At 60.7% G+C, this 173986-nt stretch carries 171 protein-coding genes, 1 pseudogene and 1 other annotated feature (1 of these 173 running past the window's edge); of the genes and pseudogenes, 69 read left to right on the plus strand and 103 right to left on the minus strand.

All coding sequences use genetic code 11. The features are described from left to right. The 3 genes from guaD to EQW76_RS05580 all read left to right on the plus strand — a co-directional run. Positions 1 to 200, plus strand: partial view of a guanine deaminase gene (gene guaD / locus EQW76_RS05570; protein WP_142823418.1) — the 3' end only. Its footprint begins 1108 nt before the window's first position; the window shows 200 of its 1308 coding nt (coding positions 1109-1308); the start codon falls outside the window, past its left edge; its stop codon occupies positions 198 to 200. A 251-nt stretch (positions 201 to 451) separates the two neighbouring features. Continuing rightward, positions 452 to 2392 (plus strand): methyl-accepting chemotaxis protein, encoded by a 1941-nt coding sequence (locus tag EQW76_RS05575; RefSeq protein ID WP_142823419.1) that lies wholly within the window; start codon positions 452 to 454, stop codon positions 2390 to 2392. 214 nt (positions 2393 to 2606) lie between these two features. After that, positions 2607 to 3755 carry an alpha-hydroxy acid oxidase gene (locus EQW76_RS05580; protein WP_142823420.1) on the plus strand — a complete coding sequence of 383 codons (1149 nt, stop codon included), beginning with the start codon at positions 2607 to 2609 and terminating at the stop codon, positions 3753 to 3755. Positions 3756 to 3771: 16 nt separating this feature from the next. Here EQW76_RS05580 and EQW76_RS05585 read toward each other — a convergent pair whose 3' ends face one another. The 12 genes from EQW76_RS05585 to EQW76_RS05640 all read right to left on the minus strand — a co-directional run bounded on the left by EQW76_RS05585 (position 3772) and on the right by EQW76_RS05640 (position 11105). Further along, entirely contained in the window at positions 3772 to 4512 is a 741-nt protein-coding gene (locus EQW76_RS05585) for a metallophosphoesterase family protein (RefSeq protein WP_142823421.1), read from the minus strand. Between the two features lie 2 nt (positions 4513 to 4514). Then, positions 4515 to 4871 carry a hydroxyisourate hydrolase gene (uraH, locus tag EQW76_RS05590; RefSeq protein WP_142823422.1) on the minus strand — a complete coding sequence of 119 codons (357 nt, stop codon included), beginning with the start codon at positions 4869 to 4871 and terminating at the stop codon, positions 4515 to 4517. Beyond that, the gene (locus tag EQW76_RS05595; RefSeq protein WP_224140220.1) at positions 4868 to 5377 is read right to left on the minus strand and encodes an ureidoglycolate lyase; all 510 of its coding nucleotides are present in this window, start codon (positions 5375 to 5377) and stop codon (positions 4868 to 4870) included. The genes uraH and EQW76_RS05595 overlap by 4 nt, the downstream gene beginning before the upstream one ends. Next, positions 5374 to 5736, minus strand: a complete 363-nt coding sequence (locus tag EQW76_RS05600) for a DUF86 domain-containing protein (protein WP_142823424.1) — start codon at positions 5734 to 5736, stop codon at positions 5374 to 5376. Before EQW76_RS05600 ends, EQW76_RS05595 begins: the two co-directional genes overlap by 4 nt. Continuing rightward, entirely contained in the window at positions 5733 to 6023 is a 291-nt protein-coding gene (locus EQW76_RS05605) for a nucleotidyltransferase domain-containing protein (RefSeq protein ID WP_142823425.1), read from the minus strand. Before EQW76_RS05605 ends, EQW76_RS05600 begins: the two co-directional genes overlap by 4 nt. Before the next feature lie 22 nt (positions 6024 to 6045). Beyond that, the gene (locus EQW76_RS05610) at positions 6046 to 6228 is read right to left on the minus strand and encodes a hypothetical protein (protein WP_142823426.1); all 183 of its coding nucleotides are present in this window, start codon (positions 6226 to 6228) and stop codon (positions 6046 to 6048) included. After that, complete coding sequence (locus tag EQW76_RS05615) at positions 6225 to 6518, minus strand: nucleotidyltransferase family protein (RefSeq protein WP_142823427.1); 294 nt, start codon at positions 6516 to 6518, stop codon at positions 6225 to 6227. Before EQW76_RS05615 ends, EQW76_RS05610 begins: the two co-directional genes overlap by 4 nt. A 56-nt stretch (positions 6519 to 6574) precedes the next feature. Continuing rightward, positions 6575 to 7597: an allantoicase gene (alc, locus tag EQW76_RS05620; RefSeq protein ID WP_142823428.1), complete on the minus strand. Its 1023-nt coding sequence runs from the start codon at positions 7595 to 7597 to the stop codon at positions 6575 to 6577. Then, positions 7598 to 8095 carry a 2-oxo-4-hydroxy-4-carboxy-5-ureidoimidazoline decarboxylase gene (gene uraD, locus EQW76_RS05625; protein WP_142823429.1) on the minus strand — a complete coding sequence of 166 codons (498 nt, stop codon included), beginning with the start codon at positions 8093 to 8095 and terminating at the stop codon, positions 7598 to 7600. Continuing rightward, positions 8096 to 9019, minus strand: coding sequence for an allantoinase PuuE (puuE, locus tag EQW76_RS05630; RefSeq protein WP_142823430.1), 924 nt, complete (start codon positions 9017 to 9019; stop codon positions 8096 to 8098). It abuts the gene before it with no gap. 95 nt (positions 9020 to 9114) lie between these two features. After that, positions 9115 to 9822, minus strand: coding sequence for a DUF1045 domain-containing protein (locus tag EQW76_RS05635; RefSeq protein ID WP_142823431.1), 708 nt, complete (start codon positions 9820 to 9822; stop codon positions 9115 to 9117). Positions 9823 to 9920: 98 nt separating this feature from the next. Next, positions 9921 to 11105: an FAD-binding oxidoreductase gene (locus tag EQW76_RS05640; protein ID WP_142823432.1), complete on the minus strand. Its 1185-nt coding sequence runs from the start codon at positions 11103 to 11105 to the stop codon at positions 9921 to 9923. Between EQW76_RS05640 and mnmD the strand changes: the two genes are divergently transcribed. Continuing rightward, positions 11104 to 11835 carry a tRNA (5-methylaminomethyl-2-thiouridine)(34)-methyltransferase MnmD gene (mnmD, locus tag EQW76_RS05645; RefSeq protein ID WP_142823433.1) on the plus strand — a complete coding sequence of 244 codons (732 nt, stop codon included), beginning with the start codon at positions 11104 to 11106 and terminating at the stop codon, positions 11833 to 11835. The two genes, EQW76_RS05640 and mnmD, sit on opposite strands and share 2 nt — an antisense overlap. On the opposite strand, the gene EQW76_RS05650 is transcribed toward mnmD, so the two are convergent. Next, the gene (locus EQW76_RS05650; protein ID WP_244616924.1) at positions 11824 to 15555 is read right to left on the minus strand and encodes a response regulator; all 3732 of its coding nucleotides are present in this window, start codon (positions 15553 to 15555) and stop codon (positions 11824 to 11826) included. The genes mnmD and EQW76_RS05650 overlap by 12 nt on opposite strands. A 454-nt stretch (positions 15556 to 16009) precedes the next feature. Here EQW76_RS05650 and EQW76_RS05655 point away from each other — a divergent pair, with 454 nt between their 5' ends. The 5 genes from EQW76_RS05655 to EQW76_RS05675 all read left to right on the plus strand — a co-directional run bounded on the left by EQW76_RS05655 (position 16010) and on the right by EQW76_RS05675 (position 23778). Continuing rightward, positions 16010 to 17590 (plus strand): DEAD/DEAH box helicase, encoded by a 1581-nt coding sequence (locus tag EQW76_RS05655; RefSeq protein ID WP_224127770.1) that lies wholly within the window; start codon positions 16010 to 16012, stop codon positions 17588 to 17590. 302 nt (positions 17591 to 17892) lie between these two features. Then, the gene (locus EQW76_RS05660) at positions 17893 to 19302 is read left to right on the plus strand and encodes a circularly permuted type 2 ATP-grasp protein (protein WP_142823435.1); all 1410 of its coding nucleotides are present in this window, start codon (positions 17893 to 17895) and stop codon (positions 19300 to 19302) included. Positions 19303 to 19309: 7 nt separating this feature from the next. After that, positions 19310 to 20251, plus strand: coding sequence for an alpha-E domain-containing protein (locus tag EQW76_RS05665; RefSeq protein WP_142823436.1), 942 nt, complete (start codon positions 19310 to 19312; stop codon positions 20249 to 20251). Between the two features lie 12 nt (positions 20252 to 20263). Next, positions 20264 to 21085 carry a transglutaminase family protein gene (locus tag EQW76_RS05670; RefSeq protein WP_142823437.1) on the plus strand — a complete coding sequence of 274 codons (822 nt, stop codon included), beginning with the start codon at positions 20264 to 20266 and terminating at the stop codon, positions 21083 to 21085. Between the two features lie 131 nt (positions 21086 to 21216). Then, positions 21217 to 23778, plus strand: coding sequence for an FAD-dependent oxidoreductase (locus EQW76_RS05675; protein ID WP_142823438.1), 2562 nt, complete (start codon positions 21217 to 21219; stop codon positions 23776 to 23778). Between the two features lie 39 nt (positions 23779 to 23817). On the opposite strand, the gene EQW76_RS05680 is transcribed toward EQW76_RS05675, so the two are convergent. Both EQW76_RS05680 and EQW76_RS05685 read right to left on the minus strand, forming a co-directional pair. Beyond that, entirely contained in the window at positions 23818 to 24219 is a 402-nt protein-coding gene (locus EQW76_RS05680) for a DUF4112 domain-containing protein (protein WP_224127772.1), read from the minus strand. A 45-nt stretch (positions 24220 to 24264) separates the two neighbouring features. Further along, complete coding sequence (locus EQW76_RS05685) at positions 24265 to 25131, minus strand: transglutaminase family protein (RefSeq protein ID WP_142823439.1); 867 nt, start codon at positions 25129 to 25131, stop codon at positions 24265 to 24267. A 251-nt stretch (positions 25132 to 25382) separates the two neighbouring features. Here EQW76_RS05685 and EQW76_RS05690 point away from each other — a divergent pair, with 251 nt between their 5' ends. The 3 genes from EQW76_RS05690 (at position 25383) to EQW76_RS05700 (ending at position 27976) form a co-directional block, all read left to right on the plus strand. Continuing rightward, complete coding sequence (locus tag EQW76_RS05690) at positions 25383 to 25829, plus strand: PRC-barrel domain-containing protein (protein WP_142823440.1); 447 nt, start codon at positions 25383 to 25385, stop codon at positions 25827 to 25829. Positions 25830 to 25915: 86 nt separating this feature from the next. After that, the gene (locus EQW76_RS05695; protein WP_142823441.1) at positions 25916 to 26254 is read left to right on the plus strand and encodes a hypothetical protein; all 339 of its coding nucleotides are present in this window, start codon (positions 25916 to 25918) and stop codon (positions 26252 to 26254) included. Between the two features lie 130 nt (positions 26255 to 26384). Further along, positions 26385 to 26440: a sequence feature (sul1 is cis-regulatory element that is thought to sense ions involved in sulfur or methionine metabolism; They are found in Alphaproteobacteria), on the plus strand. 69 nt (positions 26441 to 26509) lie between these two features. Further along, positions 26510 to 27976 carry a SulP family inorganic anion transporter gene (locus tag EQW76_RS05700; protein ID WP_142823442.1) on the plus strand — a complete coding sequence of 489 codons (1467 nt, stop codon included), beginning with the start codon at positions 26510 to 26512 and terminating at the stop codon, positions 27974 to 27976. Positions 27977 to 28044: 68 nt separating this feature from the next. Here the strand turns inward: EQW76_RS05700 and msrA are convergent, their stop codons facing one another. From msrA to EQW76_RS05715, 3 genes are all read right to left on the minus strand, one after another. After that, a complete protein-coding gene (gene msrA, locus EQW76_RS05705) occupies positions 28045 to 28551 on the minus strand; it encodes a peptide-methionine (S)-S-oxide reductase MsrA (protein WP_142823443.1) in 507 nt (168 codons plus the stop codon). Then, positions 28548 to 28997 carry a peptide-methionine (R)-S-oxide reductase MsrB gene (msrB, locus tag EQW76_RS05710; protein WP_142823444.1) on the minus strand — a complete coding sequence of 150 codons (450 nt, stop codon included), beginning with the start codon at positions 28995 to 28997 and terminating at the stop codon, positions 28548 to 28550. Before msrB ends, msrA begins: the two co-directional genes overlap by 4 nt. A gap of 143 nt (positions 28998 to 29140) precedes the next feature. Then, positions 29141 to 29704 (minus strand): TetR/AcrR family transcriptional regulator, encoded by a 564-nt coding sequence (locus tag EQW76_RS05715; RefSeq protein WP_142823445.1) that lies wholly within the window; start codon positions 29702 to 29704, stop codon positions 29141 to 29143. A gap of 90 nt (positions 29705 to 29794) precedes the next feature. Here EQW76_RS05715 and EQW76_RS05720 point away from each other — a divergent pair, with 90 nt between their 5' ends. Next, a complete protein-coding gene (locus tag EQW76_RS05720) occupies positions 29795 to 30538 on the plus strand; it encodes a glucose 1-dehydrogenase (protein ID WP_142823446.1) in 744 nt (247 codons plus the stop codon). A 59-nt stretch (positions 30539 to 30597) separates the two neighbouring features. Here EQW76_RS05720 and EQW76_RS05725 read toward each other — a convergent pair whose 3' ends face one another. The 11 genes from EQW76_RS05725 to EQW76_RS05775 form a co-directional block, all read right to left on the minus strand. Continuing rightward, positions 30598 to 31434: an aspartyl/asparaginyl beta-hydroxylase domain-containing protein gene (locus tag EQW76_RS05725; RefSeq protein ID WP_142823447.1), complete on the minus strand. Its 837-nt coding sequence runs from the start codon at positions 31432 to 31434 to the stop codon at positions 30598 to 30600. 151 nt (positions 31435 to 31585) lie between these two features. Then, on the minus strand, positions 31586 to 32629 hold the full coding sequence (locus EQW76_RS05730; RefSeq protein ID WP_142823448.1) for a Gfo/Idh/MocA family oxidoreductase: 1044 nt from the start codon (positions 32627 to 32629) through the stop codon (positions 31586 to 31588). A gap of 8 nt (positions 32630 to 32637) precedes the next feature. Next, positions 32638 to 33429: a ThuA domain-containing protein gene (locus tag EQW76_RS05735; RefSeq protein WP_142823449.1), complete on the minus strand. Its 792-nt coding sequence runs from the start codon at positions 33427 to 33429 to the stop codon at positions 32638 to 32640. Positions 33430 to 33558: 129 nt separating this feature from the next. Beyond that, positions 33559 to 33900, minus strand: a complete 342-nt coding sequence (locus EQW76_RS05740) for an SMR family transporter (protein WP_142823450.1) — start codon at positions 33898 to 33900, stop codon at positions 33559 to 33561. A gap of 15 nt (positions 33901 to 33915) precedes the next feature. Further along, positions 33916 to 34479 (minus strand): TetR/AcrR family transcriptional regulator, encoded by a 564-nt coding sequence (locus EQW76_RS05745; RefSeq protein WP_142823451.1) that lies wholly within the window; start codon positions 34477 to 34479, stop codon positions 33916 to 33918. 47 nt (positions 34480 to 34526) lie between these two features. Continuing rightward, positions 34527 to 35615, minus strand: coding sequence for an ABC transporter ATP-binding protein (locus EQW76_RS05750; RefSeq protein ID WP_142823452.1), 1089 nt, complete (start codon positions 35613 to 35615; stop codon positions 34527 to 34529). Next, the gene (locus tag EQW76_RS05755; protein WP_111222583.1) at positions 35612 to 36439 is read right to left on the minus strand and encodes a carbohydrate ABC transporter permease; all 828 of its coding nucleotides are present in this window, start codon (positions 36437 to 36439) and stop codon (positions 35612 to 35614) included. Before EQW76_RS05755 ends, EQW76_RS05750 begins: the two co-directional genes overlap by 4 nt. Then, the gene (locus EQW76_RS05760) at positions 36436 to 37338 is read right to left on the minus strand and encodes a sugar ABC transporter permease (protein WP_142823453.1); all 903 of its coding nucleotides are present in this window, start codon (positions 37336 to 37338) and stop codon (positions 36436 to 36438) included. The genes EQW76_RS05755 and EQW76_RS05760 overlap by 4 nt, the downstream gene beginning before the upstream one ends. 142 nt (positions 37339 to 37480) lie before the next feature. Beyond that, a complete protein-coding gene (locus tag EQW76_RS05765; RefSeq protein ID WP_142823454.1) occupies positions 37481 to 38710 on the minus strand; it encodes a sugar ABC transporter substrate-binding protein in 1230 nt (409 codons plus the stop codon). A gap of 79 nt (positions 38711 to 38789) precedes the next feature. Then, positions 38790 to 39692 carry a sugar phosphate isomerase/epimerase gene (locus tag EQW76_RS05770; RefSeq protein ID WP_142823455.1) on the minus strand — a complete coding sequence of 301 codons (903 nt, stop codon included), beginning with the start codon at positions 39690 to 39692 and terminating at the stop codon, positions 38790 to 38792. A 26-nt stretch (positions 39693 to 39718) separates the two neighbouring features. Then, positions 39719 to 40753 (minus strand): Gfo/Idh/MocA family oxidoreductase, encoded by a 1035-nt coding sequence (locus EQW76_RS05775; RefSeq protein WP_142823456.1) that lies wholly within the window; start codon positions 40751 to 40753, stop codon positions 39719 to 39721. Positions 40754 to 40888: 135 nt separating this feature from the next. Here EQW76_RS05775 and EQW76_RS05780 point away from each other — a divergent pair, with 135 nt between their 5' ends. The 3 genes from EQW76_RS05780 to EQW76_RS05790 all read left to right on the plus strand — a co-directional run bounded on the left by EQW76_RS05780 (position 40889) and on the right by EQW76_RS05790 (position 42785). Beyond that, positions 40889 to 41926, plus strand: coding sequence for a LacI family DNA-binding transcriptional regulator (locus tag EQW76_RS05780; RefSeq protein ID WP_142823457.1), 1038 nt, complete (start codon positions 40889 to 40891; stop codon positions 41924 to 41926). 87 nt (positions 41927 to 42013) lie between these two features. Then, positions 42014 to 42403, plus strand: a complete 390-nt coding sequence (locus tag EQW76_RS05785; RefSeq protein WP_142823458.1) for a group II truncated hemoglobin — start codon at positions 42014 to 42016, stop codon at positions 42401 to 42403. A 7-nt stretch (positions 42404 to 42410) separates the two neighbouring features. Continuing rightward, positions 42411 to 42785: a DUF423 domain-containing protein gene (locus EQW76_RS05790; RefSeq protein WP_142823459.1), complete on the plus strand. Its 375-nt coding sequence runs from the start codon at positions 42411 to 42413 to the stop codon at positions 42783 to 42785. A gap of 15 nt (positions 42786 to 42800) precedes the next feature. On the opposite strand, the gene EQW76_RS05795 is transcribed toward EQW76_RS05790, so the two are convergent. The 5 genes from EQW76_RS05795 to EQW76_RS05815 form a co-directional block, all read right to left on the minus strand. After that, a complete protein-coding gene (locus tag EQW76_RS05795) occupies positions 42801 to 43115 on the minus strand; it encodes an antibiotic biosynthesis monooxygenase (protein WP_142823460.1) in 315 nt (104 codons plus the stop codon). Between the two features lie 29 nt (positions 43116 to 43144). Beyond that, complete coding sequence (locus tag EQW76_RS05800) at positions 43145 to 43420, minus strand: hypothetical protein (protein ID WP_142823461.1); 276 nt, start codon at positions 43418 to 43420, stop codon at positions 43145 to 43147. After that, positions 43417 to 43812, minus strand: a complete 396-nt coding sequence (locus EQW76_RS05805) for a DUF2325 domain-containing protein (RefSeq protein ID WP_142823462.1) — start codon at positions 43810 to 43812, stop codon at positions 43417 to 43419. The genes EQW76_RS05800 and EQW76_RS05805 overlap by 4 nt, the downstream gene beginning before the upstream one ends. Positions 43813 to 43936: 124 nt before the next feature. Further along, complete coding sequence (locus EQW76_RS05810; protein WP_142823463.1) at positions 43937 to 45280, minus strand: TonB family protein; 1344 nt, start codon at positions 45278 to 45280, stop codon at positions 43937 to 43939. A gap of 62 nt (positions 45281 to 45342) precedes the next feature. After that, positions 45343 to 45780 (minus strand): hypothetical protein, encoded by a 438-nt coding sequence (locus EQW76_RS05815; RefSeq protein ID WP_142823464.1) that lies wholly within the window; start codon positions 45778 to 45780, stop codon positions 45343 to 45345. Positions 45781 to 45957: 177 nt separating this feature from the next. Between EQW76_RS05815 and EQW76_RS05820 the strand changes: the two genes are divergently transcribed. From EQW76_RS05820 to EQW76_RS05850, 7 genes are all read left to right on the plus strand, one after another. Next, positions 45958 to 46128 carry a hemin uptake protein HemP gene (locus EQW76_RS05820; RefSeq protein ID WP_142823618.1) on the plus strand — a complete coding sequence of 57 codons (171 nt, stop codon included), beginning with the start codon at positions 45958 to 45960 and terminating at the stop codon, positions 46126 to 46128. A gap of 11 nt (positions 46129 to 46139) precedes the next feature. Continuing rightward, positions 46140 to 47198 (plus strand): ChuX/HutX family heme-like substrate-binding protein, encoded by a 1059-nt coding sequence (locus tag EQW76_RS05825; protein WP_142823465.1) that lies wholly within the window; start codon positions 46140 to 46142, stop codon positions 47196 to 47198. Between the two features lie 10 nt (positions 47199 to 47208). Next, positions 47209 to 48135, plus strand: coding sequence for an ABC transporter substrate-binding protein (locus tag EQW76_RS05830; protein WP_142823466.1), 927 nt, complete (start codon positions 47209 to 47211; stop codon positions 48133 to 48135). A 3-nt stretch (positions 48136 to 48138) separates the two neighbouring features. Next, the gene (locus tag EQW76_RS05835; RefSeq protein ID WP_142823467.1) at positions 48139 to 49263 is read left to right on the plus strand and encodes an iron ABC transporter permease; all 1125 of its coding nucleotides are present in this window, start codon (positions 48139 to 48141) and stop codon (positions 49261 to 49263) included. A 9-nt stretch (positions 49264 to 49272) separates the two neighbouring features. Continuing rightward, entirely contained in the window at positions 49273 to 50073 is an 801-nt protein-coding gene (locus EQW76_RS05840) for a heme ABC transporter ATP-binding protein (protein ID WP_142823468.1), read from the plus strand. Between the two features lie 131 nt (positions 50074 to 50204). Next, complete coding sequence (locus tag EQW76_RS05845) at positions 50205 to 50549, plus strand: DUF883 family protein (RefSeq protein WP_142823469.1); 345 nt, start codon at positions 50205 to 50207, stop codon at positions 50547 to 50549. A gap of 9 nt (positions 50550 to 50558) precedes the next feature. Further along, positions 50559 to 50960: a hypothetical protein gene (locus tag EQW76_RS05850; protein WP_142823470.1), complete on the plus strand. Its 402-nt coding sequence runs from the start codon at positions 50559 to 50561 to the stop codon at positions 50958 to 50960. A 106-nt stretch (positions 50961 to 51066) separates the two neighbouring features. Here the strand turns inward: EQW76_RS05850 and EQW76_RS05855 are convergent, their stop codons facing one another. Further along, positions 51067 to 51621, minus strand: a complete 555-nt coding sequence (locus EQW76_RS05855; protein WP_111222568.1) for an RNA polymerase sigma factor — start codon at positions 51619 to 51621, stop codon at positions 51067 to 51069. A 4-nt stretch (positions 51622 to 51625) separates the two neighbouring features. Beyond that, positions 51626 to 51835 carry a NepR family anti-sigma factor gene (locus EQW76_RS05860; RefSeq protein WP_111222567.1) on the minus strand — a complete coding sequence of 70 codons (210 nt, stop codon included), beginning with the start codon at positions 51833 to 51835 and terminating at the stop codon, positions 51626 to 51628. Positions 51836 to 52084: 249 nt separating this feature from the next. Here EQW76_RS05860 and EQW76_RS05865 point away from each other — a divergent pair, with 249 nt between their 5' ends. From EQW76_RS05865 to EQW76_RS05890, 6 genes are all read left to right on the plus strand, one after another. After that, positions 52085 to 52879 (plus strand): response regulator, encoded by a 795-nt coding sequence (locus EQW76_RS05865; RefSeq protein WP_142823471.1) that lies wholly within the window; start codon positions 52085 to 52087, stop codon positions 52877 to 52879. Positions 52880 to 53080: 201 nt separating this feature from the next. Continuing rightward, entirely contained in the window at positions 53081 to 54034 is a 954-nt protein-coding gene (locus EQW76_RS05870; RefSeq protein ID WP_142823619.1) for a sensor histidine kinase, read from the plus strand. Between the two features lie 442 nt (positions 54035 to 54476). Next, the gene (locus tag EQW76_RS05875; RefSeq protein ID WP_142823472.1) at positions 54477 to 55838 is read left to right on the plus strand and encodes an NAD(P)-dependent oxidoreductase; all 1362 of its coding nucleotides are present in this window, start codon (positions 54477 to 54479) and stop codon (positions 55836 to 55838) included. A gap of 14 nt (positions 55839 to 55852) precedes the next feature. Next, a complete protein-coding gene (preA, locus tag EQW76_RS05880) occupies positions 55853 to 57166 on the plus strand; it encodes an NAD-dependent dihydropyrimidine dehydrogenase subunit PreA (RefSeq protein WP_142823473.1) in 1314 nt (437 codons plus the stop codon). Positions 57167 to 57430: 264 nt separating this feature from the next. Next, positions 57431 to 57970, plus strand: a complete 540-nt coding sequence (locus EQW76_RS05885) for a biliverdin-producing heme oxygenase (RefSeq protein ID WP_142823474.1) — start codon at positions 57431 to 57433, stop codon at positions 57968 to 57970. Next, positions 57967 to 60537, plus strand: a complete 2571-nt coding sequence (locus EQW76_RS05890) for an HWE histidine kinase domain-containing protein (RefSeq protein WP_142823475.1) — start codon at positions 57967 to 57969, stop codon at positions 60535 to 60537. Before EQW76_RS05885 ends, EQW76_RS05890 begins: the two co-directional genes overlap by 4 nt. Positions 60538 to 60547: 10 nt before the next feature. Here the strand turns inward: EQW76_RS05890 and EQW76_RS05895 are convergent, their stop codons facing one another. Beyond that, complete coding sequence (locus EQW76_RS05895; protein ID WP_142823476.1) at positions 60548 to 61198, minus strand: TetR family transcriptional regulator C-terminal domain-containing protein; 651 nt, start codon at positions 61196 to 61198, stop codon at positions 60548 to 60550. A 298-nt stretch (positions 61199 to 61496) separates the two neighbouring features. On the opposite strand from EQW76_RS05895, the gene EQW76_RS05900 reads away from it, so the two are divergent. The 15 genes and pseudogenes from EQW76_RS05900 (at position 61497) to EQW76_RS05970 (ending at position 77850) form a co-directional block, all read left to right on the plus strand. Beyond that, positions 61497 to 62750 (plus strand): Zn-dependent hydrolase, encoded by a 1254-nt coding sequence (locus EQW76_RS05900; protein ID WP_161990942.1) that lies wholly within the window; start codon positions 61497 to 61499, stop codon positions 62748 to 62750. 51 nt (positions 62751 to 62801) lie between these two features. Further along, positions 62802 to 63281: pseudogene (locus EQW76_RS05905) on the plus strand (DUF559 domain-containing protein); the annotation flags it as partial. A gap of 148 nt (positions 63282 to 63429) precedes the next feature. Next, positions 63430 to 64884, plus strand: a complete 1455-nt coding sequence (gene hydA / locus EQW76_RS05910; RefSeq protein ID WP_142823478.1) for a dihydropyrimidinase — start codon at positions 63430 to 63432, stop codon at positions 64882 to 64884. 2 nt (positions 64885 to 64886) lie between these two features. Then, entirely contained in the window at positions 64887 to 65264 is a 378-nt protein-coding gene (locus EQW76_RS05915; protein ID WP_142823479.1) for a hypothetical protein, read from the plus strand. Further along, positions 65255 to 66070 carry an ABC transporter ATP-binding protein gene (locus EQW76_RS05920; protein WP_142823480.1) on the plus strand — a complete coding sequence of 272 codons (816 nt, stop codon included), beginning with the start codon at positions 65255 to 65257 and terminating at the stop codon, positions 66068 to 66070. The genes EQW76_RS05915 and EQW76_RS05920 overlap by 10 nt, the downstream gene beginning before the upstream one ends. 3 nt (positions 66071 to 66073) lie before the next feature. Continuing rightward, positions 66074 to 66409, plus strand: coding sequence for a hypothetical protein (locus tag EQW76_RS05925; protein WP_142823481.1), 336 nt, complete (start codon positions 66074 to 66076; stop codon positions 66407 to 66409). 2 nt (positions 66410 to 66411) lie between these two features. Then, on the plus strand, positions 66412 to 67299 hold the full coding sequence (locus tag EQW76_RS05930; RefSeq protein WP_142823482.1) for an ABC transporter permease: 888 nt from the start codon (positions 66412 to 66414) through the stop codon (positions 67297 to 67299). Beyond that, entirely contained in the window at positions 67296 to 68423 is a 1128-nt protein-coding gene (locus tag EQW76_RS05935) for an ABC transporter permease (protein WP_142823483.1), read from the plus strand. Before EQW76_RS05930 ends, EQW76_RS05935 begins: the two co-directional genes overlap by 4 nt. A gap of 59 nt (positions 68424 to 68482) precedes the next feature. Further along, positions 68483 to 69451: an ABC transporter substrate-binding protein gene (locus tag EQW76_RS05940; RefSeq protein ID WP_142823484.1), complete on the plus strand. Its 969-nt coding sequence runs from the start codon at positions 68483 to 68485 to the stop codon at positions 69449 to 69451. 338 nt (positions 69452 to 69789) lie between these two features. Beyond that, a complete protein-coding gene (locus EQW76_RS05945; RefSeq protein ID WP_142823485.1) occupies positions 69790 to 70206 on the plus strand; it encodes a hypothetical protein in 417 nt (138 codons plus the stop codon). A 41-nt stretch (positions 70207 to 70247) separates the two neighbouring features. Then, positions 70248 to 71711, plus strand: coding sequence for a CHAD domain-containing protein (locus EQW76_RS05950; RefSeq protein WP_142823486.1), 1464 nt, complete (start codon positions 70248 to 70250; stop codon positions 71709 to 71711). A 48-nt stretch (positions 71712 to 71759) separates the two neighbouring features. Continuing rightward, positions 71760 to 72233, plus strand: a complete 474-nt coding sequence (locus tag EQW76_RS05955; protein WP_142823487.1) for an NUDIX hydrolase — start codon at positions 71760 to 71762, stop codon at positions 72231 to 72233. A gap of 286 nt (positions 72234 to 72519) precedes the next feature. Beyond that, complete coding sequence (locus EQW76_RS05960; protein WP_142823621.1) at positions 72520 to 73710, plus strand: efflux RND transporter periplasmic adaptor subunit; 1191 nt, start codon at positions 72520 to 72522, stop codon at positions 73708 to 73710. Between the two features lie 11 nt (positions 73711 to 73721). After that, positions 73722 to 77036: an efflux RND transporter permease subunit gene (locus EQW76_RS05965; protein ID WP_142823488.1), complete on the plus strand. Its 3315-nt coding sequence runs from the start codon at positions 73722 to 73724 to the stop codon at positions 77034 to 77036. A gap of 130 nt (positions 77037 to 77166) precedes the next feature. Then, positions 77167 to 77850, plus strand: coding sequence for a Crp/Fnr family transcriptional regulator (locus EQW76_RS05970; RefSeq protein ID WP_142823489.1), 684 nt, complete (start codon positions 77167 to 77169; stop codon positions 77848 to 77850). A gap of 3 nt (positions 77851 to 77853) precedes the next feature. On the opposite strand, the gene ureG is transcribed toward EQW76_RS05970, so the two are convergent. From ureG to urtA, 19 genes are all read right to left on the minus strand, one after another. Beyond that, the gene (gene ureG / locus EQW76_RS05975) at positions 77854 to 78465 is read right to left on the minus strand and encodes an urease accessory protein UreG (RefSeq protein ID WP_142823490.1); all 612 of its coding nucleotides are present in this window, start codon (positions 78463 to 78465) and stop codon (positions 77854 to 77856) included. Positions 78466 to 78574: 109 nt separating this feature from the next. Continuing rightward, a complete protein-coding gene (locus tag EQW76_RS05980; RefSeq protein WP_142823491.1) occupies positions 78575 to 79243 on the minus strand; it encodes an urease accessory protein UreF in 669 nt (222 codons plus the stop codon). Positions 79244 to 79248: 5 nt separating this feature from the next. After that, on the minus strand, positions 79249 to 79713 hold the full coding sequence (gene ureE, locus EQW76_RS05985) for an urease accessory protein UreE (RefSeq protein WP_142823492.1): 465 nt from the start codon (positions 79711 to 79713) through the stop codon (positions 79249 to 79251). A 47-nt stretch (positions 79714 to 79760) separates the two neighbouring features. After that, a complete protein-coding gene (locus tag EQW76_RS05990; protein ID WP_161991112.1) occupies positions 79761 to 80543 on the minus strand; it encodes a GGDEF domain-containing protein in 783 nt (260 codons plus the stop codon). Positions 80544 to 80979: 436 nt separating this feature from the next. Then, positions 80980 to 81519: a peroxiredoxin gene (locus tag EQW76_RS05995; protein ID WP_142823622.1), complete on the minus strand. Its 540-nt coding sequence runs from the start codon at positions 81517 to 81519 to the stop codon at positions 80980 to 80982. Positions 81520 to 81708: 189 nt separating this feature from the next. After that, on the minus strand, positions 81709 to 81993 hold the full coding sequence (locus EQW76_RS06000; protein ID WP_142823494.1) for a hypothetical protein: 285 nt from the start codon (positions 81991 to 81993) through the stop codon (positions 81709 to 81711). Positions 81994 to 82026: 33 nt separating this feature from the next. Then, positions 82027 to 82281 (minus strand): hypothetical protein, encoded by a 255-nt coding sequence (locus EQW76_RS06005; protein WP_142823495.1) that lies wholly within the window; start codon positions 82279 to 82281, stop codon positions 82027 to 82029. 302 nt (positions 82282 to 82583) lie between these two features. Further along, complete coding sequence (locus EQW76_RS28995) at positions 82584 to 82739, minus strand: hypothetical protein (protein WP_153816480.1); 156 nt, start codon at positions 82737 to 82739, stop codon at positions 82584 to 82586. 49 nt (positions 82740 to 82788) lie between these two features. Next, a complete protein-coding gene (ureC, locus tag EQW76_RS06010; RefSeq protein ID WP_142823496.1) occupies positions 82789 to 84501 on the minus strand; it encodes an urease subunit alpha in 1713 nt (570 codons plus the stop codon). A gap of 133 nt (positions 84502 to 84634) precedes the next feature. Next, positions 84635 to 85051 carry a lysozyme inhibitor LprI family protein gene (locus tag EQW76_RS06015; RefSeq protein WP_142823497.1) on the minus strand — a complete coding sequence of 139 codons (417 nt, stop codon included), beginning with the start codon at positions 85049 to 85051 and terminating at the stop codon, positions 84635 to 84637. Positions 85052 to 85074: 23 nt separating this feature from the next. Beyond that, positions 85075 to 85380 (minus strand): urease subunit beta, encoded by a 306-nt coding sequence (locus EQW76_RS06020; protein ID WP_111222537.1) that lies wholly within the window; start codon positions 85378 to 85380, stop codon positions 85075 to 85077. 13 nt (positions 85381 to 85393) lie between these two features. Continuing rightward, complete coding sequence (locus EQW76_RS06025) at positions 85394 to 85648, minus strand: DUF1272 domain-containing protein (RefSeq protein ID WP_111222536.1); 255 nt, start codon at positions 85646 to 85648, stop codon at positions 85394 to 85396. A gap of 6 nt (positions 85649 to 85654) precedes the next feature. Beyond that, positions 85655 to 85957 (minus strand): urease subunit gamma, encoded by a 303-nt coding sequence (locus EQW76_RS06030; protein WP_142823498.1) that lies wholly within the window; start codon positions 85955 to 85957, stop codon positions 85655 to 85657. 19 nt (positions 85958 to 85976) lie between these two features. Continuing rightward, positions 85977 to 86798, minus strand: coding sequence for an urease accessory protein UreD (locus tag EQW76_RS06035; protein WP_142823499.1), 822 nt, complete (start codon positions 86796 to 86798; stop codon positions 85977 to 85979). A 103-nt stretch (positions 86799 to 86901) separates the two neighbouring features. Beyond that, the gene (urtE, locus tag EQW76_RS06040; protein WP_142823500.1) at positions 86902 to 87597 is read right to left on the minus strand and encodes an urea ABC transporter ATP-binding subunit UrtE; all 696 of its coding nucleotides are present in this window, start codon (positions 87595 to 87597) and stop codon (positions 86902 to 86904) included. A 193-nt stretch (positions 87598 to 87790) separates the two neighbouring features. Continuing rightward, positions 87791 to 88546, minus strand: a complete 756-nt coding sequence (gene urtD / locus EQW76_RS06050; RefSeq protein WP_111222533.1) for an urea ABC transporter ATP-binding protein UrtD — start codon at positions 88544 to 88546, stop codon at positions 87791 to 87793. Positions 88547 to 88550: 4 nt separating this feature from the next. Next, positions 88551 to 89711: an urea ABC transporter permease subunit UrtC gene (gene urtC, locus EQW76_RS06055; protein ID WP_142823502.1), complete on the minus strand. Its 1161-nt coding sequence runs from the start codon at positions 89709 to 89711 to the stop codon at positions 88551 to 88553. Then, positions 89708 to 91324 (minus strand): urea ABC transporter permease subunit UrtB, encoded by a 1617-nt coding sequence (gene urtB / locus EQW76_RS06060; protein ID WP_142823503.1) that lies wholly within the window; start codon positions 91322 to 91324, stop codon positions 89708 to 89710. The genes urtC and urtB overlap by 4 nt, the downstream gene beginning before the upstream one ends. A 182-nt stretch (positions 91325 to 91506) precedes the next feature. After that, the gene (urtA, locus tag EQW76_RS06065; protein WP_142823504.1) at positions 91507 to 92802 is read right to left on the minus strand and encodes an urea ABC transporter substrate-binding protein; all 1296 of its coding nucleotides are present in this window, start codon (positions 92800 to 92802) and stop codon (positions 91507 to 91509) included. Between the two features lie 214 nt (positions 92803 to 93016). Here urtA and EQW76_RS06070 point away from each other — a divergent pair, with 214 nt between their 5' ends. From EQW76_RS06070 to EQW76_RS06080, 3 genes are read left to right on the plus strand one after another with little or no spacing between them, the layout of a single operon-like run. Then, the gene (locus tag EQW76_RS06070) at positions 93017 to 96403 is read left to right on the plus strand and encodes an ATP-binding protein (protein ID WP_142823505.1); all 3387 of its coding nucleotides are present in this window, start codon (positions 93017 to 93019) and stop codon (positions 96401 to 96403) included. Then, complete coding sequence (locus EQW76_RS06075) at positions 96396 to 97319, plus strand: response regulator (RefSeq protein WP_142823506.1); 924 nt, start codon at positions 96396 to 96398, stop codon at positions 97317 to 97319. Before EQW76_RS06070 ends, EQW76_RS06075 begins: the two co-directional genes overlap by 8 nt. Positions 97320 to 97361: 42 nt before the next feature. Beyond that, the gene (locus EQW76_RS06080; protein ID WP_142823507.1) at positions 97362 to 97970 is read left to right on the plus strand and encodes an AAA family ATPase; all 609 of its coding nucleotides are present in this window, start codon (positions 97362 to 97364) and stop codon (positions 97968 to 97970) included. Between the two features lies 1 nt (position 97971). On the opposite strand, the gene EQW76_RS06085 is transcribed toward EQW76_RS06080, so the two are convergent. The 11 genes from EQW76_RS06085 to EQW76_RS06135 form a co-directional block, all read right to left on the minus strand. Next, positions 97972 to 99096 carry a branched-chain amino acid ABC transporter substrate-binding protein gene (locus EQW76_RS06085; protein WP_111222527.1) on the minus strand — a complete coding sequence of 375 codons (1125 nt, stop codon included), beginning with the start codon at positions 99094 to 99096 and terminating at the stop codon, positions 97972 to 97974. A 118-nt stretch (positions 99097 to 99214) separates the two neighbouring features. Further along, the gene (locus EQW76_RS06090; RefSeq protein WP_111222526.1) at positions 99215 to 99568 is read right to left on the minus strand and encodes a DUF6867 family protein; all 354 of its coding nucleotides are present in this window, start codon (positions 99566 to 99568) and stop codon (positions 99215 to 99217) included. A 23-nt stretch (positions 99569 to 99591) separates the two neighbouring features. Then, complete coding sequence (locus EQW76_RS06095; RefSeq protein WP_142823508.1) at positions 99592 to 100320, minus strand: ABC transporter ATP-binding protein; 729 nt, start codon at positions 100318 to 100320, stop codon at positions 99592 to 99594. Between the two features lies 1 nt (position 100321). Further along, positions 100322 to 101185, minus strand: a complete 864-nt coding sequence (locus EQW76_RS06100) for an ABC transporter ATP-binding protein (protein WP_142823509.1) — start codon at positions 101183 to 101185, stop codon at positions 100322 to 100324. Continuing rightward, positions 101185 to 102576 (minus strand): high-affinity branched-chain amino acid ABC transporter permease LivM, encoded by a 1392-nt coding sequence (gene livM / locus EQW76_RS06105; RefSeq protein ID WP_142823510.1) that lies wholly within the window; start codon positions 102574 to 102576, stop codon positions 101185 to 101187. The genes EQW76_RS06100 and livM overlap by 1 nt, the downstream gene beginning before the upstream one ends. 4 nt (positions 102577 to 102580) lie before the next feature. Continuing rightward, on the minus strand, positions 102581 to 103483 hold the full coding sequence (locus EQW76_RS06110) for a branched-chain amino acid ABC transporter permease LivH (RefSeq protein ID WP_142823511.1): 903 nt from the start codon (positions 103481 to 103483) through the stop codon (positions 102581 to 102583). 307 nt (positions 103484 to 103790) lie between these two features. Next, positions 103791 to 106217, minus strand: coding sequence for an FAD-dependent oxidoreductase (locus tag EQW76_RS06115; RefSeq protein WP_142823512.1), 2427 nt, complete (start codon positions 106215 to 106217; stop codon positions 103791 to 103793). A gap of 233 nt (positions 106218 to 106450) precedes the next feature. Next, the gene (locus tag EQW76_RS06120) at positions 106451 to 107005 is read right to left on the minus strand and encodes a sarcosine oxidase subunit gamma family protein (protein WP_142823513.1); all 555 of its coding nucleotides are present in this window, start codon (positions 107003 to 107005) and stop codon (positions 106451 to 106453) included. Between the two features lie 10 nt (positions 107006 to 107015). Beyond that, entirely contained in the window at positions 107016 to 109973 is a 2958-nt protein-coding gene (locus tag EQW76_RS06125) for a sarcosine oxidase subunit alpha family protein (protein ID WP_142823514.1), read from the minus strand. Further along, positions 109970 to 110248, minus strand: a complete 279-nt coding sequence (locus EQW76_RS06130) for a sarcosine oxidase subunit delta (RefSeq protein WP_142823515.1) — start codon at positions 110246 to 110248, stop codon at positions 109970 to 109972. Before EQW76_RS06130 ends, EQW76_RS06125 begins: the two co-directional genes overlap by 4 nt. Positions 110249 to 110260: 12 nt before the next feature. Beyond that, entirely contained in the window at positions 110261 to 111511 is a 1251-nt protein-coding gene (locus tag EQW76_RS06135; protein ID WP_142823516.1) for a sarcosine oxidase subunit beta family protein, read from the minus strand. 430 nt (positions 111512 to 111941) lie between these two features. Between EQW76_RS06135 and EQW76_RS06140 the strand changes: the two genes are divergently transcribed. Then, entirely contained in the window at positions 111942 to 112568 is a 627-nt protein-coding gene (locus EQW76_RS06140; protein WP_244615307.1) for a polysaccharide deacetylase family protein, read from the plus strand. On the opposite strand, the gene EQW76_RS06145 is transcribed toward EQW76_RS06140, so the two are convergent. Next, positions 112540 to 113145, minus strand: a complete 606-nt coding sequence (locus EQW76_RS06145; RefSeq protein ID WP_142823518.1) for a hypothetical protein — start codon at positions 113143 to 113145, stop codon at positions 112540 to 112542. The genes EQW76_RS06140 and EQW76_RS06145 overlap by 29 nt on opposite strands. 602 nt (positions 113146 to 113747) lie before the next feature. On the opposite strand from EQW76_RS06145, the gene cysQ reads away from it, so the two are divergent. The 3 genes from cysQ (at position 113748) to EQW76_RS06160 (ending at position 116417) form a co-directional block, all read left to right on the plus strand. Beyond that, complete coding sequence (gene cysQ, locus EQW76_RS06150; protein WP_142823519.1) at positions 113748 to 114542, plus strand: 3'(2'),5'-bisphosphate nucleotidase CysQ; 795 nt, start codon at positions 113748 to 113750, stop codon at positions 114540 to 114542. A 136-nt stretch (positions 114543 to 114678) separates the two neighbouring features. Further along, complete coding sequence (locus EQW76_RS06155; protein WP_142823520.1) at positions 114679 to 115719, plus strand: DUF2793 domain-containing protein; 1041 nt, start codon at positions 114679 to 114681, stop codon at positions 115717 to 115719. Positions 115720 to 116141: 422 nt separating this feature from the next. Continuing rightward, positions 116142 to 116417, plus strand: coding sequence for a DUF1153 domain-containing protein (locus EQW76_RS06160; protein WP_111222512.1), 276 nt, complete (start codon positions 116142 to 116144; stop codon positions 116415 to 116417). Positions 116418 to 116442: 25 nt separating this feature from the next. Here EQW76_RS06160 and EQW76_RS06165 read toward each other — a convergent pair whose 3' ends face one another. Together EQW76_RS06165 and EQW76_RS06170 are read right to left on the minus strand one after the other, a co-directional pair. Continuing rightward, positions 116443 to 116913, minus strand: a complete 471-nt coding sequence (locus tag EQW76_RS06165; RefSeq protein ID WP_142823521.1) for a paraquat-inducible protein A — start codon at positions 116911 to 116913, stop codon at positions 116443 to 116445. Positions 116914 to 117092: 179 nt separating this feature from the next. Then, a complete protein-coding gene (locus tag EQW76_RS06170; RefSeq protein ID WP_111222510.1) occupies positions 117093 to 117443 on the minus strand; it encodes a flagellar export protein FliJ in 351 nt (116 codons plus the stop codon). Between the two features lie 439 nt (positions 117444 to 117882). On the opposite strand from EQW76_RS06170, the gene ctrA reads away from it, so the two are divergent. Continuing rightward, the gene (gene ctrA / locus EQW76_RS06175) at positions 117883 to 118584 is read left to right on the plus strand and encodes a cell cycle two-component system response regulator CtrA (RefSeq protein WP_111222509.1); all 702 of its coding nucleotides are present in this window, start codon (positions 117883 to 117885) and stop codon (positions 118582 to 118584) included. Between the two features lie 117 nt (positions 118585 to 118701). Here ctrA and EQW76_RS06180 read toward each other — a convergent pair whose 3' ends face one another. Both EQW76_RS06180 and EQW76_RS06185 read right to left on the minus strand, forming a co-directional pair. Then, positions 118702 to 119064, minus strand: coding sequence for a response regulator (locus EQW76_RS06180; protein WP_111222508.1), 363 nt, complete (start codon positions 119062 to 119064; stop codon positions 118702 to 118704). Between the two features lie 110 nt (positions 119065 to 119174). Continuing rightward, complete coding sequence (locus EQW76_RS06185) at positions 119175 to 119822, minus strand: histidine phosphotransferase family protein (protein ID WP_142823522.1); 648 nt, start codon at positions 119820 to 119822, stop codon at positions 119175 to 119177. A gap of 278 nt (positions 119823 to 120100) precedes the next feature. Here EQW76_RS06185 and EQW76_RS06190 point away from each other — a divergent pair, with 278 nt between their 5' ends. Together EQW76_RS06190 and EQW76_RS06195 are read left to right on the plus strand one after the other, a co-directional pair. Further along, a complete protein-coding gene (locus EQW76_RS06190) occupies positions 120101 to 120613 on the plus strand; it encodes an EipA family protein (RefSeq protein ID WP_224127810.1) in 513 nt (170 codons plus the stop codon). A 116-nt stretch (positions 120614 to 120729) separates the two neighbouring features. Beyond that, positions 120730 to 121920 (plus strand): hypothetical protein, encoded by a 1191-nt coding sequence (locus EQW76_RS06195; RefSeq protein WP_142823523.1) that lies wholly within the window; start codon positions 120730 to 120732, stop codon positions 121918 to 121920. Here EQW76_RS06195 and EQW76_RS06200 read toward each other — a convergent pair. After that, on the minus strand, positions 121917 to 122747 hold the full coding sequence (locus tag EQW76_RS06200; RefSeq protein ID WP_142823524.1) for an RNA methyltransferase: 831 nt from the start codon (positions 122745 to 122747) through the stop codon (positions 121917 to 121919). The genes EQW76_RS06195 and EQW76_RS06200 overlap by 4 nt on opposite strands. 11 nt (positions 122748 to 122758) lie before the next feature. Then, positions 122759 to 123133, minus strand: coding sequence for a hypothetical protein (locus tag EQW76_RS06205; RefSeq protein WP_142823525.1), 375 nt, complete (start codon positions 123131 to 123133; stop codon positions 122759 to 122761). Positions 123134 to 123171: 38 nt separating this feature from the next. On the opposite strand from EQW76_RS06205, the gene EQW76_RS06210 reads away from it, so the two are divergent. Next, on the plus strand, positions 123172 to 124197 hold the full coding sequence (locus EQW76_RS06210; RefSeq protein WP_142823526.1) for an RluA family pseudouridine synthase: 1026 nt from the start codon (positions 123172 to 123174) through the stop codon (positions 124195 to 124197). Positions 124198 to 124488: 291 nt separating this feature from the next. Next, the gene (rpoH, locus tag EQW76_RS06215) at positions 124489 to 125397 is read left to right on the plus strand and encodes an RNA polymerase sigma factor RpoH (protein ID WP_111222501.1); all 909 of its coding nucleotides are present in this window, start codon (positions 124489 to 124491) and stop codon (positions 125395 to 125397) included. Between the two features lie 89 nt (positions 125398 to 125486). Here rpoH and EQW76_RS06220 read toward each other — a convergent pair whose 3' ends face one another. From EQW76_RS06220 to EQW76_RS06250, 7 genes are all read right to left on the minus strand, one after another. Further along, positions 125487 to 127865, minus strand: coding sequence for a hypothetical protein (locus EQW76_RS06220; protein WP_142823527.1), 2379 nt, complete (start codon positions 127863 to 127865; stop codon positions 125487 to 125489). Between the two features lie 60 nt (positions 127866 to 127925). After that, complete coding sequence (locus EQW76_RS06225; RefSeq protein ID WP_142823528.1) at positions 127926 to 129224, minus strand: adenylosuccinate synthase; 1299 nt, start codon at positions 129222 to 129224, stop codon at positions 127926 to 127928. 230 nt (positions 129225 to 129454) lie between these two features. Further along, complete coding sequence (locus EQW76_RS06230; RefSeq protein ID WP_142823529.1) at positions 129455 to 130147, minus strand: aspartate/glutamate racemase family protein; 693 nt, start codon at positions 130145 to 130147, stop codon at positions 129455 to 129457. 4 nt (positions 130148 to 130151) lie between these two features. Next, positions 130152 to 130994, minus strand: coding sequence for an ABC transporter permease (locus tag EQW76_RS06235; RefSeq protein ID WP_142823530.1), 843 nt, complete (start codon positions 130992 to 130994; stop codon positions 130152 to 130154). A gap of 1 nt (position 130995) precedes the next feature. Next, positions 130996 to 131895: an ABC transporter permease gene (locus EQW76_RS06240; RefSeq protein ID WP_142823531.1), complete on the minus strand. Its 900-nt coding sequence runs from the start codon at positions 131893 to 131895 to the stop codon at positions 130996 to 130998. A gap of 158 nt (positions 131896 to 132053) precedes the next feature. Further along, positions 132054 to 133352 carry a PotD/PotF family extracellular solute-binding protein gene (locus EQW76_RS06245; RefSeq protein WP_142823532.1) on the minus strand — a complete coding sequence of 433 codons (1299 nt, stop codon included), beginning with the start codon at positions 133350 to 133352 and terminating at the stop codon, positions 132054 to 132056. 29 nt (positions 133353 to 133381) lie between these two features. Next, positions 133382 to 134458, minus strand: coding sequence for an ABC transporter ATP-binding protein (locus tag EQW76_RS06250; protein ID WP_142823533.1), 1077 nt, complete (start codon positions 134456 to 134458; stop codon positions 133382 to 133384). Positions 134459 to 134719: 261 nt separating this feature from the next. Here EQW76_RS06250 and EQW76_RS06255 point away from each other — a divergent pair, with 261 nt between their 5' ends. Beyond that, positions 134720 to 135427 carry a GntR family transcriptional regulator gene (locus tag EQW76_RS06255; protein ID WP_142823534.1) on the plus strand — a complete coding sequence of 236 codons (708 nt, stop codon included), beginning with the start codon at positions 134720 to 134722 and terminating at the stop codon, positions 135425 to 135427. A gap of 16 nt (positions 135428 to 135443) precedes the next feature. Here EQW76_RS06255 and EQW76_RS06260 read toward each other — a convergent pair whose 3' ends face one another. Next, complete coding sequence (locus EQW76_RS06260) at positions 135444 to 136742, minus strand: amidohydrolase family protein (protein ID WP_142823535.1); 1299 nt, start codon at positions 136740 to 136742, stop codon at positions 135444 to 135446. Between the two features lie 274 nt (positions 136743 to 137016). Between EQW76_RS06260 and EQW76_RS06265 the strand changes: the two genes are divergently transcribed. Next, positions 137017 to 138021: an NAD-dependent epimerase gene (locus EQW76_RS06265; RefSeq protein ID WP_142823536.1), complete on the plus strand. Its 1005-nt coding sequence runs from the start codon at positions 137017 to 137019 to the stop codon at positions 138019 to 138021. A 3-nt stretch (positions 138022 to 138024) separates the two neighbouring features. On the opposite strand, the gene rutF is transcribed toward EQW76_RS06265, so the two are convergent. Both rutF and EQW76_RS06275 read right to left on the minus strand, forming a co-directional pair. Continuing rightward, positions 138025 to 138549: an NADH-dependent FMN reductase RutF gene (gene rutF / locus EQW76_RS06270; RefSeq protein WP_202617091.1), complete on the minus strand. Its 525-nt coding sequence runs from the start codon at positions 138547 to 138549 to the stop codon at positions 138025 to 138027. A gap of 200 nt (positions 138550 to 138749) precedes the next feature. Further along, on the minus strand, positions 138750 to 139646 hold the full coding sequence (locus EQW76_RS06275; protein WP_142823537.1) for a DMT family transporter: 897 nt from the start codon (positions 139644 to 139646) through the stop codon (positions 138750 to 138752). 192 nt (positions 139647 to 139838) lie between these two features. Between EQW76_RS06275 and EQW76_RS06280 the strand changes: the two genes are divergently transcribed. Next, positions 139839 to 140267 carry a hypothetical protein gene (locus EQW76_RS06280; RefSeq protein ID WP_142823538.1) on the plus strand — a complete coding sequence of 143 codons (429 nt, stop codon included), beginning with the start codon at positions 139839 to 139841 and terminating at the stop codon, positions 140265 to 140267. A gap of 57 nt (positions 140268 to 140324) precedes the next feature. On the opposite strand, the gene EQW76_RS06285 is transcribed toward EQW76_RS06280, so the two are convergent. The 8 genes from EQW76_RS06285 to EQW76_RS06320 all read right to left on the minus strand — a co-directional run bounded on the left by EQW76_RS06285 (position 140325) and on the right by EQW76_RS06320 (position 148672). After that, a complete protein-coding gene (locus tag EQW76_RS06285) occupies positions 140325 to 140936 on the minus strand; it encodes an alpha/beta hydrolase (protein WP_142823623.1) in 612 nt (203 codons plus the stop codon). An 11-nt stretch (positions 140937 to 140947) separates the two neighbouring features. Beyond that, complete coding sequence (locus EQW76_RS06290; RefSeq protein WP_142823539.1) at positions 140948 to 141880, minus strand: VOC family protein; 933 nt, start codon at positions 141878 to 141880, stop codon at positions 140948 to 140950. A gap of 249 nt (positions 141881 to 142129) precedes the next feature. Then, on the minus strand, positions 142130 to 142477 hold the full coding sequence (locus EQW76_RS06295; RefSeq protein WP_142823540.1) for a metalloregulator ArsR/SmtB family transcription factor: 348 nt from the start codon (positions 142475 to 142477) through the stop codon (positions 142130 to 142132). Positions 142478 to 142651: 174 nt separating this feature from the next. Beyond that, positions 142652 to 142948: a metalloregulator ArsR/SmtB family transcription factor gene (locus EQW76_RS06300; RefSeq protein WP_142823541.1), complete on the minus strand. Its 297-nt coding sequence runs from the start codon at positions 142946 to 142948 to the stop codon at positions 142652 to 142654. A 170-nt stretch (positions 142949 to 143118) separates the two neighbouring features. Continuing rightward, positions 143119 to 144138, minus strand: a complete 1020-nt coding sequence (locus EQW76_RS06305; protein ID WP_142823542.1) for a porin — start codon at positions 144136 to 144138, stop codon at positions 143119 to 143121. 447 nt (positions 144139 to 144585) lie between these two features. After that, positions 144586 to 145293, minus strand: coding sequence for a uracil-DNA glycosylase (gene ung, locus EQW76_RS06310; protein WP_142823543.1), 708 nt, complete (start codon positions 145291 to 145293; stop codon positions 144586 to 144588). A 92-nt stretch (positions 145294 to 145385) separates the two neighbouring features. Next, positions 145386 to 147827 carry an FAD-dependent oxidoreductase gene (locus tag EQW76_RS06315; protein WP_142823544.1) on the minus strand — a complete coding sequence of 814 codons (2442 nt, stop codon included), beginning with the start codon at positions 147825 to 147827 and terminating at the stop codon, positions 145386 to 145388. Next, positions 147824 to 148672 (minus strand): phosphotransferase, encoded by an 849-nt coding sequence (locus EQW76_RS06320; RefSeq protein WP_244615317.1) that lies wholly within the window; start codon positions 148670 to 148672, stop codon positions 147824 to 147826. The genes EQW76_RS06315 and EQW76_RS06320 overlap by 4 nt, the downstream gene beginning before the upstream one ends. Here EQW76_RS06320 and EQW76_RS29630 point away from each other — a divergent pair. Then, a complete protein-coding gene (locus EQW76_RS29630) occupies positions 148553 to 148801 on the plus strand; it encodes a hypothetical protein (protein ID WP_244615303.1) in 249 nt (82 codons plus the stop codon). The genes EQW76_RS06320 and EQW76_RS29630 overlap by 120 nt on opposite strands. A gap of 27 nt (positions 148802 to 148828) precedes the next feature. Here EQW76_RS29630 and EQW76_RS06325 read toward each other — a convergent pair whose 3' ends face one another. Next, positions 148829 to 149734, minus strand: a complete 906-nt coding sequence (locus tag EQW76_RS06325) for a LysR substrate-binding domain-containing protein (RefSeq protein WP_142823546.1) — start codon at positions 149732 to 149734, stop codon at positions 148829 to 148831. Between the two features lie 104 nt (positions 149735 to 149838). Here EQW76_RS06325 and EQW76_RS06330 point away from each other — a divergent pair, with 104 nt between their 5' ends. Further along, positions 149839 to 150852 (plus strand): putative sulfate exporter family transporter, encoded by a 1014-nt coding sequence (locus EQW76_RS06330; protein WP_142823547.1) that lies wholly within the window; start codon positions 149839 to 149841, stop codon positions 150850 to 150852. A gap of 23 nt (positions 150853 to 150875) precedes the next feature. On the opposite strand, the gene EQW76_RS06335 is transcribed toward EQW76_RS06330, so the two are convergent. The 4 genes from EQW76_RS06335 to EQW76_RS06350 all read right to left on the minus strand — a co-directional run bounded on the left by EQW76_RS06335 (position 150876) and on the right by EQW76_RS06350 (position 158287). Beyond that, on the minus strand, positions 150876 to 152591 hold the full coding sequence (locus EQW76_RS06335; RefSeq protein WP_257625648.1) for an EAL domain-containing protein: 1716 nt from the start codon (positions 152589 to 152591) through the stop codon (positions 150876 to 150878). A gap of 312 nt (positions 152592 to 152903) precedes the next feature. Then, complete coding sequence (locus EQW76_RS06340) at positions 152904 to 156089, minus strand: efflux RND transporter permease subunit (protein ID WP_142823548.1); 3186 nt, start codon at positions 156087 to 156089, stop codon at positions 152904 to 152906. Positions 156090 to 156215: 126 nt separating this feature from the next. Next, the gene (locus tag EQW76_RS06345) at positions 156216 to 157418 is read right to left on the minus strand and encodes an efflux RND transporter periplasmic adaptor subunit (protein WP_142823549.1); all 1203 of its coding nucleotides are present in this window, start codon (positions 157416 to 157418) and stop codon (positions 156216 to 156218) included. 59 nt (positions 157419 to 157477) lie between these two features. After that, positions 157478 to 158287 carry an alpha/beta hydrolase gene (locus EQW76_RS06350; protein WP_142823550.1) on the minus strand — a complete coding sequence of 270 codons (810 nt, stop codon included), beginning with the start codon at positions 158285 to 158287 and terminating at the stop codon, positions 157478 to 157480. Positions 158288 to 158458: 171 nt separating this feature from the next. Between EQW76_RS06350 and EQW76_RS06355 the strand changes: the two genes are divergently transcribed. Continuing rightward, a complete protein-coding gene (locus EQW76_RS06355) occupies positions 158459 to 159370 on the plus strand; it encodes a LysR family transcriptional regulator (RefSeq protein WP_142823551.1) in 912 nt (303 codons plus the stop codon). 18 nt (positions 159371 to 159388) lie between these two features. On the opposite strand, the gene EQW76_RS06360 is transcribed toward EQW76_RS06355, so the two are convergent. Further along, complete coding sequence (locus EQW76_RS06360) at positions 159389 to 160156, minus strand: helix-turn-helix transcriptional regulator (protein WP_142823552.1); 768 nt, start codon at positions 160154 to 160156, stop codon at positions 159389 to 159391. Positions 160157 to 160266: 110 nt separating this feature from the next. Here EQW76_RS06360 and EQW76_RS06365 point away from each other — a divergent pair, with 110 nt between their 5' ends. Together EQW76_RS06365 and EQW76_RS06370 are read left to right on the plus strand one after the other, a co-directional pair. Then, positions 160267 to 161223 (plus strand): DMT family transporter, encoded by a 957-nt coding sequence (locus tag EQW76_RS06365; protein WP_142823553.1) that lies wholly within the window; start codon positions 160267 to 160269, stop codon positions 161221 to 161223. Between the two features lie 475 nt (positions 161224 to 161698). After that, a complete protein-coding gene (locus tag EQW76_RS06370) occupies positions 161699 to 162979 on the plus strand; it encodes a cysteine desulfurase-like protein (protein ID WP_142823554.1) in 1281 nt (426 codons plus the stop codon). Positions 162980 to 162988: 9 nt separating this feature from the next. Here the strand turns inward: EQW76_RS06370 and EQW76_RS06375 are convergent, their stop codons facing one another. Then, complete coding sequence (locus EQW76_RS06375; protein ID WP_142823555.1) at positions 162989 to 164080, minus strand: LLM class flavin-dependent oxidoreductase; 1092 nt, start codon at positions 164078 to 164080, stop codon at positions 162989 to 162991. Between the two features lie 134 nt (positions 164081 to 164214). Between EQW76_RS06375 and EQW76_RS06380 the strand changes: the two genes are divergently transcribed. From EQW76_RS06380 to EQW76_RS06395, 4 genes are all read left to right on the plus strand, one after another. Continuing rightward, the gene (locus EQW76_RS06380) at positions 164215 to 164976 is read left to right on the plus strand and encodes an aldolase/citrate lyase family protein (RefSeq protein WP_142823556.1); all 762 of its coding nucleotides are present in this window, start codon (positions 164215 to 164217) and stop codon (positions 164974 to 164976) included. Between the two features lie 152 nt (positions 164977 to 165128). Next, complete coding sequence (locus EQW76_RS06385) at positions 165129 to 166385, plus strand: pyridoxal phosphate-dependent aminotransferase (RefSeq protein WP_142823557.1); 1257 nt, start codon at positions 165129 to 165131, stop codon at positions 166383 to 166385. 81 nt (positions 166386 to 166466) lie between these two features. After that, positions 166467 to 167264: an ABC transporter substrate-binding protein gene (locus EQW76_RS06390; RefSeq protein ID WP_142823558.1), complete on the plus strand. Its 798-nt coding sequence runs from the start codon at positions 166467 to 166469 to the stop codon at positions 167262 to 167264. Positions 167265 to 167353: 89 nt separating this feature from the next. Continuing rightward, positions 167354 to 168028 (plus strand): amino acid ABC transporter permease, encoded by a 675-nt coding sequence (locus tag EQW76_RS06395; RefSeq protein WP_142823559.1) that lies wholly within the window; start codon positions 167354 to 167356, stop codon positions 168026 to 168028. 108 nt (positions 168029 to 168136) lie between these two features. Here EQW76_RS06395 and EQW76_RS06400 read toward each other — a convergent pair whose 3' ends face one another. The 4 genes from EQW76_RS06400 to EQW76_RS06415 form a co-directional block, all read right to left on the minus strand. Continuing rightward, positions 168137 to 169420: an MFS transporter gene (locus tag EQW76_RS06400; protein WP_142823560.1), complete on the minus strand. Its 1284-nt coding sequence runs from the start codon at positions 169418 to 169420 to the stop codon at positions 168137 to 168139. A 237-nt stretch (positions 169421 to 169657) separates the two neighbouring features. Beyond that, on the minus strand, positions 169658 to 169855 hold the full coding sequence (locus EQW76_RS06405) for a hypothetical protein (protein ID WP_142823561.1): 198 nt from the start codon (positions 169853 to 169855) through the stop codon (positions 169658 to 169660). A gap of 380 nt (positions 169856 to 170235) precedes the next feature. Next, positions 170236 to 170751 carry a MarR family transcriptional regulator gene (locus EQW76_RS06410; protein WP_111222465.1) on the minus strand — a complete coding sequence of 172 codons (516 nt, stop codon included), beginning with the start codon at positions 170749 to 170751 and terminating at the stop codon, positions 170236 to 170238. A 110-nt stretch (positions 170752 to 170861) separates the two neighbouring features. Next, positions 170862 to 172430, minus strand: a complete 1569-nt coding sequence (locus EQW76_RS06415; protein WP_142823562.1) for an NAD(P)/FAD-dependent oxidoreductase — start codon at positions 172428 to 172430, stop codon at positions 170862 to 170864. A gap of 338 nt (positions 172431 to 172768) precedes the next feature. On the opposite strand from EQW76_RS06415, the gene EQW76_RS06420 reads away from it, so the two are divergent. Further along, a complete protein-coding gene (locus EQW76_RS06420) occupies positions 172769 to 173554 on the plus strand; it encodes a cyclase family protein (protein ID WP_142823563.1) in 786 nt (261 codons plus the stop codon). Positions 173555 to 173986 lie beyond the last annotated feature (432 nt).

The following is a 173986-nucleotide window of genomic DNA, read 5'->3' on the forward strand; positions in this document are numbered from 1 at the left end:
CCGACCGCATCGGCACGCTCGACCCCGGCAGCGACGCCGACCTCGTGGTTCTCGATGCAGCGGCTACGCCTGCCATGGCGTTGAAAATGGAGGTGGTGAAAAGCCTGGTCGAGGAGCTTTTCCTCCTGCAGACCATGGGCGACGACCGGGCCATTGCGGAGACCTATGTTGCCGGCGTGGCGTCAAAGACAGCACTGTGACTATTTGGTACCAAATTTAAAAAAGCTCTTATAAAGCAAGTCAGCATTTACCCTTATTTAAAGCCAGCTGACCTAATGGTCTCAGCGGCAAGGGATCGTTTTCGGCCGCCATGATGGCACCTGCCGCTTGCCATTTCACTCATCATTTCGCCGGACCCCCGAGTTGCTCGCTTCGTCAAGAGCGGGAGGCATCGCCTCCTGCTGCCGACGTTTGCGTCCCATTCGTTGCCCGCCCACTCCTCCGAGGACAAATGTCAATTCTCAAGAACGCCAGCATCCGCACCAAGATCCTGTCGCTGATTATCCCGCTTTGCATCGTCGGCGTTGGAGCAACGGCTTTCGTCGCAAGCCGCTATAAGGCCGCCGATACGGATTACTCCAAGTTTATTGCGACCGACAACGTTGCGTCCGTCGAAATGGCAAGGGCAAACCGCAACCTGGGTGCGACCGCCTACAATGCTTATCGGGCACTTACCTACTCCGCGAAGGATCCAGCCTTCGGCGCGGCTGTAAACCTCTACGAAACCAGCAAGTCGCAGCTTTTCGGGAAGCTGGATTTCGTGAAGACAAGTCTTCCTGATCGCGCCCGGCAGGTCGATGCGCTGATCGTCAGGATCAAGGAAATCATTGCCCTGACAGACGCGTCGGTGCGTGCGAGCCAGGCGGGCCAGAGCGACGAAGCCAAGGCCCTCATGGGCAAGGCCGACAGCCTGATCACTCCCGTTGCCATGGATACAGTAGCGCTCAACGATGAAATTATTGCGGCGGTCGGCGCCAAGAGCGACGAGCTCACGGAGCAGACCAACCACACGATCTTGACGTCCCTGACCGTTGTCGGGATCACTTTCGCGCTCGGTATCCTGGCTGCTCTATTCGTGGCCGCGAAAGGCATCACAGCACCGATCGTTCGCCTGCGCGACCGGATGACGTCGCTGGCCCAAGGGCATACCGAGGCCCCGGTCGAAGGTCAGGATCGCCGCGACGAAGTGGGCCAGATGGCAGAGGCTGTCTCCGTGTTCCGCGACAATGCCATCGAGCGCCTTCGCCTTGAAGCCGAGGCAGAGAGCAACCGCAGCATGTCGGAGCGCGAGCGGATGGCACGCGAGGCACAAAAAGCGGAGGAAGCAGCCAACGTGCAGTTCGTCGTCGATCAGCTGGGCGCAGGGCTGGACCGGTTGGCCAGCGGGGATGTCGCCTATCGCATCGAAACACCGTTCGTCAGCCACCTCGATGGTCTTCGCGCCAATTTCAACGGCTCGGTCGCAAACTTGCAGGAAGCATTGCAGGACGTCGGCCGGAATGCGCGTGGAATTGACGCCGGCGCCAACGAAATCCGCTCCGCTGCCGATGACCTGTCGAAGCGAACCGAGCAGCAGGCGGCCTCAGTTGAGGAAACTGCAGCAGCCCTCGAGGAAATCACCACCACAGTCAAGGATTCGAGCCGCCGCGCGGAGGAAGTTGGAAACCTTGTATCAAAGGCCCGAGACGGCGCGGAAAAATCCGGTGCCGTTGTGCGGGAGGCGGTAATCGCCATGAACGAGATCGAACGGTCGTCGGGGGAAATCTCCAACATCATCGGCGTAATCGACGAGATCGCATTCCAGACCAATCTTCTCGCCCTCAATGCCGGCGTCGAAGCCGCCCGCGCCGGAGAAGCAGGCAAGGGCTTCGCCGTCGTTGCCCAGGAAGTCCGCGAACTGGCCCAGCGGTCTGCCAAGGCCGCCAAGGAAATCAAGGCGCTTATCACGGCTTCCGGCGAGCACGTTCGCTCCGGCGTCCAACTCGTCGGCCAGACGGGTCAGGCGCTCGAGGTCATCGTGACCGAAGTTCAGGAGATCAATCGCCATATCCATGCGATGGTCGAGTCCACCCGTGAGCAATCCGTCGGCCTTCAGGAAATCAACACCGCCGTCAACACGATGGATCAGGGCACGCAGCAAAATGCCGCCATGGTCGAGCAATCGACCGCCGCAAGCCACAGCCTGGCCCGCGAGGCTGCATCGCTCAACGAACTCCTGGCCCGCTTCAATGTCGGCGGCGAGGCTGTCAGCGCCAAGCCTGCTGTTCGCAGCGTCTCCGCCTCATCCCGCCCCGCCCCCTCTCCCGCGCGAGCCTTGGGCCGCAAGGTCGCCAGCGCCTTTGGCGGACGTGCATCGGCCGCCGCTGAGAACGCCTCCTGGGAAGAGTTCTGAGCCGTCACCAGCCAAACATGAAAGCGGGCAGACCTTGCCCGCTTTCACAGGGACTACCCATGCGGAAACTGCTTTTCTCGAAGACAACCCCGGAGTCGGCACCAAAGCTCGCATTTGCCCTTGACCCGGCGCTCGCAGCGGAAGAAATTCGGCCAGCAAAATCGCCGGAATTATGCATAGGCGAAGCCACCTTTTACCCATGAAGGCAGTTTTGATGTCCACACCGCTCACGATCGCCGATCTCAAGGCCCTGGCGAAGCGCCGCGTTCCCAAGATGTTTTTCGACTATGCCGATTCCGGCGCCTGGACGCAGTCGACCTACGACGCGAATGAGAGCGATTTCCACAAGATCAAGCTGCGTCAGCGGGTTCTGGTCGACATGACGAACCGATCGCTGCAGACGACCATGGTCGGACAGACGGTGTCGATGCCGGTGGCACTGGCGCCAACCGGACTGACGGGCATGCAACATGCGGACGGCGAGATGCTGGCGGCGCGCGCCGCAGAAGAGTTCGGCGTGCCCTTCACCCTGTCGACCATGAGCATCTGCTCGATCGAGGATGTCGCCTCGGTGACGACGAAGCCCTTCTGGTTCCAGCTCTACGTGATGCGGGACAAGGACTTCGTGATGAACCTGATCAACCGCGCCAAGGCCGCAAATTGTTCGGCGCTGGTGCTGACGGCAGACCTGCAGATCCTTGGCCAGCGCCACAAGGACCTGCGCAACGGCCTGTCCGCACCGCCGAAATTCACTCCGAAGCACATCTACCAGATGGCGACGCGGCCGATGTGGTGCCTGCGCATGGCCGGCACCAAGCGCCGTTCCTTCGGCAACATCGTCGGTCACGCCAAGAACGTATCGGACCTCTCCTCCCTGTCATCCTGGACGGCCGAACAGTTCGACCCCAAGCTCTCCTGGGACGATGTCGCCTGGATCAAGAAGCAATGGGGCGGCAAGCTTATCCTCAAGGGCATCCTGGACGTCGAAGATGCAAGGGCTGCGGCAGAAACCGGTGCCGATGCCATCGTCGTCTCCAACCACGGAGGCCGCCAGCTCGATGGCGCTCCTTCGTCGATCTCGATGCTGGGACGGATCGTCGATGCGGTCGGCGACAAGATCGAGGTCCATCTCGACAGCGGCATACGCTCCGGCCAAGACGTGCTGAAGGCAGTCGCACTGGGCGCCAAGGGCACCTATATCGGCCGCCCCTTCCTCTATGGCCTCGGGGCGATGGGCAAGGAAGGCGTAACACTGGCTCTCAGCATCCTGCGCAAGGAAATGGACGTCACCATGGCACTCTGCGGCAAGCGTGACATCAACGATGTCGATAGGTCGATCATCTCGGAGTTGTCGCAAATCTGAGGCTTCGGCCCAACTGCTACCTCAGCCAGCCCGTGGCAAGGCCGCTCGCCCAGTCCGGCCGTCCGTTGGCGAGCGCGAGCCCTGCAGCGGCCATGTGATCGTAGGCAACATTGCGGAAGGTCGCCGTCCAGCCGGTTTCCAGCTTTTCGAGGATCGCGTAGGACGCCAGCGGATGACCGGCCTCCACCTTGTGCGGATAGGGCGCGTCATCATCATAAGCCGGGCAGCCGACACTGCCGGGATTGACGATCAGGCGACCATCGGGCAGGCGCACCATGCGCGGAATGTGGCTGTGCGCGGCAAGTATAAGAGGCTGCGGGATATCGACGGCCAGGGCTTCGATCGCCTCGATCGGCTTCAGGGAAACCCTTCCATCCGGCGATACCTGCTCCAGCCAGTATAGATTGTCGTCCTCGGGCGTCGCATGGCAGAGATAGGCCTCGCCCTTATAGAGTAGATTCGTCGGCAGGGCCCGGATCCACTCAAGATGGGCCGGCGACATCTGGCGATAGGCGACGCTGTCGGAGATCTCCATCTCGGATACGGCACGGTCGATCAGATAGCGATCGTGATTGCCACGCACGGTGACCATGGGCCTCGCCAGCAGCAGGTCGCCGACCTTGCCGGCGTCCAGCGGCCCGCTGAAGCAGTCGCCGAGATTGACGATATCGGAAATGCCCAATGCCGCGATGTCGGCAAGCACGGCCTCGAGCGCAAGGAAGTTGCCGTGGATATCGGCGATCGCGGCAAATCTCATTCTCAGCTTCCCCGATATGTCGAATAGCCGTAGGGCGAGATCAGCAGCGGCACGTGATAATGGGCAGTCGTATCGGCGATGCCGAAGCGGATCGGCACGACATCGAGAAACGCAGGCTCGGGCAATTGGCAACCCGTGCCGCGCAGATAGTCGCCGGCGTGAAACAGCAGTTCGTAGGTGCCCGCTACGAAACTGTCGCCAACCAGCATCGGTCCGCCATCGACCCGGCCATCTGCGTTGGTGACGAGCGTCTTCAAGACCGTCCGCACCTCCCCGTCGATCCGGGAAAGAACGATGTACAGGCCTTCTGCAGGCTTGCCGAGCGCCGTGTCGAGCACGTGGGTCGTCAGTCCGGTCATGGCGTCGGTGCTCCGATGATATAGGGGGTCTCGAAAAAGAATTCCTGCAGATTGTTGTCCGGCCCGTCCCGGTCGACCACGAGAAAATCGCTGGCCTCTCCGAGCGTCATCAGTGGATGATGCCAGACATTTCTGGCGTAGTTCACACCTTGGTCACCTCGGGCGAGAAACACGCGCGGCCGGCCGGGTCGCCCACCCTCGTCATCTGAAACGACCACGAGGAATGGCCTGCCGGACAGGGGCGAAAAGCTCTGGCTGCCGAACGGATGTCGCTCCATCATGTCGACTGCGTAGGGAAAGGCACGAGGCTGGCCCCGAAACAGGCTGATGATGACAACCGCGCCATCCCCCTCGGCCTCCGCCGTGGCAAGCGCATGGAACCGCTCCGTCGTGCCGCCATTGATGAGGCGCATCCTGGCAGGATCGGCTTCGATGACATCGCCAAAAGGTGCAAAGGCGGATCGGGTGAGAGGCCGAATATCGAGAGATCGGGAAAGTGTCATCATTCGCCTTGAGCACGCCAGTTGCGCAAGCCTTGCAATTGATCGAGCAACTCGGGAAGCATGGTTGCGGCGGTGTACCAGACGGTATCCAGATCCAGCTGGAAATACTGATGGGCAATGCGGTTACGCATATCCCGGATGTCGCGCCACGGGATGTCGCTATGCTGGGCAACAAAGTCGGGATGGCCATCCATGATCTTAACCACGCACTCGCCGATCGCCATGATATTCATCACCACCGCGTCCTGGGTTCTCTCGTCCAGCAGAAACGCATCGTGCCCTACGTCGGCGGCATATTTTGACGCCTTGGTTGCGGCTGACTGCATGCGATCCAGATAGGTGGCGAGCCTGTCATCGCTCATATGGCAACCGCCTCGGCGATGATGCGATCCCTGATCCTGGGCGGAAAATCGCCCGGCACCTTGACGTCGACACGTACACCGAGTGCAGCCTCCAGATCACCCTGCAGGCCGCCAAGCGTCAACAATGTCGTACCGGGCATCGCGTCGACAAGAATATCGAGATCGCTATCGGCCCTGTCCTCACCCCGCAGCACGGACCCGTAGACGCGCGGATTTGCCAGCCGACGATTGGATACGATTTCCCGTATCACTTGTCTGTTGTCTCGAAGGGCATCCGATGGCTTCATGTCCAAGCTCCTGAAGCCATCATTATAGGCAACAATCCGGAGGAACGAAAGGCGCGGCAATCAAGCCTTCGTCCCAAACAACCGCAGCCGCATGATACCGCCGTCCGGATTCAGCGATGACGTCGCCATAGGGTGCAAACCGGTTGGCGTCTGATGCGGCCGCGCGCATCCGATCGAGCATCAGGGCGATGCGATCTTCGCTCATATCGGTTTTGCTTCGGCGAGAGCCCGCATCCGGACATTTTCCCGAAAATCACCCGGCGTCAAAAGATGCACCGAAGTACCAAGCATCATTTGCTCGAGTGCGTCCTGAAGGCCTCCGAGAGATAGGAGAGTGCTGCCCGGAAGCGCATCCACCAGAATATCGAGGTCGCTGTCGCGACGATCCTCGCCGCGTGCTACCGAGCCGAAGACGCGCGGATTGGCCGCGTTGAAGCGCTCCGCAACGTCACGAATCGCCTGCCTGTTTCTATCCAGCACTTCCGATGGCTTCATCGCCACAACACTCCTGACGATGCAACCATACCGCAGCGAGGCAGAAGAAAAAAAACTCAAGCCTTCGTCCCAAACAACCGCAGCCGCATGATGCCGCCGTCCGGGTGCATCGCCAGCCTGACGTGGGTGACCGGGCCGATGTCGGCCAGTGCCTCGTTGCCGAACGGATGGATGTGATCCATCTGCAGCTTGGTGCGTGGCAGGAGCGGCTTCCACTGTTCGGAGGCGGCGATATCGGCCTCCGTCAGGCTATCGCCGAGGTCGGGCAGATAGGCGCCAAGAATCTCGCAGGTATCGGGGAAATTGCCCTTGTAGAATGCCGTATCGACGATGGCGCGATGGATTCTTCCGGCATGGCCGAGGCGAATGATTGCCCAGTCATGGCCAGGCCCGCGACGACGCTTGGTTTCCCAGCCATCGCCCATATTGCGACCGCGGCCCGGGCCGAGCAGCTTGTCCGGATGGCCGTAATGGGCGTCGGACCAGGCCAGTGCCTTGGCACCGTGGAAGACGTAGGCAAGATCGACTTCCTCGGAAGCACCCACCTTCGACCAGTCGAAATAGGCCGTGCCATAGACCCGCAGCCGGGCAATGCCGCCATCCGGATAGATGTGCAGCCGCAGATGCGTCCAGACCTTCTGCTTGTCGTCTATCTCGAAGAAATGGTGGGCGCTGGGGCCGAGCGGCGACTTTGCCAGCAGTTCCGTCCAGGCGGTCGTTGCATCCGGTTCGCCTGCCTCGACGAAGGCTGCCTCGATCGAGCAATGGGGCGGATAGTTGCCGGTGAAGTAGCCGGTATCGACGTCGAAACCGAAGATCTTGCCCGGCATGGCAAGGCGGATTATCGCCCAGTCATGGCCGGCAACGCGCTTGCGGCGGCTTTCCCAGCCATCCATCCACTTGCCGTTGTCGTCATAGGCCAGCGCATCCCAGTGGGGCGGCTCGTCCTGGAGCATGCGGCTGAGCGGCGCGAAGAATTCGTCGGAGACATCGATGCCCTTGGCACCGAGGCGGGCGGAGGCAAGGTTGATGGCACCCTCGGTGAAGGATGGCATGTCGGGCAGGTCGATGTAGGTCATTCAAGTCTCCGGAAGCATGGTTTTAAGGCGCAGCAGGGCAATCTTCTCCACCTGCACGCAAGCGGTCGCGAACTCCGTGTCGCGGTCGTTGTTGATACGCATCTCGAACGCATCGAGTATGTCGTCCTTGGTCAGGCCTTTGACGGCGATGATGAAGGGAAAGCCGAATTTCGAAACGTAGGCTTTGTTCAGTTCGGAAAAGCGGGCGTGTTCCTCCGGGCTCAGCCTGTCGAGCCCCGCCCCCGCCTGTTCCTGCCGGCTCTCCATCGTCAGCTTGCCGGCAATGGCCAGCTTGCCCGCGAGATCGGGATGGGCGCGCAGCACCGTCAGACGTTCGGCATGGGTCGCGTCACGAAACACCGACACCATGGCGCCGTGGATGCCAACCGCCGTCAGCGGCTCCTTGATAATGCCGGCGTCGACGGCGCGCTCGGCGATGTAGGGCGAATGCTCGAAAACGCCGCCGAAGCGCGTCACGAAGTCGTAGCGCATGATCATCTACAGCGTTCCCGGCTGGTGGTGCGCGTGCCAGTGGCGGGCGATCTCGATGCGCTGCGGGATCCAGACCTTCTCGTGGCCGAGGACATATTCGATGAAACGCTTCAGGGCGGCTGCGCGCGCCGGACGGCCGACGAGGCGACAGTGAAGCCCGACCGAGAGCATTTTTGCGCTGCCGGCCTTGCCCTCCTGATAGAGCGTGTCGAAGGCATCCTTCAGATAGGCAAAGAACTGGTCGCCCGAGTTGAAGCCCTGCGGGGTCGCAAAGCGCATGTCGTTGGTATCGAGCGTGTAGGGGATGATGAGGAAGGGCTTCTGGTCGATGCCCTTCACCCAGTAGGGCAGATCGTCGGCATAGCTGTCGGAGGAATAGAGAAAACCGCCCTCCTCCATGGCCAGCCGCAGCGTATTGTCGGACGGCTTGCCCTGGTACATCCCGTAGGGCCGCTCGCCGGTCAGTTCCGTATGCAACCGCACGGCCTCGACGATATGCTTGCGCTCGACCTCCTCCGGAAAATCCTTGTATTCGAGCCACCGGTAGCCGTGGCTGGCAATTTCCCAGCCCGCCTCCTTCATCGCTGCTACGGCCTCCGGGTTACGCGCCATGGCCATCGTCACGCCGTAAACGGTCGCCTGCACGTTGAGATCGGTAAACATCCGCCACAGCCGCCAGAATCCGGCCCTCGAGCCGTATTCGTAGATCGATTCCATGTTCAGATTGCGCTGGTTGGGCCAGGCTGCCGCACCGACGATTTCCGAGAGAAGATTTTCCGAGGCCGGATCGCCGTCGAGAATGGAGCTTTCGCCGCCTTCCTCGTAGTTGATGACGAACTGCACCGCGATACGCGCGTCACCCGGCCATTTCGGATCGGGCGTTGTCCGGCCATAGCCGATCAGATCGCGCGGATAGATATCGGATACCATCGAACCACCTCATGAAGTCAGGCAGACGGTAAGCATCGAAAGCGGAGTTGTCGAGACGGAAAGTGAGCGCCTGCAGCACGGCAGACGACGGTTCGTCAGGCGGATTTCCGCGCACTGACCTTGCCCATCGGATGCAGCGAGTGGACGCGGAATGGACCGTCGTTGCTCTCTTCCATCATCAGGGCGATATTGGAGACGAGAATCGGTTCAGCCAGAACAGGCTCGAAGAGATCGCGCAGGACGCGTTCCATACGCGGCATGTCTGCTGAATGCACAGGTCCCGTCAGCGCCATCCTGAAACGGAATTCATCCATCACGTCGGCGCATCCCCAACGATGGAGGTTGGCGAACTGCGTCGCCGACAGCAGGTCGGGATCGCAGCGATCGATTTCCGCCTCGGTCAGCGGCGCGCGGAAATGATCGAACTCCTGCGTCAGCGCCGAAGCGAGATAATTCAGCGCACTGAGCGGATAAGACGGCACGAGCCCAAAGGCATTGCCGAGCCGTGCGACTTCGAGGCGCGGGATTTGAAATGGCTCGAATGTCCCTGAATAGCGCATGAGGTCGCGCAGCAATGCGGCTTCAGCCGTCGGCTCAGCCAGTCGGAACGGTGCTTTGAGCGCTGCATGGAAGCCATAGCGACGCGGCAGGGCGGTATGAAAGGCGACCTCGCGCAGGCCGAGACCGCCAATCTCCGGCTCCTCGACCCGTTCGCCCGTATAGACGTTCCGACCAAGCCAGCTCGCAGCAACCATCGTCAGCGGATCGCGCGGAGGCGGTGTAAATCCAATGATATAGCGCATGATCCCTCCTCCGGGCCGCGGCCACACGGATAGGTCCATGCGCAACGATGCAGATAAGCGATTTGCGTGACAGAATGACGAAGCGCGGCCGGCAAATTTCACGCAGTGCGCGAAGCCACGCGAATGTGATTCACCAGGGTGAAGCTTTCGGGCATTTCAGATGCGAAAGCCGGAGCACCGGAGATCTCGCCGATAGCGATGGCAGCAAGCCGGTGTGCCAGTCCGAAGGTGATCTTGAAGCCGCCGGTCAGCGCGATCAATGAGGGGTGATCCGGATGCGGCCCTACCATTGGATCGCGGTCAATGGCTTTCGGGCGCAAGCCTGCCCATCGCTCCACGAGTTCGGCCTGTGCCAGCAGCGGCACCATGGCTCGCACGGATGCCAGCAGCGTATCGAGCAGCGCATCGGTCGACAGGGGATCGTCGAACTGGTTTTCGCTGGTGCTGCCCACTGCCACATGACCGCCATCGTGCGGCACGATGTAAAGACCGTCGCGAAAGATCACTGGCAGGTTGGGGTCGACATCGACCTTAAGAAGCGCGGCCTGTCCCTTGACAGCCTGCCCCAGCGGCTTTTGCAGATCCGTCGTCAATTGTCCCAGCAGCGGAAAGGCAGCATGTCCGGCCGAGAGGATACAATGTCCGAAGCCAATATCGCCTGCCGTGGTATGCGCCACGCCGCGGACAGGATCGAGGCTCTCGACTGCCACGCCCTGAAGGATGCGGACATTCCGCGCGCCTTGCAGGAAGGCCGACAAAACCGCGATCAGCCCACGCGGCGCGACCCGCGCGGCCAGCGTGTCATGCACAAAGCCGCTTTCCCCCGACGCCGGATCGATCCAGCCTTCTCCGGGATCGTCGATGACATTCCAGTGGAATTGCCTGTCTCCCTCGCGCCAGTTGGCGTCGGCATCGCGCGAGTGGCCTTCGGCGATCTTGCGCAGGTGTGGCTTCGGCAAGGGGATGAAACGGCCGGAGCGACGATAACCTGCCGAAAGGCCGGTTTCGAGCTCGAGTTCGGCGATATCGCCTTCGAGCGCCACGAGCGAGGCCAGCTGGAATTGCTTCTTGTTGTCCCAGCGATCCGGCATGTAGGGCATCAATGCGCCGAGCACGCCGCCGCTGGCGCCGGACCCCAGAAGGCCGCTGTCGACCAACAGCGTCTCGATGCCCTGGCATTCCGCATGGACCGCAGCCCAGAGGCCCATGATGCCGCCGCCGACGATCAGCAGTGCGGTAGACGATTGACCGGCAGGCTTTGCCGGATTAACGGCTCTTGGCATGACAGATCCAGTTTCCGATGACGCGTCGCAGACGATGAGCCAGCCGCTCGAATGGCGCGACGGCGATATGCCTTATTCGTCTGCCTTTGGCGATCATTTTTATTGCCAGACCGATGGCCGCCTCGAATGCAGTCACGTCTTTCTCGACGGCAACGGCCTGCCGGCGCGCTGGCACGGCCGGTCGGAATTCCGCATTGGCGAACTCGGCTTCGGCACCGCCCTCAATTTTTGCGAGACGTGGCGCCAATGGAAGACCGAGCGTTCGGCCGGCGCGACGCTGCATTTCATGTCCTTCGAACTGTATCCGATGCGTGCACAGGAGATCGACCGGGCTTTGTCCCGCTGGCCGGAAATCGATGACGAACGAAAGGCGCTGGTCACCTGCTGGCCCGAGACGCCGGAAGGCATCGTCTCGCTGCAACTGGACGAACAGACGCGACTGAGTGTCGTTTGCGGCCCCGCGCTAGATGGAGTAGGTGCCGCGGAAACGGGTTTTGACGCGTGGTTCCTCGATGGCTTCGCGCCGTCCCGCAACGGCGACATGTGGTCGCCTGAACTGATGCAACTGGTCCACGACAAGACGTCGCAAGGCGGCACGTTCGCCACCTACGCCGCCGCTGGTTTCGTACGCCGCAATCTGCAGGCTGCTGGCTTCGCCGTCGAACGACGCAAGGGCTTTGCCGGAAAGCGCGAAATGCTCTGCGGTGTCAGGGGTCTATCAGACGCTTGATTGCTGATCGGAGCTTTTGGCATTTTTCATCCACAGCCCGATCTTCGCTTCCAGCAGTTCCGGGCTTATGGGCTTCGACATATAGTCGTCCATCCCCGAGGCCATGCACAGTTCACGGTCACTTTCGAGCGCATGGGCGGTGACGCCGATGATCGGCACGTGGCGTCCGGCACCGTCCGCCGCTTCGATCTCGCGGATGGCACGGGTCGCCTGCAGCCCGTTCATGATCGGCATCGAGACATCCATCATGATCAGCGACGGAGTGCACCGGCGGTAGGCAGCGACCGCCTCCTCGCCGTTCCTGACAATCAGGAAATGAGCGCCGGCCGCTTGCAGGATTTGCGTGAAGACGATCTGGTTGACCTCGTTATCCTCTGCCACCAGGATATCGACGCTCTCCGCTGGCCTATCCGTCACAAAAACTGCAGCAGCCGAGACGGACTGCCCCGCGACGGCCTCCGGGGCCTCGGACACCAGCGGGCGCGGCGCCTCGCCGGTCGAGCGACGCTGACGGGCCGTGCGCACGACCTCGATCACCGTGTTGCGGAGCACGTTTGCGCGCGCGGGCTTCATCAGGTGGGCGTCGCCGCTCAGCGCTGCGTATTCCCTGTCAGCGCCGGCAACATCCATCGATGTCAGGAAAATCAGCGGCACCCCGTCAAAGCGTCGATCCTGTCGCATCGTGCGCGCAATATCGGCTCCGGTCATGCCCGGCATGTTGTAGTCGAGTATGACGGCATCGACCGCGACCCCGATGTCGGCGGCCTCCGACAGGATCGCGAGACCCGTCGGACCATCGGCGACGGCAACGCTCTGGAAGCCCCATTCGGCAAGTTGTTCGGTGAGAATCTGTCGATTGATGGCGTGATCGTCGATGACGAGGATCTGTGCACCCTTGACGTTGACCGGAACCTGCCCTTTGCCACGCGAGCCGGTTGCAGTCGGCAACGGCAGGTGGATCTTGAAGGTCGAGCCGCTGCCAAGGGCGCTTTCAACTTCCAGATAACCCCCGAACAGATCCACGAGCCCAGCGGTGATCGCAAGGCCGAGGCCGGTACCCTCGTGGCGGCGTGTCGACGACGAATCAACCTGCGAGAATTTGTCGAATATCGAGCCTAGCCGATCCTTCGAGATGCCGATGCCGGTGTCGGTCACACGGATGGTGACCATGGTGGCCCTGCCCGGCACAGGGTCCGCATCGACATCGACAAGCACATGACCGTGCTCGGTGAACTTGACCGCATTTCCGACGATATTGGTGAGGATCTGACGGAAACGCCCGGCGTCGCCGATCACCATCGACGGCAGGCGCGGTGAGACGCGCACCAGTAGTTCGACATTCTTCTCGCCGGCCTGAGACGAGAGCAGCGTCGCGACATCCTCAACCGCTTCCGCCGGATCGAAGCTCGTCTGCCGCAACTGCATCTGCCCGGCATCGATCTTGGAGAAGTCGAGGATGTCGTTGATGATCGTCAGCAGTGCGTTGCCGGATTTGGAGATGATGTCGACGAAGGTCGTCTGGCGCGCATCGAGCCCGGTCTTGCCCAGCAATTCCGCCATTCCCAGCACACCGTTCATCGGGGTCCGGATCTCATGGCTCATATTGGCCAGAAACTCCGACTTTGCCCGGTCCGCGGCTTCGCTGCGGGCAAGCAGGCGCTGCAATTCCGTCTCGCGGTCCTTCATGTCCGTGACGTCGGTGAAAACCACCAGCCATCGGCCGGAAGGGCCCATGGATGCGTTCATGTGCAGCCACGTCTCGCCACGGATATTGAAGTTTGCCGAAATCGGCTGGTGACGACGGATCCTGTCGGCCCAGGCAGCGAGTGCCTCCTGCGGCGCGGGTCCAAGGTCGCCCCGCGCGGCACAATGACGGAAGATCTTCAGCCATCGCCTGCCGACGGACAGCGATGCCGCCTCGATCTGCAGCATACCGGGCAACGCATCGTTGGAGAGCATGATGATGCCGTCCTCGACGATCATCAGCCCTTGAGACATCGCATGCGTCGCATCGGTCATCAGTTCGCCCAGGCGCTCCAGTGCCTCACGCCCTTCCGATAGCTCCCTTTCCTTCCGGCACAGCGAAGAAACGTCTGCGTAGCAGAGCAAGGTCCGGTTGCCGGAAAGCTTGCGACCGTCCACCAGCACCCGGCGGTCCACGCCAAAACTGATTTCGGACTGGAGACTGCCGTCGGGGCCGGAGATCGCCTCTATCCGCGCCTGGTAGAGCGTTTCCCAATGCGGGGCGTCCGGGCCGAAATAGCCACGCGCATGATTTCGGCGCATCACCTCGCGAAGCGACGTCGCCTCCCGGCGATCCTCCTCAGACATTCCCCATATCTCGTAGAAGGCATCGTTGGCATATTCGAGGTCGAAATTCTGATCGAAGATCAGCACGCCTGTCGGCAGCGAACCTATGATGTTTTCCAGATCCTGACTAAGCTGCTCGGCGCGCGCGCGCGTCTCCGTAAGCTGCCTCTCGCCCAGCTTCAGCGTCGATACGTCATCCATCGAGCCGACGACATAGTGATTGCCAGTGGAGGTGGAAACACCCTTCAGCCGCGTAACGACCGCATGCTGGCGCCCCGGGGCGTAGGCGACCTCGTCCTCGAATTCGAGATGCTGCTGGCTGCGCAACATGGCTTCGTTTTCCGCGAAGAAGGCCGTTCCCTCCTCGCCGAACATTTCCACTTCCGTCTTGCCGAGCGACGCCTCCGCTGTCAGGCCGGTCATCCGGAAATATGCCTCGTTACCGTAGAGGAGCCGGTGATCGGCACCGCGCACGAAGGCAGAGACCGGAAGATCGTGCAGGAGAGTCCGATAGAGCGTCGCCTCGTCGATCTTGTTGCGCAACAGCGCTTCACCTTCCTTGATCGCCGTCACGTCGATGCGCAGTGCGACGATGGACCCATCCGGCAGGCGCTTGTGGATACAGCGCAGCCATTCCCCATCCGGCGTCCGCTCTACAAGATCGCTATGCTCGGCGCGAAGGATCGACAGTCGCTTTTCAATCCAGCGCTGCTTGTCCTCAGTGATCGAATCGGGGCTCCTCCCCGACCAGAAATCGAAAACGGCCGAATAGACGTCACGGGCGTTCATGCCGAGCGTCGCCCTGCCCACCAAGCGCAGATAGAGGTCGTTCCAGCGTCCGTTGCAGTAGGCAAGCTCGAGATCGGCAGTGTAGATGCCAACTCCCATGTCGAGCAGGCCGAAGATTTCCTCGACCACACCCGAACGAAGCAGCGACGTGTCGGCGGCGGCAATTAACCCGGTTTCCAGAGCAACCGCAGGGTCTGCAAGCTGCATTATCGATGTCGCGACATCATCGGGCGAAACACGTTCCACCGAGCGGCTGGCACCGATCTGGGGCGGCGCCTCGGTAAAGATGCCGAAGATATAGGCCCGGTCTTCCGCCGGCATGAAGCTTTCGATCTGCACCTCGAACGCCGATAGGCGATCCCGAGCGAAGCAGATCGACGTTTCTTCCGTTCCGAAGACGATGGCGCGGCGCTCTTTATCCTCGCGGTCTGCATCTTCGGCGCGATGGGAGAGCTCGTGACTGCGACAACCGATGAAATCCGAGATTTCGCGGCCGAAAAATGCCGCATAAGCCTCGTTTACCGCGACATATCGAAGATCGCTGTTTTTGACATAGGCAGGCCGGTCGGTCTCGGTGATCCGATGACAGGCAATATCCAACAGTTCACCACGGCTCTTCAAGAAAGCCTCGCTCGTTCGACGCATACAGTCTGTCTTTTTACCAAGCAGGCCGCTAACAATGTGTTAACCATACGCGTTCCGGTCTTTTGAGGCTCCATCGATGGCATCTGGCTGCGACACAAAGCGCTGCTGCCGACAGCTGGTTTATCGAAGCTGACAGTTGACTTCAGCGACGAATAGGGCCATATGCCCCTCAGCTTTCACCTTCCCGGCCGCCGCGTGAGCGTGCCCTGCGAAAAAAGACGACCCGCAAGAGAAGGACAAAAGCGCTCGAAAAACGACTGCCGAATGGCGGCAGTCCCATGCGCTGGAAAGCTATTTTCCAACTTACAAGTTCCCACTTCACGCGGGGTTCTTGACGCCAGAGACCGACCGGACCGCAAGACGCGTTCCGGCGAACTCGTTTTTGGCGCCTCGAAAGGCAATTGAATTGACCACTTTTAGCGATCTTGGCTTGTCCGAACAGATTGTGACGTCTCTGACCCAACAGGGATATTCGACCCCTACCCCGATCCAGGCGGAAGCCATTCCGCTCGTTCTGCAGGGCCGCGACCTCGTCGGCCTCGCCCAGACCGGCACCGGCAAGACGGCCGCTTTCGGCCTGCCTATCATTGAAATGCTGATGAAGGACGGCAAGCGTCCCGAACACCGCAGCACCCGCACGCTGATCCTCGCGCCGACCCGCGAACTGGTGAACCAGATCGCTGCCAGCCTGAAGGAATACACCCGCAAGACGCAGCTGAAGATCGGCCTCGTCGTTGGCGGCGCTTCGATCAACAAGCAGCAGATGCAGATGGAACGCGGCGTCGACATCCTCGTCGCAACGCCTGGGCGTCTGCTCGACCTGATTGCCCGTCGCGCCCTGACGCTCGGCCATGTGTCCTACCTCGTCCTCGACGAAGCCGACCAGATGCTCGACCTCGGCTTCGTGCATGACCTGCGCAAGATCTCGAAGATGGTGCCTGCCAAGCGCCAGACGCTGCTGTTCTCGGCCACCATGCCGAAGGCCATCGCCGATCTCGCCGCCGACTTCCTGAGCAACCCGGCCCGTGTCGAAGTTTCGCCTCCCGGCAAGGCTGCGGACAAGGTCGAACAGTTCGTTCACTTCGTTTCCGGCCAGAACCACAAGACCGAGCTCCTCAAGGAATCGATGAACGCCAACCCGGACGGCCGCGCCATGGTCTTCCTGCGTACCAAGCACGGCGCCGAGAAGCTGATGAAGCATCTCGAGCACGTCGGCTTCGCGGCGGCCTCGATCCACGGCAACAAGAGCCAGGGCCAGCGCGAGCGTGCTTTGAAGTCTTTCAAGGACGGTGAAACCCGCGTTCTCGTCGCCACTGACGTCGCTGCCCGTGGCATCGACATCCCCGGCGTCAGCCACGTCTACAACTACGACCTGCCGGAAGTACCGGATGCCTACGTTCACCGCATCGGCCGTACGGCCCGTGCCGGTCGCGACGGCATCGCCATCGCCTTCTGCGCTCCGGACGAAATCCGTCTTCTGCGCGACATCGAACGCCTGATGTCCATCGACATCCAGGTTGCCAGCGGCGAAGCGCCTGCGGACCGTGCCCGTCCTGCCCGTGGTGGCGGTGGCGGCAATCGCTCCGGCGCCGGCGGCAACCGTGGTGGTGGCCAGGGCCAGGGTCGTGGCGCCGGATCGGGCGCTCCCCGCTCCGACGGCCGTCCTGCTCGTCGTCCGCGTCCAGACGGTGATTTCCGCAGCGAAACCCGCGGTGATCGCCCGGCAGTAGCGCGCGAAAACAACCGCAATGCCGATTTCCGTGGCCAGCGCACTGCAGAACGTGCCCCGCGCGAGATTGACAACGATCTGGCCTCAACCTCGGATTTCCGCCCGGCCAAGGCGCCGCAGCGTGCTCGGCCAGCCGGCGACAACGGCGCACCACGCAGCCGTCCGCCGCATGGCCGTCCAGCTCACAAGGCTGGCGAAGCCCGCGGTCGTCCAGACGGCAACAACGGCCAGGCCCGCAAGCCAGCCGGCGGTCGCCCAGGCCCCCGTCGCGAACAGGCGTAAGCCAAACCATCTGACCTCACGAAGCGGCGGGAGCAATTCCGCCGCTTTTTCTTTGCCTCGCGCATCGACCTCCGGCTGCTGCCGGCAGGGCATCCTGCAGAAAAAATAGCCAGCTGCGCAAAGGATGTGCAGAGCAAACATGCCAGCCGGAACGCTTCGCATATTAGTTATTCTGTCTATGCCAGCTCTTTCAGCGCTTGCCGGGCTTTCCCATTGGTTCCGAAATTCTATCTCCAACTGCGCATGCTTCTTGCATTGCTTCCGCCATTGTATTCAAATGAGAAAAAACGGGGACCGCAGCTTTGGCATTTGACGAAATGATAACGGCCGGTGAAAGCCCGCGCGCGCCTTATCAAACCTATTCGGAATGGTTCAACAACCAAGATCGCGCCCATCTGATTGCCAAGTCCCGCGACGCCGAGAACATCTTTCGCAAAACAGGCATAACCTTCGCGGTCTACGGACACGAAGATTCATCGGAAAAGCTGATCCCCTTCGATATCATCCCGCGCATCATCTCCGGCCGTGAATGGCGAAAGCTCGCGCAGGGCATCGAACAGCGCGTCATCGCACTGAATGCCTTCCTCGACGACATCTACCACAAGCAGGAAATCATCCGCGCCGGTCGGGTGCCGCGTGAACTGATCGAGAAGAATATCGCCTTCATCCCCGAGATGATCGGCTTCCGGCCTCCGGGCGGCGTTTATACCCACATCGTCGGCACTGACATCGTGCGCACCGGCGAAGACCAGTTCTATGTGCTGGAAGACAATGCCCGCACGCCGTCGGGTGTCAGCTACATGCTGGAAAACCGCGAAACCATGATGCAGATGTTTCCGGAGCTGTTCCATCAGAACAAGGTGCGCCCGGTCGAGGATTATCCGAACCTGTTGCGCCAGAGCCTGGCGTCGCTTGCCCCTCCCGGCTGTTCGGGCAAGCCGCGCGTCGCAGTTCTGACCCCCGGCATCTACAATTCCGCCTATTACGAGCACTCGTTCCTCGCCGACATGATGGGCGTCGAGCTGGTCGAGGGCTCCGACCTCCGCGTCATCGACGGCAAGGTGAAGATGCGTACCACACGCGGCTATGAGGCAATCGACGTTCTCTACCGCCGCGTCGATGACGAATACCTCGATCCCCTGACCTTCCGGGCGGACTCTGCGCTCGGCATTCCCGGCATCATGGATGTGTATCGTGCCGGCCACATCACCATCGCCAATGCACCCGGCACCGGCATCTCCGACGACAAGGCGATTTACTCTTATATGCCGGAGATCGTCGAATTCTACACCGGTCGCAAGCCGCTTCTGGAGAACGTGCCGACCTGGCGCTGCTCCGAACCCGACAGCCTCAAATACGTGCTCGAGCATCTGTCCGAACTGGTGGTCAAGGAAGTCCATGGGTCCGGCGGCTACGGCATGCTGGTTGGCCCGACCTCCTCCAAGAAGGAATGCGCCGAGTTCGCCGAGAAGCTGAAAGCCCGGCCGAACAACTATATTGCCCAGCCGACACTGTCGCTGTCGACCGTGCCGATCATGGTCAACAAGGGCATCGCGCCACGCCACGTCGACCTCAGGCCCTATGTGCTGGTTTCCGACAAGGTGCAGATCATTCCCGGCGGACTGACCCGCGTGGCGCTGAAGGAAGGCTCGCTGGTCGTCAACTCCAGCCAGGGCGGCGGCACCAAGGATACCTGGGTACTGGAGGACTGATACGGACATGCTTGGAAGAACCGCCAATGGCCTCTACTGGATGTTCCGTTACATCGAGCGCGCCGAAAACATTGCCCGCCTGGTCGACGCCGGAATGCGCATGTCGCTGACCCGCATGGGCGCGGTCGAAGACGATTGGGACGGTGTGCTGCAAAGCGCCGGCGTCCGCGAAACCTACGACGTCGGCCACGCCAAGCTCACCGGCGCCGACGCCATCGACTACCTTTTGCGCGACCGCAACAATCCCTCGAGCGTCATGTCCTGCATCGATGCCGGCCGCAACAATGCCCGCATGGTGCGAACCGCGCTGACACGCGAGACCTGGGAAGCGACCAACGAGTGCTGGATCGACCTCAAGGCGCTGCTCGGCAAACGGCTGAAGGCGGCGGAAATGCCTGAAGTCATCGATGCGATAAAGCGTCGCGCCGGACTGATTCGTGGCGCATTCCACGGCTCCATGCTGCGCAACGAACTCTACAACTTCGCCCGCATCGGTACATTCATCGAGCGCGCGGACAATACGGCACGCATCCTCGACGTCAAATATTACGTGCTGCTGCCATCCGTCTCGGCGGTCGGTTCATCGCTGGACAATGTCCAGTGGGAGTCGATCCTGCGCTCGGTCTCGGCCCATCGCTCCTACAGCTGGGTCTACGATGCGGAATACAAGCCGTCGAACATTGCCGACTTTCTGATCCTCAACAGCCAGATGCCGCGCTCGCTCGCCTATTGCTACGAGAAGATCGTCAGCAATCTCAGCTATCTCGCCCGCGAGGATGGCGAACGTCTTGCTGCCCATGACACCGGTGAAAGCATCCGCAAAATGCTGCAGACGCTGGAGATCAAGGATATCATGAACAACGGCCTGCACGAATTTCTCGAGAACTTCGTCTGGCGCAATAACCAGCTCGGCCAGGAAATATCCGACGGTTATCGTTTCAATCAATAAGCGGGTTTGATCATGAGACTGAAGATTAGTCACGTCACCGAATACCGCTACGACGAACCGTCGCAATTCTCGTTGCAGCGGCTGCGTCTGACGCCGCTCACCGGCCCCGGACAGACCGTGCTCGACTGGTCGCTGACCGTCGAAGGCGCCAAGACGGAGGTCGAATATGACGACCAGTTCGGCAATCGTACCAACCTGATGTCGCTCGATGGCGCGCAGGATCGCACCCGCATCGTCGCTATGGGCGAGATCGAGACGCACGAGCTGAATGGTGTGATCGGCCCACACTCCGGCTATTGCCCGCTCTGGCTGTTCCTACGCGACACGCCGCTCACCAAGGCCGGCAAATTGACCAAGGAACTGGTGCGTTCGGCGACCGGCGAGAGCGAGATCGGTCGCATGCACGCGCTGATGGGCACCATCAACCGGACTGTCGAGTATATCCAGGGCACCAGCGATACCGAGACGACAGCCGAGCAGGCGCTGGAGAGAAAGAGCGGCGTCTGTCAGGACCACGCCCATATCTTCATCGCTGCCGCGCACGCCATGCGCATCCCTGCCCGCTATGTCTCGGGCTACCTGATGATGGAAGGCATTACCGAGCAGACGGCAACGCATGCCTGGGCAGAAGCCTACATGCCGGGCCTCGGCTGGATCGGCTTCGACCCGGCAAACGACATCTGCCCGGACGAACGCTATGTCCGGATTGCGACAGGCCTCAGCTACCGCGACGCCGCTCCCGTCTCAGGGATGCGCATCGGCACGCCCGGGGAAAGCCTGACGGTGAAGGTGACAGTCGAAGCAGAACAGATGCAGAGCCAGTCGCAAAGCTGATACCATACGCTACGACCGAAGGAGCAGATCTGCCGCTGGTCGTGGGGCATTTTGATAATGTCGCAGACAGGCTTCAGTCGACCCGCCGCTTGTTCTAATGTCGCCTCACAACACGAAGCGGAGTGGCATTCATGGCAGAGTTCCCGAACAAGGCGAAGGTCGTTATCATCGGTCTGGGGGGCATCGTCGGCGCCTCCATCGTCCACCACCTGATTGAGCGCGGTTGGGACGATATCGTCGGGATCGACAAATCGGGCGTGCCGACAGACATCGGCTCTACCGCCCATGCCTCCGACTTCTGCTACGCCACCAGCCATGATTTCCTCTCCTGCTGGACAACCCTCTATTCCATCGATTTCTACGAGAAGATGGGCCATTACGCCCGCGTTGGCGGCATCGAGGTCGCGCGTGTCGGGGACGACAGCCGCATGGACGAGATCAAGCGCAAGGTCGCCTCGGGCAAGGCTTTCGGCACCCGCGCCGAATTGATCGGCCCGGCCGAGATCAAGGCGAAATTTCCGCTGATCGAAGAAGATCTGGTTCAGGGTGGCCTTTGGGATCCGGATGCCGGCCTCGTCATTCCGCGCTCGCAGACCGTTGCCGGCAAGCTGGTCGATCAGGCCGAAGCCTCCGGCAAGCTAAAGGTGTTCGCCAACACTTCCGCGCGCTCGCTGGTGGTGGAGAATGGCCGGATCAAGGCCGTCGTCACCGACCGGGGCACCGTCGAGGCCGATTACGTCGTCGTTTGCGCCGGCATCTGGGGCCGCCTGATCGCCGAGATGGTTGGCGAGGACCTGCCGGTCATGCCGATCGACCATCCGCTGACCTTCTTCGGCCCCTACACCGAGTTCGCAGGCACCGGCAAGGAGATCGGCTGGCCGCTGATGCGCGACCAGGGCAACTCCGCCTATATGCGCGACACTGGCGACCCGAAGACAGCCGAAGGTGGCCAGATCGAGTGGGGCTACTACGAGGAAACCAATCCGCGCCTCTGTCATCCCCGCGAGCTGCTCGAAAAGCACCAGACCCGCCAGTCGCCGTCACAGCGCGATCTCGACCTCGAGCAGGTGCTGGCGCCGCTGGAACGCGCCATGGAACTGACGCCGATCCTGGCCGAACTCGGCTACAACGAAAGCCATTCGTTCAACGGCCTGCTGCAGGTGACATCCGATGGCGGTCCGTCCATGGGCGAGAGCCAGAAAGTGCGCGGTCTCTGGTATGCCGTCGCCATCTGGGTCAAGGACGGCCCTGGCATGGGCAAGCTGATCGCCGACTGGATGACTGACGGACGCACCTCCATCGACCATCACGCCGTCGACTATTCGCGCTTCTATCCGCACCAGATGGAAGAGCAGATGATCTGGGATCGCTGCTCGGAAACCGCCACCAAGGTCTACAATCCCGCCGTCCACCCGCGCGAGCCCTTCTCCAAGGGCCGCAATGTCCGCTGTTCGCCGTTCTGGGAGCGCGAGAAGGAACTGGGCGGCTACTTCATGGAACTGGGCGGCTGGGAGCGCGCCCATGGCTATGCCGCCAACGAGCATCTGCTGGAAAAATACGCCGACCGCGTACCCGTGCGCGAGAACGAGTGGGACAACCGCCATTTCTGGCGCGTCTCCAACGCCGAGCATCTGGCGATGAGCGAGGATTGCGGCATCGTCAACCTGTCGCATTTCGCCATGTTCGATATCGAAGGCCCGGATCACGTCGAACTGATGGAATGGCTCTGCGCTGCCAAGATCGGCGGCGACGGCAATATTGGCAAAGGCATCTACACCCACTTCCTCGACGAGGAAGGCATGGTTCGCGCCGACTTTACGGTGATCCGCATGGCTGATCGCTGCCGGATGATCGACGGCGCCGACGCTGGCCCGCGCGATTTCCACTACATGCGCCGCGTCGCAGAGGACAAAGGCTTCGATGTCACCATCACCGACGTCACCGAGAAATACATCACCATCGGCATCTGGGGACCGAATGCTCGGGAGACGCTGCAGAAGGTGGTCGAAGACCCTGCCGCCCTCGCCCCTGAAAACTTCCCCTTCGCAGCCATCAAGCCGCTGAAGATCGGCGGCAAAAACGTTACGGCGTTCCGTATCTCCTACGTCGGCGAACAGGGCTGGGAGTTGCACATGGCCTATGACGACGGCCTTGCCGTCTGGGATGCCTTGCGCGCAACGGGCGTGATGGCGTTCGGCGTCGAGACCTATGCCAACTCCCGCCGGATGGAGAAAAGCCTGCGCCTGCAGAATGCCGATCTTCTGACGGAGTACAATCTTCTGGAAGCAGATCTGGCTCGTCCCAAGGTCAAGGAAGCGGATTTCGTCGGCAAGGCAAAGCATCTGGAATATCGGGCCAGAGACCATCAGCCGGCCATGCTCTGCACGCTCGTGATGACGGACAACATCGATGCCAAGGGCGTGGGGCGCTACCCCGTTGGCATCCTGCCGGTCCTGGATCCCGAAACCGGCGAGACGCTGGTCGACGAACTCGGCCGACGCTCCTTCACCACCTCCATCGCCTACGGCCCGACGATCGGCAAGAATATCGCGCTTGCCTATCTGCCATGGTCCCATGCCGAGATGGGTCGCAAACTGATAGTCGAGTATTTTGGCGAGACCTATCCGGTCGAGGTGGTCGCCGTCGGCTACAAACCGCTTTACGATCCTGACAACCTAAAGCCGCGAAGCTGATGCGCAATCAGGCACTCCGCAACCGGAGTGCCCGAGCTGCTAACGCCTTCCGGCAAAGAGCTCTCGTTCTTCCACTTCGAAATGCTCCAGAAGGAGCTGGACATTGCGCCGGTTGGATTTGAAATAGACGTCGAAGAGATCGCCGATCAGCGGCACACTCCCGGCGACAGTATCGAGCCCGATATTCCCCAGCATCTTCAGCAGCAACTGGTTCGAAACGCCCAGCCGTCTCGCCTCGTTGACGATAACGAGGCCGATCAGCGCACCGCCGGCGTCGCCGATGCCCGGGATAAGCCCCATCACCGAGTCGGCGCCGAAGCTTATGCCGGTGCCCGGTATGCGGATGGCGCTGTCCATCAGCCGTGCAATGCCGTGGGCGCGGCGCAACCGGCTGACCAACTCGTGGCGTTGCATCGCCTGGCCCGTGTCAGTTCTTGTCATGAATACCTCTGTCAGCCGCCAGGACGGCGGCGATTTTTATTGGCCTCACTGGGCGCCGGCGTTCGGCGCCGGCTCTTCCGTGGAGATCGCATCCGTCGTCCGCCCGGGCTTCTCGCCCGACCCGTCCGCGTGCTCGATGGTGATCTTCACCGGGCCGGGCTCCATTTTGCCGAAGGGAGACGCAAAGGCGATTTCAGCCGCGTCACGCCCGACGCCGATCCGCACCAAACCATCGAGATTGGCCTGGCGGGTGGCATCGAACAGCCACCATCGGCCACCCATGTAGGCTTCGAAAACAGCATGGAAATCGCGAGGCTCGAGCCCGTATGCGTAGCAGGACACAAAGCGGGCCGGAATATTCAGAGCGCGGCAGAAGGCAATGCCGATATGCGCGAAATCGCGACACACGCCGGCCCGCAACAACAGGCTTTCGTCGGCCGTCGTCTGCTCGTTCGACGCACCCCGGCGGTAATCGATATTCTCATGGATCCAGTTGCAGATCGCCGTCACACGTCTGTGCCCACCAGGCATCGCTCCAAACTCTCGGTTGGCGAAGGCAGCCAGCCGGTCCGAGGGCACGAACCGCGACGGCAGCAGGAACGGCACGATATCGAGCGGCAGTTCGGACAGCGGCGTCTCGTCGATGGTCTCCGGGTCGGCGCGGAAGACATCGAGCGTCACCTCAGCCTCATATGAAAGGTGGAGCGGACCCGGCGACGCGTCGATGCTGAGATAGCGATTGTTGATATCTGGAACCACATGGGTCCGGCGCTTCAGATCAGGGGTGATGATCAAACGTTCGGTGAGCTGCTGATGACGCATCAGTCTCGCAACTTCCAGATTGAAGATGAACGTCGTCGGCTCGAGAACCTCGTACGACAAATCGCAGCCGAGCCTGTATCGTACGGTCATTTCCAATCCCTGACAGCGTGTGTTGTGCAACGCTCCCAAACAGTTCACCCGCCATTTTGTTCCAGCCGATATCAGCGCATGACCTGCAATTATCAGGGCTCAGCGAGTGGCCTCCTTATATTAGACACTTATCGGCGGATTGAAGGAAAGCGATTTAAAACAACGCCCTATGGAACAACATTCATCTTCAGGAATTTCTTATCCGCACTGGCCGACACGTCGTCGGCCTACATAATCCTAGGGAGTCCTTTATGAAATTCCGTTCGCTCGTTGCCGGTCTGACGCTCACACTCATCGGTGGTGCAGCCTTTGCTCAGACGTCGGCAGCTACCGGGGCAGATGCCACGATGGCAGGCCCAGGCATCACCATGGGCAAGATGGCTAGCGGCCCCCTGAAGTACGTCAACATTCAGGACACCGACATCGTCACTTCGAAGCTGATCGGCGTCGACATCTACAACAAGCAGAATGACAAGATCGGCGAAGTCTCCGACATCGTCATCGGCGGCGGCAAGTCCGTCATCGGCATCGTCGCCAGCGTCGGCGGCTTCCTCGGCCTCGGCGAAAGCTATGTCGTGCTCGACCCATCGTCTGTCGCCCTCGCCGACGATAACGGCACCTGGAAGGCCTATGTCGACACCTCCAAGGAAGACCTGACGAAGGCCCCGAAGCTCGACTACTCCAAGTTCAAGAAATAATCGCCGACAACCGGATTGGGCCAGCCACGCGCTGGCCCTTTTCGCGTCTTCCGACCCACCTGAAACGCAGCGGAAAGATTAATCCCATGACCTACAAGACATTGATCCTCGCCACCGTCGCCGCTGCCTTTCTGGTGACACCGGCGCTCGCCCAGACCAAGGAAGATCCTGCAGTGACCGCATGCAAGGCCACCGGCCTGATCGCTCTGCAGGCAAAATCGCCCGACATCACCGACATCGTTTTTGACATGGAGAGCCTGGCCGTCAGCGCCGCGGATACCAAGGTCGAGGATGTTTCGGTGAAAACGGTGGTGCTCGGCGAGGCCTATCTCTCTCGCAAGGGCGTGACTGGAAAATCCGATCGCTTCGTCTGCCTTCTCGGCGACAAGGGCACGGTCCTGCTGACGTTCTTCACCGCGCAGTAAGGTATCAGGCCAGCCGGACCAACGGCTCGGCAGCGATTTTGAACGTTTGAATGGCATCGACTGCAAAACTGCAAGCGGTGCCATTTTCTGTTGCGCCGCAATATCGAGTCTGGCTATAAGAGCTTATTCGACTGGACCCGGTGAAAATCCGGGTGGCTATTCCGGCCGCCGATCCGCCGGACCACGCAAATATGTGCATGCCAGGATACGACCGCATTTCAGCGGCGATCGCCATGCTTTGCGAGAATTCATCACATGATCCTATCGTCCTTCAGCCGGGACTGGTCTGCCCGTCCCACGCGTGAAATGCTGGCCGGTGCAGTTGCCACCTTCGCCCTCATCCCGGAAGTCATCGCCTTTTCCTTCGCGGCCGGCGTCGATCCGCAGGTCGGCCTGTTTGCTTCCTTCGTCATCGGCATCGTCATCGCCTTTACAGGCGGCCGCCCCGCGATGATCTCGGCTGCGGCCGGCTCCGTCGCCCTCGTGGCAGCTCCGCTGGTCCACAGCCACGGCCTTCCCTACCTGCTTGCCGCCGGACTGCTCGCCGGCGTCATCCAGATCCTCTTCGGCCTTCTCCGCCTCGGCGTGCTCATGCGCTTCGTCTCGAAGTCTGTACGGACGGGCTTCGTCAACGCCCTTGCGATCCTGATCTTCTCGGCCCAGATGCCACAGGTCATCGGCGCCGGATGGGCTACCTATGCAGTACTTGCCGCAGGCCTCGCGCTCATCTACCTGCTGCCCCTGATAACAACGGCTATCCCCTCGCCGCTGATCTGCATCGTCGTTTTGACAGTCGCGTCGGTCATGCTGCACCTGCCGGTAAAGACCGTCGCCGATCTCGGACGGCTGCCCGACAGCCTGCCGATCTTTGCGTGGCCTTCCGTGCCGTTGACGCTCGAAACCCTCGGCATCATCGCCGGCCCGGCGCTTGCCATTGCCATGGTCGGGCTACTGGAATCGATGATGACCGCCAGCGTCGTCGACGACCTCACCAATACACCGAGTTCCAAGAACCGCGAAGCCACCGGTCTCGGCCTGGCCAACGCGGCTGCCAGCCTTTTTGGCGGCATTGCCGGCTGCGGCATGATCGGCCAGACGGTGAGCAACATCAAATACGGCGGTCGCGGTCGCCTCTCGACGCTGTTTGCGGGCGCATTCCTGCTCATCCTGATGGTGCTCCTGAAGCCATGGGTATCGCAGGTACCGGTTGCCGCCTTGGTGGCGATCATGGTCATGGTCTCGATCGACACCTTCGACTGGTCGTCGCTCAGGGCCATCGTCATCCATCCGAAAATGTCGAGCACAGTGATGCTGGCAACCGTGGCGGTGACTGTCGCTACGTCAAACCTGGCGATGGGCGTCGCGGTCGGCGTGCTCCTCAGCGGCGTGTTCTTCGCCTTCAAGGTGGCGCGACTGATGGACGTGACACTCGAACCGGCGGCGGTTGACGGTCAATCCACCTTCCGAGTGACAGGACAGGTGTTCTTCGCCTCGGCCGACCTGTTTGTCGATGCATTCGACGTCGCGGAGTTTGCCGGCAAGTCGGTCGTCATCGACGTGTCGCGCGCACATTTCTGGGACATTACCGCCGTCGCGGCGCTGGACCGGGTGGTTGCCCGCTTCAGGGCGCAAGGAGCAAGCGTCGATGTCCGCGGCATGAACAAGGCCAGTTCGACACTGGTCGAAACGCTCGACAGGCCATCGACCGAAAACGCCTCCTGAGGAGCGCATCAAACAGAAAAAGGGCCCGCTGGCTGATGCCAGCGGGCCCTTTGACATAAGCCCTTCGCTCAGGCGGCCTGCGTCCGGCGCGGCAGCTTCCAGTTCGGGCGGATGAAATGGCAGGTATAGCCATTCGGGATCCGCTCCAGATAATCCTGGTGCTCAGGCTCTGCCTCCCAGAAATCGCCGACCGGCGAGACTTCGGTGACGACCTTGCCCGGCCACAGCTTCGACGCGTCGACATCGGCGATGGTGTCTTCGGCGATCCGCTTCTGCTCGTCGTTGACATAGAATATCGCAGACCGGTAGCCTGAGCCGACATCGTTCCCCTGCCGGTTCGGCGTCGACGGATCGTGGATCTGGAAGAAAAACTCCAGGAGATCGCGGTAGCTGATTTTCGAAGGATCGAAGTTGATCTCGATGGCCTCGGCATGGTTCCCGTGATTGCGGTAGGTCGCATTGCGCACCTCGCCGCCGGAATAGCCGACGCGTGTCGAGACGACGCCGGGCATCTTGCGGATCAGATCCTGCATGCCCCAGAAGCAGCCACCGGCAAGAACAGCACGTTCGGTCATTGGACTTCCTCCGTCTGGTTGATATAGGCGCCGTAGCCTTCAGCCTCCATCTGGTCACGATGGATGAAGCGCAGCGACGCGGAGTTGATGCAATAGCGAAGACCGCCGCGATCTTGCGGCCCATCGGGAAATACGTGGCCCAGATGGCTGTCGCCATGCTTGGATCGCACCTCGATGCGGACCATGCCATGCGACGAATCGTGCACCTCGTTCACATAGGCAGGCTCGATCGGCTTGGTGAAGCTCGGCCAGCCGCAATGGGAATCGAATTTGTCGGACGAGGCAAACAGCGGTTCTCCGGATACGATGTCCACGTAGATCCCAGGCTCCTTGTTATTCAGCAAGGGGCCGCTGCCCGGACGTTCTGTTCCGCTTTGCTGCGTCACCCGGTATTGTTCCGGCGTCAGCTTGGCCACGGCTTCTGCCGTTTTCCTGTATTCCGTCATTGTAACCTCCAACGGTTTCTTCTGACCAGAGATGGCGATGCAAAGCCGATTTTTCAATCGCCGATGCCAGCAGGATAATGCAATTGCTTACATGCGACGGCAGTTGTCGCGTCGAAGAGAAGATGCAGTTGTCCCGGTGATGGCTAATCCGAACCTCTTACGCTTATGCCATTCAGGAACAAGTCCACCAGATGGCCGATACGCGATTTCGATGAATCGTCATTTTCGATGGCAATGGAGATGGCAGTTACAATGTAGATGAAATCCTCGTAAGTGACATCGCGGCGGATGGTGCCTGCTTCTTGTCCACGCTGCAGCAGCCGACGCCCTTCCGCGGTAATCGCATTACATCCGGGCGTCCCGCATTGGATAACAGTCCCGATCGAAACAGCAAGGCTCTGATACGTGCTCGTGTTCCTGGCAAGATCTTCAAGATAAGCTCGCACCGCATCGCCTGGAGTTAGATCTGGGTCGCGCTTACGGCTGGTCTCCGCCAGCGACAAGAAACGCTCGTTGCTGGTAGCGGCCAGAAGTGCCTCACGCGTGGGAAAGCGACGATAAAGCGTGCCGATACCGACGCCTGCGCGCTTGGCAACCTCCTCCAGCGGAACACCCGCTCCTTTTTCCAGAAAGAGCTCCTCTGCGGCAGAAAGGATAAGTTCGCGGTTTTTTTTCGCGTCAGCCCGGAGGGCGGGTTCATCATTCAACTTATTTTCCTTGATCGCTTGCCAAGTGGAGGATACCTCCATATTACAAGTGGAGCAATCCTCCACTTGTCAAAAAAAGGTAAATAAGAAATGACAAAACGTTTCGAAAGCAAAATCGTGGTGATAACGGGAGGTAGCGACGGCATCGGCCTCGCAACGGCAAAACTTTTCGCCATCGAAGGTGCGTACGTGTACATCACAGGACGCCGGCAAGAACTACTCGCCGAGGCCGTGAATGAGATCGGCCACGGGGCGGTCGGCGTGCAAGGTGATGTCACCAAGTCTGCCGACGTCGTTCGGCTTTACGAACGGATCCAAAGCGACCACCAAAGGGTCGATGTCGTGTTCGCCAATGCGGGCATTTACGAGGTCGTTCCGCTCGATGCGATCGACGAAACGCATTTCGACTCGATCTTCAACGTCAATGTGAAAGGTATGGTGTTCACAGTGCAGAAAGCACTTCCGCTGATGACAGCAGGAAGTGCCGTCGTCCTCAACGGCTCCATTGCTGGCAGTAAAGGCCTGCCAAGCCAGTCTCTTTATAACGCCAGCAAGGCAGCGGTGCGCTCGTTCGCTCGAAGCTGGACGAATGAGCTTAAGGAGCGAGGCATCCGCGTCAACGTCGTCTCGCCTGGTGGAACAGAAACACGCCTCATACGCAGCTACCTTGACACGCAACCGGAAGTCGAAGAGGCGCTCAATAGAAGCGTACCCCTTGGGCGGTTGGGAAAACCGGACGAGGTGGCACGCGCAGTCCTTTTCCTGGCATCAAGCGAGAGTAGCTTTGTCGCTGGACATGAACTCTTTGTCGATGGCGGTGTCGCCGCGGTTTAGGCCGAGGGCATCGCAATGCCATTGCAATCCCGGCCTCACTGCAACTGCCTGTGGTTGACCTAGTCCGTCTTGCGGTTCCGCAACGCCTCGGCCTGGGCGTAGAACTTCTTTTCCCACTCCTTGTGGTTGTCGAGACCTTCGCGGATAAATGGGGTGAAGATCGCCAGGTTCATCAGCATCCAATTGATGAAATTGGCCGGGAAACGGGTAGGCTTGTTGAAGTCGACGAACAGTACGACGCGGGTCTTGTCGGTGTGGTTCCAGGCCTCGTGCTCATACGCGTCGTCGAAAATGAGTACCTTGCCTTCCTGCCAGTGGCAAATCTGGTCCTTGACGCGGATCGCCAGCTTGTCAGCCGGTTCAGGCACGATCAGCCCCAGATGAAGGCGCAACACGCCATTATAGGGGCCGCGATGGGCCGGCAGGTGCTTGCCCGGCTCGAAGATCGAGAACATCGCCGTTTTCATGCCGGGAATTTTCTGCACGACCCGCCAAGTATCCGGGCAGGCCTGAATGTTCTGCTCGGATTTCAGCCCGAAGCCGGCGAGAAAGAATGTCCTCCAGTGGCTGTCCGTCGAGATCGTCTTCACATCCGTGGAAATTTCCTGGAAGGTCGGCAATTCGCTCTGGCGTAGCAACACGCGGTCGAGTTCGGCGCGAATCAGCGGCCAGTCCTTCTCGATCTCGGCGACCCAGGGAAAGGTCGCATTGTCGTAGACGGGGGGATTGCCGAGCTTGGCATATTTCAGGTTCAGCCGTTCGGCCCAGGCAACGATGCCCATGAAGAAGCGCGTCATGGCTCCCGGGCGCTCCATCGGCGCGATGCCGGTCGTGGCGAAAGTCTGGTCGGAAGGCTTTGGCTCTACGGAAGAGGAATTGGTCAGGGTATCGGTCATATCTATCAATTTCTGCTGGAAAGACGATCGTCGAGCGTCGGAGTTGGGCTTATAGAGCCATTCGGTTTGCGGCTAGTATGTATGCAATCGGCTACGATGCGCAAGCATCGCAGTCCGCGATCCCGGCACGCATCACCGCATTCTGATCGCCTCAGACTTTCAGTTCGCGGCGCTCGAGTTCCGTCACAAGCGCCAGATCCAGAACCTTCTGCAGATTGGCGGCATGGCGGAAATTCGGATCCTGGGGAACGCCGGTGCGCACAGCCTCTGCAAAGCGCTGGTAGTTGGTCGGCACCGCGGGTACGTCGATGACTTTCCACTCCGCCGTTTCCACATCGTCTCCGACGCAGGCGCGCAGTTCCGAACCGTCCGGACGGTGGATGACTTCTAGCCCGCCGCGCTCGCCATAGACCCGCAACTTCAGTTCGTTGAGATGCCCCGTTGCCCAGCGCGTCGCATGCACGACGCCAAGGGCGCCGTTGGCAAAATCCACCGACATCGCAAAGCTGTCATTGGCATCGAGCCGGTATTCACCAATCTGCCCACCGGGCGCCTTATTGAAGGTCTTCAGTCGTGCAAACACGTGGTCGATATCGGTGGCGGCGCCATAGGCGGCAAAATCCAGAATGTGGATGCCGATATCGCCCAGCACGCCGTTCGACCCGTGGCCAGTCGATAGCCGCCAGAGCCAGGTGGATTCGCTGCGCCAATCTCCCCAGGCCTTGGAAACGAGCCAACTCTGCAGGTAGGACGCCTCGACGTGCTTGACTGTGCCGATCTCGCCGGCGATCACCATCTCGCGGGCCCGCTGCAGCGGCGCGACGTTACGATAGGTCAGGTTGACCATGTTGATGACGCCGGCTCGTTCGGCCGCCTCCGTCATCTCGAGCGCCTTTTCATAGTTCTCGGCCAGCGGCTTTTCGCAAAGCACATGCTTTCCGGCCGCCAGCAGGGCGAGCGTCGTCGGGTGGTGCATGCGATCCGGCGTGACGTTCGTCGCCGCGTCGAATTTCCCCCAGGCGATCGCCTCGTCCAACGACGTGAACCGGGTCTTGATATTAAACCGGTCGGCAAAGGTCGCAAGCCGGGTGGCATCGCTGTCGACAGCCGCGACCACCTCCACGCCTTCTATGCGCGCGAAATGATCGAGCTGGTTCTTGCCCATGACGCCGGTGCCAACGATGATGAGACGCATATTCGACCTCAGCGGTAACCGGCTTCGCCGGCCTGGTGCAGTTTCGGGCCACGCTCCGTGATCGGCTCCAGCGCCTGCTCGACGGGAACGTTCGGCGCGTCGTGGATGCCGGTCAATGCGGCCTGCGGATTATAAGCCCAGGCAACGGCGTTGATCAGCACTGTCTTGATATTCGGGTCGTAGTAGGTCGGATAGGTCTCATGACCCGGGCGGAAATAGAAGATGTTTCCCGCGCCCCGCTTCCAGGTCATGCCCGACCGGAAGACCTCGCCGCCCTGGAACCAGGAAATGAACACCGTTTCGAGGGGTTCCGGCACCGAGAAAGCCTCGCCGTACATCTCCTCGTTTTCGAGCACGAAATTCTCCGGCAGACCGGCGGCGATGGGATGGCTCGGATTGACGACCCAGACGCGCTCCCGCTCGCCGGCCTCGCGCCATTTCAACGCACAGGGCGTGCCCATCATGCGCTTGAAGATCTTGGCGAAATGGCCTGAATGCAGGACGATGAGCCCCATGCCCTCCCAGACGCGCTTGGCGACGCGCTCGACGACCGCATCATCGACAGCCCCATGGTCGGCATGGCCCCACCAGACGAGGACATCGGTATCGCGCAGCCGCGCTTCGCTCAATCCGTGTTCCGGCTCCTGCAGGGTGGCAGTCGTTGCCTCGATGCGCACATCGCTGTTCAGCGCCGCGGCAATCGCTGTGTGCATGCCCTCCGGATAGACCTTGCGAACCACGTCGCTTGTCTGCTCGTGGATATTCTCGCCCCAAACCACTGTTCGAATTGTTTTTGCCATAGCATCTCTCCCGTGAGTCTCTGTTGTATTGCGGCATTCCCGCCTTTTTCGGGGCACGCTGCCAGCTCGCATGATGTTGAAGCAAATAGAGCGGCCATCCGAGTTGAGAAAGGGCGCCAGGCCTTGCGCTCAATGCGAAATCGATTTGGAAAACAGGTTGACGACGAGCACTCCGGCGATGATCAGCACAAGCCCGATGACGGCCGGCAGATCAAGGCGCTGACGGAAGAACACCAGCCCGACAACCGAAATCAGCACGATGCCGAGCGCGCTCCAGATCGCGTAGGCAACGCCGACGGGTATGGCCTTGAGCGTGATCGACAGGCAGTAGAACGAAGCTGTGTAGCACGCGACGAGGACGACGATCGGCCAGGGTCGCGTGAACTGCTGCGACAGTTGCAGCGCGGTCGTGCCGATTACCTCCAGCACGATGGCGACCAGCAGCAGGCCATAAACGGATGCATTCGCCATCGGGCCTTCTTCTTTCTATTTGTGCGTGAGACTGACAAGCCGGTCGACGAGCGCCTGCCGGGATGCGGGTGTTGCATCGCCACTGCCGAGAACCTCGGCAAGCCAGATCCCGTCTGTGGCAAACCGCACGATCCGGGCATCGACGGACGAATCCGTACCGACGAAATTCTCGCTCTGCTTTTCCACCCAGTCTCGCCAGCGCCGCCGCAGCGCCGGGTCGGTCAGCAGCGTCAGCGTCGCCTGCCCCCAGTCCCCGGGGGTGTCGGTACGCTCTTTGAGATCGACGACCGCACGCAGATAGCCACGGGTGAAACGGCCATAAGGCACTGGGTCGTTGCGCATTTGCCCATCGATGGCCGCATCCAGATGGTCCAGCAGGCTGTCGAGCATGGCCTCCAGCAAGCTGGCCTTGGTCGGGAAGTGATGCAGGAGTCCGCCCTTGCTGACCCCAGACGCAGCCGCTACGGCATCCAGCGTCACAGAGGCGACGCCGCGCTCAGCCGCCAGACGCGCGGCAACCGCAAGCAGTTGCTGGCGGATAAGCACGGGTTGCTTTTTTCTGTGGTGTGCGTCGGACATTCCGCATGACATACCGTCCAGACGGTTTTGTCAATTGTATAAACCCGTCAACTGGCCGACCCCACCTCGATGCGCCTTTCCGTCGTGACATCGAAAATATGCACCTGCGATGGGTCGATGGACAGGCCGATGCGATCCCCCGGCCGTACGCCCCGACGGGAGGTCTCGACGATAGTCAGTTCCGGGACCGTGACTGTCGTCAGGAACGTCGAGGACCCCGTCGATTCGACGGTGTCGATGCGGATATCGAACGTCCCCTGCCCTTCGGGCGCAGTGACGAGATGTTCGGGACGCAATCCGGCAAGCACCGGTTGGCCGGATTGCAACTGGCCGGAGATCGGCAGCATCCGCTGACCTTCTGCAAAATCGAGCACCACGCTCCGGCCATCGGCAGCGGCGCGTGCCGGCACGAAGTTCATCGCCGGTGAGCCGATGAAACCTGCCACGAAGCGATTGACAGGCCGGTCGTAGAGATCGAGCGGCGCACCCTGCTGCTCGATGACGCCGTCCTTCATGACAACGACATGATCGGCCATCGTCATTGCCTCGATCTGGTCATGGGTGACGTAGACGAAGGTCGCCTTGAGCCGCTCGTGCAGCATACGGATTTCCTTGCGCATGTGGACGCGCAACGCCGCGTCGAGGTTCGACAGCGGCTCGTCGAACAGGAAGGCCTTCGGATGGCGGACGATGGCGCGGCTCATGGCAACACGCTGCCGCTGGCCGCCAGAGAGCTCGCGCGGGTAGCGTTTCATCAACGGCGTCAGCCCTGTGGTGGCTGCAACATCGGCAGCGGCCTTGCGGGCCTCGGCTTTCTTCACGCCACGGATGCGAAGGCTGTAAGTGAGGTTCTCCTCGACCGTCATGTGGGGATAGAGCGCATAGGACTGGAACACCATGGCAATGTCGCGCTTGCGCGGCGGCACGTTGGTCATCAGTTCGCCGGCAATGCGCATGTCGCCCGCAGAGATCTTCTCCAGCCCCGCCAGCGACCGCAGAAGCGTGGACTTGCCGCAGCCGGACGGCCCGACCAGCGCGACGAAAGTGCCGTCCTCGATGGCCAGATTGATATCCTTAAGCGCGTGGAAGGCGCCGTAGTACTTGTTGACGCCGCTGAGTTCGATTTGAAGGGTCATTTGAGGGCTCCCGATGTGAGGCCGGAAACGATGCGTCGCTGCAGAAGAACGAAGATGGCAAGGATGGGCGTCACATAGATCGTCGAATAGGCCATGATCTTGTTCCAGTCGGTGGTGTTGGGGCCCATGAAGCTGTTGAGCCCGACGCTGGCGGGCTGCAGGTCCGCCGCCTGGATCATCGACTTCGAATAGACGAACTCGCCGAAGGCCTGCATGAAGATGAGAATGGCGCTGACGAGGATACCGTTGCGGGCCAGCGGCAGGACGATGTTGAAGAAGGCACCGATGCGCGAATTGCCGTCCACCAGCGCAGCCTCCTCCAGTTCCATCGGCACGCTCATGAATGTAGCGCGCACGAGCACCACGAAGAACGGCATCTTGTTCGCGGCGATGGCGATGATGACGGACAGACGCGGGTAGTCGAGCAGTCCGATCTGCGAGAAGCCGACAAATATCGGCGTGATCATCAGCGACGGCGGCAGCACCTGCAAAAGCAGGATCAGAAACAGCCCGACATCGATCCAGCGGTTGCGGTACCGCGCCAGCACATAGGCGCACCCGCAGCCGAATATCGAGATCAGCACGACGGCACCGACGGCGATGACCAGCGAGTTCCAGAGGTAGCGCGCCATGTTGCGGCTTGCCCACACCTCGCCATAGATGCTCCATTGGGGATCGTGCGGCCAGAAGCTGGGTGGCGTGACATACATCGCCGAGCCGCTTTTCAGACTGGTCACATACATCCAGTAGAGCGGAAAGAGGTAGATGACGGCAAGCACGATGGCGGCAAACAGCATCAGCCTGTTGCGGAAAGTGTCACTCATCCCCGCACCTCATGGCGTGTTGACCGGACATAGATCACCGAAGCGACAATGACGAAGACCAGCATGATGACCGAAATTGCAGCCCCCTTGGCGAAGTCGTACTGGCGGAACGACAGGTCCCAGGCCCAGAACTGCGCGACGTTGGACGAGTTGTTCGGCCCTCCGTCGGTAATCGCCGCAAACAGGTCGAATTGCTGCAGCGTGAAGATCAGCCCCAGCGAGACCACGGCACCGATGGTCGAGCGCATCATCGGCAGCGTAATCGTCCAGAAGCGCTGGAAGACATTGGCGCCATCGAGTTCGGACGCCTCGAACAGATCCTTCGGAATAGCGGCAAGGCCGACGGAGAGAAGGATCATATTGAACGCGGCACCCAGCCAGATGTTGGCGAGAATGACGGCCCACAGCGAGAAATTCGGGTCCGATCGCCAGAAGATGTTGCTGCTGATGATGCCGGTTTCGCGGAGCATGAAATTAAAGATGCCGAAGTCGCCGGACAGCATCCAGTTCCAGACAGCGCCGACAACAAGACCGGGCATCACCCACGACACCAGGAACAGCCCGCGCAGCCAGGAGGCGCCGGGAAAATTCACCCAGAAGAACAGTGCGAGGCCAAAGCCAATGGCAAACTGGCCGGCAATCGATGCTACGACGAAGATCGCCGTGTTGAAAAGGATGCTGCGCGTCTGCGGCAGCTGGAACAGGTCGATATAGTTCTGAAGACCGGCAAACGGCCTGATGAAGGTGCCCATGCTGAACATGTCGACCTGCTGGAAGCTCATCAGCACATTGTAGATGAGCGGCAGTCCGGACAGCAGGAACAGGAAGGACAGCGGAAAGACGACAAGCGTGATGTCGAAACCGCGACCGTCGGTGAGACTGGATAGGATTTTGCGCATGGTCTCCCTGTGGGTCAGCACGGCGGTGCTGCCTTGCAATCTCGAAATGGGGCCATCTCTACATTGGCGACGAGACGGCCCCTTCCGGGAGGAAACTGTGGGGATGGCGGATCTGCACCGCCATCCGGCTAGAGTGCTGGTATCAGCCGAGCGCCTTGATCTTCTGGGCAGCCTGGTCGAGCGCGTCCTTCGGCGACATCTGGCCGGTGAGCGCCGCCTGGATGGCATCCTGGATCGCCTTGGAGATCTTCGCCCATTGTGGCGACGGACCACGCGGCTTGGCATATTTCAGCTGTTCGACGAAGGTCTTCAGAGCTGCGTCTTTCAGAGCATTGCCGGTCGGCGGGATGGTGATGTCGGAGCGGGCCGGCAACTGGCCGAAATCCTTGAACATCGTCGGGTCCTGGGACACGAAATATTCCACCACCTTGAAGGCTTCTTCCGGGTGCTTGCTCTTCGAGAAAATCGCCCAGTTATAGTCGCCCATGGCCGACGAGCGTTGTGCGCCTTCCTCAGGAACCGGCAGGAGCGCGGTGCCCCAGTCGAACTTGGCATCCTTCAACATGCGATCGATTTCCCACGGGCCGGAAATGACCATGGCGGCATTGCCGGAGTTGAACGTGGCGGTCGAATCCCATTGCCCGCGTGTCAGCGAATCGCGCGAGGCAAGCTTTTCGTCGATGATCTGCTTCCAGATGGTCAGTGCCTTTACAGCGCCATCCGTGTTGATGTGGTCGTAGGTGGCGCCGCCCATCTGTGCCCAGGGCAGGAACTGGAACGTCCCCTCTTCACCAGCCTTCGCTGAAAACGCCAGGCCGTAGACGTTCTTTGCCGGATCGGTCAGCTTCTTTGCATCCGCAACCAGCTCGTCCCAGGTCTGCGGCGGCTTGGCAGGATCGAGCCCGGCTGCCTTGAACATGTCCTTGTTGTAGTAAAGCGCGATAGTATTCGTTGCCTTCGGAACGCCGTAGTATTTGCCGTCCCACATCACCGACTTCAGCGGACCGGGGAAGTAATTGGCAGGCTTGACCACCGTCGACTTGGAAATCATGTCGGTGAGATCGAGAAAGGCGCCATGCGATGCGAACAGTGCATGGTCCGGATTGTCGATGGCGATGATGTCCGGCGCCTTGCCGGTCGAATAGGCGCGCATCGCCTCGCTGACAACGTCGTCGAACTGGATTTCGCGATATTCGATCTTGATGCCGTTGTTGAGCGCATTGAACCGCTTGGCAAGATCGGGGGCCGGTTGCCCATCCTTGTCCAGCGACCAGACGGTGATGACTGTGTCCTCTGCCCTCGCCGAAAGTCCGAATGCGGACACGCTGGCCAGAGCCAGGACGCCAAGCAACATGATTTTACGGATACCCATGGTTCTCCTCCTTCTTGGTTATCCATTGGACCGGCGTCCTCCCGCCGGCCTTATGCACGTCTTCAGTATCCTGCGAAACTCAGGCGGCGATCGCGACGAAATCGCCACCGCGGCTCTTCTTCAGGTAATTCAGTCCGTGGACCTGACCGGTCATCTCCAACTCGTTGCGGTAGACCGGATCATGCCAGCCTTCGATGTCGATCGAGCCGGACCAGCCAGCCATCCGCAGCTCGGAGATGATGTCGGTCCAGTTGCTGTCGCCGAAACCGGGCGTGCGCATGAGGACGAATTCTTCCTTACCGAAAATGCCATGCTCCTTGATTACATCCCAGCGGATCGTCGCGTCCTTGCCGTGGACATGAAAGATCTTCGACGCCCACTTGCGGATCTGCGGCAGCGGCTCGATCAGGTAGACCATCTGGTGGCAGGGTTCCCATTCCAGCCCGATGTTGTCATCCGGAGTTTCGTTGAACATAAGCTCCCAGGCATCCGGATTGTGGGCGATGTTCCAGTCGCCGGTCGCCCAGTTGCCTTCCATGGCGCAGTTTTCGAAGGCGATCCTGACGCCCTTGTCGGCGGCGCGCTTGGCAAGCTCGCTCCAGATCTGCTTGTAGCGCGGCAGGCTGTCGGTCAACGGCTTGTTGCGGACGCGGCCGGTAAAGCCGGCAACGCAAGTGGCGCCAAAATGATGGGCGTTGTCGATACAATCCTTCCAGCCCTGCAGCGTCTGCAGGTCCATGTCGCCTTCCTCAAGCGGATTGCCGAACATGCCGAGTGTCGACATGGTGATATCGCGATTGCCGATGGCATCGATGCAGCGTTTGCCGAGCTCGGCAAGGTTCTGGCCGTTTGTCGTCTGCCAGAAGAACGGCTCGAAACTTTCGAAACCGAGATCGGCGATCTTGGAAATGCGCGCGGCAGCGTCCTCGTCGGAGGCCTTGACCATGGTGCCGATGCGGATGGAATTGGCTGGATTATTCACGATCTCTGTCCTTGTACTGAAGGTCTTCAGGCTGAAATGTCGATGCGTTGTCCGGACCTGGCGCTCTCGATGGCGCCAAGCACCATGGCAAGGCTGCGGATATTGTCGCTGCTCACCGTCTCAGGGGGCCGCCCGGTCTTTACGGCCTCGAGGAAGCTGGCGATGACGCTGGCATGACCGTGGGTCTCCGCCTCATGCTCGGGTCCCGGCACCTCGATCGGGGTAAAGCCATGCAGCAGCCCCTCCTCGTTGCCGGCGACCGTCGCCTCGAAAGCGTCCTCGCCATCCCAGGTCAGCATGCCCTTCGAGCCCGTCAGCCGCCACTGGCTTTCCCAGCTCGTCCGCCGCCCCTCGGCACACCAGGAGCCGCGATAGGTGAAAGTGACGTCGTCCGAAAATTCGAAGATGGCGTGGGCAGATGCACCGTCGCGGTACCATGAGCCTTTCGGGTTCGTCTCTACGCAATAGACGGCCAGCGGCTTGCGGTCGGCAACGAAGCGCGCCGCATCGAAGGTATGGATCGCCATGTCGAGCAGCAGCACATGATCCATCTCATCGCGAAAACCGCCGAAATGCGGCCCGAGGAAGAAATCGCAGTGTATGCCGGTCAGTTCGCCGATGGCACCGCTTTCCACAAAGCGCCGCAGGCGCCGGATGCCGGCGATATAGCGGCGGTTCTGGATGATGGCGTGCACCTTGCCGGTCTCCGCGGCCAGTTCGATCAGTGCCGCACCTTCCGCTAGCGATGTCGCCATCGGCTTTTCCGAGAGCACATGGCAGCCGGCTTTCAGCGCCGTCGACACGACGCCGAAGCGCGCAGCCGGAATGACGACGTCGAACACCATGTCCGCCTTCGTCCGGGCAATGACATCACCGAGATCGGAGCCTATGACGGCACCTTCGAGGCCGAACTCCTTGGCAAGGTTCTCAGCCGTCTCGCGGTTGAGATCGACGAGGCCGACAATTTTTATGGCAGCGGCTACCGCCGGGTCAGATGCGATGGCGCGCAACCAGCCTTTGGACATAGCTCCGCACCCGCACAAAATGGCATTGAATGTCAAAATCTTTTCCTCCGCCGGAGCGCGTCATCTCCCATGACAATGGCTCCGTAAACGTTTACGAGACTAGTCAGAAATGTTTTGCTGTGTCAAGAGAGGGAAAAACGGAATTTGCCGACCGAAGGAAAAACGCCGCCGATGAAGGGTATCCGACAGCTCGCCAAACACCTCGATATTTCGATCGGCACGGTCTCACGCGCCCTCAATGGCAAGGCCGATGTCAATGCCGAGACGCGTCAGCGTGTGCTCGCAGCAGCCGTCGAACTCGGCTATGTCGCCAACCAATCCGGCAGAAGCTTGCGCCAGGGAACGACCAACGTCATCGGCCTGATGATGGAATCGAGCAAGGAAACCAACGAGAACGGTGACAACTTCTTCCTAGGCCTCACCAGCGGGCTGCAGAGCGTGCTGTCGCGGCACAAGCTCGACCTTATCATGCTGCCCTGCCCGAGCGAAGAGGATCCGACCGAATACCTGCAGCGCATGGTCGCCCGCGGCATCGTCGACGGCATGATCATCTCTGCCACGCAGCGAATCGACCATCGTCTGGACCTCCTGTCACGCACCAAGATCCCTTTCGTCACGCTCGGCCGCAGCCAATCCGGCGGCGAATATTCCTGGGTCGATCTCGATTTCGACGGCGTCGCAAACAGCTCAGTCGACCGACTGATCGCCAAGGGCCATCGCCGCATTGCCGTCGCTGCCCCATCGAACGACGTCAATCTCGGCTACATCTTTCTCGACGGCTACCGGAATGCCCTGAAGCGCCACGGCATCGCATATGACCCGTCGCTGGTTTTCAGGGTCAAATCCAGCGAGCAAGGCGGCTACCAGGCGGCACACGAGATGCTGTTGCTTGACGACCGGCCAACGGCGATCATCCTCATCTACGAACTGATGGCGATCGGCCTTTACCGCCGGCTGACGGAGGCAGGCGTCATTCCCGGCCGCGACCTCGCCGTCATCGGCTTTCGCGAGGAGCCCCGCGCAAAATTCCTGCAGCCAACGCTGACCTGCTTTCGCATGTCGGTGCGCGATCTCGGTGTCGAACTGGCCGAGACCCTGCTGGCCACCATGCCCGCCTACGCGTCCTTCTATCCGAAAGGCGCCTGCAACACGATATGGCCGCTGGAGCTGGTGCCGGGCGAAAGCGATGGCTTCGAGCGGAAACCCTGACCGCAGCGCCGAAACGCCGCAGCCAGCCATCGAAGCTTGCGGGATTGTCGACCGCGCGGCATGTAGGATGCAAAGCAGGAGCCGGCGGTGAGCGAAGAGACGACCACATTGTATGAAGCCATCGGTGGCGCGCCAACGGTGCACGCGCTGACCGATCGCTTCTATGCGCTGATGGATACGCTTCCCGAGGCCGCCCGCTGCCGCGCCATCCACCCGCCGAGCCTCGACGGCAGCCGGGAGAAATTCTACGAATACCTGACCGGCTATCTCGGCGGCCCTCCGCTCTACACAGACAAGCGCGGCCATCCCCGCCTGCGCAGCCGCCACTTGCCCGCAGCTATCGGACCACTTGAGCGCGACGAATGGCTGCTCTGTTTTCGCCGCGCACTGGATGAGACGATTGCCAGCGAGCAACTCAGGGGCATCATCTGGGAACCGGTCGAGCGCCTTGCCCACCACATGCAGAACAAGGAATAGCAGCCCGATGAAAGCCTATGTCCGCCCAACCCTTCTGCTTATGTCCGGCATCTTCGGCTGCGCAGGCGTTGCCCTGGCCGCAGCATCCGCGCATGCCGGTGGCGATACGCACCTGCTGGCGTCGGCATCGGCCATGTGCCTCGCCCACGCGCCGGCCCTGCTGGCGCTCTACATCGGATATCGCAGCCTTCGCACCGCGCCGCTTGGCGGCCTGATGATGGGGCTCGGCACCCTGCTGTTCACAGCCGATCTGCTGGCTCTTTACGCAAGGGGAACCGGGCTGTTTCCGATGGCGGCCCCCATCGGCGGCTTCGCCATGATGGGCGGGTGGCTGGTCGTGGCAGCAGGCGCCTTCTTGCGGACAAGACCGACGCCCGATTGAGATCAGCCAGACGGCTCAGATGCCTAGGACCACGTTAAAACCCTCGAACACGGGATGGCCGATATAGACCGCCTTGTGATCGCCGGCATTGCGGTGGGACTTCCGAAAGCTCTCGGATTTGGTCCAGTTGATGAAATCAGCCTCGTTGGCCCAGGTCGTGTGCGAGGAAAACAGGGTGTAGCCCTCTTCTTCGTTTGTCTTGCTGCGCAACAGCCGGAACTCGACGAAGCCCGGAACTTCCGGCAGGCTGGAATCGCGATTTCTCCAGATGGATTCGAATTCCGCCTCGGAGCCGACGGCTACCTTGAAGCGGTTCATGGCGATATACATGGTAATCCCTTTCGAGCCCTACGGGCCTTTCAAGCCTTGGAAGAATATCGCCGATGTTTGCCCGATGCAGCGGCAAAGGCAACCACATTTCTCCCCGTCGCGGCATCGCGTCCGAAGGCTGCGACTGGCACCTCGCCCGGCGGACGGGCGGCCTCACGTGGAAAGACAATGACATCAGGCGCATGGGCCGCTGTACCCCGCCGCGCCATCAGCGCAGAAATCTCAGGCACTGCAGCGCCGCCCTCACCAGTCGGCGCCAGCCTGTGGAGGCCGATCATATTCACGCTGTCGGAGCTATCGGTCATTGTGTCGTAACCCGGTCGTTCATGGTGTGAAGGGCGCGCTCGAGGCTGGATTTGCTGCCGTTGCGCAAGGGGATGAAGGTCTTGCCGTAGCGCTTGCAGCCGGTCTTGACCCTCAGGCAGGCATCGTGGCTGATACAGTCGATAGGGCAGAAGACGCAGTCTACCGACTGCAGCGCGGTGTCGATGCGCGAGACCGCTTCCCGCAGCCCGCCGTCATGGTGCAACAGTTCGGCGCCGAAATTGCTGGCGATCTGGCGAAGATGGGCAACCTGGCAATCGCGTCCGCCGACATAGAGAAAGCTGCGGCCGTCCAATCGGGATTTACCCGTAGCCACTGGCGCAGCCTCGGTGATCGCCACCTCGCGGTTATCCCTTTTGCCCTTGCGCGCCATGCCATCACTCCGTTTTTCTGGTTTCATCCCGGCCCGATTTCGGTGGGCCTAGAGCGACCTTATTAAACTGGAGTATTCGAGTAAAGTATAAACTTGATTATTTTACTCATCTTATTTGTCTCCCCTAATTGCCTGTGACCTGCACCTCCTGGGTGAAGGTCCAGCTGGGCTTTCCCCACTCCGGCGGCAGCGACGGAAACGGTGCGGCACGGCGAACGCCGTCGAGCACGGCGGCATCCAGATCGGGGACGCCGGAACTGCGTGCGAGCGACACGGCACTCAGTTCGCCGCTGGCGCCGACCGTCAGCCGGACGCGTACGGTCATCGCGGCGGTCATGCGCCGGTACTCGGAGGGCACGCGCACCGAGCGGCGGATGCGCGACTGTACCTTGCCGGGATAGTTCGCCACGGCGGCGCTGCCCGATCCCTGGCGATTGCCGACTGCTGCCGAATTGCTGTCGGAGCGGGCTGTTTCGGTGCCTTCCGACGAGCCGCGCTTGGTATCCTGCTCGTTTTCCCCCTTCGAGCCAGACTTCATCTTCGCAGCTTTCGGCGGCGGCTTCTTCACCACGTCCTTCGGCTTCTGTACCTTCGGCGGTGGCGTCGGCTTCTCGATAGGCTTAACCGTCGCCTCCGGCGGAATGATCTCCGCTGGCGGCGCGGGCGGGACAGGAGCACTCGCCGCATCTGTCGGAGGTGCTGCCGGCGGTTTCGTTTCCTCGAGTGGGATCTCGGTCGCTTGCGGCTGGACGACGGTGGGTTCGGCCGGCACTTGCGCCGCCAGTACCTCCGGTTCGGGAGAAACGACGGTCTCCGGAGAGACCTGGCTCAACGCCTGCGTCGGCTGCACCGGATCAGGCTGAATAGCTTCCGGCACCGGTTCGGATGGCTGGACAGCGGGTGCGGGTTCGCTCGGCTGCGGCTCGACCGGAGTGACTTCGGCCGTTTCGGTCTTGCTCGGCTGGACGGCCTCGGCAACGATTTCGTCGGGCTTGGGAGGCTCCTTGTTCTCTTCGCCCGAGGCCTGTTGGTCTGCGTCGCCGTTTCCAAGCATGACGACACTGACACTGTCGCCGGCATCCTCGACAGGATCTTCCGGCAACGTCACGACGGCCGTCATCAGCGCCGAAAACACCGCTACGTGAAAAAGCAGCGAGCAAAGGCTTGCCGCAAGACCTGCCGTCCTCGTTCCCGCGCGGACCGTCCTTGGCGCGTCCGGCAGCAGGTCGATCGGCGGCGCTGCCGTGCCTGCTTCCGCCGCCGCGTCGGGATGCGCCGGATAGGACGCGATGCGGGTAAAGCGCGCATAGTGGACGACTGCCTCGGCAGCCGGGGGACGCGGGAATTCGTCAAGTCCCGACAGCTCGTGGGCCGGAAATATCGGCGGCGTGTTGTCGTTGACAACGGCTCCCATGCGCGGATCGATGCCGGCAAATGGTCTGGATCGGGACTTGGCTGGACTGGTCATGCGCTGCATCCGCCGCTCGGGGAATAGGCGGGCGGCCGGGATCTACCCCGACGCCCGGGATTTCAACCCTCGAAGGGGATTGGCGTCTGCGACCGGGTCGTCAGCGCCGCCTTGCATTCTCCGGCGGCCGGCCCGTCGCAAACTGGCGTGTCGTTGACGATGACCCGGGTGACCGCCTCGCATTTGAGGTTCGGCATATCGAATTGCCGCACCCGCTTCTTGCCCACCGGCAAATCGCGGAAATCGAGCACGGTCACTTTGTCGACGGCGTTCTTTTCGTTGAAAAATGCCAGTTCGAAGGAGATCTTGGCAATCGGCGTCGCCATGTCGTTCTCGGCGACGAAGGTCATCATGCATCCCTTTGCCGATGGCGTAAGAGCATTGAGCTCGACATTCAGGCGAGCAGCAACCGGTGTCTGTTGCTGGGCCGAGGCGGATCCCCCCGCTGCCGCGACGACAACATTGCAGACAAATAAACAGACGATCGTCTTCAAGCGCATAGGGCTCTCCTGCACCGGTTCAGGGCGGCAACGACCATGAGATGCGTTGCCTGAAAATTTAAACTTGACTCAGTTAGTATCCTATTGCGTCTTTAGGAAACCATGACTATGAGAGTCAAGATAAAACTCCGGGTAGACCGGCCCGATCCCATGATTTTGCAGGCAAAAACAAGCCAGATGATTGCTGATAAGACGCCAGCGACCCCACCGCCGCATGCGGTGCAGACGGTCAGGACGATCGAGAGCGCCGAGATCTTTCGCGGTCAGAACGAGATCGTCATTCGGCACGAAGATTTCATCTACCGACTGAAAATCACCCGACAGGGCAAACTGATACTCAACAAATAGGGCATTTGACGATGACGACCCCAACCCGACCAAGCCCCGCCGAAATCCGCAACTTCCGCGCCGAAAACCCGAAGATGCGCGAACGCGATATCGCAGCCCGTCTCGGCATCTCCGAGGCCGCCCTGGTGGCTGCCGAAGTAGGCCTCACGGCCATCCGTATCGACGCCAGCGCCAATCGCTTCCTGGAGCATGTGGAAAGTCTCGGCGAAGTGCTCGCCCTGTCGCGCAACGAAAGCGCCGTGCACGAAAAGATCGGCATCTACGAGAACATCAAGTCTGGCAAGCATTCCGCCATCGTCCTCGGCGAAAACATCGACCTACGGATTTTCCCGTCACGCTGGGTGCACGGCTTTGCAGTCACCAAAACCGACGGCGATGACGTCAAGCTGAGCCTGCAGTTCTTCGACAAGGCCGGCAGCGCCGTCCACAAGGTTCACCTGCGCCCCGCCTCCGATGTTGCCGCCTATCATGCGATGGTGGCGGCACTGCGTATTGAGGACCAGTCTCAGGAATTCGTCGAGGACATGTCCGGCTATGACAAGGGCAGCGTCGACGGCGAGGTCAGCCGCGACGAATTGCGCGACCACTGGGGCCAGATGAGGGATACCCACGAGTTCATCGCCCTGCTGAAGAAGCTGAAGATCGGCCGCCAGTCGGCCCTCCGGACAGTCGGCGACGATTACGCCTGGAAGCTCGACGGCGGCGCCGTCCAAACCATGCTGGAGGCTGCCGCCGCAGATGGCCTGCCCATCATGTGCTTCGTCGGCAATGACGGCATCATCCAGATCCATTCCGGTCCGATCGCCAGCATCAAGACGATGGGGCCGTGGATCAACGTGATGGACCCCACCTTCCATCTCCACCTGCGTCTCGACGACATCGCCGAGGCATGGGCGGTGCGCAAGCCGACCGCCGATGGCCATGTCAGCTCGCTCGAAGCCTATGGCGCCGATGGCGAGATGATCATCCAGTTCTTCGGCAAGCGCAAGGAAGGCTCGGACGAGCGCCCTGAATGGCGGAAGATCATCGAGGCCTTGCCGAAAATGGCAGCCGAAAGCGTTGCAGCCTGAGGATACGACGATGAAGTCCATTCGGAATTTGCACCGGATCAAGGCATGGCAGGCAGCGCTCACCCTGAGCGTCATGCTGATGCCGACGATCCCCGGAGCGACGGCATTCTACCACGTCGCCGGTCAGGCCAGTGCCGAGGAGGCGCGCAAGCTGGACACATCGCGGCTCGTGTCGATCGGCGGCGACATCACCGAAATCGTCTATGCGCTTGGCGAGGAACATCGGCTGATCGCCCGCGATTCGACCAGCGTCTATCCGGAAGCCGCCACGAAACTGCCGGATGTTGGCTACATGCGGGCGCTATCGCCGGAGGGCATACTGGCTGTCAATCCGACCGCCATTATCGCGGTGGAGGGATCCGGCCCGCCGGAAGCCGTCGCGGTGTTGCGCAATGCCAGCCTGCCGTTCGAAACCGTGCCGCAGGGCTACGACCGGGACGGTATCCTGAAGAAGATCGCCGCCGTCGGCACCCTTCTCGGCGTTCCCGACAAGGCCCGCGCGCTGGATGACAAGGTCGCCGCCGATCTCGACGCCGCCATCGCGGCATCAGACAAGCGGCCGCTCACGGAGCGCAAGCGCGTCTTGTTCATCCTCAATGCGCAGGGCGGCAAGATCATGGCATCCGGCACCGGGACTGCCGCCGACGGCATCATCACGCTCGCCGGCGCCATCAACGCCGTCGGCGTTTTTCCCGGCTACAAACCGCTGACAGACGAGGCGATCATCGAAGCCAAGCCCGACGTCATCCTGATCATGAACGGCGGCGGCGGACACGCTTTGAGCGACGAGGACCTTCTGAAGCAGCCCGCACTCGCCCTGACCCCAGCAGCGGAACACAAGGCGATCGTCCACATGGACGGGCTGCACCTTCTCGGTTTCGGGCCGAGGACTGCCAGCGCGATCCGCGACCTCAACCGCGCAATTTACGGAGGCTGAGCCATGGCAATCAGCGATACCGCCGGACACTCCCTGGGGATCGCGGCCAGGAGCCGCGATTGCCTCGCCCGTTATCGTGCCGGCGACCGGTCGCAGATCGCGGTCGTTGTGATCGCCACGCTGGCCGCCCTTGCTATGTTCGCCCTGCTGTTCTCGGTCACGACGGGCGCATCTGATGCTTCCGCATTCGATGTGGTCCACGATCTCTTTCGCGGGACCGGAGCCGCCACCGCGCTCAGCATGCGCGACCACATCATCGTCTTTGATATACGCCTGCCCCGCGCCATCCTCGGCTTCCTGATCGGCGCCTCCCTCGCCGTCTCCGGCGCCATCATGCAGGGCCTGTTTCGCAATCCGCTGGCAGACCCGGGCCTTGTCGGCGTCTCCTCCGGCGCAAGCTTTGGCGCGGTGGTGATGATCGTCCTCGGCAGCACGCTGGCGGCACCGATCTACGCCGTGCTCGGCATCTATGCCCTGCCGCTCGCCGCCTTTGCCGGTGGCCTCGTGACAACCCTGCTTCTCTACCGCATCGCCACTCGGGACGGTCAGACATCCGTTGCAACCATGCTGCTCGCCGGCATCGCGCTTGGCGCGCTGGCGATGGCGGCCACCGGCGTCCTCGTCTACATGGCCGACGACAGGCAGTTGCGCGACCTCACCTTCTGGAGCATGGGCTCGCTCGCCGGCGCCACCTGGACGAAGATTGCTGCCGCCGGGCCGATCATCGTCCTCTCGCTCGTCGCCATCCCGGTGATCGCCAGGGGCCTCAATGCGATTACGCTGGGAGAAGCCGCAGCCTTCCACATGGGCGTGCCGGTGCAGCGGCTGAAGACGGTCGCCATCCTCGTCGTGGCTGCGGCAACCGGCGCATCCGTCGCCGTCAGCGGCGGCATCGGCTTCGTCGGCATCGTCGTCCCACATGCCCTGCGCATGGTGATCGGCCCCGACCACCGCTACCTGCTTCCAGCCTCGGCACTGCTCGGCGGAACCTTGCTGATTTTCGCCGACGTGCTCGCCCGCACCATCGTCTCGCCGGCAGAAATGCCGATCGGCATCATCACCGCGGCCGTAGGCGGTCCTTTCTTCCTGTGGATCCTGCTGCGCAATCGCACCCGGCTCAGCCTCTAAGGACAACAAGTGATCGACGTTTCCAACCTCTCCGTCCGGCTTGCGGGTAAATCCGTGGTCGATGGCGTGAGCTTTACCGCCCGCCCTGGCCAGCTGACGGCAATCTGTGGGCCGAACGGCTCCGGCAAGACGACAGTAATTAAGGCGATCTCCGGCGAGCTTGCCTATGGCGGTTCGATCCGGCTTGGCAAGGACGAGGTCAGGACGATGAAGCCCTGGGCGCTCGCACTCTCACGGGGCGTCCTGCCGCAGGCGAGCACTCTCTCCTTCCCCTTCTCGGTGCGCGAAATCGTCCTGATGGGCGTCACCGCAGGCGCCAACAGCAAGCCGCAGCACGCGGAGAGGATCGCCATGGAGGCTCTCCGCGCCGTCGATCTCGCCGGTTTCGAGGGGAGGCTCTACGAGCAGCTGTCCGGCGGTGAGCAGCAGCGTGTGCAATTTGCTCGCGTGCTCTGCCAGATCCCACGGCCGGTCGTTGACGGCAAGCCCTGCTGGCTGCTGCTCGACGAACCTGTTTCCAGTCTCGATATCAGCCACCAGCTGGCGATCATGCAGCTGTCGCGCGCCTTCTGTGCGGCCGGCGGTGGCGTCATTGCGATTATGCACGATCTCAATCTTACGGCCCTCTTCGCCGACCAGATCGTGCTTCTGAAGTCAGGCCGGCTGGCCGCCAACGGCGCCGTTGCATCCGTTCTCAGCGACGAAAACCTGCATGCGGTGTTCGGCTGCGAGCTCCGCGTCAATCGGGTGCCCGACAAGGCGATCCCGTTTGTGCTGCCACACAGCGTGTTCGCCGAAGCAGGCGCCTGAGATGGAACTTTTCCACCATCGTCGCGTTCAGCTGTCAACGACATAGGTCAATGCCGACGGCTTAGTTTTGACGTTGGTAGTGGCCTCCCACGAAGAGACGCATTGGCGCGTTGACAATAAGGAGAACAAAAATGGCAAACTCCCTCCTCGATACCATCCGCAGCAAGCGCAATGGTGCTATCAGCGACATAGAAGACACCATCGAAGATCAGATGGACAACCTACGCGGCGAGATCGCTGCGCTTACCAAGCTCATCAGCAAGAACGGCGCCAGCCAGAGCAAGCGTATCCGCGCACAGGCCGAATCCGGCTATGAAGACCTGCTTGCCCGCAGCGAAGATCTGTTGCACCAGCTGCAGGACGGCTACGCTCGCAGCGCCAAGGAAGTCCGCGCCACTGTACGCGCGCATCCGACAGCCTCGATCGGCGCAGTTGCAGCCATCGGCTTGCTGTTCGTCTTGCTCGCACGCCGCTAAGGAACATCAATGCTGGGTCCCATCCTTGGCTTGCTGCTATCGGGCTCCGTGAAGAACACCGTTGCGCGCACCAAGCGCAACGGTATTTTCATTGCTATCGCAGCGGTCTTCATCCTCACCACATATGTGTTCGGCCTGTCTGCCCTGGCGCTCTGGCTTGGCACGATCTACGGCCCGCTCCACGCGTCGTTGATCTTAGGTGGCGGCTGCCTGCTGATCGCAGTTGCCATCCTTATCGTTATGGCCAGCATCAACGCGCAGGAAGCGCGCCGTGCGCGCGAAAAGCGGCTGGCTGCGCAATCCATGGCCACGGTGGGCCTCGGACTGTTGCGCTCGCAGCCGATGCTTGCTGCAGCCGTTGCCGGCGCGTTTCTGCTCAGCACCGTGATGGGCTCGCGCGACGACGACTGAGCGATCTCGCTCAAGCAATCCCGCCAAGCCAATAAAAAACCCGCCGCACTCTCGAAGTGCGGCGGGTTTATTTTGTGACAAATCAAAGCTGTAAACGATCAACGGATTAAAACGCGAACGCCCTTGAGGTCAGCGGCGAAGAGGTCGCATCCGGGCCGAAGTCAGCCTCTCCGGTGATCTGCAGCAGTTCCTGCAAACGTTGGCGGGCACGGTTGACGCGGCTCTTGATCGTACCGACGGCACATTCGCAAATCTCCGCGGCTTCTTCGTATGAGAAGCCGGAAGCGCCGACCAGGATGATTGCTTCACGCTGGTCAGCAGGAAGCTGTTCCAGCGCCTTACGGAAGTCTTGAAGATCGAGGGCGCCGTATTGCGACGGATGGGTCGCCATCGATTCCGTGAACAGACCATCGCTGTCCTGGATTTCCCGACCGCTTTTGCGCATCTGGCTGTAAAGCTCGTTGCGCAGGATGGTGAAGAGCCAGGCCTTCATGTTGGTGCCCATCTCGAAGTGGTCCTGCTTGGCCCAAGCCTTCATGATGGTATCCTGCACGAGATCGTCGGCACGGTCGTGGCGACCGATGAGGGAGATCGCAAATGCACGCAGGCTCGGCAGCGCAGACAGCATCTCGCGTTTGAAACTTGGTTGGACTTTATCCATGAGCCTACTCCCGCTCGACCGACTTTGCGGACGCCATTTCGACCTGGTCGAGTTTCTCAAGCAAATCGAGGAAGCGGTTCGGGATGGCTTCGTCCTGTGCAGCGGCATACAGGCTGCGTAGACGGCTGCCGATCTGGCTGTTTGGATCGAGGAGGTCCGCAACTCTAACATCGGGCCTTGGCTGTTCCGTGTCTTCCTGATGGGACGCTGTCATATATATTTCACTCTCGGACGTGTTGGCGTTAGGCTTGTTTCCGGGCGACACCGGAAACGCGGATTAGGGTTGTCAGGGACCGCATTTACGTTGTCATCGAGGCTGGACATGCTAGACCCAATATCACGTGGACGCATAATGCATGCAGCGAAAAAAAGTTCCAGCACCTCGGAACATTTCTGGTTGCCGGCTGTTATAAACCTATTAAAGACGGTTAAACATGCCACGGCTACTGACGGGAGCTATTTTATGACACTTTCCACTCGAATTGCTCCGCATCTCCCCTACTTGCGTCGCTATTCCCGGGCACTTACAGGCACTCAGACCTCCGGCGACGCCTATGTAGCAGCCGTTCTGGAAGCCATTATTGCCGATATCTCCATCTTTCCGGACACTTCGAACGATCGCGTCGCGCTCTACAAGCTTTTCACCACCCTGTTCGGTTCGAGCTCGGTCCAGGTTCCGGAACCGACTTCGCCTTACGCCTGGGAGAAGCGTGCCTCTGCAAACCTTTCGAAGGTTTCGCCGGTAGCCCGGCAGGCCTTCATCCTGGCATCCGTCGAGAATTTCCGCATGCCTGAGATCGCCGAAATTCTTGGCCTCGACGAAGCCGAAACGGCTCGCCTGCTTGACAGGGCGTCTACCGAGATCTCCCGTCAGGTAGCAACCGACATCATGATCATCGAGGATGAGCCGCTCATCGCCATGGACATCGAGCAGATGGTCGAGAGTCTCGGCCACCGCGTGACCGGCATCGCCCGTACCCACGCCGAAGCCGTTGCACTCTACAATGCGACAAAGCCGAGCATGGTTCTTGCCGACATCCAGTTAGCAGACGGCAGCTCTGGTATCGATGCGGTCAACGACATTCTGAAAAACGCCAGCGTGCCGGTCATTTTCATCACCGCCTTCCCGGAACGTCTGCTGACAGGCGAACGCCCCGAACCGACATTCCTGGTGACGAAGCCGTTCAACCCGGACATGGTGAAGGCACTGATCAGCCAAGCGCTGTTCTTCAACGAATCGACGAAAGTCGCGGCCTGACATTCGATCCACGGAACAATAGAAAAGTGAAAGCGTTCCGTCAGCCCGGAGCGCTTTTACAAAACGACTTGCGATTTGGCTGATGTGCCCGCCTAGTCGGACACCCCGGGTTTCAATCCGGTTAGGCGAAGGAAAGGCATCTTGGTGAATAACGTTGATCCATCGTCCAGCTCACCGCTCGGGTTCGAGGGTAAGGCTGCTATGATGGAACGCGCACTCGGAAGTGCGGGCGTTTCGATCATCTACCAGGACGCCTGTCTCCTGGTATCCTATTTCGAGAACCTTCCCGAACATCTGACCGGCATCGCAGCCCTCGGAATTGACGATATCGCGTTGTTTGGCGAGAAGGATGGAAATCACATCCTGGGCCTGAAGCGCGACGTGCTCAGCAGCGGCAAACAGGCCAAGGCGGAAATCTCGATTCCCTCTGCAGAGGGCATAAAGATCTATGAAATCAAGATGGAACGGACCGATGGTGCCAGCCACGGCATCCTTTCCGTGATCTTCGAGGTGACTGAAAGCCGTCATCGCGAAAAGGTTCTAAAATCGCTTCTGCGCGAGCTGTCGCATCGCTCCAAGAACCTGCTTGCCATCATCCAGGGTATCGCAACCCAGACCGCGCGCAACACCCTGTCGCTGGATAACTTCCTGATCAAGTTCCGGGGACGCCTGCAGTCGCTGTCGAACTCGCAGGACCTCATTACAGATTCGAGCTGGCGCGGCGCCTACCTCTTCGAACTCGCCCAGAAGCAGTTTGCCCCCTACTGGCCGGACGCGAGCATTCCTGTTCCGATCCACGGCATCAATGCTCACCTGACGCCGAATGCCGCGGTGCATCTCGGACTGGCGCTGCATGAGCTCATCGTCAATTCCGCCACCCATGGCGCCATCGCCGCCGGCACGACCAGCATCACGCTAGACTGTCAGGCCGTCGAATGGGAAGGCAAGCAGGCCGTCGAAATCGTCTGGTCGGAAACGATCGTGACACCTGGCGCCGCCAATGATTTTGAAGACAACAGTTTCAGCAAGACGGTGCTGGAGCGCGTCGTACCGACGTCGATGAACGGCCGCGCCAAGCTCGGCGTCAGCCCCGAGCATCTCGACTACCGCTTGACGATTCCGGAAACGGAATACGAGATCCTGAAGCAATCCTGATCTCACCCCCCAGAAATAATGCATTTGAAGACGCAGAAAATCAGCCGTTGCGAGGGCGCGCAACGGCTGATTTATAACTCACCGGGAGGGGGACCGTGAGTAGACGTCCGACGACGCTTTGAAGGGGCGCGCACCTGGGTGGGTGCATTCATCATCAGGACACACTGATAACTGTCCAGCGTACCGCTGGTTCCACCGTATTCGAAATAATTCTCTCTTCTGGGCAGGAACCAGCTCGGCGCGTCTGCCGTGCAGGACCCCACAGCTGCATGCGGGGAATGGAAAGCGGAAAGCTCCCTAAACATAAGTCAATAAAAACAAATACCTAGAGACTAGGTTCCTCCCCTTGACCGGATTAAAATCTCCAAAAATTTACCGTTTGATAAATTTTTTTTCCTGAGTTAGCTTTTACGCACTGGCCGTTGATAAGAGGGAACTTAAAATGGGACGACTGGAAGCTGGGATTAAAAGTGGCCGACTGACCGCGGCGGAATACGGTCGAAACTTTTCCGACCTGCATCCGCGGCTCGGCGACCACGAGGCGCTCGTCGAATCCGATCGCTGTTATTTCTGTTACGATGCACCGTGCATGACGGCCTGTCCTACCTCGATCGACATCCCGCTGTTCATCCGCCAGATCTCGACCGGGAACCCCATCGGCTCTGCAAAAACGATCTTCGATCAGAATATCCTGGGCGGCATGTGCGCCCGCGTCTGTCCCACCGAGCAGCTCTGCGAGGACGTCTGCGTCCGCAACACGGCCGAGGAACGACCAGTGGCGATCGGCCGCCTGCAGCGCTACGCGACGGATGCGGCGATGGCGGCTCAAAAACAGTTCTATACGCGCGCCGAGCCGACCGGCAAAACCATCGCCGTGGTCGGTGCCGGCCCCGCCGGTCTCGCCTGCGCCCATCGGCTTGCCGTCAATGGCCACGCCGTCGTCATCTTCGATGCCCGTGAAAAGGCTGGCGGCCTCAACGAATACGGCATCGCCACCTATAAGGCCGTCGATGATTTTGCCCAGCAGGAAGTCGATTACGTCCTGTCGATCGGCGGCATAGAAGTCCGCAACGGCCAGATGCTCGGCCGCGATTTCACGCTCGGCGAACTCAGCGCCAAATACGACGCCGTCTTCCTCGGCCTCGGCCTTACCGGCGTGAATGCCTTGAGGGCTGAAGGCGAGGATCTCGAGGGCGTGGCGGACGCCATTTCCTATATCTCGGACCTCCGCCAGATCGCCGACAAAGCCGACATCGCCATCGGCCGCCGTGTCGTCGTCATCGGCGGCGGCATGACGGCAATCGATGTTGCCGTCCAGGCCAAGCTGCTCGGTGCCGAAGAGGTGACGATCTGCTACCGTCGGGGCAAGGAACACATGAACGCCTCCGAGTGGGAGCAGGACCTGGCCGCCTCTAAGGGCGTCATGATCCGCCATTGGCTGGCACCGAAGCGCATCATCGAAAAGGACGGCAAGGTAGCCGGCATCGAGGTCGAATATACCGAGCTTCGCGATGGCCGCCTCACCGGCACCGGCGATACCGGCGTCATCGCTGCCGACCAGATTTTCAAGGCCATCGGCCAGACGCTCGTGGCGTCCGGCATCGAAACTCTGCAGATGGAGGCAGGCCGCATTGCCACCGACGCAGACGGAAAAACCTCGGTCGACGGCATATGGGCCGGCGGCGACTGCATTGTCGGAGGAGACGACCTGACGGTGTCAGCCGTGGCACAGGGCCGCGACGCTGCCGAATCCATCAACCGCACGCTGGCTGCCGTCGCGCACCCCGCCGCTGCCGTCGCCTAAGGGGAGAGTGAACAATGGCTGATCTGCGCAATAATTTCGTCGGCATCAAATCCCCCAACCCCTTCTGGCTGGCCTCGGCACCGCCGACGGACAAAGCCTACAACGTCAACCGCGCCTTCGAAGCCGGCTGGGGCGGCGTCGTCTGGAAGACGCTCGGCGAGGACGGGCCACCTGTGGTCAACGTCAACGGACCGCGCTATGGCGCCATCTGGGGCGCCGACCGCCGCCTGCTCGGGCTCAACAACATCGAACTCATCACAGACCGCGACCTCCATACGAACCTGCGGGAGATGAAGGAGATCAAGATGAAATGGCCGGATCGGGCGCTGATCGCCTCGATCATGGTTCCCTGCGAGGAGCAGGCTTGGAAGGCGATATTGCCGCTGGTCGAGGAAACCGGCTCCGACGGCATTGAACTCAATTTCGGCTGTCCTCACGGCATGTCGGAGCGCGGTATGGGTGCTGCGGTCGGACAGGTGCCGGAATATATCGAGATGGTCGTTCGCTGGTGCAAGCAATACACCCGCATGCCGGTCATCACCAAGCTGACACCAAATATCACCGACATCCGCAACCCCGCCCGCGCTGCCAAATCCGGGGGAACCGACGCGGTATCGCTGATCAACACCATCAACTCGATCGTCTCGGTGGATCTCGACAATTTCGCCCCGAACCCGACTGTCGGCGGCAAGGGCAGCCACGGCGGCTATTGCGGCCCCGCCGTCAAACCGATCGCGCTCAACATGGTGGCTGAGATCGCCCGCGATCCGCAGACCCACGGCCTGCCGATTTCCGGCATCGGCGGCATTACCACATGGCGCGACGCCGCAGAATTTCTGGCACTTGGCGCTGGCAACGTCCAGGTCTGCACCGCCGTCATGACCTACGGCTTCAAGATCGTCCAGGAAATGATTACCGGCCTCTCCGACTGGATGGACGAAAAGGGTCACCGGACGCTCGACGATGTCATCGGCCGTGCCGTTCCGAATGTCTCCGACTGGCAGTATCTCAACCTCAACTACATCGCCAAGGCCAAGATCGATCAGGATGCCTGCATCAAATGCGGCCGCTGCTACATCGCCTGCGAGGATACCTCGCACCAGGCGATCACCAACATGGTCGATGGCATCCGGCATTTCGAGGTGAAAAACGAGGAATGCGTTGGCTGCAATCTCTGCGTCAGCGTCTGTCCGGTCGAAAACTGCATCACCATGGAGGAACTCCCGGCTGGCACGCTGGACACACGGACCGGCAAGATTGTCGACCCGAACTACGCCAACTGGACGACGCATCCCAACAACCCCATGGCACGCCAGGCCGCCGAATAGCCTTTCGTCCTCAGTCAGCCGTTATCGATATTGGAACGGGGCCCGCCACATGTTTTTTGCTACGTGGCGGCCCCCTGCTGTCGGATCGACCCGCACGGGAATGCCAGGCCGGCAATCGAAACCGGCAACGTAGGCGTTATACAATTGGCGATTCCATGAAAAGTAACCGAAAACTCGGCTTTGACTGGATATAATCCAGCCCTCAGGTATACCGGGTTCTTGGTGCTCTCACTGGGCAGTAAATATGCTGTTCGGGCCGACTGAATGACTTTTCGAAATGCCCTCCGTGCCGGCACTGCCGAGTACCATGATGTTGTCGACCATCTGTTTGGTCGCTTCGACATGACCGATCGCGTCCACTATACTGCATTTCTGACAGGCCACGCGCGCGCCCTTCCTGCAGCCGAGCAAGCTCTCGAGGCCGCCGGAATTGCCCGCATCTTCCCGGATTGGCCGGAGCGTCGCCGTAGCCATCTGTTGCGGGCCGACATGGCGACGCTCGAGCTGGTCATGCCCCCGCCTGTCGCCTTGGCTGCCTTCTCCTCCGACGATGAAATCTGGGGCGCAGCCTATGTCATCGAAGGTTCGAAACTGGGCGGCGCGATGCTTGCAAAGCGCGTACCGGAACATTTTCCCTCCGCATATCTCTCCTACCAGGGACCCAAAGGCGCCATGAAAGCGTTTATGGATAGGCTGGATGCGGCTGCACCCGTTGACAGGGAGCGCGCGATAGCGGCGGCTAGGTCTGTATTTGCCGCTTTCAGGGCCGCCGCCGAACTCGAACTGGAGAAATCCGCCTTTTGACCGATGAATTGCAGCGTATCGACCTAACCAATTGCGATCGTGAGCCGATCCACCAGCTCGGCACGATACAGCCGTTCGGCTTTCTCCTGGCATTGTCGTCCGATTGGCTGATTGCACGGGCCTCTGTCAATCTCGGCGAATTCATCGGCGTGGAGCACGAGCAGATCCTGGGCCGGCCGCTGACGGAATTGTTTACCCCGGACGCTGTGCACACGCTGCGTAACCGGATGGCCGTGATCCGCGGGCAGGATACCGTCGAACGCCTGTTCGGCGTCGTGCTGCGTGAAGGTGGCGCACGCTTCGACATTGCGCTGCATATTTCGGATAGACAGATAATCATCGAGGCGGAGCCGTCGCCTGCGGCCGACGAAAGTGGTGCGATATCGATTCGCAGCATGACCGCGCGCCTTGACCAGACGGACACACAGCAGGCCTTCTTTCGCGAAGGCGCACGGCAGGCGCGCGCACTGACCGGCTTCGACCGCGTTATGATCTATCGTTTCGACGAGAGCGGCGCAGGTGAAGTCGTGGCGGAAGCGGCGCGATCGGGCATCGGCTCTTTTCTCGGATTGCACTATCCTGCCTCCGACATTCCAGTACAGGCGCGTGCACTCTATCTCCGCAACCTGTTCAGGATCATCTCCGACGTCGATGCCGTTCCTGTGCCGATCGCACCGCAGCTTACCGAACATGGACAGCCACTCGATCTTTCCATGTCGGTTCTGCGATCGGTATCGCCGATCCATATCGAATATCTGAAGAACATGGGTGTGGAAGCATCGATGTCGATTTCGATCGTTGTCGAAGGTGCGCTGTGGGGCCTGTTTGCCTGCCATCACTACAGCCCTCGCCTGCCCTCGCTGGAACGACGCGCCAATGCCGAATTGCTCGGACAGATGTTCGCCTCGCGCCTGGAAAGCCGCGAACGGCGGATAGCGCTTGAATACGAGCGCAAGGCTAAGCAGATCGGCGATCGCCTGCTGACATCGGTCGCCGGCAATACCAGCTTGCTCGATGACCCCGCCTGGCTGATCGACGCTCTCGCCGATGTCATTCCGGCAGACGGAGTGGGCGTCTGGATCGACGGGCGCATGGCTCTGAGCGGCGCCACCGTCTCCGAAGATCAGGTCGCCGAGCTGACGTCGCTTCTCAATCGAAATGCCGCAGGCAGGGTCTTTGCAACGGACAGCATTCGAAGCTGGTATCCGGACTGGGACGAGAGCACCCATGTCTGCGGCCTTCTGGCTATCCCGATTTCCCGCTCTCCCCGTGACTATGTCATCCTTTTTCGCCAAGAGATCATCCGCTCCGTGCGCTGGGCAGGCGATCCTAACAAACCTGCCGAGTATGGTCCGGGCGGTCCACGCCTTTCGCCGCGCAAGAGCTTCGAGAGCTGGTCGGAAATGGTGCGCGGCCACTCCCTCGCCTTCACCGCCCCTCAACTGCGCGTCGCCGAGACGATCCGGGTGGCCCTGATCGAAGTGATCCTGCGCCTCTCCGAGGAAGCGAATGCGGAGCGGCGTGTTGCGAGCGAGCGTCAGGAACTGCTGATTGCCGAACTCAACCACCGCGTCCGAAATATCCTCAGCCTGATCGGAGGGTTGATTCGCCACTCGAAATCCGCAGATCTTTCTGTCGACGGCTACATCGAGCAGCTTCAGGGACGCGTGCAATCGCTCGGCCGCGCCCACGACCAGCTGACCCAGGACCAGTGGGCGCCGGCGTCGTTCAGGCAACTGCTGGAAGCGGAAAGTGCCGCGTATCTCGGCAAGACCTCCGGCCGACTGGATATCAACGGCCAGGAGGTGCTGCTGGACCCGAAAGCCTTTACGACATCGTCGCTGGTCTTCCACGAACTCGTTACCAACAGCGTCAAGTACGGCAGCCTTTCGGCTGCGGGCGTCGTTGCGATCGACTGGGATCGGGATGCCGAGGGCAATCTGCGCATCCAGTGGCGTGAAAGCGGCGGCCCTGCCGTGACCACACCCACGCGCGTCGGTTTCGGATCGACGATCATCCGACGCTCGTTCATCTACGATCTGGACGGCGAGACCAGCATCCGCTTTGCCGAAGGCGGCCTGGAAGCAGATTTTGTCATTCCGGCGAAATTCGTGACCTTTGTCAGCGCCGCCGTACTCACCGCTCCGCAGAAAGAAATGATCGACAGCCAGATTGCTTCCGCACCGCTCGGTCAACAACCGCTCGCCGGAATGTCGGTGTTGCTTGTGGAAGACAATCTGATCATTGCCATGAACGGTGAGGATATTCTGAAAAGCCTCGGCGCTGCCGAGGTCATCGCCGTTCCCAACGTGTCGCAGGCGCTCGCCGCCCTAGACCAGCAGCCGCTCCAGATGGCGCTGCTGGACGTTAATCTCGGCGTGGAGACGAGCTTTCCCATCGCCGACCGGCTGATAGGCATGAATATCCCGTTCGGCTTCGTGACCGGCTACGGAGACAGCATCCCGCAGGGCGACACCTATGCGGACATCCCCGTCCTGCAGAAGCCCTACACCTGGGAGAGCATCGAGGCATTTCTGGCGGTCGTCCTCAGGCCGCGCGACGAGTGAATGCCGGTGATTACGCCTTCTTCTGCGGGATCATCAGCCCGTTGACGAAAAGCTGCTCCAGATAACGGGCGGCATCCTCGAACCGGCCCTCGCCGGAGCTCCCCTGCCCGAGGACCGCGCGCACCTGGACGTCGAAGTCGGCATAGTGCTGCGTGGTCGACCATATCGAGAAAATCAAGTGATAAGGGTCGCATTTGGCAATCTTGCCGGCCTTCGCCCAGGCGCGGATGACAGCCGCCTTCTCGTCGACAAGGCTCTTCAGCGGCCCCTTCAGCTCGTCCTCGACATGCGGTGCACCCTGCAGCATCTCGTTGGCAAACAGCCGGCTTTCGCGCGGAAAATCCCGGGCCATTTCCAGCTTGCGACGGATATAGCTGCGGATCTCGCTCTCGGGATTTCCTTCCGGATTGAAGACGCGCAGCGGTTCGAGCCAGGTGTACAAAACGCGATCGATCAGGGCTCGGTGGATCGCCTCCTTGGTGCGGAAATAGTAGAGCAGATTGGGCTTCGACATGCCGGCAACCTCGGCAATCTGGTCGATGGTGGAACCGCGAAAACCATGCATTGAAAAGACATCGAGGGCGGCCTCGAGAATAACCTCTTCCTTTACTTCCTGGATGCGGGTGCGGCGCTGCGTCTTCGCCGCTCTGGGGGTCGCCATGTCGATTTCGCTTCTCCTTGAAACCCGCGCAGTTGTCACTTCCGCCACGCGCCGGCGCCAAATCTGATCGTCCGGGTATCTGCCTGTATTTTGTCGCCGCTTTTCGCGATTTTCATCTTGAGCACCGGCGTGGAAGCTGTAATGTTTACCAATCGGTCAAATTATCGATGAGTTGCAATACAAAGGCAACCGTCGATTTTCCGGAGCAAGAAAAACAAAAAACGCTCCGCAGCAAGACCAAGGGAACGACCGGTCATGCCGCTCGCATGGCCGCGACAAAACGGGCGAGGATTATCATATGGTGGCCGCACCAGGCGAAAACATGCGTATCAATGGCGACCGCCTTTGGGATGCGCTGATGGATATGGCGAAGGTCGGACCAGGCATTGCCGGCGGCAACAACCGCCAGACGCTCACCGATTCCGATGGCGAAGGACGCCATCTCTTCCAGCAATGGTGCGAAGCAGCCGGAATGACTGTCGGCGTCGACCGCATGGGCACGATGTTTGCCACCCGGCCCGGTACCGATCCCGACGCACTTCCGGTCTATGTCGGCTCGCATCTCGACACCCAGCCTACCGGCGGCAAATACGACGGCGTTCTCGGCGTGTTGGCCGGTCTCGAAGTCGTGCGCACCATGAACGATCTCGGTATCAAGACAAAGCATCCAATCGTCGTCACCAACTGGGCCAATGAAGAGGGCGCCCGCTTTGCTCCGGCGATGCTGGCCTCTGGCGTCTTTGCCGGCATTCACGATCTCGACTACGCCTACAGCCGCAAGGATCCGGACGGAAAGACCTATGGCGACGAACTGAAGCGTATCGGCTGGCTCGGCGACGAGGAAGTCGGCGCCCGCAAGATGCACGCCTACTTCGAATACCATATCGAGCAAGGCCCCATCCTCGAAGCCGAAAACAAGGCGATCGGCGTCGTCACCCACTGTCAGGGCCTATGGTGGCTGGAGATCACGCTCACTGGCCGCGAAGCCCATACCGGCTCGACACCGATGGCGCTGCGCGTCAACGCGGGCCTTGCCATGTCAAGAATTATCGAGATGGTCCAGGCCGTGGCGATGGAAAACCAGCCGGGCGCTGTTGGCGGTGTCGGCCAGGTATTCTTCTCTCCCAACTCCCGCAATGTGCTGCCCGGCAAGGTCGTCTTCACAGTCGACATCCGGACGCCGGATCTGGCCAAACTCGACCGGATGCGCGAAAGGATCGAGACCGAGGCGGCAGGCATCGCCGAAGCCCTCGGCGTCGGCTGCTCGATCGAGGCCGTCGGCCATTTCGATCCGGTGACCTTCGATCCGACATTGGTGTCAGCGGTCCGCAACGCCGCCGAAAAACTCGGCCTCAGCCACATGAACATCATCTCCGGCGCCGGCCACGACGCCTGCTGGGCCGCCAAGGTGGCCCCGGCCACGATGATCATGTGCCCCTGTGTCGGCGGCATCAGCCACAACGAGGCGGAAGATATTTCCAAGGAATGGGCATCAGCCGGCGCCGACGTACTGTTCCACGCGGTGGTGGAGACGGCGGGGATCGTGGAGTAGACGATGCTAGTCACGTCGAGCGATAGCAAGGCTGCGGGGGCTGTGTCTTCTCCCTTCTCCCCTGCGGGGAGAAGGTGGCCCGAAGGGTCGGATGAGGGGCGCGAAATGCACGAGGATGACATCACTAGACGACGTCCCGGTAAAACCCAGCAGGCCCGGCGATTGCGCAAAAATGAGACTGAAGAGGAATACCGTCTTTGGAGCGATCTGAGAAATCGGCGCCTGAATGGTCACAAATTCGCACGCCAAATTCCATTAGGCCCTTACGTGGTGGATTTTCTCAGCCGCGAAACAGGCTTGATCGTTGAGGTCGATGGCGTCCAGCATGCAGAGATGCAATCGGACACCCGCCGTACCCGGTGGCTTAACCAGCACGGTTATTCGGTCATACGCTTTTGGAACCAGGAGGTTCTTCGTGAGCGGCGGGCAGTTCTGGACACGATCCTGGCAGCCCTTGAAGGGCAGCTTTCTGTCCGAGACGAGATACTACGCTTTTATCCTGCGATCGACACCGGAAAGAGGCCCGGATGACCAGATCCTGTAGGCCCCTCATCCGGCCCTTCGGGCCACCTTCTCCCCAACGGGGCGAAGGGGAAGCATGCCGCAATCCCGGCGAGGGCGGATGGTCTCTGGCCAAGACGTTTGAACACCGAAAATTTCACAATCGGGAACGAAAGCCATGAGCACAGTCATCAAGAACGGCACCGTTGTCACGGCCGACCTGACCTACAAGGCCGACGTCAAGATCGAGGATGGGGTGATTGTCGAGATCGGGCCGAACCTTCTGGGAAATGAAGTGCTCGACGCCACCGGCTGTTATGTCATGCCGGGCGGCATCGATCCGCATGTGCATCTCGAGATGCCGTTCATGGGCACCTACTCGGCCGACAATTTCGAAAGCGGCACGCGCGCAGCGCTTGCAGGGGGCACGACGATGGTCGTCGATTTCTGCCTGCCGGAGCCCGGCCAGTCGCTGCTCGATGCGCTAAACCGCTGGGACAACAAGTCCGCCAGCGCCAATTGCGACTATGCCTTCCACATGGCGGTGACCTGGTGGGGCGAGCAGGTCTTCAACGAGATGGAGACCGTCGTCAAGGACAGGGGCATCAACTCCTTCAAGCACTTCATGGCCTACAAGGGTGCCCTGATGGTCGACGACGACGAGATGTTCCACTCGTTCTCGCGCTGCGCCGAGCTTGGCGCCTTGCCGATGGTGCATGCCGAGAACGGCGATATCGTCGCCCAGATGCAGGCAAAGCTGATGGCGGCGGGTAACAATGGTCCCGAGGCCCACGCCTATTCCCGGCCTGCCGCTGTCGAGGGCGAAGCGACCAACCGCGCTATCATCATCGCCGATATGGCCGGCGCGCCGCTCTATGTCGTCCACACCTCCTGCGAGCAAGCACACGAGGCCATCCGGCGCGCCCGCCAGAATGGCATGCGCGTCTATGGCGAGCCGCTGATCCAGCACCTGACGCTCGACGAAACCGAGTATTTCGACAAGGATTGGGACCACGCCGCCCGTCGCGTCATGTCGCCACCGTTCCGCTCGAAGCTGCATCAGGACAGCCTGTGGGCGGGTCTGCAGTCAGGCTCGCTGCAATGCGTCGCGACCGACCATTGCGCCTTCACCACCGAGCAGAAGCGCTTCGGCGTCGGCGACTTCACCAAGATCCCCAACGGCACGGGCGGCCTCGAAGACCGTCTGCCGATGCTGTGGACCCATGGCGTCGCCACTGGCCGCCTGACGATGAACGAGTTCGTCGCGGTCACCTCCACCAACATTGCCAAGATCCTGAACATGTATCCGAAGAAGGGCGCGATCCTGGTCGGTGCGGACGCCGATATCGTCGTCTGGGACCCCACTCGTGCCAAGACGATCTCGGCTGGAAACCAGCAGTCGGCCATCGACTACAACGTTTTCGAGGGCAAGCAGGTCGTCGGACTGCCGCGCTATACGCTGACCCGCGGTGTCGTTGCCATCGAGGAGACGACGGTGAAAACCCAGGAAGGCCACGGCAAGTTTGTGAAGCGCGAACCCTTCGCCGCCGTCAACAAGGCCCTGTCCACCTGGAAAGACGTCGTCGCGCCCCGCAAGGTCCAGCGCACCGGCATCCCGGCAAGCGGGGTGTAACTGTGCGCGCCCGCCACCTTCTGGTTACCGCCATTCTGCTCGTACCGACCTATGCAAACGCCGATGGCCTGGGACTGGCCATCGACGGCAATTATGGCAGCAAGGAAGGATGCATCTATGCAAAGACCGGAGAATCGAGCGGTGCCGATACATTCCTGCTGCTGACGCCTGATGCCGTGACGACGTCCGTTTCCAGCTGCGAGTTCAAGAAGATCGTCAAGACCAGCAACGACAGGTTCACCGTCACGGCCGCCTGCCAGGCAGAAGGTGAAGACAGCGCTGGCGAAGAGAGAGTTGATATCATCCGTGTAGACAAGAGCAGTTACCGCATCCTTTTCGAGGACGGGACAAAATTGGGACCCGTGAAGAAATGTCGGTAATCGCATCCACGCCAGAACAGAAGATCACGGCATCCGTCGTGTCTGCCCGAAATCTCTGTCTCACCTACCAGACGAGCGATGGTCCGGTGCATGCGCTGAGCAACGTCGATCTCGATGTCCGCAAGGGCGATTTCATCTCCTTCATCGGCCCTTCAGGCTGCGGCAAGACGACGTTTCTGCGCTGTATCGCCGATCTCGAGAAGAAGACTTCCGGCGAAATCGACGTCAACGGCATGACGCCTGAAGAGGCCCGCAAGGCGCGAGCCTATGGCTATGTCTTCCAGGCTCCAGCGCTCTATCCGTGGCGCACCATCGAGAAGAATATCTCCCTGCCGCTCGAAATCATGGGCTACGCGAAGGATGAGCGGGACAAACGCATCGCCCGGACGCTGGACCTCGTCAACCTCACCGGCTTCGAGAAGAAGCACCCCTGGCAATTGTCGGGCGGCATGCAGCAGCGCGCATCGATCGCCCGCGCACTCGCCTTTGACGCCGACCTTCTGCTGATGGACGAACCCTTCGGCGCACTCGACGAGATCGTCCGCGATCATCTGAACGAGCAACTGCTGAAACTCTGGGCCCGCACCAACAAGACGATCTGCTTCGTCACCCACTCGATCCCTGAAGCGGTCTACCTGTCGACGAGGATCGTCGTGATGTCGCCGCGCCCCGGCCGGGTGACCGATATCATCGAATCCACGTTGCCGGCGGAGCGTCCGCTCGGCATCCGTGAAACCCCCGAATTCCTCGCCATCGCCCACCGCGTCCGCGAAGGCCTGCGCGCCGGCCACTCCTATGAGGAATAGGCCATGAACGGCACCTTCCTCCTCTGGCTCGGCGGCGCCATGCTGATCTTCCTCGGCGGCGCCACCGCATCGCGGGCCTATATCGCCACCAGCAATGTCCTGATCCTCGTGCTGTCCCTCGGGCTTTACTGCGTCGGAAACCTGATGATGGTGCGGTTGATGCGCGAGGGCGGCCTTGGCCTTGCCATCTCCGCCTCGGCCATCGTGCAATTGGTCGCCATCAACATCATCGCCTTTGTCGTCTTCGGCGAGCGCCTCAGCTTGGCGCAGATGGCAGGTGTCGGGCTCGGCGTCGTATCTATGGCGTTGATGCTGCTTCCCTTGCAGGGAAAGGCGTGAGCATGGAGAACGAACAGTTTTTCCGGCACAAGTTCATTCCCGTGACGACCGTTCTCCTCGCCATCCTGGCGATCTGGTATGTCGCCACCGTTATCATGAACGCCCCTTTCCAGATCGACCTCGACAGCCGCGCCGGCGTGTCCACAGGCCCACTGGAGTTCATTGGCAGGACGATGGCGCAGCCGAAGCCGACGCTTCCGGCGCCGCACCAGGTGGCGATTGCGGTTTTTGACAACACCTTCCTGCGCGCCATCGATAGCAACCGCAGCCTCGTCTACAACGCCTGGATCACGCTGACATCCACAGCCGTCGGCTTCGTCTTCGGCACGCTTCTCGGTATCCTCATCGCCATCGGCATCGTCCATGTCGTCACGCTCGACCGCAGCCTGATGCCTTGGATCATCGCCTCCCAGACCGTGCCGGTGCTCGCCATCGCGCCGATGGTCATCGTCGTGCTCGCCGCGGTCGACATCAACGGGCTGATCCCCAAGGCACTGATTTCGACCTACTTGTCGTTTTTTCCGGTGACGGTCGGCATGGTCAAGGGTCTTCGCTCACCCGAAGCCATGCACCTGGACCTCATGCGCACCTACAAGGCCACAGCCACCCAGACATTCTGGAAGCTGCGTCTGCCCGCCTCCGTGCCTTACCTGTTCACCTCGATGAAGGTCGGTATTGCGGCGAGCCTGGTCGGCGCCATCGTCGCTGAATTGCCGACCGGAGCTGTCGCCGGCATCGGCGCAAAACTCCTCGCCGGCTCCTATTACAGCCAGACGATCGACATCTGGGCCGCGCTCGTCGCGGGCTCGGTACTAGCGGCCCTGCTCGTCGGCATCGTCAGCATTGCCGCCCGCATCGTCGACCGTGCGATGGGGAGGCGCCCATCATGAAGAACCTCCAGTATTCCTGGCAAAGCCTCGTGGCGATCCTTCTTTGCATCGGCGCCGCCCTCACCTTTCCGCTGATCGAACCCGGCAGCGGCGATCCCATCCTGCCCGGTATCAGCGCCCTGATCTTCTTCATGATCATCATCTCATGCTTTCTGTCGCAGTTGACACTGCCGCCGGCGATCAGTGCTGCCATCCTGTTTCTGGCAGCCCATGAAGTCGCTTGGCTGCTGTTGACCGCAATCACCGGCAATGAGGGCGCCGCCAGACTGTCATTCTTCCTTTTGCTGGCGTCCGCATGGCTGCTCGCGTGGCGCTGCGTCAGCATTCTTTCGGATATCCGCCCGCACTCGCGCTTTTCCGGTACGGTCCTGAGGCTGCTAATTCCGGCGATCTTCGGTGCCTGGATCCTGATCATCTGGGAGGCCGCTACGCGTGGCGCCGGCATCCCGTTCATCATCCTGCCGCCGCCGAGTGCCATTGCCGTCCGAATTGCCAGTTCCTTGCCGATCCTTGCCGCCGACGTTCGCCAGACGATCTTCAAGGCGGTGATCGCCGGCTACGCCATCGGCTGCATCAGCGGATTTCTGGTGGCGATCCTCGCCGACCGCTTCGCTTTCCTGAGGCGCGGCCTGATGCCGATTGCCAACCTCGCCTCCGCCCTGCCAATCATCGGCGTCGCCCCGATCATGGTCATGTGGTTCGGCTTCGACTGGCAATCGAAGGCGGCCGTGGTTACCATCATGACTTTTTTTCCGATGCTGGTGAACACCGTGGCAGGCCTTGCGGCATCGGGAGCGATAGAACGTGACCTGATGCGCACCTACGCCTCGAGTTACACCCAGACCCTGTTCAAGCTCCGGCTTCCAGCCGCAGCACCCTTCATCTTCAACGCATTGAAGATCAACTCGACGCTGGCTCTGATCGGTGCCATCGTCGCGGAATTCTTCGGCACCCCCATCGTCGGCATGGGCTTTCGCATCTCGACCGAAATCGGCCGGATGAACGTCGACATGGTGTGGGCGGAAATCACGGTGGCGGCGATTGCCGGCTCCGTTTTCTATGGCGTCGTGGCCTTGGTGGAAAGGGCAACGACTTTCTGGCATCCGTCGAGCCGTGGTGGCTAGACGGCCTGCTATCCTGGCCAGGGATCGCAGGCATAACTTCAGAGGGAAAAGGGAAGAAAATGAAAAAAATAGTCATGACATTGATGGCCGGCACCATGGCCGTTGCCGCAGCCCAGTCAGCACTTGCTGCCGACAAGGTGACGCTGCAGCTGAAATGGGTCGCCCAAGCCCAGTTCGGCGGCTACTACGTCGCCAAGGACAAGGGCTTCTACAAGGCGGAAGGCCTGGACGTCGACATCAAGCCGGGCGGCCCTGATGTCGCTCCTGAGCAGATCATCGCCGGCGGCGGCGCTGACGTGATCGTCGACTGGATGGGCGGTGCCCTGGTTGCCCGCGAAAAGGGCGTGCCGCTGATCAACATCGCCCAGCCCTTCGAGAAGTCAGGCCTTGAAATGGTCTGCCGCAAGGACGGCCCGGTCAAGACCGAAGCCGACTTCAAAGGCCACACGCTCGGCGTCTGGTTCTACGGCAACGAATATCCGTTCTTCGCCTGGATGAACAAGCTGAAGATCCCGACATCGGGCGGCACGGACGGTGTCACGGTCCTGAAGCAGAGCTTCGACGTCCAGCCGCTGATCCAGAAGCAGGCCGACTGCATCTCGGTGATGACCTACAACGAATATGGCCAGGTCCTCGACGCCGGCTTCAAACCTGAGGACCTCACCGTCTTCAACTATACCAAGCTCGGCGTGAACCTGCTCGAAGACGGCCTCTACGCCAACGAAACGAAGCTCAAGGACCCGGCCTTCAAGGAAAAGATGGTCAAGTTCGTTCGCGCCTCCATGAAGGGCTGGAAATACGCCGTCGAGCATCCCGATGAAGCCGCCGAAATCGTCGTCGATAACGGCGGTCAGGACGAAGCCCACCAGAAGTTCATGGCCGGCGAAGTCGCCAAGCTGATCGGCTCCGGCAAGCTCGACAAGGCGCTCTACGAACGCACCGAAACAGCCCTGCTGGACCAGAAGATCATCACCAAGGAGCCCAAGGACGCCTGGACGCACGCCATCACCGATGCCGCGCTGAAGTAGTCTTAACGCTCTAACAGTCCTGAAACGCGCGGGCTCTCATGCCTGCGCGTTTCTGCGTTGAGGGGCGGTGAAATTGCCGCGTCAGATCGGGATCCCGAGGCAAAATAGGCTCGGAACCGATTGGTTCATCACCACTTTCGCCCGAACCTGCCGAGATAAAGGCGCACGTGCTGTAAACTGATTGTCACCCGCAGCGGCTATCCTAGCGATATCTGGGTCCTTCGACCTGCAGATTTTCAGCCTGCGGTGGAGCATCCGCCCGCTAGCGGACTGCGTGTTGCCAGCCGCGCCATTTCCAGCGACACTCGCTTTGATCGCAGCCGAACGAGGAGACCGACATGAACAACATCTCCAGTGAAAACGACCCGGATTTCCGCCCGGCGTCCGCCTGCACGCTCTCGGCGATCTTCGACAGCAGGAGCGAAGCAGCGTCCGCAGTCGCCCGCCTGCAAGACGCCGGCATTCCGTCGGAAGCAGTCCATTTCCTCCCCAATATCGCCAGCGAAGGCGACGAGCCGGCAACTGCAGCGGAGCCGGTCGACTTCTGGCACAAGCTCGAAAACTGGTTCTTCGCCGACCACGAGCGAGCCGCCTATTCCGAAGGCCTGCGACGCGGCGGTTTTCTGGTATCGGTGATCGACGTCGACAAGGCGCAATACGACATCGCCCGCAATATCCTCGACGACGAAGGCTCCATCGACATCGACGAGCGTGCGGACCAGTGGCGTCGGGAAGGCTGGAGCGGCAAGCCTTAACACTTGAGGGCTATGGCGTGTTGCAACCTGGAGAATGACATTTGACACGCGAAATCGAACTGAAGCTCGAATTGTCGCAGGAAGCCAAGTACAGGCTTCTGAACTCGCCACTACTGGGCGAGCCATTGGCGGTCTTCGAGCAGCGCGCGCTCTACTTCGACACCCCTGACCAGACGTTGCGCAACGCAGGCTTTTCGCTTCGCATCCGGCAGGCAGGCGATGTCCGCACCCAGACGATCAAGGCAACGCACCAGAGCACTGCCGGCCTGTTTGCAAGGCCCGAATGGGAATCGATCGTCGAGACGGACGTCCCTGTTCTCGATCACACCGCACCCATTTCCACAGACCTATGGCCCGATCTCGATGCCGATCAACTCGTGGTCCAGTTCATCGTGCAGGTGCAGCGAAAGAAATGGCTGCACAGGGAGGACGGCTCCGAAATCGAGATCGTCGTCGACGAGGGCATCGTCATCGCCGGGGACCGCCGCAGCCCGGTGTGCGAGGTCGAACTGGAATTGAAGGACGGCAACACGCTCGATCTCTTTCGCGCCGCGCGCAAGATCCAGGATATCGACGGCCTGCGCCTCGGGGTGCTTTCGAAATCCGAACGCGGTTACGCCCTGGTCGCGCCGTTGCAGAATTTCTATAAAGCCGAGCCCGTGCAACTCGACCGAACGGCCAACGCCGTGACGGCCTTCCAGACCATTGGCCAATCCTGCTTCCGGCAATTTCGCCTGAACGAGACGGTGCTGGCCGATCGACGAAACCCGGAAGCGCTGCATCAGGCCCGCGTCTCCCTGCGCCGGCTCCGTTCGGCCCTGTCGATCTTCAAGCCTATTCTGGTCGATCCCGAGGCAGGCCGAATTGCCGCCGAACTGAAATGGCTGGCCTCGATCATGGGCGACGCTCGCAACTTCGACATTCTCGTATCGACTGCAGACAACGGCGAGCTTCGCGACCGCCTGAAGGTTCTGCGCACCGAAAAATACGATCTCGCCATAGAGGCGATGGCATCTCCGCGCGCACGGCGGGTGGCCATGGATTTCATCGAGTGGTTATGGTGCGGCGCCTATCTGGAGATGGAGGAAACCCGGGAAGCGCGCCACGCGCCGGCCTCGGAGTTCGCCTCCCATGCCCTCGACCGCCTGCGCAAGACCATCAGGCGAAACGCTAAACTTCTGGCAGATGGAACCGACACGGAGCGCCACGAGGTTAGAAAGGATGCGAAGAAACTTCGCTACGCCGCCGAGTTTTTCGCCTCCTTGTTCAGCGACAAGCAAGGACGAAGGCGCCACAGGGAGTTCGTGAAAGCTCTTGAGAAACTCCAGGAACATCTGGGCGGCGTCAACGATCTCGCCACGGCGCCGGCAGTCCTTCGTGATCACGGCCTGGAAGACCACCCGGATGCCGGCAGGCTATCCCCGACAGGAAGGAAGACCAAGCTACTCCAAGCATCCGCGGATGCGCTGGACGATCTGCTCGATGTCAAAAGGTTCTGGCGATGACGTCATCATCGGTATGGGTCCCATTGAAGGCTCCAGGGGTGCGCTGCCATGGATGAGCCGACGGTGAAGCTGCAGACGGGGGCGCCTGCCCTGAAGCAGACTGCACAGCCGCTGTTCGAGCAGGCGGGTGCAATCTGCTATCGCCGGATTTCCCGCGAGGTGCTGCTGATCACCAGTCGTCGGAGCGGGCGATGGGGCATCCCCAAAGGCAATGTCGAAGCTGGCGAAACCTCCGCACAGGCGGCGGAGCGCGAAGCTTTCGAGGAGGCCGGCATACGCGGCACGTGCGCGCCCGAGATCCTTGGAGCATTTGCCTACCGCAAGGAGGGCACCAACGCATCCTACCGTGTTTCAGTCCACCTTCTCGACGTCCGCCTTGCCGTTACGGAGTTTCCGGAGAAGGGTCAACGCATCATGAGATGGGTACCCTTTCCGGAGGCGATTGAAGCCGTGCACCAGCCCGGATTGAGAATGCTGCTCGGTGTCCTTGGAAAGAGCAGTCTTTTCGGCGAAAATTCGTAAAGCCGGAATAGCATCCCGACGCCTTGTGGAAGTCCAACGGAGTGTCGCCACCTCCAATCTGGAGGGCGCTCTCAGGAACTTTTAAACAAGGCGCTTTCAAAACTTATTTTTGCTAGTATTGAACTTCATGATCCGAAGTTTGGAACGGGTCGTAACCTTGTCAAAAGGGGTCTACGGGGCGTTTTCACAGGTAAGAGCGCTATTGCAGATGGCGAGTAAACCGAGCATCGAGAACTGCCGCATTTCCAAACGCCCGACGATCGACCGCAACATTCGAAAGAACAGCATGTTCCGCACGCCGCTCAAAGCCCAGACCGCCGCATTCCTGCTCTTGAGTCTGCTGCCCGCCTTTGCCGCAAGCGCGGAGGAAACTGCTGTTGCGGCCCCCAAGCAGAACCTTCCGGCCATCGTCGTGACGCAGGCCGTGAAGCGCAACATGGTCGAGAAAATCGTCGCCACCGGAACGGTCAAGGCAGTCGAGGAAGTCTACATCCAGCCGCTCGTCGATGGCCTGCCGATCAAGACGTTGCATGCCGACGTTGGCGACAAGGTAACGGCCGGCAGCACGCTGGCGACGCTGAGCGACGATGCGCTGGTGCTCCAGAAGGCCGAGACGCAGGCAACGCGCGCGAAGGGTCAGGCGACGCTTGCCCAGTTGCACGCCCAGCTGATCGAGGCGCAAGCCAACGACGCCCAGACCGAATTGCAGCGCGCACGCTCCGTTGCCATGGGTGAAAAGGGTACCGTCTCGGTTTCGACCGTCGAGCAGGCAACGGCGTCGGCAGCAGCCAACAAGGCAAGGGTGACATCGGCCGAACAAGCCATCGCCGTCCAGGAAGCCGATCTCAAGGTGGTCGACAGCCAGATCGCCGACATCGACCTGAAGCTTGCCCGCACCGGCGTCAAGACGCCCGTAAGCGGCACGGTCGCGTCGCGCAACGCGCGCGTTGGCGCCATTGCCAACGGCTCAGGCGATCCGCTGTTTACCATCATCCGGGACAGCGCCCTCGAGCTAGTCACCGACGTCTCAGAGAGCGATATAACCAAGATCCAGGCGGGGCAGAAGGCCACCGTCTCGCTCTCCGGCAGCCGTGAAAAGCTGACCGGCTCGGTGCGTCTCGTCTCCCCGACAGTCGATGCCGTCACCCGGCTCGGCGCGGTCCACATTTATATCGACGATGGCAGCAAGGCACGCGCCGGCATGTACGGCAGCACAGAGATCGTCATAAACCAGACGGACGGCATCGCCTTGCCGCTGACTGCTGTCAACAACGAGCCACAGGGATCGTCCGCCCGCAGGGTCGAAAACGGGATCGTCAAGTTCGTCAGCGTTGAAACCGGTATCCAGGACGGCGCCTATATCCAGATCGTCAAGGGTCTGAATGCCGGCGACGAGGTGGTGGCCAAGGCGGGTGCCTACGTGCGCGACGGCGACCACATTACGCCGGTGCACGATATGCCCGCTGCAACCAACTGAACGGGGCTCAGATGAATTTCTCCGCCTGGTCCATCCGCAATCCCGTCGCACCGCTGCTGGCTTTTGTGCTGCTGCTGTTTGTCGGCGTGCAAGCTTTCAACAAGCTGCCGATCACCCGTTTTCCGAACATCGACGTTCCCGTCGTCAACATCACCGTAACCCAGAACGGCGCCTCTCCGGCGGAACTGGAAATGCAGGTGACCAAGGAGATCGAGGACGCCGTCGCCAGCATCAACGGCATCGACGAAATCCAGTCGACGATCAATGACGGCGTATCGCAGACTGTGGTGGTCTTCCGCCTTGAAGTGCCGACGCAGCAGGCCGTCCAGGACACCAAGGACGCCGTCGACCGTATCCGCGGCAACCTGCCGGGCAACGTGGACGAACCGATCGTATCCAAGGTCGATGTCGAAGGCCAGGCGATCCAGACCTTTGCGGTCTCCTCTCCCAATATGACGCTCGAGGAACTCTCGTGGTTCGTCGACGACACCGTCAAGCGTTCGCTTCAGGGCCAGAAGGGCATCGGCCGCGTCGACCGGTACGGCGGTGCGAACCGCGAGGTGCGCATCGAGCTCGATCCCGACAAGCTGAACGCCCATGGCATCACCGCGCTCAGCGTCAACCAGCAACTGCGCGGCACCAACATCGATCTCGGCTCAGGCCGTGGCCAGGTGGCCGGCAGCGAGCAGGCAATCCGCGTGCTCGGCGATGCCCGCGACGTGGCCCAGCTTGCCGACACCACGATTGCGCTGTCCAACGGGCGCTTCGTGAAGCTTTCCGATCTCGGCGCGATCAAGGATACCTATGAGGAGCCGAAATCCTTCTCGCGCTTCAACAACAATCCGGTGGTCACCTTCGGCGTCTTCCGCGCCAAGGGCGCCAGCGAAGTCAGCGTCGCAAAGACTGTGTCCGAAAGCCTCGCGAAGGTCAGGACGGAAAACCCGAACGTCAGCATCGAACTGATCGACGATTCGGTCTACTTCACCTATGGCAACTACGAGGCGGCCATCGACACACTGATGGAAGGCGCGCTGCTCGCCGTCATTGTCGTGTTCCTGTTCCTGAAGAACTGGCGCGCCACGCTGATCTCGGCCATCGCCCTCCCCCTGTCGGCCATTCCCACCTTCTGGATCATGGACCTGATGGGCTTCTCGCTCAATCTGGTGAGCTTCCTCGCCCTGACGCTGGCGACCGGCATCCTCGTCGACGACGCCATCGTAGAGATCGAAAATATCGCCCGCCACATCAAGATGGGCAAGACGCCGTACCGCGCGGCCATCGAGGCTGCGGATGAAATCGGCTTGGCGGTCATCGCCACCACCTTCACCATCATCGCCGTGTTCGTGCCCGTCTCCTTCATGCCGGGCATACCCGGCCAGTATTTCATCCAGTTCGGCCTCACCGTCGCCTTCTCGGTGTTCTTCTCGCTACTGGTCGCCCGGCTCATCACGCCGATGATGGCAGCCTACCTGATGAGTGCCGAAGACGGCATGGACGATCATCACGACAATGACGGGCGCATGATGCGCGGCTACACGCGGATGATCCGGGTTACCACGCGCTGGCGTTACACGACGCTGCTGGCGGCCATCGCCTTCCTGATCGGGTCCGTCTATTTTCTCTTCCAGGTGCCGGGCAGCTTCCTGCCGCCTGACGATGCTTCGCGGATCGTGCTCTCCGTCGAACTGCCGCCAAATGCCCGCCTCGACGACACCGACAAAGCGACCGACGCCGTCTACAAGCGGGTCAAGGACATCGCCGGCGTCGAAAGCGTCTTCGTGCTCGGAGGAGCGTCTCCGAAGGGCGACCTGGAATTGCGCCGCGCGACCGTGACCCTCGGGCTTTTCAAGCGCGACCAATCGCTCGTAACGAGGCTCGTCAACGACGTCCTCGGCTCCATCCCCATCGTCGGCCCGCATTTGCCGAAGGTAACCCCGAAGGGTCGCATTCGGCCGCAATGGGATATCGAGAAGGAAGTCTTCGCCAAGTTGCGCGATATCCCCGATGTCCGGATCACCAAGCTGAACGACCGCGGCGAGCGCGACCTGTCGTTCAACTTCCTGTCGCGTAGCTCAACCGATCTCAACGGCGCCATCGCGACGCTGGAATCGAAGCTGCGAGCCGATCCGCTGCTGGCAAATGTCAGCCCGGATGGCGCCTTGCCGCGTCCGGAACTGCAGATCCATCCGCGCAAGGACGAGGCTGCCCGGCTCGGCATCACGCCGCAGGCGATATCCGACACCTTGCGGGTGGCTACCATCGGCGACAGCGATTCGTTGCTTGCGAAGATCTCGCTCGACGACCGCCAGATCCCGATCCGCGTTCAGGCATCTCTCGACATGCGGCGCGATCTCGCCGCCATCCGCGCACTCAGGATCCAGACGGCAACCGGCGGCACGGTGCCGCTATCGACGGTGGCCGACATCGACTATTCCGAAGGCCTGAGCTCGATCAAGCGCAACAACCGTTACCGCGTCGTCTCCATCGGCGCCGACCTGCCGCAGGGAGTCGCGCTGAACAGTGCATCCGACCGTTTCCGCCAGATCGTCGCCGGGGCGAATATTCCGGCAAGCGTCCACCTGGCTGAAAGCGGCGACGCCAAGGTACAGAACGAAATGCAGCAGGGCTTCATCAATGCCATGCTGCTAGGGCTGCTGCTGGTGCTGTCGGTGCTGATCCTGCTGTTCAAGGATGTCATCCAGCCCTTTACCATCCTGTTCTCGCTGCCGCTTGCCATCGGCGGCGTCGCAGCAGCGCTAATCGTCACCCACAACCCGCTGTCCATGCCGGTGCTGATCGGCATCCTCATGCTGATGGGCATCGTGACCAAGAACGCCATCCTGCTAGTCGATTTCGCCATCGAGATGATGCACAAGGGCATGCCGCGCGTCGAAGCCATGGTAGAAGCCGGACGCAAGCGCGCGCGGCCGATCATCATGACTTCGATTGCCATGTCGGCCGGTATGCTGCCCTCCGCATTGGGCGTCGGCGAAGGCGGCTCGTTCCGCGCGCCGATGGCAATTGCCGTCATCGGCGGCATCATCGTCTCAACCGTGCTGAGCCTGATTGTCGTGCCGTCCTTCTTCCTCATCATGGACGACTTGTCGCGTCTGCTCGGCTGGCTCTTCGGACGTCTGGTCGGGCGCAGGGATGCCGACGACGTCGTCGTTACCCAGGAAAGCCTCGCAGCTGCGATGGCGGCGAACCGGGCGGAACTCACGGATCTGGAGCGGCGCTTCGAGCGGCTGGAGCAGAAGGATCCTTCCCACCGGGCGGGCGACGATAAACGGAATATCCTCAACTTGCCGCCTCACGCCGCTGAATAATGTGCGATAGTGACAGGCGGGTACGAAAGCGCTGCGATGGCTGGCCGACGGGGGCATCCTTGATCCAGGTCAAGTTGGTGAAAGCCTCGGGTGGCTATGATGAACATTATATTTTTGGAGGGCTTCGTGCATGAGCAGTCTGCTGCCGATGGGCGAGCGTGAGAAGTCGCTTCTCCGGACAATGCCGTTTATCAGTTCGCTGATCGGAGAAGCCTCTGACAAGCTGGTCGAGAGCGCCTCCGCCGTCCACTGCGAAGCGCGCGATATTATCTTCCGCCAAAATGAGCCGTCGGAATTCTTCTACTGCGTGCTGAGCGGCTATGTTCGCCTCTACCGCCTGAACAGGGACGGCAGGGAAGCGGATATCCGCCTTTGCGGCCCCGGAGACACCTTTGCAGAGTGCGTACTCTATGCAGAGGGCGGATACCGCTACAATGCCCAGGCGACGGACACGACGCTCCTCTGCCGGTTCGAGACGCACTCCGTGCGGCGTCTTGCGGAGCGTTATTGCGCGATCGACAAGGCGATGGTGAGCGTCATATCGAGCCACTTTCTAGACAGCATAGATTGCATCGCCAATGACCGGCTGCAGACGGCCCCGCAGAGGGTCGCCAACTATTTGCTGAATGCCTGCGCCGGCAGCGGCGAAGCCGCCCAGCTCCGCCTACCCTTCCCCAAAAGCCTGCTGGCAGGAAAACTGGGCCTGGCGCCGGAAGCCCTGTCGCGGGCGTTCTCGACCCTTAGGAGCTCCGGCGTCACAGTCCACGGCCGCCTGATCGAGATCAAGGACCCGGAAGCGCTTAGAAACGTCTGAGCTTCAAAGCCCGCCGTGGAGCTTGAGGAAATCGACGATCGTGCCAACGCCGTCGCCGCGCTTCATGTCGGAGAACACGAAGGGCAGATCGGCCCGCATGCGGGTTGCGTCACGGTCCATGACCTCGAGATCGGCACCGACATGCGGCGCAAGGTCCTTCTTGTTGATGACCAGCATGTCCGATTTCGTGATGCCGGGCCCGCCCTTGCGCGGGATTTCCTCGCCCTGGCAGACCGAGATCACATAGATGGTGATGTCGGCAAGATCCGGAGAGAACGTTGCGGCGAGGTTATCGCCACCGGATTCGATGAAGACGATATCGAGATCCGGAATCCGCGCATTCAGCCCGGCTATCGCCTGCAGGTTGATGGTTGCATCCTCGCGGATGGCGGTGTGCGGACAACCGCCGGTCTCCACGCCGACGATACGATAGGACGGCAACGCCTGCATCCGTACCAGTGCCTCGGCATCTTCAGTCGTGTAGATGTCGTTGGTGACGACGGCGACGGAATACTCGTCGCGCAATGCCTTGCACAGCTTCTCCGTCAGCGCCGTCTTGCCGGAGCCAACAGGACCGCCGATACCGACGCGCAGGGGACCGTTTCTGGATTTCATGGTTCGAACTCCGATAAAACATAAGGATAGTGAAACGCGACAGCGGCGGATAGAGGCAAATGACGTATCCGCACCCCGCCCCGCCGGGATGAGAGTGGCAGAGCGGCGATCACGAGCGGAACAGCCTCACCCGTTGCGTCTCGTGCCTGAGAGCCACGATGTCGGCCTGGACAGCGGCCGAACCCAGATCGTCCAGGGTGGAAGACGCTGCTTTGGCGGCGGTAGTCGAAACCAGGGTTTCAAGCCCGGCAAGCACCCCGACGCCGTCCCTCTGGCCACATACACTGAGCCGAATGGACGCCGAGACGCCCTGCGACACGAAGGCATGCAGGTAAGCCGCGATAGCGTCGCGTGCCCCGACCCCATGGGCTGCGGCAACCGCGCCGACGGCAACGGGATAGGCAAGCTTTTCAGGAACAGACACCGGCATCTGCGGCCATGCGCCGGCAGCCGCCAGGAAAGCGTCCCCCAGTAGCATTGTTTCCTGATGCCGCTCCCGCGAACCGGCCAAAGCTTCTGCGAGTTCGGCGCAGGCAGCAAGCGGCTGGGGATCAGATGCCGAAGTATGCGCCTCGGCCATCAACACCGCATCGTTCCAGACAGCGCCATGGGTAAGGACCGAGGACAACCATGAATCGAGATCCCGGGCATTGGTCACCAGCCCGTCATGCACCGCTCTTTCGAGGCCTTGCGAATAGGCAAACGAACCAATCGGGAAGGCCGGCGACAGCCAGGCCATCAGACGCAGCAGGGCAGTTGTTTGACTGACGTCACCCATGACGGTCAGTCGTGTGCCGGATGGCCGTGGTCGTGACCATGCGAATGGTAGGCGCCTCGCGCCGGCTGAAAAGGCTCGGTGACGTCGGCCACATCGGCACCCAGGCCTTCGAGCATCGATCGAATGACGTGATCGCGCAGGATGAGGATACGATCTTCCTCGATTTGTGCCGGTAGATGCCTGTTGCCGAGGTGCCAGGCGAGCTCGATCAGATGCAACCGGTTGCGCGGCTTGATCTCGAACAGCTTCTCCGGCGCAGCGACGATCTCGATGAGTTCACCGTCCTCGCGCACCAGAAGATCGCCGTGGGCCAGCAGAACCGCTTCCTTGAGGTCGAGCATGACCATGTCGCCGTTCTCCAGATGCAGAAGCTTGCGGCGAAGATGGCGAAGATCATGCGGCAGGACGACCTTTTCGATCGGATGGGAAGATGGGGTGCCAGCCGGAAGATAGGAGGTGATGCGTTGCATGGAAGGTTCCGTTTCTGTGAAGCGTGACCATGCAAAATAGTCATCGTCTATGCAACAGGAATGCGAACGCGACGTTTGGTTTCCCAGGCGCCAAACCCGGGCCGAGGCATTGCGGTCATATATGTCATGTCGGGATCGAGCAAACTGGAACAGTGCGCGACGGTGTGGGGCCTTTCGTTTTCATGTACAACCCGGTTTCGGCCCAGCGCCTTCGCGAGATAAAGCGCGTTGTCAGCAGCCGCATAGACAGCCTCCGGACTGCGCACCGGGGTGAAGTCGGCAATACCCGCCGAGATCGTGACGGAGATCGCGCCACAATCGATCAAAATACTGGTGTTGCAGACTGTGACCTTCGCAGCTTCGATCCGCGCAATACGATCTTCGGCACTGCCTCCGGATAGCAGAACACCGAACTCCTCGCCCCCGAGACGACCGACCACGGCCTGCTCGCTGAAAATTTTCGACAACACTCCGGAGATCGCAACGATAACGGCATCACCGGCGGCGTGACCATAGCGGTCGTTGACCGACTTGAAGCGGTCCACATCGAAGATGACCAGCGATGCATCTTTATCCGCGCCCGCCATGGATTCGGCAAAGGCGCGACGGTTGAATAGTCCAGAAAGCGTGTCGGTGCGGCTCAAACGTTCGAACTCGGCACGCGAAACCGAAATTTCGTGGATGGAGTAGCCTGTCAGGACCGCGAGAATGGCGGACACCGTTCCCCCGATCAGCCAGGAGAGCATGATGCCAAGCCGGATGCAGTCCGCTAGCGGCAGCCGCAAAATGCCGAGCCACGACATCACCGGCAAGGCCGTCACGACCACCATGAGCGAGAGGAGAACCGATAGAAAACTCGCCTTTAAGGCGAAGATATAGATCGTCCGGCGTTGATGAAAGTTACCGAGCTCGACCTGTAGCGGTATCCATCTAGACATGCAAACCGCCCTCCCCACTCCCGCAACACCCGCATTTGGGATAGCCGCCCTTCTCATTACAGAGTGTTAAGGAAATCGATAGAATGCGGCCTACCGGTAAGTTGTGAACGCTCAGCGAACAAACCATAAGCATTTGATTATAATGTTCTAATTTAGACAGAAACGCAATAATTGCCAAAGGTTGCGTGCCGCCAAATCCATGCCGGAATAATGTCTCGCTACGGCACGCAATCGCCTCAAAACCACGCAAAGTATTTACCGCTACAATATCCCTGGTAAACGAATTGAGCCCCGAAGTCGGGGCTCAATCAAGACAGGATATTTTTTGTTAGGCAGCAACCTGAAGCGACTTGAGGTTCTCCAGGATGTTCTGCGGCGAAGAAATGCCATAGGGATCGTTCTCGGCGTTATCCGAGTAGCCCTCTTCTTCAAACCACTGCTCGACGACGCCGTCATTGATAACGGCAGCGTAGCGCCAGGAGCGCATGCCGAAGCCGACATTGTCCTTGCAGACGAGCATGCCCATCTTGCGGGTAAACTCGCCGGAACCGTCCGGAATGAGCTTGATGTTGACGAGGTTCTGCGACTTGCCCCAGGCATTCATGACGAAAGCGTCGTTGACCGAGATGCAGTAGATATCGTCGATGCCCGCGGCCTTGAACTCGCCGTACAGCTTTTCGAAATCAGGAAGCTGGAAGGTCGAGCAGGTCGGCGTGAATGCGCCCGGCAGGGAAAACACGATGACGCGCTTGCCGGCGAAATAGTCGGCAGATGTCACGTCCTGCCACCGGAAGGGGTTCGAGCCACCGACAGATTCATCGCGAACGCGGGTGCGGAAGGTGACGGAGGGTACTTTTTTCCCGATCATCATAATCATCTCTCCTTCGAAGGATGGGTCAGCAGCAAGTCTTGGGAGAAAATCTGCCGGCCCGATTGAATACCCCTCCGTAGCGAAGAAATTGCGGCAGTGCAGCATAAAAATGGGCATCCACAGGCTCGCATGACAGTCATGCGGGAAGCGCATGGCGTCCTTGTCAATGGACAGGCTGTGACGGCATCAGGAGGTCTGGAGAGACTGCCATTCCCTCAGATCGTCCGTCTGGATCCAGATCGTGTCCTCGTCGCCGGCGCGACCATGCTCCAGCTTGAAGGCTGCGACCTCGAGAAACAGTGAATGATATTCGAGCAGCCTCAAAAGGGACGCATCCGCTGGCTCGGCGACATCCTCGAGCGCCTCGCGGGTGACGATTACCAGCCAGTTCTGACTCTCGTCGCAGGCCGAGATATGGCCGTTTTCATCGGACAGAAAGGGCGGGAATCCGTCCCTCATCGACAGCGTCATGACTTCGCCTCTCTTGGCCGGCAGTTCCGGGTACTATTGTCGGCGATTGGATTTGCCGCCCGCGCCGTGCAGCTTGATATCGCCATTATCGGGGAAGAACTGCGGACCGACGATACGCACCACCCTGCCAGGACGGTCTTCTTTGCCGGAAACGCTAGTGTCGGCCTGAACTGTCTTAGGCCGCTCCAGCGCAACGCTACCGCCGGCGGAGGCCCCGTATACGCCAACGGTGGTTACAGCCGCCAGAAGCCCCAGGATGATGACGGTCGTTTTCGGAAAAGTTTTCATGGTGAACTCGCCAGGGTTGGTGTGTTGCTGGCGAAATGGTTGAACGCCCCATAAGTTCCCGCAAGGGGCGACTTAAGCGACAGACAGCCAGGAGCATGCGGAAATACTTAACGAAGCAGGCGCAATTCGCGTCGTTATTGCGCTGTTCACCCGGACCCGCTGAGGTTTGCAATCGTCAACCCACGCATTTTGCATGGCTGCAGTGAAATATGAAGGTATTGTGACAACGCTCCGCGCGGCGTACACGCGGCCTCCTCGGAATAAAAGTACACGCAAATCACATGCTCAATATCAAAACTCTTTTAAGCGCCAAGATAGTCAGGCGCGCAATCTGTCGTGCGAACGTCGTTGGCAGACGCCGTCGACGTGCCGAACTGCTGGCGAAGAACGCCGTGCATCCATCTATGTTCGGAGACAGCCTCGGCTGATAGCCGGTATACGCTTTCGTTGAAAGACATGGCCCGCCAGCATCCATTTGCGATGCTGGCGGGCATATTTATATCTAGCCTAGAACAGGAAGTAGCGCTGCGCCATCGGCAAAACTGTTGCCGGCTCGCAGGTGAGAAGCTCGCCGTCCGCCCGCACCTCGTAGGTTTCCGGATCGACCTCGATATGCGGCGTCAGGTCGTTATGGACCATCGACGCCTTGGAGATGCCGCCGCGTGTGTTGCGCACCGCGACCAGTTGCTTCGCCACGCCTAGCCTGTTCTGCAGTCCTGCATCGAGCGACGCCTGCGACACGAAGGTGACGGAAGAATTGGTCAGGCTCTTGCCGAAGGCGCCGAACATCGGCCGGTAGTGCACCGGCTGCGGCGTCGGGATGGAGGCGTTCGGATCGCCCATCGGGGCTGCCGCGATCGTGCCGCCGATGATGACCATGTCCGGCTTGACGCCAAAAAACGCCGGGCGCCACATGACGAGGTCGGCGCGCTTGCCGACTTCGATGGAACCGATCTCATGGCTCAACCCCTGCGCAATCGCCGGATTGATGGTGTATTTGGCAATGTAGCGCTTGACGCGGAAATTGTCGTTTTCGCCGATTTCCTGCGCAAGCCTGCCGCGCTGGCGCTTCATCTTGTCGGCCGTCTGCCACGTGCGGATTGCTACCTCGCCGACGCGGCCCATGGCCTGGCTGTCGGACGAGATGATCGAGAAGGCACCGATATCGTGGAGAATATCTTCAGCCGCAATGGTTTCCTTGCGGATACGGCTCTCGGCAAAGGCGATATCTTCCGGGATTGACGACGAGAGATGATGGCAGACCATCAGCATGTCGAGATGCTCGGCAATCGTGTTGACGGTGTAGGGCCGCGTCGGGTTCGTCGACGACGGAATGACGTTCGGCTGGCCGCAGATCTTGATGATGTCAGGCGCATGCCCGCCGCCCGCACCCTCGGTGTGGAAGGCGTGGATCGTCCGGCCCTTGATCGATCCGATGGTATCCTCGACAAAGCCGCTTTCGTTCAGCGTGTCCGTGTGGATCATCACCTGCACGTCGTATTCGTCTGCAACCGTCAGGCAGCAGTCGATGGCCGCGGGCGTCGTGCCCCAGTCTTCGTGCAGCTTCAGCGCACAGGCGCCGCCCAGCACCATTTCCTCGAGCGCGCCAGGCAGCGAGGCATTGCCCTTGCCGACAAAGGCAAGGTTCATCGGAAACGCGTCGGCAGCCTCGATCATCCGCGCGATGTGCCAAGGACCGGGCGTGCAGGTCGTGGCAAGCGTGCCGTGCGCCGGGCCGGTGCCGCCGCCAAGCATGCAGGTGATGCCGGACATCAACGCTTCCTCGATCTGCTGCGGCGCGATGAAGTGGATGTGGCTGTCCATGCCGCCGGCGGTGATGATCTTGCCTTCGGCGGCAATCGCCTCCGTGCCCGGCCCGACGATGATATTGACGCCAGGCTGCATATCTGGATTACCAGCCTTGCCGATGGCCACGATGCGTCCATCCTTGAGGCCGATATCGGCCTTGACGATGCCCCAGGTGTCGATGATCAGCGCGTTGGTGATGACCGTATCGACGGCACCGTCGGCGCGCGTCACCTGGCTCTGCCCCATGCCGTCGCGGATGACCTTGCCACCGCCGAACTTCACCTCTTCGCCATAGGTGGTGAAATCCTTTTCGACCTCGATGAACAGTTCGGTGTCGGCAAGCCGCACTTTGTCGCCGGTGGTCGGCCCGAACATGTTGGCATAGGCGGCGCGGGAGATCTTGTAGGCCATCGTCTTTTTACCTCTGGAGCTCGGATAGTTGCGTGTCTCTGGCTTATGCCCTGTCTAGGTCGTCGCTGTCGGTCGATGTGTTACCGTGCCATCCGGAGACACCAGCGGGGCCGGCGGCATCGTTCGATGAAGCTCAATTTCCCGAGCCTTCCGCCATTTCCTTCAGTTCCTTTGTCCGCAGCCGGGTCATCGTCGCCTTGCAACTTGATACGAGCATTGGCTCCATCGATCCGCCGCGCGCCTGGAAGCCCTCCGCCTCGCATTGACCGTCCCGGTAGGCGATCCAGCCGCGCTGTCCGGCAAGCAGTGCCTTCTCAGCGCCCTTCATCTCTCCTTCGAGATCGGCATCGACTGCCTGCAGGGACGCCCGGGTCTTCTTGTATTGCGTGTTCAGATCGGCATCCGCCGAATCGAAATCCTGTTCCGCGCAGATGTTCATATCCATTTGCGTCTCGGCCTTGCTGCAGTCGGGCGTTTCGTCAGCCAAGGCTAGACCGTGCACCGCCGCCATCATCATGCCTGCCGCAGCCATCATCAGGTTCAAACGCATCGGCTGTCCTCAGTGGTGCGGGATCAGAGCTTGCCCATGACCAGCTGGCGAAAACCGTAGACCTCGCGCTTGCCGGAAAGGGGAATGAGCGTCACAGAGCGGGTCTGGCCTGGCTCGAACCTAACGGCGGTGCCGGCCGGGATGTCGAGGCGCATGCCCCTCGCCTGCTCGCGGTCGAAGGCGAGCCCGCCGTTTGTCTCGGCGAAATGATAGTGGCTGCCGACCTGCACCGGCCGGTCGCCGGTATTGGACACGTCGATGGAGATCGTCGGGGCGCCGGCGTTCAATTCGATATCGCCGCTGGCGGCAATGATTTCACCGGGGATCATCGGATGTTCCTCTTCATGCGGCCTCGGCGGGCGGGCAGCCCCCGGCCTTCAATATACGTTTCGTCGAGGCCGGATTGGCCGCAAGTTTTGCTGCCGGTCGTACCGGACGACGGACCAGCTCACCACCGCAGTTCGGGCATATGCCGGAAAGCGTGCCGGAGGCGCAATCGGCACAATAGGTGCATTCGAAGCTGCACATCATCGCCTCGCGGCTATCCGCCGGCAGGTCGCGATCGCAGCATTCGCAATTGGGCCTGAGCTCGAGCATGACAGGCTACCGGATAGGTTCGTGGACGGTGACAAGCTTGGTGCCGTCGGGGAAGGTCGCCTCGACCTGCACGTCGTGGATCATCTCGGCAATGCCTTCCATCACCTGGTCGCGGCTGATGACATTTGCACCGGCCGACATCAGGTCGGCAACGGACCGGCCGTCGCGTGCGCCCTCGACGACGAAGTCGCTGATCAGCGCGATAGCCTCGGGATAGTTGAGCTTGACGCCGCGCTCAAGCCGCCGGCGCGCCACCATCGCCGCCATGGAAATCAACAGCTTGTCTTTTTCTCTCGGAGTGAGGTTCATCGTCTGCCTATCGCTTGAACTAGAGATTCCAGACTTTCGGCACTGGCGCGCCATTGCGCAAGGCCGAAATGATCGGGATGAGGATTTTTCTGAGCGCAAAGCCATCTGCCGCCGCAAGCCGGATCACCAGCTTGCCGTTCCAATGGCTGACGCCGCCGTTGCGCCCCTCCAGCATCGGCCGAACGGTCGAGAGATAGCGCTCCGCCGAAGGGCCTGCGTAGAGAACCGTGACGAAGGCAACCTGCCCGCCCAGCACCGCCCGCTCGGCAGTCAGGGCCGCGACATCGCCGTCGAACCGCAAGTCCTCGGCATGGATCAGCTTGCCGTTGCGGCGAATGCGCCAGCGGTCGCGGAAAAGTCCGGTCAGCATCGCCTCGCCCATCGCCTTGCGGCCCAGCAATACGGCTTCGACAGCGAGGAATTCCGCCGTCCCGTCGAGGTCGACATCGAGCGTGCGCGACAGCGCAGCGCGGTCGAACAGGATCGTCTCCTGCGGCAACCAGTCGACCCGCGCTCGGGCGCCGACCTCGATCCGCGTCCTGATTTCGGCAATACCGGCGGATGCCTTGTAGATCTTCTCGCAGGCCTGCGTCGTCACGTCGATGCGTGTCTGCGCCGCCGCCGTGACGCTCCAGTCCATGCGATCGCCACCGGTCAGCCCGCCCGCCGTGTTGATGATGACGGCTTCCATCGAGCTGTCGAAGGTGTCTGGCAGCCGTATCTTGGCAGCGCCTTCCTGGAAGAATTCGGCAAGCCGGGTACGTCCGTCGAGCCACTTCGCCGCCAGGTGGCCGCGTCCCTCGGCCCTTTGCGGCCTGGTGCTCGCTGCCATCATCGTCATTATGCGATCCTTGCGGTAAACTTACACAATAGCCGCCATTCAACCTCGCAAGCGTCTGAATGCAAGCTCTTTTTCGTTTCGCCGTATTTCTGAGAAGCTTCCATCAGACCGTCAGGTGGCGTCGGGCTTCCGGCTTATCCAGCGTTTCGGCCAACCCTTCATGAACGATCTCGCCGCGGTCCATGATGTAGACATAGTCGGCAAGCTCCCGGCAGAAATCGAGATATTGCTCGACCAGCAGGATCGCCATCCCAGTTGAATCCCGCAGATACTGGATGGCACGGCCGATGTCCTTGATGATCGAAGGCTGGATACCTTCCGTTGGCTCGTCAAGCACGAGGATCTTCGGCCGCGTCACCAGCGCCCGGCCGATGGCCAACTGCTGCTGCTGCCCGCCCGAGAGATCGCCGCCCCGCCGCGACAACATGGATTTCAGTACCGGAAACAGTTGGAAGATGTCGTCCGGCACGGTCCGGTCGCGGCGCGCCAGCGGCGCAAAGCCGGTCTCAAGATTTTCCTTCACCGTCAGCAGCGGGAATATCTCGCGCCCTTGCGGCACATAGCCGATACCCTGCTTGGCCCGCGCATAGGGCGCCAGGCCGTCGAGCTTATGATCGTTGAAGCTGATGCTGCCGGCACTCAGCGCATGCTGGCCGGTGACAGCCCGCAGCAGCGAACTCTTGCCGACGCCGTTGCGCCCAAGCACGCAGGTGATCTTGCCCATCTCCGCCTTGATCGAAATGCCGCGGAGTGCCTGGGCGGCGCCGTAATGGAGATTTGCGTTTTCGACGGTCAGCATGGTGCGGATTCCTTTGTTTTCCGGGCGAGCACCCCCCTCTGTCCCTCCGGGACATCTCCCCCACAAGGGGGGAGATCAGCCGAGACTTCTGGGCCCGAAAGGGAAAAGAACGATCTCCCCCCTTGTGGGGGAGATGTCAGCGGAGCTGACAGAGGGGGGTAAGCCCACCCCAGACTGTGGATCATGCCGTTCATCACCGCCCCAGATAATTCTCGATCACCTTCGGATCGCTGCTGACGAAATCGATTGAGCCTTCCGCGAGCACGGAGCCTTCAGCGAGACACGTCACCTTGACGCCGAGATCGCGGATGAAGCCCATGTCGTGCTCGACCACCACCACCGAGCGGGTCTTGGCGATTTCCTTCAGCAGGATTGCCGTCTCGGCGGTTTCCGCGTCCGTCATCCCGGCCACCGGCTCGTCGACCAGCAGCAGCTTCGGCTCCTGCGCCAGCAGCATGCCGATTTCCAACCACTGCTTCTGGCCATGGCTGAGGTTGGCCGCCAGCTCGTCGCGCCGATGGTGCAGCCGGACGGTATCGAGGATCTCGTCGATGCGGGCGCGGTCGGTCGGGGTCATCCTGTAGAACAGCGTCGCGAACACGCCGCGACTGCGGTTCAGTGCCAGTTCCAGATTGTCCCAGACCGTATGGCTCTCGAACACCGTCGGCTTCTGGAATTTCCGGCCGATACCGAGCAATGCGATGTCGGCCTCGTCCTTCTTGGTGAGATCGACGGCGCCGTTGAAGAACACCTCGCCTGAGTCTGGCTTGGTCTTGCCGGTGATGATGTCCATCATCGTCGTCTTGCCGGCACCGTTCGGGCCGATGATCGCCCTGAGTTCGCCGGGCTCGATGACCATCGACAGCGAATTCAGCGCCTTGAACCCGTCGAAGGAGACAGACACGTTGTTGAGGTAGAGCATGCTTGTGGGTTTGCCGTCCGTGATCATGCTCTTACTCCGCCGCCTGAATGGGTTCGTCGCTCTCGCCTTTTTCCGCCGCCGCGGACGCCCGCCGCGACCTGCCGCCGCCGGTGCCGTAATGGGCAATCGTGCCAATGACGCCACGTGGCAGGAACAGCGTCACGGCGACGAATAGCCCGCCGAGCGCAAACAACCACACCTCAGGAAATAGTCCGGTAAAGATCGTCTTGCCGCCGTTGACGAGGATCGCCCCGATGATCGGACCGATCAGCGTGCCGCGCCCGCCGACCGCCGTCCAGATGACCACTTCGATGGAGTTGGCCGGTGCGAATTCGCCGGGGTTGATGATGCCGACCTGCGGCACGTAGAGTGCACCGGCAATGCCAGCCATCATCGCCGAGACAACGAAGGTGAACAGCTTGATGTTCTCGACTCGGTAGCCGAGGAAACGGGTCCGGCTTTCGGCATCGCGCACACCGACCAGCACCTTGCCGAACTTGGAGCGCACGATACCCGACGCGATCAGCAGGGCCAGCGCCAGAAACAGCGCGGTCAGCGCGAACAGCGCCGCACGGGTGCCGTCGGCCTGAATGTTGTAGCCGAGGATCTCCTTGAAGTCGGTGAGGCCGTTGTTGCCGCCGAAACCCATGTCGTTGCGGAAGAAGGCCAACAGCAGCGCATAGGTCATCGCCTGCGTGATGATCGAGAGATAGACGCCGTTGACGCGCGAGCGGAAGGCAAACCAGCCGAATACATAGGCGAGCAGCCCCGGCACCAGCAGCACCATCAGTGCTGCAAACCAGAAATGGTCGAACCCGTACCAGAACCACGGCAGCGCCTTGTAGTTCAGGAACACCATGAAATCGGGCAGGATCGCGTTGCCGTAGGAGCCGCGGGCACCGATCTGGCGCATCAGGTACATGCCCATGGCATAGCCGCCGAGCGCGAAGAAGGCGCCGTGGCCGAGCGACAGGATGCCGCAAAAACCCCAGACGAGATCGAGCGCCAGCGCCAGTAGCGCGTAGGTCAGGTATTTGCCGAACAGCGACATGATGTAGGTCGGCACATGCAATGCGCTCTGCGGGCTCGTCAGGAGGTTGGACGCCGGGACGAGAATTGCCACTGCAATCAGCAGCAGGATTGCAATGATGATCTTGCGGTCGAGAGACCGGAGCAGGAAGGCCGTTATCATGCTTCCACCGCCCTTCCTTTGAGTGCGAAGAGCCCACGCGGTCGCTTCTGGATGAACAGGATGATGAGGACGAGCACCAGGATCTTGCCGAGCACGGCGCCGGCATAGGGCTCGAGGAACTTGTTGAGGATGCCGAGCGACATGGCGCCGACCAGTGTTCCCCAGAGACTGCCGACACCGCCGAAGACGACGACCATGAAGCTGTCGATAATGTAGGCCTGGCCGAGGTTCGGCGAGACATTATCGATCTGACTGAGCGCCACACCAGCCATGCCTGCAACGCCTGAGCCAAGCGCGAAGGTGAAGGCATCGACCCAGGCGGTGCGGATACCCATCGAGGACGCCATGCGCCGGTTCTGGGTTACCGCCCGCATCTGCAGCCCGAACGACGAGCGCTTCAGCAGCAGCAGCAGGGCAACAAAGACGACCAGCGCAAAGGCGATGATCCAGAGCCGGTTCCAGGTGATATCGAGGCCGCCGAGGTCGAACGAGCCGGACATCCAGTTGGGATTGCGGACTTCCCGGTTGGTCGGGCCGAAGATCGATCGCACCGTCTGCTGCAGGATGAGCGATATCCCCCAGGTGGCGAGCAATGTTTCCAGCGGCCGCTTGTAGAGGAAGCGGATGACGGTGCGCTCGATCAGGAAGCCAACGGCGCCGGTGAACAGGAAGGCTGCGGGCACGGCAAAGGCCAGGGAATACTCCGCAAGTCCCGGCGCATATCGGGTGATGGCCTCCTGCACGACATAGGTCGTGTAGGCACCGAGCATGACCATTTCACCATGCGCCATGTTGACGACGCCCATTACGCCGAAAGTGATCGAGAGGCCGATGGCAGCCAGCATCAGAACCGAGCTCAGCGACAGGCCGTACCAGATGTTCTGCGCGACATCCCAGAGCGCCAGGGTATCCTTGATCGCATCCATATCCTTTTGGATGGCAGGCTGCAGGTCGGCCGATGCCGTCTGCATCGCTGCCGTCAGGATGGTCAGCGCATCGCGGTCCCCGCGGGCCGCGATCATGTCGATGGCAGCCTTCTTGTCGGCCGGGCTGGCGTCGGTCTTCAAAAGCACGACAGCGCGCGCCGCTTCCATGGTCTTCTTGACCTGAGGATCTTTTTCCTCGGCCAGCGCGGAATTGAGCAGATCGATATTGCTGGGGTCGGCGTCCTTCAGCATGCCCTCGGCAGCCGCGAGGCGTGCGTCGCGATCCGGGCTTAGCAGCGTCAGCTGGCCAATCGAGGCGCTGATGACGCCGCGCAGAGAATTGTTGACCTTGACCTTGACCATCGTGTCCGGATCGACGTCGGCCACAGCCTCGCCGGTGAGCGGATCGACAAAGGTTGGCGCATCGTCGGTGCCACCCTGCAAAAGTACCGGGCCGCCATCCTGGTTGACGAACAGCAGGCCGTCGCTCAGTTCCTTGAGGATCTTGCCGACATGCGGGTCCTTGGAAGCAACCAGCGCCTTGATCGCCGCTTCGCGTTCCGGAAAGTCGCCGACACCGAGCGCGTCGACCAGCGGATGGACCGCATCTTCCGCCTTCAGCACGGTGGCGAAGGCCGGCAGGGCGAGGCATAGGGTCAATAGGAAAATCTTGATGGCGCGATACATCGGCTCTTTTGCCTCGGTTATCGTAAAGCTGGGCTTTCCCTTCTCCCCCTCGGGGAGAAGGTGGCCCGAAGGGTCGGATGAGGGGGCACGGCAGAGAAGCCCCCTCATCGTCTCGCATTCGCTCGACACTTCTCCCCGACGGGGAGAAGGGGGAGAGATCCCCCTTACGTGCCTTGTCCAAATTACATGCCCTTGCCACCGCACTTGCCGGTAGCGACGTTGAAGTTGCCGCAGGACATTGGCTTGCGCCAATCGGAGATCAGGTCCTTGGAGTCGGGCAGGTAGTCCGACCATTCGTCGCCAACAACAGCAGGCGTCTGCTGGACGATGTCGAACTGGCCGTTGCCCTGGATTTCACCGATCAATACTGGCTTGGTGATGTGGTGGTTCGGCATGACGGTGGCATAGCCGCCCGACAGGTTCGGAACGGTCGTGCCGATGATCGTGTCGAGCACCTTGTCGGTGTCGGTGGAGCCGGCAGCCTGGACAGCCTTAACCCAGGCGTTGAAGCCGATATAGGCGGCTTCCATCGGGTCGTTGGTAACGCGCTTGTCATTCTTGGTGTAGGCGTGCCACTGCTTGATGAAAGCCTTGTTGGCAGGCGTTTCAACGGATTCGAAGTAGTTCCAGGCGGCGAGATGGCCGACCAGCGGCTTGGTGTCGAGACCGGCCAGTTCTTCTTCGCCGACCGAGAAGGCGATGACCGGGATGTCGGTGGCCTTGATGCCCTTGTTGCCGAGTTCCTTGTAGAACGGCACGTTGGCGTCGCCGTTGATCGTCGAGACGACGGCGGTCTTCTTGCCGCCCGAACCGAAATCCTTGATCTTGGAGACTTCAGTCTGCCAATCGGAGAAGCCGAACGGCGTGTAGTTGGTCATGATGTCTTCTTTCGGAATACCCTTGGAAATCAGGTAAGCCTCGAGAATCTTGTTGGTGGTGCGCGGATAAACATAGTCGGTGCCTTCGAGAACGAAGCGCTTTACGCCTTCCTTCTGCATCAGGTAGTCGACGGCCGGGATCGCCTGCTGGTTAGGCGCGGCGCCTGTGTAGATGATGTTGCGCGAGGATTCTTCGCCTTCATACTGGACCGGGTAGAACAGCAGCGAGTTCAGTTCCTCGAATACAGGCAGAACCGACTTGCGGGACGAGGATGTCCAGCAACCGAATACGGCTGAAACCTTGTCCTTCTGGATCAGCTCGCGGGCCTTTTCGGCAAACAGCGGCCAATCGGAGGCGGGATCGACGACGACGGCTTCGAGCTTCTTGCCGAGAAGGCCACCCTTCTTGTTCTGCTCGTCGATGAGCATCAGCATGGCATCCTTGAGAGTGGTCTCGGAGATGGCCATGGTGCCGGAAAGCGAATGAAGAATGCCGACCTTGATCGTGTCGTCCGCAGCATAGGCGGCGCCGTTGAACAAAGCCGACGTCGACAGGACGGTACCGATAACGGCACCCGTGACGTAGTTCTTGAAATTCATTGTTTTATCCCCTCTTCGAATTCGACAACACCGGCGAAAACCCGCCGTTAACTGTTGCTTGAGGGACTATGGTTTGGCGCGGGAGAAAACCGTATACGCAATTTGACGTAGGCGGTGGGCGAAACGTGCATCCTTTGCGTCGCGCCGCTTTAAGGCCGAGGATGAACCGTGTTAGCTATCCTCACAGCAAATCGCAGAGGACGTCGACAAAGGCATGGCCGCACGCCAACGCATCATCCCCGTCAGGCGCGAATATAATCGCTGGGTCGCCAACCAGACGCTGGAAGACTACGCCCTGCGCTTTACCGCCAAGAGCGCCCGGCAATTCTCCTCGGCGCGGATTTCGCAGACGGCTATCGGCGCCATCTCGTTCCTGGCGCTGGAGGCAATCGGCGGCGCCATCACGCTCTCCTACGGCACGACCAACGCCTTCTACGCCATCATCGTCGCCAGCCTCGTCATGCTCGGCATCGGCCTGCCGATCAGCCGTTACGCCATCCGCCACGGCGTCGACATCGACCTTCTCACCCGCGGTGCCAGTTTTGGCTATATCGGCTCGACCGTCACCTCGCTGATCTATGCCAGCTTCACCTTCATGCTGTTTGCCATCGAGGCATCGATCATGTCCGGTGCGCTTGAACTGACGCTCGGGATCCCGCTGTGGATCGGTTATATCATCAGCGCCTGCATGGTGATCCCGTTGGTCACTCACGGGGTCCGCCTTATCAGCCGCTTCCAGCTTCTGACCCAGCCCTTCTGGATCGTCCTGAATGTCCTGCCCTTCGTGTTCATCGCCTTTTCCGACTGGGAAAAGTTCGATATCTGGCGGGCCTTTGCCGGCCTCGACCGGCCATCCTCTTCCGGCACCCTTGCGCCCTTCAACCTGATCGATTTCGGCGCTGCCTCGGCTGTCATCCTCGCGCTGATTTCGCAGATCGGCGAACAGGCGGATTTTCTGCGCTTCCTGCCGCCGGAAGGCCATCGCAAGCTTCGCCACCGGCTGGCGATCTTTCTTGCCGGTCCCGGCTGGGTGATCATCGGCGCGCCGAAGCTGCTGGCCGGCTCGTTCCTTGTCGTGCTGACGCTGAGCGCCGGCGTGCCGCCCGACCGTGCCGCCGACCCGGCCCAGATGTATCTCACAGCATTTGGCTACATGATCCCCTGGCACAATGCAGCGTTGCTGCTGATGGTCGCCTTCGTGATGGTCTCGCAGCTGAAGATCAACGTCATGAACGCCTATGCCGGCTCGCTGGCCTGGTCGAATTTCTTCTCGCGCCTGACCCATAGCCATCCCGGCCGCGTCATCTGGCTGGTGTTCAACGTCGCCATCGCGCTGCTACTGATGGAGCTTGGCATTTACCGGCTGCTGGAAGAGACGCTCGGCATCTTCTCGATCATCTCCATGGCCTGGCTCTGCACGATTTCGGCGGACCTGTTCATCAACAAGCCGCTCGGCCTCGCCCCAGAAGGCATCGAGTTCAAGCGCGCCCATCTCTACGACATCAACCCAGTCGGCCTTGGCGCCATGACCCTGTCGGCCGGCATCGCATTGACGGCGCATTTCGGCCTGTTCGGCGCAGTCGCCGCATCGCTTGCTCCCTACATCACCCTGATCGTAGCGCTGGTCGCCTCGCCTGCCATCGCCTGGGCCACCAAGGGCAAGTTCTACCTCGCGCGCAAACCGCGCCAGAGCTGGAAGAACCTCACCGATATCACCTGCTCGATCTGCGAGCACCCGTTCGAGCCGGAGGACATGGCCTGGTGCCCCGCCTACGCGGCGCCGATCTGTTCGCTTTGCTGCTCGCTCGACAGCCGCTGTCACGACATGTGCAAGCCGAACGCCAATCTCAACGCCCAGATCGGCACCGTCGCCCGCGCAGTGCTGCCGGCGACGGTCATCGCCAAGCTGACAACGAGGCTAGGGCGCTATGGCATCGCCGTCGTGCTGGCGCTCGGTGCCGTCGGCGTCATCCTCGCCCTCATCGCCCACCAGGTATCCTCCGCATCGCCGGAGACGGCCGAAGTGGTCAACCGCACCATCCTGATCGTCTTCTTCGTCTTCGCCGTCATCGCTGGCATCGTCTGCTGGTTCTACGTGCTGGCCCATGACAGCCGCGTCGTTGCCGAAGAGGAATCATCGCGACAGAACACGCTGCTGCTGAAGGAAATCGCCGCCCACAAGAAGACCGACGCGGCGCTACAGACCGCCAAGGAAACAGCTGAAAGCGCCAACCGTGCCAAGAGCCGCTATGTCGTAGGCCTCAGCCACGAATTGCGCACCCCGCTCAACGCCGTGCTCGGCTACGCCCAGATCCTCGAGCGCGACGAAACGATACCGGCGCCGCGCCAATCCTCGATCCGCGTGATACGGCGCAGCGCCGAGCACCTGTCGGGGCTGATCGACGGACTGCTCGATATTTCGAAAATCGAGGCCGGTCGCCTGCAGGTCTATTCGAACGAGATCAACATCCGCGATTTCCTCGACCAGATCATCGACATGTTTCGGCCGCAGGCACAGGCAAAAGGCCTCACCTTCATCCATGAGCGCGCCGCCTCCCTGCCGGATTACGTCCGCACCGACGAGAAGCGGCTGCGGCAGATCCTCGTCAACCTGCTGTCCAACGCCATAAAATTCACAGACCGGGGAACGGTGCGCTTCGACGTCGGCTATCGTAGCCAGGTGGCCACATTCTCGCTTTCCGACACAGGACGCGGCATCGCCGAGAAGGACCTCGGACGCATCTACGAGCCGTTCCAGCGTGGCGAGGCAGAAACCGTCCGGCCGATGCCGGGCCTCGGCCTCGGCCTGACCATCACCCAGCTCCTCACCAACACCCTGGGCGGCGAGATTTCGGTGACCAGCGAAAAGGATGTCGGCTCGACCTTCAAGGTGCGGCTGATGCTGTCCGCCGTGCAGCGGCAGATGAAGCCCGTGCCGCAGGAGCGCAAGATCGTCGGCTATGACGGCTCGAGGCGGACGATCGTTGTCGTCGATGACAACGAGGATCATCGGGAGATGATGCGCGAGATTTTGGTGCCGCTCGATTTCGTTGTCCTGACCGCCGTCAGCGGCCCGGATTGCCTGACACTGATCGAAGGCATCAAGCCCGATCTTTTCCTTGTCGACATCTCGATGCCCGGCATGAACGGCTGGCAACTGGTGGCAAGGCTGCGCGAAAGCGGACAGGCGGGACCGATCCTTATGCTCTCGGCCAATATAGGCGATGGAACCGCTGGTCGAGAAAACAGCAGCGGCCACGACGACGCCATCAGCAAGCCGGTCGATATCCGGCAATTGCGCGACCGGCTGGCGCTACATCTCGGCCTCAAATGGATCTATGCCGACACCGTTGCAGCCCCTGCAATTAAGGCACCGCTGCCAATGAAGAGCCCCGGCCTCGATCATATCGGAGAGTTGATAAGCCTTGCCGAAATCGGCTATATCAGGGGCATTGAGGCAAAGCTTGCAGATATCGCCAGGCTGCCCGAGAACCAGCCTTTCATCGATGCTCTCCGGGTTTATGTCCAGGCCTTCGATCTGACCGGCTTTCTGGCATTCCTGCGTGAATTCGACATCGAAAAGGTAGAACCGATTGGCTGAACCCGCCCTGCCCCGCGACATCGTTCTGCTCGTGGATGACTCGCCGGAAGCCCTCGGATTTCTGACCGAAGCGCTCGAACAATCGGGCTTTTCCGTTCTGATCGCCACTTCCGGTCCGGCGGCGCTCGCCATCGTCGAGCGTATCACGCCCGACCTTATCCTGCTCGATGCCGTTATGCCCGATATGGACGGTTTCGAAACTTGCCGCCGGCTAAAGGCGAATTCCGGCATTTCGCAGGTGCCGGTGATCTTCATGACGGGGCTGACCGAGACCGAGCACGTCGTCCACGCGCTGGAATCCGGTGGCGTCGATTATCTTACCAAGCCGATCAATATCGACGAGTTGCGCGCCCGCATCCGCGTTCATCTGCGCAATGCCCGCTCGGCGCAAAGTGCAAGGGTGGCGCTCGATGCCGCCGGCCGCCACCTGCTCGCCGTCAGAGGCGATGGCAGCATCCACTGGTCGACGCCGCAGGCAACGCGATTGGTCAATGCCGCCACCGGCAGCGACGATGGCCTGGAGCTTGTCGTGGCTGAAATCAGCGGCTTCATGCGAAAAGGCGGGCGCACCCTTCCCACTCGCGACAACGTTCTGTCCATCAGCCCCAACGGCCATGCAGCGCTGCAACTGGCTTTTCTCGGCACGATTGGTCCTGACGAGCACCTGTTCCGGCTGACCGCTGCACGGCAACATGCCGACGACAGCGTGCTGCGCCAGCATTTTTCCCTCACCCAGCGCGAATCCGAAGTGCTGCTGTGGATCGCCAAGGGCAAGGCCAACCGCGACATCGGCGAAATCCTCGGCCTTTCCGCCCGCACGGTAAACAAGCATCTGGAGCAGATCTACGTCAAGCTCGGCGTCGAGAACCGCGCCTCGGCAGCCGTCAAGGCGGCCCATGTGCTGCGCGAGATGTAGCGACGCAATCGATCCTCCATTTTGCAAGCAAGGACCAGCACGATGAACTACCGTGTCGTTCTCTCCGGCTGCTCAGGCGGCGGCAAATCAACCCTACTCGCCGAACTGCAGCGTCTCGGCCACAGTGTTATTGAGGAGCCAGGCCGGAAGATCGTCGCCGAGGAGCGACAGGGCGAGGGCAAAGCCCTGCCCTGGGTCGATCTCGCAGCATTTGCGCGGCGCGCCATGGTGATGGCCAAGAGCGACTGGAACACTGCCAGCCAACTTGAAGGCTGGGTGTTCTTCGACCGTGGTCTTGTGGATGCCGCCGCAGCGCTGGCATACGCGACTGACGAAAAAACGCTTTTGCCACTCATCGACGGCTGGCGCTACCACCATCAGGTTTTCCTGACGCCTCCGTGGCAAGAAATCTTTCAGACCGATACTGACCGCCGCCATGCGTTTGACGATGCCGTGCGGGAATACGAGCGCCTTCTGATCGCTTATTCGAGGCTCGGATATGAAGCCGTCGTCCTGCCGAGATTGTCTGTGACAGAGCGTGTCCGCTTCGTGTTGGAAACGCTGTCGCCATTCGGCGACACGACGTCTCCGGTCGAAAACGGAAAAGGCCCGGACGAGCCGGGCCTTCCCAAAATCAGCGACAGAAAATGAGTTACTTCACGTCCTGCGGGAAGTAGCTGATCTTGCCGTCGGGGCCCTTCTTCCATTCGTACATGATGTAGCCTGGGATCTTCGGGTCGCCCTTGGCGTCGAACGAGATATCGCCGAGAACGGTTGAGAACGGACCCTTTTCGTGCATGGCCTTGGCAACGGTTTCAGCGTCAACCGAAGCAGCAGCCTTGGCAGCGGCAGCGATCGTCTGAACGGCAGCATACGAGTAGAGCGTGTATGCTTCCGGGTTGAAGCCGGCAGCCTTGAACTTCGCAACGAGGTCCTTGTTGGCCGGGTTCAATGTCGGATCTGGACCGAAGGTGTTCAGCGTGCCGATGACGGCGTCGCCAGCGATCGAAGCCAGTTCGTTCGAAACGATACCGTCGCCCGAAACGAGTGTGGCCTTGACGCCCTGGTCGGCAGCCTGGCGGATGATCAGGCCGGCTTCCGTGTGCAGGCCACCCCAATAGATGATCGAGACGCCGGCTTCCTTCATCTTGGCGATGAGGGCCGAGAAGTCCTTGTCGCCGACGTTGATGCCTTCGTACATGACTTCCGTCATGCCGGCGGTGTTCAACGCCTTCTTGGTTTCATCGGCGAGACCCTGACCGTATGGGGTCTTGTCGTGAATGATGGCGATCTTCTTGTCCTTGAAATGGGCAGCGAGATAGGCGCCGGCAACGCCGCCCTGCTGGTCGTCGCGACCGCAGGTACGGAAGGTGTTCCACAGGCCGCGTTCCGTGAAGGTCGGGTTGGTCGCGGCAGGCGTGATTTCGAGAATGCCGTTTTCGGCATAGACTTCCGATGCCGGGATGGAAACGCCCGAGTTGAAGTGACCAACGACGTACTTGACGCCATCGGCAACGAACTTGTTGGCAACCGAGATGCCCTGCTTCGGATCGGAAACGTCGTCGCCGAGTTCGATCTTGATCTTTTCGCCATTGATGCCGCCGGCAGCATTGATGTCTGCTGCGGCCTGTTCGGCACCCTTCTGGAGCTGTGCACCGAAGGCTGCGTTCGGACCGGTCAGGGGACCACCGACGCCAATGATGATATCGGCCCATGCAGTACCGCTGAAAGCGACGAGCGCCGTCAGAGCCACTGCCGAAAGAAGAGATTTCTTCATATTATTACTCCCAATTTTTGGGCGGGGACCGGTCAAGAACCCAACGCATTACCCACCATTGTCCGCGTCGGGGAAGCTGTTCCACTCCAGGCAATTCATGCCCAGTTTCAACGGGCTGTCAATGTTTGTCCTTCCACGAAAACGCGGAAGTCCGTTCGTACAGCCAGTAATAGTTGTTGACCATCTGATTGGTGCGGCGATAGCGGAAACCGGCCATCGAAACGATCAGGAGGACAACGAAATCGATGCCGAAATACAAGGCGCTTAGCATGGGCCCATCGAAGAGCGCATGGTGCAGAAACTGCATCACCCAGGCCAGGAGAAACGTATAGGCGATGACCAGGCCGTAGCCATCCCAGTTCTCGGCAACAGCCCTGCCGGCCCGCGACGCGGTCCACAGGCCGAGCAGCAAGACGAGGCCCCGTATGATCATCCGCACGCCGGTGTCGGGCTCGAAGAAAAGTCCCTGCATAGTAAAGCTCCCCTTCTGTCGGCTTAATGCCGGCCGCCTTCGAGATAGGCCGCGCGGACTTCCGGATTGGCAAGCAGTTCCCTGCCGGAGCCGCTCATCGTCACCTTGCCGTTGACCATCACATAGGCCCGATGCGAAAGTTTCAGGGCTGCGAATGCGTTCTGTTCGACGAGGAAAACCGTCAGGCCTTCCTTCTCGTTCAGCTGCTTGATCGTCTCGAAGATGCCCTTGACGATCAGCGGTGCGAGACCGAGCGACGGTTCGTCCAGCAACAGCAGCTTCGGGCGGGCCATCAGCGCGCGGCCGATAGACAACATCTGCTGCTCGCCACCCGACAGTGTCCCGCCGCGCTGCGCATGGCGCTCCTTGAGGCGTGGGAACATCGTGAAGATCTTCTCGACGTCTTCCTTAAAGTATTTGAGATCGTCCAGGCCTGCGCCCATCTGGAGGTTTTCCATGACTGTCATGCGCGGAAAGATGCGACGACCTTCCGGTGACTGGGCGATGCGCAGCCGGGCGATCTCGTGCATCGGCAGCTTCGTGATGTCGCGGCCTTCGTAGATGATCGAGCCGGAGCGCGCCTGCGGACTGCCGCAGATGGTCATCATCAGCGTCGATTTGCCGGCACCGTTGGCACCGATCAGGCTGACGATTTCGCCGCTGTTGACGTAAACATCGACGCCGGCGAGCGCGCGGATATTGCCATAGTAGGTTTCGACGTTCTGGACGTGAAGCAAGGGTTGGGTTGTCATGTTACTGGGCGCCCCCTTCGAGGTGCTCGACTTCGGCGATCACGTCTTCCACTTCGTCGTCCTCGACGCCGAGATAGGCGGCAATCACCCTCGGGTCGTTCTTGACGTGGTCAGGCGTGCCGTCGGAAATCTTCTGGCCATATTCGAGAACGATGACGTGGTCGGAGATCTCCATCACCACGGACATGTCATGCTCGATCAGCAGGATCGACGTCCCGGTTTCGGCGCGGATGGCACGCAGCAATGCGTTCAGCACCGCCGATTCCCGCGGGTTCAAGCCTGCTGCCGGTTCATCGAGGCAAAGCAGCTCCGGCTCTGTGCACATAGCACGGGCGATTTCCAGACGACGCTGGGCGCCATAGGGCAGATCGCCGGCAGGATCGTCGGCGCGTTCGATCAGATCGGCCTTCTCCAGCCAGAAGCGGGCCAGTTCGATCGCCTTCTTGGCTTCCCGGCTGTATCCGCCGATGCCGAGCAGGCCGAGGATCGTGTAGCCGGAAGCCTTCATCAGCTTGTTGTGCTGCGCCACCAGCAGGTTTTCCAGCACGGTCAGGCCGGAAAACAACCTGATATTCTGGAATGTGCGGGCGACCTTGGCTTCGCGGGTGATGCGGAAATCCGGCAACCGCTCGAGCTGGAAGGTCTTCCCGCTCTTCTGGTTCATGGTGATCATCCCCATCGTCGGCTTGTAGAAACCGGTGATGCAGTTGAACACGGTGGTCTTGCCGGCACCGTTGGGGCCGATCAGTGCTGTGATATTGCCGCGCTTGGCCTCGAAGGAGAAGTCGTTGATGGCCATCAGGCCGCCGAACTTCATCGACAGGTGCTCGACCTTGAGAAGCGTTTCGCTGGACAGGGTGTTCATCAGCCGTGTCCCTCCTTGGTAAAGCTGCCGGAAACTGACTTGCTTTCTTTCAGGAAGGCCGTCGGCGAGCGAGACCCGACAAAGCCGCGTGGCTTGAAGAGCATCACGATCACCATGGCCAGCCCGAACAGCAGCATGCGGTAAAGTTCAGGGGTGAAATCGGGACCGAAGATCGCTTTCAGGAAGTCGAGTTCGCGCAGGATTTCCGTGCCGCCGACCATGACGACGGCAGCGATGGCAATCCCGGTCAGCGATCCCATGCCGCCGAGGACGACGATGGCAAGGATGACGGCCGATTCCAGGAACACGAAGGACTCCGGCGAGACGAAGCCTTGGCGGGCGGCGAAGAACGATCCGGCGAAGCCACCGAACATCGCGCCTGTTGCAAACGCCGTCAGCTTGGTCGTCACCGTGTTGATACCGAGCGAACGGCAGGCGATTTCGTCTTCGCGCAAGGCTTCCCAGGCACGGCCGATCGGCATGCGACGCAAGCGGATGGTGACATAGGCGGTCAGCATGCAGAGCGCCAGGATCAGGTAGAACAGGAAGATCTTGTAATAGGCGGACGAAATCGGCAGGTCGAACATCTTGGCAAAACCGGTCGACGTTGCGTCGAACTTGATGCCGAACAGCGTCGCCTTCGGGATACCGGAGATACCGAACGTGCCCTTGGTAACCTCGGTCCAGTTGATCAGCACCAGGCGGATGATTTCACCGAAGGCAAGCGTGACGATCGCGAGGTAGTCGCCGCGCAAGCGCAGCACCGGAAAGCCGAGGATGACGCCCCACAAGGCAGCGAAGATACCAGACAGCGGCAGCAGCAGCCAGAATGACAGGCCGAAATGTGTCGAGAGAAGCGCGTAGGAATAGGCGCCAACGGCGTAGAAAGCCACGTAGCCAAGGTCGAGAAGTCCGGCAAGGCCGACAACGATGTTGAGACCCCAGGCTAGCATGACGTAGATAAGGATCTGGATACCGAAGTTATCGACGTAGAGTAGCGAGCCCTGCGCGCCCACGAGGCCGACGACGATCATCGGATAGAGGATCATCAGAACCAGTGCGGCCTTGAGAAAGTGCTTTTGAAGAAAGGTCTTTTCCGTCGATATTGCGAGTTCGCCGGCGCGCGCCTTGCTGAGCTTGCGCTCGTCGAGGTGCGGGCGGAGGAAGACGATGACGGCAAAGCGGCCAACGGCGGCGATGGCGACGAATATCGCCAGCAAGCCCCAACGCTGGACGATGATCAACTCGTTGTGGATGTTCTGGTCGGTTTTGAGGCCGATGTAGAGAACGAACATGCCGAACGAGATGAGGGCGGCAAAAAAGGCTTCGATGAGGCCTCTCCGGATCAGGCCCGAGGAGGTCTTGCCGGTATCGGTGGTCGCATTTGCCATGTTATTAAACCTTCTCGACTTCAGGCCGTCCGAGGATACCAGTCGGCTTGAAGATCAGCACGAAGGCCAGGATCGCAAAGGTTGCGACGTCTTTGTATGCGATGGTGAAATAGGCAGACCATAGCGACTCGATGAGGCCGATGAGCACCCCGCCAAGCACAGCCCCCGGGAGGGAACCGATCCCGCCGAGAACCGCCGCGGTGAAAGCCTTGACGCCGGGGGTGAAGCCATCGGTGAACGAGGCCACACCGTAATACATGAGGTACATGGTACCCGCGACGGCAGCGAGCGCTGCGCCCATGATGAAGGTGATGGAAATCGTCTGATCGACGTTGATGCCAAGCAGCGCGGCCATCTTGCGGTCTTGTTCGGTGGCGCGCTGGGCACGACCGAGCGCTGTGAACTTGACGATGTACCAGAACACAGCCAGCAGCACTGCTGTGATGATCAGGATGATGATCTGCTTCAGCGATACGGAGATGCCTGCAATGGTATAGACGTCACGCACAAGCGCGGGGATAGGCTTGTTGCGCGGGCCCTGGGCAACCTGGATGAAGTTCGACAGGGTGATGGACATGCCGATCGCGGTGATCAGCGGCGCCAGGCGGAACGATCCGCGCAATGGCCTGTAGGCAACGCGCTCGATGACCCAGTTCCAGAGGCTGACGACCAGCATGGCGACGACCATCATTATCAGCAGGATAACGGCGACCGGCAACCCGATGAAGATCGATGTCAGCACCAGATAGACGATGAGAGCAGCAAACCCGCCCAGCATGAAGACGTCACCGTGGGCAAAATTGATCATGCCGACAATGCCGTAAACCATCGTATAGCCAATGGCGATGAGGCCATAGATGGACCCAAGAGTCAGCCCGTTAAGGAGCTGCTGGATAAAGTACTCCATATATCTCTTTCCCCTGGACGCGAATTTTTTTCGCGTCTCTTATTGGTTAACGTTTGCCTGCAAAAGAGGCATCCATTCCTCAAAATCCATAGCGCTTTCGGCGCGAATGTGAAGACAAAAATACAGTACGTTGATAAATTCTTTTCAGAAAATGAGGGATTGGCGCATTTTAATCCACAGGATGGTCAAAAAAAGCACGCTCCGGCTGAAAAATAACCACTGGTGCGCGTAAAAGCATTTTAGGCTGAAAATATTCAAACAGAAACGGGCCCCGCGAGGCCCGTTCGACAGCAAAGCTCAGTGACAATCAGGACCGCATGCGCGAGCCGTCGGCGTCGAACAGCGGCGCAGACTGAAGGCTCGCCGGCAGCAATTCGCTGAGCAATTCGATCGACCAACCCTCTGTCTCATCCGCGATTTCCTTCGGAACGTAGCCGAGCGCCACCGAGACACCGGAGCCATGGGCAAACCCGCCAGATGTCACCCAGCCCTTCACCTCTCCCTGGTAATAGATCGGCTCGTCGCCGATGACGTCAGCATCCCTAGCCGAAAGGATGAAGGTTTTCAGCCGCATAGAGCCGCCTTCCGCCTTTTCCCTGGCCGCCGCCTGCTTGCCAACGAAATCGGCGCCCTTCGACAGAGCCACGAATCGACCGAGGCCTGCCTCGTAAGGACCGTAAAGTGGCCGGTATTCGCGCGACCAGCTGCCATAGGATTTTTCGAGACGCAACGCATTGAGGGCGCGAAGTCCAAACAACCCGATGCCGTACTCTTTCCCCGCCTCCATGATGAGATCGAAAAGATAGTTCTGGTACTCCGGCTTCATCCACAGCTCATAGCCGAGATCGCCGGTATAGGAGACGCGACCGACGATGGCCGGCGCCATGCCGATATCCATTCGCCTGATTTCCATGAACGGGAACGCGGCGTCGGAGATGTCCTGATGAGTAAGCTTTTCCAGCAGCTTTCTGGCATTGGGTCCGGCAATCGACAGGCCGAGCAGCGACAGGCCGAGCGCTTTGAGTTCGACTGAGCCGTCGTTCGGCAGACGATCCTCGAACCAGCGCATGTGGTAGGATTCGGCGACGCCGGAGCCGATGAGCAGAAAATCTCCCTCTCCGAGCTTGGCCAGCGTGAAATCGCCGATCAGCTTGCCGTCGTCCTTCAGCATCGGCGCCAGCGTCATGCGGCCGATGGCGGGCATGCGGCAGGTGAGCAGGCCGTCCAGCCAGCCTTCGGCGCCGGCTCCAGTGACCGTATACTTGGCAAAGCCGGATGTCTCCATCATGCCGACGCTCTCGCGCACCGCCTTGGCTTCGGCGCCGACCACGTCGAAATCGTTCGAACGCCGCCATGAGAACGCATCCTCCTCGCCTGCAGGCGCAAACCACAGGGCCTGCTCCAGTCCGTAGTAAGCGCCGAACACGCCGCCGGCAGCTTTCAGCTTGTCGTAGATCGGCGTCGTCAGCAGCGGCCGGCCGGCCGGCAATTCCTCATTCGGATAGCGGATGGAGAAGCGGCGCTGGTAGTTTTCGCGCACCTTGGCATTGGTATAGGCAAGCGTCGCATAATCGCCGTAGCGAGAGACATCCATGGCGAAGACGTCAAAACCCGGGTCGCCGTAGATCATCCAGTTGGCAAGCGCCAGACCGACGCCGCCACCCTGGCTGAAGCCGGCCATGACAGCGCAGGCCGACCAGTAATTGGTCATGCCGCGCACCGGACCGACCAGCGGGTTTCCATCCGGCGAGAAGGTGAAGGGACCGTTGATGATCTTCTTGATGCCGGCATTGTTGAAAGCCGGGAAATGCCGGAAGCCGACTTCGAGCTCGGGCGTGATCCGCTCGATGTCCTCGGCAAGCAACTCGTGGCCGAAATCCCAGGGCGTATTCAGCGGCGACCAAGGCCGACAGGCCTTTTCATAGGTGCCCATCAGCATGCCCTGCCGCTCCTGGCGGAGATAGATCTCGCCATCGAAATCGACGCAGTGCATCAGTTCCTTGCCGGTCGCGGCATTGAAGTCGGTGACTTCCTTCATGTCCTCGGTGATGAGGTACATGTGCTCCATGGCAAGAACCGGCAGCTCGATGCCGACCATGCGGCCGACTTCACGAGCCCAGAGGCCACCGCAGTTGACGACATGCTCGGCGATGATCTCGCCCTGGTTCGTGATCACCCGCCAGCAGCCGTCCTCGCGCTGAACGAGATCCTCGACCTTGGTGTGGAGGTAGATGTCTGCGCCGTTCTTCTTGGCGGACTTGGCATAGGCATGCGTCGTGCCGTAGGGGTCGAGATGACCTTCGACAGGATCGTAGAGCGCACCGACGAACTGGTCGGGATCGAGAAGCGGCATCATCTCGTGCGCCTCTTTCGGCGACAGCAGCGTCGCCTCGAGCCCGTTGTAGCGACCCTTGGCAAGGATGGACTTCAGCCAGTCGAACCGCTGCGGCGTTGCCGCCAGCATCAGGCCGGAGGTCATGTGCAAGCCGATATCCTGGCCGGAATACTCCTGGATTTCCTTGTAGAGTTCGACCGTGTATTTCTGCAACTTGGCGACATTCGGATCGCCGTTGATCGTGTGCATGCCGCCAGCCGCATGCCAGGTCGAGCCGGATGTCAGCTCCGAGCGCTCCAGCAGAACCACGTCGGTCCAGCCGAATTTCGTCAGATGGTAGAGGACCGAACATCCGACGACACCGCCGCCGATGACGACGACCTTCGTATGGCTTTTCATGGATAATCTCCGGTTGCATGCGCGAGATGGTAGCGCAATCGAAACAGTCTGGAATGGGTTGGCGTGCGATGCCGGCGAAAGGATGTTCGGCAAGGCAATCCCCGCCGAAAAACTCCCTTCGATCCGTCGAATTGAGGATCAGCCTAGAGGCAAAATTTCAGGCCACATAGCCCGAACTGCGAAGCCGATACTTCCATTTGCGACATGGAGATTGTCCTCATCGCGCCATGATCCTAGTCTGCGAAACCAGCCGTCAAGTTGAATTCGCGACCCATCTCCAGCACCTCGTCGAAGACCGTTCCCGCGAAGGAGCGCATCACCGCAATCTCGAACGTATCGGCCCCGGTACGGGCCACGTTGGCGGTGACATGGCAGCAGAGCATGGTGCCCGACTGGCCCTCGGCAAAGACGTCTCGATGCAGATCGACCGGCACGCACTTGGCGAGAATAGCACGAACATTCGGTCCGGAGAGACGCAGCAGCGTCCGTCCGTCGCTCTGCTCGAAAAACGACAGCCGTGCCGCGTCGAGCATAGAGAGATCCCGCGCCAGGCTTTCCGCGCCCAGTGCCTCGGAAATCACCAGCCATTCGCCCGGCCCGACGCTGCGCACCGACACATCCTGCATTGCGCGCAGCGCCGCCAGCGCCCAGGCCTCATGGCCTGTATTCGCGAGAACAGAAAAAATGGCGGCGTGGCGGATGATCGACAGGTGATCGACGCTTGGCTGCGAATGGAAGCCGGCGATCCGCTCTTCCAGGATATGGCGGTTGGTGAATGCGACGCGCATGGCCCGCTCCTCAAACATGTAGTTTCTGGGCGTCCGGATCGACGAATACCGGACTGCAGACCTCGGCCAGGAACTCGTCGCCGCGCAGCCGATCCCAGACCAGCACCTTTTCACCGATCCGCTCGCGCCCTGACTTGAGCATGGCGAGCGCGATGGAATGACCGAGCACCGGCGAGAAGCAGGCCGATGACACATGGCCCTGGTCGTTGGCCGTCGACGGTACAGCGCCTTCCTTGAGGATATGCGCGCCGGCCTTGATTTCCTTGTCGTGATCGACCGGCTTCAGGCCGACAAGCTGCCCACGGTCCGCCGCCGTCAGCCCGAAGCGGGTCGACAGTCGCTTGCCGATGAAATCCGCCTTCTGCGTCGACAGCATCCGCCCGAGACCGACGTCGTCGGGCGTGGTGCGACCATCGAGTTCGTTGTGGGTAACGTGCCCCTTCTCGATGCGAAGCACATTCAGGGCCTCGACGCCGTAAGCGCAGATGTCGTGCGCCTTGCCCGCTTCCATCACCGCATCCGCCACCGCCTCACCGAAACCTGCCGGCACAGCCAGTTCGAAGGCGAGTTCGCCGGAGAACGAGATGCGGAACAGCCGCCCCTTCAATCCGCCCTTGAGCGTCACGCTGGCTGCGGCCAGGAACGGGAATGCCTCGTTGGAGATATCGTCCTCGATTAGTTGCTCCAGCACCAGTCGGGCCTTCGGGCCGGCAACCGACATCTGCGCCCACTGGTCCGACGACGACACGAAGCGCACGTCGAGATCGGGCCAGAGAACCTGCGCGCAGAATTCCATATGGCTCATGACTTCGCCCGCATAGGCGGTCGTCGTCGTCACGAAGAAATGGTTTTCAGCGAGCCGGCTCGTCGTGCCGTCGTCGTAGACGAAACCGTCTTCGCGCAGCATCAGCCCATAGCGCGCCTTGCCGACCGGGAGCTTGAGGAAGGCGTTACTGTAGATCCGGTTCAGGAACTCGGCGGCATCCTTGCCGAACACCTCGATCTTGCCGAGTGTCGAGACATCGCAGATGCCGACATTGGCGCGGACGTTGAGCACTTCGCGGTCGACGCTTTCGCGCCAGGTCTTTTCGTCGCCCCTCGGAAACCACGAGGAGCGGTACCAGGCACCAGCCTCGACAAAGATTGCGCCGTTCTTCTTCGCCCAGCCGTGCAGTGGCGATTGCCGTACGGGCCGCGCATGTTTTCCACGCGCCGCCCCCGCCATCGCACCGAAGGAGACCGGCGTGTAGAACGGCCGGAATGTCGTCGTGCCAACCGCCGCCGGGCTGACGCCGCGCATGCCGGCGATGATGCCAACCGCGTTGACGTTGCCGAGCTTGCCCTGATCCGTCGCCATGCCGTTGGTGGTGTAGCGCTTGGCATGCTCGACATGGCCGAAACCTTCGCGGAGCGCGAGGCCCATATCCTTGGCATGCACATCATTCTGGAAGTCGATAAACGCCTTGTCCCGCGCGCCGGGCACGTGCCAGGCGGCTGCGAACGAGGGATCGTACGCGCCCTCGACCTCGGGCACGTCATGGCCCTGAACACTGAAACCCAGGCTCTCTATGACGGCGGCAGCCTTCGCCGCACCGTCGGAGAGGCAACCAGCGACGCTGTCGATACCGCCGGCAGATCCGGCCACAACTAGCCCGCCTGTATCCTCCGGCGCCATGAACGCCTGCCGTTCGTCCGACCAGACGGGCTTGGCGCCGCGCTGGCAGGCGAGATGGATGATCGGCGACCAGCCGCCGGACATTGCCAGCGCATCGCAACCGATGAACTCGTCCAGTCCGCCACGATCGGCAAGCAGACCCTCGATCCGGTATTTGCCCTTGGTGGCAACGACCGTGCCGCCATGGATAACGCGCACGCCATTCGGCGCGACATCCGATGTCCCCGGGCGGGTGTCAATGATCGCGGCGATCTCGACGCCTGCGGCGATCAGGTCGTGCGCCGTGCGATAGCCGGAGCCACCATTGGTGAACACAGCAACCTTCTGGCCGATGGCAACACCGTAGCGGTTGAGATAACTGCGCGCGGCCCCAGCCATCATCACCCCCGGCCGGTCGTTGCCGCCGAAAACCAGCGGCCGCTCCTCGGCCCCGGTAGCGACAATTGCCCGCTTGGCAATGATCCGCCACAGCCGCTCCACCGGCAGATCCGTCGACGGCATGGCGATGTGCTTCTGCACCTTCTCGACTGCGCCGAAAACATTGTCGTCGTACCAGCCGAAAACCGTCGTGCGCGGCATCAGCGTGACATTGGGGAAGCCTGCCAGTTCGTCAAGCACGGTCTTGGCAAAAGCATCGGCGCTCATCCCGCCGATGGCGAGCTTTTCCGACAGCAGCGAGCCGCCGAGACGAAAGCCTTCGTCGGCAAGGATGACCCGCAGTCCGGCGCGCGCCGCAGTACGGGCCGCCATCAGACCAGTCGGTCCCGCGCCGACCACCAGCAGGTCGCAATGGGCCCAGGATTTCTCATATCGATCCGGATCGGCCTGCATCACGGCGCGGCCGAGGCCTGCGGCCTTGCGGATGATCGGCTCGTAGACCTTTTCCCAGAAGGCCGCCGGCCACATGAAGGTCTTGTAGTAGAAACCAGCCCCGAGGAACGGCGACAGCAAGCTGTTGAGCGAGCCGATGTCGTGCTTCAGCGACGGCCAGCGATTCTGGCTGACCGCATCGAGCCCCTGGTAGAGTTCGGCAACCGTAGCGCGCGTATTGGGCTCGGTGCGGCCACCCTTGCCAATGGTCACCAGAGCGTTCGGCTCGGCCGATCCCGCCGTGACGATGCCGCGCGGACGATGATATTTGAAACTGCGGCCGACCAGCATCTGGTCGTTGGCCAGCAGTGCGGAGGCGAGAGTATCGCCACCCAGCCCCTGCAGGCGCTTGCCGTCGAAGGTGAAGCCGAGGGAGGTGCCGCGATCGACAAGACCGCCGATGGAAACGCGATAGGCCGTCATTCCGCGCCCTCCCGCACAGCGTCGGCGACATCCGTCACAGAGAAGACCTCGTGCGTGACGTTACTGCGCTCGACCACCAGCCAGCGGCGGCAGCCGGAGGCGTGGTGCCAGTGTTCCCGGTAGCGACCCCGTGGATTGTCGCGGATATAGACGTAGCGGTTCCACGCATCGTCGGATGCCGTGGGCGACGGGCGCGATACCGAGGCATCGCCGCGGATCGCGAATTCTTCCTTCGGGCGGATGCCGCAATGCGGGCAGTGTATCAAGCTTGCCATTATCTCATGCCCTCAATGCAGGTTCGGCTGCGGGCCCTTGCCGCCTTCGTCGATCTCGAAACCATGGGCGAAGCGGTCGAGCCGCAAAAACCGGCTGACGTCGTGGGTCTCGTTCCGGGCAATAAGATGCGCAAAGCAAAAGCCGGAGGCAGGCGTCGCCTTGAACCCACCGTAGCACCAGCCACAGTTCAGATAGAGATTGTCGATCGGCGTACGGTCGATGATCGGCGAACCGTCCATGCTCATGTCCATGATGCCGCCCCAGGCGCGCAGCACCCGCACGCGCGACAGTCCGGGGATAAGCGACACCCCCTCCTCCAGCGTATGCTCGACCGTCGCAAGGTTGCCGCGCTGGGCATAGGAACTGTAGCCGTCGATATCCGCGCCGAACACCAGCCCGCCCTTGTCAGACTGCGAGATATAGAAGTGGCCCGCACCATAGGTGATGACATTGTCGATCACCGGCTTCAGCCCCTCGGTCACGAAAGCCTGCAGCACATGGCTTTCGATCGGCAGGTCGAGATCGGCCATGCGACCGAGCGTCGAGGTATTGCCAGCAGCAGCCAGTGCCAGCTTGTTGCAGCCGATGAAGCCGCGCGTCGTTTCGACCCCGGTGACCTGACCGTTTTCCCGCCGGATGCCGGTCACTTCGCATTGCTGGATCAGATCGACCCCGCGCGTATCGGCGCCCCGCGCATAGCCCCAGGCAACCGCGTCATGGCGGGCCGTTCCGCCGCGCTTCTGCAGCAGACCGCCGAGGATGGGGAAGCGGGCATGGTCGTAGTTCAGGTATGGCATCATCTTGCGGACCTGCTCGCGGTCGAGCAACTCGGCATCGACGCCGTGCATCCGCATCGCATTGCCGCGCCGCGCATAGGCGTCGCGCTGGCCGTCCGAATGGAACAGGTTGACGATGCCGCGCTGGGACACCATGGCATTGTAGTTGAAGTCCTGCTCCAGACCTTCCCACAGCTTCATGGACAGCTCGTAGAACGGCTCGTTGCCGGGCAGCAGGTAGTTCGAGCGGATGATAGTCGTGTTGCGGCCGACATTGCCGGAGCCTATATAGCTCTTCTCCAGCACGGCGACATTGGTAATGCCATGCTCCTTTGCGAGATAATAGGCCGTCGCCAGCCCATGCCCGCCCCCGCCGACGATGATCACGTCGTAATGCGGCTTCGGCGCCGGCGTCCGCCAGACCGGCTTCCAGTCACGGTTGCCGGTAAATGCCTGCTTCAAGATGTTGAGTGCTGAATAACGCATGCGATGTCCCAAACTCGATCCCGCCAGACATTCGCACATGCAGCAAAAACAACAAGCCTCCGAAGGACCTAAAATTCGCTGATAAGGACATGATCTTTTTTCCCTTGGCACATGGAAGAAGTGAGTTGGTCCGGTCTTTTTCGCGGGGACACCGCAGACCTCACTCTGCTAATCGGAATTCGAAATATATCACCAACGAGATATTGCGTGGGTAACAGCTCCGCACTTGTGGAAAATCAGCATTGTGACGCGAATTTCACATTACCGCTTACCATTCCTCTAAGCCTTGAAGTAAACGACAGATCACTGAAATTGGTATCGTGTCATGAATACTGTCGTACCCGGCGATAAGGCAAGCAATCGGAGCTTCCCGATACTCATGTATCATCACATCGCCGACGCCCCGCCGCGCGGGGTGGGGTCGCGATATATGTTTGTCAGCAAGCGGCGTTTTCGAAGCCAGATGCGGGCTCTGAAATTGCTTGGCTATACCGGCTGCTCGATGGCAGAACTCGGCCTCTACATGTCGGGCGAAAAGAAGGGCAAGGCGGTCGGCATCACTTTCGACGACGGCTACCGCAACGTTCATCACAATGCCCTGCCGGTTCTGGCCGAGTTCGGCTTCACCTCCACCACCTATTTCGTTAGCCGCCAGGTCGGCGGCTATAACAAGTGGGACGAGGGGAGGATGCCGGTCGACCCTTGCATGACAAAAGAAGAACTCCGGGAATGGATGGCTGGCGGCCAGGAGGTGGGTGCCCATACCCTCGATCACGCCCGTCTGGGCCTGCTCGGCGAGGCCGAGGCACGCGAGCAGATGGCAGGCAGCAAGGCCGAACTCGAGGATATCAGCGGCAGCGCGGTGACGGCTTTCAGCTACCCGTTCGGAAGCCATAATGATCTCGTCGTGGCAATCGCCCGAGACAGCGGGTTCCTGACGGCAACGACCACCATCAAAGGCAAGGCAAACGCCAGCCTTGACCAGATGCGCCTGCCACGCGTCACGGTGCGCCGGAAAGATATCGTTCCTAAATTTCTCTGGAGCCGGATTCTGTAACGAGCCGGATTTCAGGCGCTTCATTCGCCTCGGGCGCTGTGCCAGTCCAATAGGACTGGCCTGCAACCACCTGCTTGACGATATTGCGCTCTTTCCTCCAACTCCGGCCGATATCCTCGATGTAATAAGCATCGATCTCGCCGACGATCAGGTTCCGATATTGCGCTGCATAGCGCTCCAGCGGGCGGTTGACCCCTCGGCAAAATTGCTTTTCCGGATCGAGAGCGAAATCCATCAGTTCGGCAGACCGGTGAGCGAAGGATCCCCTGAGAAAGGATGGCCCCGTCAGAAATGTCGGCTTCTTCTGGCCGATGGAGCATTTTATGCCAATCAGCCGGAAGTGCTTCAGGGCGTAGCAGAATGACCCATTTTTACGGACATCCCATCGCTTGTTGGCGTGATTGAAGCTGATCTGGCCGATCCACGGGTAATCCACAAAGGCGTGCAGGTGATCCGGGCGGACCGGGCGATTGAGAAGCCAGTCGTCTTCCAGACGGAGAATGACGTCGGTCGAACTGGCCAGCCAGTTGCTAGCGACGGCCTTCGCGAAATTCGGCCGCTCGGGAAGAGAGATCAAGGCATTCGGGTCATACTGGCGAATGATGGCTATGCATCTCTCTTGATCCGCCTCGCTCCCGAACAGCGGATCGATATTTGCAATGATCCTGCGTATCCTGAAGGCACTGAAAAGATTTGCGTGGAAAGACCGAAGTGTCCGCTCCAGCAAATCGGGGCGACGCGTTGCAACAATACAGACGTCGATCCACTTCAATTCTGCCGGCATAACAGAAGTATTGTACTCTTCCTGCTGATACATTTTCGCATTTCTCGTAGAGCAAAATAAAATTTTCTTATTCTATCGATCGCATAGATCGAATGGACCTTCAGAAGTGCGGTGAAAAACTTTTATGTTTTAAAATTTAAAATCATAGAAATCAAATGATACTCTCAAGTTTATTTATATATTCGCGAATTTTTTCTGTCATTTTTTTGTAAAAAATCTAAAATTAAGTTTCGCCTCATAAAGTAAAAACAATAAGGTATTTTTCGATAGTGAAGCGAAGCTGATTTTTACTGATATTTTTGGCAACAGGATCTCACTCGCCCATGGCGAGTTGAGGCTGCCCCTGCCCAAGCACTCCCTTGGCACCGAGACCAAGGATGGCGTAAAAGAGGATCATGCTTGCAGTATTTGAAAAAGCCGCGTTGGAAGCGGGTCAGGCCATTCTGGCCGTCTACCGCTCCGGACATGCGGTGACCCGGAAACTCGACCTGTCGCCCGTAACTGTTGCGGATGAGAGGGCGGAGGTGATCATCCTTGCCCATCTTGCGGCGGCTTTTCCGGACATTCCCGTCATCGCGGAAGAGGCAGTGGCCGCTGGCTACAGTCCGGCAACCGGCACGACGCCGTTCTTCCTGGTCGATCCGCTCGACGGCACACGTGAATTCATCGAGCATCGCGACGAATTTACCGTCAACATAGCCTATATCGTTGACGGCAAACCTGTTGCCGGAATCGTCTATGCCCCTGCCCTCGGCGTGGCCTTCACAGGCGAGGATGGCGTGGCTGAAAAGCTGGTGGTGGATGCCGACTTCAGGATCGCCAGCCGCACGCCGATCACCGCGCGCCAGGCTGGTAAAACGCTGACGGGGCTCGCCAGCCGCTGCAACGGCAACGACCGAACCGACGACTTTCTCTCCGACAACGCCGTCAGCGCCTGCACGATGATCGGCTCCTCGCTGAAATTCTGCCTGCTCGCCGAAGGCAAGGCGGACGTTTATCCGCGTTTCGCAAGGACGATGGAATGGGACACGGCCGCCGGCGATGCCGTGCTTCGCGCAGCAGGCGGAACGACAGTCACCCTCGATGGCAAACCGCTCGGCTATGGCAAGCGAAACCAGCCGACCGACAGCGACTTCGCCAACCCCGACTTCATCTCATGGGGCGCACGGAATACAGCTTCCGGGGGATAAACCGTCCGGAAAATCCAGCAAAAACAACGCCGACTAGCGTTTTTCATCCCCGCACCCTCCATCGGCTTTAAACTCCACGGTGAATGACGCCGGCAAGCTGACCTGAAAGCTCCGGCCCACACCGCGGGAGATGCCCATGTCAGACCAGACCGCCAACCTATCCCTGCCCTATATCCTGCCATCCCAGGCTCAAAAGCACGTCACCCATAACGAAGCGTTGCAACGGCTGGATGCCATGGTCCAGCTCGCCATCACTGCGACCCGCTCATCGCCACCGCCCGACCCCATCAGCGAGGGCGACTGCTATCTCGTCGCGTCGGCGGCGACAGGCATCTGGTCAGGCAAATCCGCACAATTGGCTCTCAGGCAGGACGGAGCCTGGATTTTTCTGCAGCCCCGCACCGGCTGGCGCGCCTGGTTCAAGGCCGACAACCGCCTTCGCGTCCTCGAAGGCGGCACCTGGAGCGAAATGAGCCTCCCATCCGAGGGCACGATGTCTGCGCTCGGCATCAATGCGTCTACCGATGCCACCAACCGCCTCACCGTCAGCGCTGCAGCAACGCTGTTCAACAATGCCGGCAACGGCCACCAGATCAAGGTCAACAAGAACTCTTCCGGCGACACTGCCTCACTGCTCTTCCAGACCGGTTGGTCTGGGCGCGCGGAACTGGGACTGGCGGGCAACGACAGTTTCTCCATCAAGGTCAGCCCGGACGGTGGGACATGGCAGACCGGGCTGTCAGTGTCGCCGCAGGGCATCGTCGACATGCCGCAACAACCGGCCGCGCGTGCATCGCTCGCCGTCGGCGCGCTGACACCGTCGAGCGGCAGCCAGACCGGCTTTACACAGTTGAGCGCCGCGCGTGGCGGCTTCGCACTCGGCACGAGCCTCGGTAGCAGCCTCGGCAATCGCCTCGTGGTGCCGGCCGCAGGTCTTTATCTTCTATCATTGAGCGCAAGCATCCTCACCTCCGCTGGGCATTCCGCCAGCCTTGTCGCCAACGGCAGCACCACGCTTGCCACCGCCAGTGCCGTGGCAAGCAGCAACCCGTTTCGCCACAGCGGCGTGGGATTGGCCATCCTTAACGCCGGCGATCTGCTGACCTTGCTTCATTCCGGCACGGCGCAATACGATTTCGGCGCCGGTAAAACGGAGATAACCATAGTCCGGCTTTGAGAAATTAACGGAGAGGCCGGCAGATCCAAAAACTGCCGGTCAATGGCTCGGCCGGCACCGAACGCATCCCCCGACCTCGCCTCCGCACCGAAAAGCGCGCCCAACGATCCACCAGTTTGCGCCAATCTCTGAGAGATCAGCTGGATGCCATTGAAAAAATACAAAATAATTTCAGCTGTTCACTGCTGCTCAAAAACACAAAATACTGAATTAGCGACTTAAAAGAAATCCCGCGAATCAGCCAGTTTCTGCGCGAACATAAGGACTTGGCGGCGATCGGCGACGATTGGAAAGCCGCCGCAAATCACTTGCGCGCCACACTCCGTAAAATTGTTATCAAAGTGTTACTGAGGGCTTAGTCAATTTTTAAATGTGGCGAGATACAGTCCTGGAAGTGGTCTTGAGTGTGTGTAGAGAGTCCAATGACCGAAATGATACGTCCCCGGGTGAAATACGTCATCGGCCCCGATGGCAGCCCCCTTACGATTGCTGACCTGCCCCCGCCCAATACGCGGCGCTGGGTCATCCGCCGTAAAGCTGAGGTTGTCGCGGCTGTGCGCGGTGGCCTGTTGAGCCTGGAAGAAGCCTGTGACCGCTATACGCTGACGGTCGAGGAGTTTCTGTCTTGGCAGTCCTCCATCAGCAGCCATGGTCTTGCCGGCCTGCGCACCACGCGCATCCAGCAATATCGCCACTGACGCGATAACCTGATCTTCACAGAACCTATTTTTTCGGGCCCGATCCATTCCTCAGGAGGAAATGGAGGAGGCCCGAAATTATTGTCGAGCCCGCGTAAAACCAGAGACCGGGCTGCGTGAAAGCGCTCGCCAGACCACTGGTCTTGGCAGCCGCGATTACAATTGCCACGAGCATCACATCCATCATCGACCAGCGCGAGAGTTGCGGAACGACCCGCTCGAAAAATGCCCCGCCTTCGCCCCTGCCATCGCTGGACAGGGCCTCCATCGCCAGGGCCACGAGTTTCACGATCGGCAACCCGATCGACACGACAGCCACGACTACCGAAAGCACAACGTTGCCGCTCTGCCAGAGCGATGCGACGATGGCAAGCAACGACGGCGTCTCGCTGAAAAAGTAGAGCCGGTCGAAACGCACCAGCGGCAAGACCAAGCCGAGGGCCAGGAAAAATGGCGCCGCAATCAGGAGAACGGCCCTGACGCTCCTGATGTCCATGACCCGATCCTCCAAGACGATGCTGCGGGTGCAGCGATAGCCTGAAGCCGGCCCGGGGCGCAACTGTGCCCCGAATGGAGAGCGGTCGGAAAAACGCCAAAAACCGTGCATGGCTGGCCACCAGGCCAGTCATGCACGGCTCTTCGCGATGACTTTCACAAACCCCAGCGAAGATGCGATCAGGCGCGGGCTCTCGCCCCCCCGTCACGCTCTTCCAGCGCTGCCGCCTTGGCATACTCGGCCTGCATCTCTTCGAGAGTGCTTTCCAAGGCCTCCTCCTGCGTCCGCAGTTCCCGGATCGAGACCTGCAGGTTGTCCGCACGCTGCCGCGCGGCCTTGGCAAAAGTCGGATAGGCAAAGTGGTTCGGGTCCGTAATTCCGGACTTTTTCTCTTCCAAGACGATCTGGCTCTCCAGATCCTTGGTCATCCTGTCGAATTCCGCTGTCATCATTTGCAACTGCTGCAACTGGCGACGTTTTTCGTTTACCTGGAACTCTTTCAGACGGACTAGGCTCTCACGTGACTTCATACGCATTACTCCCGTGATGAGAGACCCCGGATCTCTACACATTACCCGCCCACGTCGATTTGAATCGCAATGGGACAAAAAAATTCCGGCGGCGTTAACAAAAAGCTACCTCTGGTAACCTTTCGTTTACGGGCATCGTTAATGATAGGCCCTATCATTTAAGGGTCGGTAAATACCTCGGACGAAATCGAAACAAAGGCATTATCGATTCAAAAGAATCAGTTGGCTTATTTTCTTAATGTAGAAGTTAAGAAAATCGGAATGCTGATTTGCGTGGAAAATCAGGGAAGTGAGAAAAATATTTAATAAAGTCGATACAGCTTGCCAGATGGAATCAGAATTTGTTAACCATTCCGTGGCAGCTTTCAAATCAGGCAGTGGTTGAATCGGTATCGCGTAGGAGGCTTTCGACCTTTCGGCGGCGGTAAAGGGGAATATTATGCGGGTTCTACTCATTGAAGACGACAGCGCGACAGCGCAGAGCATCGAATTGATGCTCAAATCCGAAAGCTTCAACGTCTACACGACCGACCTCGGTGAAGAGGGCGTGGATCTTGGCAAGCTGTATGACTATGATATCATTCTACTCGATTTGAACCTTCCAGACATGTCTGGCTACGAAGTTCTTCGTACGCTGCGTCTGTCGAAGGTCAAGACACCGATCCTCATCCTTTCCGGCATGGCCGGCATCGAGGACAAGGTTCGCGGTCTCGGCTTCGGTGCCGACGATTACATGACAAAGCCGTTCCACAAGGACGAACTGGTCGCTCGCATTCATGCGATCGTCCGTCGCTCCAAGGGTCACGCCCAGTCGGTCATCTCGACGGGCGAACTGATCGTCAACCTCGACGCCAAGACCGTCGAAGTCGGCGGCCAGCGTGTCCACCTGACTGGCAAGGAATACCAGATGCTGGAGTTGCTTTCGCTCCGCAAGGGTACGACCCTCACCAAGGAAATGTTCCTGAACCACCTCTATGGCGGCATGGACGAACCGGAACTGAAGATCATCGACGTCTTCATCTGCAAGCTTCGCAAGAAGCTCGCCAATGCGGCCGGCGGTGCGAACTACATCGAAACAGTCTGGGGCCGCGGCTATGTGCTGCGCGAACCGGAAAGCAGCAGCTACGCCGAAAGCGCCTGAGCTACCCGACGGAACCCGACCACTGCCACATATCAAAAATCCCGCCTCGGCAACGAAGCGGGATTTTTAGTGGCAATCGTTCGGGCGAAGCAGATCGGAAACTTGCGTGCTTGATCCTCAGGCTGCGATGGCGCGGTTGCCGAACACGGCCGTCAGGATCTTGCGGTCGAATGGCTTCAGCAGGAAATCTGTCGCCCCTGCCCGCTTGCCGGCCATCAACTTCTTGAGATCGGCTTCGACGACACAGTAGTAGATTTTCACGTCCTTGCCCTCTGGCATGGCGCGGATCGCGGCAATAAGCTCGAGCGCGCCGTCCATGCCGGCATCGACGATCATGTAATGCGGAATACCGGATTCGAAACGGCTCAGCGCTTCGTGCGCGTTCGATGCCTCGCTGACGAGGAAATCGAGTTCGGACAGAATGCGCATGCCGACCTTGCGCACGACGTCGGATGTGTCGGCTATCATGAACCGCTGCATGGGCAACTCCTTTGCATCGAACCACTGTCCAAGGAACGCGTCTTCGCGAAAGACGATAGTGGCTCGACGCTAAAGAAATCGTTACTTTTCCCCGTCAGCGCAACGCAGGGTTAAGCCGCCCGCATCTCTACGACGTATGTTATCTCTTCGGCCGTTGCGGTGTAGGTGATGTCCATCCCGCTCTCGTCGGCCAGCAGCACCGTGTAATAGGGCTGCACGGAATGGGCATCGATCGCTTCCTCGATGACACCATTGCAGATCTCGGCGAATTTCGCCGGAACGCGCATCAGCTTGCCCTTGACGACAAGTGTGAACTTCGCGTCGAATTCTGGATTTTCGAGGGTCACGTCGATCGTGCCGCCGCGCGGGATGGACGCATAGGCGACCAGGAACAGGTTGAGAAGCAGCTTGACCCGGTTCTTGGCGACAATCGCCCGCGGTCCGTTCCAGACGACGGTTGCCTTCTTCTCGGCCTCGGCGAAATCCTTGGCGGCGCGCTCGGCTTCGCCCGTATCGATGGAAGCACCGACAGACCCGGATGCACCGAAGGCGATGCGCGCAAACTTCAGCCGTACCGAGGCATTCAGCGCGCTCGTGCGGATGAGATCCATGGCATCCGCATCAGCGCCGCCCTCGTCCAGCAGTTCCAGTCCGTTGTTGATGGCGCCGACGGGCGAAATGACATCGTGGCAAACGCGGCTGCACAGGAGCGCGGCCAGATCCGTCCCATTCAAAGTCAGATTCGGATTTCTTGACATTCATTGTCTCCTGTATGCCGGGCGAGGTTTCATGACCTGACATTGGCACGGCAAGTTTGCACGGGGATTACCAGTTTCAGCATCTGTTGCGCCATAAAGACACCATATTTGGTAAACCGATTGTTAAGAGGATCAACGCAAAATGCGGCCATCGTCGGGCGCATGCTTTGCGCCCACTGAGATGAACGGATGAGCCTATGCGCAATCAAATCCTACGCAGACTATTCGGCCTCGGAATGGTGGCTGCATTCGCCGCCCTCGTCAGTGTTTCCTTGCCCATGCGCGCGGCGGAAGCAGCGCCCAACAGCGGCCAGTACACCGTTCAGGAGATCATCGACGCCGGCCATTCTTTCTTCGGCTCCACCAGCGGCGGCCTTGCCAAGGTTGTCGAGACCGCCTTTGAGCGCTACGGCCTGCCGAACGGCTACATCCTCGGACAGGAGGGCTCCGGCGCCTTCATCGCCGGCCTGACCTATGGCGAGGGCCAGCTCAACACCAAGAACGCAGGCGAGCACCCGCTCTACTGGCAGGGTCCATCGCTCGGCTTCGACTATGGCGGCCAGGGCACCCGCGTCATGATGCTGGTCTACAACCTCGCCAACACCGAAGCGATCTACACCCGCTTCGGAGGCATCAGCGGCCAGGCATTTGTGATCGCCGGCGTCGGCATGACCGCGCTGAAAAACAACAACATCGTCGTCGTGCCGATCCGCACCGGTATCGGTGCCCGTCTCGGCCTCAACCTCGGCTATCTCAAGGTCACGCCGCAACCGACCTGGAACCCCTTCTGACCAGGCGACCCCGACCGCGATATTAACCGCGCACGGACATGAAGCTTGCCCGATGGCAGGCTTCCTGCTTAATTTCCACCTCCGCTCTATGCCCAAGTACAGGTGATTGCCGCGCCGTGATACAATTTGCGCTACTGTTCGGTTTAGGCTTTCTGACGGCGGTAATCCTCGTGTGCATGGTGGCGCCTGTCATCCATCGCCGCATCGTCCACTTCACGGAAAAGCGCCTGCGCGCCACGATGCCCTTGAGCGCCCAGGAAGTGCGTGCCCAGAAAGACATGGCACGGGCGCTCTATGCCGCAGAAAATGCCAAGACCGAGCAGGCCCTCTCCCGACAGCGTGAAAAGAGCATCGCCCTTCAAATCGCGCAGGAAGTTGTAAAAAAGGAAGCCGGGCGGCTGGCCATGGAAAACGAACAGTTGCATGCCCAGATCAACGATATGAGCGTGGAGGCCAGCGACTTGCGGGCACGCCTGCGCCGCGAGGAGAGCAACATCAGCCAGTTGCGGTCGTCCTTGCGCGTTTCCGAGCTGGCCCATGCGGAGAAGGAAGCCGATCTCGACAGCCTGCGTAAACGCATCGACAGGATGGCGGTCGACGCCGACAACACGAAGATCGACCTTGCCGCGCGCGAAGCAGAGATCGAGAACCTGCGTGTCCGCTTCAACGGTCTTCGCACCGAAAGGGATGCGGCGCGCAGTGAGCTCGAGACCTTTACGAGGCGCGCAACCGAAGCCGAGATGCGCCTCGGCGAGGAGCAGAACAAGGTGACCCGGCTCGAGGAAAAACTGAGCCGCGAAGTCGCATCCAACGCCGACCAGCAAAACCTCATCGCGCGCCGGGTCGAAGAAGTGACGCGCCTCAAACAAAAACTGAAGATGGCAACGACCGACGCCAAGGAAGCCGCGAAGTCGTCGAGACGTGCGGCAGGACCTGCCAAAGCGACCGCAGCCGATGGGACGAAAAACGTGAAATCCACAAGTAGCGCACCGGCTGACACTGACACGGTTGCTGATGACGCCGAACCCGCTTTGGGAGCGGACATCGCGGTGCTCGCCGACGACGCCCGCAATCGCAGCACGGCCCTCTCGGACCGGCTGCTCAAATCCCGCTCGACCGCCCAGGATGGGGCTCTGCGCGAAGAGATCGCCACCATCGCCGCCAGCATGGTGGCGCTTACGGCGCTTACCGAGGGCAAGCAGTCGCCCATCCATGCCTTGCTCGAGAAAAATGGAGAGAGCGACAGCGGCGACCGCAGGAGCCTTGCCGATCGCGCCTCCGAACTGCTCGAGAAACCGTCGGTCTAGATCCGCCCGGCAGACGATGCCATGGCAAAAAGCGCAATGCCGGTGGCCGTCGCCACGTTGAGGCTGTCCAGCCCCGGCGCCTGCGGAATGCGCGCGGTCCGGAAGCGCGAAAGGATGGAGCGAGGCAATCCCTCCCCTTCCGTGCCCACCACCAAGGCCAGCCGATCCGATGGCGGCACAACGGCAATCGACGTTTCGCCGCGTGGCGAAAGCCCCCAGATGGCGAAGCCACGGGCATCGAGCGCGTCGAGAATGGCAAGATCGGAGCCGGCCCGACAATAGGGCAAGGTCAGCACCGAGCCGACCGAGACCCGTACTGCCTTGCGATAAAGCGGATCGCAACTCGTCTCGTCGAGAAGAATACCGTCGGCACCGAAGGCCGCAGCATTGCGAAACATCGAACCGACATTGTCATGATTGGAAATGCCGCACCCGACCAGCAGCAGGGCCGATTTCGGCAGACTGTCGATGAAGGCAAGCGGATCGTCCGTGACTACACGGCGCCCGAGTGCAAGCACGCCACGATGCAAATGGAAGCCGACGATGGCATCGAGCACCGGCGCCTCCGCCACATAGACCGGCACATCACGCGGCAGCGCCGCGATGATGTCGGCGAGTCCCGCCGCACGGTTGCGCAGCAACAGCACCTTTTCAGCGACAAAGCCGCGCTCGGCACGGTGCGCCTCGGCCAGAAGCCGCAGCACCACGGTTCCCTCGGCAATGAAGCGGCTTTCACGGCCGGTCAGGTCGCGCTCGCGGATATCGCGGAATGCGGCGATGCGCGGATCGTCGGCATCCGCGATGATGGTCAACCGGTCCTCGCTCATCGGGCTATCCGTCAGGGCGTCGGCAGCGAGACCGTCGAGACGATGCGGCCAACGCCATAGTCGAACACGATCGCCTGTCGCTGGCCGGATATGGTCACGCCGTAAAACAACATCTGGTTGCCGGAGAGACTGACCGACTGCACCGAAAAGCCCGCCGGCAGCGCCACGGAGGACGAAACCGGAGCATCCGAAGGCACGCCGCTCGTCGCAACACCCTTGGCCGCCGGCCGCATCGCCTTGTAGACAATGGCACCGAACACCGCCATAAGGCTCACCACCATGACGGCACCCGAGACGATCATCAGCCGTACCATCTTGCGCCGCACATTTTCCATTGCCGGATCGAGAGGCTTTTCGTCCTGGTCGTCTGGCTTGAGACTTGTCATGAATACGTCCTGTTCTTGATCTCGCCGGAGAGAAGCGTTTGAACGACCCCTTTAAAGAAACCGATGCCATTAGCAAAGTGCTGATCGCCGACGAAGCCGCAGAAGGCCGCCTTGATGCCTGGTTGACCGCGCAACTCGGCGACGACATTTCGCGCAGTCGCGTCAAGGTGCTGATCAAGGAAGGTGCAGTGCTGCGCAACGGCGAGCCGATGACCGATCCGCAGCGCAAGGTCCGGCCGGGCGAGCGTTTCGAGATCACCATGCCGGAACCGGAAGATCCGACGCCCCAGGGCGAGGACATTCCGCTCGACGTGCTCTACGAAGACAGCGACCTCATCGTCATCTCCAAGCCCGCCGGCCTCGTCGTTCATCCCGGCGCCGGCAACTGGACGGGGACGTTGGTCAATGCCCTCATCCATCACTGCGGCGACACCCTGTCTGGCATCGGCGGCGTCCGCCGTCCCGGCATCGTCCACCGCCTCGACAAGGACACCACCGGTGTCATGGTTGTCGCCAAGAACGACATCGCCCACCGCCACCTGTCGGCGCAGTTTGCCGATCACGGTCGGACGATGCCGCTTGAACGCGCCTACCGCGCCATCGTCTGGGGCCGGCCGCGCCAGCTCAACGGAACGATCGATGCGCCACTCGGCCGCTCGACCGGCGACCGCACGAAGCGAGCCGTACAAAAGCCCGACCGCGATGATTCGGACGAGGCGATCACCCACTACACGGTGCTCGAACGCTTCCACGAGCAGCCGGATGCGACGGCGCTAGCCGCGTTGGTGGATTGCCGCCTCGAAACCGGCCGCACCCACCAGATCCGCGTTCACATGGCCCATATCGGTCATCCGCTGCTCGGCGATACCGTGTATGGTGCTGGCTTCCGGACCAAGGCGAACCTTTTGGCGGATGAACGCAAGGACATCGTCAGCCGCTTCCCGCGCCAGGCGCTGCATGCCTACCTGCTGCAGTTCGAACATCCGCGCACCGGCGAAATCCTGCATTTCGAAGCCGCTCTGCCCGACGATATGCTGGAGCTGGCCGAGGCTCTCCGCAAATAGTGCATGGATCTGGACATCTGAGCGCGAAGAGCTTATAAAGCGCTGATTGTTCAGGATCTTCGCCAGCATGCCGGTTATGCGCTGGATAATTTCGATATCGCCAATAATAATTGGCCTCTGGTGCATCTCACCGGTCACACATGCGTGACACAGTTCTTGAATCCCAGTTTCGTCATACTTATTTATAACTAGACTTAGTGCGGGGTCTGCCAGAACCGCACGTGCTGGCCCGCTTTTCGCCATGTTGAATGGCGTCTCGAAGGGGCTGGTTTCCAACAAGGAGGGTGCTTCATGGCCCGCAATAACTTGCCATCCATTACCGCCGGCGAGACCGGCCTCAATCGCTATCTTGACGAGATCCGCAAGTTCCCAATGCTGGAACCGCAGGAAGAGTACATGCTCGCCAAGCGTTATGCCGAGCACGCCGACCGTCAGGCAGCCCATAGACTTGTCACAAGCCATCTCCGTCTGGTGGCAAAGATCGCCATGGGCTATCGCGGCTACGGCTTGCCGATCGGCGAAGTCGTGTCCGAAGGCAATGTCGGCCTTATGCAAGCCGTCAAGAAGTTCGATCCGGAACGTGGCTTCCGTCTGGCCACCTACGCCATGTGGTGGATCAAGGCCTCGATCCAGGAGTACATTCTGCGCTCGTGGTCGCTGGTGAAGATGGGGACGACCGCCAACCAGAAGCGGCTGTTCTTCAACCTTCGCCGCCTCAAGGGCAAGATCCAGGCGATCGATGAAGGCGACCTCAAGCCTCATCAGGTGACCGAGATTGCCACGACTCTGAAGGTATCCGAGGAGGAGGTCATCTCGATGAACCGCCGCCTTTCGGGCGACGCATCGCTGAATGCGCCAATCAAGGCTGCGGAAGGCGAAGGCGGCCAGTGGCAGGATTGGCTGGTGGACAACCACGAGAGCCAGGAAGCGGTTCTAATCGAACAGGACGAACTCGAGACGCGCCGCAACATGCTGGCCCGTGCAATGAGCGTGCTGAACGACCGCGAACGCCGTATCTTCGAGGCTCGCCGCCTGTCGGAGGATGCCGTGACCTTGGAAGACCTGTCGTCCGAATTCGATATCAGCCGCGAACGTGTCCGCCAGATCGAAGTGCGTGCCTTTGAAAAGGTCCAGGAGGCTGTCCGCAAGGACGCCCTCGACCGCGCCAAGGGCCTGCGCGTCGTGGAAGCAACTGCATAAGCATCCGGTCCACAGACCGGATGTGTTGAAACTAAAAAAGGCGGGCCCGTTCGGACCCGCCTTTTCTGTGTCGCTTGGAAATCCGCTCGTTACTGGCCGCTGGGACCGGCGATGGCAGCCCATTCGCCAATAACCTTGTTGAAGGCGTCGGTGCCGGTCGTGCCCTTGTCCATGGTCAAGAGGGCGCGACGGCCGTTGCGGTAGGTGATCGGGATGTCGATCCAGTTGCGGTTGCGCAGCAGGTCCAGGTTGGTCTTGCGAGCATCCGGGAAGTCGTTCAGCGCCACCATGTGGAAATCGTCGGTGATCTTGGCCGGCACGCCGATCAGCGGATCGCCACGATCCTGCTCGGTCGCCTTCATCGCCACGCGCTGGACGCTGTCGATGGCACCGCCTTCGAAATTCGGCGGCAGCGAGAATACCAGTTCGATCAGATGGCTCGCCGGTAGCGACGGGTCGCTGTTGCGCTTGAACGTCACCAGCGCGGTCATGCCACGTTCGGGCACGTTGATGCTGCCCTGGACAGTCGGAGATGGCTTGCCATCGTCGCCCTTGTCCTCATGGACGCTCCAAGTCACCGTACCCTCGATCGCGGTCGGTGACGTCTGGCCAAGACGTTCTTCGTACAGGAACATCTTCTCACCCGTGCCGACAGTCGCCGTCTGCGTCGCTGCCGGCGGCGTAGCCGACGGAACCATCGCGGTCGGCTGTGCAGGGGCCGGGGCCGGTGCAGCAGCTGTCGGCGCAGGCGTCGGAGCCTGTGCCGGCGGCGCGGATGCGGGAGCCGGTACGGATGGATTGGCAACAGCCGCAGCGGGTGGCGGCGTCGCGGCTGCGACATTCTGCTGGGCGATGGACTTGCCCTCGGCAGCGACCGGTCCACCTGGGACAGGAGGCACGCCTGCATCCACCTCGCTGCCATCCGCCATCAGGCGCTGGGTAAATTTGCTGTTGACGGTGTTGCCGTCGTCAACCGGTGGAGTTTCCGGCGTCGTCGGCTTCGTGGCGACAGGCGTGGTTGCTGCCGGTGTTGCGGTCTTGTCTGCGACCGTTGCATTTTTCGGTGCGGAACTCACCAGTCCGGCGACCATCTCGTTGAGCGCGGTGCGGTTCATCCAGGCGGCATAACCACCGCCGGCGACAACAGCGACACCAGCCAGAGTAAGGAGAATACCTGCGACGCCAAAGCGGCGGCGCTTCGGCTCCATGCGGTAGCTCTTGCCCTGAAGCCCGGCGACACTGACCTGCCCCAGATCCGACGGTACCGAATCGCTGAAATCGGTCTCGGCGGCGAATTTCTCGTAGCCGGAAAGCTCCTTGATCTCGTTCCAGCCGTCCGACTGCCCGGATTGAGCGGCAGGTTTGGCCGCATTGCCGTGAACATCGGCAAACAGGTCGACATCGTCAAAATCACCGGCAGGCGTCGGCGGGGCCTGCTTGACAGGAGCAGCCTCTGCAACGGGAGCGGATTTTACCGGCGGCAGATCGTCGAATGTTGCAGCTTCCCAGGCGACGTGTTCGGCGGCATCCGGCATGCGGGCGGAGGGATGTTCTTCAGCCGCAAAGCCGACATCCGGCGGATAGTGAACGGGAATAGCCGTTGGTGCCGGCTGTCCGCCCGGAGCCGGCGCTCGCCACTCATTGTGCGCCGTGCCAGCGTCCTCTGGTTCCGGGGTTGCGGTTTTCGCCCAGACGTCGTCGAAATGGCCGGCATTGTCCGAATGAGCGGGATCGCTATGGGTCTCGGTGATGCCGTAGCCGGCGTGGTCGGCTGCATCCAGATCCGGCGCCGGCTCGTGGACCTCGCGTGGAACCTCGTCGACGGAAGAGGAGTGATATGCCTCCGGCTCCGGCTGCCATTCGGCATGCACGGGCTCAACTGCAACCGGCTCGACCTGCTCACGATAGCGCTCGTGCTCGGGCGCTTCGTAAACGGCCTCCAGCGCTTCCAGAGGCTGCGGTTCCCTGTCCGCCTGCCAGTCATCTTCGGCGCGCCAATTATCGTCGACGGTCGGAGAGGTGTCAGTATGTGCACTCTCTTCAACGTGGTGCACCTCGGCAGGCGCCACGGGCGCGGGTTCCTCGATATGTGCAGGCTCTTCTTCTGACGCTGCTGCCGGCTCTGGCTGCACCACCTGCTCTGGCTCCGGCTCTGGAACATGCTGCACCACCGGTTCCGGCTGCTGATACTCCTCGGCCGGCTGGGCGTGGAACTCCTCCGCAGCGGCTTCCTCTGCGATTGCAGGCGGCACTCCGGCTTCGGCATGCTCGGCCTCGACGTCGCGAATAGCGGCTTCGAGCTTCTCGAGCTGGCGCTGCAGCATCGTCTCCGGCGGTCGCGGCTTCATGCTTTCCAGCTGGCGCTGTACGGCACCGCGAGCGCGGGCATAAACTTTCACCCGCATTTCGGGTGTATTGTCGGACAAGCCATCTACGGCACGTCGGATGACTGCTACAAAATCCGCCATCAGTACTTTCTCGTGATGTCCAGCAGTAAGGCCGAACAGCGTTTTATCGTTGGCGCGACATTAATCCTCAAACGGATCAGTCACAAGTATGGTGTCGTCGCGCTCCGGGCTGGTCGAAAGAAGCGCTACGGGGGCACCGATCAGCTCTTCCACCTGTCGCACATATTTGATCGCCTGAGCTGGCAGGTCGGCCCATTTGCGGGCGCCGACGGTCGATTCTTTCCAACCCTCAAGCGTAATATATACCGGCTCGACCCGCGCTTGCGCACCCTGGCTTGCCGGCAGGTGGTCAATCTGCACGCCGTCGAGCATGTAACCGACGCAGATCTTCAGTTCTTCCAGTCCGTCCAGCACGTCGAGCTTGGTCAGCGCGATGCCGGTGATGCCGTTGGTGGCGACCGACTGGCGCACCAGCGCCGCGTCGAACCAGCCACACCGACGTTTACGCCCGGTAACTGTGCCGAATTCATGACCTTTCTCGCCAAGAAACTGGCCAATCTCGTCTGTCAGTTCCGTCGGGAAAGGCCCTTCGCCGACGCGGGTGGTGTAGGCCTTGGTGATGCCGAGGATGTAACCCAGCGATCCCGGCCCCATGCCGGAACCGGCCGAGGCCTGCCCTGCAACGGTGTTCGATGAGGTAACGAAGGGATAGGTGCCGTGGTCGATGTCGAGCAGCGAGCCCTGCGCGCCCTCGAACAGGATGCGCGCACCGCGACGGCGCTCCTTGTCGAGAAGAAGCCAGACGGTTTCGCGGAACGGCAGCACGCGGTCGGCGACTGACGTCAGTTCTTCCATGATCGTTTCGTGGGACACTTCGGCAACGCCGAGGCCGCGACGCAGCGCATTGTGGTGCGTAAGAATGCGGTCGACCTTGGCGGGCAGAGTTTCGAGATCGGCAAGATCCATGAAGCGGATCGACCGGCGGCCGACCTTGTCTTCGTAGGCAGGGCCGATGCCCCGACGTGTGGTACCGATCTTGGTGCCGCTGTTGCTGGCAGCATCTTCGCGCAGCGCATCGAGTTCACGGTGCAGCGAAAGGATCAGCGTGGCATTGTCGGCAACGCGCAGGTTTTCAGGCGTGATCTTGACGCCCTGAACAGCGAGCCGATCGATTTCGGCCAGCAGCGCATGCGGATCGACGACCACGCCATTGCCGATGACGCCCATCTTGCCCGGCCGCACGACGCCAGAAGGCAGCAGCGACAGCTTGTAGCTGATGCCGTCGATGACGAGTGTATGGCCGGCATTGTGGCCGCCCTGGAAGCGGACAACGATGTCCGCGCGCTCCGAAAGCCAGTCGACAATCTTGCCCTTGCCTTCGTCACCCCATTGCGAACCGATCACGACCACGTTCGTCATTTGTCTCTTCCTGCTTCCTGCGCAAAGATGCGCCTTGCCCAAACCCGCGCATCTATAAAGCGTTGCTTTTCGGAAAGCGACCCCGTTGTCGGCGGAGATCGCGCTTTTGCAGGGCAAATCAAGCGGAACGACAACAGCCGGCTAGACACTTCGCCCTGTCGTCAGCCACTGAGGGGGTGACGGGGCCGGCGGAACTCGGAAACAGGGCTTGGAGCCTGGCACGGTCCCGGTCACGCAACCTTGCGAAACGGACCAGCCTGCGACGTCTGCAGCCCCAGCGCATGCAGCATTTCGGCAAGCTTCACGGCCGCAGCCACGCCGTCGATCACGGGCACGCCGTGTTCGAGGCTAAGCTGCAGGGCAAGATCCGCCATGCCGGCGCAACCGAGGACGATGGCATCGGCATCGTCCTTCACCAATGCGGTTGCAATCTCGAGCGAGATGGTGCGACAGGCATCGGAGCCTTCACGCTCGAGTTCCAGCACCGGTACTTCTGAAGCCCTCACCCGGGCACATCGGAGACTGAAACCGTAGGCACGAACATTGTCCTCGATGACAGGCACCGACACGGACAGGGTCGTGACGACGCTAAATCTCGACGCAACCAGCGTGGCTGCATGAAAGGCCGCCTCCCCGATGCCGATCACCGGCCGCGCGGTTCGCCTGCGCGCCTCGTAGAGCCCGGTATCGTCGAAGCAGGCGATGATGACGGCGTCGAAATCCTCGACATTGGACCGCTCGATTTCATACAGCAGCCCAGGCAAGGCCGCCTCGCCGTCCTCGGGTCCCTGAATGCTGACGGGGCCGATGACGGGATTGCGGGCAACGACTTCCGTCCCCGGGCTTGCAACCGCCCGCGCCGCGATGCCGATCTTGTCCGTCATCGACGCCGTCGTGTTGGGGTTTATCACCAGGATCCGCATGCGCTCAGACCCCCTTGCCGGCATCCGAACCCACGGCAGCGCGCCGCCGGCTGACATACATGCCGATGCCGACGCAGGAGAGGATGATGGTGAAGGAGAACAGCGTCGTCACCGTGCCGAGCGCATAAAGAACCGGCGTGGTGACATTGGTGGTCATCCCATAGATCTCCAGCGGCAGCGTATTGAACGAGCCCGACGTCATCAGCGTCCGGGCAAACTCGTCGTAGGAGAGCGAAAAGCCGAACAGCCCGACGCCGATCAGGCTCGGCGCGATCATCGGCAGCACGACGTGGCGAAACGTCTGCCACGAACTCGCACCGAGGTCGCGCGCAGCTTCCTCATACGATGGAGAAAAACGGTTGAAGACGGCAAACATGATCAGCACGCCGAACGGCAGCGTCCAGGTCAGGTGGGCGCCGAACGCCGAGGAATACCAGGCCGGCGCAAATCCGAGCTGCTGGAAGACGACGCCGATGCCGAGCGAGATGATAATCGACGGCACCACGAGGCTGGCGACCGTTCCGTAGAAGACCAGCGAGGCACCACGGAACTTGCGCCGGAAGGCGAGGCCAGCCAGCAGCGACACCACGACGGTCACGACCATCACCATAAGGCCAAGAAAGAAGGACCGCTGGAAAGCCGCACCGAAATCGCCGACCGACTGCTTTTCGAACAGGTTTGCGAACCAGTGGAACGATACGCCGTTGAGCGGAAATGTCAGGCCGCCGTCCGGTCCCTGGAAGGAGAGGATGAAGATCGCCGAAAACGGCCCGTACAGGAACAGCACGAACAGGATGAAGAAGGCGGTGAGCACGTAGAACTCGAGAGGGCGTTTGTCGGCGTTCATCTCAAAGCTCCTTGCGGATATCGACGACGCGCAGGATGGCGGCAACCATCAGCAGCACGAGGACCAGCAGCACCACGGCGTTGGCGGCAGCGGCCGGATATTGCAGCAGCGACATCTGGTTCTTCATCATCAGCGCCACCGAGGCACTCTGGCCGCCGGACATCACCTGCACGGTGGAGAAATCGGCCATGACTAGCGTCACCACGAAAATCGAGCCGATGGCGATGCCGGGCTTGGCGAGCGGAATCACCACGTTCCAGAGGATCTGCCAACCGGTCGCCCCGGCATCGCGGGCCGCCTCGAACAGCGAGCGATCGATGCGCATCAGCGTGTTGAAGATCGGCGTCACCATGAACAGCGTGTAGAGGTGGACCATGGCGAGCACCACGGCGAAATCGGAATAGAGCAGCCACTCGATCGGCTTTGGAATGATGCCGGCACTGATCAGCGCCGAATTGATCAGCCCGTTTCGCCCGAGCACCGGGATCCAGGAGATCATGCGGATGATGTTGGACGTCAGGAACGGTACCGTGCAGATGAGAAACAGCACCATCTGCGTCGACGGCTTGCGGATGTGGAAGGCGAGGTAATAGGCAACCCAGAACCCGATGAACAGGGTGATCGCCCAGACGATCAGCATGAATTCTATGGTGTGGAGATAGGTCTTCCAGGTGACCCACGACTCGAGGCTGTCCGAATAGTTGGTGAGCAACATCGCCGGATAGATGCCGGCAAAATCATAGTCCCAGAAACTGACGACAGCGATCATCAGGATCGGCAGGATGAAGAAGAAGCCGAGAATGACAAGCAGCGGCAGCGCCTGGAGATACGAAACGACCCCGAGCGGAACCGTCAAGTTGCGTCTTTGCGGCTTGTCGAGCTGTGTCGTTGCTGATGCCATTCTACGGTATCTCCGATTTTTCCTGATCTCCCCCCTTGTGGGGAAGATGTCGGCAGAGCCGACAGAGGGGGGATGGCCGCAGATCTGGAGTTTGCCGCACCGCCCCCCTTTGTCACTTCGTGACATCTCCCCCACAAGGAGGGAGATGAAAAGGTGCCTTAGGCAGCGATGAATTCGTTCCAGCGCTTTACCATGTAGCGGTCCTCGTCCATGACCGAGTTCCAGCAGGCGACGTGGCCCATGCGCTCTTCGAACGAGCCGCCGTCGCGGACTGCTCCGGCCTTCTCCATGACCTTGCCTTCAGGCGACATGATATCGCCCTGTGCCGGCTTGCCCTCGATCCAGTAGCCCCACTCGTCGGCCGTCATGAAGTTCTTGGCGGTGTCCATGCAGGCAGAGTAATAGCCCTGGCGGTTGAGGTAGCCGCCGACCCAGCCGGACGTGTACCAGTTGATGTACTCGTAGGCCGCGTCGAGTTCGGCGCCCTTCAGGTGCTTGGCAAGGCCGAGACCGCCGCCCCACGAACGATAGCCTTCCTTCAGTGGCTGGAACTTGCAGGCGATGCCCTTGGAGCGGACGGCGGCAACGGCCGGCGACCACATGGACTGGATGACGACTTCGCCCGATGCCATCAGGTTGACGCTCTCGTCGAAGGACTTCCAGAAGGCGCGGAACTGGCCGGCCTGCTTGGTCTTGATCAGGAAGTCGATCGTTTTGTCGATCTCCGCCTTGGTCATGTTGCCCTTGTCGGCATATTTCAGCTGACCGGAGGCTTCCATGATCATGGCAGCGTCCATGATGCCGATCGACGGAATGTTGAGGATCGCCGTCTTGCCCTTGAAGGCAGGGTCGAGGATGTCGGCCCAGGAGGTGATGTCGCGACCGACGAGGTCCGGCCGGATGCCTAGCGTGTCGGCGTTGTAGATGGTCGGGACCATCGTCATCCATTCGGTCGGTGTCTTCGAGAACTTCTTGGAGTCCGGGCCGTCGACGAAGCCGACCGTGTGCGGCGCGGTACCCTGTGCGATGACGCTGTCGGGCTTCAGCTTGCCGGTGATGAACAGCGGCACGATCTTGTCGAAGTATTTGAGCTTCTTGGTGTTCATCGGCTGCATCACGCCGGCCGGGTAGACCTTCTTGGCGATCCAGTATTCGATGTCGGCGATGTCGTAGGAGTTCGGCTGTGTGACGGCGCGCTGGGCGGCAGCGTCCGAATCCGTTGCCGTCATCTGCAGCGTGATGCCGAGGTCGGCTTTGCACTTGTCGGCGATGGCATTGAGGTTCGATACGCCGGTGCCGAACTGGCGCAGCGTGATCGGGTTCTGAGCCCATATGGTCGGGAAGCCGGTGACGAGGCCGGAGCCGACGACGGCGCCGAGCCCGGCAGCGCAGGTCTTCAGGAGATTACGGCGGGAAATACCCTTGGCCGGCTTGGTAGACTTTGTGTCCTTGGTCATGCTCAGTTCCCCTTCAGGTGGTTGATGGATCAGCCGCGGCCGAGGAGGACTGCGTCCTCCAGGGCCCAGCTCAGTGACAGTGCATCGCCGACCGAAACCGGCTTGGCGAAATAATCGGTGTCGCGAATGATCGCCGTGAAGTCCTCGCTACCGGCGCCGATGACGGTGATTTTCACGGTGGCGCCGCGATATTCGACGTTGGAAACGATGCCGTTGAAGCCGAGGCCCTTCTGCGATGGCTCGGCGAGGCGAACCCGGTCTGTGCGGATACCGATATCCACGGGCGCGCCGACTTCCGTCTGGCCGCGAACGGAAAATGTCTGGCCCTCAGGCGCTTCCAGCGTCACGACCCCGTCCTGGCTGTGGGTCGCGCGACCGGAGAGAACATTGTGATCGCCCATGAAACGGGCGACGAAGGCGGTGGCAGGCCGCTCGAAGACCTCGCGCGCAGAGGCTGCCTGCTCGATGCGGCCGTTGTTCATCACCACGATCAGGTCCGACAACGCCATCGCCTCTTCCTGGCTATGGGTGACGTGAACGAAGGTGATGCTCAGCGTCTTCTGCAGCTTTTTCAACTCGGCACGCATGCGAATTTTCAGGAACGGATCGAGCGCCGACAGCGGCTCGTCGAGCAGCAGCGCTTCCGGATCGGTGATCAGAGCGCGAGCCAGCGCCACGCGTTGCTGCTGGCCGCCGGAGAGTTGTGCCGGACGCCGGGTGGCATAGGGCTCCATCTGCATCAGCGTCAGCATTTCGAGCGCCTTGGCCTGGCGCGCCTGCTTGTCGACGCCCTTCATCTTCAGGCTGAAGGCGACGTTGTCGATGAGATCGAGATGCGGAAACAGCGCGTAGCTCTGGAACATCATCGCCGTCCCGCGCTCCGCCGGACGGGCGTGGGTGATCTGGCTTTCGGAAAGAACGACATCGCCGCCGGAGACACTTTCATGGCCGGCCGCCATGCGAAGCGTCGAAGACTTGCCGCAGCCGGACGGGCCCAGCAAGCAGCAATAGGTGCCGGCCGGCACTTTCAGATCGATCGCGTCGACGGCAACCGTGCCACCGTAACGCTTGGTCAGCCTGATAAGTTCTAGATCGCCCTTAGCCATCGGCCCCTCTTCCGCTTCTTCACAGGAAGAGGGACTGCAAGGCCCATGCCAAATCCTAAATATTGATTAACATACTGAAATCGTTGACTTCGAAGATAGGTAGCCAACCATAGCATAAAAAATATGCCCATTTATTAGATGCGGCAAATTCAGCAGATGCACACAACGTGAGCAAATATTGTATACAAAACTCACGTGGTATTGGACGCAATTATCGGTTATGCTCCGGCCAAGATCAATACTCGGATTCCGGCACGCGCCATGCTTGAAAAATCCATCAGGGCCAGAGCGGCGGGGCAACCGCCCGTGCAACAGTCGCCGGTTTATCTCGGCATTCGCAGCGCCATTCTCGGCCATAGCGTGGCGCCCGGAATGAAGCTGCCGGAAGACGAGTTGGCCGAGATCTACTCTGTCAGCCGCACCGTGATACGCGCAGCCCTGCAGGCACTGGCGCTCGACCATCTCGTGACACTCGAAGTCAATCGCGGCGCTTTCGTCGCCAAGCCGACACGGCTGGAGGCCCGCGAGGTTTTCGAGGCTCGCGCGCTGCTCGAGCCGAAAGTCGCCGCCATGGCTGCCGAAATCGCCAAGCCGGCCGACATCGTCCTGCTGGAGCGTCACATCGCCGAAGAACATGCGGCGGTCGCCGCCGGGCGGGACGGAGAAGCGGTCCAGCTCTCCGGCCAGTTCCACGTGGCCATCGCCGAAATTGCCAATCATTCGATCTATATCGACTTCGTCCGCAGGCTTTGCTCTCGCTCGTCGCTGATCGTCGCCCTCTACTGGCGTCGCCGCGATGCCATCTGCGAGCACCACGCTCACCATTCGCTGGTCAATGCGATCGCCAGCAACAAGCCGAAGGACGCGTCCGAGCTGATGGTCAGCCATCTCGTCGACCTGTTTTCGGGCCTCGACCTGTCAGAGCGCGAGCCCGGTTCCCGCCGCCTCGCGGAGATCCTCAAGGCTTGAAGGACGCTCCTTCGCTTCAATGCTCGTTGGCGACCGGCGCGTAGGCAGCAGGATCGACGAAATCGGGCCGCCCGTTGAGCGACAGCCTTGCGCCTCTCGCCGGCGTCTCGCTGATCACCTTGCCGCGACGAACAACAAACAAACGCGTTGCGCGCAGACGGATCGCCTCGATCGGATCTTTCGCTTGCAGCACCACCAGATCGCCATTGCAGCCGACGTCGAGACCATAACCTTCCAGCCCCATCAGCTTGGCCGGATTTCTGGTGACCGCGTCGAAACAGAACCGCATTGCCTCGCGAGCCGACAGCTGTCCGACATGCAGGCCCATATGCGCGACATCGAGCATGTCGCCGCTGCCGAGCGAATACCACGGGTCCATGCAGCAATCCTGGCCGAAGGCGATGTTGATGCCGTGCTCGCGCATCTCCTTCACCCGCGTCATACCGCGCCGCTTCGGGTAGCTGTCGTGTCGTCCCTGCAGCATGATGTTGATCAGCGGGTTGGCAACCACCTGAACCTCAGCCTCGGCGATCAGCGGCAGTAGCTTCGACACATAGTAATTGTCCATCGAATGCATCGAAGTCAGGTGCGAGCCGGTCGCGCGGCCTTGCAGTCCCAGCCGCTGCGTTTCACAGGCAAGCGTCTCGATATGCCGCGAAAGCGGATCGTCCGTTTCGTCGCAATGCAGGTCGACGCGCAGGCCCCGCCTCGCGGCAATCTCGCAAAGCGCCCGCACAGACCGCGCACCGTCTTCCATCGTCCGCTCGAAATGCGGAATACCGCCGACAATGTCGACACCGAGATCCAGCGCCCGCTCGAGATTGTCGGCAGCTGTCGGCGAACGGTAATATCCATCCTGCGGAAAGGCGACGAGTTGCAGATCGAGATAGGGCGCGACCGCCTTCTTGACGTGCAGCAGCGCCTCGACAGCCAGAAGCCGGTCGTCGCAGATATCGACATGGGTCCGCACCGCCAGCAGCCCTTGCGATACGGCGAGATCGCAATAGCGCAATGCCCGCTCGACCACCGCCTCCTGCGTCAGCAACGGCTTCAGTTCACCCCAGAGCGCAATGCCTTCGAGGAGCGTACCGGACGTGTTCAAGCGCGGCAGGCCAAGCGACAGGGTGGCATCCATATGAAAATGGCAATCGACGAAAGGGCTCGAGACAAGGTGGCCGCCGGCGTCGATCTCGCGACCGGCGTTAGCAGCGATCTTGTGCTCGATTGCAGCGATCCTGCCGCCGGCGATACCGATGTCGATCCCCGTGCGGCCATCGGTAAGCGTTGCGTTTCGGATGAGTAGATCGAACGTCATGAACCGGCCCCTTGCTCGACAGGCGCTGCGCCTGAACGTGACGGATTTTTAGCACGCCGACACCACATGCCAACCGTTGAATGCCCAGAACATCATGGACGGACTGTATTTTTTCAAACGAAGGCGAAGGCTGGCGAGGTCTCCGGGCTATAGGCGGCGACGGAAACGCTGTGTATAAGCGCAGGCAATCAACTGCTCCTGAAAGCCGGGGCCGCTCTACCACGCTCCCGGAGCGTCGACCGGGTGCGCCCGGCACCATCACGAAGGACCTGACATGCGCTACCTGATCACCGGCACCGGTGGCTTCATTGGCTTCCATCTCGCCAAGCGACTGCTCGACGAAGGCAATTTCGTGGTCGGCTTCGACGGCATGACACCGTATTACGATGTGGCGCTGAAGGAAAAACGGCACGCCATCCTCGCGCGCTCGAACGGCTTCAAGCCGGTGATCGCCATGCTGGAAGACAAGGCGGCGCTCGATAGGGCGGCCGAACTGGCGGAGCCTGATGTCATCGTCCACCTCGCCGCCCAGGCCGGCGTTCGCTACAGCCTCGAAAATCCGAAATCCTACGTCGACTCCAACGTCACCGGGTCGTTCAACATTCTAGAACTCGCCCGCGCCATCAAGCCGAAGCATTTGCTGCTCGCCTCGACCTCGTCGGTCTACGGCGCCAACGAGAAGATGCCGTTTGCCGAAAGCGACAAGGCTGACGAGCAGATGACGATCTATGCGGCGACGAAGAAAAGCATGGAGCTGATGGCCCACAGCTACGCCCATCTCTTCGACATCCCGACGACGGCGTTCCGCTTCTTCACGGTCTATGGCCCGTGGGGCCGGCCGGACATGGCGCTGTTCAAGTTCGTCGATGCCATCAGGAACGATCGCCCGATCGATATCTACGGCGAAGGCCGGATGAGCCGCGACTTCACCTATATCGACGACCTCGTCGAGGGCATCGTCCGCCTGATCGCGGTGCCGCCGGCAGAGGCCAACCGCGTCGTCTCGGATACCGTCATCGATTCGCTGTCGAGCACCGCCCCGTTCCGGATCGTCAACATCGGTGGCGGCGCGCCGGTGGAGCTGATGCATTATGTCGAGACGATAGAGGCCGCGCTCGGCAAGAAGGCCATCCGCAACATGCTGCCGATGCAGCCGGGCGACGTACATCACACCTACGCCGAACCCGGCCTGCTCGTCGCCCTGACCGGCTACAAGCCGGAACTGGGCGTCGAAGAAGGTGTCAGGCGCTTTGTCGAATGGTATCTCGAAAACTACTGAGGATCAGCCGGCCGTGTGATAATTGCGGTCGAAATAGACGAGACCCTGCCCGCCATCGCGCCGACGGATCGCCTCGACTTCGCACATCAGCACTTCGTGCGTGCCGACCTCGGCGCGCTGGGCGATCCGGCAATCGAACGACACCAGCGCGTCCTCGAGCGCCGGCGATCCGGTCACCAGTTCGGACCACTCGGCGGCTGCAAAGCGCTCGGCAACCGGCGTCTTGCCGCCGAAGAGGCGCGACAGATCCTGATGGCTCTCCGACAGGACGTTCACGCAGAGCACGCCATTGGCAGCGACAGCGGGATAGACGGAGGCATTGCGGTTCAGGCACACCAGAAGCGTCGGCGGACTGTCGGTGACGCTGCACACGGCAGTCGCGGCAAAGCCGGCAAGACCTCCCGGACCGTTGCTGGTGACGATATTGACGGCTGCCGCCATGCGCGCCATGGCATCGCGGAAGGTGAGCCGCAACGCTTCGGCATCAGCCACGGGTATCTTCTGGTCGGTGGCTGCAGACGTTTTCATGTTCATCCCCATAATTTCAGGCGGCAGGTGCGGTTCCGGGCCGCAAACTAGACGCCGGATCGGTGCGTCTCAAGCAAAAGCATTTCGCCCAACGGCGGGCACGAGACAATACATTCCCCCGAATCCGCTATCGTCAACCGCATACTTCGAAAAATGTTGCGATGCACAATGTCGATGACGGTTTTGACGCCCTCCGGCGCTCAGCCGGGATTGACGACCATCGGCGCCCGGTTGCGCCGGACCTCCGTGAAAATATGGCCAAACAATGCGACAAGCACGATCGGCCCGCCGATCATCGTCGCGCTCGATGGCGTCTCGCTGAAGAATATCCACACCCAGAGCGGCGTCAAAGGAACCTCGAGCGCGGTCAGCAGGCTGGCATCGGCAGCGGGAATGAGACGGGATCCGAATGTGTAGAGGCTAAGCCCAAGCGCATTCTGGATCAATCCGAAGGCCACGATCAGCCCGGCGTCACTTCCCGAGACGGACCCTGGCGATGCGAACCAGAAACACACCAGTGAGCACAGCCAGCCGGATGCAGCCATGGCCGGCAGCATCGGCACATCGCGGTGACGGCGCATGACGACTGCAAGTCCGGATACCATCAGGGTCATGATGGCCGCAAGGGCGCGCCCGAACCAGCTTCCACTGCCGGTGCTATCGCCCGTCAGCATTACCAGGACCCCAACCAGCGCCACTCCCGCCGCAATCATCGTCGCGGCACTGGGGCGCTCGCGGATATACAGGAAGGCGACGCCGGCGGTGATGAAGGGCACCGTGGCGTAAATCACCATCGAGTCGGCGACGGAGGTGTAATAGATGGAGCCGATGCCGCTGATCATCGCGCCCGTCGAGAAAAACATCGCGGCAAACGACGGCCCGCGCATCGCCCCGATGATGCGCCACGCGCCACCGCGTTCGATGAACAGGAAAAGCAGGAATACCCCGCCGCCCGAGACGATGCCGCGATAGAAAAGGATGGTCATCAGATCGGCATGGATCGCCCGCATGAACAGCCCGGCCGAGGACCAGGCCAGCGCAGACAGCGCCACATAGAGAACGCCCAGACGATATTGGCTCTGCTCGGCAAGCGTCACGACGATCCCCCTGGACTTGAAGGCTGACCATTAGCGAGCTAGGCAACCACCTGCAAGCAGGCGTTGCGCCCTTTGGGATAACGGATCAGATAACGGCGATTGGTGGCCCAACTGCCACTGGTGGCCGTCGTCCTCCTCCATGTCCACGCAAGCCTTTTCATGGTCTTATCGGCAGCGATTCGGGAGAGTGGTATGAATGCTTTGATGGCTGGGCTTTTGGCATGTGGCTGCGTCAGCCTGATCGACGCTCCCCTCTGGCCGCCTGCCAGCGACTACATCAACGCCGCCGTCGATTGCCGCCAGAGCAGCAATGCGACAGGCTGTGAAAGCGTGCGCAAGAGCTGGACCGGCGATTTCAACGATGCGATCGCCGGCAAATATCAGGCGCAAAGCACTGTCGCCACGTGCCTCAGCACCGGTTGCGACGGTGCGATCAAGCCCGACCCGATGCTCGGCTGCGCCTGGCGAAAGGTGGCGATCAGGACCGCTCACGGGCAAGCGGATGCACGCGACACAGCAGGCCTTAAGCAATATTGCAGCCAGCCCTATCTCGACGCGGCCGGCCAGCACGCGGCTGACGAAGAGGCACTCGCCCTCCAGCAAATGCTGAGCGCAAAGTAGACGTGGCTCGCGCCGGCGCAGGGCCCTTGGGCCGCCGCGCCGGATCGCAGATCTCATTTAGGCATAGGCTGCAAGTAGCGTCCGCACCGCGTCGATCTCGTTCGGCCGGATATCGTGACCGCCCGGATGCCATTCGAGCGTCACATCCGCCTTCTGCCGGACGAAGTAATCCGCAAGCGCCTTTGTCAGGGAGGCCGGTGCAATCGGGTCTCGCTCGCCGGCCGTGATCAGCACCTTCGAGCCCGCCAGGCCGGCATTGTCGCGCGGTTCGAACGGGATCAGCGGATGCATCAGCACCGAGGCGTCGAAAAGATTGCCTGCCTCGATCAGGACATTGGCAAGGATATTGGCCCCATTCGAAAAGCCGAGGCCGATGACTGCCGACGCCTGGTGCTCATCCGCCAGGCTTTTGACGTAGCCGACCATCTTCGTCGTCGCCCGGGCGAGATCGTCCATGTCGTAGACGCCCTCGCCGGTGCGCCGGAAAAAACGGGCAGCCCCATGTTCGGCAACGTCGCCGCGCGGCGAGACGATGGTCGCCTCCGGCAGCAGCTGGCTGGCAAAGTCGAAAAACTGGTTCTCATCGCCGCCTGTGCCGTGAAAGACGAAAAATATCGGCTTTCCCGGCGCACCGGCTCGCAGCCGGTGCACATATGTCGATGTCATGATGACCTCCTGCCTCAAGCGTCGAGTGGCTCGAGATGTTCTTCCAGCAGTGGGCGCAGATGCGCATGCTGTGGTGGCAGCTTCAGTGCCTCGCCGAGATGTGCGGTATCCTCGTCGCGATCGAAGCCAGGTTCGTTTGTGGCAATCTCGAACAGGACGCCGCTCGGCGTGCGGAAGTAGATCGCCCAGAAGTAGTCGCGATCGATGACTGGCGTGACCTGATGACCGGTATCCATCAGCAGCTTGCGCACTTCGAGCTGCTTGGCGCGATTTTCGACTGAGAAGGCAACGTGGTGCACGGACCCTGCCCCCGGCAGCGAACGGGCGATGTTCGGCATGGTTTCGAGATCGATGAAATCGGCGCCATTGCCGCCCGGGATGACCAGCCGCTTTGTGCCCTCATGGGTTTCGGCAACCTGATAGCCCATGTATCGCAGCAGTTCGTCCGTCGCACCGTCGTCGCGCAGGCGCATCGACACCGAGTGAAAGCCGCGGATCGCGTGGTCGGCCTCGATGCCTGCGTGCAGCCAGGGCTGGCGCAGATCGTCCCGGACCTCGACAAGCGCAAGGTCGTCGCCATCAGGACCGGCAAAGTGCAGGCGCTTCTGGCCGAAGGATTCATCGGCCTTGAGACCGGCGATGCCCTGCGCTGCGAGACGATCCGTCCAGTAACCCAGCGAACCTTCGGGAACCGAGAACACCGTGGTGCCGACCTCGCCCGTACCGGGACGGCCACGCGCCATCTTCGGGAACGGAAAATAGGTCATTACCGAGCCGGGCGCGCCGACTTCGTCGCCGTAATAGAGATGGTACACATCCGGTGCATCGAAATTGACAGTCTTCTTGACGCGGCGAAGGCCTAGCGTCTGGGTGAAGAACTTGTTGTTGGTGCGGGCATTCTCTGCCATCGACGTGACGTGGTGGAGGCCTTTGATCTGGTCAAGCATGTCAAACCCCTTTGTTCTGCCCGGTCGTATCGACCGGTTCCATGGGGTGAAGATGGTCGCTGTCAGGCTTTTGCGATAGACCGCAAGACCCGGACGGATTGTCTCCAGATCGTGAACGATCTATCGATGTCGTTCACGCTATGCGCGATCGGGAACAGTCGGAAGGGTAGTCGGCGCAATTTGCAGCCTTCGATCAAACGCTTGCAGCCCAGGTGCCGCAGCTTCGGATGATGCAGAGCATGAACCCGCCTATTCCTCCTCGACCTCTTTATCGCGCTGGCAACAGATTTCGGCGATGGCTTTCACCATCTGGACTGTGTGCGGACATGTGAGCGAATAGCGGACGTTCTTGCCGCAGCGGCGGCTGCGGACGATGTTGTTGTCACGAAGGATCGTCAGGTGACGCGAGACGCCAACCGGAGTTTCATTCAGCTCCCGCATCAGATCGCGAACAGAATGCTCGCTTTCGAGCAACAAAAACAGGATGTGCAGGCGATGGCGGTTTGCCATGATCCCAAGAAAATCGGATTGCGCTGCAGCGGCCCTCTGCACCTCTTCCCCATATATGCCAAAATCATCGTCCCCCGACGGTACCACCAAGAAATCTCCCCAAATCCCGCCCCCGGAATTTTAAACTATTGCTGCTGTTCCACTTCTATTTTCTATTGATTAGAGGAACAAAAGGCAACTTGGCCGTAGAAAAATAAATATCGGGATTTATAGCTATATTTTATATTTCGCATGAAAGTATTTATTCGAAGAATTCGCCAACTAGAAATTATGCGATATCGCGTCCAGAGCATTCAGGATGACAACCACGTTGATCGATTTCGCGGCGTAAAAGATGTTCTGAGCCTTCCTCTTGGTAGTGACGACCCGTCCCCGTCTCAGCTTTGCCAGGTGCATGGAGGTGGCATTTTCGCTTAACCCCACTTGCGTGGCCAGCTGCCCGACCGATCTCTCTTCCTCGAGAAGAAGTCGCAGGATAGTCAGTCTCGCCGGGTTGGCCATCATCGCCAGGAGCGAGGCTTGATCACGCATCAGTTTTTCCTGCTGCTCGGCACCCATGGTCTGCTCCTGTGCTTGTTTTTAATTTCCAATATCTTCCAGGATGAAACAGAAAAGGCCCAGCTGGGATGCCGGACCTTTTCCGTTCGGACCGGAGGTCAACCGATCAGTCTTTCCCCGCAGGCATTCACCCACGGGATCCTCAACCTGGCAGATGCCAGGTGTCGGGATTAGAAGTTGCGCTGGACGCGGAGAACGCCTGCCCAAACGCTTTTATCGACGTTGTCATAGTTGACGTAGGTGATTTCCGGCTGGAGCTTGAGGCCCTTGACCGGGAAGAAGGCAAGGTTGGTGGTTGCTTCGAAGGTCTTGTTGTCAGCATAGGCCAACTGCACGTTCCAGCTCAGCTTTTCGCTGAACTTTGCAGTGCCGCCGCCCCAGACAGCCCAGTCACCCGTGGTGCCAAAGGGGTCGCCATTGGCGTACTTGTTGGTCGTGTTGCCGTCGGTGTTCCAGGCACCCATCAGGAATGCGCTGACTGTGCCGAAGTCTGCATCGAGGCGTACCTTGACTGCGCCTTCTTCGGCGACAGAGTCGTAACCGCCCGCAACCTTGATCCCGAATGCGCCGGCCTTGTAGCCGAGCCCGGCAACGACGTCGGGAGCATAGTGGTCATAGGCTACGCTGGAATAGGAATCTTCGAGCGAGATCACACCGGTGAAGCCGGTGCCGGAGTCGTAGGAATAGGTGAGCTGGTTCAGCTCGTAAGGTCCATCTCCGATCACATCATCGTTGATGACGTTGCCGGCATAGCCCATGTATTCGTTATACTGCGAGTCCTGCCGACCGATGAGGAAGCCGCCGAGCGAAATATAGGCGATCAGCGGAGAGGCATCCGAATTTACGCCTTCCGAATAGTTAAAGCGCAGCGTCGTCGCCGTCTTCAAGGGACCATATTCAGTGTCCGTTGCGGAGTTGAACGAGAGTTCAGCGCGGGTGTAGTTCTTGGTCCCAAAGGCACCAAAAGGATTGTAGGCATCGTGCCAGTAAGTATCGTTGCGGATCATGCCGCCGATCTTGAGGCAAGTTTCGCTGCCTGGAATGTAGAAGTAGCCGGCGCCGTATGCGTCGCAGATGCGGACATATTCCAGCGGTTCCGGTTCGGCAGCGACGATTGCGTCGGCCGCATGTGCACCAGATACAACAGCGAGCGCTGCAGCGGATCCGAGAAGAAGAGATTTGATATTCATGAAAGCTCCCGATGTGTTATCTCGGCACAATTCTTCGCTTGCGTAAATCAATACACAATTTTGAAAGCACCAATTTGTTGAGACCCTTACAGATCAAAACCGAAGCAGAAGTCTTCGATTTACAATTCGAATATCATCGCATCACGATAATATGACAACAAAGATTTTGTATTAGGTACGCACTTGAACAATATAAACTTAGATCTATGTTGCAGCCATGTAACTTATTATTATAGTAAATATGTTTGTTATTCTAATAAATTCCCGTAATTGTATTTTATCAAGTCAATATATCGAAAACAAACATATCTGCATCTCTAATATTTTAATTTTTACTTGAGAATCATCGGTAAGGCCAGCGCTAGTCCGCATCGGGCTAGCGCTGGCCGCCATGGCGTTCGGCACGCCTGGAATTTCGGTGGGAGATCTCTGGCGTCGATTGCGGCCCTAAGCCTGGCCGGCGCCTGGATTTTCCGGGAGCGCCCAGTCAATCGGCGTGCGTCCGTGTTGCTCAAGATAGGCGTTGGCCTTGGAGAAAGGTCTGGATCCGAGAAATCCGTTATGGGCCGAAAGCGGCGACGGATGTGCGGATTTCAGCACCAGATGGCGCGACGCGTCGACGAATGCGGCTTTCTTCTGCGCATAGGCACCCCATAGAAGGAAGACGACATGCTCGCATTGATCGTTGACGGCCCGGATCACGGCATCGGAAAACCTTTCCCAACCCTTGCCCTGATGGGACGCGGCGCGAGACTCCTCGACGGTCAGCACGCTGTTCAGCAAAAGTACGCCCTGCCGGGCCCAGCTTTCGAGAAACCCGTGGCGTGCCGGTGGAATGCCGAGATCGGCCTGCATCTCCTTGTAGATATTGACCAGCGACGGCGGCGTGCGCACACCCGGCCGGACGCTGAAGCAAAGGCCGTGCGCCTGCCCGAGGCCGTGATAGGGATCCTGACCGAGGATCACCACCTTGACATCATGCAAGGGCGTCAGGTCGAGCGCGCGGAAATATTCAGGCCCGCGCGGAAAGATGGTCTTGCCGTTTTGCCTTTCCTCAACCAGGAAGGCCTTGAGCTTTTCCATGTAGGGGCTGGAGAATTCCGCCGACAGCGCATTCTTCCAGCTTTCCTCCAGCTTTACTCCCGCCTCCGGCATTCACTTGGCTCCTTGTTAGGCCTCCACCGTGATGGCGAAATGCTGCCCAAGTCAACAAAACGACGTCGGGGATGTCCTTAAAGCCACAGCCTTTAGGCTCTGATACGAGCCATCTGCGGATCGTAGAGCGGCTTCAGCGAGACAGTACAGGGCACGCGTCGCATCGCAACGTCGAGCGTATAGCGTCCCGACATGACGAAATCGGCTGTGACCCCGGCAGCGTTGCGGACGTACCCGTAGCCGATCGGCCGGTCGACCGTGTATCCGAAGCCACCGCTCGACAGCCACCCGACGCGTTGGCCATCGCGGTAGATGGTTTCCCGTCCGAGCAGCACCGTATCGCGGTCCTCCGGCACGAAACAGGCCAGCAGCTTCTTGACGCCGGACTTGCGCTGCTCCTCGATGGCCGCCCGCCCCCTGAAATCAGCGTTCTTCTTTACGGCCCAGCCAAGCCCGGCTTCGATCGGCGTGTGGTCCGGGCCGATGTCGGCACCCCAGGCCCGATAACCCTTTTCCAGCCGGCAGCTTTCGATCGCCCGGTATCCGGCATTGACCAGATGATGCGCGGCACCGGCCGTCATCAGTGCATCGTAGACCGCCCCGGCATTTTCCACCGGCACATGCAGCTCGAAGCCGAGTTCACCTACATAGGTAATGCGCAGCGCCCGCACAGGTGCCCCGGCGATACCGATGGTGCGCACTTGGCCAAACGGAAAGGCGGCATTCGAGACGTCGGCGCGGGTCACCTGCTGGAGCACGGCGCGCGATTGCGGCCCCATCAGCGACAGCACGCAGTAGCCCGATGTCACCTCCACCAGTTCGGCCTGCAGACCCTTGGGGATATTGCGGCTGATCCAGTCGAAGTCGTGAGTGGCAAAGCCGGTACCGGTGGTGATGTAGTATTCGTTGTCTGCCAGGCGAGCGACCGTCAGATCGCATTCGATGCCGCCCCGGTCGTTGAGCATCTGGGTGTAGATCAGCGATCCGACCGGCCTCGCCACGTCGTTGGAGGCGATCCAAGTGAGCGCCGCTTCGGCATCTCTCCCCTTCAGCACGAATTTCGCAAACGACGTCTGGTCGAAGATGACGACGGATTCGCGCACGGCCTTATGTTCGCGGCCAACGGCATGGAACCAGTTCTGCCGACCGTAGGTGTAGATATCGCGGGGCTCCTCCCCGGCAAAAAGGTCGGCAAACCAGTTCGGCCGCTCCCAGCCGAGTTTTTCTCCGAAGCAGGCCCCTTGCGCCTTCAGGCGGTCATAGAGCGGCGATTTGCGGCAGGGACGTCCGCTCGCATGTTCCTCGAACGGCCAGGCCATGGTGTAGTGCTTGCCGTAAGCCTCCAGCGTCCGGCTGCGCACCCAGTCGGTGTCGAAATGCGGCCGGCCGAAGCGACGAATGTCGACAGGCCAGAGGTCGTAGGGAGGCTGTCCCTTCGAGACCCATTCCGCCAGAGCCATGCCGGCACCGCCGGCAGATGCAATGCCGAAGGCATTAAAGCCGGCGCCGACGAAAAAGTTACGCAGCTCCGGCGCCTCGCCGAGGATGAAATTGCCGTCGGGCGTAAAACTTTCCGGCCCGTTCAGCAGTTGCTTGATACCTGCCGTTTCCAGTGCCGGAACGCGGGCGAGTGCCTGCTCCATGATCGGCCCGAAATGATCGAAATTGGAATCGAGCAGAGAGAAATGGAAATCCTTAGGTATGCCGTCGACTGCCCAGGCGATCGGGTTGGGCTCGTAGCCGCCCATGACGAGACCGCCGACCTCCTCTTTGTAATAGGTGAGCCGATCCGGGTCGCGCAATGTCGGCAGGTTCGAGGGCACGCCGAAGGATTCGGTGATGATATATTGATGCTCGACCGAGACAAGCGGCACGTTGACGCCGAAGCGGGCCGCGAAATCCCGCGTCCACTGGCCAGCGCAGACGACGACCCGCTCGCACTCGATCCGACCGCGATCGGTGAGGACGGCGCGGATGCGGCCCTTGTCGATCTCGATGTCGAGCACTTCCGTATCCTCGAAGATCGCAGCGCCGGCCATGCGCGCACCGCGCGCCAGCGCCTGGGTGATATCGGAGGGATTTGCCTGCCCGTCGGTGGGAAGGTAGGCAGCACCGATGAGGTCGTCGACCTGCATCAGCGGCCAGAGCGACAGCGCCTCCGATGGCGTCAGCAACTGCATGTCGAGGCCGAACGACTGGGCGGTCGTCGTCTGGCGCTTGACCTCGATCCAGCGCTCCTCGTTGCAGGCAAGGCGCAGACCGCCATTCATCTTCCAGCCGGTCGCAAGACCCGTCTCCGCCTCCAGCCGCTTGTAGAGATCGACGGAATAGCCGAGCAGCTGGGTGATGTTGGCGTTGGAGCGCAACTGGCCGACTAGTCCCGCCGCGTGAAACGTCGTCCCGGACGTCAGCTTCCGGCGCTCGAGAAGAACGGTATCCGTCCAGCCGAGCTTGGCGAGGTGATAGGCGGTAGAACAACCGATGATGCCGCCGCCGATGACGACTGCTTTTGCTGTCCCGGGCAGTTCCTTCATCGACGTTCCTCGATATCAAACAGCTGATAGGCGCGCTCGAAACGCGCCATGTTGTCGGCGGTATAGGCGACGTAGTCGAACTCTATCGTGGAATAGGCTTCGGACACCATGCTCCAGAGCGTTTCGCGCAAAAGCGATGCACATTTCATCGCCTCGTAGCGGCGCTTCAATCCTCTTTCCCCGACGCCGTCGTGGTAGATATCCAGCATGGCGGCCTCCTGATCGGCGGAAAATCCGGCATTGGAGGCAAGCCCGCCGAGATCGAACAGCGGCGTATTGAAGCCGGCATAGTCCCAGTCGATAAGCCAAAGCCGGTGACCGTCGTCAAGAAAATTGCTGGCCAGCAGGTCGTTATGGCAGAAGACGATGTCAAACGGTCCCGCCGCCTTCTCCAGCCTCCTCATCTTGTCCAGCAATCCGTGCATCAGGGGCTCGTAGCGGCTCCCGATATCCCGGAGCGTCGATGCGTAGTCGGCAATGATATGAAACGACCAGAACATCCCGGCAGCGCCGCGCAGGTGGCCGCCAACCCTGCGATGAGCATCGCGCACCAGCAGCACGACACGCTCCAGCATATCCGGCCGCCCGAGCACCTCGGCCGACAGCGCCGGCGCGTCGATGTAGTCGAGTACGAGAATGCCGGGCTCATGATAGACGACATCGGGAGACAAGCCGGCAGCATGGGCAGCCAGGCTGGCCGCCAGCTCGTTGGCACGGACGATATGATGAACCGGAATATCGGAGCCGAGACGCACGACACGGCGCCGCGAACCGTCCCTTACAAGATAGTTGCGGTTGGTGATGCCGCCGGTCAGGGCAGCGATCTCGATTGGCCCATGCCAGATATCGAGCGCGCGAATACGATCCTCGGGCTTGTCGATAATGCCGGTTCTCCCATTGCAGAAGAGCTGACCCGAAATTTCGTCACAATTGCCGGACTGTCAAGGATAATGCCGGAAAGTCAAGCATTCTGACCAATTTGGAGCCGCACCGCAGGCGTCTCAAGAGGCGCTGGCTCGAGGTGTAACAACGCGGCACATCTGTTCCAGCGCGATGGACGCCTTGCTGGCGTGCCGTTCCTTGTGGCGCAGCAGGCGAAAACTGCGGGCCGGTAGCTCGAAGGCCGCCTTCACCAAAAGCCCCTGTTGCAGATAGAGACTGGCCGAGACGCTGGAAATCGCCGCCGCGCAGGCGCCTGCCTGCACAGCCGATAGAACCGCTTCGTTGGATGGAAAGACCAGCGCGACCTGCATGTCCTGCGGCACGATGCCGAAGCCCCGCATAGCCTCCTCGAAGGCCGAGCGGGTGCCCGACCCTTTCTCGCGCATCACCCAGAGACTGTCGGCAACGAGGTTGGCTGCTGACAGCGCCCGGCCATCCGCCCACGGGTGGTCCGGCGCCACCACCACCGATAGCGCATCGCTTGCAACAACGGCGGACGACAGTTCCGGTGCGTCGATCTCCCCCTCCACCAGCCCGAGTTCCGCCTCGCCGGCGATGACTGCATCCGCGACGGTGCGGGTATTGCCGATGGTCAGGCTGAGGTCGATGCCGGGATAGGCCTGGTGGAAGCGTATCATGACCGGCGGCAACCAGTAGCTGGCGATGGTCTGGCTGGCATAGAGATTGAGTTGGCCGCGCTGCAGCCCGCCGAGCTCCGACAACATCAGTTCGGCCGCGCGTACGCGCGCCAATGTCGCCCGCGCCTCGTTCAGAAACACCCGTCCCGTCTGCGTCAGCTCGATCCGCCGTCCGACGCGATGAAACAGTTCCACGCCATAGAATGCCTCGAGGTTCTTGATCGAGGCGCTGACGGCTGACGGCGTCAGCCGTATGGCTTGCGCGGCGCGGGTCAGGTGCTCCCGCTCGGCAACGGCGACGAAGATGGCAAGCTGTTCAAACGTCATAAGCCAACCGTTCGTTTTAATCGAACGAAACATCCCATAATATTCGATGGAAATCTACAACTCGCTGTAGGACAGTCCGGGCACCAGACCAAAGAAGGTGACCCATGTCTATCGCCTCGCGCTCACGTCACATCCTGCCAGGATTGGCACTTTGTCTTGCCGTCGCACTGGCTGCAGTGGCGGTCGAAAAGCTTGAGGTTGTGCTGCTTGGCGGCCGATGGATCGAAGGTCTCATCCTGGCGATTGGCTTCGGCATCGCCGTTCGAACCGCACTGCCGCACATGCCCTCGATGCGCGCGGGTATCGATTTCAGCGCCAAGATCCTGCTGGAATTGGCGATCGTGCTGCTGGGTGCATCGATCAGCCTGTCGGCAATCCGGGGCGCTGGGTTACCGTTGATCGGCGCGATTGCCGGGCTGGTCCTGATGTCGATAGCCATCAGTTACGCCATCGGCAGGCTGCTGGGGCTTCCGGGCAAGCTGGCGACGCTGATCGCCTGCGGCAATGCCATCTGCGGCAACTCTGCCATTGTCGCCGTTGCGCCGGTCATCGAGGCCGACGCCGAGGAAATCACTGCCGCACTGGCCTTCACCGCCGTGCTCGGCGTTTTCGCGGTGTTCCTGTTGCCGGTGCTGTTCGTCAGGGCAGGTCTCAGCCCGTCGCAATACGGCGTACTTGCCGGCTTGACGGTTTATGCCGTGCCGCAGGTGCTGGCTGCAACGGCACCTGCCGGCTTGCTGGCCGTCCAGACGGGCACGCTGGTCAAGCTCGTGCGCGTGCTGATGCTCGGCCCCGTCATCGTCATGATCGGCACGATGATGAAGGGCGTGAAGACGGAACTCCCAGCACAGCACCACTCAATCGTGCCGTGGTTCATCGTCGGCTTCGTGCTGATGATGGGCTTGCGTTCATTCGGCCTCATCCCGGAGGTTGCCTTTGTACCGATGAACCTAGTCTCCAACACGCTGACGCTGGTCGCCATGGCAGCACTGGGATTGTCGGTGGACGTTCGGGTCGTCGGCCATGCCGGCGGCCGGGTGATCGCGGCAGCGACGCTATCGTTGCTCGTTCTCGGCGGGCTGAGCTGGATCGTCATCACGTTTCTGCAGATCCAGTAGAACGCCTGCGGTTTCAGCGCGGTCTATGCGCTGTCTGCTGGCATCTTTGACAGCAGCTTGAAGATGTCGGCTGCCGGGCTCGGATAGCCGAGAGCAAAACCCTGCAACCCGTCGCAACCGATCTCTCCCAGCACCCGGGCATGCTCCTCGGATTCGACACCCTCGGCAATGACTTCGACATTCAATGTCTTGGCAATCTCGACGATCGACGCGACAAGGCGCCGCTGTTCTTCCGACACGGTAATGTTGGTGACAAGCTGGCGATCGATCTTCAGCCGCTTCGGCCGCAAGCTGACCAGCCCGATCAGCGACGCATGCCCCGACCCGAAATCGTCTATCTCGATATCGACGCCCAGTGTCTTCAGACCCGCGATGTTCGAGACGACGATATCTTCGCAATCATCGAGGAAAATCGTTTCAACAAGCTCGAAAACGATGGATTCCGGCGGGATGTCGAGCCTGTTCAATTTCTGAATCAGTTGCGGGTCGTTGAGCCGTTTGGCAGACACATTGACCGCAATGCGCGGCGGCACGATACCTTCCGCCCGCCATCGTCCGTAGTCAGCAAGGGCCTGCTCCAGAACCGCGGCATCGATTTCGGCTTCCAGACCGTATTCCTGGGCAACCTTGAGGAAGGTCCCCGGAAGCATCAGGCCATGCACCGGATGTTTCCAGCGCGCCAGCGCCTCGAGGCCGAAAATACGGCGAGTGCGCGCATCCACCTGCACTTGATAATAGGGAATGATTTCGTGGCGCTGCAATGCCAGCTTGAGGTCGCCGGCCAATTGCCTTTTGCCCAGCAGATCAGATTGCAGCTTTGCACTGAAAAACTGCACCCTGTTGCGACCTAGTTTCTTCGCCTGGTACAGCGCCAGATCGGATTCCGCCAGAATATTCCCGGCCTTTGACGTCATGTTCCAGGCGATACCGACCGAGGCATTCGTCTGCACGACGCCGGCTGCGAAAGGGACATCGGCGCGCAGCGCAGAGAGGGCGCCGTCGGCCAGCGTCTCCAGCGCGCCGGCCTCGGCCACGTTGGTCAGCAGGATCACGAATTCGTCGCCTCCGATGCGGGCAACCATGCTCGCTCCGGAAACGGCGCCGGAAAGACGCGCGGCGGTGGCCTTCAGCATCGCGTCGCCGGCCGCATGGCCAAGCTTGTCGTTGATCTCCTTGAACCGGTCGAGATCGATATGAATGACGGCGATGCTCTCGACCGTCGGATCGCTCAACAGTTCGGCAAGATGGCGGTCGAAATAGCGGCGATTGGGCAAGCCGGTGAGATAATCGTGGTTGGCAGCGTGCTCGACCAACCCCTTGCTGCGCTCGACCGCGACTGCCCTCGCCTCTGCCACTGACTTTTGCTCCGCTAACTCACGGGTCAGGATGACATCGGCGGTGACGTCCCACTCGGCGCCGATGATCGATAGAGATCCATCCGGCCCCTCGAAGAAACGCGCGCTCGAGCGGATGTGGCGCGTCTGGCCGTCGGCGAGAATGATGCGGAAATGCGAGTTGTATCGGCCTTTGGAGGCCACGGCTGCATCGAATTCGGCGGAGGCCCTATCGCGGTCGTCGGGATGAACTGCATTCAGCCATATGTCGCCGGTCACTCTGCCCGACAGGCCTGTCCCGTAGAGCCTGTGCATGGAAAGGTCCCAGACGACGGTGTCATCCCGAAGATCATGCTCCCAGACACCAATTTGCGATGTCTCCAGCGCCAGCTCCAATCTCCTCACGAGATCCTGGAACTCCTGCTCTGTCCGACCTGCATCGATAGATGGTTTCGCGATCGCCGCTCCTCCCGACGCCAAGGCAATGTGACACGCCTTGCCGACCTCAGATCACATAGCTTTTCATTAGCTAATTTTAATAAACACAGGAAGCGCGAGCGTCTATCTTCGTGATACATCAGACGGGCAAAGCCATGGCATTCCGTGCCTTGAGCCTCAAACGAAGATATATCTTATTCCAGAAACGACAATGGGCGGACCCTTGCGGATCCGCCCATTCTGTCTGTTCGAGGAGGTCAAGCGCCGAACAGGCAACTTTTATTCGGCAGCAATCCGGATGATCTCGGCGTTATGCTCTTCATGCTGCTTCAGCGGACGGTTGCCCGATAGCTTGCGGATCAACACATAGAACACCGGCGTCATGAAGATGCCGAAGAATGTCACCCCGATCATGCCGGAGAATACCGCCACGCCCATGGCCGCACGCATCTCGGCGCCCGCACCCGTCGAGGTGATCAGCGGCACGACGCCCATGATAAAGGCCATCGAGGTCATCAGGATCGGTCGCAGTCGCAGACGGCTGGCTTCCATGGCAGCCTGAACGGGCGTCCTGCCGACAAACTCCAGCTCACGGGCAAATTCGACGATCAGGATGGCGTTCTTCGCCGATAGCCCGACCAGCACCATCAACCCGATCTGGGTGAAGATGTTGTTATCACCGCCCATCAGCCACACACCGGTCAGCGCCGCAAAGACCCCCATAGGCACGATCATGACGATCGCCAGCGGCAGGGCGAGGCTTTCGTACTGCGCGGCAAGCACGAGGTACACGAGCAGCAAGGCCAGCGGGAAGATGATCAGTCCGGAATTGCCGGCGATGATCTGCTGGTAGGTCAGGTCCGTCCACTCATAGCCGATACCCTTTGGCAGAGTGTCGGCCGCAATCCGCTCTACTGCTGCCTGCGCCTGGCCGGATGAAAATCCGGGGGCTGCGCCGCCGTTGATGTCGGCAGCCAGGAAGCCGTTGTAGCGCGTCGTCCGCTCAGGTCCGGTGCTGGCCTCGACCTTTAGTAGCGCCGAAAGCGGGATCATCTGCCCTGTCGACGAGCGCACCTTCAACTGCCCGATATCGCCTGGATGAGCCCGAAACTTCGCATCCGCCTGTACACGGACACTGTAGGTACGGCCGAAAGCGTTGAAGTCGTTGACGTAGAGCGAGCCGAGATAGATCTGAAGCGTATCGAAGACATCCGTCACCGAGACACCCAGCTGCTCTGCCTTGGCGCGATCGAGGTCGGCGTAAAGCTGCGGTACGTTGATCTGGAAGCTCGAGAACAGACCCGCAAGCTCAGGCGCCTGATAGGCCTTGGCCAGAAACGCCTTGTTGGCTTCGTCGAGGGCCTGGTAGCCAAGCCCCGCCTTGTCCTCCAGCTGCAGCTTGAAGCCGCCGGTGGTGCCGAGGCCCTGGACGGGCGGCGGTGGGAACATGGCGATGAACGCTTCCTGGATGCCGCCGAACTTCTTGTTCAGCTGCATGGCGATGGCGCCGCTCGACAGATCGGGTGTCGTACGCTCCTCGAACGGCTTCAGCTTGACGAAGATGACGCCGGCATTCGACGAGTTGGTGAAGCCGTTGATCGACAGGCCGGGGAAAGCGATCGAATGCTCGACGCCCGGTTCCTTCATCGCGATCTCGCTCATGCGCTCGATGACATTCTGCGTCCGGTCGAGACTGGCCGCATCCGGCAGCTGGGCAAAACCGATCAGATACTGCTTGTCCTGGGCCGGCACAAACCCGCCCGGCACCGCCTGGAACAGGAAGTAGGTGGCACCGATCAGGGCGAGATAGACGACCATGACGACGCTTTTCATCGACAGGATGCCGCCGACCCCACGGCCATAGCCGTTTGAACCGCGCTGGAAGACCGTGTTGAATCCACGGAAGAACCAGCCAAGGCCCTTGTCCATAACCCGCGTCAGCCAGTCCTTCGGGGCATGGTGGTCCCGCAGCAGCAGCGATGCCAGCGCCGGCGACAGCGTCAGCGAGTTGAAGGCCGAGATCACCGTCGAAATGGCGATCGTCAGCGCGAACTGCCGGTAGAACTGGCCGGACAGGCCGGAGATGAACGCGAGCGGTACGAACACTGCGACGAGCACCAGGGCGATGGCAACGATCGGGCCCGACACTTCCTTCATGGCCCGGTACGTGGCATCCCTCGGCGACAGGCCGTTCTCGATGTTGCGCTCGACATTTTCGACCACGACGATGGCGTCATCGACGACGATACCGATGGCCAGTACCAGCCCGAAGAGGCTGAGTGCGTTGATCGAGAAGCCGAACATGTACATGACGCCGAAGGTACCGATGATCGACACCGGCACTGCCACCAGCGGAATGATCGACGCCCGCCATGTCTGCAGGAACAGGATGACGACAACGACAACCAGCGCGATGGCTTCGAGCAACGTGTGCACGACCTTGTCGATCGACGTGCGAACGAACTCGGTGGTGTCGTAGACGATCTCGTACTTGACGCCGTCAGGCATCGCCTGCTGCAGCTCGTTCATGGTCTTGTGGACCTCGTCCGAGATGGTGATGGCGTTGGAGCCGGGCGCTTGGAACACCGGGATGGCGACAGCCGACTTGCCGTCCAGCAGCGAGCGCAGCGAATAATCGGATGCACCGAGCTCGACGCGAGCGACATCGCGCAGGCGGGTGATCTCGCCGTTGGTACCGCTCTTGACGATGATATTGCCAAATTCCTCCGGCGTCTGCAGGCGACCCTGCGCATTGACATTAAGCTGCACGTCGATGCCGGTAAGATTCGGAGAAGCGCCGATGACGCCGGCAGCCGCCTGGACGTTCTGCGCCCGGATGGCATTGGCGATATCGTCGGCCGCAAGGCCGCGCTCGGCGGTCTTCTGCGGGTCGACCCAGACACGCATGGCATAGTCGCCCGAGCCGAAGATCTCGACCTGGCCGACGCCCTGGATGCGCGCCAGCCGATCCTTCACGTTAAGGACCGCATAGTTGCGCAAGTAGGTGATATCGTAGCGATTATCCGGCGACACCAGATGCACGACCATCATCAGGTCCGGCGAACTCTTGACGGTGTTGATGCCGAGATCGCGGACGTTCTGCGGCAACCTTGGCTCGGCCTGCGAAACGCGGTTCTGCACCAGCTGTTGCGCCTTGTCCGGGTCGGTGCCGAGCTTGAAGGTGACAGTCAGCGTCATCAGGCCGTTGGATGTGGCCTGGCTGGACATGTAGAGCATGCCCTCGACGCCATTGATCTGCTCTTCGATCGGCGTTGCCACCGTCTCGGATATGACCTTCGGGTTGGCGCCCGGATATTGCGCGGTAACGACAATCGACGGCGGCACGACTTCTGGATATTCCGAAATCGGCAGCAGCCCCATGCCGATCAATCCTCCGACGAGGATCAGGACCGACAGCACGCCGGCAAACACCGGTCGGTCGACGAAAAAGCGAGACATGTTCATGATGTGGCCCTCTCCAGGGATAACGGTGGACGCACTGCGCAGGACCACGCGGCAACTCCGCCGCAGGTCTCATGCCATTTGCAATTTTTAACTGACCGGGAGGCCCTCTCCCGGTCTTGAAGGCGCCTACTTCGAAGCGGCGACCTTCTGCTCGGGCTTCTGTTCAGGCTGCGGATCGACCAGTGCACCCGGGCGCACCCGCTGCAGTCCGTTGACGACGATACGGTCGCCGACGGCGAGACCGGCTTCGACGATACGCTGGCCGTTGTTGAGGTCGCCGAGCGTCACCTGCCGATAGACGAGCTTGTTGTCAGCGCCGACGAGGAACACGAACTTCTTGTCCTGGTCGGTGCCCACGGCCCGGTCGTTGATGACGATCTTGTTCTCCGACTTAGGCTGGCCCATGCGCACCCGCACGAACTGCCCGGGAATAAGGTGGCCGCCCGGATTGGCAAAGACGGCGCGCACACCGATGGTGCCGCTGGCCGTATCGACCTCGTTGCCGATCAGTTGCAGCTTGCCGGTGATCGGCGTGCCGCTGTCGCGTGTCGTACCGATCTCAACCGGGATCTGCTCGACTGGCGGCGCAACGCCGTCATTGGCCGTCAGTTGTGCGAGGGCGCTGGTCACGGCCTGCTCGTCGGCATTGAAGCTTGCATAGATCGGATCGACCGAAACCAGCGTCGTCAGCGCCGGCGACGCCGAGCCGGCAGCGACGAGATTGCCGACAGTCACCTCTAGCTTGCCGACACGCCCGGCGATCGGTGCGCGGACCTGCGTGTAGTCGAGGTTGAGCTGGGCGGTCTGCAGGGCTGCCTGGGCCGCCTGGACATTCGCCTGCGCTTCCGAATAGGCGCTCGCCCGTGTATCGAGGTCGCTCTGCGAAATCGTCTTGTTGTCGGAAAGGCGACGACCGCGGTCGAGCTCGAGCTTGGCAAGATCGACGCGCGAAGCGGCGGCTTCGACCTGCGCCTTTGCCTGGGCTACGGCCGCCAGATAGGGCGCCGGATCAATGGTCAGCAACAGGTCGCCGGGCTTGACCAGCGCGCCTTCGCGGAAATTGACCGACTGGATGGCACCGGCGACGCGCGGACGGATGGACACCCGTTCGATCGCTTCGAGCCGCCCGGAAAACTCCTCCCAGGCCGTGACGTCCGCAGCCGCTACCGTGGCGACGGTCACCGGAACAGCAGCAGGGGCCGCCGCCTTTGCAGGCTCACTGGCAACCGCACCGCGCGGCAGGTCGAGATAGAAGGCTGCCCCGAAAACGGACGCAGCAAGGCTTATGCCGGCGCCCCACAGGGCCCAGCGCTTGTCTTTGGTTGTCATTGCATTCTCTCCTTTTCAGCCCCGGCTTGGGATCCCGGGCTGCAGATCACTGGCTCTAATCAGCCAGGCCGAACACGAATATCGTCTACGAAGCTCTTGAAACTCTTGCGGATATCACCCTGCCAAGTTTGCTCGTCGGCCGATTGCCCGCCATAAATTCTTGCCCAGCCCATACCGGCGGACAGGATACGCTGCTGGACTGAAACGCCTGCCTTTTCCAGCAATTTGCCATATTCCACGCTCTCGTCGCGCAACGGATCGTCCTCCGCCGTCAGCAGCAAGGTCGGCGCCACGCCCGAAAGCCGCGAGCAGAACCGCGGCGCGGCATAGGGATGGCAGACACCACCGAGGAAACCCAGATAGTGGTTCCAGCCCTCGCTCCAGCGTTCGCGCATCCCGCTCTTGTCGGCGCACTGAAACGACTTGCTGCCCATGAAAGGGTCCAGCAGCGGCGAGATCAGCACCTGACCGTCGAGCATCCCAGGCATCTGGTCGCGCGCCTTGAGAGCGACGCCAGCCGCAAGGTTTCCGCCAGACTCTTCGCCGGCAACAAGCAATAACGACTTCTTGCCACCCAACTCGCGCTTGCGCGCAAGATATTCCAGGACGCCATAGGCATATTCGAGCGACTTCGGAAAACCGTTGTCGGTCGGCCCGCTGCAATCCGCATCGACGACGATGGCACCGGCATCTGCCAGGCATTCCGCAACCGGACGGCCGACATAGACCGCCTTGTCCAGAAATGCGCCGCCGTGAAGATATAGCACGACCGGCGCAGTCTTGTCGTCAAGCGAGTCACAGAACACACGCGCAGAAACCGGACCTGTGGCCACGCCTTCCAACACAACTTCCTTAAACGGGGCACGCATCGAGGGGCTCCCAACTGAGTGGATCGACCAAACGAGATCAATTCCGCCTCATCTCTTGGGTGGAACATATTGTTATTCCGTTTTACAGATAAGTCCCCTATATTCGATCAGACTATTCACGATCTCGAACAATGAGCAGCTTTCCATAAACCGGCTCAGGATTATTACAGGATGGACCAGCTTTCCGCCATGCGCGCTTTCGCTCGTGTTGTCGAAACCGGCAATTTCACGCGCGCAGCCACGACCCTGTCGATGCCGAAGGCGACGGTAACGACACTCATCCAGGGGCTCGAACAGCACCTGCACACGAAATTGCTGAACCGCACGACCCGCCGTGTCATGGTTACCACCGACGGCGCTCTTTACTACGAGCGCGCGATCCAGATCCTTTCGGAAATCGAGGAGCTCGACGGCAGCGTCAGCAATTCGCAAAGCCTGCCGAGCGGCCGGCTGCGAGTCGAAATGGCCGGCGCCTTCGCCGACGAGATCGTTATCCCGGCGCTGTGCGACTTCCACCTGCGCTATCCCGATATCCGCATCGACATGGGTGTCGGCGACCGGCTGGTGGATTATCTCGCCGAGAACGTCGACTGCGCCCTGCGCGCCGGCACCCCCACGGATCAGTCCCTGATTGCCCGGCGCGTCGGCGAAATTCCGATGGTCACCTGCGCGTCACCGCGTTACCTCGAAAAATTCGGCACGCTTCAGGCCCCTCAAGACATCGAAACCGGACACTTCGCCGTCAGCTACTTTCGCGCCCAGACGGGAAAGACGATACCGTTCGAGTTCTCCCGTGCCAACGAGACGTTTGAGATCAGCCCCACCTACATCCTGTCGGTCAATGATAGCAGAAGCTTCGTCAACGCGGCCCTGAGCGGTCTCGGCATCATCCAGGCTCCTGCCTTCATGATCCGCGAAGCGTTGGCGGATGGGAAGCTTGTGCGAATGCTTCCTGATTGGCACCGCGACCCCTTGCCCCTGCACATCGTCTATCCGCCGAACCGGCACCTCAGCAACAAGGTCCGCGTCTTCGTCGACTGGCTGGCAAAGCTGCTGGTCACCTCGCGCATCGGCGATCTCTGATGCATGACATCGACAGCCTCATCTCCGGCGCATCTGCGTGGGGCTGCTGCCGGTCAGGCGTCGGAACATGGCAATAAATGCAGACGCGCTGCCATATCCCAGTTCTTGCGCCACCCGGCGCACTGGCATGTCGGCTTCGAGCATCGCCAGCGCCGCAACCAGCTTCAATCGCTGCCGCCAGTCGTTGAACGACATTCCAAGCTCGTCCTGGCATCGCCTCGAAAGTGTCCGCTCGGTTGTTTTCATCATCCGCGCCCATTCTTCGAGGGACCGGCGATCCCCTGGCGACTCCTGCAGGGCAGACAGCACAGGTCCGAGCAACGCATCGACCGACAGCGGCAGATAGCTTTCGCAGCGCTCCGCCAGCCGTATCTGATCGACTAGCACCTGCGCCAGCCGTAGATCCTCCGTCGTTTGTGGCACGCCGACGTCGCGGATCGCAAAGTCCGCCAGTATAGCCTTCAACAGCGGACTGAGGCTGAGCGTCTGCGGAACGGGCGGCAGGTCGGCACACAACTCACGGGCGACATACACCGTGACGTAGCGAACGTCATGCCTGATCCACGCTTCATGCAGGGTGTAGGGCGGCAGCCATATGCCGTAATGCGGTGGGGAGAGATAGCGGACACCTTCGATGTCCAGTTCCGCGACGCCGACGAGCGCATAGTTCAGCTCGCCCCACTCCTGGCTCTTGGCCGGAAAGACCGTACCTCCAACGTAACTCTCGGTTCGGAAGGAGACCGGGGCTGGCGGCTCTCCGTCAAGGCGTGGGGATCGAAGGGACATGGCGGCATTCCGGGATTGGCTTTCTGGAATTCGCTATATACCACTAATCGGACAACCGCTAAACACATCCCTGCAGCAGACATCTCCATTATCATTCTGCGGGAATATCCATGGCCGACGGAAAATCCATCGAGACAGCCACGCCGCTGACCCCGGCTTCGGCCTTCGCGCCGTTTGCGACCGTGCTGATCTGGTCCGGCAACGTCATTGTCACGGAGGCGGCATTCGGCGTCATCGCTCCGGGATCGATCGCGTTTTATCGCTGGCTGATCGCTTTCCTCGTCCTGCTGCCCTTTGTCGCCAAGGCAGCCTGGCAACAGCGAGCCGTCGCGGCGCGTCACTGGTTGCAACTGGCAGTGCTAGGAGCGCTTGGCATGGTCGTCTACCAGAGCCTTGCCTATGAGGCGGCGAAGACCACGACCGCCGTCAATATGGGCGTTATGCTGGCACTGATGCCGCTGATGTCGGCGCTGCTTGCAAGCCTGCTTGCCGCGGAAAGACTATCGTTCAACCGTCTCGCCGGCGGCGCCGTATCGCTCGCCGGCCTCGTCTACCTCACGTCGCACGGCCATCCCGCCACGCTCCTGACCGGTGGATTTCACCTCGGCGATGGCCTGATGCTGATCGCGATTGCGGCAAACTCGCTCTACGGCGTCCTGCTGAAGCGCTGGACCATTCCGCTGTCGCTCTGGCTGCAGCTGTTCTGGCAGATCGCCTTTGCGACCTTGATGCTGGTTCCCGTCTGGCTGATGGGGACGATTTCGCCGATCACGACGGCAAACCTGCCGCTCATCCTCTACGCCGCCATCCCCACCTCCCTGATTGCGCCACTCTACTGGATGACGGCGATCCGCAGGCTCGGTGCCGCCCGCACCGCCCTCTTCATCAACCTGCTCCCGGTCGTCGTCGCCATTCTTGCTTGGGCTATTCTCAAGGAGGAGTTGCACGCCTACCACGCCATCGGCGGTGCACTTGCGCTGGCCGGCGTTGGCATCGGCCTTCGCCAGCGCAAACCCTCTCGCATAATGGCAAAAGCCGTCACCAACCCTGTTCAACACAGGTCGTGATCTTCCACCAAATACAATCTTAAGGCGATTTTTCTATCTTACTCATCCACTTCGACTATGACTGATAGAGTCGGTAGCGAAAGCAGCAGGCACCGTGGCCAGCGGTGCATCGAGGAAGACGGGCCTCCTCGACCCAGGCGAGGGCCTCGTTACTGAAAACGGAGGTGATCTATGTGGTACATACCGCTTAGTTTCACGTTTGTGGTAAGAAAAACCCGCACAGGCTGGTCAATGACCGTGCGGGTTAACTTTTTATCATAAAAAAATGGTGGGTGGAGTTAGCGCTCCATCCACCGCTCCAAGATATGTCGAACCAACCAATTTTGCAAGTACAGTATCAAGCTCACCGAGCCGATCCCAAGACCACCCTCGAATTTAGTTGAACTATAAAATATCTCGTGATCATATGCTTGCGAGACGGCAGGGGACCCCGCCTCAAGCCGACCAAACGAAACGGCGCCCCCGCGAGACACCCATGAACGCTGCAGCTTCCGACACGACGTTTACCGGCGAAAACGGCTTTCCGGTCGAGGAGCTGCGCGGCATGTTTCCGGCACTGCAGAAGGCCGGCGATTTTGTCTTTCTCGACAATGCCGGTGGCGCGCAGGTGCCGCAGGCTGTTGTCGACGCAGTTGCAAACCACCTCATCGACTTCAACGTCCAGCGCATGGCCAAATACCAGCACAGCCAAGGTGTCGACCGTAATCTCGATGAGGCACGCGTGACCGTTGGCTTGCTCGTCAACGCCTACCGACCGGAAGAAATCTCCTTCGGCCTAAACGCCACATCTTTCATCCGGCTCGTTAGCCTTGGCATTGCAAGGATGCTGGAGACACGCAACGAGATCATCGTCACCGACATGGACCATGACGCAAACATCGCCACCTGGATGGCGCTGGAGGCCGATGGCGCTAGGATCGTCTGGTGGCACATGCGCGAAGACGGTACGCTGCATACGGATGATCTGAAGCCGCTGCTCTCGGAGCGCACCCGCCTCGTCGCCTGCACCGTCACGGCCCATTCGATCGGCACCATCGTCGATGTCAAGACGGTCGGGCAGTTGGCTCATGCCGCCGGCGCAGAAGTCTTTCTCGATAGCGTCCACTACGGCCCGCACAGCCTGATCGATGTGCAGAACTGGAACTGCGACTATCTCGTCTGCTCCGGCTACAAGAATTTTTCGCCGCACATGGGGTTCCTGTGGGGCCGCTACGATGCGCTGGTGAAGCTGCCGACGTTCAAGGAAGACTTCATTCCGGATGTCCCGCCCTACAAGATCGAGGTCGGCACCTTCGCCTACGAGAACGTGGCCGGCATGAACGCTGCCGTCAAATATCTAGAAACCCTCGGCCGCCGCTTCCTGTCCGCCGGAGAACACTCCCGACGCGCTGCCATAGCCGCCGCCATGGGCGCCATCCGCGCCTATGAAACGACCCTGTCGCGCGAATTGCTGGCAATCCTCAAGCGTCACGGCGCAGTGATCTACGGCATCTCCGACGAGACCAACATTGCCGGTCGCGTGCCGACAATATGCTTCAACATCCCCGGCATCACGCCCCAGCAGATTGCCAGTGAAATGGGCGAAGCCGGCATCGGCCTGCGCGACGGCCACATGTTCGCCCCGCGTCTGATGAGACGTCTCGGGCTGACCATGGAACAGGGCGCGCTCAGGATTTCCATGGTGCACTACAACACCCTGGCGGAAGCCGCCCGCTTCGACCTAGTCCTCGGCAACATCATCGCCCGCCATCGGTGAAATGCATTCTCACATCCGATACCCCGCCTGCTGCAGGATCGGCAGCACGCGGTCGCAGAAATATGGCAGTTCCTGCGTGTAGTTGACGAAGGAAAGGGCTATGCCGGCATAGCCTTTTTCGCTGATCTCGATCATTTCAGCGGCGATGCTCTCCGGCGTCCCGATCAGCGGATAGCTTCCGGCACCACCTGCAAAGCGCTGGCGATAGCGGTCATAGGCTCCGGCATCATGCGATTGTGAGAACTCCTTCTTGCCTGCCATATGGGCATCGACCGCCTCGTGATCGGCCATGGTGACGGCGTAGCGCACGTAATAATCCTGCGCTTCCTGCCGGCTCTCGCGGCAGACGACATGGCAGACGGTGTAGACGCCTACATCCCGGCCTTTGGCCTCCGCCCGCTCGCGGATATCGGCAACCGGCTTTCCGGCATCCGCCATCTCCGTGAACGTGGTGAACAGGTAATCGCAATGGGCTGCGGCGAAATCCCGACCCGGACCGCCGAATGCTGCATTCATGGTCACCGGGCGAGGCATCTGCAGGCTCGCCGGCCGGCTGACTGCATCCTTCAGGCTGTAGTAGACACCGTTGAAATCGAAGGGCTGATCGGGGCCGTAGGCGCGCTCGACAATATCGAGCCACTCGGCTGCCTGATCATAGCCCTTCTCGACCAGGGGCGTGCCGAACATGCCGAATTCCTTCGGGTTCCAGCCGCAGACGATGTTGAGGCCTGCCCTGCCGCAGCTGACATGGTCGACCGTCGCCAGCGATTTTGCGGCGTAGAGCGGATGAACGAGTGGCACGTGGACTGTCATGAACAGGCCGATCTGCTTGGTCGAGGCGGCGAGCGCGGCTGCCCAGGTGAAAGTCTCGAACGACCATTCGCGCACCCTGTTGCGGCCACCGAAACCGCGCCAGCGGGCAATCGGCAGCAGGAATTCCAGCCCGGCGCGGTCGGCGATCTTTGCCGCAGCAAGATTGTCCTCCCAGCTTGCCGTCCACCGCTCCGGCACATCGGTGATCGCCAGCCCACCATCGGCATTGGTCGAAAACACGCCAAGCTTCAGCTTGTTCGGCCCCTTGAGCGGATGCTGCTTGATCATGGTTTCTCCCTCACCTTTCCAGTCAGGCTACGTGCAGGATAAAATATTTCAAGCCTAAAATAGATTTCGCTTTCGCAGACTTTGCGTTTAGGTTTATCGGTGAACAAACCAATGCCGCCATCCGGGGATCCACCATGACCAGTTTTCGCCAGCGCTGCCTCGACCGCGCTCCGCTGATCGGCACGTTCTCGGCCATCCCCCACCCTGTCGCCGTCGAAGTCGTGGCAATGGCAGGCGTCGATTTTCTCTGCATCGACTGGGAGCACGCGCAGATCAGTCGCGAGCGCATCGAGGATCTCATCCGCGCCGCCGACGTGCATCGCGTGCCTGCAATTGTCCGGGTGCCCGGCCATGCGCCGGAATCCATCGCCGCCGTTCTCGATGCTGGAGCAGCCGGCGTGCTGGTGCCGCGCATCTCCAATGCCGCAGAGGCCACGGCCGCAGTGATGGCAACGCGGTACCCGCCGGTCGGCGAGCGAGGCGTCGGCCCAGGTCGAGCCGCAGCCTACGGCTATCGCATCCCGGACTACCTCGCGACAGCCAATGAATCCCTCGTTCTCGCCATCCAGGTCGAGACGGCTGAAGGCCTTGCCAACATCGCGGAGATCGCGGCCGTCGAGGGTGTCGATGTCATTTTCATCGGCCCCGGCGACCTGTCGGTGTCGATCGATGCACTCGGGCCAGATGGCAAGGACAGGCTCGACAAGGCCATTCATGCCATCACGGAAACGGCGCTTGCAGCCGGCCGGACTGTCGGCATTTTCCGTCCTTCGACATTCGATATCGCGACCTGGTCGGCGGCCGGCATCAGTTTCTTCCTGCTGGCCAGCGACACAATGTTTCTTGGAGCCGCCATGGCGGAAAACGCTGCAAAAGCGCGCAATTCTTGCGCTTAGCAACAACCGATATTTAAGTTAGCAACATCAACGACTTGAAGCCAATTTTCAAACGTCAGAAATATGCTTTTTCCAGAGACTTTTTAAGCTTCAAATTTTTTTCTTGAAATGCCCTTCGTTTTGGATAACCATTCGAAATCAAGGGGTGATCCATGCGTCTTCCGAAACTATCGGCGACGTTCCGACATCTGAATTTCAAGGAAAAGACCGTGCCTTTACGAGCATCACCCGCAGCCGACAACGACCATTACGCTTTCGACGGCATCCGCGCCCAGATCCGCGACCTGCACACCGAGAATATTGCCGAGCTCGCCATGCGTGCACGCGAACTCGGAGATGTGATCCCGCTCTGGTACGGCGAAGGCGACATGGTAACGCCGGCTTTCATCCGCGATGCCGCCAAGCAGGCACTCGATGACGGCGCCACTTTCTACATCCCCAATATGCGCGGCTCCGGTCCGCTCAACGAAGCCCTTTCGGCCTATCAGTCGCGGCTGCACGACCGCGACATTCCGATCCAGCGTACGACGATCACGCCAGGCGGCATGCAAGCGCTTTATCTCGCCCTCCAGCTGCTGGTCGATGTCGGCAGCAATGTCGTCTACGTCGCGCCGCAGTGGCCGAACATTCACAATGCCATCCACCTGATCGGCGGCGAGCCCCGGCCGGTGCCGCTCGACTTCGACACCGACTGGCACCTCGATCTCGACAAGCTGTTTGCCCGCTGCGACGCCCGCACCCGGGCAATCTGCCTGTCGACACCCTCCAATCCGACCGGCTGGACGGCTTCGCACGACGAGATGAAGGCGCTGCTCGAGTTCAGCCGCCGGACCGGCATCTGGATCATCTCCGACGAGGTCTATGCGCGGCTCTATTTCGAAGGGATCGTTGCACCCTCGATCCTCCAGGTTGCCGATGACGGCGACCGGGTGATCTCGGTGAACAGCTTTTCAAAAGCCTGGGCGATGACCGGCTGGCGCATTGGCTGGCTCACCCACCCGTCCGGCGTCGCCGACCAGCTGGCGGCGATGACGCAATATATCAACAGCGGCACGGCCGGTATGATCCAGGCTGGAGCACTGGCTGCCGTCAGGGATGGCGAGCCGCTGGTCGAGGATGTCAGGCAGAAGATCAAGGCCGGCCTCGACCTCGCCTACGAGAAACTTCCGCAGATTCCGGGCATCGTCCTGCCGGTAAAACCGCGCGGCGGCATGTATGCGTTCTTCGCGCTCGAAGGCGAAAGCGATGCCCGCGCTGCCTGCACCCGCATCCTGGAGACCTCGCGCGTCGGCCTGGCCCCGGGCTATCTCTTCGGAGACAGCTCCCGCGCCTTCCTGCGCATGTGCATCTTCCGCGACATCGAACAGATCCGCACTGCGCTCGACCGCATGGTTGGCGCCATGACATGACGGCCAGCCCTTAAGGGCCGCGCCGATGCTACCCGCGTGGGCCAACGATGCCCACGGGTCCATAACCAGAGGGAAACAGACATGAGCCTTACGCGTCGTAATCTATTGGTGCTCGCCGCCGCCATCAGCCTTGCCGGCGGGTCGTCCATTGCCCATGCGGCAGAGACGTTGAACGTCGGTTCCTACCCGAGCAACCCGCCGTTTGAGTACAAGACGGACTCGGGCGCCTTCGAGGGCTTCGAGGTCGACATCGTCAAGGAAGCCGCCAAGCGCGCCGGAATGACCCCCGAAATCGCCGACTATGGCTTCCAGGCGCTGTTCGCCGGAACCTCGTCCAAGCGCATCGACGTTGCGATCTCGTCGATCACCATCACGCCGGAGCGGCTGAAGTCGCAGTCCTTCACCCAGCCCTACTACGATTCCGACATGGGCATCGCCGCCAAGGCCGACAGCGCCATCAAGGGCATTGCCGATCTCAAGGGCAAGACCATCGGCGTGCTGTCCGGCTCGACCGGCGCTAAATGGGTCGACGAGCATAAGGCCGCAGATGGCTTTGCAGACGTCAAGGGCTACAATGCCCAGCAGGAAATGTTCCTCGATCTCGGCGCCGGCCGGGTCCATGCCGTGGTCAGCGACGTGCCCGGCATGGAATACCTGTTCGTCAAGATGAAAGGCTTCGCCGTAAAGGAGCGCATCAAGACAGGCGAACAGTACGGCCTGATGATGACGAAGGATTCCCCACTGCTCAACAAGCTCAACGATGCCCTGACAGCGATGAAAAAAGACGGCACCTTGCAGGCGATCCACAAGAAGTGGTTTGGCAGCGATGCACCGGCTGGCTCCTCCACCGTCGTCGAAATGCCGATCCCCAAGGCTTGATCGAACCATAAACTGCCATGATCCATGCCGGTCGCCCCGAAGCCGGCATGGATGTGACGGACTGAACGCTTGCAAGACCGGTGGATACCATGTCGCTCGTCGAGACCTTCTTCAACTACGACGTCCTGATGTCGTCCATACCGGCCCTGCTGCGGGGATTGTGGAACACCATCCTGCTCGGCATGATGAGCATCCTCATCGGCGTTCCCTTCGGCCTCGTCATCAGCCTGGTCAGGCTCTATGCGCCGAAACCATTCCGGCTGCTCGCTGTTGGCTATATCGACATCCTGCGGGCGACGCCCGTCCTCGTCGTCCTCATCCTGATCTATTATGCCCTGCCGTTCCTTGGCATCAGGCTAACGTCCTGGGCATCGGCCGTCATCGCCTTTTCCATCGTCATGGCCGCCTACTCCGCCGAGGTATTCCGATCCGGCATCGAGAGCGTCGCGAGGGGCCAGTTCGAGGCAGCCTCAGCCCTCGGCCTGCCGTTCATCGTCACGCTCTACAAGGTGGTCCTGCCGCAGGCGATCCGCATCGTCATTCCGCCGATGACCAGCAATTGCGTATCGATGTTCAAGGATACCTCGCTCGCCTCGACCGTCGCCCTGCCGGAACTGTTGAAGGAAGCGCAGGACGCCCAGGCCCTCTACGCCAACCCCTCGCCCCTGATCGGCGCAGCACTCGTCTACATCATCCTGCTATGGCCAATGGTGCGACTGGTGAGCATGCTGGAAAAGCGCTTCAAGACCGAAAAGGCCCATTGAAGTCTGCGGTTGCCTGGACGGCAGACGTAGTCTCTTGGACAGCACCGGCAGCAATCATTGCGGAGTGCCTCCGCAAGAAGGCACTCCAGAGCGGAAAACATTCAGCTCCTACGCCGAACCGACTTCTGCCTTACGGCCAAGGGCGCGTTCGACGATGATCACCAGCAGGCCTGCGGCTGCCAGGCATGCGGCAAGGAAGAACATCGGCACGATCTTGCTTCCGGTGGCATCGCTGATCCACGGCACCACGTTCTGCGCGATGAAGCCACCGAGATTGCCGACCGAGTTGATGGCGGCCAGGCCCGCTGCGGCGCCGGCACCCCGGAGGAAGCGCGATGGCAGGCTCCAGAACACCGGCTGCCCGGCAAAAATGCCGGCCGCGGCGATGCAGAGAAAGATGAACTGTAGCAGCGGCGAAGTGACAAGGGCGGATAGCGTCAGGGCGATGGCGCCGACGAAAGCAGGTCCGGCGATGTAGGGTGTCTTTGCTTCCGTCTTGTCGGCAGCGGCAGGCACGACCCAGAGGGCAATCGCCACGACCACCCAAGGGATGATGTTGATGAAGCCGTTGACTGTGTTGGTGACGCCGAAGCCCTTGACGATGGTCGGCAGCCAGTAGCTCAACCCGTAGGCTGCCAGCGGAAAACCGATGTAGCAGATAGCCATCAGCATCACCCGCGGGTTGATAAGCGCCTTGAAACCGTCATCAGCAGTCCCGTCCATGCCCTGGTTTTCCTGCGCCAGCCGCTCTTTCAGCCACAGCTTTTCAGCATCGTTGAGGAATTTTGCCTCTTCCGGCCGGTCGTCCAGATAGAAGAATGTCACCAGACCCACCACGACGGCGGGGATACCGGTGGCGAGGAACACCCACTCCCAACCGGCAAGGCCGAGAAAGCCGTGCAGATCCAGCAACATGCCGCCAAGCGGCGCGCCGACAGCATTGGCGATGGCGCTGAAGATCATGAACAGGCCGACCATGCGCCCTCGATAGTTCCGGGGAAACCAGAGGGTCAGGAGAAACAGCACGCCCGGAAAGAAGCCGGCTTCGGCGACGCCGAGCAGGAAGCGCAGGATGTAGAACATCGTCATGTTCTGCGTGAATGCCAGCGCGATCGTCACCAGGCCCCAGCTGACCATGATCCGCGTGAACCACACACGGGCTCCGAACCGCGTCAGAAACAGGTTTGCCGGGATTTCGAAAATGAAATAGCCGACAAAGAACAAGGATGCACCAAGGCCATAGGCGTATTCGCTCATGCCAAGCGTATCGACCATCTGGAGCTTCGCATAGCTGACATTTTGCCGGTCGATATAGGCGATGAGGTAGAGGAGACCCAAAAACGGCATGAGCCGCCAGGTGATCTTCCTGATAAGTGCCTGTTCCGAAACCATGCCGCGTCTCCTCCTCGCAAAATAACAATCAGCCTCCCGTCACCTAGTGCCGGCGCAAAGGCTGGCAACCCTGTAAGGGAAACTTACAGTTGTGTCGCGGATTTGGTGGAGCGCCGTTTGATGCGTTAGTAGATAGAGCTGATAGTGGCAGCCCAATTCAAATTTGGAGAGAAGTGCTTCATACGTATATATTCGTGAAATAAAATAATTAATGCGATTGAGCGAATGTCGACCTGCTCACTTTATGGCCTGCCAGTAAAGATAATCCGTGTATTCCTCAGTAGTCATCTCCCGATAAACAACACCCATCGGTGAGGATTTCTTCATGAGGGGGCCATCAAGTGAGATGCCGGATTCAAGCTCAACAACACCGGTGGCAACACAAGGCTCCCACTTCTCTGTTGCCCCAAATAACCTGTTCAAAACCGCGATCATATCATCCCCTAGCTGAAATTCATGCTTAACAAACAACTAACGCGGATTGCTAGCCATCAGATGTAAGCTGGGGACAAATTTGCAGAAGTGGTATTATTGCAACTATATTTGCAATGCCAACTTTTAGAGATAACAATGCCTGTTTCACGAAAAATTTTGAGAACAGGCCAGCATGGGCGGTAATTTACAAGCGAAATTATAGTTATAATATTATATAAATGAAATTTATTAAGGTAAAAAATAAAACGGAAGGTCTGCTAAAGAAAAATATACATAATAATAGAAGAAATATCCACCACAGAATCTTTGATTTGCGTCGCCATGCGACGTCGATTGCCAATAATGCCCACTAGATTTGGCTGCTGCTCTGCCGCCAACTCTTAATCAAACTCCCCGCCCGAAAGGTGGTTGCTGACGGAGGCCTTGACGGTGCCGATGTCGGTCCAGAGTTCTGCGATGATGGACGGGTCTACGTCTCCCAGCATGTCGCGCAGCCACCCTTCGTGGGCGGCGGCCATGGCGGTGAACAGCTTTTCGCCCTTGGCCGTCAACTTGGCGACGGTCACGCGCCGGTCGCCGTGGGGCGTTTCGCGCAAAACCATGCCGTCGATTTCCAGCCGCTCGACAAGCCCCGTGACGTTGCCGTTGGTGACCATCGTCCGTTTTGAGAGCTCGCCGAGCCTCAGCCCGTCACTTTCGCGATAAAGCTGCGCCATCAGGTCGAACTGCGGCAGCGTCGCGCCGAATTCGGCCCGCAGCCGGCGGCGCACTTCCTGCGAGATCAGCTTCGTGGTCGACAGCATGCGCAACCAGAGGCGCAGTTCCTGCTTCTTGCCATCCTGGGCGCCGTGGGCAATCGCCTCCAGGTCGACAGTTTCGCTTTCTGCTTCGGCCATGATCCCCGCTCGAATTCCTGGACCGCAATCCGTGTTTCCATGGCATACGAAGCAATATTTGAAATGTCAAAGGTTTCGGGTCGGGCTGCCTTGCACGCCAGTGGATAGCATCACTTCGCCAGCATCCGGGCAAGCAGGAAGCCGGAGCCAGCTCCCGTTCCCGCCCCCGGCCAGGTGGACGCACCGCACATGTAGAGGCCGGCGACCGGCGTCCTGTAGCGCGAATATCCGGCGACGGGACGGAACAGGAAATTCTGGTCCAGGTGATGGCTGCCGGAAAGGCTGTCGCCGCCGATGAGGTTGGGGTTTTCGCGCTCGAGGTCCAAAGGCGAGACGACCGTCCGGGCGAGGATCTTGGCTCGCAGGCCCGGCGCATGGACCTCGATGATATCGATCACCCTGTCGGCGTAGTCCTCCTTGACCGCATCCCAGCTGAGCGCGCCGATCTTCGCAGCGGCGTCGCCGAGGATCTCGGCCGGAAGAACCCGCACCTGGACCCAGAGCACATGCTTTCCGGCAGGCGCCCGTGACGGATCGATGGCGGTCGGCTGGCCGACGACCAGCGCCGGCTCTACCGGCAACAGACCGGCCGCCGCTTCCGCATAGACTTTCGACATCATCTCGAGATCAGGTGCGATATGCACATAGGCAAAGCTCTTCAGCGCCTCTCCGGCCGTCCAGTCCGGCAGGCTGTCCAGCGCCAGATGGATCATCATCGTGCCGGGTCCGGCGCGGAACCGGCTGACCTTGCGATCGAAGTCCCGGCGTTTCGGATCGGCATCGAGCAGCTTGTCGAAGAGGTTCTTCGGATTGACGTTGGCGATGACGGCGCGGCTCGCCTCCAGCCGACGGCCATCGGCCAGCAGCACGCCGGTCGCCTTGCCGCCGGACACCAGCACCTTGTCCACCGCCGTCCCGAGCAGGATCTCGCCCCCGCGTGCGGTCAGCATGCCCGTCATCGCCTTGATGATCGTATCCGCACCGCCTTGTCCAATGACCATGCCAAAGGCCTGGTTGGCCATCGATTCCAGATAGGGAAACAGCGCACCGCCTGCGACATCCGGTGCAAAATCGAGGTGTAGCCCCCAGGCGGCCATCATCGTCTTAAGCTTCGCGTGACGAAACCGGGCATCGAGGAAATCGCGCGGAGAGGAAAGCAGCATGCGCACCGTGTCGTAGAGCCAGCCGCTGCCCTTTTGCCGCCAGGCCTTCCAAAGGACGTTCGCTGCTGCAAGCGAGGGCATGGGTGCACCGAGCAGCCCGAAGATGTGCGGCGCATCGGTGGTGAATTCGGAAAGCATTGCCCGCCAGGCCGCCGCGTCCTCCGGCGAAAGTGCCGCAATCGCAGCCGCCGTCTTTTCGAGATCGGTGCTGACGCCGAGATACGTGCCGTCTCGGAAGACGCTGGCGAAACAATCGGCGGCCGGTACGAAACCGAGACCGTTGGCAACGAGCTCCTGCCTGTATTGGGCAAGGAAGGCCGAACCCGCAAACATCGATAGGTTCATGGCGCAGAGATCGTGCCGAAAACCCGGTAGCGTCACCTCCGCAGTCTTGACCGCACCGCCGGCGGTCGTGCTGCCCTCGACGACTGCAACCTTCCAGCCTTTTGCGGTCAGATGTACCGCTGCCGCAAGCCCGTTATGCCCCGCCCCCACCACCACCGCGTCGTATGCCATGATCCACCTTCCGTTCCCTTATTATTTTATACATCACATGCATACATTCTGCGCCGCCGGCATCAAGGGCAGAGGTCTCGAAATCCCGTCATGGACCGCACGACGATGCGGAATTTGGCTGGAATAACGCCACTGGAGAGCCTGTTTTATAGGCCATATGCCCACCTTTGCCAAAATGTCGGGCGGCCTGAAACTTGACGCCCGAGCCGCCCCGCAAATGCTTGCAATATCATATGGTGTGACATAGGCTTGCCCCATTCAGCCGCCTGCCTGGGCGCAAGAAGGGCAGATCAATGCCCCATCCAGCACGGCGGTTTTCGTTCAAGGGGAACATACGAATGACGTCGAACACGCTTGCAAGCCTGGCCACCGCCCTCGTTTCGGGCTCCATCAAGGTCGTCGATCTCACCGCATCGCTCGGCCCCGACACCCCGGTGCTCTACCTGCCGCCGCAGTTCGGCAAGAACACGCCGAAGGTCAAGGTCCACACCATCTCGCAGTATAACGAGGATGGGCCGTTCTGGGCCTGGAACTGGCTGGAACTCGGCGAGCATACCGGCACCCATTTCGATGCACCGAGCCACTGGATCACCGGCAAGGACAACCCCCGGAACACCACAGACACCATTCCTCCGCAGAATTTCGTCGCCCCCGTGAATGTCATCGATCGTTCGAAGGAGGCCGCCGCCAACCCGGACTATCTGCTGACCGTCGACAGCATCAAGGAATGGGAAGCTGAGCACGGCGACATCGAAGCCGGATCCTGGGTATTGCTGCGCACTGACTGGTACAAGCGCAACGGTTCGACCGAGACATTCTTGAACGCCGACGAGAACGGCCCGCATTCGCCGGGTCCGACTGCCGAGGCGATCGAATATCTGCTCACCAAGGACATCATCGGCTGGGGCCAGGAAACCATCGGCACAGATGCCGGCTCGGCCGGTGGCATGAACCCGCCCTTCCCGGCCCACAACCTGATGCACAAGAACAACCGCTACGGTCTCGCCAGCCTCTGCCAGCTTGATCTTCTGCCGCCAAAGGGCGCCATTCTCATCGCCGCCCCACTGAAGATCGTCTCCGGCACCGGCTCCCCCGTCCGCGCCCTGGCCCTGATCGCCCAATAGGCGCACCATGCCCTTAGGCGCTCCCTCTCTCCGCCACCGGCAAGGCTCTTGGCCCGGGAGAGCGTCCGCCAAAGGGCACCGGGCGCTTTCGAGCCCCGCTGCGGTGAAGGGACTGGCGGAAGCAGAATCGCTGCCTCCGCCCTCCGCCGCTAGGCAAGCCGCCGCCCCATACATCCCCCACCCTCATTCCAGTGCTCGTCACAGGAATCCAGCCACGGCGCGTCTGCGCCGTGAAAAAACACTTGACCGTCCGCCACAAGCCTTCCCGCGCCCAAGGACTTGGGCGCACTGGATTCCTGTGACAAGCACAGGAATGAGGGAAACCGTGGCAACCTCCCGCCCTCCCGCAAAAGCCAGACTGGCGGAGACAGAGGCAGCAGAGGCAGCAGAGGCAGCAGAGGCAGCAGAGGCAGCAGAGGCAGCAGAGGCAGC

The organism is Rhizobium sp. rho-13.1 (assembly GCF_007000305.1).
GTDB classification, from domain to species: domain Bacteria; phylum Pseudomonadota; class Alphaproteobacteria; order Rhizobiales; family Rhizobiaceae; genus Rhizobium; species Rhizobium rhododendri.

Excerpts from the sequence above, each read along its gene's own strand:
- EQW76_RS05575 (WP_142823419.1), top strand. The coding sequence starts at position 452 with ATGTCAATTCTCAAGAACGCCAGCATCCGCACCAAGATCCTGTCGCTG.
- EQW76_RS05580 (WP_142823420.1), top strand. The coding sequence starts at position 2,607 with ATGTCCACACCGCTCACGATCGCCGATCTCAAGGCCCTGGCGAAGCGC.
- EQW76_RS05585 (WP_142823421.1), bottom strand. The coding sequence starts at position 4,512 with ATGAGATTTGCCGCGATCGCCGATATCCACGGCAACTTCCTTGCGCTC.
- uraH (WP_142823422.1), bottom strand. The coding sequence starts at position 4,871 with ATGACCGGACTGACGACCCACGTGCTCGACACGGCGCTCGGCAAGCCT.
- EQW76_RS05595 (WP_224140220.1), bottom strand. The coding sequence starts at position 5,377 with ATGATGACACTTTCCCGATCTCTCGATATTCGGCCTCTCACCCGATCC.
- EQW76_RS05600 (WP_142823424.1), bottom strand. The coding sequence starts at position 5,736 with ATGAGCGATGACAGGCTCGCCACCTATCTGGATCGCATGCAGTCAGCC.
- EQW76_RS05605 (WP_142823425.1), bottom strand. The coding sequence starts at position 6,023 with ATGAAGCCATCGGATGCCCTTCGAGACAACAGACAAGTGATACGGGAA.
- EQW76_RS05610 (WP_142823426.1), bottom strand. The coding sequence starts at position 6,228 with ATGAGCGAAGATCGCATCGCCCTGATGCTCGATCGGATGCGCGCGGCC.
- EQW76_RS05615 (WP_142823427.1), bottom strand. The coding sequence starts at position 6,518 with ATGAAGCCATCGGAAGTGCTGGATAGAAACAGGCAGGCGATTCGTGAC.
- alc (WP_142823428.1), bottom strand. The coding sequence starts at position 7,597 with ATGACCTACATCGACCTGCCCGACATGCCATCCTTCACCGAGGGTGCC.
- uraD (WP_142823429.1), bottom strand. The coding sequence starts at position 8,095 with ATGATCATGCGCTACGACTTCGTGACGCGCTTCGGCGGCGTTTTCGAG.
- puuE (WP_142823430.1), bottom strand. The coding sequence starts at position 9,019 with ATGGTATCCGATATCTATCCGCGCGATCTGATCGGCTATGGCCGGACA.
- EQW76_RS05635 (WP_142823431.1), bottom strand. The coding sequence starts at position 9,822 with ATGCGCTATATCATTGGATTTACACCGCCTCCGCGCGATCCGCTGACG.
- mnmD (WP_142823433.1), top strand. The coding sequence starts at position 11,104 with ATGACAGATCCAGTTTCCGATGACGCGTCGCAGACGATGAGCCAGCCG.
- EQW76_RS05640 (WP_142823432.1), bottom strand. The coding sequence starts at position 11,105 with ATGCCAAGAGCCGTTAATCCGGCAAAGCCTGCCGGTCAATCGTCTACC.
- EQW76_RS05665 (WP_142823436.1), top strand. The coding sequence starts at position 19,310 with ATGCTTGGAAGAACCGCCAATGGCCTCTACTGGATGTTCCGTTACATC.
- EQW76_RS05670 (WP_142823437.1), top strand. The coding sequence starts at position 20,264 with ATGAGACTGAAGATTAGTCACGTCACCGAATACCGCTACGACGAACCG.
- EQW76_RS05675 (WP_142823438.1), top strand. The coding sequence starts at position 21,217 with ATGGCAGAGTTCCCGAACAAGGCGAAGGTCGTTATCATCGGTCTGGGG.
- EQW76_RS05680 (WP_224127772.1), bottom strand. The coding sequence starts at position 24,219 with ATGACAAGAACTGACACGGGCCAGGCGATGCAACGCCACGAGTTGGTC.
- EQW76_RS05685 (WP_142823439.1), bottom strand. The coding sequence starts at position 25,131 with ATGACCGTACGATACAGGCTCGGCTGCGATTTGTCGTACGAGGTTCTC.
- EQW76_RS05690 (WP_142823440.1), top strand. The coding sequence starts at position 25,383 with ATGAAATTCCGTTCGCTCGTTGCCGGTCTGACGCTCACACTCATCGGT.
- EQW76_RS05695 (WP_142823441.1), top strand. The coding sequence starts at position 25,916 with ATGACCTACAAGACATTGATCCTCGCCACCGTCGCCGCTGCCTTTCTG.
- EQW76_RS05700 (WP_142823442.1), top strand. The coding sequence starts at position 26,510 with ATGATCCTATCGTCCTTCAGCCGGGACTGGTCTGCCCGTCCCACGCGT.
- msrA (WP_142823443.1), bottom strand. The coding sequence starts at position 28,551 with ATGACCGAACGTGCTGTTCTTGCCGGTGGCTGCTTCTGGGGCATGCAG.
- msrB (WP_142823444.1), bottom strand. The coding sequence starts at position 28,997 with ATGACGGAATACAGGAAAACGGCAGAAGCCGTGGCCAAGCTGACGCCG.
- EQW76_RS05720 (WP_142823446.1), top strand. The coding sequence starts at position 29,795 with ATGACAAAACGTTTCGAAAGCAAAATCGTGGTGATAACGGGAGGTAGC.
- EQW76_RS05725 (WP_142823447.1), bottom strand. The coding sequence starts at position 31,434 with ATGACCGATACCCTGACCAATTCCTCTTCCGTAGAGCCAAAGCCTTCC.
- EQW76_RS05730 (WP_142823448.1), bottom strand. The coding sequence starts at position 32,629 with ATGCGTCTCATCATCGTTGGCACCGGCGTCATGGGCAAGAACCAGCTC.
- EQW76_RS05735 (WP_142823449.1), bottom strand. The coding sequence starts at position 33,429 with ATGGCAAAAACAATTCGAACAGTGGTTTGGGGCGAGAATATCCACGAG.
- EQW76_RS05740 (WP_142823450.1), bottom strand. The coding sequence starts at position 33,900 with ATGGCGAATGCATCCGTTTATGGCCTGCTGCTGGTCGCCATCGTGCTG.
- EQW76_RS05745 (WP_142823451.1), bottom strand. The coding sequence starts at position 34,479 with ATGTCCGACGCACACCACAGAAAAAAGCAACCCGTGCTTATCCGCCAG.
- EQW76_RS05750 (WP_142823452.1), bottom strand. The coding sequence starts at position 35,615 with ATGACCCTTCAAATCGAACTCAGCGGCGTCAACAAGTACTACGGCGCC.
- EQW76_RS05755 (WP_111222583.1), bottom strand. The coding sequence starts at position 36,439 with ATGAGTGACACTTTCCGCAACAGGCTGATGCTGTTTGCCGCCATCGTG.
- EQW76_RS05760 (WP_142823453.1), bottom strand. The coding sequence starts at position 37,338 with ATGCGCAAAATCCTATCCAGTCTCACCGACGGTCGCGGTTTCGACATC.
- EQW76_RS05765 (WP_142823454.1), bottom strand. The coding sequence starts at position 38,710 with ATGGGTATCCGTAAAATCATGTTGCTTGGCGTCCTGGCTCTGGCCAGC.
- EQW76_RS05780 (WP_142823457.1), top strand. The coding sequence starts at position 40,889 with ATGAAGGGTATCCGACAGCTCGCCAAACACCTCGATATTTCGATCGGC.
- EQW76_RS05790 (WP_142823459.1), top strand. The coding sequence starts at position 42,411 with ATGAAAGCCTATGTCCGCCCAACCCTTCTGCTTATGTCCGGCATCTTC.
- EQW76_RS05795 (WP_142823460.1), bottom strand. The coding sequence starts at position 43,115 with ATGTATATCGCCATGAACCGCTTCAAGGTAGCCGTCGGCTCCGAGGCG.
- EQW76_RS05800 (WP_142823461.1), bottom strand. The coding sequence starts at position 43,420 with ATGACCGATAGCTCCGACAGCGTGAATATGATCGGCCTCCACAGGCTG.
- EQW76_RS05805 (WP_142823462.1), bottom strand. The coding sequence starts at position 43,812 with ATGGCGCGCAAGGGCAAAAGGGATAACCGCGAGGTGGCGATCACCGAG.
- EQW76_RS05810 (WP_142823463.1), bottom strand. The coding sequence starts at position 45,280 with ATGACCAGTCCAGCCAAGTCCCGATCCAGACCATTTGCCGGCATCGAT.
- EQW76_RS05815 (WP_142823464.1), bottom strand. The coding sequence starts at position 45,780 with ATGCGCTTGAAGACGATCGTCTGTTTATTTGTCTGCAATGTTGTCGTC.
- EQW76_RS05820 (WP_142823618.1), top strand. The coding sequence starts at position 45,958 with ATGATTGCTGATAAGACGCCAGCGACCCCACCGCCGCATGCGGTGCAG.
- EQW76_RS05825 (WP_142823465.1), top strand. The coding sequence starts at position 46,140 with ATGACGACCCCAACCCGACCAAGCCCCGCCGAAATCCGCAACTTCCGC.
- EQW76_RS05830 (WP_142823466.1), top strand. The coding sequence starts at position 47,209 with ATGAAGTCCATTCGGAATTTGCACCGGATCAAGGCATGGCAGGCAGCG.
- EQW76_RS05835 (WP_142823467.1), top strand. The coding sequence starts at position 48,139 with ATGGCAATCAGCGATACCGCCGGACACTCCCTGGGGATCGCGGCCAGG.
- EQW76_RS05845 (WP_142823469.1), top strand. The coding sequence starts at position 50,205 with ATGGCAAACTCCCTCCTCGATACCATCCGCAGCAAGCGCAATGGTGCT.
- EQW76_RS05850 (WP_142823470.1), top strand. The coding sequence starts at position 50,559 with ATGCTGGGTCCCATCCTTGGCTTGCTGCTATCGGGCTCCGTGAAGAAC.
- EQW76_RS05855 (WP_111222568.1), bottom strand. The coding sequence starts at position 51,621 with ATGGATAAAGTCCAACCAAGTTTCAAACGCGAGATGCTGTCTGCGCTG.
- EQW76_RS05860 (WP_111222567.1), bottom strand. The coding sequence starts at position 51,835 with ATGACAGCGTCCCATCAGGAAGACACGGAACAGCCAAGGCCCGATGTT.
- EQW76_RS05865 (WP_142823471.1), top strand. The coding sequence starts at position 52,085 with ATGACACTTTCCACTCGAATTGCTCCGCATCTCCCCTACTTGCGTCGC.
- EQW76_RS05870 (WP_142823619.1), top strand. The coding sequence starts at position 53,081 with ATGATGGAACGCGCACTCGGAAGTGCGGGCGTTTCGATCATCTACCAG.
- EQW76_RS05875 (WP_142823472.1), top strand. The coding sequence starts at position 54,477 with ATGGGACGACTGGAAGCTGGGATTAAAAGTGGCCGACTGACCGCGGCG.
- preA (WP_142823473.1), top strand. The coding sequence starts at position 55,853 with ATGGCTGATCTGCGCAATAATTTCGTCGGCATCAAATCCCCCAACCCC.
- EQW76_RS05885 (WP_142823474.1), top strand. The coding sequence starts at position 57,431 with ATGACTTTTCGAAATGCCCTCCGTGCCGGCACTGCCGAGTACCATGAT.
- EQW76_RS05895 (WP_142823476.1), bottom strand. The coding sequence starts at position 61,198 with ATGGCGACCCCCAGAGCGGCGAAGACGCAGCGCCGCACCCGCATCCAG.
- EQW76_RS05900 (WP_161990942.1), top strand. The coding sequence starts at position 61,497 with ATGGTGGCCGCACCAGGCGAAAACATGCGTATCAATGGCGACCGCCTT.
- hydA (WP_142823478.1), top strand. The coding sequence starts at position 63,430 with ATGAGCACAGTCATCAAGAACGGCACCGTTGTCACGGCCGACCTGACC.
- EQW76_RS05920 (WP_142823480.1), top strand. The coding sequence starts at position 65,255 with ATGTCGGTAATCGCATCCACGCCAGAACAGAAGATCACGGCATCCGTC.
- EQW76_RS05925 (WP_142823481.1), top strand. The coding sequence starts at position 66,074 with ATGAACGGCACCTTCCTCCTCTGGCTCGGCGGCGCCATGCTGATCTTC.
- EQW76_RS05930 (WP_142823482.1), top strand. The coding sequence starts at position 66,412 with ATGGAGAACGAACAGTTTTTCCGGCACAAGTTCATTCCCGTGACGACC.
- EQW76_RS05935 (WP_142823483.1), top strand. The coding sequence starts at position 67,296 with ATGAAGAACCTCCAGTATTCCTGGCAAAGCCTCGTGGCGATCCTTCTT.
- EQW76_RS05940 (WP_142823484.1), top strand. The coding sequence starts at position 68,483 with ATGAAAAAAATAGTCATGACATTGATGGCCGGCACCATGGCCGTTGCC.
- EQW76_RS05945 (WP_142823485.1), top strand. The coding sequence starts at position 69,790 with ATGAACAACATCTCCAGTGAAAACGACCCGGATTTCCGCCCGGCGTCC.
- EQW76_RS05955 (WP_142823487.1), top strand. The coding sequence starts at position 71,760 with ATGGATGAGCCGACGGTGAAGCTGCAGACGGGGGCGCCTGCCCTGAAG.
- EQW76_RS05960 (WP_142823621.1), top strand. The coding sequence starts at position 72,520 with ATGTTCCGCACGCCGCTCAAAGCCCAGACCGCCGCATTCCTGCTCTTG.
- EQW76_RS05965 (WP_142823488.1), top strand. The coding sequence starts at position 73,722 with ATGAATTTCTCCGCCTGGTCCATCCGCAATCCCGTCGCACCGCTGCTG.
- EQW76_RS05970 (WP_142823489.1), top strand. The coding sequence starts at position 77,167 with ATGAGCAGTCTGCTGCCGATGGGCGAGCGTGAGAAGTCGCTTCTCCGG.
- ureG (WP_142823490.1), bottom strand. The coding sequence starts at position 78,465 with ATGAAATCCAGAAACGGTCCCCTGCGCGTCGGTATCGGCGGTCCTGTT.
- EQW76_RS05980 (WP_142823491.1), bottom strand. The coding sequence starts at position 79,243 with ATGGGTGACGTCAGTCAAACAACTGCCCTGCTGCGTCTGATGGCCTGG.
- ureE (WP_142823492.1), bottom strand. The coding sequence starts at position 79,713 with ATGCAACGCATCACCTCCTATCTTCCGGCTGGCACCCCATCTTCCCAT.
- EQW76_RS05990 (WP_161991112.1), bottom strand. The coding sequence starts at position 80,543 with ATGGTGGTCGTGACGGCCTTGCCGGTGATGTCGTGGCTCGGCATTTTG.
- EQW76_RS05995 (WP_142823622.1), bottom strand. The coding sequence starts at position 81,519 with ATGATCGGGAAAAAAGTACCCTCCGTCACCTTCCGCACCCGCGTTCGC.
- EQW76_RS06000 (WP_142823494.1), bottom strand. The coding sequence starts at position 81,993 with ATGACGCTGTCGATGAGGGACGGATTCCCGCCCTTTCTGTCCGATGAA.
- EQW76_RS06005 (WP_142823495.1), bottom strand. The coding sequence starts at position 82,281 with ATGAAAACTTTTCCGAAAACGACCGTCATCATCCTGGGGCTTCTGGCG.
- EQW76_RS28995 (WP_153816480.1), bottom strand. The coding sequence starts at position 82,739 with ATGTCTTTCAACGAAAGCGTATACCGGCTATCAGCCGAGGCTGTCTCC.
- ureC (WP_142823496.1), bottom strand. The coding sequence starts at position 84,501 with ATGGCCTACAAGATCTCCCGCGCCGCCTATGCCAACATGTTCGGGCCG.
- EQW76_RS06015 (WP_142823497.1), bottom strand. The coding sequence starts at position 85,051 with ATGCGTTTGAACCTGATGATGGCTGCGGCAGGCATGATGATGGCGGCG.
- EQW76_RS06020 (WP_111222537.1), bottom strand. The coding sequence starts at position 85,380 with ATGATCCCCGGTGAAATCATTGCCGCCAGCGGCGATATCGAATTGAAC.
- EQW76_RS06025 (WP_111222536.1), bottom strand. The coding sequence starts at position 85,648 with ATGCTCGAGCTCAGGCCCAATTGCGAATGCTGCGATCGCGACCTGCCG.
- EQW76_RS06030 (WP_142823498.1), bottom strand. The coding sequence starts at position 85,957 with ATGAACCTCACTCCGAGAGAAAAAGACAAGCTGTTGATTTCCATGGCG.
- EQW76_RS06035 (WP_142823499.1), bottom strand. The coding sequence starts at position 86,798 with ATGACGATGATGGCAGCGAGCACCAGGCCGCAAAGGGCCGAGGGACGC.
- urtE (WP_142823500.1), bottom strand. The coding sequence starts at position 87,597 with ATGCTGACCGTCGAAAACGCAAATCTCCATTACGGCGCCGCCCAGGCA.
- urtD (WP_111222533.1), bottom strand. The coding sequence starts at position 88,546 with ATGATCACGGACGGCAAACCCACAAGCATGCTCTACCTCAACAACGTG.
- urtC (WP_142823502.1), bottom strand. The coding sequence starts at position 89,711 with ATGATAACGGCCTTCCTGCTCCGGTCTCTCGACCGCAAGATCATCATT.
- urtB (WP_142823503.1), bottom strand. The coding sequence starts at position 91,324 with ATGTATCGCGCCATCAAGATTTTCCTATTGACCCTATGCCTCGCCCTG.
- urtA (WP_142823504.1), bottom strand. The coding sequence starts at position 92,802 with ATGAATTTCAAGAACTACGTCACGGGTGCCGTTATCGGTACCGTCCTG.
- EQW76_RS06070 (WP_142823505.1), top strand. The coding sequence starts at position 93,017 with ATGGCCGCACGCCAACGCATCATCCCCGTCAGGCGCGAATATAATCGC.
- EQW76_RS06080 (WP_142823507.1), top strand. The coding sequence starts at position 97,362 with ATGAACTACCGTGTCGTTCTCTCCGGCTGCTCAGGCGGCGGCAAATCA.
- EQW76_RS06085 (WP_111222527.1), bottom strand. The coding sequence starts at position 99,096 with ATGAAGAAATCTCTTCTTTCGGCAGTGGCTCTGACGGCGCTCGTCGCT.
- EQW76_RS06090 (WP_111222526.1), bottom strand. The coding sequence starts at position 99,568 with ATGCAGGGACTTTTCTTCGAGCCCGACACCGGCGTGCGGATGATCATA.
- EQW76_RS06095 (WP_142823508.1), bottom strand. The coding sequence starts at position 100,320 with ATGACAACCCAACCCTTGCTTCACGTCCAGAACGTCGAAACCTACTAT.
- EQW76_RS06100 (WP_142823509.1), bottom strand. The coding sequence starts at position 101,185 with ATGAACACCCTGTCCAGCGAAACGCTTCTCAAGGTCGAGCACCTGTCG.
- livM (WP_142823510.1), bottom strand. The coding sequence starts at position 102,576 with ATGGCAAATGCGACCACCGATACCGGCAAGACCTCCTCGGGCCTGATC.
- EQW76_RS06110 (WP_142823511.1), bottom strand. The coding sequence starts at position 103,483 with ATGGAGTACTTTATCCAGCAGCTCCTTAACGGGCTGACTCTTGGGTCC.
- EQW76_RS06115 (WP_142823512.1), bottom strand. The coding sequence starts at position 106,217 with ATGAAAAGCCATACGAAGGTCGTCGTCATCGGCGGCGGTGTCGTCGGA.
- EQW76_RS06120 (WP_142823513.1), bottom strand. The coding sequence starts at position 107,005 with ATGCGCGTCGCATTCACCAACCGCCATATCCTGGAAGAGCGGATCGCC.
- EQW76_RS06125 (WP_142823514.1), bottom strand. The coding sequence starts at position 109,973 with ATGACGGCCTATCGCGTTTCCATCGGCGGTCTTGTCGATCGCGGCACC.
- EQW76_RS06130 (WP_142823515.1), bottom strand. The coding sequence starts at position 110,248 with ATGGCAAGCTTGATACACTGCCCGCATTGCGGCATCCGCCCGAAGGAA.
- EQW76_RS06135 (WP_142823516.1), bottom strand. The coding sequence starts at position 111,511 with ATGCGTTATTCAGCACTCAACATCTTGAAGCAGGCATTTACCGGCAAC.
- EQW76_RS06140 (WP_244615307.1), top strand. The coding sequence starts at position 111,942 with ATGTTTGTCAGCAAGCGGCGTTTTCGAAGCCAGATGCGGGCTCTGAAA.
- cysQ (WP_142823519.1), top strand. The coding sequence starts at position 113,748 with ATGCTTGCAGTATTTGAAAAAGCCGCGTTGGAAGCGGGTCAGGCCATT.
- EQW76_RS06155 (WP_142823520.1), top strand. The coding sequence starts at position 114,679 with ATGTCAGACCAGACCGCCAACCTATCCCTGCCCTATATCCTGCCATCC.
- EQW76_RS06160 (WP_111222512.1), top strand. The coding sequence starts at position 116,142 with ATGACCGAAATGATACGTCCCCGGGTGAAATACGTCATCGGCCCCGAT.
- EQW76_RS06165 (WP_142823521.1), bottom strand. The coding sequence starts at position 116,913 with ATGGACATCAGGAGCGTCAGGGCCGTTCTCCTGATTGCGGCGCCATTT.
- EQW76_RS06170 (WP_111222510.1), bottom strand. The coding sequence starts at position 117,443 with ATGAAGTCACGTGAGAGCCTAGTCCGTCTGAAAGAGTTCCAGGTAAAC.
- ctrA (WP_111222509.1), top strand. The coding sequence starts at position 117,883 with ATGCGGGTTCTACTCATTGAAGACGACAGCGCGACAGCGCAGAGCATC.
- EQW76_RS06180 (WP_111222508.1), bottom strand. The coding sequence starts at position 119,064 with ATGCAGCGGTTCATGATAGCCGACACATCCGACGTCGTGCGCAAGGTC.
- EQW76_RS06185 (WP_142823522.1), bottom strand. The coding sequence starts at position 119,822 with ATGTCAAGAAATCCGAATCTGACTTTGAATGGGACGGATCTGGCCGCG.
- EQW76_RS06190 (WP_224127810.1), top strand. The coding sequence starts at position 120,101 with ATGCGCGCGGCGGAAGCAGCGCCCAACAGCGGCCAGTACACCGTTCAG.
- EQW76_RS06200 (WP_142823524.1), bottom strand. The coding sequence starts at position 122,747 with ATGAGCGAGGACCGGTTGACCATCATCGCGGATGCCGACGATCCGCGC.
- EQW76_RS06205 (WP_142823525.1), bottom strand. The coding sequence starts at position 123,133 with ATGACAAGTCTCAAGCCAGACGACCAGGACGAAAAGCCTCTCGATCCG.
- rpoH (WP_111222501.1), top strand. The coding sequence starts at position 124,489 with ATGGCCCGCAATAACTTGCCATCCATTACCGCCGGCGAGACCGGCCTC.
- EQW76_RS06220 (WP_142823527.1), bottom strand. The coding sequence starts at position 127,865 with ATGGCGGATTTTGTAGCAGTCATCCGACGTGCCGTAGATGGCTTGTCC.
- EQW76_RS06225 (WP_142823528.1), bottom strand. The coding sequence starts at position 129,224 with ATGACGAACGTGGTCGTGATCGGTTCGCAATGGGGTGACGAAGGCAAG.
- EQW76_RS06230 (WP_142823529.1), bottom strand. The coding sequence starts at position 130,147 with ATGCGGATCCTGGTGATAAACCCCAACACGACGGCGTCGATGACGGAC.
- EQW76_RS06235 (WP_142823530.1), bottom strand. The coding sequence starts at position 130,994 with ATGAACGCCGACAAACGCCCTCTCGAGTTCTACGTGCTCACCGCCTTC.
- EQW76_RS06240 (WP_142823531.1), bottom strand. The coding sequence starts at position 131,895 with ATGGCATCAGCAACGACACAGCTCGACAAGCCGCAAAGACGCAACTTG.
- EQW76_RS06245 (WP_142823532.1), bottom strand. The coding sequence starts at position 133,352 with ATGACCAAGGACACAAAGTCTACCAAGCCGGCCAAGGGTATTTCCCGC.
- EQW76_RS06250 (WP_142823533.1), bottom strand. The coding sequence starts at position 134,458 with ATGGCTAAGGGCGATCTAGAACTTATCAGGCTGACCAAGCGTTACGGT.
- EQW76_RS06255 (WP_142823534.1), top strand. The coding sequence starts at position 134,720 with ATGCTTGAAAAATCCATCAGGGCCAGAGCGGCGGGGCAACCGCCCGTG.
- EQW76_RS06260 (WP_142823535.1), bottom strand. The coding sequence starts at position 136,742 with ATGACGTTCGATCTACTCATCCGAAACGCAACGCTTACCGATGGCCGC.
- EQW76_RS06265 (WP_142823536.1), top strand. The coding sequence starts at position 137,017 with ATGCGCTACCTGATCACCGGCACCGGTGGCTTCATTGGCTTCCATCTC.
- rutF (WP_202617091.1), bottom strand. The coding sequence starts at position 138,549 with ATGAAAACGTCTGCAGCCACCGACCAGAAGATACCCGTGGCTGATGCC.
- EQW76_RS06280 (WP_142823538.1), top strand. The coding sequence starts at position 139,839 with ATGAATGCTTTGATGGCTGGGCTTTTGGCATGTGGCTGCGTCAGCCTG.
- EQW76_RS06290 (WP_142823539.1), bottom strand. The coding sequence starts at position 141,880 with ATGCTTGACCAGATCAAAGGCCTCCACCACGTCACGTCGATGGCAGAG.
- EQW76_RS06300 (WP_142823541.1), bottom strand. The coding sequence starts at position 142,948 with ATGGGTGCCGAGCAGCAGGAAAAACTGATGCGTGATCAAGCCTCGCTC.
- EQW76_RS06305 (WP_142823542.1), bottom strand. The coding sequence starts at position 144,138 with ATGAATATCAAATCTCTTCTTCTCGGATCCGCTGCAGCGCTCGCTGTT.
- ung (WP_142823543.1), bottom strand. The coding sequence starts at position 145,293 with ATGCCGGAGGCGGGAGTAAAGCTGGAGGAAAGCTGGAAGAATGCGCTG.
- EQW76_RS06315 (WP_142823544.1), bottom strand. The coding sequence starts at position 147,827 with ATGAAGGAACTGCCCGGGACAGCAAAAGCAGTCGTCATCGGCGGCGGC.
- EQW76_RS29630 (WP_244615303.1), top strand. The coding sequence starts at position 148,553 with ATGAACCGGAATATCGGAGCCGAGACGCACGACACGGCGCCGCGAACC.
- EQW76_RS06325 (WP_142823546.1), bottom strand. The coding sequence starts at position 149,734 with ATGACGTTTGAACAGCTTGCCATCTTCGTCGCCGTTGCCGAGCGGGAG.
- EQW76_RS06330 (WP_142823547.1), top strand. The coding sequence starts at position 149,839 with ATGTCTATCGCCTCGCGCTCACGTCACATCCTGCCAGGATTGGCACTT.
- EQW76_RS06340 (WP_142823548.1), bottom strand. The coding sequence starts at position 156,089 with ATGAACATGTCTCGCTTTTTCGTCGACCGACCGGTGTTTGCCGGCGTG.
- EQW76_RS06345 (WP_142823549.1), bottom strand. The coding sequence starts at position 157,418 with ATGACAACCAAAGACAAGCGCTGGGCCCTGTGGGGCGCCGGCATAAGC.
- EQW76_RS06350 (WP_142823550.1), bottom strand. The coding sequence starts at position 158,287 with ATGCGTGCCCCGTTTAAGGAAGTTGTGTTGGAAGGCGTGGCCACAGGT.
- EQW76_RS06355 (WP_142823551.1), top strand. The coding sequence starts at position 158,459 with ATGGACCAGCTTTCCGCCATGCGCGCTTTCGCTCGTGTTGTCGAAACC.
- EQW76_RS06360 (WP_142823552.1), bottom strand. The coding sequence starts at position 160,156 with ATGTCCCTTCGATCCCCACGCCTTGACGGAGAGCCGCCAGCCCCGGTC.
- EQW76_RS06365 (WP_142823553.1), top strand. The coding sequence starts at position 160,267 with ATGGCCGACGGAAAATCCATCGAGACAGCCACGCCGCTGACCCCGGCT.
- EQW76_RS06370 (WP_142823554.1), top strand. The coding sequence starts at position 161,699 with ATGAACGCTGCAGCTTCCGACACGACGTTTACCGGCGAAAACGGCTTT.
- EQW76_RS06375 (WP_142823555.1), bottom strand. The coding sequence starts at position 164,080 with ATGATCAAGCAGCATCCGCTCAAGGGGCCGAACAAGCTGAAGCTTGGC.
- EQW76_RS06380 (WP_142823556.1), top strand. The coding sequence starts at position 164,215 with ATGACCAGTTTTCGCCAGCGCTGCCTCGACCGCGCTCCGCTGATCGGC.
- EQW76_RS06385 (WP_142823557.1), top strand. The coding sequence starts at position 165,129 with ATGCGTCTTCCGAAACTATCGGCGACGTTCCGACATCTGAATTTCAAG.
- EQW76_RS06390 (WP_142823558.1), top strand. The coding sequence starts at position 166,467 with ATGAGCCTTACGCGTCGTAATCTATTGGTGCTCGCCGCCGCCATCAGC.
- EQW76_RS06395 (WP_142823559.1), top strand. The coding sequence starts at position 167,354 with ATGTCGCTCGTCGAGACCTTCTTCAACTACGACGTCCTGATGTCGTCC.
- EQW76_RS06400 (WP_142823560.1), bottom strand. The coding sequence starts at position 169,420 with ATGGTTTCGGAACAGGCACTTATCAGGAAGATCACCTGGCGGCTCATG.
- EQW76_RS06405 (WP_142823561.1), bottom strand. The coding sequence starts at position 169,855 with ATGATCGCGGTTTTGAACAGGTTATTTGGGGCAACAGAGAAGTGGGAG.
- EQW76_RS06410 (WP_111222465.1), bottom strand. The coding sequence starts at position 170,751 with ATGGCCGAAGCAGAAAGCGAAACTGTCGACCTGGAGGCGATTGCCCAC.
- EQW76_RS06415 (WP_142823562.1), bottom strand. The coding sequence starts at position 172,430 with ATGGCATACGACGCGGTGGTGGTGGGGGCGGGGCATAACGGGCTTGCG.
- EQW76_RS06420 (WP_142823563.1), top strand. The coding sequence starts at position 172,769 with ATGACGTCGAACACGCTTGCAAGCCTGGCCACCGCCCTCGTTTCGGGC.